The sequence below is a fragment of the Streptomyces sp. NPDC028289 genome (assembly GCF_055565975.1).
Map to the genome: position 1 here is coordinate 226,532 of NZ_JBVHTI010000010.1, position 168,269 is coordinate 394,800.

154 protein-coding genes, 7 tRNA genes and 3 pseudogenes (1 of these 164 cut by a window edge) are annotated in these 168,269 nt (G+C 71.6%); 112 read left to right on the forward strand and 52 right to left on the reverse strand.

What is annotated here, in order from left to right:
- Positions 1 to 594: the 5' portion of a siderophore-interacting protein gene (locus ACZ4UV_RS43445; RefSeq protein ID WP_451017198.1), read on the reverse strand. It extends 252 nt beyond the left edge of the window; the window shows 594 of its 846 coding nt (coding positions 1–594); the start codon lies at positions 592 to 594; the stop codon falls past the left edge of the window.
- A gap of 116 nt (positions 595 to 710) precedes the next feature.
- Entirely contained in the window at positions 711 to 1,640 is a 930-nt protein-coding gene (locus tag ACZ4UV_RS43450) for a 5'-3' exonuclease (RefSeq protein ID WP_351490298.1), read from the reverse strand.
- Between the two features lie 827 nt (positions 1,641 to 2,467).
- Here ACZ4UV_RS43450 and ACZ4UV_RS43455 point away from each other — a divergent pair.
- On the forward strand, positions 2,468 to 3,040 hold the full coding sequence (locus ACZ4UV_RS43455; RefSeq protein WP_351490264.1) for a helix-turn-helix domain-containing protein: 573 nt from the start codon (positions 2,468 to 2,470) through the stop codon (positions 3,038 to 3,040).
- A 109-nt stretch (positions 3,041 to 3,149) separates the two neighbouring features.
- On the forward strand, positions 3,150 to 3,857 hold the full coding sequence (locus ACZ4UV_RS43460; protein ID WP_451017197.1) for a helical backbone metal receptor: 708 nt from the start codon (positions 3,150 to 3,152) through the stop codon (positions 3,855 to 3,857).
- On the opposite strand, the gene ACZ4UV_RS43465 is transcribed toward ACZ4UV_RS43460, so the two are convergent.
- On the reverse strand, positions 3,769 to 4,887 hold the full coding sequence (locus ACZ4UV_RS43465; protein WP_467845908.1) for a TDT family transporter: 1,119 nt from the start codon (positions 4,885 to 4,887) through the stop codon (positions 3,769 to 3,771). The two genes, ACZ4UV_RS43460 and ACZ4UV_RS43465, sit on opposite strands and share 89 nt — an antisense overlap.
- 70 nt (positions 4,888 to 4,957) lie before the next feature.
- Between ACZ4UV_RS43465 and ACZ4UV_RS43470 the strand changes: the two genes are divergently transcribed.
- The 3 genes from ACZ4UV_RS43470 to ACZ4UV_RS43480 all read left to right on the forward strand — a co-directional run bounded on the left by ACZ4UV_RS43470 (position 4,958) and on the right by ACZ4UV_RS43480 (position 7,603).
- Entirely contained in the window at positions 4,958 to 5,878 is a 921-nt protein-coding gene (locus ACZ4UV_RS43470; protein ID WP_451017195.1) for a LysR family transcriptional regulator, read from the forward strand.
- 75 nt (positions 5,879 to 5,953) lie between these two features.
- On the forward strand, positions 5,954 to 6,514 hold the full coding sequence (locus ACZ4UV_RS43475; RefSeq protein ID WP_451017194.1) for a hypothetical protein: 561 nt from the start codon (positions 5,954 to 5,956) through the stop codon (positions 6,512 to 6,514).
- Positions 6,515 to 6,646: 132 nt separating this feature from the next.
- The gene (locus tag ACZ4UV_RS43480; protein ID WP_451017193.1) at positions 6,647 to 7,603 is read left to right on the forward strand and encodes an aminoglycoside phosphotransferase family protein; all 957 of its coding nucleotides are present in this window, start codon (positions 6,647 to 6,649) and stop codon (positions 7,601 to 7,603) included.
- Here ACZ4UV_RS43480 and ACZ4UV_RS43485 read toward each other — a convergent pair.
- Entirely contained in the window at positions 7,587 to 8,276 is a 690-nt protein-coding gene (locus ACZ4UV_RS43485; protein ID WP_451017192.1) for a gamma-glutamyl-gamma-aminobutyrate hydrolase family protein, read from the reverse strand. The genes ACZ4UV_RS43480 and ACZ4UV_RS43485 overlap by 17 nt on opposite strands.
- 59 nt (positions 8,277 to 8,335) lie before the next feature.
- A complete protein-coding gene (locus tag ACZ4UV_RS43490) occupies positions 8,336 to 9,070 on the reverse strand; it encodes a FadR/GntR family transcriptional regulator (protein WP_181807830.1) in 735 nt (244 codons plus the stop codon).
- Between the two features lie 108 nt (positions 9,071 to 9,178).
- Here ACZ4UV_RS43490 and ACZ4UV_RS43495 point away from each other — a divergent pair, with 108 nt between their 5' ends.
- From ACZ4UV_RS43495 to ACZ4UV_RS43510, 4 genes are read left to right on the forward strand one after another with little or no spacing between them, the layout of a single operon-like run.
- Complete coding sequence (locus ACZ4UV_RS43495; RefSeq protein ID WP_451017191.1) at positions 9,179 to 10,543, forward strand: glutamine synthetase family protein; 1,365 nt, start codon at positions 9,179 to 9,181, stop codon at positions 10,541 to 10,543.
- A gap of 8 nt (positions 10,544 to 10,551) precedes the next feature.
- Positions 10,552 to 11,931, forward strand: a complete 1,380-nt coding sequence (locus tag ACZ4UV_RS43500; protein ID WP_451017190.1) for an aldehyde dehydrogenase family protein — start codon at positions 10,552 to 10,554, stop codon at positions 11,929 to 11,931.
- Positions 11,928 to 12,719 (forward strand): 3-oxoacyl-ACP reductase, encoded by a 792-nt coding sequence (locus ACZ4UV_RS43505; RefSeq protein WP_351490287.1) that lies wholly within the window; start codon positions 11,928 to 11,930, stop codon positions 12,717 to 12,719. Before ACZ4UV_RS43500 ends, ACZ4UV_RS43505 begins: the two co-directional genes overlap by 4 nt.
- A gap of 48 nt (positions 12,720 to 12,767) precedes the next feature.
- Positions 12,768 to 13,571, forward strand: coding sequence for a DUF2510 domain-containing protein (locus ACZ4UV_RS43510; RefSeq protein ID WP_467846501.1), 804 nt, complete (start codon positions 12,768 to 12,770; stop codon positions 13,569 to 13,571).
- Here the strand turns inward: ACZ4UV_RS43510 and ACZ4UV_RS43515 are convergent.
- Positions 13,568 to 14,770: an amino acid deaminase/aldolase gene (locus ACZ4UV_RS43515; protein WP_451022765.1), complete on the reverse strand. Its 1,203-nt coding sequence runs from the start codon at positions 14,768 to 14,770 to the stop codon at positions 13,568 to 13,570. The two genes, ACZ4UV_RS43510 and ACZ4UV_RS43515, sit on opposite strands and share 4 nt — an antisense overlap.
- A 1,854-nt stretch (positions 14,771 to 16,624) precedes the next feature.
- Between ACZ4UV_RS43515 and ACZ4UV_RS43520 the strand changes: the two genes are divergently transcribed.
- Together ACZ4UV_RS43520 and mycP are read left to right on the forward strand one after the other, a co-directional pair.
- Positions 16,625 to 17,488 carry a hypothetical protein gene (locus tag ACZ4UV_RS43520; protein ID WP_390046258.1) on the forward strand — a complete coding sequence of 288 codons (864 nt, stop codon included), beginning with the start codon at positions 16,625 to 16,627 and terminating at the stop codon, positions 17,486 to 17,488.
- Positions 17,485 to 18,645 (forward strand): type VII secretion-associated serine protease mycosin, encoded by a 1,161-nt coding sequence (gene mycP, locus ACZ4UV_RS43525; RefSeq protein ID WP_451022766.1) that lies wholly within the window; start codon positions 17,485 to 17,487, stop codon positions 18,643 to 18,645. The genes ACZ4UV_RS43520 and mycP overlap by 4 nt, the downstream gene beginning before the upstream one ends.
- Before the next feature lie 122 nt (positions 18,646 to 18,767).
- Here the strand turns inward: mycP and ACZ4UV_RS43530 are convergent, their stop codons facing one another.
- Positions 18,768 to 19,766, reverse strand: a complete 999-nt coding sequence (locus ACZ4UV_RS43530) for a serine hydrolase (protein WP_467845934.1) — start codon at positions 19,764 to 19,766, stop codon at positions 18,768 to 18,770.
- Positions 19,767 to 19,916: 150 nt separating this feature from the next.
- Here ACZ4UV_RS43530 and ACZ4UV_RS43535 point away from each other — a divergent pair, with 150 nt between their 5' ends.
- Entirely contained in the window at positions 19,917 to 20,651 is a 735-nt protein-coding gene (locus ACZ4UV_RS43535; protein ID WP_467845938.1) for an SseB family protein, read from the forward strand.
- A 7-nt stretch (positions 20,652 to 20,658) separates the two neighbouring features.
- Here ACZ4UV_RS43535 and ACZ4UV_RS43540 read toward each other — a convergent pair whose 3' ends face one another.
- Positions 20,659 to 21,033: a DUF1844 domain-containing protein gene (locus ACZ4UV_RS43540; protein WP_217550395.1), complete on the reverse strand. Its 375-nt coding sequence runs from the start codon at positions 21,031 to 21,033 to the stop codon at positions 20,659 to 20,661.
- A gap of 376 nt (positions 21,034 to 21,409) precedes the next feature.
- On the opposite strand from ACZ4UV_RS43540, the gene infC reads away from it, so the two are divergent.
- The 10 genes from infC (at position 21,410) to ACZ4UV_RS43590 (ending at position 32,591) form a co-directional block, all read left to right on the forward strand.
- Positions 21,410 to 22,081: a translation initiation factor IF-3 gene (gene infC, locus ACZ4UV_RS43545; protein ID WP_351499651.1), complete on the forward strand. Its 672-nt coding sequence runs from the start codon at positions 21,410 to 21,412 to the stop codon at positions 22,079 to 22,081.
- 133 nt (positions 22,082 to 22,214) lie between these two features.
- Complete coding sequence (gene rpmI, locus ACZ4UV_RS43550; RefSeq protein WP_046726698.1) at positions 22,215 to 22,409, forward strand: 50S ribosomal protein L35; 195 nt, start codon at positions 22,215 to 22,217, stop codon at positions 22,407 to 22,409.
- A gap of 99 nt (positions 22,410 to 22,508) precedes the next feature.
- Positions 22,509 to 22,892 (forward strand): 50S ribosomal protein L20, encoded by a 384-nt coding sequence (gene rplT / locus ACZ4UV_RS43555; protein ID WP_006141703.1) that lies wholly within the window; start codon positions 22,509 to 22,511, stop codon positions 22,890 to 22,892.
- A 261-nt stretch (positions 22,893 to 23,153) separates the two neighbouring features.
- Positions 23,154 to 24,008 carry a TrmH family RNA methyltransferase gene (locus tag ACZ4UV_RS43560; RefSeq protein ID WP_390046364.1) on the forward strand — a complete coding sequence of 285 codons (855 nt, stop codon included), beginning with the start codon at positions 23,154 to 23,156 and terminating at the stop codon, positions 24,006 to 24,008.
- Positions 24,009 to 24,062: 54 nt separating this feature from the next.
- Positions 24,063 to 25,211: a sensor histidine kinase gene (locus ACZ4UV_RS43565; RefSeq protein ID WP_451018764.1), complete on the forward strand. Its 1,149-nt coding sequence runs from the start codon at positions 24,063 to 24,065 to the stop codon at positions 25,209 to 25,211.
- Positions 25,212 to 25,336: 125 nt separating this feature from the next.
- On the forward strand, positions 25,337 to 26,458 hold the full coding sequence (pheS, locus tag ACZ4UV_RS43570) for a phenylalanine--tRNA ligase subunit alpha (RefSeq protein WP_451018763.1): 1,122 nt from the start codon (positions 25,337 to 25,339) through the stop codon (positions 26,456 to 26,458).
- Positions 26,458 to 29,025, forward strand: coding sequence for a phenylalanine--tRNA ligase subunit beta (gene pheT / locus ACZ4UV_RS43575; RefSeq protein ID WP_451018762.1), 2,568 nt, complete (start codon positions 26,458 to 26,460; stop codon positions 29,023 to 29,025). The genes pheS and pheT overlap by 1 nt, the downstream gene beginning before the upstream one ends.
- Positions 29,026 to 29,318: 293 nt before the next feature.
- Positions 29,319 to 30,425: a PP2C family protein-serine/threonine phosphatase gene (locus ACZ4UV_RS43580; protein WP_451018761.1), complete on the forward strand. Its 1,107-nt coding sequence runs from the start codon at positions 29,319 to 29,321 to the stop codon at positions 30,423 to 30,425.
- A 211-nt stretch (positions 30,426 to 30,636) separates the two neighbouring features.
- Positions 30,637 to 31,977, forward strand: coding sequence for a transcriptional regulator (locus ACZ4UV_RS43585; protein WP_351499663.1), 1,341 nt, complete (start codon positions 30,637 to 30,639; stop codon positions 31,975 to 31,977).
- A 65-nt stretch (positions 31,978 to 32,042) separates the two neighbouring features.
- Positions 32,043 to 32,591 (forward strand): NUDIX hydrolase, encoded by a 549-nt coding sequence (locus ACZ4UV_RS43590; RefSeq protein ID WP_390046277.1) that lies wholly within the window; start codon positions 32,043 to 32,045, stop codon positions 32,589 to 32,591.
- Here ACZ4UV_RS43590 and ACZ4UV_RS43595 read toward each other — a convergent pair.
- Together ACZ4UV_RS43595 and ACZ4UV_RS43600 are read right to left on the reverse strand one after the other, a co-directional pair.
- Positions 32,588 to 32,845, reverse strand: a complete 258-nt coding sequence (locus ACZ4UV_RS43595) for a hypothetical protein (RefSeq protein ID WP_451018760.1) — start codon at positions 32,843 to 32,845, stop codon at positions 32,588 to 32,590. The genes ACZ4UV_RS43590 and ACZ4UV_RS43595 overlap by 4 nt on opposite strands.
- Positions 32,846 to 33,066: 221 nt before the next feature.
- Positions 33,067 to 33,927, reverse strand: coding sequence for a 3-hydroxybutyryl-CoA dehydrogenase (locus tag ACZ4UV_RS43600; RefSeq protein ID WP_390046280.1), 861 nt, complete (start codon positions 33,925 to 33,927; stop codon positions 33,067 to 33,069).
- Positions 33,928 to 34,097: 170 nt separating this feature from the next.
- Between ACZ4UV_RS43600 and ACZ4UV_RS43605 the strand changes: the two genes are divergently transcribed.
- On the forward strand, positions 34,098 to 35,330 hold the full coding sequence (locus ACZ4UV_RS43605; protein WP_467845957.1) for a glycoside hydrolase family 10-like protein: 1,233 nt from the start codon (positions 34,098 to 34,100) through the stop codon (positions 35,328 to 35,330).
- Between the two features lie 119 nt (positions 35,331 to 35,449).
- Here the strand turns inward: ACZ4UV_RS43605 and ACZ4UV_RS43610 are convergent, their stop codons facing one another.
- On the reverse strand, positions 35,450 to 35,650 hold the full coding sequence (locus ACZ4UV_RS43610) for a DUF1918 domain-containing protein (RefSeq protein WP_388920174.1): 201 nt from the start codon (positions 35,648 to 35,650) through the stop codon (positions 35,450 to 35,452).
- Positions 35,651 to 35,663: 13 nt separating this feature from the next.
- The gene (locus tag ACZ4UV_RS43615) at positions 35,664 to 36,626 is read right to left on the reverse strand and encodes a DMT family transporter (RefSeq protein WP_467845960.1); all 963 of its coding nucleotides are present in this window, start codon (positions 36,624 to 36,626) and stop codon (positions 35,664 to 35,666) included.
- Here ACZ4UV_RS43615 and ACZ4UV_RS43620 point away from each other — a divergent pair.
- The 3 genes from ACZ4UV_RS43620 (at position 36,625) to ACZ4UV_RS43630 (ending at position 39,270) form a co-directional block, all read left to right on the forward strand.
- Positions 36,625 to 38,070, forward strand: a complete 1,446-nt coding sequence (locus tag ACZ4UV_RS43620; protein ID WP_467845964.1) for an aminotransferase-like domain-containing protein — start codon at positions 36,625 to 36,627, stop codon at positions 38,068 to 38,070. The genes ACZ4UV_RS43615 and ACZ4UV_RS43620 overlap by 2 nt on opposite strands.
- A 43-nt stretch (positions 38,071 to 38,113) precedes the next feature.
- Positions 38,114 to 38,560, forward strand: coding sequence for a GNAT family N-acetyltransferase (locus ACZ4UV_RS43625; protein ID WP_467845969.1), 447 nt, complete (start codon positions 38,114 to 38,116; stop codon positions 38,558 to 38,560).
- Positions 38,561 to 38,676: 116 nt separating this feature from the next.
- Positions 38,677 to 39,270 (forward strand): histidine phosphatase family protein, encoded by a 594-nt coding sequence (locus ACZ4UV_RS43630; RefSeq protein WP_451018755.1) that lies wholly within the window; start codon positions 38,677 to 38,679, stop codon positions 39,268 to 39,270.
- A 208-nt stretch (positions 39,271 to 39,478) separates the two neighbouring features.
- Here ACZ4UV_RS43630 and ACZ4UV_RS43635 read toward each other — a convergent pair whose 3' ends face one another.
- Entirely contained in the window at positions 39,479 to 39,922 is a 444-nt protein-coding gene (locus tag ACZ4UV_RS43635; RefSeq protein ID WP_451018754.1) for a DUF6314 family protein, read from the reverse strand.
- Positions 39,923 to 40,090: 168 nt separating this feature from the next.
- Here ACZ4UV_RS43635 and ACZ4UV_RS43640 point away from each other — a divergent pair, with 168 nt between their 5' ends.
- Positions 40,091 to 42,577 carry an alpha-L-arabinofuranosidase C-terminal domain-containing protein gene (locus tag ACZ4UV_RS43640; RefSeq protein WP_467845981.1) on the forward strand — a complete coding sequence of 829 codons (2,487 nt, stop codon included), beginning with the start codon at positions 40,091 to 40,093 and terminating at the stop codon, positions 42,575 to 42,577.
- A 463-nt stretch (positions 42,578 to 43,040) separates the two neighbouring features.
- On the opposite strand, the gene ACZ4UV_RS43645 is transcribed toward ACZ4UV_RS43640, so the two are convergent.
- Together ACZ4UV_RS43645 and ACZ4UV_RS43650 are read right to left on the reverse strand one after the other, a co-directional pair.
- Positions 43,041 to 44,027, reverse strand: a complete 987-nt coding sequence (locus ACZ4UV_RS43645) for a phosphotransferase family protein (RefSeq protein ID WP_451018752.1) — start codon at positions 44,025 to 44,027, stop codon at positions 43,041 to 43,043.
- An 85-nt stretch (positions 44,028 to 44,112) separates the two neighbouring features.
- The gene (locus ACZ4UV_RS43650; protein WP_451018751.1) at positions 44,113 to 45,021 is read right to left on the reverse strand and encodes a LysR family transcriptional regulator; all 909 of its coding nucleotides are present in this window, start codon (positions 45,019 to 45,021) and stop codon (positions 44,113 to 44,115) included.
- Between the two features lie 81 nt (positions 45,022 to 45,102).
- Here ACZ4UV_RS43650 and ACZ4UV_RS43655 point away from each other — a divergent pair, with 81 nt between their 5' ends.
- The 11 genes from ACZ4UV_RS43655 to ACZ4UV_RS43705 all read left to right on the forward strand — a co-directional run bounded on the left by ACZ4UV_RS43655 (position 45,103) and on the right by ACZ4UV_RS43705 (position 56,786).
- Complete coding sequence (locus ACZ4UV_RS43655; RefSeq protein WP_451018750.1) at positions 45,103 to 46,035, forward strand: DMT family transporter; 933 nt, start codon at positions 45,103 to 45,105, stop codon at positions 46,033 to 46,035.
- A gap of 196 nt (positions 46,036 to 46,231) precedes the next feature.
- A complete protein-coding gene (locus ACZ4UV_RS43660) occupies positions 46,232 to 48,856 on the forward strand; it encodes a YfhO family protein (RefSeq protein ID WP_467845987.1) in 2,625 nt (874 codons plus the stop codon).
- A 24-nt stretch (positions 48,857 to 48,880) separates the two neighbouring features.
- Entirely contained in the window at positions 48,881 to 49,855 is a 975-nt protein-coding gene (locus ACZ4UV_RS43665) for a glycosyltransferase family 2 protein (protein ID WP_451020265.1), read from the forward strand.
- On the forward strand, positions 49,855 to 50,274 hold the full coding sequence (locus ACZ4UV_RS43670) for a GtrA family protein (protein ID WP_451020266.1): 420 nt from the start codon (positions 49,855 to 49,857) through the stop codon (positions 50,272 to 50,274). The genes ACZ4UV_RS43665 and ACZ4UV_RS43670 overlap by 1 nt, the downstream gene beginning before the upstream one ends.
- 178 nt (positions 50,275 to 50,452) lie before the next feature.
- Positions 50,453 to 51,481, forward strand: a complete 1,029-nt coding sequence (argC, locus tag ACZ4UV_RS43675) for an N-acetyl-gamma-glutamyl-phosphate reductase (RefSeq protein ID WP_467845997.1) — start codon at positions 50,453 to 50,455, stop codon at positions 51,479 to 51,481.
- A complete protein-coding gene (gene argJ, locus ACZ4UV_RS43680; RefSeq protein WP_388920212.1) occupies positions 51,478 to 52,629 on the forward strand; it encodes a bifunctional glutamate N-acetyltransferase/amino-acid acetyltransferase ArgJ in 1,152 nt (383 codons plus the stop codon). The genes argC and argJ overlap by 4 nt, the downstream gene beginning before the upstream one ends.
- Positions 52,626 to 53,528: an acetylglutamate kinase gene (gene argB, locus ACZ4UV_RS43685; RefSeq protein ID WP_451020269.1), complete on the forward strand. Its 903-nt coding sequence runs from the start codon at positions 52,626 to 52,628 to the stop codon at positions 53,526 to 53,528. The genes argJ and argB overlap by 4 nt, the downstream gene beginning before the upstream one ends.
- Positions 53,525 to 54,721: an acetylornithine transaminase gene (locus ACZ4UV_RS43690; RefSeq protein ID WP_451020270.1), complete on the forward strand. Its 1,197-nt coding sequence runs from the start codon at positions 53,525 to 53,527 to the stop codon at positions 54,719 to 54,721. The genes argB and ACZ4UV_RS43690 overlap by 4 nt, the downstream gene beginning before the upstream one ends.
- Positions 54,722 to 54,728: 7 nt before the next feature.
- Complete coding sequence (locus ACZ4UV_RS43695; RefSeq protein WP_351501901.1) at positions 54,729 to 55,274, forward strand: arginine repressor; 546 nt, start codon at positions 54,729 to 54,731, stop codon at positions 55,272 to 55,274.
- A gap of 179 nt (positions 55,275 to 55,453) precedes the next feature.
- The gene (locus tag ACZ4UV_RS43700) at positions 55,454 to 56,041 is read left to right on the forward strand and encodes an RNA polymerase sigma factor (protein WP_351501903.1); all 588 of its coding nucleotides are present in this window, start codon (positions 55,454 to 55,456) and stop codon (positions 56,039 to 56,041) included.
- Positions 56,031 to 56,786: a hypothetical protein gene (locus ACZ4UV_RS43705; RefSeq protein ID WP_467846005.1), complete on the forward strand. Its 756-nt coding sequence runs from the start codon at positions 56,031 to 56,033 to the stop codon at positions 56,784 to 56,786. The genes ACZ4UV_RS43700 and ACZ4UV_RS43705 overlap by 11 nt, the downstream gene beginning before the upstream one ends.
- Before the next feature lie 57 nt (positions 56,787 to 56,843).
- Here the strand turns inward: ACZ4UV_RS43705 and ACZ4UV_RS43710 are convergent, their stop codons facing one another.
- The 7 genes from ACZ4UV_RS43710 to ACZ4UV_RS43740 all read right to left on the reverse strand — a co-directional run bounded on the left by ACZ4UV_RS43710 (position 56,844) and on the right by ACZ4UV_RS43740 (position 64,150).
- The gene (locus tag ACZ4UV_RS43710) at positions 56,844 to 58,658 is read right to left on the reverse strand and encodes an ABC transporter ATP-binding protein (RefSeq protein WP_467846008.1); all 1,815 of its coding nucleotides are present in this window, start codon (positions 58,656 to 58,658) and stop codon (positions 56,844 to 56,846) included.
- Positions 58,659 to 58,735: 77 nt separating this feature from the next.
- On the reverse strand, positions 58,736 to 58,915 hold the full coding sequence (locus tag ACZ4UV_RS43715; protein WP_467846011.1) for a hypothetical protein: 180 nt from the start codon (positions 58,913 to 58,915) through the stop codon (positions 58,736 to 58,738).
- 268 nt (positions 58,916 to 59,183) lie between these two features.
- Positions 59,184 to 59,924, reverse strand: a complete 741-nt coding sequence (locus tag ACZ4UV_RS43720) for an FAD:protein FMN transferase (RefSeq protein ID WP_390049487.1) — start codon at positions 59,922 to 59,924, stop codon at positions 59,184 to 59,186.
- A 55-nt stretch (positions 59,925 to 59,979) separates the two neighbouring features.
- Positions 59,980 to 60,771, reverse strand: coding sequence for an FMN-binding protein (locus tag ACZ4UV_RS43725; protein ID WP_451020589.1), 792 nt, complete (start codon positions 60,769 to 60,771; stop codon positions 59,980 to 59,982).
- 46 nt (positions 60,772 to 60,817) lie between these two features.
- Entirely contained in the window at positions 60,818 to 62,200 is a 1,383-nt protein-coding gene (locus ACZ4UV_RS43730; protein ID WP_351498861.1) for a ferredoxin reductase family protein, read from the reverse strand.
- A 59-nt stretch (positions 62,201 to 62,259) separates the two neighbouring features.
- The gene (locus ACZ4UV_RS43735; protein WP_390049470.1) at positions 62,260 to 62,781 is read right to left on the reverse strand and encodes an FMN-binding protein; all 522 of its coding nucleotides are present in this window, start codon (positions 62,779 to 62,781) and stop codon (positions 62,260 to 62,262) included.
- Positions 62,782 to 62,791: 10 nt separating this feature from the next.
- The gene (locus ACZ4UV_RS43740; protein WP_451020590.1) at positions 62,792 to 64,150 is read right to left on the reverse strand and encodes a ferredoxin reductase family protein; all 1,359 of its coding nucleotides are present in this window, start codon (positions 64,148 to 64,150) and stop codon (positions 62,792 to 62,794) included.
- Between the two features lie 150 nt (positions 64,151 to 64,300).
- Between ACZ4UV_RS43740 and ACZ4UV_RS43745 the strand changes: the two genes are divergently transcribed.
- On the forward strand, positions 64,301 to 65,041 hold the full coding sequence (locus ACZ4UV_RS43745) for a response regulator transcription factor (protein WP_294001514.1): 741 nt from the start codon (positions 64,301 to 64,303) through the stop codon (positions 65,039 to 65,041).
- A complete protein-coding gene (locus tag ACZ4UV_RS43750) occupies positions 65,038 to 66,519 on the forward strand; it encodes a sensor histidine kinase (RefSeq protein ID WP_451020591.1) in 1,482 nt (493 codons plus the stop codon). Before ACZ4UV_RS43745 ends, ACZ4UV_RS43750 begins: the two co-directional genes overlap by 4 nt.
- A gap of 76 nt (positions 66,520 to 66,595) precedes the next feature.
- Here the strand turns inward: ACZ4UV_RS43750 and ACZ4UV_RS43755 are convergent, their stop codons facing one another.
- From ACZ4UV_RS43755 to ACZ4UV_RS43765, 3 genes are all read right to left on the reverse strand, one after another.
- Positions 66,596 to 67,300 carry a L,D-transpeptidase family protein gene (locus ACZ4UV_RS43755; protein ID WP_451020592.1) on the reverse strand — a complete coding sequence of 235 codons (705 nt, stop codon included), beginning with the start codon at positions 67,298 to 67,300 and terminating at the stop codon, positions 66,596 to 66,598.
- 3 nt (positions 67,301 to 67,303) lie between these two features.
- A complete protein-coding gene (locus ACZ4UV_RS43760; protein WP_467846021.1) occupies positions 67,304 to 67,891 on the reverse strand; it encodes a pyridoxamine 5'-phosphate oxidase family protein in 588 nt (195 codons plus the stop codon).
- Between the two features lie 63 nt (positions 67,892 to 67,954).
- Positions 67,955 to 68,824 carry a hypothetical protein gene (locus tag ACZ4UV_RS43765; RefSeq protein WP_451020594.1) on the reverse strand — a complete coding sequence of 290 codons (870 nt, stop codon included), beginning with the start codon at positions 68,822 to 68,824 and terminating at the stop codon, positions 67,955 to 67,957.
- Positions 68,825 to 69,013: 189 nt separating this feature from the next.
- Between ACZ4UV_RS43765 and ACZ4UV_RS43770 the strand changes: the two genes are divergently transcribed.
- The 3 genes from ACZ4UV_RS43770 to ACZ4UV_RS43780 all read left to right on the forward strand — a co-directional run bounded on the left by ACZ4UV_RS43770 (position 69,014) and on the right by ACZ4UV_RS43780 (position 73,454).
- Positions 69,014 to 70,207, forward strand: coding sequence for an argininosuccinate synthase (locus tag ACZ4UV_RS43770; protein WP_467846024.1), 1,194 nt, complete (start codon positions 69,014 to 69,016; stop codon positions 70,205 to 70,207).
- A 79-nt stretch (positions 70,208 to 70,286) separates the two neighbouring features.
- Entirely contained in the window at positions 70,287 to 71,717 is a 1,431-nt protein-coding gene (gene argH / locus ACZ4UV_RS43775; RefSeq protein ID WP_451020596.1) for an argininosuccinate lyase, read from the forward strand.
- A gap of 300 nt (positions 71,718 to 72,017) precedes the next feature.
- The gene (locus tag ACZ4UV_RS43780) at positions 72,018 to 73,454 is read left to right on the forward strand and encodes a gluzincin family metallopeptidase (protein WP_467846029.1); all 1,437 of its coding nucleotides are present in this window, start codon (positions 72,018 to 72,020) and stop codon (positions 73,452 to 73,454) included.
- 17 nt (positions 73,455 to 73,471) lie between these two features.
- Here ACZ4UV_RS43780 and ACZ4UV_RS43785 read toward each other — a convergent pair whose 3' ends face one another.
- Positions 73,472 to 74,227 (reverse strand): HAD family hydrolase, encoded by a 756-nt coding sequence (locus ACZ4UV_RS43785; RefSeq protein ID WP_451018687.1) that lies wholly within the window; start codon positions 74,225 to 74,227, stop codon positions 73,472 to 73,474.
- Between the two features lie 167 nt (positions 74,228 to 74,394).
- On the opposite strand from ACZ4UV_RS43785, the gene ACZ4UV_RS43790 reads away from it, so the two are divergent.
- The 3 genes from ACZ4UV_RS43790 (at position 74,395) to ACZ4UV_RS43800 (ending at position 77,524) form a co-directional block, all read left to right on the forward strand.
- The gene (locus ACZ4UV_RS43790) at positions 74,395 to 75,366 is read left to right on the forward strand and encodes an aldo/keto reductase (protein WP_467846032.1); all 972 of its coding nucleotides are present in this window, start codon (positions 74,395 to 74,397) and stop codon (positions 75,364 to 75,366) included.
- An 83-nt stretch (positions 75,367 to 75,449) separates the two neighbouring features.
- A complete protein-coding gene (locus tag ACZ4UV_RS43795) occupies positions 75,450 to 76,001 on the forward strand; it encodes a TetR/AcrR family transcriptional regulator (RefSeq protein WP_351498887.1) in 552 nt (183 codons plus the stop codon).
- Positions 75,998 to 77,524: an MFS transporter gene (locus tag ACZ4UV_RS43800; protein WP_451018686.1), complete on the forward strand. Its 1,527-nt coding sequence runs from the start codon at positions 75,998 to 76,000 to the stop codon at positions 77,522 to 77,524. Before ACZ4UV_RS43795 ends, ACZ4UV_RS43800 begins: the two co-directional genes overlap by 4 nt.
- Before the next feature lie 69 nt (positions 77,525 to 77,593).
- On the opposite strand, the gene ACZ4UV_RS43805 is transcribed toward ACZ4UV_RS43800, so the two are convergent.
- Both ACZ4UV_RS43805 and ACZ4UV_RS43810 read right to left on the reverse strand, forming a co-directional pair.
- Positions 77,594 to 79,261 (reverse strand): multicopper oxidase family protein, encoded by a 1,668-nt coding sequence (locus tag ACZ4UV_RS43805; RefSeq protein WP_451018685.1) that lies wholly within the window; start codon positions 79,259 to 79,261, stop codon positions 77,594 to 77,596.
- A gap of 180 nt (positions 79,262 to 79,441) precedes the next feature.
- Positions 79,442 to 80,113, reverse strand: coding sequence for a lysophospholipid acyltransferase family protein (locus ACZ4UV_RS43810; protein ID WP_390048121.1), 672 nt, complete (start codon positions 80,111 to 80,113; stop codon positions 79,442 to 79,444).
- Between the two features lie 320 nt (positions 80,114 to 80,433).
- Here ACZ4UV_RS43810 and ACZ4UV_RS43815 point away from each other — a divergent pair, with 320 nt between their 5' ends.
- The 3 genes from ACZ4UV_RS43815 (at position 80,434) to ACZ4UV_RS43825 (ending at position 82,741) form a co-directional block, all read left to right on the forward strand.
- Positions 80,434 to 81,618 carry a glycerophosphodiester phosphodiesterase gene (locus ACZ4UV_RS43815; RefSeq protein WP_451018684.1) on the forward strand — a complete coding sequence of 395 codons (1,185 nt, stop codon included), beginning with the start codon at positions 80,434 to 80,436 and terminating at the stop codon, positions 81,616 to 81,618.
- A 74-nt stretch (positions 81,619 to 81,692) separates the two neighbouring features.
- Entirely contained in the window at positions 81,693 to 82,199 is a 507-nt protein-coding gene (locus ACZ4UV_RS43820) for an RNA polymerase sigma factor (protein WP_451018683.1), read from the forward strand.
- Between the two features lie 44 nt (positions 82,200 to 82,243).
- The gene (locus ACZ4UV_RS43825) at positions 82,244 to 82,741 is read left to right on the forward strand and encodes a GNAT family N-acetyltransferase (RefSeq protein ID WP_467846044.1); all 498 of its coding nucleotides are present in this window, start codon (positions 82,244 to 82,246) and stop codon (positions 82,739 to 82,741) included.
- Between the two features lie 88 nt (positions 82,742 to 82,829).
- Here ACZ4UV_RS43825 and ACZ4UV_RS43830 read toward each other — a convergent pair whose 3' ends face one another.
- Positions 82,830 to 83,249: a hypothetical protein gene (locus ACZ4UV_RS43830; protein ID WP_451018682.1), complete on the reverse strand. Its 420-nt coding sequence runs from the start codon at positions 83,247 to 83,249 to the stop codon at positions 82,830 to 82,832.
- A gap of 1 nt (position 83,250) precedes the next feature.
- Entirely contained in the window at positions 83,251 to 83,610 is a 360-nt protein-coding gene (locus ACZ4UV_RS43835; RefSeq protein WP_351498901.1) for a hypothetical protein, read from the reverse strand.
- Positions 83,611 to 83,679: 69 nt separating this feature from the next.
- Between ACZ4UV_RS43835 and ACZ4UV_RS43840 the strand changes: the two are divergent.
- From ACZ4UV_RS43840 to ACZ4UV_RS43880, 9 genes and pseudogenes are all read left to right on the forward strand, one after another.
- Positions 83,680 to 84,358, forward strand: a pseudogene (locus ACZ4UV_RS43840) (HAD family hydrolase).
- 317 nt (positions 84,359 to 84,675) lie between these two features.
- Entirely contained in the window at positions 84,676 to 85,710 is a 1,035-nt protein-coding gene (locus ACZ4UV_RS43845) for a methionine ABC transporter ATP-binding protein (protein WP_467846048.1), read from the forward strand.
- The gene (locus tag ACZ4UV_RS43850; RefSeq protein ID WP_390048109.1) at positions 85,707 to 86,432 is read left to right on the forward strand and encodes a methionine ABC transporter permease; all 726 of its coding nucleotides are present in this window, start codon (positions 85,707 to 85,709) and stop codon (positions 86,430 to 86,432) included. Before ACZ4UV_RS43845 ends, ACZ4UV_RS43850 begins: the two co-directional genes overlap by 4 nt.
- 68 nt (positions 86,433 to 86,500) lie before the next feature.
- The gene (locus ACZ4UV_RS43855; protein WP_451018680.1) at positions 86,501 to 87,337 is read left to right on the forward strand and encodes a MetQ/NlpA family ABC transporter substrate-binding protein; all 837 of its coding nucleotides are present in this window, start codon (positions 86,501 to 86,503) and stop codon (positions 87,335 to 87,337) included.
- Positions 87,338 to 87,496: 159 nt separating this feature from the next.
- A complete protein-coding gene (locus ACZ4UV_RS43860; protein WP_451018679.1) occupies positions 87,497 to 88,126 on the forward strand; it encodes a GNAT family N-acetyltransferase in 630 nt (209 codons plus the stop codon).
- Positions 88,127 to 88,240: 114 nt separating this feature from the next.
- Complete coding sequence (gene cbiE / locus ACZ4UV_RS43865; protein ID WP_451018678.1) at positions 88,241 to 89,467, forward strand: precorrin-6y C5,15-methyltransferase (decarboxylating) subunit CbiE; 1,227 nt, start codon at positions 88,241 to 88,243, stop codon at positions 89,465 to 89,467.
- A 344-nt stretch (positions 89,468 to 89,811) separates the two neighbouring features.
- Positions 89,812 to 93,675, forward strand: a complete 3,864-nt coding sequence (gene cobT, locus ACZ4UV_RS43870) for a nicotinate-nucleotide--dimethylbenzimidazole phosphoribosyltransferase (RefSeq protein ID WP_467846062.1) — start codon at positions 89,812 to 89,814, stop codon at positions 93,673 to 93,675.
- Between the two features lie 695 nt (positions 93,676 to 94,370).
- Positions 94,371 to 95,603, forward strand: a complete 1,233-nt coding sequence (cobA, locus tag ACZ4UV_RS43875) for a uroporphyrinogen-III C-methyltransferase (protein ID WP_451018676.1) — start codon at positions 94,371 to 94,373, stop codon at positions 95,601 to 95,603.
- 79 nt (positions 95,604 to 95,682) lie between these two features.
- Positions 95,683 to 96,501 (forward strand): TrmH family RNA methyltransferase, encoded by an 819-nt coding sequence (locus ACZ4UV_RS43880; RefSeq protein WP_390048099.1) that lies wholly within the window; start codon positions 95,683 to 95,685, stop codon positions 96,499 to 96,501.
- 30 nt (positions 96,502 to 96,531) lie between these two features.
- Here the strand turns inward: ACZ4UV_RS43880 and ACZ4UV_RS43885 are convergent, their stop codons facing one another.
- Positions 96,532 to 97,878, reverse strand: coding sequence for a serine/threonine-protein kinase (locus tag ACZ4UV_RS43885; protein ID WP_467846512.1), 1,347 nt, complete (start codon positions 97,876 to 97,878; stop codon positions 96,532 to 96,534).
- Positions 97,879 to 98,074: 196 nt separating this feature from the next.
- Between ACZ4UV_RS43885 and ACZ4UV_RS43890 the strand changes: the two genes are divergently transcribed.
- The 4 genes from ACZ4UV_RS43890 (at position 98,075) to ACZ4UV_RS43905 (ending at position 100,482) form a co-directional block, all read left to right on the forward strand.
- Positions 98,075 to 98,350: a hypothetical protein gene (locus tag ACZ4UV_RS43890; RefSeq protein WP_294001445.1), complete on the forward strand. Its 276-nt coding sequence runs from the start codon at positions 98,075 to 98,077 to the stop codon at positions 98,348 to 98,350.
- 209 nt (positions 98,351 to 98,559) lie between these two features.
- Positions 98,560 to 98,736: a hypothetical protein gene (locus tag ACZ4UV_RS43895; protein ID WP_123978469.1), complete on the forward strand. Its 177-nt coding sequence runs from the start codon at positions 98,560 to 98,562 to the stop codon at positions 98,734 to 98,736.
- Between the two features lie 392 nt (positions 98,737 to 99,128).
- The gene (locus ACZ4UV_RS43900; RefSeq protein WP_467846069.1) at positions 99,129 to 100,055 is read left to right on the forward strand and encodes a phosphotransferase family protein; all 927 of its coding nucleotides are present in this window, start codon (positions 99,129 to 99,131) and stop codon (positions 100,053 to 100,055) included.
- A 121-nt stretch (positions 100,056 to 100,176) separates the two neighbouring features.
- Positions 100,177 to 100,482: a TFIIB-type zinc ribbon-containing protein gene (locus ACZ4UV_RS43905; protein WP_390048096.1), complete on the forward strand. Its 306-nt coding sequence runs from the start codon at positions 100,177 to 100,179 to the stop codon at positions 100,480 to 100,482.
- A gap of 50 nt (positions 100,483 to 100,532) precedes the next feature.
- Here ACZ4UV_RS43905 and ACZ4UV_RS43910 read toward each other — a convergent pair.
- The 5 genes from ACZ4UV_RS43910 to ACZ4UV_RS43930 form a co-directional block, all read right to left on the reverse strand.
- Positions 100,533 to 100,604 (reverse strand) — tRNA-Val (locus ACZ4UV_RS43910).
- Between the two features lie 34 nt (positions 100,605 to 100,638).
- Positions 100,639 to 100,710: transfer RNA gene (locus ACZ4UV_RS43915), tRNA-Val, on the reverse strand.
- A 34-nt stretch (positions 100,711 to 100,744) separates the two neighbouring features.
- Positions 100,745 to 100,816: transfer RNA gene (locus ACZ4UV_RS43920), tRNA-Val, on the reverse strand.
- Position 100,817: 1 nt separating this feature from the next.
- Positions 100,818 to 100,891 (reverse strand) — tRNA-Cys (locus ACZ4UV_RS43925).
- A gap of 38 nt (positions 100,892 to 100,929) precedes the next feature.
- Positions 100,930 to 101,002 (reverse strand) — tRNA-Gly (locus ACZ4UV_RS43930).
- 178 nt (positions 101,003 to 101,180) lie between these two features.
- Here ACZ4UV_RS43930 and ACZ4UV_RS43935 point away from each other — a divergent pair.
- The 3 genes from ACZ4UV_RS43935 (at position 101,181) to ACZ4UV_RS43945 (ending at position 104,070) form a co-directional block, all read left to right on the forward strand.
- Positions 101,181 to 102,245, forward strand: a complete 1,065-nt coding sequence (locus tag ACZ4UV_RS43935; protein ID WP_467846074.1) for a chorismate-binding protein — start codon at positions 101,181 to 101,183, stop codon at positions 102,243 to 102,245.
- 101 nt (positions 102,246 to 102,346) lie between these two features.
- On the forward strand, positions 102,347 to 103,168 hold the full coding sequence (locus ACZ4UV_RS43940; protein WP_467846079.1) for an aminotransferase class IV: 822 nt from the start codon (positions 102,347 to 102,349) through the stop codon (positions 103,166 to 103,168).
- A gap of 77 nt (positions 103,169 to 103,245) precedes the next feature.
- On the forward strand, positions 103,246 to 104,070 hold the full coding sequence (locus ACZ4UV_RS43945) for a GNAT family N-acetyltransferase (RefSeq protein WP_467846083.1): 825 nt from the start codon (positions 103,246 to 103,248) through the stop codon (positions 104,068 to 104,070).
- Between the two features lie 7 nt (positions 104,071 to 104,077).
- Here the strand turns inward: ACZ4UV_RS43945 and ACZ4UV_RS43950 are convergent, their stop codons facing one another.
- Positions 104,078 to 104,596 carry a DsbA family protein gene (locus ACZ4UV_RS43950; RefSeq protein WP_390048090.1) on the reverse strand — a complete coding sequence of 173 codons (519 nt, stop codon included), beginning with the start codon at positions 104,594 to 104,596 and terminating at the stop codon, positions 104,078 to 104,080.
- 261 nt (positions 104,597 to 104,857) lie between these two features.
- Here ACZ4UV_RS43950 and ACZ4UV_RS43955 point away from each other — a divergent pair, with 261 nt between their 5' ends.
- Together ACZ4UV_RS43955 and ACZ4UV_RS43960 are read left to right on the forward strand one after the other, a co-directional pair.
- Positions 104,858 to 105,313: a hypothetical protein gene (locus ACZ4UV_RS43955; protein WP_451019881.1), complete on the forward strand. Its 456-nt coding sequence runs from the start codon at positions 104,858 to 104,860 to the stop codon at positions 105,311 to 105,313.
- Positions 105,314 to 105,549: 236 nt separating this feature from the next.
- Positions 105,550 to 105,702: a hypothetical protein gene (locus ACZ4UV_RS43960; RefSeq protein ID WP_167450005.1), complete on the forward strand. Its 153-nt coding sequence runs from the start codon at positions 105,550 to 105,552 to the stop codon at positions 105,700 to 105,702.
- 187 nt (positions 105,703 to 105,889) lie between these two features.
- On the opposite strand, the gene ACZ4UV_RS43965 is transcribed toward ACZ4UV_RS43960, so the two are convergent.
- The gene (locus tag ACZ4UV_RS43965) at positions 105,890 to 106,450 is read right to left on the reverse strand and encodes a CGNR zinc finger domain-containing protein (protein WP_351487642.1); all 561 of its coding nucleotides are present in this window, start codon (positions 106,448 to 106,450) and stop codon (positions 105,890 to 105,892) included.
- Between the two features lie 270 nt (positions 106,451 to 106,720).
- Positions 106,721 to 107,134, reverse strand: a complete 414-nt coding sequence (locus ACZ4UV_RS43970; RefSeq protein ID WP_004002642.1) for an SsgA family sporulation/cell division regulator — start codon at positions 107,132 to 107,134, stop codon at positions 106,721 to 106,723.
- Positions 107,135 to 107,325: 191 nt separating this feature from the next.
- Between ACZ4UV_RS43970 and ACZ4UV_RS43975 the strand changes: the two genes are divergently transcribed.
- The 10 genes from ACZ4UV_RS43975 to ACZ4UV_RS44020 all read left to right on the forward strand — a co-directional run bounded on the left by ACZ4UV_RS43975 (position 107,326) and on the right by ACZ4UV_RS44020 (position 116,410).
- Positions 107,326 to 107,790, forward strand: coding sequence for a TIGR02611 family protein (locus tag ACZ4UV_RS43975; RefSeq protein WP_467846104.1), 465 nt, complete (start codon positions 107,326 to 107,328; stop codon positions 107,788 to 107,790).
- A gap of 75 nt (positions 107,791 to 107,865) precedes the next feature.
- Positions 107,866 to 107,937, forward strand: a tRNA-Val gene (locus ACZ4UV_RS43980).
- Between the two features lie 681 nt (positions 107,938 to 108,618).
- A complete protein-coding gene (locus ACZ4UV_RS43985) occupies positions 108,619 to 109,905 on the forward strand; it encodes an extracellular solute-binding protein (protein ID WP_467846110.1) in 1,287 nt (428 codons plus the stop codon).
- Positions 109,906 to 109,916: 11 nt separating this feature from the next.
- Positions 109,917 to 110,876, forward strand: a complete 960-nt coding sequence (locus ACZ4UV_RS43990) for a carbohydrate ABC transporter permease (RefSeq protein WP_451019884.1) — start codon at positions 109,917 to 109,919, stop codon at positions 110,874 to 110,876.
- The gene (locus ACZ4UV_RS43995) at positions 110,873 to 111,748 is read left to right on the forward strand and encodes a carbohydrate ABC transporter permease (RefSeq protein WP_451019885.1); all 876 of its coding nucleotides are present in this window, start codon (positions 110,873 to 110,875) and stop codon (positions 111,746 to 111,748) included. The genes ACZ4UV_RS43990 and ACZ4UV_RS43995 overlap by 4 nt, the downstream gene beginning before the upstream one ends.
- A gap of 16 nt (positions 111,749 to 111,764) precedes the next feature.
- A complete protein-coding gene (locus ACZ4UV_RS44000) occupies positions 111,765 to 112,337 on the forward strand; it encodes a hypothetical protein (RefSeq protein WP_351487843.1) in 573 nt (190 codons plus the stop codon).
- Between the two features lie 100 nt (positions 112,338 to 112,437).
- Positions 112,438 to 115,176, forward strand: coding sequence for an exo-rhamnogalacturonan lyase family protein (locus ACZ4UV_RS44005; RefSeq protein WP_451019886.1), 2,739 nt, complete (start codon positions 112,438 to 112,440; stop codon positions 115,174 to 115,176).
- Positions 115,177 to 115,297: 121 nt separating this feature from the next.
- On the forward strand, positions 115,298 to 115,744 hold the full coding sequence (locus ACZ4UV_RS44010) for an SRPBCC family protein (RefSeq protein ID WP_390048075.1): 447 nt from the start codon (positions 115,298 to 115,300) through the stop codon (positions 115,742 to 115,744).
- A 39-nt stretch (positions 115,745 to 115,783) separates the two neighbouring features.
- Positions 115,784 to 115,858: transfer RNA gene (locus ACZ4UV_RS44015), tRNA-Val, on the forward strand.
- A gap of 147 nt (positions 115,859 to 116,005) precedes the next feature.
- A complete protein-coding gene (locus ACZ4UV_RS44020) occupies positions 116,006 to 116,410 on the forward strand; it encodes a nuclear transport factor 2 family protein (protein ID WP_451019887.1) in 405 nt (134 codons plus the stop codon).
- A gap of 3 nt (positions 116,411 to 116,413) precedes the next feature.
- Here ACZ4UV_RS44020 and ACZ4UV_RS44025 read toward each other — a convergent pair whose 3' ends face one another.
- Positions 116,414 to 116,764, reverse strand: a complete 351-nt coding sequence (locus ACZ4UV_RS44025; protein WP_451019888.1) for a 2-oxoglutarate dehydrogenase E1 subunit family protein — start codon at positions 116,762 to 116,764, stop codon at positions 116,414 to 116,416.
- 357 nt (positions 116,765 to 117,121) lie between these two features.
- Between ACZ4UV_RS44025 and ACZ4UV_RS44030 the strand changes: the two genes are divergently transcribed.
- A complete protein-coding gene (locus ACZ4UV_RS44030; protein WP_451019889.1) occupies positions 117,122 to 117,628 on the forward strand; it encodes a winged helix DNA-binding protein in 507 nt (168 codons plus the stop codon).
- On the opposite strand, the gene ACZ4UV_RS44035 is transcribed toward ACZ4UV_RS44030, so the two are convergent.
- On the reverse strand, positions 117,555 to 118,280 hold the full coding sequence (locus ACZ4UV_RS44035) for an exonuclease domain-containing protein (RefSeq protein ID WP_467846131.1): 726 nt from the start codon (positions 118,278 to 118,280) through the stop codon (positions 117,555 to 117,557). The genes ACZ4UV_RS44030 and ACZ4UV_RS44035 overlap by 74 nt on opposite strands.
- A 169-nt stretch (positions 118,281 to 118,449) precedes the next feature.
- Between ACZ4UV_RS44035 and ACZ4UV_RS44040 the strand changes: the two genes are divergently transcribed.
- The 3 genes from ACZ4UV_RS44040 to thrS all read left to right on the forward strand — a co-directional run bounded on the left by ACZ4UV_RS44040 (position 118,450) and on the right by thrS (position 122,335).
- Positions 118,450 to 119,016 carry a DUF4365 domain-containing protein gene (locus ACZ4UV_RS44040; RefSeq protein WP_093505297.1) on the forward strand — a complete coding sequence of 189 codons (567 nt, stop codon included), beginning with the start codon at positions 118,450 to 118,452 and terminating at the stop codon, positions 119,014 to 119,016.
- Positions 119,013 to 120,248 (forward strand): hypothetical protein, encoded by a 1,236-nt coding sequence (locus tag ACZ4UV_RS44045; protein ID WP_390048066.1) that lies wholly within the window; start codon positions 119,013 to 119,015, stop codon positions 120,246 to 120,248. Before ACZ4UV_RS44040 ends, ACZ4UV_RS44045 begins: the two co-directional genes overlap by 4 nt.
- 110 nt (positions 120,249 to 120,358) lie before the next feature.
- Complete coding sequence (gene thrS / locus ACZ4UV_RS44050) at positions 120,359 to 122,335, forward strand: threonine--tRNA ligase (protein WP_351487680.1); 1,977 nt, start codon at positions 120,359 to 120,361, stop codon at positions 122,333 to 122,335.
- Positions 122,336 to 122,362: 27 nt separating this feature from the next.
- Here the strand turns inward: thrS and ACZ4UV_RS44055 are convergent, their stop codons facing one another.
- Positions 122,363 to 123,022: a potassium channel family protein gene (locus tag ACZ4UV_RS44055; protein ID WP_390048064.1), complete on the reverse strand. Its 660-nt coding sequence runs from the start codon at positions 123,020 to 123,022 to the stop codon at positions 122,363 to 122,365.
- Positions 123,023 to 123,089: 67 nt separating this feature from the next.
- On the opposite strand from ACZ4UV_RS44055, the gene ACZ4UV_RS44060 reads away from it, so the two are divergent.
- Positions 123,090 to 123,650 carry an HIT family protein gene (locus ACZ4UV_RS44060; RefSeq protein ID WP_390048062.1) on the forward strand — a complete coding sequence of 187 codons (561 nt, stop codon included), beginning with the start codon at positions 123,090 to 123,092 and terminating at the stop codon, positions 123,648 to 123,650.
- A 51-nt stretch (positions 123,651 to 123,701) separates the two neighbouring features.
- Here ACZ4UV_RS44060 and ACZ4UV_RS44065 read toward each other — a convergent pair whose 3' ends face one another.
- Entirely contained in the window at positions 123,702 to 125,345 is a 1,644-nt protein-coding gene (locus ACZ4UV_RS44065) for a hypothetical protein (protein WP_451019824.1), read from the reverse strand.
- A gap of 152 nt (positions 125,346 to 125,497) precedes the next feature.
- On the reverse strand, positions 125,498 to 127,696 hold the full coding sequence (locus ACZ4UV_RS44070; protein WP_467846152.1) for an elongation factor G-like protein EF-G2: 2,199 nt from the start codon (positions 127,694 to 127,696) through the stop codon (positions 125,498 to 125,500).
- A 280-nt stretch (positions 127,697 to 127,976) separates the two neighbouring features.
- Here ACZ4UV_RS44070 and pgsA point away from each other — a divergent pair, with 280 nt between their 5' ends.
- From pgsA to ACZ4UV_RS44145, 15 genes are all read left to right on the forward strand, one after another.
- Positions 127,977 to 128,654, forward strand: a complete 678-nt coding sequence (pgsA, locus tag ACZ4UV_RS44075; protein WP_390048056.1) for a phosphatidylinositol phosphate synthase — start codon at positions 127,977 to 127,979, stop codon at positions 128,652 to 128,654.
- On the forward strand, positions 128,651 to 129,559 hold the full coding sequence (locus ACZ4UV_RS44080; protein ID WP_451019822.1) for a phosphatidylinositol mannoside acyltransferase: 909 nt from the start codon (positions 128,651 to 128,653) through the stop codon (positions 129,557 to 129,559). The genes pgsA and ACZ4UV_RS44080 overlap by 4 nt, the downstream gene beginning before the upstream one ends.
- A complete protein-coding gene (locus ACZ4UV_RS44085) occupies positions 129,556 to 130,716 on the forward strand; it encodes a glycosyltransferase family 4 protein (protein WP_467846157.1) in 1,161 nt (386 codons plus the stop codon). The genes ACZ4UV_RS44080 and ACZ4UV_RS44085 overlap by 4 nt, the downstream gene beginning before the upstream one ends.
- A gap of 138 nt (positions 130,717 to 130,854) precedes the next feature.
- On the forward strand, positions 130,855 to 131,406 hold the full coding sequence (locus ACZ4UV_RS44090) for a LemA family protein (RefSeq protein WP_351487702.1): 552 nt from the start codon (positions 130,855 to 130,857) through the stop codon (positions 131,404 to 131,406).
- A 104-nt stretch (positions 131,407 to 131,510) separates the two neighbouring features.
- Positions 131,511 to 132,416, forward strand: a complete 906-nt coding sequence (pdxS, locus tag ACZ4UV_RS44095) for a pyridoxal 5'-phosphate synthase lyase subunit PdxS (protein ID WP_093505318.1) — start codon at positions 131,511 to 131,513, stop codon at positions 132,414 to 132,416.
- Between the two features lie 20 nt (positions 132,417 to 132,436).
- Positions 132,437 to 133,045 (forward strand): pyridoxal 5'-phosphate synthase glutaminase subunit PdxT, encoded by a 609-nt coding sequence (gene pdxT, locus ACZ4UV_RS44100; protein ID WP_467846162.1) that lies wholly within the window; start codon positions 132,437 to 132,439, stop codon positions 133,043 to 133,045.
- A gap of 49 nt (positions 133,046 to 133,094) precedes the next feature.
- A complete protein-coding gene (locus ACZ4UV_RS44105; protein WP_390048047.1) occupies positions 133,095 to 133,847 on the forward strand; it encodes a YebC/PmpR family DNA-binding transcriptional regulator in 753 nt (250 codons plus the stop codon).
- A 150-nt stretch (positions 133,848 to 133,997) separates the two neighbouring features.
- Positions 133,998 to 134,537: a crossover junction endodeoxyribonuclease RuvC gene (gene ruvC / locus ACZ4UV_RS44110; protein WP_451019820.1), complete on the forward strand. Its 540-nt coding sequence runs from the start codon at positions 133,998 to 134,000 to the stop codon at positions 134,535 to 134,537.
- On the forward strand, positions 134,534 to 135,139 hold the full coding sequence (gene ruvA, locus ACZ4UV_RS44115) for a Holliday junction branch migration protein RuvA (protein ID WP_382724302.1): 606 nt from the start codon (positions 134,534 to 134,536) through the stop codon (positions 135,137 to 135,139). The genes ruvC and ruvA overlap by 4 nt, the downstream gene beginning before the upstream one ends.
- A gap of 27 nt (positions 135,140 to 135,166) precedes the next feature.
- The gene (gene ruvB / locus ACZ4UV_RS44120) at positions 135,167 to 136,240 is read left to right on the forward strand and encodes a Holliday junction branch migration DNA helicase RuvB (RefSeq protein WP_390048041.1); all 1,074 of its coding nucleotides are present in this window, start codon (positions 135,167 to 135,169) and stop codon (positions 136,238 to 136,240) included.
- A 561-nt stretch (positions 136,241 to 136,801) separates the two neighbouring features.
- Positions 136,802 to 137,335 carry a preprotein translocase subunit YajC gene (yajC, locus tag ACZ4UV_RS44125; RefSeq protein WP_390048039.1) on the forward strand — a complete coding sequence of 178 codons (534 nt, stop codon included), beginning with the start codon at positions 136,802 to 136,804 and terminating at the stop codon, positions 137,333 to 137,335.
- A gap of 141 nt (positions 137,336 to 137,476) precedes the next feature.
- Entirely contained in the window at positions 137,477 to 139,282 is a 1,806-nt protein-coding gene (gene secD / locus ACZ4UV_RS44130) for a protein translocase subunit SecD (protein WP_467846170.1), read from the forward strand.
- Between the two features lie 3 nt (positions 139,283 to 139,285).
- The gene (secF, locus tag ACZ4UV_RS44135; protein ID WP_390048035.1) at positions 139,286 to 140,398 is read left to right on the forward strand and encodes a protein translocase subunit SecF; all 1,113 of its coding nucleotides are present in this window, start codon (positions 139,286 to 139,288) and stop codon (positions 140,396 to 140,398) included.
- Entirely contained in the window at positions 140,395 to 140,934 is a 540-nt protein-coding gene (locus ACZ4UV_RS44140) for an adenine phosphoribosyltransferase (protein ID WP_388920413.1), read from the forward strand. The genes secF and ACZ4UV_RS44140 overlap by 4 nt, the downstream gene beginning before the upstream one ends.
- 227 nt (positions 140,935 to 141,161) lie before the next feature.
- Positions 141,162 to 143,690 carry a RelA/SpoT family protein gene (locus ACZ4UV_RS44145; RefSeq protein ID WP_451022650.1) on the forward strand — a complete coding sequence of 843 codons (2,529 nt, stop codon included), beginning with the start codon at positions 141,162 to 141,164 and terminating at the stop codon, positions 143,688 to 143,690.
- A gap of 82 nt (positions 143,691 to 143,772) precedes the next feature.
- Here ACZ4UV_RS44145 and ACZ4UV_RS44150 read toward each other — a convergent pair whose 3' ends face one another.
- Together ACZ4UV_RS44150 and ACZ4UV_RS44155 are read right to left on the reverse strand one after the other, a co-directional pair.
- Positions 143,773 to 145,002 (reverse strand): DUF349 domain-containing protein, encoded by a 1,230-nt coding sequence (locus ACZ4UV_RS44150; protein WP_351487725.1) that lies wholly within the window; start codon positions 145,000 to 145,002, stop codon positions 143,773 to 143,775.
- A gap of 135 nt (positions 145,003 to 145,137) precedes the next feature.
- Positions 145,138 to 145,962 carry a peptidylprolyl isomerase gene (locus ACZ4UV_RS44155; RefSeq protein ID WP_390048029.1) on the reverse strand — a complete coding sequence of 275 codons (825 nt, stop codon included), beginning with the start codon at positions 145,960 to 145,962 and terminating at the stop codon, positions 145,138 to 145,140.
- 178 nt (positions 145,963 to 146,140) lie between these two features.
- Between ACZ4UV_RS44155 and ACZ4UV_RS44160 the strand changes: the two genes are divergently transcribed.
- Both ACZ4UV_RS44160 and hisS read left to right on the forward strand, forming a co-directional pair.
- A complete protein-coding gene (locus ACZ4UV_RS44160; RefSeq protein ID WP_467846182.1) occupies positions 146,141 to 146,848 on the forward strand; it encodes an MBL fold metallo-hydrolase in 708 nt (235 codons plus the stop codon).
- Positions 146,849 to 146,861: 13 nt separating this feature from the next.
- On the forward strand, positions 146,862 to 148,124 hold the full coding sequence (hisS, locus tag ACZ4UV_RS44165) for a histidine--tRNA ligase (protein ID WP_351487732.1): 1,263 nt from the start codon (positions 146,862 to 146,864) through the stop codon (positions 148,122 to 148,124).
- A gap of 286 nt (positions 148,125 to 148,410) precedes the next feature.
- Here the strand turns inward: hisS and ACZ4UV_RS44170 are convergent, their stop codons facing one another.
- From ACZ4UV_RS44170 to ACZ4UV_RS44185, 4 genes are read right to left on the reverse strand one after another with little or no spacing between them, the layout of a single operon-like run.
- Complete coding sequence (locus tag ACZ4UV_RS44170) at positions 148,411 to 149,034, reverse strand: response regulator transcription factor (protein ID WP_351487734.1); 624 nt, start codon at positions 149,032 to 149,034, stop codon at positions 148,411 to 148,413.
- Entirely contained in the window at positions 149,031 to 150,227 is a 1,197-nt protein-coding gene (locus ACZ4UV_RS44175; protein WP_451022059.1) for a sensor histidine kinase, read from the reverse strand. Before ACZ4UV_RS44175 ends, ACZ4UV_RS44170 begins: the two co-directional genes overlap by 4 nt.
- Positions 150,224 to 151,069, reverse strand: a complete 846-nt coding sequence (locus tag ACZ4UV_RS44180) for an ABC transporter permease (RefSeq protein WP_451022056.1) — start codon at positions 151,067 to 151,069, stop codon at positions 150,224 to 150,226. The genes ACZ4UV_RS44175 and ACZ4UV_RS44180 overlap by 4 nt, the downstream gene beginning before the upstream one ends.
- Positions 151,066 to 151,932, reverse strand: coding sequence for an ABC transporter ATP-binding protein (locus ACZ4UV_RS44185; RefSeq protein WP_467846190.1), 867 nt, complete (start codon positions 151,930 to 151,932; stop codon positions 151,066 to 151,068). The genes ACZ4UV_RS44180 and ACZ4UV_RS44185 overlap by 4 nt, the downstream gene beginning before the upstream one ends.
- A gap of 146 nt (positions 151,933 to 152,078) precedes the next feature.
- Here ACZ4UV_RS44185 and ACZ4UV_RS44190 point away from each other — a divergent pair, with 146 nt between their 5' ends.
- The 3 genes from ACZ4UV_RS44190 to rpsD all read left to right on the forward strand — a co-directional run bounded on the left by ACZ4UV_RS44190 (position 152,079) and on the right by rpsD (position 155,075).
- Complete coding sequence (locus ACZ4UV_RS44190; protein ID WP_467846194.1) at positions 152,079 to 152,735, forward strand: vitamin K epoxide reductase family protein; 657 nt, start codon at positions 152,079 to 152,081, stop codon at positions 152,733 to 152,735.
- Positions 152,736 to 152,794: 59 nt separating this feature from the next.
- A complete protein-coding gene (locus tag ACZ4UV_RS44195) occupies positions 152,795 to 154,150 on the forward strand; it encodes a replication-associated recombination protein A (RefSeq protein ID WP_467846197.1) in 1,356 nt (451 codons plus the stop codon).
- Between the two features lie 310 nt (positions 154,151 to 154,460).
- Entirely contained in the window at positions 154,461 to 155,075 is a 615-nt protein-coding gene (gene rpsD, locus ACZ4UV_RS44200) for a 30S ribosomal protein S4 (protein ID WP_093505354.1), read from the forward strand.
- 27 nt (positions 155,076 to 155,102) lie between these two features.
- On the opposite strand, the pseudogene ACZ4UV_RS44205 reads toward rpsD, so the two are convergent.
- A pseudogene (locus ACZ4UV_RS44205) lies at positions 155,103 to 156,055 on the reverse strand (regulator); the annotation flags it as partial.
- A 273-nt stretch (positions 156,056 to 156,328) separates the two neighbouring features.
- Positions 156,329 to 157,273, reverse strand: a pseudogene (locus ACZ4UV_RS44210) (ATP-binding protein); the annotation flags it as partial.
- Between the two features lie 196 nt (positions 157,274 to 157,469).
- Here ACZ4UV_RS44210 and ACZ4UV_RS44215 point away from each other — a divergent pair.
- The 10 genes from ACZ4UV_RS44215 to ACZ4UV_RS44260 all read left to right on the forward strand — a co-directional run bounded on the left by ACZ4UV_RS44215 (position 157,470) and on the right by ACZ4UV_RS44260 (position 168,019).
- The gene (locus tag ACZ4UV_RS44215) at positions 157,470 to 157,910 is read left to right on the forward strand and encodes a DUF948 domain-containing protein (protein WP_089103241.1); all 441 of its coding nucleotides are present in this window, start codon (positions 157,470 to 157,472) and stop codon (positions 157,908 to 157,910) included.
- A gap of 12 nt (positions 157,911 to 157,922) precedes the next feature.
- A complete protein-coding gene (locus ACZ4UV_RS44220) occupies positions 157,923 to 158,270 on the forward strand; it encodes a hypothetical protein (protein WP_293999699.1) in 348 nt (115 codons plus the stop codon).
- Positions 158,270 to 160,942 (forward strand): alanine--tRNA ligase, encoded by a 2,673-nt coding sequence (gene alaS, locus ACZ4UV_RS44225; protein WP_451020281.1) that lies wholly within the window; start codon positions 158,270 to 158,272, stop codon positions 160,940 to 160,942. Before ACZ4UV_RS44220 ends, alaS begins: the two co-directional genes overlap by 1 nt.
- A 14-nt stretch (positions 160,943 to 160,956) precedes the next feature.
- Entirely contained in the window at positions 160,957 to 161,421 is a 465-nt protein-coding gene (gene ruvX, locus ACZ4UV_RS44230) for a Holliday junction resolvase RuvX (protein WP_351487751.1), read from the forward strand.
- A gap of 123 nt (positions 161,422 to 161,544) precedes the next feature.
- A complete protein-coding gene (gene mltG / locus ACZ4UV_RS44235; protein ID WP_467846210.1) occupies positions 161,545 to 163,278 on the forward strand; it encodes an endolytic transglycosylase MltG in 1,734 nt (577 codons plus the stop codon).
- On the forward strand, positions 163,259 to 164,098 hold the full coding sequence (locus ACZ4UV_RS44240; protein ID WP_390048014.1) for a shikimate dehydrogenase: 840 nt from the start codon (positions 163,259 to 163,261) through the stop codon (positions 164,096 to 164,098). Before mltG ends, ACZ4UV_RS44240 begins: the two co-directional genes overlap by 20 nt.
- A 166-nt stretch (positions 164,099 to 164,264) precedes the next feature.
- Entirely contained in the window at positions 164,265 to 165,449 is a 1,185-nt protein-coding gene (gene aroC, locus ACZ4UV_RS44245) for a chorismate synthase (protein WP_467846215.1), read from the forward strand.
- Positions 165,450 to 165,481: 32 nt separating this feature from the next.
- Complete coding sequence (locus ACZ4UV_RS44250) at positions 165,482 to 165,964, forward strand: shikimate kinase (protein WP_451020288.1); 483 nt, start codon at positions 165,482 to 165,484, stop codon at positions 165,962 to 165,964.
- Entirely contained in the window at positions 165,961 to 167,052 is a 1,092-nt protein-coding gene (aroB, locus tag ACZ4UV_RS44255) for a 3-dehydroquinate synthase (RefSeq protein WP_451020286.1), read from the forward strand. The genes ACZ4UV_RS44250 and aroB overlap by 4 nt, the downstream gene beginning before the upstream one ends.
- A 142-nt stretch (positions 167,053 to 167,194) precedes the next feature.
- Positions 167,195 to 168,019 carry a Pro-rich N-terminal domain-containing protein gene (locus tag ACZ4UV_RS44260; RefSeq protein ID WP_390048008.1) on the forward strand — a complete coding sequence of 275 codons (825 nt, stop codon included), beginning with the start codon at positions 167,195 to 167,197 and terminating at the stop codon, positions 168,017 to 168,019.
- The last annotated feature ends 250 nt before the right edge of the window (positions 168,020 to 168,269 follow it).

Here is a 168,269-nt window from a genome sequence, read left to right on the forward strand (position 1 = left end):
GCCGACCGGCCGTTCGCCCCGGTGCAGCCAGACGACCTCCACATCGGAGTCGATCTTCTGCTCCTCCTCGGGGCCGGAGACCTCGAGGAAGGCGAACGCCTTCGACCCGGCCGGCAGGGACTCCAGCGCCCGGGCGATCGCGGGCAGCGCGCTCTCGTCGCCGGCGAGCAGGTGCCAGTCGGCGCCCGTGTCGGGGGCGTAGGCGCCGCCGGGGCCCATGAAGCGCACGGTCTCGCCGGGCTGGACACGGCAGGCCCACGGCCCGGCCAGGCCCTCGTCGCCGTGCACCACGAAGTCCAGGGTCAGCTCCCGGTGCTCGGCATTCCAGGAGCGCACGGTGTAGGTCCGGGTCACCGGCCAGTGCTCGCGGGGGAACTCGGCCCGGATCTGCTCCAGGTCGAAGGGCTCCGGGTAGGTGACGCCCGCCGGCCCGAAGAGGAGCTTCACGTAATGGTCGGTGCAGGTGTCCGCGGCGAAGCCGGCCAGCCCCTCACCGCCGAGGACCACGCGCTGCATGTGCGGGCTCAGCCGTTCGGTGCGCACCACCTGAGCGGAATGGGGCTTACGCGGCTTACGTCCCGGGCGCTCTGCCATGACCGGCCTCCCTGCTCAATTGGTTAGGTTTACCTAAGTTAGCACCTCCTTCCCAGTTAACACCTCTTCCATGAACACTTGATGAGCGGGTTTTGCCGGAAGAATTCCTTCGGGCGTCAGGCTTCCAGTGTCGCCAGCAGGCGGTTCAGCGAGCCGCCCAGGCCCCAGCGGGCGGCCAGGGTGTTCAACTGCGCCGGGTCCCGGGGGGCCTTCGGCAGTGCCGTGGCGACGTCCGGCAGCGGTACGTCGCCGGCGACCCGGACCACCTTCGGCGCCACGGCGACATACGGCCGGGCCTCGTCCAGCCGCTTGCGCTGCGACGGCGTGAGCTTCGCCTTCGGGTCGTCGACCGCGGCCATGATCCCGGCCAGGTCGCCGAACTCGGCGAGGAGCTTCGCGGCCGTCTTCTCACCGATGCCCGGCACGCCCGGCAGCCCGTCGCTCGGGTCGCCGCGCAGCAGTGCCAGGTCCGCGTACCCGCCTCCGTCCACGCCATACTTCTCGCGCAGCCACGCCTCGTCGGTCGTCTGCAGGGTGCCGACGCCCTTCAGCGGGTACAGCACCCGGACCCCGCGCGCGTCGTCCACCAGCTGGTAGAGGTCGCGGTCGCCGGTGACGATGTCCACCGGGCCCGCGGCGCGCGCGGTGAAGGTGCCGATCACGTCGTCGGCCTCGTACCCGGCGACACCGACCCGGGCGATGCCGAGCGCGTCCAGCACCTCCTCGATGACCGGCACCTGCGGGGAGAGGGTGTCCGGCACCTCCTCCTCGTCCGGTCCCGTCTCGTGCTCCTCGGCGACCCGGTGCGCCTTGTAGGAGGGGATGAGGTCGACCCGCCACTGCGGCCGCCAGTCCGCGTCCATGCAGGCCACCAGCAGGTCCGGCCGGTGGTCCTTGACCAGCCGGTCGATGAAGTCCAGCAGCCCGCGCACGGCGTTCACCGGCGTGCCGTCCGGCGCCCTCACGGAGTCCGGGACGCCGAAGTAGGCGCGGAAGTACAGGGAGGCGGTGTCGAGAAGCATCAGTCGTGCGGTCACGCCAGGCATCATGCCGTACGGCACTGACGGCGACCGGCTCCCGGCACCGGCCGGCCCTCCCCGCACCCCGACGGCAGCGTGGAAGGGGCCCTGCCTACGAAAAGGATCCGGCCAACCACGTAGCGCTACGGCACTGCCCAAGCCTTTCCGCCCTGCCGGCCGGAACGGCCGACCGTGCGTTCGACGCGCCCGCACCCTGTCCCGGTGCGCCGAGGGCACCCCGACGTCACCGCGGTCCACGGCGACACCGTGGAACCGGCCGGCCACTACCGCGCCGACTGCGCCACCGACCGGTAACGACGGGCCGCCCTGAGGGACTTCACCGTCTGGCGGGCCGGCCCGGATCACCGCCTCGACCAGGCACTCCTCGCCTGGGGCGCCGCCGGGAACATCGGCGACCGTTCGCGCGTCGAACTCGTGGGGCGGCCCCTCGTCCTGATCGAGGGCCGGCGCCTGCGGTACGGCTTCGGGAGCTGGTCCACGTACGCCTACGACGCCGCCTCCGGCCGGGCCGGGCCGGCTGAGCCCGCGCACGCCCGGCGGCAGCCGCGCCTCCGCCCACCCGTCGGCGGCGCCGGTCACCGACCCCGGCGGCCGTCCGGCCCTCCTGGTCAGCGCGTTCATCCCGAAGGAGGAGTTCGCGCCCGGTGCGTCCGACGGGCTCGTGTACTGGCGCGAACTGTGAGGGTCGCGCTCACCGGACGTGACAGGGATGTGACGGCCGCCTGAAACGGTTTGCCGAACATGCGTAGGGTGCAGAGAACCCATCAGGAGGGGCCCGGCCGGAGCCGGGCACCCGAAGGACGGAACGACGAGCGAAGGAGGGAGCCGCAGCGATGGGCGACCACAAAGACCAGCAGCCCGTGCGGGTGGGCGCGGCAGTGCGGCGGCGCCGCCGCGCGCTGGAGCTCACCCTCGCCGTCGTGGCCGAACGCAGCGGCCTGTCGGTGCCCTTCCTGAGCCAGGTCGAGAACGACAGGGCCCGCCCCAGCCGCACCTCCCTGGAGAAGCTCGCCGACGCCCTGCGCACCACGGCCGTCGAACTCCTGGCCGCCGCCGACCCGGCGTGCAGCGTCGACGTCGTACGCGCCGACGCCACCACCGAGCCGGACTTCGCGCCCCAGGTGCGTTCCCTGGTCCGCGGTCACCACCAGCTGCACGCCTCGGAGTTCACCGGCGACCACGACGCCGGCCGCGAATTCCAGCACCGCAACGACGAGTTGATGTACGTCGCCGACGGCGCCGTGGAGGTCGAGGCCGAGGGCCGCGCCTACCGCCTCGGCCGCGGCGACACCCTCTACCTCACCGGCGGAGTCCGCCACCGCTGGCGCGCGACGGTCCCGGACACCCGGGTCGTCGTGGTGGCGGTGGCGGAACACATCGAGGCAGTCCACGATCGCCAGCGCTGAAGCACCCCGGCCCGGAACTTCTGCAGCGTCCTCGTCTGCAGCGCCCCGAAAGGGGCGCGGGGAACTGCGCGACCAGCCCCCACGCACCCGCACAGGACCACGGCGCGTAGTGTCCCTGGTCCCCTCCCTCACCGAGGCAATCGCAGAAACGCTCCCCGAGGTCCTCGTCGGCGTCACCGACTGGTGCACTCACCCGGCCGGCCTCGACGTCACCCGCGTCGGCGGCACCAAGAACCCCGCCCTCGACCGCATCCTCGCCCTCACCCCCGACCTGGTGGTCGCCAACGAGGAGGAGAACCGCGCCCCCGACCTCGACGCCCTGCGCACCGCCGGCGTGGCGGTCCTGGTCACGGAGGTGCGGGACGTGCCGCAGGCCTTCCGCGAGCTGGCCCGGGTGCTGGCCGCGTGCGGGGCGGGCGGCCGCCCCCGCTGGCTGGACGAGGCGGAGCAGGCGTGGTCGGCACCGGTGCGCGAGCCCTCCGCCACGGCGGTCGTACCGATCTGGCGGCGGCCGTGGATGGTCCTGGGGAGGGACACGTTCGCGGGTGATGTGCTGGCCCGGCTGGGGGTACGCAACCTCTTCGAGGGCCACCCCGAGCGCTATCCCCGGATCCCGGTCGGGGAACTGCTCGACGCGGCCCCCGACCTGGTCGTCCTCCCGGACGAGCCCTACCGCTTCACCGCCGCGGACGGCCCGGAGGCGTTCCCCGGGCTGCCGTGCGCACTGCTCAGCGGACGGCACCTGACGTGGTACGGACCGTCACTGGCCGAGGCGCCACGGGTGCTGGGCGAGGCCCTGCGAGCAGCTCTCCGCTGAGCAGCCCGCGGACGGTGCCGGAGGCGGCCGCGAGCCAGCCGCCGACGAGCAGGCCGTACAGAGCCGCCGCCAGCCAGTGGTAGCCGGCGAGCCCGGTGTGCCGCCCGAGCGCGGCGGCGCCCGTGACGCACGTGCCCACGGGGAAGGTGAAGGCCCACCACGTCATGGCGAACCGCATGCCGTGCCGCCGGGCCCGCACCACGTGCGCGGTCGCCAGCGCCAGCCACAGCAGCGCGAACCCCATGACCGGAACGCCGTACAGCACGGCGAGGAGGCTGAAACCGGCCGCGTACGGTGCCGGTACGACCCCGGGGGCGAGGTCCGCGAAGGCGCCCACCGCCGTCGTCGACTGCCCGAGCGGGCCCAGCACCAGGAAGATCGTCGGCGTCAGCGCGAGCGGCAGCGGGCCGCCGGTGACCAGCCGGGCGAAGACGAGCGCCAGCATCAGCAGCGTGGCCAGCAGGCTCAGCCCGAAGAGCGCGAAGCAGCCGTAGAGCATGGCCGCACGGGGCTGGCCGGGCGGCAGATGCGGGACCAGCTGGGGCCCCAGCGCCGCCGACACCATGGGCGCGACCAGCGGCAGCAGCCACGCCGGGGAGGCCTGACCGGGCTCGACACGGTGCCGCACCGCCAGCAGGTAGGGCACGGCGACGGCGGCCACGAGCCCCACGGCGGTACCGGCGGCGAACAGCACGGAGTCGAGCACGACGGCGGCCGGCTCGCCGATCCAGTCCCGCCCGAGGGCGAGGGCGCCGCCGCCGACGGCGAGCAGGGCCATGGAGAGGCAGCCGTAGAACGGGGCGACCGCGGGGTCGCGGAGGTGGGCGAGGGCCTGGTCGCGGTGGTGGGCCCAGTGCAGGGCCCGGGCGACCAGCAGGACCAGCAGTTGCAGCAGGGACAGTGCCCAGACGCCGACGAAGAGCTCGCGCGGACCGTCGGCGCCGAGCGCGACGCCGCCGAGGGCGAGGGCCGCGGTGCCCATGACGGACGCGTACCAGTTGGGGCCGAGATACCGGACTGCGGTGACCATGAGTCCACCGTCCCGCCGCCGTGGGCCCGCTACCAGGGAGTCCGTCTCTATGGGGGCATAAGCTGGTCTTATGAGCGAGACGGAGGAGCGGGCGGGCGGCGGCACGCTGGCGCACCGGGTGCCGGATCTCGGCGCGCTGGAGCTGCTGCTGGCGGTGGCGCGGCTGGGCAGTCTCGGGGCGGCGGCGCGGGAGGTCGGTATCACCCAGCCGGCGGCCAGCAGCCGGATCCGGTCCATGGAACGGCAGCTGGGTGTGGCCCTGGTCGACCGTTCACCGCGCGGCTCCCGGCTCACGGACGCGGGGGCGCTGGTGACCGACTGGGCGCGGCGGGTGGTGGAGGCGGCGGAGGCCTTCGACGCGGGGACCCAGGCGCTCCGGGACCGGCGGGACTCGCGGCTGCGGGTCGCGGCGAGCATGACCATCGCCGAGTACCTGCTCCCCGGCTGGCTGCTCGCGCTGCGCGCCCAGCGCCCCGACACGGCGGTGTCCCTGCTCGCCGGCAACTCGGCGGCGGTGGCGGAACGGCTGCTCGGGGACGAGGCGGACCTGGGTTTCGTGGAGGGCCTGACGGTCCCGCACGGCCTGGACTCGGCGGTGATAGCCCACGACCGTCTGATCGTCGTGGTCGCCCCCGCCCACCCCTGGGCCCGCCGCCGGCGCCCGCTCGCCGCGGAGGAGCTGGCGGCCACGCCTCTCATCCTCCGCGAACGCGGCTCCGGCACCCGCCAGGTCCTCGACGCGGCACTGGGCGGCCTCGCCCGCCCGCTGATCGAACTGTCGTCGACCACGGCCGTGAAGGCCTCGGCGGTCAGCGGCGCGGGCCCGGCGGTCCTCAGCGAACTGGCGGTGGGGGAGGAGCTGTCGATGCGACGGCTGGTCAGCATCCCGGTGGACGGGGTGGCGTTGCGCCGGGACCTACGGGCGGTATGGCCGACCGGCCACCGCCCCACGGGCCCGGCCCGAGAGCTGCTCTCCCTCACCCGGAGCTGACCTGCGCGCGCGGGATTCGGTACCTTCCCCTCCAGTCACCGAGAACGGCGGACGGGGGGCACGCTGGTGTGCAGGGTGGACCACGAGGCCGCAGCCGTGGTCGCGACAGCGGCGCTGACGGCCGCGCACCCGCACCTGAAGCGGGCGACTGCTCCGCATCCGGCGCTCGAAGGGTGCGACGACGTGGAGTGGACGTCCATCCCCGGCTGCCCCGACGACGTCCCGGCCGTCCTGCGCGGGCTGCTCGATCCCGACGCGGCGGAGTCGGCCGAACGAGCCCTGGACTGGGTTGTGATGTCAGGACCGATGTCCATCAGCGCCGCGATGCCCGCCGTCGTCCCGTACCTGCTGCGGCTGACCGCCGATCCGTCGGTCCCGCGCCGGACCGAGTTGCTCGGGATCCTGCTGGTGGCCGCCGTCCTGTCGGCGCCGACCGACCCCGGCAACGCCCGGCACCTGGCGATCGGCGGCCTTGAGCAGGACCATCCCGAACGGGCCCGTTGCCGAGCGGTGTTCGCCGCCGACGCGGTGTGGGTGCGACGTCTGCTGGCCGACGAGGAACTGCTGGCCGGCGCTGGGCTGGACGCGGACGACCGGGAGTCACTGGCCGAGGCGGCCGGCCTGCGGCACCACTGAGGGCAGGAGCTGATCCTGCGGCGCTCCTGAGGACGGGAAGGGATCCTGCGGCGCTCCTGAGGACCGGAGCGGTGCGGGCGGCGGGGTGAAAAGGCGTGGCGGCGTCTTGCTCCCGCCCTGCACCATCCGTTCATGCCGACCCCCACCGCCCCGCCCGCCGAAGGTGCCCGCGCGCCCTGGGAGGCGCTGCCCGCCGCCGTCCGTGGCGCTGTCGCCGAGTTCCTCGGGGGCGCCCCCGTCGTCCACGCCGTCACCCAACCCGGTGGCTTCTCCCCGGGGGTCGCCGCCAGAGTCCGCACGGCCGCCGGCCGGGCCGCGTTCGTCAAGGCGGTCAGCGCCGACAGCAACCCGCACAGCCCCGCCCTGCACCGCGCGGAGGCCCGTAACGCCGCGGCCCTCCCCGCCACCGTGCCCGCACCCCGGCTGCTCGGGAGCTACGACGACGGGACCTGGGTGGCCCTCGTCTTCGAGGAGGTCGACGGGCGGCAGCCGCACATCCCCTGGCGCGCCGGGGAACTCGGCCGCGTCCTGGACGCCGTGGCCGCCCTCGGCCGTGCCCTCACCCCGTCTCCGGTCGACGCCCCGCCCGCCGCTGAGCACCTCGCGGACTCCTTCGACGGCTGGCGCGAGCTGGCCGAGGGGCCCGCGGAAGCCCTCGGCGGTCTGGACGACTGGACCGTGTCGCACCTCGCGGAACTGGCCGGACTCGCCGCTGCCTGGCCCGAGTCCGTCACCGGTGACACCCTCGCCCACGCCGACCTGCGGGCCGACAACATGCTGCTCACCGCCGACGGCGCGGTGGTCTTCGTCGACTGGCCGCACGCGGTGCGAGCCGTCGCCTGGTTCGACCTCCTCGTGATGCTGCCGTGCGTGCGGGCACAGGGCGGCCCGGACCCGGAGCGGGTCTTCGCGGCGCATCCGCTCGGGCGGGACGCGGATCCGGCCAGGGTCACCGCCGCCCTGGCCGCACTCACGGGGTTCTTCCTGGCGCACTCGGTGCGGCCGGCGCCGCCCGGTCTGCCGGCCCTGCGCCCGTTCCAGCGCGCCCAGGGCGACGCGGCTCTGGCCTGGCTCAGGACGCGGCTGTGACCAGCGCCCGCATCACCCGCAGGTCCTCGCCCATCTCCGGATGCCACTGGACGCCGAGGACCCAGCCGCGCCCGGCGGGCAGTTCGACCGCCTCGATGGTGCCGTCGTCCGTGGCGTGGGCCGAGGCCACCAGCTCCGTCCCGAGGCGGTCCACCGCCTGGTGGTGGAAGGTGGGGACCGACGTCTCCTCGGGGACCGTGGCGGCGTACAGCGTGCCGGGGACCGGCTTGACGGGGTGGTGGCCGAAGACACCGGGTGTCTCCGCGTGACCGTCGATGTGCTGGACCAGGGTCCCGCCGAGCGCGACGTTCAGGAGCTGCATGCCCCGGCAGATGCCGAGCAGCGGGACGCCCGCGGCCAGCGCCGCGTCGATCAGGGCCAGCTCCCACGCGTCCCGGGGCCGGTCGGGGCGGCCGGTGCGGGGGTCGGGTTCGGCGCCGTAGCGGACCGGCTCGACGTCCGGGCCGCCCGCGATCACCAGGCCGTCCAGCCGGGCCACCGTCGCCGCCGCGTGCTCCGGCGCGTCCGGCGGCAGCATGGCCGCCAGGCCGCCCGCCCGCTGGACCAGCCGTGGGTAGTCGGCCGGCAGCAGCGCCGCCTCCAGCTCCCAGACGCCCCAGCGCGTCCCGGCCTCCAGGTACGTGCTCACACCGATCAGCGGCCGTCCGGTCATGGGCCCCTCCCGAGTCACAAAGGTGTTCGTGCATACCTTTATGACACGCCCATCGACCGTTACGCCAGAAAACCCCGCAGCAGCGCGGCCGTCCCCGCGCAGTGCTCCCGCATCATCTCCCGCGCGCCGTCCGCGTCCCCGTCCAGCACCGCCTCCACCAGCGCGATGTGCTGGCGCTGCGAGTGCTCCAGGTTGCGGACCAGGAGCGGGATGCAGTCGAGGAGGTCGTTGACCGTGGCCCGTACGGCCGCGTACTGGGCGGTGAGGGAGGGGGAGCCGCACAGTTCGGCGATCGTCAGGTGGAGCAGGGTGTCGAGGCGGCGGTAGTCCGCCAGCGGTGCCTCGTGGGTGCGGGCCAGCGCCTCGCGGAGGCGGAGCGCCTGCTCGCCGGTCAGGCCGTGCGCCGCGCACAGGCCCGCCGCACCCACCTCCAGGACCTCCCGGAAGCGCAGCACGTCCTCGATGTCGACCTCGGTGATCCGGCGCCGCAGCTCGTCCTCGCCGCCGGCGTCCGTGCGCGGCAGCACGAACGTCCCGCCGTACCGCCCGCGCCGGGACTCCACCAGTCCCTGGTCCTGGAGCACCTTCAGGACCTCGCGCAGGGTCACCCGGCTGATCCCGAGCCGCTCCGCCAGCACCCGCTCGGCGGGCAGCCGCTCGCCGCCCGGGACCAGGCCCAGCCGGACGACCTGCAGGATCTGCTCCAGCGCCTCCTCGAAGCCGTTGCCCGCCCGCACCGGTCGCAGCACCGGAGTCAACGGGTCGTCGAGGGCGCCGTCCGCGTCCAGCGACATATGGCCGTACCCCCTTCCCAAGCAATGGTTCTGTTCAATACCTTAGAGCTCCCCGCCCGGCCGCAGAAGCGCAGCAGCACCATCGCGAAAGAAGCCGAAGGAGCTCCCGTGGCAGACCGCACACCCCCGCTGAGCGTCGAGGAGCTGCACACCCTCGTCGCGGGCGGTGAGATCGACACTGTCGTCCTGGCCTTCCCCGACATGCAAGGGCGGTTGCAGGGCAAGCGGTTCGCCGCCCGGTTCTTCCTCGACGAGGTCCTGCGGCACGGCACCGAGGGCTGCAACTACCTCCTCGCCGTCGACACCGAGATGAACACCGTCGACGGCTACGCCATGTCCTCCTGGGACCGCGGCTACGGCGACTTCGCCATGCACCCCGACCTCGCCACCCTCCGCCGCGTGCCCTGGAACCCGGGCACGGCGATGCTCATCGCCGACCTCGCCTGGAACGACGGCTCCCCGGTCGTCGCCGCGCCCCGGCAGATACTCCGCCGCCAGCTGGAGCGCCTCGCCGAACTCGGCTACACCGCACAGGTCGGTACGGAGCTGGAGTTCATCGTGTTCAAGGACACCTACGAGGCGGCCTGGGACGCGAACTACCGGGGGCTGACCCCAGTCAACCAGTACAACATCGACTATTCGGTGCTCGGGACCGGCCGGATCGAGCCCCTGCTGCGCCGGATCCGCAACGAGATGGCGGGGGCCGGGCTGACCGTCGAGTCCGCCAAGGGCGAGTGCAACCCCGGGCAGCACGAGATCGCCTTCCGCTACGACGAGGCCCTGATCACCTGCGACCAGCACGCGATCTACAAGACCGGTGCCAAGGAGATCGCCGCCCAGGAAGGCGTCTCCCTCACCTTCATGGCGAAGTACAACGAGCGGGAGGGCAACTCCTGCCACATCCACCTGTCGTTGACGGACGCGGACGGCCACAACGTCTTCGCCGCCCCCGACGGGCACGGCATGTCCGACGTGATGCGGCACTTCCTCGCCGGACAGCTCGCCGCCCTCCGTGACTTCTCGCTCCTCTACGCCCCCAACATCAACAGCTACAAGCGGTTCCAGCCGGGCTCCTTCGCCCCGACCGCCGTCGCCTGGGGCCAGGACAACCGCACCTGTGCGCTGCGCGTCGTCGGCCACGGCCGCTCGCTGCGCTTCGAGAACCGGCTGCCCGGCGGCGACGTCAACCCGCACCTCGCCGTCGCCGGCCTGGTCGCCGCCGGGCTGTACGGCATCGAGCAGCGGCTGGAACTGCCCGAGGCCTGCCCCGGCAACGCCTACACGGCCGACTTCGCGCACGTCCCGACCACCCTCCGCGAGGCCGCCGAGCTCTGGGAGAACAGCCCCGTCGCCAAGGCCGCCTTCGGCGACGAGGTCGTCGCGCACTACCGCAACATGGCCCGCGTCGAACTGGAGGCCTTCGACGCCGCGGTGACCGACTGGGAGCTGCGCCGCTCCTTCGAACGCATGTGAGGCACCCCTTGTCGCAACAGTACGAACTCGACGTCCTCAACCCGGCCACGGAGGAGGTGATCGCGACCGTCCCGGGGGCTGTGGAGGAGGACATCGACACCGCCGTGCGACGGGCCGCGCGGGCCCAGGAGCGGTGGGCCGCCCTCGCGCCCGGCGAACGGGCCCGCCTGCTGCGCCGGTTCGCCGTCGCCGTCGACGAACACCGCGAGGAACTCGCCCGGTTGGAGGTCCGGGAAGCCGGACACACCATCGGCAACGCCCGCTGGGAGGCCGGCAACGTCCGCGACCTGCTCGACTACGCGGCCGGGGGAGTGGAACGGCTCACCGGCCGTCAGATCCCGGTCCCCGGCGGCCTCGACGTCACCCTCCTCGAACCCCTCGGGGTCGTCGGCGTCATCGCCCCCTGGAACTTCCCCATGCCCATCGCGGCCTGGGGCACCGCCCCCGCCCTCGCCGCCGGCAACGCCGTCGTCCTCAAGCCCGCCGAGACGACCCCGCTCACCGCCCTCCGCCTCGCCGAACTCGCCCTGGCGGCAGACCTCCCCGAACACCTCTTCCAGGTGCTGCCCGGCCGCGGCGACATCGCCGGCGAGGCCCTGGTCCGCCACCCCGGCGTCGCCAAGATCGTGTTCACCGGCTCCACCCGGATCGGCAAGCGCATCATGGCGCTCTGCGCCGACCAGGTGAAGCGCGTGACCCTCGAACTCGGCGGCAAGAGCCCCAACCTCGTCTTCGCCGACGCCGACATCGAGGCCGCCGCGGCCGCCGCCCCGATGTCCTTCCTGGACAACTCCGGCCAGGACTGCTGCGCCCGCACCCGCATCCTCGTCCAGCGCCCGGTCTACGACCGTTTCGTCGAACTCCTCGCCCCCGCCGTCGAGTCCGTCACCGTCGGCGACCCGGCCGACGAACGGACGGACATGGGGCCGCTGATCTCCAGGGCCCAGCTGGAGCGGGTCCGTTCGTACGTCGACGCGGACGCGCCCGGCATCCGCGGAAAGTCCCCCGAGGGCCCCGGCTTCTGGTTCCCGCCGACCGTCCTCACCGGCGTCGACCCGCACGCGCGCGTAGCCGCCGAGGAGGTCTTCGGACCGGTCGCCGTCGTCATCCCGTTCGAGGACGAGGCCGAGGCGATCCGGCTCGCCAACGACACCGACTACGGCCTCTCCGGCTCCATCTGGACCCGTGACGTGGGCCGCGCCCTGCGCGTCTCCCAGGCCGTCAAGGCCGGCAACCTGTCCGTCAACTCCCACTCCAGCGTCCGCTACTGGACCCCCTTCGGCGGCTTCAAGCAGTCGGGGATCGGCCGCGAGCTCGGCCCGGACGCGCTCACCGCCTTCACCGAAACCAAGAACGTCTTCATCAGCACGGAAGGCCCCGCACAGTGACCGCTGAGACCCCTGACATCGTCTGCCGCCGGCTTGTCGGCCGTACCGCCGTCATCACCGGAGCCGGCAGCGGCATCGGCCTGGCCACCGCGCGGCGGCTGGCCTCCGAGGGCGCCCACGTCGTCTGCGCCGACGTCGACGAGACCCGCGGCAAGGCCGCCGCGGAGGAGGTCGACGGCCTCTTCGTGAAGGTCGACGTCACCGACGCCGAACAGGTCGAGGCCCTGTTCAAGACGGCCTTCGACACCTACGGCAGCGTCGACATCGCCTTCAACAACGCCGGTATCTCGCCGCCCGACGACGACTCCATCCTGGAGACCGGACTGGAGGCCTGGAAGCGCGTCCAGGAGGTCAACCTCACCTCCGTCTACCTGTGCTGCAAGGCCGCGATCCCCTACATGCGGCAGCAGGGCAAGGGCTCCATCATCAACACGGCCTCCTTCGTGGCCCGGATGGGCGCGGCGACGAGCCAGATCTCCTACACCGCCTCCAAGGGCGGGGTCCTGGCCATGTCCCGTGAGCTGGGCGTGCAGTTCGCCCGCGAGGGCATCCGCGTCAACGCGCTCTGCCCCGGACCGGTCAACACCCCGCTCCTCCAGGAGCTGTTCGCCAAGGACCCCGAGCGGGCCGCCCGCCGCCTGGTGCACATCCCGCTCGGCCGGTTCGCCGAGGCCGAGGAGATCGCCGCCGCCGTCGCCTTCCTGGCCAGCGACGACTCCTCCTTCGTCAACGCCAGCGACTTCCTGGTGGACGGCGGGATCTCTGGGGCGTACGTCACGCCCCTCTAGGAGTCCGTGTACCGACCCCCACCCCCGTCCTACAGTCGGGGAGTGAGCATGACGCCGCCGCCCGGCTGGTACGCCGACCCCGAGGCCCCGCACCTGGAGTGCTGGTGGGACGGACGGGCCTGGACCGAGCACCGGCGCACCCCGTCCGGCCTCCCCGCGCCGCCGGCCCCGGCGGCGCGGGCGTCCGGACGGGCCAAGGCGGTCGCGCTGATATCGGCCGCGGCGGTGCTGGCGACGGCCATAGTCTCCGGCGCGACCGTGCTCCGCACCGACGAGGCGAGCGGCGGAACCGGCACCACGGTCCGTGCCGCCCCCAGCGCGGCGGCACCCCCCTCCCTCGTCGTCGACCAGCTCAACGGCATCACCCTGCCGGTGCCGGCCGGCTGGACCGGCTCCTCGTACCTCGTCCAGGACGACGTCGTGATGACCACGGACGGCACCTACGCCTGCCCGGCCCACACCGGCCGGTGCCGCCACGGCCAGGTCATCAGCCGTACGGCGGGCAGCGCCGACGGCGCCTCCCCGCGCACCGTCGCCGAACGGGACGTACCCGACGCGGCCGACGCGGCCTACGGCCACGATCCCGGCGGCCGGCGGCCCTTCGGCGGCATCCGGTCCCACCAGGTCGTCAAGTCCGGACGGGTCGCGGTGGCGGGCCGCGACGGCTACCTGGTCCGCTGGCGGGTACGGACCGCCGACGGACCGGGCGGCTACGTCCAGTCCGTGGCCTTCCCGTCCGCCACCGGCGTCCCGGCCCCGGTCGTCGTCCGGTTCGTCTTCGACGCGGGCCCGGGCGGACCGCCGCTGTCCGACATGGACGAGATCACCAGCGGCATCCGCCCGGTCGGCTAGAGGAAGGTGTGACCTTCACCCCGGTACGTCGGTACGGTCGCCGTCACCCGGTCGCCCTCGACCAGCTGCAACTCGGCGAACCGCTCGCACAGTTCACCCGCCTTGGCGTGCCGGAACCACACCTTGTCGCCGATCAGCAGATCGTCGGCCGTCGAGCCGAGCAGCGGGGTCTGCACCTCGCCGGGGCCCTCCTGGGAGTCGTACGACAGCCCCTCCGGGAGGTACGGCACCGGGAGCCGGTCCGGGCCCGCGACGCCCGAGGCCGGGTAGCCGCCGCCGAGGACGGTCACGACCCCCACACCGGGGCGCCGTACCACCGGCATGGCGAAGAGCGCGGCCGGACGGCCGGTGAACGACGTGTAGTTGTCGAAGAGGCGCGGCACGTACAGGCCCGACCCGGCCGCTATCTCGGTGACCGCGGCCTCCGCGGCCGTGGTCTGGACGCTGCCCGTGCCGCCGCCGTTGACGAACTCCAGGTCCGGTGCCACCGCCCGGACCGCCCGCACCACCGCGGCGCGCCGCTCGGCCAGTTCACGGCGGGCGGTGGCCTGCATCAGCCGCACCGCGCGGGAGCGCAGCGGCCGGCCGGCGACATCGTCGCCGACCCCGGCGATGTGCCCCTCGTACCCCATGATCCCGACCAGCCTGAAGCCCGGCCGCCGGGCCACGGTCCGGGCCAGGTCGGCGAGCTGGGCGGGGGAGTACAGCGGCGAGCGCCGGGCCCCGACCCGCACCCGGCCCCCGAACAGCTTCAGCGAGGTGTCCAACTCCAGGCAGACCCGGACCACTTCGCTCCCGCCGTCCCGGGCGGCGTCGATCAGGTCGAGGTGCGCCGGGTCGTCGATCATCACCGTCACGGCGGCGGCCAGCTTCGGATCGGCGGCCAGCTCGGCGAACGCGCTCCGGTCGGCGGACGGATACGCCAGCAGGACGTCGTCGAACCCGGAGCGCGCCAGCCACAGGGACTCCGCGAGCGTGAACGACATGATCCCCGCGAAACCCTCCTTCGCGAGCACCCGTTCCAGCAGGTGGCGGCAGCGCACGGACTTGCTCGCGACCCGGATCGGCTTGCCGCCGGCCCGGCGTACGAGATCGTCCGCGTTGGCGTCGAAGGCCTCCAGATCCACGATCGCGAGGGGGGCGTCCAGATGGGCGGTGGCCCGGTCGTAACGGGCCCGGTCGGCGGCGCGCGCAGTCATGAACGAAGCCTGCCAGACAGGATTACCGCAGGGTAGGGGGACGATCCGGGCAGATGCCGCGGGCCCGCGGACTGGTTGCCGTTCGCGCTCGCACAACCCGTAGAGTGACGCGCACGAACGGCGGAACGGCCCGGTCGCCCGACCCGCGCCGGGATGCGCACCCGCGCGTGCGGGTATGCGTGCCCGGGGCGGACGACTTCGCGCCGGGGAGCACGACGGCCCGTACGAGGAGTGGCCCGGGCACGAGGAAACGGGGGGCGCATGAGCGGCGAAGCGCGGCACGCCCCGATCCCAGGACGCCCCTCGCCCGACCACACCCCGACGGAGCCCCCCGGGGAGCCTGCGCCGGCGGCCGACGGGACCGGGCCGGGCAACGGCGGGACCGGCCGGAGCGACGTACCGCGCACCGCCCACGCGTCCGGCCGATCGGACCGGCCGGGCAACGGCCTGACCGGCCGCGGCGATGTCCCGGACCCGGCCGACGCGTCCCGCCGGGCGGACCGGCCCGGGTTCTTCGACCTGCCGACCCGGATGAACCGGTCGCAGCGGCCGGACGTATCCACTGGTGGGGGCGGGGCCACCGGGCAGGACCAGCTGCCGGGACGGCCCGGCGGGCAGCAGAGTCGTGATGACCGGACGAGTCGGGGCGGTGCGGTGGGGCAGGTCGAGCAGGGTGCGGGGGACCGGGCCGTGAGCCGTTCGACGTCCGCCGAACGCATCGTCCGGCCCCGCCATCCCAGCGTCCGGCCCCCACAGGGCCGGCCGCCCCAGGACGCCTCCAGCGCATCCCCGCCGCCACCACCGGCCTCGGCCCGCTTCCCGGACACGCCCCCGGCGCCTGCCGGCCGGGAGACCGGGCGGACCGCGCCGTTCCGGCTGTCGTACGGTGCGGGCCCGTCGCCGCGGCGCGTGGATTCCGGGTCGCAACCGACCGCCCCGCCGCGCCCCCTTCGCGCGGCGGCGGAACCGGAGTCGTCGTCGGACGAGCGGCGTGCCGCCGCAGGGCCGCCGGCCGCGCGCCCGGGCACCCCGTCCGCGCCGTCGGGCGACACGACCGGGGGCACGTCCGGCGCGGCCGCCCCCGGACGGCTCGAACCGTCGCGCGGCGACTACCCGACCAGCGCCATCGGCGCGCAGGACTCGGGCAGCGCGTGGAGCCCGCACATGCGGACGTTCCCCGTCCCGACCGCCCCGCCACGCCCCACGTCACCCCCGAAGACCGCCCCGCCGCCACCCCGCCAGGCCCAGTCTCCGTCCGCCGACGCGCCACCGCGCCCGCAGGCCGCCCCGACGGCAGGCACCCCACCACGCCCGGCCGGCCCTCCGTCGGCCGGTACCCCGGCGCGTCCCGCGGATCCTCCGGCGGCGGCCGCCGCAGCGCCTCCGGCGGGGCGCGCGTCGACCGGTGTTCCCCCGCGTCCCGTGGAGTCCGCCGCGTCCGACGGGGCCGCGCGTACGACGGGCGGTCCGGGGGCCGGTACACCCCCGCGTCCGACCAGCGTCCCGGCGACCGGTGCTCCGCCGCGTCCGACGGTGCCTCCGGCGTCCGGTGCCCCGACGGGCGAGGCACCGCCCCGGCCGGGTGGACCGGCGGTCTCCGCTCCGCCGCGTCCGGCGGGGCTCCCGGACAGCGCTGCCCCGACGCGTCCCGCCGCTTCGCCGGCGACCGGTGCCGCGTTCCCGGCCGTCGACGGTCCCGCACGCCCGGCGGCGGGAGCGCCGCCACGGCCCCCGGCTGCCCCGGCCCGGCCGGACTCCGCCACCGTGCCGCCTCCCGCCCCCACTCCCGTTCCACCTTCCTACCGCGACACCGCCCCGCCGCCGTACCCCTTCGGCCCCGCCCCGGATCCCTCGATGTCCTGGACCGCCTCCGCGGGAACCCCCGGCCGGGAACGGCCCGTTGTGACCTTCGGTGAGCCCGAGGGGTACGACGAGCGTGGGCGGGGGCTGTCGTTGGCCGGTCGCGTGGCGCCTCGTACCGCCGCTGCCGCCGCCTGCATGGTCCTCGGCCTCGGCCTCATCGGCGGCGCGGTGACCGGCGGCTGGATCATCGACGACGGCGCCGACGCGGGCGCGGCGACCAGCTTCAGCTCCGCCTCCGGCCTCTGGCACACCGTGCCCGTCGACGAGCTTTTCCCGCGCACCGTGCAGGGCACGGGCGCCGGCCCCGGCGGAGCCGACCGCGCCTGGACCAGGATCGCCGTCGCCCCGGCCACCGGCTGCACCGGCGCCTTCGACCCGCTGCTGCGCAAGGTCCTCGCACCCGTCGGCTGCCAGCGCCTGATCCGCGCCACCTACACCGACGCCACCCAGAGCTACGTGACGACCGTCGGCCTGCTGTTCACGAAGGCCGACCCGGCGGGTATGGCCGCCCTCGCCAAGCGGTTCACGAGCGAGCGCCTGGACCGCCGTACCGATCTGCTGCCCCTCCCGTACGCCGCGAAGGACACCGCCGCCGAGCGGTTCGGCCCGCACCAGCGCGCCTCCTGGACCATCTCCGTGCTCGCCGACGCCCCGGTCGTCGCCTACGCCGTCTCCGGCTGGGCCGACGGCCGTACCGTCGACACCCCGCAGCCCGCCGCCGACGCCGAGGCGTCCGGCGCCACCACGGCCGCGGCCCAGGCCGGCCTCGGCAACGAGGCGCAGGGCCTGGCCGACCGCATCGAACGGCGACTGCGCCAGAACATCGCAGGACCGGCAACGGAGACGCCCTCATGAAGCGCCGCGCAACCGGGGCCGCCGTGAGCCTGCTGCTGGCCGGCTCGCTCGCCCTGCTGCCGTCCACGACCGCGTACGCGGACAGCATCCGCGCCCAGCAGTGGGGCCTGTCCGCGCTGCACCTCGACGAGGCCTGGCAGACCACCAAGGGCAGGGGCATCACCGTCGCCGTCCTGGACACCGGCGTCGAGGCCGACCACCCGGACCTCGTCGGCAACGTCCTGGCCGCCAAGGACATGATCGGCTTCGGCGCCGGGCCGGGCGACCGCGACTGGGCCCGGCACGGCACCGCCATGGCTGGCATCATCGCCGGTCACGGCCACGGTGTCGGCAACGGCGACGGCGTGATGGGGGTCGCGCCCGAGGCCAGGATCCTGCCCGTCCGGGTCATCCTCGAAGACGGCGACAGCGCCCGCGCCAAGGCCCGCTCCACCCGGGGCAACGCCCTCGCCGAGGGCATCCGCTGGGCCGCCGACCACGGCGCCGACGTCATCAACCTCTCCCTCGGCGACGACTCCGACTCCGCGCACCCCGAGCCCAGCGAGGACGAGGCCATCCAGTACGCCCTGAAGAAGGACGTCGTGGTCGTCGCCTCGGCCGGCAACGGCGGCGACAAGGGCGACCACATCTCCTACCCGGCCGCCTACCCGGGCGTCATCGCCGCCACCGCGGTGGACAAGTTCGGCACCCGCGCCGGCTTCTCCACCCGCCGCTGGTACGCCACGATCAGCGCGCCCGGCGTCGACATCGTCATCGCCGACCCGGATCACAAGTACTACGAGGGCTGGGGGACGAGCGCCGCCTCCGCCTTCGTCTCCGGTGCCGTGGCCCTGGTCAAGGCCGCCCACCCCGGGCTCACCCCGGCCCAGATCAAGAAACTCCTGGAGGACACCGCCCGCGACGCCCCGGCCGGCGGCCGCGACGACTCCCGGGGCTTCGGCATGATCGACCCGGCGGCAGCCATCAAGGCCGCGGCCAGGCTGAAGACGCAGAACCTGACGTCGGCTTCCTACAGCAAGAAGTACTTCGGCTCCGGCCCGGACCCCGCACCGAAGGCAACCAGCGCGACGGACTGGGCAGCACCGCTGGCCGGCGGCTCGGGCGGCGTACTCCTGGTGGCGGCGGTGGTCCTGTGGAGAGGCCGCAGAAGAATCTGACCCGGTCCGGAGCGCCCCGTCAGGGGGCTGGGGGTACCCCCGGCCGAAGGCTGGGGGAGGAACTGCGCGACCAGCCCCCACCGGCCCGCACCCGCCCGCGAGCCCCGGAACCCTCCCCCTACCTACTGCGAAGCCGAAGCAGACGCCGACCCGGAGGACTCCGTGAACGACCCCACCGCCGCCTTCGCCGCCGCCTCCACCAAGGAAATCCCCTTCGCCTGGCTCACGGTCCCCTTCGACAGCACGGCCACCAGATAGTCCGTCCCGCCCACCGTCACCCGCCCGATGCTGTTGACGTCCCACAACCCGGTCGTGCTCCGCGCCAGCCACCCGTTCTTCAGCGCGTACTCCGAACCGTCGGCGGCGGCCGACACCCCCCACCGCTGGTCCGACTCGACCGTCTTCATCAACCCCTGGACATACGCCTGCGAGGCCTCGCTCAGCTTCGAGTCGTCCCCGAACACCTGCTGGAGCAGGGTGAGCTGATCGGCCGCGGTGGTCTGGGTGAGCCCCCACAGCGCGCCGTCGCCCCCTTCGGTCGACGTCAGCCCGAACCGCTTGTTCGCGGCGTCCAGGCCCGCCGCCGTGCCGATGACGTCCCACAGCTGGGACGCCGACGTGTTGTCGCTGTTCTCGATCATCTTCGTGGCGTACGCCTTCTCCGCCGCCGTCAGATGCCGGCCGGCGTCCTGCGCCTGCAGCAGCAGCGTCGCCAGGATGTCGACCTTGACGATGCTCGCGGTGTCGAAGGCCGAGTCGCCGTGGGTCGCGCTGTCGCCGGAGTCCAGGTCGAGGACGGCCGCGGAGACCTTCGCCCCGGACGGCACGGTCACCTTCCCCAGCGCCGTACTCAGCAGCGCGTCCCGGTCCACGGCCGGCTCCGTCACGGGCTCCACCGATGCCTCCCCACTCGCCGAAGCCGAGGCCGAGGAGGACGGCGCCGGCGACGCCGCCGAGGATACGGCGTTGCCGTGCGCGTGCGCCTTCACGTACACCGTCCCCGCCGCGGTGGCCCCGACCACGGCGACCGTGGCGAGCGAGACGTAGAGAAGGGCCCGGCGCCGGGGCCGGGCGCGGCGGCCGGCCCGGCGGGATCCTGAGGTGGCTCTGGGGGACTCCATGCCCGCGATGCTCGGGGCGGGGACTGTGCGAGCCGTTTGTTGGAAGTTAGAAGTAGGTCAGGGAAATCTGAGATTCCCGTGAAAGCCGTGTCGAACCGGTTTCGGGGGCCGCACAACCGCAGCAGGATCCCACCGATAGGGTCGGGGACCGTGGCGAACAAGAACATTCCCGACTCCGGCTTCTCCGACGACGACGGCTCCGCCGACCCCCGGCTGGCCGCCGCGCTGGCCGCCTGGGCCGCGGACCGCAGCGCCGTCGCGCCGGTCCTGGAGGCGCTGAAGGGCGCCCGGCTCCTGGTCCCGGTGGTCGCCGTCCTCGGCGAGGTCGAGGAGGACGAGAACGGGCTGCGCCGCGAGAAGACCAGCGACATGGCCGTCCCCACCCTGAAGGCGGGCCACCGCACCGCCCTGCCGGCCTTCACCTCCACCGAGTCGCTGGCCCGCTGGGACCCGGCGGCCCGGCCCGTGGCCGTACCCCTGCACCAGGCGCTGCAGGCGGCCGCGCACGAGAAGGCCGACACGGTGGTGCTCGACCTGTCGGGGCCGGTGCCGTTCGAGCTGACCGGTGCCGCGCTGCTCGCCCTCGCCGAGGGGCGTACGGGCGCCGACCCGCTCGCCGACCCGGCCGTGGTCGGGGCCGTCCGGGCCGCGGTGGCCGCCGAGCCCGCCGTGCTCCGGGCCCACCTCGGGCCCGGGGCGGCCGACGGGACGCTGGCGCTGGTCCTCGACCCGGCCGCCGCGCCGCCCGCCGAGGCCGCCCGGGCCGTCGCCGAGCGGCTCGCCGCCGACGAGACACTGCGGGCCCGCCTGGTGCGCGGCCTCGACCTGGCACTGCTGCCGGCCGGGACCACGCCTCCGGGCGAGCCCTTGTACGTAAGAGACTGAGCGGCGGTTAGCCGTAGACCGGGCCGGTGTACTTCTCGCCGGGGCCCTGGCCGGGCTCGTCGGGGACGATCGAGGCCTCGCGGAAGGCCAGCTGGAGCGACTTCAGGCCGTCCCGCAGCGGGGCCGCGTGGAAGGAGCTGATCTCGGTCGCGGACGCGTCGAGCAGGCCGGCGAGGGCGGTGACCAGCTTGCGGGCCTCGTCCAGGTCCTTGTACTTGTCCCCCTCCTCGGTCAGACCGAGCTTCACGGCCGCGGCGCTCATCAGGTTGACGGCGACCGTCACGATCACCTCGACCGCGGGGACCTCGGCGATGTCGCGGGTCATCTCGTCGAAGTCGGGCTGCCCGGCGTCACCGGGGCCGGGAAGGGGCGTCTCACTCATGCCCCACACGATAGGCGCAGGGGTGCGGGGGCTCTTACTTAGCCCCAGGTCGTCTCAATTAGCCCTGTCCCGCCTTTGCTGCTAGCCTTGTGAAACGACCGGCCGGACAGGTATGCCTCACAGCTAGCTGAACCGGCCCACAAGTGGAGGCTTCGAACTCCCACCTGACTGCCCCACGGGCGGCGGGTCACCGGTCAGGCGGTCGCTTCGCCGTTCGCGGCGACGGCGTTCCGTCCGATTCTGCGCCCCGCGATCCTCGCGGCGGTGTTCCGGTAGTTCGAGGAGCCCCGCCTGTGATCGTCCGGGGCATTTTTTCTGCTTCGGTGCGGTTAGGTCTTACGGAAACAGACGTTACGCGGCTGCCCGCCAGGCTGTCGTGTGGTGCTACCGAGGAGGATCCATCAGCACCGAGCCCCGCATCAACGACCGGATTCGCGTTCCCGAGGTGCGACTTGTCGGTCCCAGCGGCGAGCAGGTCGGGATTGTTCCGCTTGCCAAGGCGCTGGAGCTTGCGCAGGAGTACGACCTGGACCTGGTCGAGGTCGCGGCGAACGCCCGTCCGCCCGTGTGCAAGCTCATGGACTACGGGAAGTTCAAGTACGAGTCGGCCATGAAGGCCCGTGAGGCGCGCAAGAACCAGGCGCACACGGTCATCAAGGAAATGAAGCTCCGGCCGAAGATCGACCCGCACGACTATGACACCAAGAAGGGTCACGTCGTCCGGTTCCTCAAGCAGGGCGACAAGGTCAAGATCACGATCATGTTCCGTGGTCGCGAGCAGTCCCGGCCCGAGCTGGGCTACCGACTGCTGCAGCGGCTCGCGGAGGACGTCCAGGACCTCGGTTTCGTCGAGTCGAACCCGAAGCAGGACGGCCGGAACATGATCATGGTTCTCGGTCCGCACAAGAAGAAGACCGAGGCGATGGCCGAGGCCCGTCAGGCGCAGGAGGCCCGCAAGGCGGATGCGAAGGCCAACCCCGGCCGCTCGCAGAACGCCGCCGAGGTCGAAGCGGCCGAGGCGCCTGCCGAGGAGCCCGCCGAGGCGTGATCCCGGGGTCAACGCCCCAGGTCAGCACCAGGGGCGCGAGTCCCAGGACGTAACCGATACAAGAGCGACGTTCCACCGTGCCCGGTTTCACGACCGGGCACCGGAACGCCACCGACGAGGAGATAACGGCGCTATGCCGAAGAACAAGACGCACAGCGGTGCCAGCAAGCGCTTCAAGGTCACCGGCTCCGGCAAGGTCCTGCGTGAGCGCGCCGGCAAGCGCCACCTGCTCGAGCACAAGTCGTCCCGTGTGACGCGTCGCCTCACCGGCAACGCCGAGATGGCCCCGGGTGACACCGCGAAGATCAAGAAGCTTCTCGGCAAGTGACACGCGGGCGCCTGCCGGCGCCTGAGTCAGCAGTACCGGGACCCAGTCGTTTCCGGGCCGCGTGAGTCCAACCGCGGCCCCGCTACAAGGAGTTAAAAAGTGGCACGCGTCAAGCGGGCAGTCAACGCCCACAAGAAGCGCCGGGCGATCCTCGAGCAGGCCTCCGGCTACCGCGGTCAGCGTTCGCGCCTCTACCGCAAGGCCAAGGAGCAGGTCACCCACTCGCTGGTCTACAACTACAACGACCGCAAGAAGCGCAAGGGCGACTTCCGTCAGCTGTGGATCCAGCGCATCAACGCCGCTGCCCGCGCCAACGGCATCACCTACAACCGCTTCATCCAGGGTCTGAAGGCCGCGAACGTCGAGGTCGACCGCAAGATCCTGGCCGAGCTGGCGGTCAACGACGCGAACGCGTTCGCCGCGCTCGTCGAGGTGGCCCAGAAGGCGCTGCCGTCGGATGTCAACGCCCCCAAGGCGGCGTGACGCCGCGCTGGCTCTAGGCCGACGTGACTGAAGGACCCGCAGGCTTCATGGCTTGCGGGTCCTGCTGTTGCCGCTCGCTGCAGCCGGTCCTTCGGCCGCGGGCCGGTGGGGGCTGGTCGCGCAGTTCCTCCCCCAGCCTTCGGCCGGGGGTACCCCCAGGGCGGCACGGGTGGGCGCAGCGGAACCCCGCCAACGCGGGCAAGCGAAACTGTCGGCCCGGCGGTAAGAAAGTTACTGATGTCTCCGAAGGTGAACGACAACATGCCCACCCCCGAGCTGATCTCCCCCCGTTCCGCGCGTGTCTCCGCTGCCCGGCGGTTGGGGCGGCGGAACTTCCGGGGGAAGGAGAGGCTGTTTCTTGCCGAGGGGCCGCAGGCCGTGCGGGAGGCGGCGGGGCATCGGGTCGGTGACACGGCGACGCTCGTCGAGCTGTTCGCGACCGTCGAGGCCGCGGAGCGGTACGCCGACATCATCGGAGAAGCGCGGACCGCCGGCGCCCGGATCCACCTCGCCGCCGAGGACGTCATCGCCGACATCTCCACCACCGTGACACCCCAGGGGCTCGTCGGCGTGTGCCGGTTCCTGGACACGCCGTTCGAGGAGATCCTCACCGCCCGCCCCAGGCTGGTCGCCGTCCTCGCCAACGTCCGCGACCCCGGCAACGCCGGCACCGTGCTGCGGTGCGCCGACGCCGCCGGGGCGGAGGCGGTCGTACTGACCGACGCGTCCGTGGACCTGTACAACCCGAAGGCGGTCCGGGCGTCCGTCGGCTCGCACTTCCACCTGCCCGTCGCCGTCGGCGTCCCCGTCGAGCAGGCCGTGGCCGGGCTGAAGGGCGTCGGTGTGCGCATCCTCGCCGCCGACGGAGCCGGGACCGACGACCTCGACGACGAACTCGACAAGGGGACCATGGGCGGCCCCACCGCCTGGGTGTTCGGGAACGAGGCCTGGGGGCTCCCGGAGGAGACCCGCGCGCTGGCGGACGCCGTCGTGCGCGTCCCGATCCACGGGAAGGCCGAGAGCCTGAACCTCGCCACCGCCGCCGCCGTATGTCTCTACGCATCGGCCCGTGCACAGCGCGCCTCCGGAGGGTGCCGTTCCGTCACCGAGAGCTAGTAGGGTGACCAGCTCGGGGGCCTGCTGCGCCGTCTGAGAGGTGGAGTACGGGGTATGAGTGTCGGCACCAGCAACGCGCCGGGGGGCCGCGGCACCGGTCGGGTGCCCGCACCCCGGCACGGCGACCTCACCGGGCTCGGCATCGACCCCGACGAGCTGCCCGACGGCCTGGTGGTCGCCGACGAACACGGTCTCGTCGTCTGCTTCAACGCCGCCGCCGCCCGCATCACCGCCACCGCCCCCGCCGACGCCCTCGGACAGCGCCTGGAGAAGGCCCTGCCGTTAGAGGACCTGGAGGGGCGGCGCTGGTGGCAGCTCACCGATCCGTACGGCGGTCTCGCCATCCGGGTCGGCCAGCCCGAGCGCAACCTGCTGCTGCCCGGTGGACGGGAGGTGCTGGTGTCGGCCCGGTACGTGCGCGCCGAGCCCACCGGGCCCGTCCGCCGCGTCGTCGTGTCGCTGCGGGACACGGAAGCCCGGCGCCGTACCGAACGCAGTCACGCCGAGCTGATCGCCACCGTCGCGCACGAGCTGCGGTCGCCGCTCACCTCCGTCAAGGGGTTCACGGCCACCCTGCTCGCCAAGTGGGAACGGTTCACCGACGACCAGAAACGGCTGATGCTGGAGACGGTAGACGCCGACGCCGACCGGGTGACCCGGCTCATCGCCGAGCTGCTGGACATCTCGAGGATCGACAGCGGGCGGCTGGAAGTGCGCCGGCAGCCTGTCGACATAGGCGCGGCCGTCGGGCGGCACATCCAGGCGTACGTCGCCGCCGGGCAGCCCGCGGACCGCTTCCTGCTCCGCGTCGAGCAGCCGCTGCCCGCGCTCTGGGCCGACCCCGACAAGGTCGACCAGGTTCTCAGCAACCTCATCGAAAATGCCGTGCGGCACGGCGAGGGAACCGTCACCATTGACATCACGGCCACGGCGTCCCCGCGCGAAGGGGACGGCCATGAGAACGCAGCCGCCACGTCGGTCACGGTGAGCGACGAGGGGCCGGGCATCCCGGAGGAGTCCATGAACCGCGTCTTCACCCGCTTCTGGCGGGGCAGCAAGCGCGGCGGCACCGGCCTCGGGCTGTACATCGTCAAGGGCATCGTCGAGGCCCACGGCGGCACCATCACCGTCGGACGCGCCCCCGGCGGCGGTGCCGAGTTCCGATTTACGTTGCCCGTGAGCGCGCCGGCGTATCTCGCCTGACGGCCCACGGGCTCTTCGTATACCTCCACCCCGTTAGACTCGGCCTTTGGCACCTTTGTGTCCTTCTCACGGCCCACCAACGGTCTCGGGGACCTACAGCCAGCCAATCGGAAGCACGGGAAGAGATGTCGGCACCCAATAAGTCGTACGACCCTGTCGAGGTCGAGGCGTTGAAACCGGAAGAGATCGAGCGCATGCGGGACGAGGCGCTCGCCGCCTTCGCCGCCGCGGGCTCCCTCGACGCGCTCCAGGAGGCCAAGGTCGCCCACACCGGCGGCACCTCCCCGCTGGCCCTCGCCAACCGCGAGATCGGCGCCCTGCCCCCGCACGCCAAGGCCGCCGCCGGCAAGCTGGTCGGCCAGGCCCGCGGCGCGGTGAACAAGGCCCTCGCCGGCCGCCAGGAGGAGCTGGAGGCCGAGCGTGACGCCCGGGTGCTGGTCGAGGAGGCGGTGGACGTCACACTGCCCCACGACCGCGTCCCGGCCGGCGCCCGCCACCCGCTGACCACTTTGTCCGACCGCATCGAGGACATCTTCGTGGCCATGGGCTACGAGGTCGCCGAGGGCCCGCAGGTCGAGGCCGAGTGGTTCAACTTCGACGCGCTCAACATCGGCCCGGACCACCCGGCCCGCGGCGAGGCGGACACGTTCTTCGTGCAGGGCCCCGAGGGCGGCACCGAGTCCGGTGTCGTGCTGCGCACCCACACCTCCCCGGTCCAGATCCGCTCCCTGCTCGGCCGCGAGCTGCCGGTGTACGTGATCTGCCCCGGTCGCGTGTACCGCACCGACGAGCTGGACGCCACGCACACCCCGGTCTTCCACCAGGTCGAGCTGCTCGCCGTGGACGAGGGCCTGACCATGTCGGACCTCAAGGGCACCCTGGACCACATGGTCCAGTCGCTGTTCGGCGAGGGCATGAAGACCCGGCTGCGGCCGAACTTCTTCCCCTTCACCGAGCCCAGCGCCGAGATGGACATGCTGTGCTACGTCTGCAAGGGCGAGTCCGTCGGCAACCCCGACCGCCCCTGCCGTACCTGCTCCTCCGAGGGCTGGATCGAGCTGGGCGGCTGCGGCATGGTCAACCCGCGGGTGCTCACCGCCTGCGGCGTCGACCCGGAGAAGTACAGCGGCTTCGCCTTCGGGTTCGGCATCGAGCGGATGCTGATGTTCCGCCACAACGTCGAGGACATGCGAGACATGGTCGAGGGTGACGTCCGGTTCACCCGGCCGTTCGGGATGGAGATCTGATGCGGGTCCCGCTTTCCTGGCTGCGGGAGTACGTCGACCTGCCGGCCACCGAGACCGGCCGCGACGTGCAGGCCAAGCTCATTTCGGGCGGTCTGGAGGTCGAGACCGTCGAGCAGCTCGGCGACGGCCTCAAGGGCCCCCTGGTGGTCGGCCGGGTGCTGACCATCGAGGAGCTGGAGGGCTTCAAGAAGCCGATCCGCTTCTGCACCGTCGACGTCGGCACCGCCAACGGCACCGGTGAGCCCCAGGAGATCGTCTGCGGCGCCCGCAACTTCGCCGTCGGCGACAAGGTCGTGGTCGTGCTGCCGGGCGCGGTGCTCCCCGGCGACTTCGCCATCGCCGCGCGCCAGACGTACGGCAAGACCTCCCACGGCATGATCTGCTCCAGCGGCGAGCTGGGCATGGGCGACGACGGCACCCACGGCATCATCGTGCTGCCGCCGGAGACCGAGGTCGGCAGGGACGCCATCGAGCTCCTGGAGCTGGTCGACGAGGTCCTGGACATCGCCGTCACCGCCAACCGCGGAGACTGCCTGTCGATCCGCGGCGTGGCCCGCGAGGCCGCCATCGCGTACGGCCTGCCGCTGCGCGACCCCGCCCTCCTCGACGTGCCGGGACCGAACGCCTTCGGCTACCCGGTCCAGGTCTCCGACCCGCTCGGCTGCGACCGCTTCACCGCGCGCACCGTCACCGGCCTGAGCCCCGAGGCCCGCTCCCCGATCTGGCTCCAGCGCCGCCTGCAGAAGGTCGGCATGCGCCCGATCTCCCTCGCGGTCGACGTCACCAACTACGTGATGATGGAGCTCGGCCAGCCGCTGCACGCCTACGACCGCAAGCTGGTCCAGGGCACCATCGGCGTCCGCCGCGCGGCCGAGGGCGAGAAGATCGTCACCCTCGACGGCACCGAGCGGAAGCTGCACGCCGAGGACCTGGTCATCACCGACGACCGCGGCCCGATCGGCCTCGCGGGCGTCATGGGCGGCGCCAACACCGAGATCGCCGACCACGCGGACGTGGAGAACGCCACGACCGACGTGGTCATCGAGGCGGCCCACTTCGACGCCGTCGCCATCGCGCGCACCGCCCGCCGTCACAAGCTGTCCTCGGAGGCCTCCCGCCGCTTCGAGCGCGGTGTCGACCCGCAGGCCGCGCCGGCCGCCGCGCAGCGCACGGTCGACCTGCTGGTGCTGCTCGCCGGCGGCACCGCCGAGGCCGGCGTCACCGAGGTCATCGCGCCGTCCGCGCCGCACACCATCACGGTCGCGGCGGACCACCCGGACAAGGTCGCGGGCGTCGAGTACGGCCGCGAGACCGTCGTCCGCCGCCTCCAGGAGGTCGGCTGCGACGTCTATGGAAATCCTGCCGCGTGGAACGCGTCGTTGGGGGGTGGTGATCGGGCGACGGGTGGGCAGGACGAGCTGATCGTCACCGTTCCGTCCTGGCGGCCCGACCTGCTCGAACAGAACGACCTGGCCGAAGAGGTCATCCGCCTGGAGGGCTACGAGAACCTGCCCTCCACGCTGCCGAAGCCGCCGTCCGGCCGGGGCCTGACCCACCGGCAGCGGCTGCACCGCCGGGTGGGCCGCGCGCTCGCCGGGGCGGGCTACGTCGAGGCGCCGAACTACCCGTTCGTCAGCGAGCAGGTCTTCGACCAGCTGGGCCTGGCCGTCGACGACCCGGCCCGCCGCGTCGTCCGGCTGACCAACCCGCTCAACGACGAGGAGCCCGCGCTCCGCACCTCGCTGCTGCCGGGCCTGCTCGGTGCGCTCCGGCGCAACGACGGCCGCGGCGCGCACGACCTGGCGCTCTTCGAGACCGGCCTGGTCTTCCTGCCGCGCGCGGAGCAGGGCATCGCCGGTCACCTTCCGGTCGACCGCCGCCCGACCGACGCGGAACTCGCCGCGCTCGACGCCGTGCTGCCCGAGCAGCCGCGCCACGTCGCCGTCGTCCTCGCGGGCGCCCGCGAGCAGGCCGGCTGGTGGGGCAAGGGCCGTCCGGCCGACTGGGCCGACGCGGTCGAGGCCGGGCGCGCGGTCGCGCGTGAGGCCGGGGCCGAGCTGATCGTGCGGTCCGGGCAGTACGGGCCGTGGCACCCCGGCCGGTGCGCCGAGCTGGTCGTCGTGGCCGACGGCGCGGAGCGGGTCGTGGGCCACGCCGGTGAGCTGCACCCGCGCGTGGTCAAGGCGCTGGGGCTGCCCGCGCGCACCTGCGCGATGGAGCTGAACCTGGACGCGCTGGAGCAGGTCGGCGACGGCACCCCGCAGGCGCCGAGCATCTCGACGTTCCCGGTGGCCACGCAGGATGTCGCCCTCGTGGTGGACAAGCCGGTGCCGGCCGCCGATGTCGAGGCCGCGCTGCGCGAGGGGGCGGGTGAACTCCTGGAGGGGATCCGGCTGTTCGACGTGTACGTCAACGACGAGCAGCTCGGCGACGGGAAGAAGTCGCTGGCGTACGCGCTGAGGTTCCGGGCCGGTGACCGAACGCTGACCGTGGACGAGGCGTCGGCTGCGCGGGACGCGGCCGTTGCCCTGGCGGGGGAGCGTACGGGAGCGGTGCTTCGGGGCTAGTTGCCGAAGGGGGAGCTGTTGTCGGCCGGCTGCGGGTTGTGTGTGGCTGGTCGCGCAGTTCCTTCCCCAGCCTTCGGCCGGGGGTACCCCCAGCGTCCCTGACGGGGCACGTCCCCGACGGGCGCCTACAAGTACTGCCACCTGCATAAATGCGGGAGCCTGGTTGATCGTCACTCATTTGGGTGAGATCCAACCCGGACATGACCTTTCCGGGGCATCCCGTCGACAGAATCGGACCGGCCTTTCGGGGTCGGTCCGTCTGTTCTGTCAGGGCCTACATGGGGGCCATCGGCATGATCCGCATCAAGGCTGGGGTTCCCCGCGGCAGGCGGCCCCGGACGCACTCACGGCCCAGGCGCCGTGCCCTCGCCCTGGGGTTGCCCACGGTGTGGGGCGCCGTCGCGGTCGGCTACAAATTCGGGTGCCCGCTGGCCGAGCAGCACGAGCTCGGTGCGCGGATCGTCACCAGCGCCGTGTTCTTCGCCGTCGGCACCGGGCTGATACTCCATGTCCGCCGTGCCCTGCTAAGGGAGTTGCGGCAGGCCCGCATGGTCGCGGGCGCCGCGCAGAGCGTGCTGCTGCGGCCGTTGCCGCCCCGGCTCGCCGGGCTGAACGTCGCCGCCGCCCAGCTCTCCGCCGACCGGGGCGCGAGCATCGGTGGCGATCTCTACGAGGCCGTCGCCACCGAACACGGCGTACGGGTCGTGATGGGCGACGTACGCGGGCACGGACTGGCGGCGATCGGTACGGTCGCCGCGGTCCTCGGCAGCTTCCGGGAGGCCGCCCACGACGAACCCGAACTGGGCCGGGTACTCGGCCGCCTCGACCGCGCCCTCGCCCGGCACCTCCGAGAACGAGCCCGGTCCGAGCACCCGTCGAGCGGCCTGGACCCGGACAGTCCGGTGGCCGAGGAGTTCGTCACCCTGCTGCTCCTGGAGATCGCGACGGACGGCGGGCTCAGGGCTTTCAACTGCGGCCATCCATGGCCGTACCTGATCAGTGGGTCAAGGGTCGAACTGCTCTCTCGGGCAGACCCGCTGCCGCCCCTCGGGCCGTTCCCGCTGCCGTCGGACCTCGCCGCTACGTCCTGTGGCCATCTGCTCGCCGACGAGTCCCTGGTCCTGTACACGGACGGTGCCGAAGACGCCCGAGACGCCCGAGGCCGCTTCTTCTCCCTGCCGGAAGCCTTGGCGGCAGCCGTGCGAAGCCGCCCGGTCTCGCCTCAGAGCATCCTCCGTACGGTCTTCACAGGCCTGCTCCAGCACACGGCGGGCCGCCCCACCGACGACATCGCCCTCCTGGTGCTACGCAACGAACGCACGCACCAACATGCCTGCCTGGGGGCGCGGGGAACTGCGCGATCAGCCCCCACCCACCCGCAGCCGACAACGCACGGCTAGTCCCCGCACGTCGACCGAGCCAACGGCCAGGCCACCGCACTGTACGAGGGGGAGCCGGCGGCCCGGCCGGCCTCTTGCGAGGCAATTCAGTCAACCGGCCCGACACGCTCCGCGACAGTGCGCGCACGCTGAGGATTCGCGCACTTCGTTCACACCCCGTGTGAACGCACCCGCACTACGCTGACGGCACCAGGCCACTCGGGGGGCATCCATGCAGCCCAACTCTCTGCTCGACGCGATCCTGGACGAGGCGGGGATCTCGCACGCCGGACTCGCCGCCCACGTCAACCAGGCGGGCCGGGCCCGCGGACTCTCGCTGCGCTACGAACACACCGCCGTCGCCCGGTGGCTGAAGGGCCAGCGGCCGCGCGGCCAGGTGCCCGACCTGATCTGCGAGGTGCTCGCGGCCCGCCTGCACCGGCCGGTCACCCTCGACGACATCGGCCTCGGCGTACCCGGCGAGCCCAGCGTCCCGCACGCCACCTCGCTCTCCGGCTTCGTCGAACGGGCCACCGCCCTGTGGCGCTCCGACGAACAGCAGCGCCCGCACATACTCGGCGCCCCCGCCGTCACCGGCACGCCCGCCGTGATGCCGGTGTGGGAGTGGGAGAACCCTCCGGAGGACGTCGACGTCTCGCGCGGCGGGCGGCACCGGGTCACCCCGGCCGACCTGGAGATGCTGCGAGCCGCCCGGGCGCACTACGAGCAGATGTACCGCAAGGCCGGCGGCATGGCCACCCGCACCCGGATCGTCGGCTTCCTCAACGCCGAGGCGGCGCCGCTGCTGCGCGGCAGCTACACGGATGCCACGGGCCGTCAACTGCACCGTGCCACCGGGGGACTGGTGGCGATCGCCGGTATCTGCGCCTACGACTCCGACGCCCACGGCCTCGCCCAGCGCTACTTCCACCAGGCGCTGCGCCTGTCGAAGGCCAGCGGTGACCGGGGACTCGGCGCGTACGTCATCGCGCTCCTCGTCAACCAGGCCCTGTTCATGCGGGAGTTCCGGCAGGCCGTCGCGTTCGCGGAGGCCGCGTTGCGCACCGCGGGCAAGCACATCACCCCCGCCCTCGCCTCCGATCTCTACGCGATGCAGGCCAAGGCGTACGCCCACCTCGGCGACGGCACGAGCGCGCTGTCCTGCATCCGACGGGCCGAGACGGCCGCCGAACGCATCCGGCGGGGCCACGAGCCCGACGAGACCGGCTATGTCCAGCCCGGCCTGGTCAACGTGCAGGTGGCCGAGGCGCTGCTCAGCCTCGGTGAACTCGCCGCCGCCCGGGAGCATGCCGCGGCCGCCGTCGACAACCCCGCCCACGACCGGGGGCGGGTGCACCGGCTCGCCATGCTGAGCACCATCGAACTGCGCCAGGGAAACGCCGAGAACGCGGTGGCCACGGCCGTGCAGATGGCCGAACAGGCCCGCGGGATGGAGTCGCAGCGCCTGCGCGACAGACTCCGCGCGGTACGCGAGCACCTGGTGCGCAGCGGCGGTTCCGGAACCGCCGAGGCCGCCGAGTTGATCGACGGCGCACTGCGCGTACCGCTCTAGGCGCGGTAGGCCTTCAGAGCCGCTGCTGCGATATTGCCACTTACTCGGCGGAAGGTGGCAGAACCGTGCAGTGGACGAAACAGAACGAACAAACTGTGTATGAAAACCGCTGGTTCAGCGTGAATCTCGCTGATGTCGAGCTGCCGGACGGCCGGCACCTCGACCACTTCCTGATACGGCTGCGGCCCGTGGCCGTGGCGACGGTGGTCAACGAGGCGGGCGAGGTCCTCCTCCTGTGGCGCCACCGTTTCATCACCGACAGCTGGGGCTGGGAACTCGCGGCGGGAGTCGTCGAGGACGGCGAGGACATCGCCGTCGCGGCCGCCAGGGAACTGGAGGAGGAGACCGGCTGGCGGCCGGGAACCCTGCACCATCTCATGACCGTGGAGCCGTCCAACGGCCTCACCGACGCCCGGCACCACATCTACTGGTCCGACGAGGGCGAGTACGTCGGACACCCCGTGGACGACTTCGAGTCGGACCGCCGGGAGTGGGTCCCCCTCAAGCTCGTCCCGGACATGATCGCCCGCGGGGAGGTCCCGGCCGCCAACATGGCGGCCGCGTTACTCCTGCTGCACCACATGAGGCTCGCCGACGACCGGAGCGCGCTCTAGCGGGCCAGCGCCTGCCAGACCGTGACGATCAGGGCGCCCACTGCGGTGAGCGCGGCGAGGGAGGGCAGGGGCCAGCGGGCGTGTTCCAGCGAGGCCAGGCGGGTGTTGAGCTCGTCCAGTTCCTTGGCGGTCTCCTTGGTGCGGTGGCTGAGCAGGTTCAGCCCTCCCTCGACCTGGGCGTAGGCCACATCGAGGCGACGACGTAACTCTGCGAGTTCTCCTTGGACCACGGGATGCTCCGGTTCGGTGGTCACGGGTCCGCTCCTTTGCGTGATCGAGGGTGTGGTTCCGCATCCCTTTGCATGCGCATGAAGAGTGAACTCGCCTGGTGAGCGCGTGGGGAGAGTGTGCGAAGGGCATATGCGTGCCCGAGTTGCACACGGAGTGTGAAACACGCGGGCCCGGCACCGAAGCAGGTGCCGGGCCCGTGGAGCATCGCTCCCTGTAGTCGGCCGGGTGTGTCAGCCGGGTGTGATCAGCCGTACGTGTAGAAGCCGGAGCCGGTCTTCCGGCCGAGGCGGCCCGCCTCGACCATGCGCTGGAGCAGCGGGGGAGCGGCGTACAGCGGCTCCTTGTACTCGGCGTACATGCTGTTCGCGATGGAGACGATGGTGTCCAGGCCGATCAGGTCGGAGAGCTTCAGCGGGCCCATCGGGTGGGCGCAGCCCATCTCCATGCCGTTGTCGATGTCCTCGCGGCTCGCGATGCCGGACTCGAACATTCGGATGGACGAGAGCAGGTACGGCACCAGCAGCGCGTTGACCACGAAGCCGGAGCGGTCCTGGGCGCGGATCGCGTGCTTGCCGAGCACCTTCTCGGCGAACATCTGGGCGCGGCTGAGGGTGCCCTCGGAGGTGGTGAGCGCCGGGATCAGCTCCACCAGCTTCTGCACCGGGGCCGGGTTGAAGAAGTGGATGCCGACGACGTGGTCGGGGCGGGAGGTGGCGACGGCCAGCTTCACCAGCGGGATCGAGGAGGTGTTGGAGGCCAGGATCGCGTCCGGGCGGGTCACCACCTGGTCGAGCACCTGGAAGATCTCCGTCTTCACCTGCTCGTTCTCGACGACGGCCTCGATCACCAGGTCACGGTCGGCGAACTCGCCGAGGTCCGTGGTGAAGCTGAGCCGGGCGAGCGTGGCGTCCCGCTCCTCCTCGCTGATCTTGCCGCGCTCGGCGGCCTTGGCCAGGGAGTTGTGCAGCCGGGTGCGGCCGATCTCCAGGGCCTCACCGGTGGTCTCGGCGACCCGCACGTCCAGTCCGGCGCGGGCGGCGACCTCGGCGATGCCCGCTCCCATCTGGCCGCAGCCCACGACTCCGACCTTCTCGATGTCGGTCACATCGTCCCCTTCGCTGATCTACGAGCGGCCGGCAGGACCTCCGATCCGGCGCCTGCTCCGTTCGAGCACGTTACCCGTAAGTATCGATGATCGATCGTCCGGGTGCGGGCATCCTGTGCCGCGGAGGCGATCCGTGACCTCGCGGATCCGGAGAGTGAGAGGCTCTTACGATGGCACGAGTGTCTCGCAGGGCGTTCGCGTTGGCGGCCCTGTCCGTGCTGGCCTCGGCGGCACCCGGCGCGGCCGCGCCGTCGGGACGGCCGCCGCGCCGGGCGGTCACCGAGATGCGCGGCATGTGGCTCGCGACCGTCTCCAACCGTGACTGGCCCTCCCGCACCGGACTGTCGGGGTCCGCCCAGCGCAAGGAGCTGACCGCCCTCCTCGACCAGGCGGTCGACCACCGGCTCAACGCCGTGATGTTCCAGGTACGACCCACCGCCGACGCGTTCTGGCCCTCGCCCTACGAGCCCTGGTCGCAATATCTCACCGGCACCCAGGGCAAGGACCCCGGCTGGGACCCGCTGGGCACCGCCGTCAAGGAGGCCCACGCCCGGGGCCTGCAACTGCACGCCTGGTTCAACCCCTACCGGATCGCCAACCACACCGACCCGGGCAAGCTGGTCGCCTCCCACCCGGCCCGCAAACACCCGGACTGGGTGGTGCGGTACGGCGGCAAGCTCTACTACAACCCGGGCATCCCGGCCGTCCGTGCCTTCGTGGAGCAGGCGATCCTCGACGCGGTCGCCAAGTACCCCGTGGACGCGGTCCACTTCGACGACTACTTCTACCCGTACCCGGTGGCCGGCCAGACCTTCGACGACGACGACGCGTACGACACCCACGGCGGCGACTTCTCGTCCCGGGCGGCCTGGCGGCGGGACAACATCGACAAGCTGGTCACCGAGACCGCCGCCGGGGTGAGCAAGCTGCGGCCCGGCACCCGGTTCGGGATCAGCCCGTTCGCGGTGTGGCGCAACGCCGCCACCGACTCCCGCGGCTCCGACACCAAGGCGGGCGTCGAGACGTACGACGACCTGTACGCGGACACCCGGAAATGGGTGCAGAAGAACTGGATCGACTACATCGTCCCGCAGGCGTACTGGCAGATCGGCAACACCGCCGCCGACTACGCCAAGGTGGTCGACTGGTGGGCGGACGTGGCCAAGGGATCAGGGACGCGGCTCTACATCGGCGAGGCGCTGTACCAGGCCGGGGCCGCCGGTGCCGCCGCGGCCTGGCAGGACCCGGCCGAGCTGTCCCGGCACCTCACCCTGGCCGGTCGGTACGCGCAGGTCGGCGGGCATGTGTACTTCGCCGCGAAGGACGTTTCCGCCGACCGGATCGGGGCGCTCGCCCGGGTGGTCGCCGACCACTACAAGCAGCCGGCGACCCCACCGAGCTGACCTGCGCCCCGCAGGGGCGCTGGGGGTCCCCCGGCCGAAGGCTGGGGGAGGAACTGCGCGCCCAGCCACAACGGCGCCGCAGCCAACCGACGGCCCGTCGCGGCACTACCAGCGGAGCGCTACCGCTGTTCGTGGATCTCCCGGTGCCTGACCTGACAGTCGGGACCGGGGGACATGATGGCCTCGTGCCCGTCCTCGAAGCGGACCCGGTAGGGCGGGCTGCCCTCGGGACCGAGTACCTGGACGACTTCCGAGACCTGGTCGTGCTGTCCGACCACCCTGCCGTGCTGGACAAGCTGGTCGCCCTCGGATGCACGCATCTCCAGGGCCTCCTCACGATCGCGATCGTTGGGTGACGGCGATGCACACGAGCACGGCGGCGGCCGTGAGTGGAGCGGCCGCGGTGAGGTGCTCGCCCAGCAGCAGCACCGACCACACCAGTGTGAGCAGCGGCTGGGCCAACTGCAACTGGCTGGCCTTCGGAATGCCGACGGCCGCCATCCCCCGGTACCAGACCACCAGACCGAGGAACTGTGATCCCGCCGCCACCCACAGCACACCGGCCACCCCGTGCGCGTTCCAGACGACCGGCTCGTACGACAGCGCGATCACGGCGGCCGGCACGGTCAGTGGCAGGCAGCCCACCAGCGCCCAGCCGATGACCTGCCAGCCCGGCATGAGCCGGGCCAGCCGGCCGCCCTCGGTGTAGCCGGCCGCGCACACCACGAGGGCCGCGAACAGACAACCGTCCGCGGAGGTGAGCGCCCCGCCGCTCTGGGCGACCGTGAACGCCAGCACGGCCGCCGCACCCGCCAGGGCCGCCGCCCAGAAGGTACGGGAGGGGCGGATGCCCATGCGCAGGGCCGAGAAGAGGGCGGTGGTCAGCGGGAGCAGGCCGACCACGACGGCCGCGTGCGAGGTGGTGGAGGTCTCCAGGGCGAGCGTGGTCAGCATCGGGAAGCCGAGCACGACCCCGGCCGCGACGACCGCCAGCCCCGCCCAGTGCCTGCGCTCGGGCAGCCGTACCCGCAGGAACAGCAGGCAGCAGCCCGCCATGGCCGCCGCGAGCACGCTGCGCACCGCCACCAGCGCCCACGGCCCGAAGCCCTCCAGTCCCCAGGCCGTGGCCGGGAAGGTGAGCGAGAAGGCGACGACACCGAGCGCGGCCTGGAGGGTGCCGAGCCGTTGGGAGGAGTGGGCGGCCGGGGAGGTGGCCGGGGGAGTGCCCGGGGCGTCGACCGGTGGCGTGCCGACCGCTATCGAAGTCGGGCTGGTAGCGCTACTCTCTACTTTCATGCAAGAGCGTAGCAGTGTCGCGGAACTGGCGGAACAGCTGCGGCGGGACCTCAACCGCTACTCACCTGGTGGAAAGCTCCCGTCGAGCCGGGCCCTCGTCGAGCGGTTCCGGGTGAGCCCGGTGACCGTCTCCCGGGCGCTGGCCCAGCTGGTCGCGGAAGGGCTGGTCGTCACCCGGCCGGGCGCCGGCGCGTTCAAGGCGCCGCCGCGCAGCGCGGCCGAGCCCACCGGGGACACCTCCTGGCAGGAGGTGGCGCTCAGCGCCGACGGCGCCCTCGACGTGGTCCCGCGGACCGTCGACGCGTCCGGGGTCACCGTGTGCCTCGCCGCCCCACCGCCCGGCGTGCTGGAACTCAGCGGCGGCTACCTGCACGCCTCCCTGGAGCCCGAGCGCGCGATGGCGGCGGCGCTGGCGCGGGCCGGCCGCCGTCCCGGCGCCTGGGGCCGGCCGCCGCTCGAAGGCCTCCCCGAGCTGCGCGAGTGGTTCGCGCGGGACATCGGCGGCGCGGTCACCGCGGCCGAGGTGCTGATCGCGTCCGGCGGCCAGTCCGCCCTGGCCACCGCCCTGCGCGCACTCGCCCCGCCCGGTGCCCCGGTCCTGGTCGAGTCGCCCACCTACCCCGGCATGCTCGCCATCGCCCGCGCCGCCGGCCTCCGCCCGGTCCCGGTCCCGGTCGACCCCGACGGTGTGAAGCCCGCCCTCCTCGCCGATGCCTTCCGGGCCACCGGCGCCCGGGTCTTCGTCTGCCAGCCCCTCTTCCAGAACCCGACCGGCGCCGTCCTGGCCCCCGACCGCCGCGCCGAGGTGCTGCGCATCGCCCGCGAGGCCGGCGCGTTCGTGATCGAGGACGACTACGTGCGACGGCTGGTGCACGCCGACGCCGGCCCGCTGCCCCGCCCGCTGGCGGCCGACGACCCCGACGGCGTCGTCGTCCACGTCGGCTCGCTCACCAAGGCCACCTCGCCGAGCTTCCGGGTGGCCGCGCTGGCCGCCCGCGGCCCGGTCCTGGAACGGCTGCGCGCCATCCAGATCGTCGACACCTTCTTCGTCCCCCGCCCGCTCCAGGAGGCCGCCCTCGAACTCGTCGGCTCCCCGGCCTGGCCCCGCCACCTGCGCAACCTCGCCGCGGAGCTGAAGGCCCGCCGCGACATCCTCACCGGCGCCCTCGCCCACGACATCCCCGAACTCGTCCTCCCGCACATCCCCTCCGGGGGCTACCACCTCTGGCCGCGCCTGCCCGACGGCACCGACGACACCACCCTGACCGCCGCCGCCCTGCGGGCCGGGGTCGCCATCACCCCGGGCCGCCCGTACTTCAGCGCCGAGGCCCCGGCCGCCCACGTCCGCCTGAGCTTCGCCGCGGTCGCGGGGGCCGGGGAGATCCTGGAGGGGGTACGACGGCTGCGGGCCGCGTGCGACGAGGTGCTGCGTCCCAGGCCCTGAAATCCGATCGACGCCGGCGCGCCCGACCGGCGAGGATCCCCGCATGAGCGACGCACCCGGCCTCCCCGAGGGCTACGAGTTCTCCGCCGACACCGACCGCGTGGACGTCGAGCGTGTCCACCGCTGGCTGTCGACCGACGCCTACTGGGCGACCGGCCGCCCGCTGGACCAGCAGGAGCGCGCGATGGCGGGCTCGCTCAACTTCGGGGTCTACGACACCCCCACCGGGGAGCAGGTGGCGTACGCGCGCGTGGTGACCGACCATGCGCTGTTCGCCTGGCTCTGCGACGTCTATGTCGACCCCTCGGTGCGCGGCAAGGGCGTCGGTACGGCGATGGTCGGCGCGGTCCGCGAGCACCTGCGGCCGTCTGGCGTGCGACGCGTGCTGCTGGCCACGCACGACGCCCACGGGGTCTACCAGAAGCTCGGATTTGCCCCGCTCGAACGCCCGGACCAGTGGATGGCGCTGTACTACACGTCGCCCGAGTGACATTCCGGCCGACTTGTCGGACTCCTCCTGACCTTTGAGTAACATTTCCTCCACGTCCGCCAACTCACCGCCCAATCGCCCTTGACCTGCGCACATGCGCGTCACACCATCGCCGCATGCCACTTCGGGTCACGTTCGTCGCGTCCGCGCGCAGCTCGCCGCTGCTCGCGGAGCGCTTCCAGGACGACCGCCCGCTGGACCAGGCGGGCTGGGACGAGGTGCAGCGCGTCGCCGGTGAGCTGCTGCCTCTCGCGGCGGCGGAGCTGCGCTACTGCTCGCCGACTCCGCGCAGTCGCGCGACCGGCGACGCCCTGGGGTACGCCCCGCTGGTCCAGCTCGCGCTGCGCGACTGCGACATGGGCCGCTGGCGCGGGCTGACGCTGGGCGAGGCGATGGCCAGGGAGCCGGACCAGGTGGACGCCTGGCTCTCCGACCCGCTCGGTGCCCCGCACGGTGGCGAGTCGCTGCTGGCGTTCATCACCCGGGTCGGCGGCTGGCTCGACACCCGCCCCGTGGGCGACGGCGACCGTATCGTCGCCGTCGCCGAGCCCTCGGTGATCCGGGCCGCCCTCGTCTACGCCCTCAAGGCACCGCCCGCGACCTACTGGAACATCGACGTACGCCCGCTCTCCACGACCACGGTCACGGGCCGCGGCGGCCGCTGGAACCTGCGCTTCGACCCGGCGTCGACTCAGACCTCCCACACGTAGGCGCTCCGCTGGGGGCGCCGAGTTCGGCCGTCGGCCGGCTGCGGCGCCGTCGTGGCTGGTCGCGCAGTTCCCCCCGCCCCTTCGGGGCGCGCTGAAGTGCAGGGGCGCTGTCTTGGAGGTGCTGGGTTGGGTTGTCGGTCGGCTGCGGCGCCGTCGTGGCTGGTCGCGCAGTTCCCCGCGCCCCTTCGGGGGCGCACTGAAGGGGCGCTCAGTGCCGGCGTGTGTAGTCGGTTGTGAGGACCAAGTCCTTTGTCGGGCCGGCCACGCGCCACACCGTGCGCCAGTGGTCGGGATCCTGGACGGTGAACTCGCCGCGGTAGAGGTCGGCGGCGCAGGGGTGGTCGGCGATGTGCCGGCCCGTGGTCAGGTCCAGGTCGTGGAAGGGGCGCTCGTCGGCGAAGCGTACGTCGGCCGTGCCGGGGCGGTGGCCGGGCAGGAAGCGCAGGGTGCGTTCGGCGGGCCGGGTCACGCCCTGCCAGGTGAACGTGCCCGACTCCTCGTGCAGCAGGCCGCCGCCGTCCAAGGGCCGGAACAGCGTGGCCCCCTCGAAGCGGCCCTCGGCCCCGCTCGCCAGATCCCGCACGGTCCGGTCCACCCGCCATCGGCCGGCCAGGTGAGCCAGGACATCCGCCACCGGCCAGAACTCGCCCACGGTCATCCCTTCGTCGGCCCCCGAGCCTACGCCGCACCGACCCCCGGCCGAGGGCACCATTGACGCGCTCATGCCCCTTACATATCTTGCCGTTCGAAGTGCTGACCGTTGTTCGATATCTCGAATAGCGCGAATGGCGTAATTCTCCTCACGAGCCGCGGAGTATCCATGTCACGCACCACGCGCACCCGGCTGGGACTCGGCCTGGGTGCAAGCGCTTTCCTGCTCGCCGCCGGTCTCCTCCCGGCCCCCGCCCACGCAGAAGACGTCACCGACTACTCGATCACCGTCGATCCGGACGCTCAGGGCGCCAAGATCGACAAGACGATGTACGGCGTCTTCTTCGAGGACATCAACCGCGCCGCCGACGGCGGCCTGTACGCAGAGCTGGTCCAGAACAGGTCCTTCGAGTACACGGCCGACGACAACAAGTCCTACACTCCGCTCACCGCGTGGACGATCACCGGCACCGCCCAGGTCGTCAACGACGACGGCCGGCTGAACGCCCGTAACCGCGACTACCTGTCCCTGTCCGCCGGTTCGGCCGTCACCAACTCCGGCTACAACACCGGCATCCGCGTCGAGGACGGCAAGAAGTACGACTTCTCGGTCTGGGCCCGCGCGGACAGCGGTACGGCCCTCACGGTCGGCCTCTCGGACTCCGGCGGCACGCTCGCCACCGCCCGCCGGGTGGCCGTGAAGAAGCACGGGTGGGCCCGGTACAAGGCGACCTTCACCGCCACCCGGACCAGCTCCGACGGCCGCCTCACCGTGGCGAGTTCCGGTGCCGCCGCCCTCGACATGGTCTCCCTCTTCCCGCGCGACACCTACAAGCACGAGCCCAACGGCCTGCGCAAGGACCTCGCCGAGAAGATCGCCGCCCTGCACCCGGGCTTCGTCCGCTTCCCCGGCGGCTGCCTGGTCAACACCGGCTCGATGCAGGACTACAGCGAGGCCTCCGGCTACCAGCGCAAGCGGTCGTACCAGTGGAAGGACGCCGTCGGCCCGGTCGAGACCCGCGCCACCAACGCCAACTTCTGGGGCTACAACCAGAGTTACGGCCTCGGCTACTACGAGTACTTCCGCTTCGCCGAGGACATCGGCGCCATGCCGCTGCCCGTGGTCCCGGCCCTGGTCACCGGTTGCGGCCAGAACCAGGCCGTCGACGACGACGCGCTGCTCAAGCGGCACGTCCAGGACACCCTCGACCTCATCGAGTTCGCCAACGGCCCGGTCACGTCGAAATGGGGCGCGCTGCGCGCCCGCATGGGGCACCCCAAGCCCTTCCACCTCACCCACATCGAGGTCGGCAACGAGGAGAACCTGCCCCAGCAGTTCTTCGCCCGCTTCACCCGGTTCCGGACCGCCATCCAGGCGAAGTACCCCTACATGCAGGTCATCTCCAACTCCGGCCCGGACGACTCCGGCACGACCTTCGACACGGCCTGGCAGCTCAACAAGGACGCCAAGGTCGACATGGTCGACGAGCACTACTACAACAGCCCGCAGTGGTTCCTGCAGAACAACGACCGCTACGACTCCTACGACCGGAGCGGACCGAAGGTCTTCGTCGGCGAGTACGCCTCCGGCGGCAACACCTTCAAGAACGGGCTCGCCGAGGCCGCCTACATGACCGGCCTCGAACGCAACGCGGACGTCGTGAAACTGGCCTCCTACGCCCCGCTGTTCGCCAACGAGGACTACGTCCAGTGGAGCCCGGACATGGTGTGGTTCAACAACCACGCCTCCTGGGGCTCGGCGAACTACGAGGTCCAGAAGCTGTTCATGAACAACGTCGGTGACCAGGTGGTGCCGAGCACGGCCACCACCACACCGAACGTCAGCGGCCCCATCACCGGCGCCGTCGGCCTGTCCACCTGGAACACCAGCGCCGCCTACGACGACGTGAAGGTCACGGACGCCGACGGGAACACGCTGCTCACCGACGACTTCTCCGGTGACGCGTCGCAGTGGACGCACACGGGTGGCGGCAGCTGGGCGATCCAGGACGGGCAGTACGTCGAGACCTCCGACACCGCCGAGAACACGATGGTCTCCGCCGGCGACACCAACTGGCACGACTACGACCTGCACGTGACGGCCACCAAGAAGTCCGGCAAGGAGGGCTTCCTCGTCGCCTTCGGCGTCAAGGACACCGGCAACTACTACTGGTGGAACATCGGCGGCTGGAACAACACCCAGACCGCGGTCGAGCAGGCCGTCGACGGCGGCAAGTCCACGCTGATCGCCAAGCCGGGGTCGGTCGACACCGGCCGTGTCTATGACGTCGGCATCAAGGTGCGGGGCCGTCAGGTGACCCTGTACCTCGACGGGCAGGAGTGGGGCAGCTTCACCGACGACAAGCCGGCCGAGCCGTTCCGGCAGGTCGTCACCGAGGACAGGAAGACCGGCGACCTGATCGTCAAGGTCGTCAACGCCCAGTCGGCGGCGGCCCGTACGGCCGTCGACCTCGGCGGCGCCGAGGTCGCCAAGAAGGCCAAGGTGACCACGCTCGCGGCGGCGCCCGGCGCGGTGAACACGGAGGCGTCCACCGCGGTCGCCCCGGTCACGTCCACCCTCACCGGGGTCGCGGACACGTTCACCTACACCTTCCCGGCGAACTCGATCACCTTCCTGAGGATCAAGCAGAATTGACGCCCTCTCCTGCCCGGGGGCCGGAGATTCTGGTCCGTGCCGCTACGTGGCACCACCTTGGGTTCCTGTTTCGCAGGCCATTGCCGACCGGCGAGGGTCGGTCTTACGGGGCCTCCGCAGGCCTGACTTCCCGCCCGTCCGGCGGTAGGTCCGACAACTCGTCATCGGACAAAGGCGACTCTAGCCCTGTCGTTGTGCCCCTGCGGACCGTTACGGGCACGCTGCCGGTAACTCCACCCTGAAGGGCGTGGTGCTGGGCAAGTGTTCGATGGCCTACTGCGTGGGGTGCTGCGTGACTGGCAGCACCCCATGCTCGGCGTGGCTCTTTCTGCGCGACCAGTGCCCGGTGATGCTCTCGCTCATGTCGGTTCTTCCGTTCTCCGCGGAGACGGTTTTTTCGGACGCGGTCAGGACACGAGCGCTAGGAGTTGGAGCGTGCTCCAGGTCAAGCCCGTTTCCGCGGTCACCCCAGTGCGCGCAGCGCGGCGACCTGTTCGTCGAGGTGGCGCCGGGTCCAGGCGGCGTGGTCGCCGGCGTAGCCGCGGGGGCCGCACTCCACGACCAGGATCAAACCCAGGTAGAGGTCGTACAGGGCGAGCCGATGGCGCAGTGCGGGGGAGAAGTCGAGGTGGCCGCCCGCCGCCCGGTACCCGGCCACCAGGTCGCTGTCCGGGCCGGTGTCCCCGCCGAACGCCAGGGAGACCAGTTCGGCGGCCGGGTCGCCCCAGAACGCCCGTTCGTGGTCGATGAGGCCGGTGATCCGGGGCGTGTCCGCCCGGTCGTCGACGAAGATGTTGCCCGGCCAGAGGTCGAAGTGGACGAGCCTGGGCTCCGTGACCTCGTCGAGGGCCGGGCCGCCCTCGGCCACCAGGCTCCGTATCCCGGCGGCGGGTACCCCGAGGTCGGCGTCCCAGCGGGCCGCGTCCGCCAGCAGGGCGTCCACCATGGCCGTGAAGGCGGTCCGCCAGTCGGCGGCGGACAGCTCCGCCTCGGGAGCCGGATAGCCGTACCGGCCGTCCTCGGAGGTCAGGGTGTGCAGCCGGGCGGTGATCGCGCCCAGTTCGTGGCGCAGCGCCGAGGCGGTGACGGGCGGGAGATGCTCGGCAGCCTTGTCCCAAGGGGTGCCCGCCAGCACGGAGACGGCCAGGAACTCGTCTCCCCCGAAGAGCAGTTCGGGGGCCGGTACCGCTCCGGCGGCCAGTCCGGCCAGGCGCCGGTAGACCAGGGCCTCGGTCGCCATGATGCCGCGCTCGTAGCGGAGCACGGGAGCCTCGGCGGGCGGCGCGAGTTTCACCACGGCCGGGCGTCCGTCGTCGAGGCGGACCCGGTAGGCGCTGTTGAACCAGCCGTCGGTCAGCTCCTCCTCCAGCCGGCAGCCGACGCCCGTCGCCTCCCGGAGGAGGGCGTCGAGTCCGGCGGCGGACAGGCGGCGTTTGGTCAGGCTCTGCATGCGGCGACTCGCTCTCGTCCGACGGGGCGGTGCGTGAGGGGCGCTGGGAGCGCGTGGGAGCGCTCCCGAAGATACGGGATCCGGGTCAGCCGTGATCCCTGCTTCGGATGATCTCCGCGGCTTCGACGAGTTCGCCGAGAACGGTTCGCACCGCCTTGCGGGCCGTCCGCTCCGGGCGGTGCAGTGCGTCGATGTGGCGGTGGGCCTCGATGCCGTCCAGGGGCCTGAGGGCGACGCCCGGGTGAGGGCGGGACGTCCAGCGGGGCATCAGGGCGATCCCGCCGCCCGCGGCGACCACCTCGGCGACCACGGCGATCTCGTTGACGCGGTGCACGATGTCGACCCGGCGCCCGGCCGCCGCCGCGATGGCCTCGACCGTGGCCAGCAGCGGGAAGCCGTCGTGGACGGTGATCCAGGGCTGGCCGGCGACGTCGTGTGCGGTCAGGGCGGGCCGCGCGGCCAGCGGGTGGCCGACGGGCAGGGCGACGTCGAGCGGTTCGCGCAGCAGCGGGGTGGCCGTGGCGGTCCGGGGCCAGGGCGGGGCGTGGTCCAGACGGTGGGCCAGGACCAGGTCGTAGGCGCGGGTCAGCGGCGGGAAGCCGGCCTGGGCCACGTCCTCGTCGTGAAGGGCGAGGCGGGGGGATCCCGGTCCGCCCAGCCGTCGTAGCAGCAGGGGGAAGAACGCGGCGGCTGCGCTGTGGAAGGCGGCCAGCGACACCGTGCCGTCGGGTTCGTCGACGTACGCGTCGATGGTGTGGCGGGCCCGGGCCAGTGCCTTCTCCACGCCGATCGCCGCGTCCGCCAGGGCCTGCCCGGCCGGTGTGAGGACCAGCCGGCGGCCGGCCCGCTCGGTGAGCGGCACCGGGATCGAGCGCTGGAGCAGCCGCAGTTGCTGCGAGATGGCCGAGGGCGTCACCCGCAGCGCCTCGGCGACGGCCGTGACGCTGCCCAGTTCGCCCAGCTCCCGCAGGACCCGCAGCTGCCGTTCGTCCATGGCGTGAGTGTAGCTTCGCTAAAGGGTTGGTTGAGAAGGTCGTCGTTTACTTCAACATGCAGCTCGTGGATCGTGGACCGCATGCCGACCACCCGCCGTATCGACGTGGTGCTCCTGGCCGTCGCCGTCGTCTGGGGCTCCAGTTACCTGACGGCGAAGACGGCCACGGACGCCCTTCCCGTCCCGACCGTCCTCTTCGTGCGCTACGCCGTCGCCGCGCTCGCGTGCGCTGCCGTGCTGCGCCGGTTCGGTGCCACCGGCGGCCTCACCCGGGACGAGAAGGTCTACGGCTCCCTGCTCGGCCTCACCCAGGCCGCCGTCCTCGTCCTGGAGACGTACGGTGTCGCCCACACCAGCGCAGGGAACGCGGGCCTGATCATCAGCCTCACCCTCGTCCTCACCCCGGTCCTGGACCGGGTCGGTCTGCCAGGGCGGTTCTTCCTCGCCGCCGGGGTGAGCATGGCCGGTGTCGCAGTGCTCGTCTCCGGCAACGGGCTGCGTGCTCCCGGAGCCGGTGACCTGCTGATGCTCGCCGCGGCCGTGGTCCGCGCGGGGCATGTGGTGCTGGTCGGCAGGGTGGCCGCGGGCCGGGCCCTGCGCCCGCTGCACCTGACCGCCGTACAGTGCGCCGTCGGCGCCGCCCTCTTCCTGCTGCCGGCGGCCCCCGGGCTGCCCGCGCTGGCCCGGACCGGCGCCGTCACCTGGGCGCAGCTCCTTTACCTCTCCCTCTTCTGCGGCCTGTTCGCCTTCATCGCCCAGACCTGGGCGGTCCAGCGCACCTCCGCGACCCGGGCCGGGCTGCTGCTGGGCACCGAACCGGTGTGGGCCCTGCTGGTCGGCACCGCCCTCGGCGGCGAGCGGCTCACCGGACTCTCCGTCCTCGGGGCCGCACTCATCGTCACGGGGACGTACTGGGGTCAAGCCGTCGAACGCGCACATCGCGGACTTCTCGCGGCAACGGCTGGCGGCGTGGCCCCGCGCGAGGCCCGTACAGGCTCCACACAGGCGAGTTAACCTGCGAAACATTTTCCAGAAAGCTACTGTTTCCTTTGAAGTCGTGAATTCTTTCCCGTGACGTACGCGCATTCGGAATTCGCCTTATTACTTCACAGGCGTGGCACAACCATCAGGAACCTCTACCCGTCTAAGTCGGCGAAACACCGACCTGCGGGGAGCGACGACCCCGTTTTTTATCTGGGGGCCGCACAGAATGAATCGCACCGTCCTGGCCGGGCGTGAACAGGGGGCGAAACCGGCAGGGGGCCGACCGGAACGGGAAACCGGCACCGGGAAATGGCGGCGCGCCGATCCGCGAGCAACCGCCGCGCTGCTCGCGGCACTTCTCACCACCGTGGCGTTCTGTGCCGCCGACGTGATCGCCCGCAGCTACCCGTTCGGGCCGCGCACCCGCAGCGTCAACGACCTCGGCAACCAGTACGTGCCCTTCCACGCCCACCTCTGGGACCTGCTGCACGGCAGGGCCGACGGCGGCCTCCTCGTCAACTGGCAGTCCGGCTACGGCTCCAGCTTCCTGCCGGACCTCGGCACCTACCTCAGCAGCCCCTTCGCGCTCCTGGTCGCCCTCTTCCCACGCGACGAGATCGACCTCGCGGTGTACGCGGTCACCGTGCTGAAGACGGCGGTCGCGGGCGCCGCCATGGCCTGGCTGCTGATGAGCCTGCGCCGGGGCCGCTGGTGGGCGGCCGGCATCCTGGGCGCCTCCTACGCCCTGTGCGGCTGGAGCCTCGCCCTCGCCTCGTACAACCCGATGTGGCTCGACGGCCTGATCGCGCTGCCGCTGCTCTGCCTGGTCGGCGAGTGGGCCACGGCCGGCAGGCGCCCGCTGCTCGGGGTGCTGATCGTGGCGCTCGCCTGGATCGCCAACTTCTACACCGCCTACATGGCCACCCTCGGCGCCGCCCTGGTGCTGCTGCTCCGACTGGTGCTCGCCGAACTGCCGTGGCGGCGTGCCCTCGCGGTGGTGGGCCGGGCCGGGGCGACCGTCGGACTGGGCATCGGCCTGGCGGCGCCGCTGGTGATCGTCGTGTACTCCGGCACCAAGCACGCCTACCCGGGCCGCGAGGGCCACTTCGCCCCGGTCGGCACCGAGGACCTGCTCGCCCGGCTGCTGCCGACGACCTACAGCTACAGCTCCCCGGCCCTCTACGTCGGCATCACCGCGCTGGTGCTCGCCCTCGCCCTGCCCTTCCACCGGAAGGTACCGGTCCGGGTGCGGGCGGGCTGGACGGTCCTGGTGCTGGCGGTGGCCCTGTCGCTCCAGTGGGCGCCGACCAGCCTGGCCTGGCACGCCTTCGCCGCCCCGAACGGCAGCTCCTACCGGCAGGCCTTCGTGCTCTGTGCCCTGCTGGTCATCGCCGCCTGGCACGCCCTGGCCCACGGACTTCCGGACCTGCGGGCACTCGGCGCGGCCGCCGTGCTGCTGGTCCTGATCGCCGCCGCCGCGAGCCGCAGCACCCTCACCCAGCAGCACAGCCACCACACCTGGCCGGTGGTGCTGCTCGCGGTCGCGGGCGCGCTCGGCGGGCTCGCGCTGCTCGGCCTCAGGAACGGCAGGCCGGTGCTGGCCGGGCTGGCCGTGGCGCTGCTGATCGGCGCGCAGTTCGGCGAGGCCGCCGCCACCTCGGCTGTGGCCACCCGGATGCGGCTCGGTCAGATGGACGACTACGCACCCTGGGGCGACCGCCAGCAGAAGGAGGCGGACGCGGTCGCGAGCGCCGACAACTGGCCCGCGTACCGCACCGAACCCGGCCGCGACCAGACCGTCGCCAACGACCCCATGATGGTCGGCGGCCAGGGCTCCCAGTACTACAGCAGCCTCACCGCCGACGTCCTCAGCCGCACCCTCACCGCCCTCGGCGACGGCTGGACCTCGCGCGGCCGCAGCCTGCAGAGCCTCGACAACCCGGTCACCGACGCGGTCTTCTCGGTGGGCGCGCGGGTGCACAACCCGCCGGACCCGCACCAGAAGTGGCTGCCCCAGGGCGGCGGCCCGTCCACCGTCACCCGCGAGGACGTCCCGCCGCTGGTCACGGTACGGCCCACCGCCGCGCACTCCACCCCGGCCGCCTTCGGTACCTCCCCGTACCGCAACCAGGAACTGCTGCTCGGCGCCCGCGTCTACACCCTGCCCCGCACCACCCTCAGCGGTGCGGGCAAGGGCGACGCGGCGCGCGGCCTGCTGGTCGACGGAGCGCAGACGATCACCGCGCAGTGCCGGCCCGGCAGTTCGGTCTTCCTGTGGGCGCCGCACTACTCCGGTACCGCCCAACTCGCGAGCGGCGGCGAGCAGAAGCTGTTCCGGTCCGACGCCGAGAACACGAAGATCGCCGCGATGCAGCCGCTCGGCACGGTCCGTGCCGCGGGGCAGGTCCGGATCGACCTCAAGCCCAACCGGCTCAGCCGGGTCCCGGCACAGGGCGCGGTCGGCTGCCTCGACACCGCGAAACTGCGCACCGCCGTGCAGCACCTGAAGTCCACCGGTGCGACCAAGGTGACCGTCTCCGACGGCACCCTGCACGCCCGACTGCCTGCCGGCAGCAGGGGAACCGCCGTGGTGGCCGCCCCGCGGATCGCCGGCTGGCGCTGCTCCGCAGGGGGCGACGAGGTCGCGGCGAGCGAGTTCTACGGCCTGATCGCCGTCCCGCTGGGCGCCAACGCCACCAGCCTGACCTGCACCTTCCACCCGCCCGGCCTGCGCCTGGGCACTGCCGTCGGCGGCGCCTCGCTGCTGACCCTGATCCTCATCGGCACCGTCTCGGCCGTACGCCGCAGAACCGCCACCCGCCCCGGCGAGCGCACGACCACCGCTCACTGACCCGTCCCCAGGGGGAAGAAACCCATGCTGATATCGATCGTCGCGCCCTGTTACAACGAGGAAGACGTCATAGAGCGCTTCCACGAGCAGGTCCAGAAGATCGCCAACGAGCTGCTGCCGCTCGGCCACGACATGGAGTTCGTGTACGTCGACGACGGCAGCCGCGACCGCACCCTGCCCCTCCTCAGCAAGATCGCCGACGGCGACTCGCGCGTGCGGTACGTCTCCTTCAGCCGCAACTTCGGCAAGGAGTCGGCGCTGCTGGCCGGCCTGAAGCACGCCACCGGCGACGTCGTGATCGTCATGGACGCCGACCTGCAGCACCCGCCGGAGCTCATCAAGCGCATGGTCGAGCTGCGCGGCGAGGGCTACGACCAGGTCATCGCCAAGCGCACCCGGCAGGGCGACCGCTTCACCCGCACCCTCACCGCCCGCCTCTACTACCGGCTCATCAACCGGATGGTCGACGTCGAACTCGTCGACGGCGTCGGCGACTTCCGGCTGATGTCGCGCCGGGTGGTGGACGCGATCGTGAGCCTCACCGAGTACAACCGGTTCTCCAAGGGGCTGTTCGCCTGGGTCGGCTTCCCCAGCACCACCTTCGAGTACGAGAACGCGGTGCGCGAGCACGGCAGCAGCTCCTGGTCGTTCCGCAGCCTGCTCAACTACGGCCTCGACGGGCTGCTCTCCTTCAACAACCGCCCGCTGCGCGCCGCGCTCTACCTCGGGCTGACCCTGCTGGCCCTCGCCGGCGCGTACACCGCGTGGATCGTGGGCGCCGCGATGATCCACGGCGTCCAGACGCCCGGCTATGTCACCATCATTACAGCCGTCACCGCCCTGGCCGGCGTCCAGATGATCATGCTCGGGGTCATCGGCGAGTACACCGGCCGGATCTACTACGAGGTCAAGGGGCGCCCGCACTTCCTGGTGAAGGCGACGAACGTGGACCGAACGGAAGACCGCAGCCGCGGCACGACGAAGGACCTCATCCCCTGATGCCGAACGCCACCCTGTCGACCGCCACCGGCCCCGCTCGCCCGATCTCCGGGCAGATCATCACCTTCGCGGTGGTGGGCGTCGTCAACACCGCGACGTACTACGGCCTTTACCTGCTTTTTCTCAGTTATTTGCCGTACCTGGCCGCACATATTCTCGCGTTTTTCCTGAGCATGATCGGCTCGTTTTTTCTCAATGCGAAGTTCACTTACCGGACGCGTCCCACCTGGCGGAAATTCCTGCTGTTCCCGCTGACCAACGCCACGAATTTCGTGATCACCACGGTGGGGGTGTACGTGATCGTCGACGTGCTGCACGCGGGAAGCAAGTTCGCTCCGCTGATGGCGTCGGCGGCGGCGATTCCGGTGACCTTCGTGGTGTCGCGGTGGGTCATGCTGCCGAAGGTGGAGGCGGCGTAGGCGCGACTCCTTCTCTCAGGGCGAGGACCTCGTCGATCGCAGACCGGATCTCCTCGCCCTCCGACCGCAGGGCGACCGCCGCCGTGCCGTCGGCTGTGCGGTCGCGTGCGCGGCGACGGCATGCGTTGCATAAAAGTGCAGAGAACCGTATAGTCATGCCATCTGGAGGAGGATGGACATGGCGGTACGTGCGGCGGTGGCCGGAGCGAGTGGGTACGCGGGCGGAGAGGTCCTGCGGCTGCTCCTCGCGCACCCCGAGGTCGAGATCGGCACCCTGACCGGCAACTCCAACGCGGGCCAGCGCCTGGGCGCGCTCCAGCCGCACCTGCTCCCGCTGGCCGACCGGGTGCTGGAGGAGACGACCGCCGAGGCCCTCGCCGGGCACGACGTCGTCTTCCTCGCGCTCCCGCACGGGCAGTCCGCCGCCGTCGCCGAGCAGCTCGGCCCGGACGTCCTCGTCGTCGACATGGGCGCCGACTTCCGGCTGGCCGACCCGGCCGACTGGGGGAAGTTCTACGGCTCCCCGCACGCCGGCACCTGGCCCTACGGCCTCCCCGAACTTCCGGGTGCCCGCGCCGCGCTGGAGGGGTCCAAGCGCATCGCGGTACCCGGTTGCTACCCCACCGCCGTGTCCCTGGCCCTGTACCCGGCCTACGCCGCCCGGATCGCCGAGCCCGAGGCCCTGATCGTCGCCGCGTCCGGCACCTCCGGCGCGGGCAAGGCGCCCAAGCCGCACCTGCTGGGCAGCGAGGTCATGGGCTCCATGACGCCGTACGGCGTCGGCGGCGGCCACCGGCACACCCCCGAGATGATCCAGAACCTGAGCGCGGTGGCCGGGGAGCGGGTCGCCGTCTCCTTCACGCCGACGCTCGCGCCGATGCCCCGGGGCATCCTCGCCACGTGCAGTGCCAAGGCCGTGGCCGGGGTGACGGGGGAGTCCGTGCGCGCGGTCTACGAGAAGGCCTACGCCGACGAGCCCTTCGTCCACCTGCTCCCCGAGGGCCGGTGGCCCGCCACGGCGTCCGTCTACGGTTCCAACGCCGTTCAGGTGCAGGTCGCGTACGACGAGGCGGTGGGCCGCATCATCGCGATCAGCGCCATCGACAACCTGACCAAGGGCACCGCCGGCGGTGCCGTCCAGAGCATGAACCTCGCCCTGGGTCTCGCCGAGACCACCGGGCTGACCACGATCGGAGTTGCGCCGTGAGCGTGACGGCAGCGAAGGGATTCACGGCCGCGGGCATCGCCGCCGGGATCAAGGAGAACGGCAACCCGGACCTGGCCCTCGTGGTCAACACCGGGCCCCGCCGCGCCGCCGCGGGCGTCTTCACCTCCAACCGCGTGAAGGCCGCGCCGGTGCTGTGGTCCGAGCAGGTCCTCAAGAGCGGCCAGGTCTCGGCCGTCGTCCTCAACTCCGGCGGCGCCAACGCCTGTACCGGTCCCAAGGGCTTCCAGGACACCCATGCGACCGCCGAGAAGGCCGCCGAGGTGCTCGGGCGCGGTGCCATCGAGGTCGCGGTCTGCTCCACCGGCCTGATCGGTGTGCTCCTGCCCATGGACAAGCTGCTGCCGGGAGTCGAGGCCGCCGCGGCCCAGCTCTCCGAGCACGGCGGCGAGAAGGCCGCCATCGCCATCAAGACCACCGACACCGTGCACAAGACGTCGGTCGTGACGAAGGAAGGCTGGACCGTCGGCGGGATGGCGAAGGGCGCCGGCATGCTCGCCCCCGGCCTCGCCACCATGCTGGTCGTCCTCACCACGGACGCGGTCGTCGAGAGCGAGGTGCTCGACAAGGCGCTGCGAGCAGCGACCCGGACCACCTTCGACCGCGTCGACTCCGACGGCTGCATGTCCACCAACGACACCGTGCTGCTGCTCGCCTCGGGCGCGGCCGACGTCACCCCGGAGTACGAGGAGTTCGCCGAGGCCGTCCGTGCCGTCTGCGACGACCTCGGCCAGCAGCTGATCCGGGACGCCGAGGGCGCCAGCAAGGACATCAAGGTGGAGGTGGTCAACGCCGCCTCCGAGGACGACGCCGTCGAGGTGGGCCGCTCCATCGCCCGCAACAACCTCCTCAAGTGCGCCATCCACGGCGAGGACCCCAACTGGGGCCGCGTCCTCTCCGCGATCGGCACCACCAAGGCCGCCTTCGAGCCCGACCGGCTCAACGTCGCCATCAACGGCGTCTGGGTGTGCAAGAACGGCGGCGTCGGCGAGGACCGCGAGAAGGTCGACATGCGCTACCGCGAGGTGCACATCGTCGCCGACCTCGCCGCCGGCTCCGAGACCGCCACCATCTGGACCAACGACCTGACCGCGGACTACGTCCACGAGAACAGCGCGTACTCGTCATGAGCACCACGCGTAAGCACACCGCGCTGCCCAAGGCCCAGACCCTCATCGAGGCCCTGCCCTGGCTGGTCCGTCACAACGGCAAGACCGTCGTGATCAAGTTCGGCGGCAACGCCATGATCGACGAGGACCTGAAGGCGGCCTTCGCCCAGGACGTCGTCTTCCTGCACCACGCCGGCCTCAAGCCGGTCGTCGTGCACGGCGGCGGCCCGCAGATCAGCGCCGCGCTGGACAGGCACGGCATCGTCAGCGAGTTCAAGGCCGGGCTCCGGGTCACCACCGAGGACGCCATGGACGTCGTCCGGATGGTGCTCGCCGGGCAGGTCCAGCGCGAGCTGGTCAACCTGCTCAACCAGCACGGCCCGCTCGCCGTCGGACTGACCGGCGAGGACGCCCACACCATCACCGCCACCAAGCACCGGCCCGAGATCGACGGCGAACTCGTCGACATCGGGCGGGTCGGCGAGATCACCTCGATCGACACGGGCGCGATCGAGGCCCTGCTCGCCGACGGCCGGATCCCGGTCGTCTCCTCGATCGCCCGCTCCCAGGACGACGGACATGTCTACAACGTCAATGCTGATACGGCGGCTGCGGCACTCGCTGCTGCTCTTGGCGCCGAAACCCTCATGGTCCTCACCGACGTGGAGGGCCTCTACGAGGACTGGCCGAACTCCGACGAGGTGATCAGCCGCCTCACCGCTTCCCAACTGGAGAAGCTGCTGCCGGAGCTGAGCTCCGGCATGGTGCCGAAGATGGAGGGCTGCCTGCACGCCGTGCGCAACGGCGTCACCACCGCCCGCGTCATCGACGGCCGGGTCCAGCACTCGATCCTGCTGGAGATCTTCACGGACGAAGGCATCGGCACGATGGTCGTGCCGGACCAGGAGGGGGAGTCATGAGCAACCGGGAACTGACCACGCGCTGGCAGGGCGCGCTCATGAACAACTACGGCACCCCGCGGCTGCCCCTCGTGCGCGGCGAGGGCGTCAAGGTCTGGGACACCGAGGGCCAGGAGTACCTCGACTTCGTCGGCGGCATCGCCACCAACGCGCTCGGCCACGCCCACCCGGCGATCGTCGAGGCCGTGAGCGAGCAGATCGCGTCCCTCGGCCACATCTCCAACTTCTTCATGGCCGAGCCCACCGTGACCCTCGCCGAGCGGCTCCTCCAGCTCTTCGGCCGGGAGGGCAGGGTCTTCTTCTGCAACTCCGGCGCCGAGGCCAACGAGGCCGCCTTCAAGATGGGCCGGCTGACCGGGCGGACCCACATGGTCGCCACCGACGGCGGCTTCCACGGCCGGACGATGGGCGCCCTCGCGCTCACCGGACAGCCCGCCAAGCAGGACCCGTTCCGCCCGCTGCCCGCGGACGTCACCCACGTGCCCTACGGCGACCCGCAGGCGCTGGCCGCCGCCGTCACCGAGGAGACCGCCCTCGTCGTCATCGAGCCGATCCAGGGCGAGAACGGCGTGGTCGTGCCCCCGGCCGGCTACCTCAAGGCGGCCCGCGCGATCACCGCCGCCACCGGCGCGCTGCTCGTCCTCGACGAGGTGCAGACCGGGATCGGCCGCACCGGCACCTGGTTCGAGTACCAGGCCCACGAGGGCGTGCTGCCCGATGTCGTCACCCTCGCCAAGCAGCTCGGCGGCGGGCTGCCGCTCGGCGCGACCGTGGCCTTCGGTCGCGCCGCCGAACTGCTCCAGCCCGGCCACCACGGCACCACCTTCGGCGGCAACCCGGTCGCCTGCGCCGCCGGCCTCGCCGTCCTCGACACCATCGAGAACGAGGGGTTGCTGGAGAACGTCAAGCGGCAGAGCGGGAGGTTGCGGGACGGAATCGAGGGTCTCGGCCACCGGTTGATCGATTATGTCCGGGGCGCGGGCCTCCTCCTGGGTATCGTGCTCACCGAGCCGCTGGCAGCGCAGGTGCAGCAGGCGGCTCAGGAGGCCGGGTTCCTGGTGAACGCGCCCGCTCCCGACGTCGTACGGCTGATGCCGCCGCTGAACCTCCGCGACGCCGAGGCGGACGCGCTGCTGCGCGCCCTGCCCGGCATCCTCGACGCAGCGAGCGGGGACGGACGATCCGGAGAATGAGACGACGATGAGCCAGGCGCAGGAGTTCGACCAGTCCGGCGGGACGGGGGCTGCGGTGCCGCAGACCCGGACCGCCCGGCACCGCCGGATCGTGGACATCCTCAATCGGCAGCCGGTGCGCTCGCAGAGCCAGCTCGCCAAACTGCTCGCCGACGACGGCCTGACGGTCACCCAGGCGACGCTCTCCCGGGACCTCGACGAGCTGAACGCGGTCAAGATCCGTAACACCGACGGCGAGCTGATCTACGCGGTCCCGAGCGAGGGCGGCTTCCGCACCCCCCGCGCCCCGCTGGGGGAGTCGGCGAAGGAGGAGCGGATGCGCCGCCTCTCCCAGGAACTCCTGATCTCGGCCGAGGCCTCGGCGAACCTGGTCGTCCTGCGCACCCCGCCCGGCGCGGCCCAGTTCCTCGCGTCCTCGATCGACCAGGCGGAGCTGCACGACATCCTCGGGACGATCGCCGGGGACGACACGGTGCTGCTGATCAGCAGGGAGCCGACCGGCGGGCAGGCCCTCGCGGACCACCTGCTGCGGCTGGCCCAGAACGGCCACTGACGGCCCCCGAGGGCCGACGGGGGCTGACGAGGGCTGACGAGGGCCGTCGGGGGTCGCCGATCCGCCGCCGACCGCGTGCGGGACCCGGTCCGCCGACGGACAATGGCCCTGTGATCTTCCGCGGCGAGCGGTCAGGCGGGCGGGCAATCCCCTGGCGGCCGTCGAACGTATACAGGGGTGTGTCGGGATTCCGGTTCCTTGTCGACCGCCTCCCGGACGAGGCTCTGCTGTCCGGGCTGGCCACCGGAGACCCGGAGCTCGCCGACGTCTTCGTACGGAGATTTCAGCACCGGGTCTTCGGGGTCGCGATGGCCGTCACCGGGGACCAGCAGCTCGCCGAGGACGTCGCCCAGCAGACGTTCGAGCGCGCATGGCGGCATGCCCAGATCTACGACTCGCGCCGCGGCTCGGTCGGGACCTGGCTCACCACCATCGCCCACAACCTCGCCGTCGACGCCGTCCGGGCCCGGCGGACGGAACCGATGGCACCCGAGGATCTCGACCCCCTTCTCGACGCCGTCACCGAGACCCCCGAACGGTGGGCCCTGGCCGACGAGGCCTCCACCCAGCTGCGGGCCGCGCTGGCCCGGCTGCCGCGGGACCAGGCCCGGGCCCTGATGATGGCCGGCATCTACGGCATGACGGCCCAGCAGATCGCCGACGCGGAGCGGATCCCGCTGGGCACGGCCAAGACGCGGATCAGAGCGGCGATGGCGAAACTCCGCACCGCGCTCGCGTCCCCGAAGGGAGGCGACCATGTCCGCTGACCCGCACTGCGAGAAGCTGCGTGAAGTCGGCGCCGAACTCGCGCTGGGCGTCCTGCCCGGCCGCGAGCGGGCCGCGGCGGTCGCCCATCTGGACGCGTGCGCGGACTGCCGGGAGTACGTGCGCCAACTCACCGGGATCGGCGACCGGTTGGTCGGCCTGCTGCCGGAGAGCGACCCGCCGCCCGGCTTCGGGACCCGGGTGGCGCGCAGCCTGGCCGAGCAGGCCGCGGGGGCGGAGGGGGCCCGGCCCGCCCGCGCCGCTCAGGGCCGGCGCGGCCGCGTCCGGCGCCTCCGGCTGCGGCTCGCCGCGGTCGCCGCCACCGCCGCGGTCGCGGTCGGCTTCGCCGGCTGGGCGATCGGCAGCGCCGTCGAGGGAGCCGTCACCGCCTCGGCGCCCGCGACCGAGTCCGAGCCCGTGCTGGTCGGTGACATGATCCCGGCCGGCGGCGGGGAGCCCGTCGGCGAGGTCTACGCCCACCCCGGCAGCCCCGCCTGGATGTTCGTCTCCGTCGCCCTCACCGCCACCCCTCTCAACGGCAGGGTCACCTGTCTCCTGGCCCGCGCCGACGGTACGACCACGCGGATCGGCGACTTTCCCGTGCGCGACGGACGCGGCAACTGGGGCGTGGCGGTCCCCGTGGACCTCACCAGGTACTCCGCTGCTCACCTGACCTCCTCGGACGGTTCCGTCCTCGCCACCGCCCGGCTGCAGCAGGGCAAGGTGGTGACCCCGGAGGTGTCATGACAGCACCGCTCCCGAGCCCAGCCGGTGCAGCAGGGCAAGGTGGTGACCCCGGAGGTGTCATGACAGCACCGCTCCCGAGCCCAGCCGGTGCAGCAGGGCGTACGGCCCCTCCCGCCCGAGGAGGTCCGCGTGCGCGCCGTCCTCGACGACCCGGCCGTGGTCGAGCACCACGATCCGGGTGGCGTCGCGGACGGTCAGCAGCTGGTGCGAGATGACCACGGTGGTCCGCCCGGCCATCAGCCGGCGCATCGGCTCCATGATCCGCCGCGCCGAGCGGACGTCCAGCCCGGCGGTCGGCTCGTCCAGCAGGAGCACCGGAGCGTCCCGGACCATCGCCCGGGCGATCGCCAGCCGACGGCACTGGCCGCCGGAGAGCATCCGGCCGCGCTGCCCGACGAGCGTGTCGTAGCCGTCCGGGAGCCGCTCGACGAACTCGTGGGCGTCCGCGGCCCGCGCCGCCGCGACGATCTCCGCCTCCGTGGCCGTCGGCCGGCCGTAGGCGATGTTCTCCCGCACGGTGCCGTGGAAGACGAGCGTCTCCTGCAACACCACCGCGATGCTCTCCCGGACGTCGGTCAGGCTGAGCTCGCGCAGATCGGTCCCGTCGAGACGGACCGCGCCCCGGTCGGGGTCGTAGAACCGCAACTGCAGCTTCGCGAGCGTGGACTTGCCCGACCCGCTCGCCCCGACCAGCGCCAGCGTCTCCCCGGGAGCCGCCCGGAACGACACGTCGGACACCGCCCAGGCCGCCGTGCCGGGATAGCGGAACCACACCCCGTCGAACTCCACCGCGCCGCGGGCCCGGCGGAGCCGGCGCGCGCCGGCCGCCTCGGTCACCTGGGGCCGCTCGTCGAGCAGTTCGATGATCCGTTCCGCGGCGGCGGAGGCCGTGTAGAAGGTGGTGCCGAGCCCGGACAGCCCGTGGACCGGGCCGTACAGCTTGCCGATCAGCGCGAGGAAGACCAGCAGTCCGCCGAGCGTGAGCTGGCCCTGGGCCAGCTTCCAGGTGCCGAGGGTCAGCACCGCGAGGCCGCCGGTCACCTCCACGAACTCGACCGCGGGCGCGTACACGGCACGGATCCGCGCCGAGGCCATCGCCGCGCGGAACCGGCCGGCGTTCTCCCGCTCGAACCGGCGTGCCTCCCACGCCTGCCGGTTGTACGCCTGCACGAGGACGACGTTGCCCAGCGACTCCTCGGCGATCGCGCCGAGCGCCCCGCCGCGCCGCCTGCGCTCCCGCGAGGCCTCCCTGACCAGCCGCGAGAAGTACCGGGCCGCGCCCCAGAACAGCGGTACGACGACGAGGGCGAGCAGGGTCAGGTCCCAGCGCAGGTAGAACAGCATGCCGAGGTAGATGCCCAGGCTGATCACGTAGTACAGGGCGTCCGCGACACCCGAGAGCAGGAACGTCTCCACCGCGTCGACGTCGCCCGTCACCCTCGACAGCACGTCCCCGAGCCGCCGGCGCTCGAAGAAGCCGAGCGAGAGCCCCTGGACATGCCGGAAGACGTCGGCGCGCAGGGCGAGCAGGAAGCGTTCGCCGACCCAGGTGGAGGTCACGTCGTCGGCGAAGCCGAGCACGCCGGAGCAGAGGACGAGGCCCAGGTAGGCGGGCGCGATCCACAGGAAGGGCCGCAGCTCCCGGCCGACGAGCACGTCGTCGACGACGAACTTGAAGAGCCAGAGCTCCGCGGCGTCGACGGCCGGGCCGGTCAGGCTCAGCAGGACGAGCGGCACGAGCCAGCGGCGGCCGCCTCGGGTGTACGGCCAGAACCGCCGGAAGACCTCGCGCGGGGAGAGCCGGGGGGCGGCGGCGACCACGGTGTCTGAGGGGTCGCCGGCCGACAGCAGACGCCGCAGCAGTCGCGCCATGAGGGGGGTTCCTCGGAAACCATCGGCGAAGCGGACCGGCTGACCCGGTGGCCGGTCCGCTCAGCCTTCGGATGTGGTCAGTAGCGGCCGCCGTGGTCGTGCCGGTCGCCGTGGTCGTGACCGTGTTCGTGACGGTCACCGTGGTCGTGACCGTGGTCGTGGTCGTGGCGGTGCCCGTGCCGCGAGAAGTCGTCGCGGTCGTGGTCGTGGTCGTTGTGCCGGTTCCTGAACGGCAGCAGGTTGCTGAAGACGGCCATGGTGTTCCTCCCGAAACTTGCGTCACAGGGGGTACGGCCGAGAGGGGATTTGGGATCGCGTTCGGCGGGACAAATCCGAAAAATGTGGCGGCGAGGTCCGAGGGTACTTCGGCCGCGGGCCGGTGGGGGCCGGTCGCGCAGTTCCCCGCGCCCCTGAAGGGGCGCTGTTCCACCGCGCCCCAAGCCACCCAGCCGATGGGGTCCCCCGCGCGAGCGAAGCCGAGCGTGGGGGAGGCACCCTGCCGGCGCCGGTAAGCGTCCCCCCACCTCAGCCCAGACGCGCGGCCAGCCCCCCGGTGCACCGCACCTCGTCCCCCGCCGTGATCAGCAGCCCCTCCACACCAGGCAGCGACTCCAGCCAGGCCAACCCCGCCCGTGACCCCATCGCGAACGCGGCCGTCGCCCAGCAGTCCACCCACGTCAGCCGCGGCCCGACCACCGTCACCGCCACCAGATCCGTCACCGCCGACTTCCCGGTCCGCGGATCGACGATGTGGGCGCCCCGCTCCGCCGTACCGGACGTGGCGACCGCCAGCTCCGCCACCCCCGCCGCCGAGATCACCGCCGCCAGCCCGCCCGGCCGCAACGGATCGGCGATCCCCACCCGCCACGCCCGCGTCGGCTCGGGCGCGCCGAACATCTGGACGTCGCCGCCGCCGTTCACACTCACGCCGCTCACCCCGGCCACCCGCGCAAGCGTCTGCGCCGCCCGCTCCGCGGACCAGCCCTTCACGATCCCGGTGGGGTCGAGCCGCCCCCGGTAGCGGGTGCTGAACCAGCCGTCGCTCACCCGCTCCGCCTCGGCCGCCAGCTCCAGCACCTCGGCCACCTCGGGATCGCAGTCGCCGACGCCGATCTCCTCCCGCGCCAGCCGGGACACCTGGCTCTCCTCGCGGTACGTGCTGAACACCTCGTCGACCCGGTGCAGCGCGGCGACCGCCTCGTCGAGGGCCGCCCGTACGGCATCCGGATCCCCGCCGCGGACGTCGAAGGAGAAGACGGTCCCCATGACCTCCTCCGCATGACGCACCGCGGCGGGAGCCTCCGCGGACTCGGCCACCGCCTCAGCCACCGGCCTGGTCCAGCGCCGACTGCAGGGACTGCTTGTAGCCGGTGCTGGTGTAGGTGGCCCCGGAGACGGAGTCGATGTTCGCGCTCTGCGCCGCCACCGCCTCCTGGTTGAGCTTCGGGACGGAGAGCGCCGTCTTCTGGTCGCTGGTGCCGCCCTTGGGCGCCTGCACCGCCTCCGCCTTGGTGATCTTCCCGCCGGAGACGGTGATCCGGACCTGGACCGGCCCGTACTGCGTCTGCGCGACCTGTCCGGTCACCGTCTTGGCCTGGGCCTGCGCGGACCCGGAGGAGGCCGAGGACGAGCCGGACGAGGAACCGGACGACGCGCTCGCTGCCTTCAGCTTGTCCAGCGCCGACTGCAGCGACTGCTTGTAACCGGTGCTCGTGTACGTCGCCCCGGAGACGGAGTCGATGTTCGCGCTCTGCGCCGCCACCGTCTCCTTGTTGAGCTGCGGCACCGACAGCGCGGTCTTCTGGTCGCTGGTGCCGCCCTTGGGCGCCTGGATCGCCTGGGCCTGGGTGATCTTGCCGCCCGCGACGCTCAGCCGGACCTGGACGACCCCGTACTGCGTCTGGGTCGCGTCCCCGTCCACGGTCGTGGTGCCGGCGGCCCCGGTGCCGCCCTGCGGCGACTCCTGCCCGGCCGCCGCGGCCGACGGGGCCGCGCCCGCGGCCGACGCGGACGCCGGGTCCGACGACGGCTTCAGTGACAGCAGCAGCACGACACCGGACACGGTCGCCGCGGTGGCCAGCACCACACGCCTGATGGGGTGACTCTTCCTCATCGTTTACGAACTCCCGATTCCCTGGATTCCCGTGTGGTCCCGTCGCTCACATCTCGAACGACTCGTGATGGATGCGGCGGGCGGGAACCCCCGCGCCGCGCAGTGCTTCGTACACCCCCTGCGCGAACCCGGGCGGGCCGCACATGAAGACGTCGTGGTCGACGATGTCCGGGATCTTCCGCTGGAGGTTCTCCGCGGAGATGTCCGGCCGCTCGCCCTCCGGGCTGTTGACCGCGTACATCAGCCGGGCCCCGCGCTCCTTGGCGATCTTGGCCAGCTCGTCCCACAGGGCGAGGTCCTGCGTGGTGTTGGCCCGGTAGAGCAGGGTCAGGTCGCCCGCGGCGCCGGGCAGCGTCTCGAACAGCGCCCGCATGGGCGTGATCCCGACGCCGCCCGCCACCAGCAGGACCTTGCCGCGGCTGCGCCGGGACGCGGTCATCGCCCCGTACGGCCCTTCGGCCCACACCTTGGTTCCGGGCCGTAGTTCGCGCAGCCGCGCGCTGTGGTCGCCGATCGCCTTGACGGTGATCCGCAACATGTCGGGGCGCGGGGCCGCCGACAGGGAGTACGGGTGCGAGCTGAACCGCATCCCGGGGGCCATGAACCGCCAGCGGAAGAACTGGCCGGCCTCCGCGCCCATGCGGTGCAGCTTGCGCCCGCCGATCAGCACCGACACGATGCCCGGCGTCTCCTCGATGACCGCCTCGACCCGCATCCGGTGCCGCAGGTTGAGCCGGATCGGGGTGAGGATCCGGTACCAGACCACCAGCGCGGTCACCGCGCCGTACAGCCCGTACCAGAAGGTCTTGGCCATCGGCGTGAGGGCGAAGTCGTTGCCGGTGGTGATCTGGTGCCAGAAGGTCAGGAACACCGCCGCGTAGGTCAGCAGGTGCACGTGGTACCAGGTGTCGTACGGCATCCTGCGCCGCACCGGCCCGATGGAGGTCAGGCCGATGACGACGAACAGGCCGGTCCCGATGGCCGCCTTGCCCATGTCGGGGAGCTGGTTCACGGAGTCGATGGTCTGCTGGACGATGTCGTTCAGCGTCTTGCCGGCCTGCAGCGCGTAGCCCCACATGATGAGGAAGACGTGCGCGAAGACCAGGCAGAGCGTGTAGCGGCCGCTCATCGCGTGCCAGCGGGCGACGCGGTCGGAGCCGACCCGCCGCTCCAGCGCGGGCACCCGGGCCATCTGCAGCACCACGAGTGCCATCAGATAGCCGGCCAGCAGGCCGGTGATCCGGCCCGCGTTGAGGATCTTGCCGTTCTGGTCGGCGATGGACGGGGTGTTGTGCCACCACAGCCAGAGCACGGCCGCCGCGCCCGCCCATACGGCGAGCAGCAGCGGTACGGCCGGGGAGCGGCGCGGGCGGATGCGGCGCATCGTCTGGCGGCGGGCGGCACGTCCGCCTGCGAGCGTGGTGGTCACGGTTCCTCCGTAGGGACTTGACCCTTGGCCCACAGGTACGTGCCGTATTGCCCGAGCGTTCAGAGTCCCGCGGAGTCCAGTGCGGACTGGAGCGACTGCTGGTAACCCTGGCTGGTGTAGGTGGCCCCGGAGACGGTGTCGATGCTCGCGCTCTGCGCCGCCAGCGCCTCGCTGCGCAGCTGCGGGAGGGCGTACTGGTTGATCTCCTGGTCCCGGGGGTTGTCCGACGGGTACTGGACCGCGGTGACGTCGGTGATCTTGCCGTTCTTGATGGTCACCTTGACCTGGACGGGACCCCAGCGGGTCTGGACGGTGTCACCGGTGACGGTCTTGGTGCCGGTGCTGCTGCTCCCGGACTTGGCGGAGCCGCTGGAACTGCTGGAACTGCTGGAACTGCCTGAGCCGCTGGTCGCGCCCGGTGAGGCGCTCGCACTCGCCGACGGGGCGGGAGCCGCCGAGTCGGTGATCACCGTCGGGGCGGTGTGCGGCTTCAGCGCCAGCAGCATCACCATCCCCGAGACGGTCGCGGCGCTCGCCAGTATGACGCGGCGCAGGGGACGGTTCTTGTTCAGCGCGTGCACGACAGTGACCTCACAGCTCGAACGACTCGTGGTGGATACGGCGGTCCGGCACCCCGGCCGCGCGCAGTGCGCCGTACAGCTCCTGGGCGAAGCCGTGCGGACCGCAGATGTACACGTCGTATCCGGCGAGGCCCGGGAAGGTCGCCCGCAGCGACTCCGCCGTCAGGGCGGGGCGCTCGCCCTGCGGGCCGTTCAGGGCGTAGAGCACCTGGGCGCCGCGCCAGCGCGCGATCGCCTCCAGTTCGCCGCCGAGTGCCAGGTCCTCGGCGGTACGCGCCCGGTAGAGCAGCGTGACCTCGCCGGGCAGGGTCTCGAAGAGCGCCCGCAGCGGGGTGACACCGACGCCCGCCGCGACCAGCAGGGTCCGGTGGCTGCTCGCCCGGTCCGCGGTGAGGGAGCCGTACGGGCCCTCCGCCCAGACCCGGGTGCCGGGACGCAGCAGCGGCACGGCCGCACTGTGGTCGCCGAGCGCCTTGACCGTGATCCGCAGCAGGTCGCCGCGCGGTGGTGCCGAGAGCGAGTACGGGGTCGACGTCCGGCCCATGCCGTCGCCGCCGAAGAACCGCCAGCGGAAGAACTGCCCGGACCGGGCGCCCAGTTCCGCGATCCGCCGGCCCTGGACGACCACCGAGTACACGCCCGGCGCCTCCTGCTGCACGGAGTGCACCCGCAGCCGGTGGCGGAGGTTGAGCCGCACCGGCGCCAGGATCCGGAACCACAGCACCAGCGCCGCGACCCCCAGGTACAGCGCGTACCAGAAGGCGGTGGCGACCGGCTTGCCGTTGAGGTCGTTGCCGAGCGTCAGCTGGTGGAAGAAGGCGAGGAAGACGGCCGCGTAGGTGAGCAGGTGGACGTAGTACCAGAACTCGTAGCTGGTACGGCGGCGTGCCGCGCGCACCGAGGTGATGCCGACGGCGAAGAGGATCACCGAGCCGGCGGTCGCCTTGAGCATGTCGGGGTAGTCCAGGACGACGTTCAGCGTCTCGTGGACGAGGGAGGCGTGGTCCTGGGCCGCGTACCCGGTCAGGATCAGCACGACGTGCGCGACCAGCAGACAGACCGTGTACCGGCCGGCCATCGCGTGCCAGCGGGCGACCCGGTCCGAGCCGACCCGCACCTCCAGCAGCGGAACCCGGGCCATCAGGCCGACGAGCACCGCGCAGGAGTACCCGCACAGCAGCCCTGCGATCCGCCCGGCCCCGGTCAGCCAGCCCGCCGCACCCACGACGGAGCCCGTGTCCGACCACCACAGCAGGATCACGGCCGCGGCCCCGGCCCACAGCAGGGCGAGCACCGCGGCGGCGGGGGAGCGGCGCGTGGGCACGGCGGGTACGGCCGGGGCCGTGCGCCTTTCGTCCACGGTCGTCATGAGTCGGGTCCTTTCTCCGGTCAGGACGCCACTGTGCAACCCGAACTTCTGAGCACCTTCTGAACCGGGACCGTCTGAGCCGGCTCAGAGGAAATTCAGAGGACGGGCGGCAGCCCAGCGCTCTCCGGAGGAGCGATGCTGGGAGATGCGATGAACACGACCCGCTCCGGCCGCCCCGCCCTCACCCGCCCCGACGGCACCCAGCTCCGCGTCCTCGTCGTCGACGACGACCCCGACCTCGCGGAGGTCCTCACCGGTGCCCTCCGCTACGAGGGCTGGGAGGTCCGCGCGGCCGGCGACGGCGCGAGCGCGCTGGCGGTGGCCCGGGAGCTGCTGCCGGACGCGGTGATCCTGGACGTGATGCTCCCGGACACCGACGGCTTCGCCGTGCTCCGCTCGCTGCACCAGGTCAAGCCGGACGTCTGTGTGCTCTTCCTCACCGCCCGCGACGCCGTCGAGGACCGGATCGCCGGCATCACCGCGGGCGGGGACGACTACGTGACCAAGCCGTTCAGCCTGGAGGAGGTCGTCGCCCGGCTGCGCGGTCTGCTGCGCCGCGCCGGCATGGCCCGCCAGCAGGAGGACGGCCCCCGGCTGATCGTCGGCGACCTGGCCATGGACGAGGAGGCCCGTGAGGTCACCAGGGCCGGTGAACTGATCGAACTCTCCCCGACCGAGTTCGAACTCCTCCGCTTCCTCATGCGCAACCCGCGCCGCGTCCTCAGCAAGGCGCAGATCCTGGACCGCGTCTGGTCGTACGACTTCGGCGGCCGCGCCCACGTCGTGGAGCTGTACATCTCCTACCTGCGCAAGAAGGTGGACGCGGGCCGCGAGCCCATGATCCACACGGTCCGTGGCGCGGGATACGTCCTCAAGCCGGTGACCCGGTGAACCTCCTACGACGGCTACGGCACCTGCCCCGCCCCCGCACCCTGCGCGCCCGCCTCACCGCGGGCCTGGTCGTCCTGCTGGCCGTGAGCTGCGCGGCCGTCGGCGTCGCCGCGGTCGTCGAGCTGAACGGCTTCCTCACCGGGCGCCTCGACCAGCAGCTCCAGCAGAGCGGGCCGAGCTTCCCGCAGTCCCTCGAACACGGCAGGTACAAGCCCAGCGACCGGGACGGCGACGAGCACGGTGACACCCGCCGCCAGGCCGCCGGCACCTTCGGAGCGCGCCTCCTCAACGGCCGGATCACCAACGCGGCCCTGATCCCGGCCGACGACGACCCGGACCTGACCGTCGGCCTCACCACCGGCGACCGCACGGCCCTGGCCGGGGTACCGGTGGACGGCCGGGGACACACGGTCCACCTGAGGTCGATCGGCGACTACCGGATCGTGGCCTGGGCCGGCCTCGACGGCGACGTCCTGATGACCGGTCTGCCCCTGGAACCGGTACGGGCCACCGTCCACCGCCTGGAACTTGTCTCCGCCGGCGTCTTCGGCCTCGCCCTCGCCGCGGCCGGGGTGGCCGGCGCCCTCTGGGTCCGCTGGTCCCTGCGCCCGCTGAGCCGGGTCGCGGCGACCGCCACCCGGGTCAGCGAGCTCCCGCTCGCCAGCGGCGAGGTCGCCCTGCCGCCCCGTGCCCCCGAGTCCGACCCGCGCAGCGAGGTCGGCCGGACGGCCGCCGCCTTCAACCGGATGCTGGGCCACGTCGAGGACGCGCTCTCCAAACGCCACGCCAGCGAGGAACGCCTGCGCACCTTCGCGGCCGACGCCAGCCACGAGCTGCGCACCCCGGTCGCCTCGGTCCGCGGCCATGCCGAACTGGCACTGCTGCACCCGGGCCCGGTACCCGCCGAGGTCACCCGGGCCCTGGAACGCATCGCCGCCGAGTCCTCCCGGATGGGCGAGATGGTCGACGACCTCCTCCTCCTGGCCCGCCTGGACGCGGGCCGGCCCCTGGAGAGCCACCCGGTCGACCTCACCCACCTGATCCTGGACGCGGTCACCGACGCCCGCGCCGCGGGCCCGGACCACCGCTGGACCCTGGACCTCCCCGAGGACCCGGTGACGGTCACCGGCGACACCCACCGCCTGCAACAGGTGCTGGCCAACCTGCTGGCCAACGCCCGTCTGCACACACCGGCCGGTACGAAGGTCACGGTGACCCTGGAGACGGACGGCGCGGAGGCGGTCCTCCAGGTCCACGACGACGGGCCGGGCATCCCGAAGGACATCCAGCCGGGCGTCTTCGAACGCTTCACCCGAGCCGAACACCGCCGTCGCGTGGACACCTCCGGCGGCGGAGCGGGCCTGGGCCTGTCGATCGTGGCGGCGGTGGTGGAGGCACACGGGGGAACGGTGACCGTGGAAAGCCACCTGGGTTCGACGACCTTCACTGTTCAGCTTCCGGCCACTGCAACTCCCTGAGGGGCGCGGGGAACTGCGCGCTCAGCCCAGGACGGCCTGCACGTGCCACCACACCGCACCCCGTACGGCGTACATCTCAATACCGGGTAAGAGCGGTGTCCCCGTCGGCCGTCCCGATGGCAATATGCGGCCCCTTCTTCGGATCCGCCCACTGGAGAATCCGCCGCATCGCGTCCTCCGGCACGGACACGCACCCCGCCGTGGCCCCTGCCCCGTTGACGTGCAGGAAGATCCCGGCCCCGCGTCCCCGTACCGGCTTGTCGTAGTTGAACCCGATCACCAGCGCGTACCCGTACTGCGTCGTGTACGACGACAGCTTCTCCGACTCCGCGGCCCGGCAGTCGGACGGCAGAGGTTCCACCCAACGGTTGTAAGAGGCGGAGTCGTTGTCCTGGCACCACCACGAATTCGCCGTCACCGGCCGGTATTCGACGGCGGTCCCCGCAGGCGCCGCCTGGAGCCCGAACCCGAACGGAAGGTCGTACAACCCGGTAGGCGTGGTGTTCGTGCCCTGCTGCCGCTTGGCCCCCTCGACCAGCCCCTTCGCCCCGAAGCGGGCATCGGCCGACCCCACCTTCACCCACGCCCCGTCCCGGCGCTCCCACCAGGTGAGCGTCCCGGACGTCGAGCTCAGGGCGGACGCCTCGGCGGTGATCAGCTGACTGCCGCCGCCCGTGTCGGCCATCTCGGCGGGCAGCGGTGAGGTGTCCCCGTCACCCGGTGCCGCACCGAGCAGCAGCAGGGACGCGGACAGGAGAGTGGCGACGACGCGTGGACGCATGGCTCAGACGCTAGACGGAGGCAGCGGCAACGGCAGCCCGGGTAGGCCGTCCAGGCTTACCGCGATGTGGTCCTTCTTCTCGAAGTACGCGCTCAGCGAGGCGTCGTCCTCGCGCGCGAACCGCCTTTCGTGCAGCTCGCGGTCGGCCTCGTAGGCCATGTAGGGGACCGCGTAACCACAGCTGTCGCGGATGAGTTCGGCGTGCACGACGATGATCGCGCGCAGGCCGTGCCGGGTCGGGTCGATGTCCGGGAAACGGGTGAGGAGGGCCGTGAAGCGCGGGTCGTCGCGGAAGACCGCCTCACCGCGGCCGTGCACGCGCACGATGTTCGGCGGGCCCTGGAACGCGCACCACATCAGGGTGATGCGGCCGTTCTCCCGCAGATGGGCGATGGTCTCGGCGTTGGAGCCGGCGAAGTCGAGGTAGGCGAAGGTCAGTTCGTCGAGTACGGCGAAGGAACCCTTGAGGCCCTTGGGGGAGAGGTTGACCGTGCCGTCGCTCGCGAGCGGCGCGGTGGCGGTGAAGAACAGGGGCTGTTCCTCGATGAACGTGCGGAGCCTGCCGTCGATGCGTTCGTAAGTCTTTCCCATGAGGCCCCACTGTGGCCGCCCCGGCCGGCGCTGTACACGGGGCGGCCACAGCTGCCTGTCACGTCACTTGGTGAGCGTGCAGGCGGCCAGGGAGTCGAGGCCGGTCGGCTTGGTCGAGGTCCGGCCGATCGCGATGGCGATCCGGTCGATGGTCGACTTCCGCTTGTCCGCCAGCGGGCCGAGGATCGCGTTCTGGACGAAGTTCGGTCCGCCCTGGCCGACCGTGCTCTGGAGCCGGTTGTTGGCCTCGGTGATCTGGGTCTGGAGCAGGGTGAGGTTGCGGTCGACCTCGGCCTTCGCGGAGGCGGGGATCGCCGGCAGCTGGGAGGCGACGTCCGGGCAGGTGATCGTGCCGACGGCGCTGCTGCTCGTGTTCCCGGTGCTGCCCGTCGACTGCTGCTGGGTCGCCGCCGTGCTCGGCGTGGCCGCGGCCGAGGCGGTGCCCGTCGCCGTGCCGCTGCCCGTGTTCGTGGCGGTCCCGCTCGCGTTCAGGGTGCACGGTGCCAGCGAGTCCAGGCCGGTCGGCTTGGCGGCCGTACGGCCGATCGCGGTCGCGATCCGGTTGATGGTCGCCACGCGCTTGTCCTTGAGGGGGCCGAGGATCGCGTTGTTCACGAAGTTCGGTCCGCCCTGGCCCACCGTGTCGACCAGCCGCTTGTTGGCCTCCTGGATCTGCGTCTGGAGGAGCGTGAGGTTTCTGTCGACCTCGGCCTTCGCGGAGGCGGGGATCGCCGGCAGCTGGGAGGCGACGTCCGGGCAGGTGATCGTGCCGGGCGAGGCGGCGAGGGTGCGCGCGTTGCTCGTGTCGCTGCTCTTGTCGGGCGTACCGGCGAGGGCCGAACCGGCGATGACCGCGCCGGAGAGTGCCACGGCGGCGGCACCGCCGATGAGCGCGACACGACGCTTGTTGTACTTCGGAAGAGCCCTGGACATGCGGATGCCTCACTTGGGTCAGAGGTGGGTTTACAAACGCGGCGCCAGCGTTCAGGCATGGGTACGGGTAAGCGGTTTCGTTTGTTCAAACCTTTTTCATATCGGTCCGCCGAGCACGGTTGGATTGACGAATCATGCAGAGCTCTGCATACTCATGCATAGCAAGCGGATGTACGGGAGGAGGGACCCATGACCGAGCGCGTCGTACTCGCCTACTCCGGCGGGCTGGACACCTCCGTCGCCATCGGCTGGATCGCCGAGGAGGCGGGCGCCGAGGTCATCGCCGTCGCGGTGGACGTCGGCCAGGGCGGCGAGGACCTTGACGTCATCCGCAAGCGCGCCCTCGCGTGCGGTGCGGTCGAGGCCGAGGTCGCCGACGCCAGGGACGAGTTCGCCGAGGAGTACTGCCTCCCCGCGATCAAGGCGAACGCCCTCTACATGGACCGCTACCCGCTGGTCTCCGCGCTCTCCCGCCCGGCGATCGTCAGGCACCTGGTCGCCGCCGCGCGCAAGCACGGCGCCGCCACGGTCGCCCACGGCTGCACCGGCAAGGGCAACGACCAGGTCCGCTTCGAGGCCGGCATCGTCGCCCTCGCGCCCGACCTGACCTGTATCGCCCCGGTCCGCGACTACGCGATGACCCGCGACCGGGCCATCGCCTTCTGCGAGGCGAAGAACCTCCCGATCGCGACCACCAAGAAGTCCCCGTACTCCATCGACCAGAACGTCTTCGGCCGCGCCGTCGAGACCGGCTTCCTGGAAGACATCTGGAACGGCCCGATCGAGGACATCTACGAGTACACGCAGAACCCCGCCACCCCGCGCGAGCCCGACGAGGTGGTCGTCACCTTCGAGGCGGGCGCCCCGGTGGCGATCGACGGCAAGTCCGTCACGGTCCTGCAGGCCGTCCAGGAGCTGAACGAGCGCGCGGGCGCCCAGGGCGTCGGCCGCATCGACATGGTCGAGGACCGTCTCGTCGGCATCAAGTCCCGCGAGGTGTACGAGGCCCCGGGCGCGATCGCGCTCATCACGGCCCACCAGGAGCTGGAGAACGTCACCGTCGAGCGCGAACTCGCCCGCTACAAGCGGCAGGTGGAGCAGCGCTGGGGCGAACTCGTCTACGACGGCCAGTGGTTCTCCCCGCTCAAGCGCGCCCTGGACGGCTTCGTCGAAGAGGCGAACCGGCACGTCACCGGGGACATCCGCATGACGCTCCACGGCGGCCGCGCGGTCGTCACCGGCCGCCGCTCGCAATCGTCGTTGTACGACTTCAACCTCGCCACCTACGACTCCGGCGACACCTTCGACCAGGCCGCGGCCAAGGGCTTCATCGACATCTACAGCCTGTCGTCGAAGATCGCCGCACGGCGTGACCTGTCCTGAGCAGTAACGTGACGACCGCCTCCCCGTTCATGGCCGGGGAGGCGGTGCCACATCCGTATCTCTTCTAGGAGCAACGCAAGTGAGCAGCAACAGCGGTGACGTACGGCTCTGGGGCGGCCGTTTCGCGGACGGTCCCGCCGAGGCCCTGGCGAAGCTGTCCGCGTCCGTCCACTTCGACTGGCGGCTCGCGCCCTACGACATCGCCGGTTCGCGTGCCCACGCGCGCGTGCTGCACAAGGCGGGCCTGCTCACCGAGGACGAGCTCCAGCGCATGATCGCCGGCCTCGACCAGCTCGAAGCCGACGTCGCCGACGGCTCCTTCGTGGGCACGATCGCCGACGAGGACGTCCACACCGCCCTGGAGCGCGGCCTCCTGGAGCGCCTCGGCCCCGACCTCGGCGGCAAGCTGCGCGCCGGCCGCTCCCGCAACGACCAGGTGGCGACGCTCTTCCGGATGTACCTGCGGGACCACGCCCGCATCATCGGCGGCCTGATCGCCGACCTCCAGGACGCGCTGATCGGCCTCGCCGAGGCCCACCCGGACGTGGCGATGCCCGGCCGCACCCACCTGCAGCACGCCCAGCCGGTCCTCTTCGCCCACCACGTCCTGGCCCACGTCCAGTCCCTGACCCGGGACGCCGAGCGGCTGCGCCAGTGGGACGAGCGCACGGCCGTCTCCCCGTACGGCTCCGGCGCCCTCGCAGGCTCCTCCCTCGGCCTGGACCCGGAGGCGGTGGCGAAGGACCTCGGCTTCGAGCACGGCAGCTCCGCGAACTCCATCGACGGCACGGCCTCCCGCGACTTCGTCGCCGAGTTCGCCTTCATCACCGCGATGATCGGCGTGAACCTCTCCCGGATCGCGGAGGAGGTCATCATCTGGAACACGAAGGAGTTCTCCTTCGTGACCCTGCACGACGCGTTCTCCACGGGCTCGTCGATCATGCCCCAGAAGAAGAACCCCGACATCGCGGAGCTGGCCCGCGGCAAGTCCGGCCGCCTGATCGGCAACCTGACCGGCCTGATGGCCACCCTCAAGGCCCTCCCGCTCGCCTACAACCGCGACCTCCAGGAGGACAAGGAGCCGGTCTTCGACTCCTGCGACCAGCTGGAGGTCCTGCTCCCCGCCTTCACCGGCATGATGGCCACCCTCACCGTCAACCGCGAGCGCATGGAGGAACTGGCCCCGGCCGGCTTCTCCCTCGCCACCGACATCGCCGAGTGGCTGGTCAAGCAGGGCGTGCCCTTCCGCGTCGCCCACGAGGTGGCCGGCGAGTGCGTCAAGGCGGCGGAGGCCGAGGGCAAGGAACTGGACGAGCTGACGGACGAGCAGTTCGCGAAGATCTCCGCCCACCTGACCCCGGAGGTGCGGACGGTCCTCAACGTCCCGGGCGCCCTCGCCTCCCGCAACGGCAGGGGCGGCACGGCCCCGAGCGCGGTGGCGGTCCAGCTGACCGAGGTCAAGGCGGACGTGGCGGCACAGCACGCGTGGGCGACGGCCAGGACGGTTTAGCCCCGCACGGCGCAGTCGGAAGGGCCCGGACACACCGTCCGGGCCCTTCTCGCTGCGCCCGTCCGTCCCCCGACTGGCCGCCGACCTCGCCGGGTTCGGCGGGCCGTGCGCGGCGGGGCGGGCCAAGGGGGCGCCCCTGCTCAGCTGCCGCCGACGCCGGTCGAAGGCGCATCCGCCTGCTCCTGTTCGAATTGACACCGGGCTACCGGGGCCTCGTACTGAACCAGGAGACGCTTTTGGTCAAAGGTGTCTTTCTGGTGCATTCCACCACCCCTCATCCCACCCCCACATGGAGCCGCCATGACGGTGCAGCCACAGCAAGCGACCATGCCGACGGTCCTGGTGTTCGAGGACGACCCCGGCGGAGACCCGCTGCACATCAACATGCCCGTACCGCATCCCGTCCCCCAGCTGGACACCCAGCCCTTCCCGACGGCCATCGCGGAGACCGCGCCCCAGCCGAACGGCGCCGGGCCCGGTACCGAGGCATTCCGCTACTGGGTGGCGGCAGACTCGCTGAGCCGGGCCGGCCAGACCTGGGGGCCGCTGGTCCCGACCGGGACGAAGTGGCATCCGCAGGTCGGACGCGCTCTCACGGCGCACCTCAACGCGGGGGACGACCTGAACGCCTTCTACGACCGCAAGGGCCTGTGGTTCTTCCGCAGCACGGTGGCGGGCGTCAACGTCGCCGCGTGCGAGAGCAACGAGGTCGTCCAGCACGAGACGGGGCACGCGGTCCTCGACGCCCTGCGCCCCCAGCTGTTCAACATGGCGAGCGCGGAGACGGCCGCCCTGCACGAGGCGTTCGGCGACATCAGCGCCCTGCTGGGCTCCCTCCAGCTGGAGTCGCTGCGGATCGCGGTACTCGCCGAGACACAGAGCAACCTCGAACTGTCCTCGCGGATCTCCCGGATGGCCGAGCAACTGGGCTGGGCGATCCGGCAGGGCCACCCGACCGCGGTGGACCCGGACTGCCTGCGCAACCTGGCGAACAGCTTCTTCTACCGCGACCCGGTGCTGCTGTCGCCCAACGAGCCCGCGAGCAGGCTCTCCAGCGAGCCGCACTCGTTCTCCCGGGTGTTCAGCGGCGCCTTCCTGAAGATCGTCGCCGGGATCTTCCGGCAGCAGGACCTGCAGGACCAGGCCGGTCTGGGCAGGGCGGCCGAGATCGCGGGGCAGCTGCTGGTGGACGCCGTCGTGGCCGCACCGGTGGTGTCCGCCTACTACGCGCAGGTCGCGGGTCACATGATCGCCGCGGACCACCGCCGCAACGGCGGTATGTACGGCCAGTCCCTGCGCTCGGCGTTCATCCGGCACGGCATCCTCTCCCTGGAGTCCGCCGCGTCCATCACCGAGCCGGAGGTGGCCCGCCGGGGCGCCGGAATCGCCGAGGCGACGCCGGGCGGTGGCGACGACGAGGGGCTGACGCCCGTCACGGTCCAGGGGACGACGTACGGCCTCACCCAGCCGCTCACCCTCTCCGCCCCGGCGCAGGAGCGACGCTTCGGCATCGCGGGCTCCGACCCCGCCGGCGGCTCGGTGCGGCCCTCCGACCCCGACCGCGTCGCGACCTCGTACCTCGAGGACCTCTTCCGCCGCGGCCGCGTCCACGTGCCCGAAGAGCACCGCTCCGCCACGTCGTTCGCCGACGACAGCCCCTACCGGCTCAAGACGCACGAGATCGCGCGGAGCACGACCAGCGAGGGGCTGACCCTGGTCCGGCGCTGCTTCGACTGAGCGGCCGGTCCGGGAGATCACCGGAAGAAGCGCAGGCGACGGACGGTGAGCCGTCCGTCGTCCTCGCGCTTGATCACGTGTGTCGTCCTGGACGTCGGCTCCTCGCCCTCGAAGACCGCCTCGCCGCGGGCCAACAGGTCGTCGGCGAACTTCTCGGCGCCCGCCAGTTCCTCCACCGGCCCCTGCACGGCCACCGTGAAACCGGCGCGTTCGAGCGCTTCGCCGCCCAGCGCGGTCACCATGGCGACCACGAGCCGCTGGGAGACCGCCTGCACGGGAACGGCCTCGGTCCCGTCCATGGCCGCGGTCAACGCGGGCGGGCCCTGGCCGTCCGGCAACCCGATCCGCGCCCGGAACACGGGGCGGTCCTCCATCGCGGCCGGGGTGAACACCGGATGCGGCGCGGTACGCATCCCCGCCTCCCGAGCGAACGCCCGCTCCCGGGCGTCCTCACCCACGAAGACGCATGCGTCGGCCGGCGCTCCCCCCGCGCTCGCGACCGCCCGGTCGAAGATCCCGCGACTGTCCTTCGCGCCCCAGTGCACGAGGGCCTGGTCGGTGAAACGGCCGGGGAACGCCTCCGCCAGCGCCTCCGCCACCCGCGCCGCGGCGCCGTCGCCCGGCCCGGGGTTGGAGATGATGCCCTTGCGCACCTCGTCGAGGGCGTCGAGCACGGCGCCGACCCGCGGCAGGGGCCGCAGCCGCAGCGAGCCGTCGGGGTCCACGTGGGGATCCGCGAGGGTCTCCCCGATGTCGAAGAAGATCACAGACATGGGGAGTGCCTCCCCACGGCGAACGCTTTCGAGTCGGGACCACGGGGGTGAAAGCTCCGCGGGCGTGACATGGGAGGACCGCTCCCGGCGCGGGCCGAACCGCGCGGGGCTGGGTAGATTGACTTTCCTGACGTGAGATCCCCTACGCCGATCGTGCCGGAGCCCCCATGCCGTTCAGCCGCCTGGCCACCGCGACCACGCCCACCGCGCACATCGGACTCGGCCTCGCCGCCGTCGGACGCCCCGGCTACATCAACCTCGGCCGCGAGGACGACTTCGGCGAGGACCGCAGTGTCGAAGCGCTCCGCGCCCGGACCCACGAACTCCTCGACGCCGCCTACGCCCAGGGCGTCCGCTACTTCGACGTGGCCCGCTCCTACGGCCGCAGCGAGGAGTTCCTGGCCGCCTGGCTGGCCGCCCGCCCCGAGGTCACCGACGTCGTCGTCGGCAGCAAGTGGGGCTACACCTACACGGCCGGCTGGTCGGCGGACGCCGAGACGCACGAGGTCAAGGACCACAGCCTGGGGACCTACGACCGCCAGCGCGCCGAGACCGCCGAGCTGCTCGGCGACCGGCTCGACCTCTACCAGATCCACTCGGTGACCCCGGACAGCCCCGCCCTCACCGACAAGGAACTGCACGCCCGCCTCGCCGAAGCGGCGGCCACCGGCCTCACCATCGGCTTCTCCACCAGCGGCCCCGCCCAGGCCGACGCGATCCGCGCCGCCCTCGCCGTGACGGCCGACGGCGAGCCCCTCTTCCGCACCGTCCAGTCGACGTACAACGCCCTGGAGACCTCGGCGGGCCCGGCCCTCGCCGAGGCGCACGACGCCGGACTCACGGTGATCGTGAAGGAGGGCATGGCCAACGGTCGGCTGGCCGCCCCGCACGCCCCCGACACCCTGCGGGCCGTGGCCGAGGAGACCGGCCTGGGCTGCGACGCCGTCGCCCTCGCGGTGGTACTCCGCCAGCCGTGGGCCGGGGTCGTCCTCTCCGGTGCGGCGACGGTCGGCCAGCTCGCCTCCAACCTGCACGCGGCCGTGGTCGACCTCGACGCGGACCGGCTGACCCGCCTCGCCACCCTGGCCGAGGAGCCGCGCGCCTACTGGGAGCGCCGCGGCAGCCTGCCCTGGCACTGACAGAACCTGCCCCGACCAGCCCCATGTGAGTCACGCATGCCCCTCGTGAGACAAACGTGTCTCACTTGGGTTACTCTTGTCTCATGGCCCTCGACCGCGACCACGTCCTGCGCAGCGCAGCCGCCCTGCTGACCCGCAAAGCCACCGCGACCATGGACGAGGTCGCCAAGGCCGCCGGGATCAGCCGGGCCACCCTGCACCGGCACTTCGCGGGGCGCGACGCGCTCGTCCGCGCGCTGGAGGCGCTCGGCATCGAGGAGTGCGAGGCGGCCCTGGACGCGGCCCGCCTGGACGAGGGCCCGGCGACCGACGCCGTACACCGTCTGGTCCGCGAGATCGAACCGGCCGCCGGCCTGCTCGCCTTCCTCTACACCGAGAACCAGCTGTTCGAGGGCGACGCGCAGAACCAGGGCTGGACGCGGATCGACGACCGCATCGCGGCCCTCTTCAGGCGCGGCCAGCGGACCGGCGAGTTCCGTATCGACCTCACGCCCGCCTGGCTCACCGAGGCGCTGTACGGCCTGCTGGCCTCCGCCGCCTGGGCGGTCTCCGAAGGCCGCGTCGCCCCCAAGGACTTCACCCACATGATCGTCGAGCTGTTGCTCGGCGGCGCACGACGGAGAGAGGAATCATGACCAGCACCGTGCAGCCGGCGCGCGTCGCGGAGACGGAGGAGAAGCGGCCGGGCCGCTGGCTCGCCCTCTCCGCCCTCGTGCTCGCCGTGCTGCTGGTGGCCGTGGACGCGACCGTCCTCGGCCTGGCGACCCCCTACATCAGCGAAGACCTCGACCCCTCCGGCACCCAGCTGCTCTGGATCGGTGACGTCTACTCGTTCGTCATCGCCGGACTGCTGGTCTCGATGGGCAGTCTCGGCGACCGCATCGGCCGCAAGCGGATCCTGCTCGTCGGCGCCACGGCGTTCGGCGCGATATCCGTCCTGAACGCGTACGCGACGACCCCCGGGCTGCTGATCGCGGCCCGCGCCCTGCTGGGCGTCGCGGGCGCGACCCTGATGCCGGCCACCCTCGCCCTGATCCGCAACCTCTTCCAGGACCCGCGCGAGCGCAGCCTCGCCGTCGGCATCTGGGGTGCGGCGGCCTCGGCGGGCACCGCCGTCGGCCCGATCGTGGGCGGCTTCCTGCTCGAACACTTCTGGTGGGGGTCGGTCTTCCTGATCAACCTGCCGGTGATGGTGGTCCTGGTCCTCGTCGGCCTCAGGACGCTCCCGGAATCCCGCAATCCGGCCCCGGGCCCCTGGGACCTGATCAGCGTCGTCCTGTCACTGGTCGGCATGATCGCCGTCGTGTACGCGGTGAAGGAAGCCGCGACCCACGGCCTCACCGGGGTGACCGCGGCCGCCGCCCTGCTCGGCGTCATGGCCCTCTACGGTTTCGTCCACCGCCAGCTCACCATGCCCAAGCCCCTGCTGGACATGCGGCTGTTCCGCAACCGCGGCTTCAGCGGCGCCGTCCTGGCCGACCTGCTGACCGTGCTCGGCATGTCCGGCCTCGTGTTCTTCCTCTCCCAGTACCTGCAACTGGTCCAGGGCAGGCACCCGTTCGAGGCGGGCCTCGCGGAACTCCCGGCCGCGGTCGGCGCGGTGGCGGCGGGCCTGGTGGCCGGCCGGGCGGCCCGCCGGCACTCGGTACGGGCGGTGGTCTCCGGCGGCCTGGCGGCCGTGGGCGTGGCCCTCGCGGCCCTGACCACCCTCTCGCAGTCCACCGGCTACCCGGTGCTCGGCGCCGCCCTCCTGGTGGTCGGCGTCGGCGCGGGCTTCTCTTTCACGGTCACGGCGGACGTCATCCTCTCCAGCGTCCCCAAGGACCAGGCCGGTGCCGCCTCGGCGGTCTCCGAGACGGCGTACGAACTGGGCGCGGCGCTGGGCATCGCCCTGCTCGGCTCGATCGTGATGGGCGTCTACCGCGGCTTCACGGCCCCGCCGGGCACCCCGGCCGCCGTCCATGAGTCGCTGGGCGCGGCGCTGGAGGCATCGAAGACCATGCCCGCACCCACGGCGACCGACATGCTGACATCGGCCCGCGACTCCTTCACCCACGGCCTCCACCTGGCCTCGGGCGCAGGCGCCGCCGTCCTCCTGGCAACGGCGGTGGCGGCCTGGTTCCTGCTACGAAATCAACGGCTGGAGAGCGCCCCGTAAGGGGCGCGGGGAACTGCGCGAGAAACCACGACGCACCCGCGCCCAAAATGCCACCGAACCCCTCCCACCTCACTTCTTCTTGTAACCGAGCACCGTCATCATCCCGCTCTCCGAGTGGTACTGGTTGTGGCAGTGCAGCATCCACAACCCGGGGTTGTCGGCATCGAAGTCGAGTACCAGCTTGCGGTGCGGCAACACGATCGTCGTGTCCTTGCGCGCCCCCGCCGAGCTGATCCCGGTGACCGAGAACGTGTGCCCGTGCAGATGCATCGGGTGCCACATGTCGGTCGCGTTGACGAGCGTCAGCCGCACCCGCTCACCCGACCGCACCTCGTGCCGCTGCCGCACGTCGTACTGCGTGTGGTCGAACCCCCAGTCGTACCGCTGCATCGTGCCGGTGATCCTGATGAGCAGGTCGCGGTCGGGGACCCGGTCGTCCATGGCGACGGACTCGGCCGGCAGCAGGCGGCGCGCCGGCACGATCTCGCGGTCCAGCTCGTTCGGGCGGACATCCGGCGCCGGAAGGTTTCTCCCCTTGTCGGTGCGGAGGATCGCCATCGCCTTGCCCTTCTTGCCCTCGGCGAGTGCGACGAGCGGGAAGACGCCGTCCTTGGCGGTGACGAGGACGTCGTACCGCTCGGCCATGCCGATGAGCAGCGCGTCGGTCCGCTTGTGCTGCACGGGGTAGCCGTCGGTGTGGGTCACGGTCATCTCGTGGCCGCCGAGCGCGACCCGGAAGGCCGTCTCGGAGCCCGCGTTGATGATGCGGATCCGGACCCGGTCGCCGGGGCGGCAGCGGAAGACCGAGGGGTCGGTGCGCAGGCGGCCGTTGGCCAGGTAGTGCGGGTAGGCGACGTTGCCGCCCTCGCCGTGGAGCAGCTCGCTGTGGGAGTTGCGCAGGACCCGGTCGGGGCCCGTCGGCTTCTTCGACTTGCCCTTGGCCGTGGGTGTGGACGTGGGTTTGGACGGGGACGCGGAGGCGTGCGCCGATCCGTGGGGGCTCGGGCTCGTGTGGCCGGGGCCCATGCCCATCCCCATGTTCATCGCCATCGACCCGCCCGGCTTGAGCTGGTCGAGCACCTGCTCGGGGTTGGAGCCGTCGATGTCGTCGACCCAGTCGTCCAGGACGACGATCCACTCCTGGTCGTAGGCGAGCGGCTCCTTCGGGTCGTCGACGATGAACGGCGCGTAGAGGGCCCGGTCGGGCTGCATGCCGACGTGCGAGTGGAGCAGATACGTGCCCGGGTGCGCGGCGACGAACCGGTAGACGAAGTCCGTGCCCGGCTGGATGGGCGGCTGGGTCAGGTCCGGGACACCGTCCATGTCGCAGCGCAGGCGCACCCCGTGGGCGTGCAGCGTGGTCTTATCGGCCAGCTGGTTGGAGAGGGTCAGGCTGAGGACGTCACCGGCGGTGACGCGCACCAGCGGCCCCGGGACCGACTCGTTGTACGCCCAGCTGTGGACCGACCGCCCGCCCAGGTCCAGCATGCTCCTGGCGGCCGTGAACCTGATCATGCGGACGGGGCCGGACCCGCGCTTCCGCTCGGCCGCCAGCACCTCCGGGTCCGACGGATTGACGTACCCCTTGGGCCCCTGCGGGACGAACGCCGAAGTGCCGGCCGTGTGTTGCGGGCCCGAACGGGGTTCGGAGCCCGAGTCGGTACATGCCGCGAGGAGTCCCGCGCCGGCGGCAGCGAACGGAGCACGGAGCAGGGTACGCCGAGAAGGTTTCTGCATGTCTGAATAAGACATGCTGTGTGCTCATATGGCCGGTAAATGCCGACGAATGACCGAAGTGTCGGGGCAGATTCCACCGGCAGGCGGACGCCGGACGGGTGTCAGGCAGATGGCAGACAGAAGGGCACGGACCACCGGTCCGTGCCCTTGCGCCGAAAGAGTGTCAGCCCGCCTCCGCCGTCAGGCGGCCTTCGCCTTCGTGGCGTACATGTCCACGTACTCCTGCCCGGACAGCCGCATCACCTCGGCCATCACCGAGTCGGTCACGGCCCGCAGCACGTAGCGGTCCCGGTCCATCCCCTCGTACCGGGAGAACTCCATGGCCTCGCCGAACCGGACGGTGACCTTGCCGGGCCGCGGGATGCCCGCGCCGCCCGGCTGCAGCTTGTCCGTGCCGATCATCGCGAAGGGGACCACCGGCGCGCCGGTCATCAGCGTCAGCCGAGCGATGCCGGTACGGCCCCGGTAGAGCCGGCCGTCGGGGGAGCGGGTGCCCTCCGGGTAGATCCCGAAGATCCGGCCCTCGTCCAGGACCCGCTTGCCGGTCATCAGCGCGGCGACGCCGCCGCTCGCGCCGTCCCGGTCCACCGGGATCATGCCGACACCCGTGAAGAACCAGGCCATCAGCCGGCCCTTGAGGCCCTTCCCGGTGACGTACTCGTCCTTGCCGATGAAGAACACCTGCCGCTTGCTCACGAGCGGCAGGATCATCGAGTCGATGAACGTGAGGTGGTTGCCGGCGAGGATGACCGGCCCGTCCCCCGGGATGCGCTCCACGCCCTCCACCTGGGGGCGGAACATCAGGCGCATGATCGGTCCGAGCACTGCCTTGATGAGCGCGAAGCGGGACAACGGGTCCTCCGATGTCGAGGGGCGGTATGAGTCTGTGCAGGTGAGGACATTACTCGCGGCGCCGCCGGAAGCGCACATCGGGTGCGGCCGGTTCACCGAGGTCTTACGTAGTGTTGACGCTGGTTTACCTGCGGTGACGTCCCGGAGTCGGCTCGTAACGAGCCTGCGACGATGTGACGGATGTCGCCGACGCCCCGTCATGACTCGCCGTCCATCAGCCATACGGCGTCACCCGACCGTTGGGTCGGCGGTCTCCCTTCGGTCACATGTGCAGTCCTACGATCAGCCGGCATCGAAGGGCGAGGGTCAGGAGGGCGCTCATGAACACGGACGACTCGATCGAGCGGACGCAGGTGAACGGCACGACCGGACGGCGGGCCCTGCTCGGCGCCGCGGTGCTCGGCGCCGGTGGCGCGGTCCTCGGCCTGCCCGGCGCGGCCAGAGCGGCCGAGGGCAGGCAGGCCGCGCACGGCAACGGCGGCCTGAAGAGCCTGCCGAAGCCGACGATCATCGGCCACCGTGGCTCCAGCGGCTACCGCCCGGAGCACACCTTCGGCTCCTACAACCTCGCCCTCGACCTCGGCGCCGACGTCGTCGAGGCCGGCGACCTCGTCCCCACCAAGGACGGCCACCTGGTCTGCCGCCACGAGCCGGAGATCGGCGGCACCACGAACGTCGCCGACCACCCCGAGTTCGCCGACCGCAAGACCACCAAGACGCTGGACGGCGTCCCCACCACCGGCTGGTTCACCGAGGACTTCACGCTCGCCGAGCTGAAGACGCTGCGGGCGATCGAGCGCATCCCGGCCAACCGCCCGCACAACACGATCTACAACGGCCGCTGGGAGATCCCCACCTTCGAGGAAGTCCTCAAGTGGCAGGACGAGCAGACCCGCAAGCGCGGCAAGCAGGTCTGGATCTACCCCGAGACCAAGCACCCCACCTACTTCCGCCGCCTCGGCCTCGGCCTCGAGGAGCGCGTCGCCAAGCTGCTGCGCAAGTACGGCAAGGACAAGCGGAACTCGCCGGTCATCCTGCAGTCCTTCGAGCCGACCAGCATCCAGCGCCTGAACACGCTGGTCGACAACCCGCTGGTGGTCCTGCTCTCCGGCGCGGCCACCCGGCCGTACGACTTCGTCGCGACGGGCGACCCGCGCACCGTCGCCGACCTGATCACGCCCAAGGGGCTGCGTGAGATCGCCGGCTACGCGCAGGGCATCGGCCCGACCGTGGACCTGATCATCCCGAAGGACGCGAACGGCAACTTCACCACGCCGAGCACGCTGGTCGCGGACGCGCACAAGGTCGGTCTGATCCTGCACCCGTACACGATGCGCAACGAGAACCCCTTCCTGCCGCCGGCCTACCGCCTCGGCAGCGACGCGGACGCGTACGGCAACGTCTTCCCCGTCTTCCAGAAGTACTTCGAGACCGGCATCGACGGCGTCTTCACCGACAACGCCGACACCGCCCTGCTGGCCCGCGCCGACTTCGTCAACGGCTGAGCCCCCGCGCCCCGTTCGGGGTGTCTCCCGGCCGCCCCGGCAACCTGTGCCGGGGCGGCCGCGTCGTTCCGCATGTGACGAACGACCTGGTCGCCGCCCTGCGCCCGCTGCTCACCGCCGAGGCCGCCGCCGAGGCACAGGCCTGCGGCAGCGACCCCCGCGACCTGGAGCAGACGGTCTGGCTCCGCCTCCTGGAGCGGCTGGAGACCCACGGCCCACCCCGGGCCCCGGAGGACTGGCTGCGCCGGGCCGTGCGCGCCGAGTCCCGCCGCACCCGGCGCACCGTCCGCCGGGAACACCCCTACGCCACCGACCCCGCCGACCCCGGGGTCCCCACCCCCGAACAACGTGTCCTCACCACCGCCCGGCACCGCGCCCTGCGCGAGGCGGTCGCCCGCCTCCCCGGCCGCTGCCCCCGCCTCCTGCAGGCACTGCTGTCCCCGAAGGACCTGACATACCGGGAAATCGCGGGGGAGTTGGGTATCTCACAGGGCAGTCTCGGCCCGGAACGCTCCAGATGTCTGGGTTGTCTGCGCCGATTGTTGACGCCGGAGGTTGCGCCCCGCGAAGCGCGGGGATAGGAGTGAGAACGACAGGCGATCAGGTGAGCGGGAGGCGTGCGCACATGGGCATGAGCGTGACCATCTCGGTGGCGACCGAGCAGGATGCAGAGCAGATCTTCAGGCTCCAGTACCTGTGCTTCCAGAGTGAAGCGGCGCTGTACGGCAACTACCGCATCGACCCGCTCGTCCAGAGCCTCGACTCGGTCCGCCAGGAACTCGCCACCGACTGCGTCTTCGTCGCCCGCCTCGGCGATGAGGTCGTCGGCTCGGTCCGCGGCTCGGTCACCGAGGACGGCGCCGCCGCCATCGGCAAGCTCTGCGTCCACCCCCGCCTCCAGGGCCACGGCATCGGCGCCCGCCTGCTCCGCGCGGCCGAGGAGGCCCTCGCCGAACAGCGCGGCGCCAAGAGGTTCCGCCTCTTCACCGGCCACCGCAGTGAGGGCAACCTCCGCCTGTACCGCCGGGTCGGCTACGAAACGGTAGGCACGTCAAAGGGCGCAGACGGCGTCCCGATGATCGTCCTGGAAAAGCCGGCCAGTACGTACGCGACAACGGCCTAGCTTTCCAACGCCCTCACTGAAGCGCCCCTTTTAGGGGCGCGGGGAACTGCGCGATCAGCCACAACGCACCCGCTGCCGCGCACGTTCCTCAACCAGTTCCCCCCTGGGCGCCCTTCCGCAACCAGTACAACGCGGAAAGCGGCAACAGCACGGGAATGAACACGTACCCCATCCCGTAGTCCGACCACACGGTCGCATCCGGGAACGCGGAAGAGTCGACGAGGGTCCACGTACCCACGATCAACACCCCCGCGAGCTCGGCGGCGCAGCACACCTGCGCCACCCTGCGCGCAGTCTCGCCGCCCCGCACCAGCGTGTACGTGATGAACGCGTACACGACCCCGGCAACGGCGGACAACGAGTACGCGAGCGGCGCCCGGTCGAACTCGGTCGCGATCTGGTAAGCAGAGCGCGACACCGCCCCGACGACCATCACACCGTAGAACCACACCAGCAGCGTCCCCGGCCCGCTGGTCAGCCGCTTCGGCCTCTCTTCCACGGCCGTCATCTCACCCTCCCCAGATGTCATAGAGCCGCACCTCCAGCACGGCCAGCACCACACCGCCCGCGGCGACCGTCACGGAACCCCACCGCGTCCGCTCGGCGAGCGACATGAACCCCGCGGCCGGCACGCACGCGAACGCGCCCAGCAGATAGGCGACGAAGATCGTCGTCCCCTGGTCCGGCTTCTCGCCCCGCGCCAGCAGGACGATCCCGGCGATCAGCTGGATCACCGCCAGCACCGTCACCACGGCCATCCCGATGAAGTGCCAGTCCTTCGTCGGCTGGTCCCGGTACGCCGCCCAGCCGCACCACGCGGCGAGCAGCAGCGCGGCGACTCCGGTCACCAGCAGCAGGGCATTGAGCATGCGGTGACCTTATTACGGCCGAATCGGCCCGATGCCGTCGCCCCTGTCGTACACCGTAGGGTCTAGACCATGACGATCCACGCACAAGCCCTGCTTTTCGACAACGACGGCACCCTGGTCTCCTCCCTCGAGTCGGTCGAGCGCTGCTGGACCCTCCCCCACGCCTAAAGGGCGCGGGGGGACCCCCACGGCGGCGGAGTACGGCGTCACCGAGGAGTTCGCCCGAGTCGAGCTGCACGGACGGCCCGCCGCGGACATCGTCGCCGACCTGCTCCCGCCGGCCCTCGTACCGGAAGCCGTCGCCCGCGTCGAACAGCTGGAGGTGGAGGACGTCCCCAACGGCGGCGTCCACCTGCTCCCCGGCACCGCCGCCCTCCTCGACTCCCTGCCCGCCGACCGCTGGGCCGTCGTCACCTCCGCCACCCGCCGCCTGGCCGAGGCCCGCCTGGAAGCGGTCGGGATCCGGCCGAAGACGCTGGTCTGCGCCGACGACATCACCCGTGGCAAGCCCGACCCCGAGCCCTACCTCCTCGCCGCCCGGCACCTCGGTGTCGACCCGGCGCACTGCGTGGTCTTCGAGGACGCCCCCGCCGGACTCCAGGCGGGCCGCGCGGCCGGCATGACCACCGTGGCGTTGGCCACAACCCACCAGGCGCACGAGCTGACCGCGGACCTCGTGGTGAAGGACCTCTCGGCCTTGTCCGCGCTGGTCGCCGAGGGCGGCGTCGAGATATCGCCCCGCGGCTGAAAGGTGTCCGCCGCTGTCCAGCATGCGGACGGCGGCGGCCTGTCAGGACCGTAGGTCTGGTTTACTGATCGCATGACCACGACGAGCGACCGCACTCCTGCGACCGAGGCGACCATGACGCCCGGTGCTCGTTGTATGTGTCGAATGTGCGCCTTCTAGAGGGCCCCCGCACCACCCCAGAGCCTCGCGCCCCGAAGCGAGCTGCCGTGGCCTGTCCGTACGCCCTGAGTCGTATGTGACCCGGCTGCCCCGCGCACGTTCTTCCTCCCGTACCAGGGCACACCCACGCCCGCGTACTCAACAGTGATGGAATCCCAGTGATCACCACATCGGGCCTGACCAAGGTCTATCGCACCCGCGGCCGAGAGGTCACCGCCCTCGACGGCGTCGACCTGCACGTCCGCGAGGGCGAGGTGTACGGCGTCATCGGCCAGTCCGGCGCCGGCAAGTCCTCGCTCATCCGCTGCGTCAACCTGCTGGAACGCCCCACCACCGGCACCGTGACGGTCGACGGGCAGGACCTCACCGCCCTCGCCGGACGCGGTCCCCGGGCCGGCCGGGAGCTGCGGCAGGCGCGCAGCCGGATCGGCATGGTCTTCCAGCACTTCAACCTGCTGTCCTCCCGGACCGTCCAGGACAACGTCGAGCTGCCGCTGGAAATCCTCGGAAAGTCGGGGAAGGAACGTTCCCGCAAGGCACTTGAGCTGCTCGACCTCGTCGGGCTCGCCGACAAGGCGAAGGCCTACCCGGCCCAGCTCTCCGGCGGCCAGAAGCAGCGCGTCGGCATCGCCCGCGCCCTGGCCGGCGACCCCAAGGTGCTGCTCTCCGACGAGGCCACCAGCGCGCTGGACCCGGAGACCACCCGCTCCATCCTCCAGCTGCTGCGCGACCTGAACCGGCAGCTGGGCCTGACCGTCCTGCTCATCACGCACGAGATGGACGTCGTGAAGACCGTCTGCGACTCGGCCGCGCTGATGGAACGCGGCCGCATCGTCGAGCACGGGACCGTCAGCGAACTGCTCGCGACCCCCGGCTCCGTGCTGGCCGCCGCGCTCTTCCCGGTCGGCGGCGACGCATCCGCCGACGACCGCACCGTCCTGGACGTCACCTTCCACGGTGAGGCCGCCACCCAGCCGGTCATCTCCCAGCTCTCCCGCACCTACAACATCGACATATCGATCCTCGGCGCCGCCATCGACACCGTCGGCGGCCTCCAGATCGGCCGGATGCGCATCGAACTCCCCGGCCGCTACGAGGACAACGTGGTGCCCATCGGTTTCCTGCGCGAGCAGGGCCTGCAGATCGACGTACTGGGCCAGGAGCCCGCGCTGGTGAAGGACGGTGCCAAGTGACCTGGTCCGAGATGCAGCCGCTGCTGTCCCAGGCGTGTTGGGACACGCTCTACATGGTCGGATGGTCCACGCTGATCGCCGTCGTCGGCGGCCTCCCGCTCGGCGTCCTGCTCGTCCTCACCGACCGGGGCGGCCTGCTCCAGAACGTGCTGGCCAACAAGGTCATCGGGCAGATCGTGAACGTCGCCCGCTCGATGCCGTTCATCATCCTCATGGTCGCCCTGATGAACTTCACCCGCTGGATCACCGGGACGACCATCGGCCGCGAGGCCGCCATCGTGCCGCTCGCGATCGGCGCCATCCCCTTCTTCGCCCGCCTCGTCGAGACGGCTGTCCGCGAAGTGGACGGCGGGCTCGTGGAGGCTGTGCAGTCGATGGGCGGCAACACCTGGACCGTCGTACGGAAGGTCCTCGTACCCGAGTCGCTGCCCTCGCTCATCTCCTCCACCACGACCACGATCGTCGCGCTCATCGGCTACTCCGCCATGGCCGGCACGGTCGGTGCCGGCGGGCTCGGCGACATCGCCATCCGCTACGGCTACCAGCGGTTCGAGACCGAGCTGATGTGGATCACGGTCGCCATCCTCGCCGTCGTCATCTCCGTCATCCAGTTCGCCGGCGACTACGCGGCCCGCTCGCTGCACCGCCGGGGCGGCCGGTCGGGCCCGGTGCCGAAGCTCCGGCTGCTCAAGGCGTCCACCGCGACGAGCAAGACCGTCTGAGCCCACCCCCTGTTTTCCCCGCACCACCCTCCGCGGGGTCGCTCCACCCTTAAGGAAAGGCACTTTTCGTGCGTAACACCGCCAAGCTCACCACCGCCGTCCTCGCCGCCGGAGCCCTCACCTTCGGGCTCACCGCCTGCGGCTCGGACAAGGACTCCGCCTCCGGCTCCGCCGACTACAGCGGACCGCTGGTCGTCGCCGCGAGCCCGACCCCGCACGCCGAGATCCTCGACTACATCAAGGACAACCTGGCGAAGAAGGCCGGACTCGACCTGGAGGTCAAGGAGTTCACCGACTACATCACGCCGAACACGGCGACCGAGGACGGCTCGGTGGACGCCAACTACTTCCAGAACAAGCCGTACCTCGACGACTTCAACAAGAAGCGCGGCACCCACATCGTGTCCGTCGTCACGGTGCACCTGGAGCCGCTCGGCCTCTACTCCCACAAGGTCAAGAGCGTCGACGCGCTGAAGAGCGGTGCGACCGTCGCCGTCCCCAACGACTCCGTGAACGAGGCGCGCGCCCTCAAGCTGCTCGCCGCCAACGGACTCATCACCCTCAAGGACGGCGCCGGCAGCGAGGCGACCCCGCAGGACATCGCCAAGAACCCGAAGAACCTCCAGTTCAAGGAGGTCGAGGCGGCCCAGACCGCGCGCTCCCTGGACGACGTGGACGCCGCGGTCATCAACGGCAACTACGCCATCTCGGCCGGCATCAAGCCCGCCAAGGACGCCCTCGTCCTGGAGTCCGCGAAGAACAGCCCGTACGGCAACTTCCTCGCGGTGAAGAAGGGCAACGAGAAGGACCCGCGGGTGAAGAAGCTCGCCAAGCTCCTCACCTCGCCCGAGGTGAAGAAGTTCATCGAGGACAAGTACCAGGGCTCGGTCATCCCGTCCTTCTGAGCCGTCGCGTCCTGCTGACGGCACGTATACGGCGTATCGCCACGCACGGGGTCCACTCGGTCACCACGGGTGGACCCCGTCGTGCGGTTCAGTGGTTTCATGCTGCATGCTGGGCAGTTCGCAGGCCCTGAACGATTTCCGAAGGTTACGGAGCGGCGCATGACTAGCACCTTCCCCAACATCTCCATCAGCACGGAGCGGTTGGTGCTGCGTCCCCTCGACGAGGACGACGTGCCCGCGCTGGCCGAGATGATGAACGACGAGCAGGTGGCGGCCTGGACCAGCGTCCCGCAGCCGTACAGCGAGGACGCCGCCCGGCGCTGGATCACCGAGCACGCCCCGGCCGATCGGCTCGCCGGCCGGGGACTCGACCTCGCCGTCACCGAGTTCCTCACCCAGCGGCTGGTCGGCGTCGTCCGGCTCGCCAGGACCAACTGGCACATCAGGTCGACCGAGTTGTCGTACATCATCGCCCCCTGGGCCCGCGGCGAGGGCTACGCGTCCGAGGCCGCGCTCGCCACCGCCCAGTGGCTGCTCGGCGACCAGAAGCTGGAGCGCATCGAACTGCGCACCGCCGCCGACAACACCGCCGCGCAGCAGGTGGCACAGAAGATCGGCTGTATCAGCGAGGGCGTGCTGCGCAACGCCTGCATAGTCCACGTCCGCACCGAGGACGGCACCTGGGCGGACGTGCGCAGCGACTACATAGTGTGGAGCCTGCTCCCGGAGGACCTGGAGGGCGCGGGTGAGGAACTCGCCGGAAGCGACGGCTTCACCTCCTGGAACTGACGGCGGCGGGACTCGCCCCGTCACGCGCCGTACACCTCCACCAGGTACCCTCACGGAGCCCGCCCGCCGGGCCCGGACCCTGACGACCTGCGAAAACCCTGGAGACTGACGACGATGGCCGACCGGGTCACGGTGATCGGCTGGGACGGCTCGCCCCTGACCGCCGCGGGGCGCGGCGCACTCGGCGCCGCCACGCTCGTCGCGGGCGCGGCCCACCATCTCGCCCTCCCCGAGGTGCCGCCCGGCGCGGAACGGATCCGCCTCGGCAGCGTTGCCCTCGCGGCCCGCCGCATCGCAGGCCACCGCGGCACCGCCGTGGTGCTCGCCGACGGCGACCCCGGCTTCTTCGGCGTCGTACGGACCCTGCGCGCGCCCGAGTTCGGCCTGGAGGTCGAGGTCGTCCCCGCCGTCTCCTCGGTGGCCGCCGCCTTCGCCCGCGCCGGGATGCCCTGGGACGACGCACAGGTGGTCGTCGCCCACCGGCGCACCCTGCGACGCGCGGTGAACGTGTGCCGCGCCCACACCAAGGTCGCCGTCCTCACCTCACCCGGCGCCGGCCCCGCCGAACTCGGCCTGCTGATGGAGGGCGTGCACCGCACCTTCGTCATCTGCGAGGAACTCGGCACCGAACGCGAACAGGTCCACGTCGTCACCTCCGACAAGGCCGCCGACCACGCCTGGCGCGACCCCAACGTCGTCATCGTCATCGGTGGTACGACCGGGGCGGTGACGGTGCCCGAGGGCGGCGGCTGGATCGCCGGCCGCGATCCGGCGGCCGGCCCGCGCGGTTGGGTGCTGCCCGACGCGGAGTACGGCGACGGAGCCCCGCTCGGCGAAGGGGAAACGGATCTGCTGCGGGCCGCCCAACTCGCCCGGCTGGGACCCCGGGTCGGAGACCTCGTCTGGGACATCGGCTGCGGCAGTGGCGCGTTCGCCACCGAGGCCGCGCGCGCCGGCGCCGCCGTCATCGCCGTCGACCGGGACCTCGCGGCGTGTGTGCGCAGCGAGACGGCCGCCCGGAAGTTCGGCGTCCAGCTCCAGATCGTGCACGGCGGCGCGCCCCACGTACTGGAGAACCTGCCCGAACCCGATGTCGTCCGGGTCGGCGGCGGGGGAGCGGCCGTGGTGAACGCGGTCGCCGACCGCCGCCCGCAGCGCATCGTCACCCACGCCGCCACCCGCGACGCGGCCGAACTCGTAGGACGCGGCCTGACCGAGCACGGATACCACGTCGAATGCGCCCTCCTGCAGTCCGTCGAACTCGACACCAGGGCCTGGACGGAGACCGAGCGGAACGTCGCGTTCCTGCTCAGCGGTGTTCTCCCCGAGCGCGCCCCGTGATCCTGTTGTCATACTGCGCGCGGTAGGCTGGCCGATCGCTGCACCGCACCGGTGGCCCGGAAATCTGTTCGTCAATGTCCGGAAAACACGCTCCTTTTGGGGCGGGTGTGGTACGGCAGAACCGGGGACGCGCAACGTGGCGCAGTCCACAGCGGGCTGTCGCGGATCACGCTGTCGCGACGGTCGAACGGCCGGGACAATGCCACTGAATGGCTTTGTCGCCTTTTCCGGCGGGTCGTTCGTGCCGCTGGGCACGCACGCTCGTTCTTGACTGTGGGGCGGTCGGTGCGCCGCCCCGGGCGAGCTGGTCGTAGAAGGCACTAACCGATGGGCGAGGGGTACGCATGACGGACACCGGCCAGGTCCCGGGCGAGGGACTGCCGGAGAGCGCAGGCATGGTGGAACAGCCGGGCGTTGCCGCGCACGGCGCGTACACCTACCTCTCCGAGTCGCCTGCCGAGGACGAAGAGGACCTGCTGCTCCCCGGCGCCCAGGGCGCCTGGGGCAACGAAGTGCCGCCGCCGGCCCCGGAGCCGGTCGTCGAGACCGTCCACGAGCCCGGCCCGCACGAGACGGGCGGCCGGGACAGCGGCTCGGTCGACCTCAGCGCGGTCCGGCTGCCCAGCTCGGTACCGGCGTCCCCGATCCTCTCCGTGCCGCACGACCCGGCGGCCGCCCCGGCCCCGCGCCGCCCGCTGCACCTCGGCCCGCCGATCCCCGACGCCTCCACCAGCCCGGTCCGCTCCCTCGCCGACCGCGGTCCGGCCGGCGCACCGGTACGGCAGCCGGGCGTGCCGGCGGCCGGTCCCGAGTACCTCGACGTCCAGGCGCTGCACGAGGCGGTACCGCAGTCTGCCGCGCCCTGGGGTGCGCCGCAGGCCGTCCCGCAGACGGCCCCGCCGGCCGCCCCGCAGGCCGCTCCGGTGGCACAGGTGGCCGCACAGGCCCCGGCTGCCGAAACGGTTACTCCGATCGTCACGGCTGCGGAGACGGCTGCTGTCGCGGCTCCCGCCGCGCCTGCCGCGCCCGTTGCTCCGGAACGTGAGCCGCAGCCCCGGCCGCAACCCGTGGCCGCCCACGAACCCGGCACTCCCGACCCGGCGGGCGCCGCGCAGGCGGCCGTCGCCCGCCTCGCCACGGCGGCCGTGGCCGCGGGCATCGCGGGCGAGCCGCAGGTACCGGAGGCCGGCGTCGGCGCGCAGCCCGAGAACGCCTACGGTTCCCAGGGCGCCGTCCAGCCGGTCGACGGGGGCGTTCCGGCGCCTGCGGCCGGGCCGGTGGCGCCGCAGGCCGTGCAGGCGCCGGACGTTGCTCAGGTGACGCAGGTTCCGCAGTTCCCGGACGCTCCGGGGATCGCCGAGGCTCCGCAGCCTCCGCAGGGGCCGGACGCGGTGCCGCCGCAGCCGGCTCCGGCGGACGTGGTGGGTCCGGAGACCGCGCAGGCTCCCGGCGCCGACGCGACAGCGGACGGCGGTACCCCGCCGGAGCCGGAGGAGGCCGGTCATCGGCTCGCGGAGCCGGAGACGGTCGCCGAGGCCGTGGTGGCCGCGCCGGAGCAGCAGGTCGTGGCGCCGGTCGGAGTGGAACGGACCCCGGAGCCCGTGCTGCCCGAGCCCGGCGGCCCGGCGACGGCAGCCGTCGTGTCCGAAGCAGTCGTGCCCGAAGCAGTCGTGCCCGAAGTGGACGTATCCGAAGCGGACGTACCGGAAGCTGTCGTGGCGCCAGTTGTCGCGCCGGACGGTGCCGTGGCGGAGGCCGTCGCGCCGGAGGCGGTTGTGCCGGAGGCGGTTGTGCCGGAGGCGGTTGTGCCGGAAGCCGTTGTGTCCGGGGCCCTTCCGGCTTCGGAGGCCGTCGTGGCCGAGCCCGCCCAGCCGGTGCCCGCCGTGCCGGTGCAGACCGAGGAGGCTGCCGCCGAGGAATCCGCCCCGGCAGCCCCCGCACCCGTCGCCGCCACCGAGGTCCCCCAGCCGGCGGAGCCCGTCACCGCGGCCGTCCCGGAGACCGAGCAGGTCCCCCCGCCCGCCGCGGCCGAGGTACCCGCGGCGGCTGTCGCAGCGCCGCCGGCCGAGGCCCCCGAGGCGCACCCCGCCGAGCCCGTCCAGCCGGTCGACGTCCCCCTCGCCGGCCCGCAGATCCGGGGCTCGGCGCCCGCCACCGAGGACGCCCCGGCGGTCGCCGTCCCGACGGAACCGGCCCCGGACCACCCGCTGGGCGAGTTCGTCGCCGTCGACGGCCAGGTGCCGACCACCCCGCACCTCGCCCCCACCCCGCCCCACCCGCTGATCCTCCCCGCCCAGGACCAGGGCGGACCGTCCGTGCCCGAACAGGCCGCGACGGTCCCCGCGCCCCGCGAGGCCGAACCCGCTCCGCTGCCGGAGCACCCCGATGTCGTACAGCAAGCGGAGGACCTGGACACCAGGGCCGCCGACCAGGAAGAGAGCACGGCCCCCGTGGCAGAAGCACGTCAGTCCACCGGCCCGGCCGCACCTGCCTACGACGACGCCGAACGCGAGGCCGTCCTCAAGGTCATGCGCGAGCGCCGTGACATCCGCAACGGCTTCCGCAGCGACCCCATCCCGCACGAGGTGCTGCTGCGTGTCCTGGAGGCCGCGCACACCGCGCCCTCCGTCGGCCACTCCCAGCCCTGGGACTTCGTCGTCATCCGCTCGGCCGACACCCGCCGCTCGATGCACGAACTGGCCATGCGCCAGCGCGACGCCTACGCCAAGTCCCTCCCCAAGGGCCGCGCGAAGCAGTTCAAGGAACTGAAGATCGAGGCCATCCTCGACACCCCGGTGAACATCGTCGTCACCGCCGACCCGACGCGCGGTGGCCGCCACACCCTCGGCCGGCACACCCAGCCGCAGATGGCGCCCTACTCCGCCGCCCTCGCCGTCGAGAACCTCTGGCTCGCCGCGCGCGCCGAGGGCCTCGGTGTCGGCTGGGTGAGCTTCTTCGACGAGCGCGAGATGGTCCGCGCCCTCGGGCTGCCCGAGCACCTCGAAGTCATCGCCTACCTGTGCGTGGGGTACGTCGACGAGTTCCCGGACGAGCCCGAGCTGATGCAGGCCGGCTGGTCCAGGCGCCGCCCGCTGTCGTGGGTCGTGCACGAGGAGACGTACGGCCGCCGCGCGCTGCCCGGCGAGGACCCGCACGACCTGCTCGCCGAGACCGTCGCCAGCGTCCGCCCGCTGGACGCCAAGGCGCTCGGCGAGGCCTGGGAGCGGCAGAAGCGGATGACCAAGCCGGCCGGTGCGCTCGGCATGCTGGAGATCATCTCCGCGCAGCTCTCCGGCCTGTCCCGGCAGTGCCCGCCGCCGATCCCGGAGCCCGCGGCCGTCGCGATCTTCGCGGGCGACCACGGGGTGCACGCCCAGGGCGTCACCCCCTGGCCGCAGGAGGTCACCGCCCAGATGGTGGCCAACTTCCTCGGCGGGGGAGCGGTCTGCAACGCGTTCGCGAGCCAGGTGGGCGCCGAGGTCTGCGTGGTCGACGTAGGCGTCGCGGCGGAGCTGCCCGCCACGCCGGGTCTCCTCCCGCGCAAGGTCCGCGCGGGCACCTCCGACATGACGACCGGCCCCGCGATGACCCGCGACGAGGCCAAGCAGGCCATCGAGGTGGGCATCGAGACGGCCCGCGACCTGGTGGCGGCCGGCAACAAGGCGCTCCTCACCGGTGAGATGGGCATCGCGAACACGACCGCGTCCGCGGCCCTGATCTCCGTCTTCACGGGTGCCGACCCCGCCGAGGTCACCGGCCGCGGCACCGGCATCAACGACGAGACCCTCGCCCGCAAGACCGAGGTGGTCCGCCGGGCCCTGGAACTCCACCAGCCGGACCCGGCCGACCCGATCGGTGTCCTGGCCGCGATCGGCGGCTTCGAACACGCGGCGATGGTGGGCCTGTTGCTGGGCGGCGCGTCCCTGCGCACGCCGGTGATCCTCGACGGCGTCAGCGCGGGCGCCGCCGCCCTCGTGGCCCGCGCCATCGCCCCCGAGGTCCTGGCCGCCTGCATCGCCGGCCACCGCAGCGCGGAACCGGGCCACGTGGCAGCCCTGAACAAACTGGGCCTGCGCCCCCTGGTCGACCTCGACCTCCGCCTCGGCGAGGGCACGGGCGCCTTGCTCGCCCTTCCGCTGGTCCAGAGCACGGCGAGGGCCATGCACGAGGTGGCGACCTTCGACTCGGCGGGCGTCACGGAGAAGTAGGGACCGACGTTCCCACGACGACCGGCGGTGGTCGGTCGCCTGCCGCCGGTGGTTGGCTGCCTGCCGCTGGTCGGGTCTCGTCGGTGGCCGGTTGCCTGCTGTCGGTCGTTGGTGGTCCGCTGGCGGTGGTTGGTTGCCTGCCGCTGGTCCGGTCGCTGGTGGTCGGTTGCCTGCCGTCCGCGGCCGGTGGTTGGTTGTCTGCTGCCGGTCGGGTCGTCGGTGGTCGGTTGCCTGCTGTCGTCGTGTGCCGTTTACCGCGCGCCATTGGCCGGTCGCCGGTCGCCGGTCGTCGGTGGTTGGGCGCCTGCCTTCGGCCGCTGACGGTTGGGAGCTGGGAACTGTGAGCTGGTCGCCCGTTGCTGCGCGGCGGGTGCGTCGGTTTCCGCTGGTTGCTGGTTGCTGGTTGCTGGTTGCTGGTTGCTGGTTGCTGGTTGCTGGTTGCTGGTTGCTGGTTGCTGGTTGCTGGCTGCTGGCTGTCGGACGCGGGGCGGCAGCGCCGGTGTCCTTGGCGGCCGACCGGTGGTTGTGGGCAGTCGTTCCGCTGGGGCGGAACGGGTGGGCACAACCACCCGCACCCCCGAACCCGGCACGCACTGCCCAGCCACCGGACACCCGACCCGCCCAAACCCCGCCCCGCTTAAAATGCCCACGTCAGGGCACCGGACACCGCCGCCACCCAAGGGAGCCGCCCCCTCATGGCCGAACACCCCGCCTACCCCGTAGGCCTCCGCCTCTCCGGCCGCCGTGTGGTCGTCCTCGGCGGCGGCCAGGTAGCCCAGCGCCGCCTCCCCGCCCTCATCGCGGCCGGCGCCGACATCACCCTCGTCTCCCCGGAAGCCACGCCTTCCGTCGAAGCGATGGCCGACGCCGGCGAGCTCACCTGGGTCAGGCGCCCCTACCGGGACGGCGACCTCGGCGAAGCCTGGTACGCCCTGATCGCCACCAGCGACACCGCCGCCAACAACGCCGCCTCCGCCGAAGCGGAGCGCCACCGCGTCTGGTGCGTGCGCTCCGACGACGCCGACCAGGCCACCGCCTGGACCCCGGCGACCGGCCACAGCGAAGGCGTCACGGTCGCCGTCCTTACCACCGACGCGCGCGGCCGCGACCCCCGCCACACCGCCGCCATCAGGGACGCGGTCGTCGAGGGCCTGCGCGACGGCACCCTCGTCGCCCCCCACCACCGCACCCGCACCCCCGGCGTCGCCCTGGTCGGCGGCGGCCCCGGCGACCCCGACCTGATCACGGTCCGCGGCCGTCGCCTGCTGGCCGCCGCCGACGTCGTCATCGCCGACCGCCTCGGCCCCCGCGACCTCCTCGCCGAACTCCCGCCGCACGTCGAGGTGATCGACGCGGCGAAGATCCCTTACGGCCGCTACATGGCCCAGGAGGCCATCAACAACGCCCTGATCGAACACGCCAAGCAGGGCAAGTCGGTCGTACGGCTGAAGGGCGGCGACCCCTACGTCTTCGGCCGCGGGATGGAGGAGGTCCAGGCGCTCGCCGAGGCCGGGATCCCCTGCACGGTCGTCCCCGGCATCTCCAGCTCGATCTCCGTACCGTCCGCCGCGGGCATCCCGGTCACCCACCGGGGAGTCGCACACGAGTTCACGGTGGTCAGCGGGCACGTCGCCCCGGACGACGAGCGCTCGCTGGCGGACTGGCCGTCCCTCGCGAAGCTGACCGGAACCCTCGTCGTCCTCATGGGCGTCGACAAGATCGGGAAGATCGCCGAGACCCTGGTCGCGCACGGGAAGTCCCCGGAAACCCCGGTCGCCCTGGTCCAGGAAGGCACGACGGCCGCTCAACGCCGGGTCGACGCGACCCTCGCCACGGTGGCGGAGGTCGTCCGCGCGGAGGAAGTGAAACCGCCCGCGGTCATCGTGATCGGCGAGGTCGTGAACGTAGGCCCGCGGACGGCGCCCTGAAGGGCGCCGACGTAACCCCGGGTAACACAACCCGCTCCAGACCATTGGCACCCCACCCAGGACAAGGCAGTATCACCCTGTGGCCGATCTCATCACCGTTGAGGATCCCGACGACCCGCGCCTCCGTGACTACACAGGCCTGACCGACGTCGAGTTGCGCCGCAAGCGCGAACCGGCCGAGGGCCTGTTCATCGCCGAGGGCGAGAAGGTCATCCGCAGGGCGAAGGACGCGGGCTACGAGATGCGTTCCATGCTGCTGTCCGCCAAGTGGGTCGACGTCATGCGCGACGTCATAGACGAACTCCCGGCCCCCGTCTACGCGGTCAGCCCGGAGCTCGCCGAGAAGGTCACCGGCTACCACGTGCACCGCGGCGCCCTCGCCTCCATGCAGCGCAAACCGCTGCCGACCGCGACCGAACTGCTGCGCACCACCCGCCGGGTCGTCGTCATGGAGTCGGTCAACGACCACACCAACATCGGCGCGATCTTCCGCTCGGCGGCCGCCCTCGGCATGGACGCGGTGCTGCTGTCCCCGGACTGCGCCGACCCGCTCTACCGGCGCAGCGTGAAGGTCTCGATGGGCGCTGTCTTCTCGGTGCCGTACGCCCGTCTCGACACCTGGCCCAAGGGGCTGGACTCGGTCCGCGAGGCCGGGTTCACGCTGCTCGCCCTCACCCCGGACGAGAAGGCCCGCAGCCTGGACGAGACCGCCCCGCACCGGATGGACAGGGTCGCCCTGATGCTCGGCGCGGAGGGCGACGGCCTCTCCACCCAGGCGCTGGTCGCCGCCGACGAATGGGTGCGCATCCCGATGTCCCACGGCGTCGACTCCCTCAACGTGGGCGCCGCGGCCGCCGTCGCCTTCTACGCGGTGACCGCCGGCCGCCCCGAGGCGTAGCCCCGTTGCCCCGCCATTTCCGGAGGCCGGCTACTCCCTGAGGGCCACGGCCTTCGCCGGTACGGCACCGGTACCGGGCACGCCCATTCCGTGTGCGGGCCCGGAGCAGCCCTGGGCCAGCGCGATCCCCAGCGCCACCAGCAGGGTCACCACGACGAACACGAACAGCCGCTGGCGCAGCAGCCGGGGATTGGCCGGCCGCCGTCCGGTACCGGTGGGACGCGGCGCCGGACGCCCGTTGCCACCGCGCGACGCGGGCCGGTTCCCGGTCCCGGTCCCGTTCCCGGGCCGGGTGCCGTTGCCGCGCGGGGCGGGCGTGGGGCGCGCGCCGTTCGGCCGCGACGGCACCCCGCCGGCCGGGCGTGAACCGCTGCCGCCGCGCGAGGGAGCGTTGCCCCGCACCGGCGCGCCCGGCCCACCGTGCGAGGACTGCGGCCGGCGCTGGGTGCGCTGCGGATCCGGGTAGGTCGAGTAGGTGTCGGTGAGCCGCCCGGTGGGCCGGTCCGCCTCCGCGGCACGCTGCGCCGGCGGCCGTACGTCGGCCAGCCCCTGCGCCTCGCGCGCGGCGATCTCCTTCAGCCGGAGCGACAGCTGGAGCGTGCTCGGCCGCTCCTCCGGGTCCTTGGCCAGGCAGGCCCGCACCAGCGGAGCGAGCGCGTCCGGTACGCCGTGCAGCTGGGGCTCCTCGTGGACGACCCGGTAGAGCATCACCTCGGAACTGCCGTGTCCGAAGGGCGAGTCGCCGGTCGAGGCGTAGGCGAGGGTCGCGCCGAGCGAGAAGACGTCGGTGGCGGGGGTGACGGCGGCCCCGCGCACCTGCTCGGGCGCGAGGAACCCGGGGGAGCCCACCGCCGTACCGACGTGGGTGAGGGTGGAGGCCCCGGTGGCCCAGGCGATGCCGAAGTCGATGATCCGCGGCCCCTTCGGGGACAGCAGGATGTTCGACGGCTTGAGATCCCGGTGCACGACCCCGGCCTCGTGCACGGCGACCAGGCCCTCGGAGAGCGCCGCGCCGACCGCCGCCGCGTCCGCCGCGCCCAGCGGGCCGTCGTCGGCGACCTTGTCGTGCAGCGAAGGGCCGGGCACGTACTGGGTGGCGAACCACGGCCGCTCGGCCTCCAGGTCCGCCGCGACCAGCCGCGCGGTGCAGCCGCCCCTGATCCGCCTGGCCGCCGAGACCTCACGGGCGAAGCGGGACCGGAACTCCTGGTCCTCCGCCAGATCGGGCCGGATCACCTTCAGCGCGACCCGCTGCCCCTTCTTGTCGGAGCCGAGGTAGACCACGCCCATCCCGCCGGCGCCGAGCCTTCTGTGAAGCCTGAACGAGCCGACGACGCGCGGGTCCTCGCGCCTCAGGCGCATCATCGCCATGTTCATCCCCGCTGCCCGGTCCGTCTGACGTGGCACAGCTTACGTTTACCGGGCCGCCCGTGCGCAGAGGCCGCGCCCTCTCGGCCCGATGGATTGTCAGTGCCGGGTGCGAGACTTGAGGAGTGGTCAGGAAGGCGCCGTTATCGGCTCCTTTGAGCACCCGTCTGCTCCAACAAGCCGTCACAGAAGGGGGATTGATGCTGTGAAGGGTGACCGCGTGGAGATAGTCGTGGACGCCGGCGACACGACCCGTACGTACGAGGTGGTGGCGAGCAGGGCGGGCCGCCGGGTGGAGACAGCGGTACGACGGGGGGTGGTGGAAGTGAGCGAAGTCACGCGAAACGGAGCCGTCGTCCGGACCGCCCGCTTCATGGCGACCCGGGTCCTGGCCCTCGTGGAGCAGCCGGTGCCCCGCGAGGACAGCTCGGAAAAACCAGGAAGGACCGGGCACCCCCTCCGGGAAGACCCTGAGGGGTAGGACGAGACGTAGGACCCGTCTCCACCCAGGGGAGTAGACCGCAGGTCACGGCTCATCCTCTCGGAGGCCCGCGATTCGGTACGAGGGCATGACGTCCGCGAGGTGGCACGCGCCTAGATTTGAGGTCAAGCGGCGGGTGCAGCACTCGTCCCCCGAGGTCAGACACCCGCCGCTGCCAACGACAACTGAGCTCGGTCAGGAGAGGGACCATGGCCCTTACGGCACAGCGGACACACACCACCCGCCCCCGCCGCCAGGGCCGTCGCCACCCACTGGTGGCGACGCTGATGGCCCTTCCCCTGGCGGTCCTGCTCCTCGTCGTCTTCGACGGCTGGGAGACAGTGGCCACACAGGCGTCGTCCGTGGGAGTGATGCTGGGGCGCTGAGCGGCGACCCCAGGCCCGGAAGAGCGGTCCGGGCGGGGACATCCACCCATGAAACCCCGTGGGGACGGGGGTGCGGCGGACGGCAAAATGCCGGCGCAGCTGGGGAGCTGCGCCGGCATTGCTTTTTCCCGGGGCTTACGGCCGTTGTCCGGCCGAGGGCCGGTGGGGGCTGATCGCGCAGTTCCCCGCGCCCCTACAGGGCGCTCCCCAGCCGTGTCTCACATAGCTGCGGGCAGTCGTGCCGCTGGGGCGGCACGGGTGGGCGCTGGGGGAAGGCACCCTGCCAGCGCCGGTAAGCGTCCCCCATCTCAGCCCGGACGCGCGGCCGGCCCCCCGGCCCACCGCACCCACGTACCCTCACCGCAGCGCAGCCGCACCTCCCGGGGGATCTCATGACCGCAGACGTACTGCCCCAGCTGACCGCCGAGGTCACAGCCGCCGCCCACCCGGACGCAACCCCCTGCCACTGCGGCGCGGCCACCACCACCCTCGCCCACCGCCCCGACACCACGGTCCTCCGCCACGCGGCGACCGTCGCCAAGGCCCACGCCCCCGGCACCGACCCCACCGTCCTCACCCTCCGCCTGGCCATAGCCACCGGCCTCCCCGACGTCTTCCTGCCGCCTCTCGCCCCGGCCCCCGCCGCCTTCGTCGACGACCGTCCCGTCACCCTGTGGCCGTACGGCGTACCCCTGGACCCCGGCGCCCCGGAGGCCGCCCCCTGGGAAGCCGCCGCCACCCTCCTCGCCCTGCTCCACCGCACCCCGCCCACCCCCACCGCGCCCCCGATGGCCGGCCCCGCCAAGGCGGCCCACGCGATAGCCCGGCTCAGCGAAGCCCTCGCCGCCACGGGCGCCCACCCCGCCGCCCCGCCCGTCCTCCGTGCCTGGTCCGCCCTGCCCGCCTGGGCCCGCGCCGAGGCACCCGCGCCGGGCCGCCCCCGCACCCTCTGTCACGGCGATCTGCACCTCGGCCAGTTGGTCCGGTATCCGGCGCCGGACGGCTCGTGGCGCCTCATCGACGTGGACGATCTCGGTGTGGGCGACCCCGCCTGGGACCTCGCCCGCCCCGCGTCCTGGTACGCCTGCGGCCTCCTCCCGCCCGACGAGTGGACCCGCTTCCTCGGCGCCTACCGCGCGGCCGGCGGTCCGGCCGTACCGGAGGACGGCGACCCCTGGGCCGCCCTGGACGTCCCGGCCCGTGCCCTCACCGTCCAGACCGGCGCGCGCTACCTCGCGAAGGCGATCGCGGCGGAACGCCCCCTGGACGAGGTGGAGCGGTCCCTGATCGACGCTTGCGCCCGAATGGCACCGGAATGACCCTTTGTCCGGCCCGGTTGTCGCACGATTTCCCGAAGTAGGCTGCAACCGGCCAGGGTCGGACGGAGTCTGTCCTGGAAGAACGTGAAGCAGTTTTTACCGGCGAGGAGTTGAGCCGACCATGCAGTGTCCGAAGTGCCATGCGCCGATGCACACCTACAACCGCAACGGCGTCCAGATCGAGCAGTGCAGCGGTTGCCGGGGCATCTTCCTCGACTACGGCGAGCTGGAGGCGCTGACCCAGCTGGAGGCGCAGTGGTCCAAGCCCGTGCCGCCGCCGGCTCCGCAGGCGTACCCGGCCCCGCCCGCGCCGGCCTGGGGCGCCCCGCACGGCGGTGGCCACCACGGCGGCGGTCACGGCGGTCACTACGGCGGCCACGGTCAGCACGGCCACAAGAGCTGGGCGCACATGCTCTTCTCCAGCTGAGCGCACGAAGAAGCCCCGGCCGTACGAGACGGCCGGGGCTCTTTGCTGTGTGGACGATACTGGGATTGAACCAGTGACCTCTTCCGTGTCAGGGAAGCGCTCTCCCGCTGAGCTAATCGTCCTCGGGACCATGATCCGGAGATCACGGGCACTGCGTGCGCGATACTGGGATTGAACCAGTGACCTCTTCCGTGTCAGGGAAGCGCTCTCCCGCTGAGCTAATCGCGCGGGGTGGATCCACGGCCTTCCGGCCAAGATCCAGTGGACGATACTGGGATTGAACCAGTGACCTCTTCCGTGTCAGGGAAGCGCTCTCCCGCTGAGCTAATCGTCCTTGGAGGTGGAGACGGGATTTGAACCCGTGTAGACGGCTTTGCAGGCCGTTGCCTCGCCTCTCGGCCACTCCACCAGGAGTGTAGGGGATCGGGAAGACCCCTAGTTCCTTCGAGCGGACGACGAGGCTCGAACTCGCGACCTCAACCTTGGCAAGGTTGCGCTCTACCAACTGAGCTACGTCCGCCTGTCGTTTCGGTCCGCTCTCGCGTCCCGGCGACGTGTTGAACTCTAGCGGATTCCCGGGCCAGCACAAAAACGCGTTTGCGCAGCGTGCTGCGCCGGTACCGGCGGATGAGGTGGTCAGGGCACCCTCGACGACATGCCCGGGTCACCCCGAGGACACCCGCCATAGACTCGACGACGTGCTCCATCGTCCTCCTCATCACCCTCCTCTCGCCCGGTTCGGCGACCGCGTCGCCACCGGCCTCCTCGACGTGACCAGCGATCCCGCGGCCCTCGACTCCTCCGGTTTCTGGGCCGTCTGCGCGGATTTCGAGGGCCGGCTGACCTGCGCCCGCTTCGGCGACGTACGGGAGGAGCCGGTGCCCGCGCCGGTGCCGGGACGGTGGCGGGGGCCGGCGGCCGGTGGCTGGACGTCGTCCCTCGACCGCGCCGCGTACACGGCGGCGGTGCGGCGGATCCGCACGCACATCGCGGCCGGCGAGGTCTACCAGGCCAACCTCTGCCGCGTGCTGTCCGCGCCGGTCGCCCCGGACGCCGACGTGGACGCCCTGACCGCGCTGCTGGCCCGCGGCAACCCGGCACCGTATGCCGGAACGATTCGCCTCCCGGCGCACGGGGTGGAGATAGCCACCGCCTCGCCCGAGCTGTTCCTGCGCCGGACGGGACGGACGGTCGAGAGCGGGCCCATCAAGGGCACCGGCCGCACCGAGGCGGACCTCCTGGAGAAGGACTACGCCGAGAACGTGATGATCGTGGACCTGGTCCGCAACGACATCGGGAGGGTCTGCGCCACCGGTACCGTGACCGTCCCCGACCTGTGCGCCGTGGAGAAGCACCCGGGGCTGGTCCATCTCGTCTCCACGGTCCGGGGCGAGCTGCGCGCCGACGCCGGCTGGCCCGACCTGCTCGCCGCGGCCTTCCCGCCCGGCTCGGTCACCGGCGCGCCGAAGTCGAGCGCCCTGCGGATCATCGAGGCACTGGAGACCGCGCCTCGCGGTCCGTACTGCGGCGGCATCGGCTGGGTGGACGCGGACCGCGGCGTCGGCGAGCTGGCCGTGGGCATCCGTACCTTCTGGATCGACCGGTCCGGCGACGGTGACGCACTCCGGTTCGGCACCGGTGCCGGGATCACCTGGGGTTCCGACCCGGAGGGCGAATGGCGGGAGACCGAGCTGAAGGCCGCCCGGCTGCTCGCGGTAGCGTCGGGTACGTACGACGTGAACGAAGGGGGTCCCGGGTGCTGAGCCGGCCCGGCGGACGACCTTCGGACCCCGGCCGGTCCGCCGCATCCGGTGCATCTCGTGCATCCGACGCATCGGGCGCTGACTTGTAGAGGTAGAGAGCTGTGAAGATCTGGCTGGACGGCGGGTTGCAGGATGTCGAGTCCGCGCGTGTCTCCGTCTTCGACCACGGGCTGACCGTGGGGGACGGCATCTTCGAGACGGTGAAGGCGACCGGGGGACGGCCCTTCGCGCTCACCCGCCACCTTGACCGGCTGACCCGTTCGGCCCGGGGCCTCGGTCTGCCCGACCCCGACCACGACGAGGTCCGCCGGGCCTGCGAGGCGGTCCTGGCGGCCAACCCGATGCCGCTGGGCCGGCTGCGCATCACCTACACCGGCGGCCACGGCCCCCTCGGCTCCGACCGCGGCGACCGCGGCCCCACCCTCGTGGTCGCCCTCGGCGAGACCGGCCGCCGCGCCGACTCCACCGCCGTGATCACGGTCCCCTGGACCCGCAACGAGCGCGGCGCGCTCACCGGCCTGAAGACCACCTCGTACGCCGAGAACGTCGTCGCCCTGGCCCGCGCCCACCAATACGACGCCTCCGAGGCCCTGTTCCCCAACACGGTCGGGCAGCTCTGCGAGGGCACCGGCTCCAACGTCTTCGTCGTCCTCGACGGCGAGATCCACACCCCGCCGGTCGCCTCCGGCTGCCTGGCCGGCATCACCCGCGCCCTGACCGTCGAGTGGACCGGCGCCCGCGAGACCGACCTGCCGCTGGACGTCCTGGAGCGGGCCGACGAGATCTTCCTCACCTCCACCCTGCGCGACGTCCAGGCCGTGCACCGCGTCGACGACCGCGAACTCCCCGGCGCCCCCGGCCCGGTGACCGCCAAGGCGATGCGCATCTTCGACGAGCGGTCGGGCGACGACCTGGATCCCTGAAGCCCTCCCGGGGGTTTCTGGCGGCCCGTGGCTTTATCGGGCTGACGTCACCGTCCCGGGCGGGTAGAACACGGCTGATGACCACGACCCTGCGGCCGACCGAGCCGCTCCAGCACGGCGCCGACGGGGCGCCGTCCCGCCACTTCCAGGTGTGCGTGAACGGCAGGCCCGTCGGCACCCTCCACCTCGGCACCTCGCCGAATCTCGGTGCCCGCGTGGCCCGGATCGTCGACCTGCGTATCGAGGAGCCCGACCGCCGCCGGGGCCGGGGTACCGTGGCCGCGCTCGCCGCGGAGGAGGTGGCGCGGGGCTGGGGCTGCCGGCAGATCGAGGTGAGCCTCCCGGCCGCCGCGGAGCCGGCGCTGCGGCTCGTCACCGCGCTCGGCTACGTCCTGCGCAACCTCAGGATGGAGAAGCGCCTCGGCGACACCCCGCCCGCCCTGCCGGCCGGCAGCCTCGGCCGTGCCATGACCGAGGCCGAGTTCGAGGAGTGGCTCGCGTACGAGTCCGAGGCGCACGCACGTATGTGGATCGAGCGGGGCACGCCCGAAACCGAGGCGCACGAGAAGGCACGGCGCGACCACGCGCGGCTGCTGCCCCGGGGGCGGGCCACCGAGGACATGCGGTTCAGCATCCTCGAACACGAAGGGACACGCGTCGGCACCCTGTGGTTGGCCTTCCGGCAGGACCGGGTCTGGGTGTACGACGTCGAGGCCGACGCCGCCCACCGCGGCCGGGGACACGGCCGCACCCTCATGCTGCTGGCGGAGAACCAGGCGATCGCCGCCGGCAGACCCGTCCTCGGCCTCGACCTGTTCGCCGGCAACACCCCGGCCGAACGGCTCTACGAGTCGATGGGGTACGAAACGGTCTCCCGCATCTTCTGCAAGAACCTGATCTGAGGCCCGGTCACTCCTGCTCGGCCAGCAACCGGTCGGCGATCTCCGCCACGCGCTCGCGCAGGCCCTCCTGGCTCTTGCCGCCGTCGAGGCGTTCGCCGCCGATGACATAGGTCGGGGTGCCGGTCACGCCGATGGCCTTGCCCTCGGCCTGGTCGGCGTCCACGATCAGGATGTGCCGGCCGTCCACCAGCGCGGTGTCGAACTCCTCGGCGTCCAGGCCCAGTTCACCGGCCACCTCGACCAGGAACGGCTCGCCCCCGCGGTCCAGCTCCTCGACCCGGCCGAGGACCGCCTCGACGTACTCCCAGCCCTTGCCCTGCTCCAGGGCCTCCTCGGCGGCCTGCGCGGCGGCGAAGGCGTGCTTGTGCTTCTCCAGCGGGAAGTGCCGCAGCCGCAGCTCCAGCCGGTCGCCGTACCGGGCACGCAGGGCGCGGAGGTCGTCCAGGGCGCTGCGGCAGTCGGGACACTGGAGTTCACACCAGACGTCGAGGACCGGGGCGTCGGCGCGCGCGGGGGAGTCGTTCATGCCGACCAGTCTTCCAGGCCGTGCTCCGTCCACCCAATCGAGACGGCGGGGGTGACCGGCGACGGGGGCGGAGGACAGCGGGACGGGCGTAGCAGGGGTGGTCGTGGCTCGTCCCTGGGGTGGAGGCGACCCGGAGGGGACCCCGAGATGCCCCTGATTGTCGGGCCTGGACATGGATTGCACGGGCCGGGCGGTGCACGATGGAAGGGGCGGAGCAGCGCACGCACTCCGCCCGCCCGACCCAGCCCGCAGGAGGACCGGATGATCGCCGAGACAGTCTGTTCCGCCGTGTCCGCGGCAGGCCTGGGCATCGCCGTGGTCACCGCCTACCGCAAGCGGTACCTGGCGGCGGCCCGCACCGCCGCCTACTCCCTCGTCCCCATCGGCCTGGTGATGACCGGCGTGGTCGGCTGGCTCGCCGACACCGCCTTCAGCCCCACCGCCTGGGCGGGCTTCGGCGTGCTCGGCGCGGCCTGGGCCCTGTTCGCCACCACCCGCGCCGTGGAGCGCCGGCGCGGCGGCACCCGGGGCACCCGCGCCGAGCGCAAGGCGGCCTCCCGGGGCGCAGAGCGCGACGCCGTCGCCCCTGCCGCCTCGGCGCCGTCCCTGAGCCCGGCCACCCGCCCGGCGGCCAGGCCTGCGGCGGCGCCCCGCAGCACCGGCTCGGGAGACGACTTCAGCGACATCGAGGCCATCCTCAAGAAGCACGGGATATGACACGCCCGGGTCGCCGCCGCGCCGCGGCGACCCGGGCGCAGTTCAGCCGTGTTGCGGGCGCATGTATATGACAATCGCATGAGGCATTGAAACGACACAGTGCGTACGCGGCGCGCGCGGAAGTGTTCAGAGGACGAGCGGAAGCGAAACGGACATCGCGGAATTCGGCGAACTCCCGCCCATTCCGGGCGTGTTGATCGCGCGGCGGGTGCCCGCTGGGACATCATCGCCGCGAGATGCTGGACACGAAACAGAGCGAGGCCGCGCCGCCGAAGGACGAGCCCCGCGGGTGCCTCTTCGCCCTTTCCCAGCCACCGCTGATGATCTTCCTAGCGGTGATCGGGTGTCTGCTCCTCATGGCTGCGCTGCACGACCTGCTGTGGCTGTGAGCCGTACCCGCCCGTCCCGGCGCCACCCGCCGGGACCGGCGTCGGCATCGACGCACCTGGCCGCGACCGATCCACGGCCGCCGATCCAAGGTCCTCGGATCTCGCTCTCTGGATTTCGCTCTCTGGATCTCGCTCTCCGGGGCCCGCCCGTCGGCCCCCTGCTGCAGGCGCCCCGGCGTCGGGGGGATCAGCCCGCCGCCTCCTTGCGGCGTGCCCGGTACGCGGCGACATGCAGGCGGTTTCCGCAGGTCCGGCTGTCGCAGTAGCGGCGCGAACGGTTGCGGGAGAGGTCCACGAAGGCGCGCCGGCAGTCCGGGGCCTCGCAGCGCCGCAGCCGCTCCTGCTCCCCGGCGACGACGAAGAACGCGAGCGCCATCCCGCAGTCGGCGGCGAGGTGGTCGGCCACCGAGGCGCCGGGCGCGAAGTAGTGCACATGCCAGTCGTAGCCGTCGTGGTCCGTGAGCCGGGGCGTGGTGCCCGCGGCCGCGACCAGCTCGTTGATCATCCCGGCAGCGGCCCGGGCGTCCGGAGCGGCGAAGATGCCAGCGAACCTGCCACGGATCTTGCGCACCGCCGACAGGTCGAACTCCGACAGCATGCCCACATCGCTGATGTCGTGGTTTCGTACGAAATCCTGGAGGGCCGCGACATCGGGCAGTCCGTCCGCCGCCGCGTCGTCCTCCGGCACGGTGTTCACCAGATCCACCACGGCGTCGAGAGAACACCGGGTGTCGTGGGTGATCAGCACGTTTCGCTCCCTGGCCTGAGGGTCGGGCGGGCGCCCGCCGATGGTGGCCGATGGTAGCGACATACGGCGGCCCCGCACCGTGCCCGGTCCCACTCGTGACTGTCCGGTACAACGCGCACCGCCCCCCGGCGGTTCCACGGGCACGCGGACACACCGGCGCCGCCCCGTGACCCAACACGGTGGCGGCGCCGGTGCTGCCGTATGCGGTTGTCTAGGCCCGAGCCGTCTCCCCGAGTGGACGGCGCCGGGCGGCTTGTAGGGGGCGTGCCCTCAGCTCTCTGCCAGGATGTGCGAGAGCTCCTGATCGAGATCGAAGTGGCGGTGTTCCGTGCCCGGGGGCACGGCGGCGTCCGTTCGCTTCAGGAAGGACTCCAGAGCCCGCGCCGGGGCTTCCAGCAGGGCCTCCCCTTCCGGAGAGCTCAGGGCGATGCACACGACGCCCTGACCGTGACTGCGGGACGGCCAGACGCGGACGTCGCCGGTGCCGGTGGGGCGGTGCAGCCCCTCGGCGAGGAGGTCGCGGGCGAACACCCACTCGACGGTCTCCTCGGCTCCGGTGTGGAAGGTGGCGTGCACGGCGTAGGGGTCGGCCGTGTCGTACCGCAGGCCTGCGGGGACAGGCAGGGAGGACTCGCTCGACACAACGAGGCGCAGGTGCAGCTCGCAGCTGACCGTGGTGTTCATAAGCGCCAGGGCCTTTCGCTCAGTGTGCGCTCGGGGATTCGCACGTCGGCGAAATCGACATGCCACCTACGGTGCCGTTGTAAACCCCTCTGAGTGTTTTGCGTGTGTTTACGTAACTCTTCCGGCCGAGAGTCCGGACGCGATCTACGACCATTCCGGTGACCGGAATCGCTCAGGTAGGGTTTGGTCGTATGAATACGGGGAGTAACGAAACGGGCGAGGCTCCCGTGGCCTCGGACGCGAGTGTGGTGGACGGGACGGCGGTGGACCGGGGACGCGACGAGCGGGGGCTCGGATCGCGGGCGCCCGAGTTCGTCAGGGCGCGCCGCGTGCTGCACCTGAGCTGGCAGGTCGGGGTCTTCGCGATCGGCCTGGCGGTGGTGGCCGTGGGCATCGTCCTGCTGCCGCTGCCCGGACCCGGCTGGGTGATCATCTTCGCCGGCATGGCGATCTGGGCCACCGAGTTCGTCTGGGCCCAGCTGGTGCTGCGCTGGACCAAGCGCAAGGTCACGGAGGCGGCCCACAAGGCCCTCGACCCCACGGTGCGCCGCCGAAACATCACGCTCACGGCGATCGGCCTGGTGGTCGTCGCCGCCGGGGCGGGGGTCTACCTGTCCAGGTTCGGGATCGTGATGCCCTGGAGGATCGAGGAGTGATCCGGCCGCCGGCCACAGGCCCCGGCGACTGGTCGGGGGCACCCCCTGACATCGGGTAATGTTCTTCCTGCGCCCGGGCGATTAGCTCAGTGGGAGAGCGCTTCGTTCACACCGAAGAGGTCACTGGTTCGAACCCAGTATCGCCCACCCGGAACCACGGCCCACCTGCGAGAGAGCAGGTGGGCCGCGGTCGTTCCGGGGCCCGGGGGCGGCGTCGCGGCGGCGGGGGCCGTGCAGGGGCGGGCGGCGCGCGAAGGGGGCAATGCCCCCGCCGGGCGGCGAGCGGCCTGCGGTCGTCGCCTTTCAGGCACGGTTCCAGCGGGCTGGGCACCGGCGTGGCTCGTCGGCGCAGCACCGGAGCCTTGGGGGCCCGGGCCACGCATGCAGACGAGCGGTCGCTGCGTCTGCGGACGAACAGTCGCAGCGTCGCCTAGACCTCCGACCACTACCCGCCTCAGCCCACCCCCACCCCCAACCCCTCCTCCGGCCCTCGTCACCCCCGGAGGCGCCCCCCGGAGGCGCCCGTCGGAGCCACCCGCCCGCCTTCCGCCACCCCTCCCTCCCACTCACCGAAGCCAACCCGTAACCGCCGCCTCCCGTGGGCCACTTCACGTTCGACCCCCCGACCGTGCGCCCCTCACCTGCGACGTTCCCCGCCTTCCACCCGCCGCGGTCTCGCCGCCCCGGCGCGCCCCGTCGGCCCCGCCCGTAAGAAATTCCTGTGCGAATCATTGACGCCTCACCAGCCCCTCCGTAACTTGTGCCAGCAAGCGCTTACTTGAAACGATTCATGCAGGCGTCGGCGACGCTGCGGGGAGGGGCCCGACTATGGGAACCAGCAGGAATGTGGAGAGGCGCACCATCCTGAAGGCGGCCGGGGCCTCGGCAGCCGCGCTCGGGCTGGCCGCGACGGCCGGGTGTGGCGGCGGCAGTGGTTCGGGAGACGGAACGGTGACGATCCGTTACTCGTGGTGGGGTGCCGAGGAACGCGCACAGAAGATCAACAAGACCATCGCGCTCTTCGAGAAGAAGTACCCGAAGATCAAGGTCAAGACCGACTTCCAGACGTATGCATCGTTCTGGGAGAAGTTCCAGACCCAGGCGGCGGGCGGAAATCCCCCGGACGTTTTCCAAAATGCCGTCACCTTTCTCCGGAAGTACGACAAGCGAGGAATTCTCCTCGACCTCAAGTCACAGGTTCAGGCAGGAAATCTGAGCCTGGATCACTTCCGGGCCGGGGTGACCAAGGTCGGCGAGGTCGACGGAAAGCAGCTCGGAATCCCCGTCGGCTCCAACACCATGGCGCTGGTCATCGACAAGAAGGTCTTCGAGAAGGCCGGGGTCGAGCCGCACGCGGGCTGGACGTGGGACGACTACTTCAAGGCCCTGAAGACCATCCACGACAGGACGAAGGTCCCCGGGGACACCGGCTACTTCGCGATCATGTACCTGTACGACCTCTACCTCCGCCAGAACGGCAAGGCCTTCTACACCGCGGACGGACTCGGCTTCGACAAGGCCGACCTGACGGAGTGGTGGACCGACGGCTACAACCGCGTCAAGGCGGGCATCGTCACCGACCCGAAGGTCGTGGCGCAGGACCAGCCCAAGTCCTCCCTCTCCGCCGGCCACGGCGCCTCGGAGTTCACCTGGGACAACTTCACCGTCCGCTACTCCTCCGAGGGCAGCAGCACCTACGGCCTCGCCCCGATCCCGACCATGGACGGCAAGCACACCGGCCAGTACCTCGCCTCCCTGATGCTGAGCGCCTCCTCCCGCACGGCCCACCCGAAGGAGGTCGCGCAGTTCATCGACTTCATGGTCCACGACCCCGAGGTCGGCAAGATCATGGGCTACGACCGCGGCATCCTGGCGAGCACCGAGCAATACGCGGCGTTCAAGCCCACCGACGAGGTGAACAAGGAGATCGCGCAGTACGAGGACGACACCGCCAAGGCCGGCGTCCTCGGCACCATCACCCCGCACCCCTCCGGTGCCGACACCATCGAGGCCGCCTTCCTGCGCATCGGCGGCGACCTCGGACAGGGCAAGACGAAGGTCGCGGACGCGGTGAAGCAGTTCTTCACCGAGTCCGAGGCGGCCTTCCAGGCCTGACGGGGCGTGCCGTGACGCTCGTCAAGGACTCGCTGCCCACCGCCCGCAAGACGCGTTCGGCCGCCTCCGCCACCGCGGGGCGGCCGGCCCGCCGGCGCGAGAACCTCGCCGGCTACCTGTTCATGTCGCCGTGGATCGCGGGCTTCCTGCTGCTGACCGCGGGCCCCATGGTCGCCTCGCTCTATTTCGCGTTCACCGACTACAACCTCTTCAACACCCCGAAGTGGGTCGGGTTCGACAACTTCACCAAGATGTTCGACGACCCCCGCTGGCAGAAGTCGGTGGAGGTGACGGCGAAGTACGTCGTCATCGGCACCCCGCTGAAGCTGCTGCTCGCCCTCGGGGTGGCGCTGCTCCTCGCGCAGAGCCGACGGGGCCAGGCCTTCTACCGGGCCGCCTTCTACGCCCCCTCGCTCATCGGCGCGAGCGTCTCGATCGGCTTCGTCTGGCGGTCGCTCTTCTCCGACGGCGCGGTCGTGGACCGTACCCAGTCCTTCTTCGGCTGGCACGTCGGCGGCTGGGTCGGCAACGCCGACTGGGTGCTGTACTGCCTGGTCGCACTGACCGTCTGGCAGTTCGGCGCGCCCATGGTGATCTTCCTGGCGGGTCTGAAGCAGGTACCGAAGGAACTGTACGAGGCCGCGGAGATGGACGGCGCGGGACCCTTCCGGAAGTTCTGGAACATCACGCTGCCGATGATCTCCCCGGTGCTGTTCTTCAACGTGCTCCTGGAGACCATCCACTCCTTCCAGATCTTCGCCTCGGCGTATGTCGTCTCCAACACGGCCTGCGGCCCCGCCGACGCCACGCTCGTCTACACCTGTTACCTGTACCAGCAGGGCTTCAAGAACGCCCAGATGGGCTTCGCCTCCGCGATGGCCTGGATGCTGCTGCTGGCGGTGGCGCTGGTGACGGCCGTCCTCTTCTGGTCCCAGAAGAAGTGGGTGCACTACGAGGAGGGTGCCCGATGAGCACGATCTCCACCAAGGTCACGGACACGGTCGGCCGCAAGCGCGCCGGATCCCTCGCCTGGCATCTCGGCGCCCTGCTGATCCTCGCGGTCATCCTCTACCCGGTGGTCTGGGTGATCGGAGCGTCCTTCAAGCCCAGCAAGGACGTCATCAACAGCCTCCAGCTGTTCCCGGCCCACCCGATCCTGTCCAACTTCAAGGGCCTCGCCGACGGCATAGCGGACATCAGCATCTGGACCTTCTTCCAGAACTCCCTCTTCTACGCCGTCGGCGCCGTCGTCGGCGTCCTGATCTCCTGCTCCCTCACCGCGTACGCCTTCGCCCGCATCCGCTTCGCAGGCCGCAACCTGCTCTTCTCCCTGATGATCGGCACCCTGCTGCTGCCGTACCACGTGCTGCTGATCCCGCAGTACGTGATGTTCCAGAAGCTGGGCTGGATCAACAGCTACACCCCGCTGCTGATCGGCAAGTACCTCGCCACCGAGGCCTTCTTCGTCTTCCTGATGGTGCAGTTCATGCGGAGCCTGCCCCGGGAACTCGACGAGGCTGCCCGGCTCGACGGCTGCGGGCACTTCCGGATCTACTGGTCGATCGTGCTGCCGCTGTGCCGGCCCGCCCTCATCACCAGTGCGATCTTCACCTTCATCAACGCCTGGAACGACTTCATGGGCCCGTTGATCTATCTCAACGAGCCGGGCAAGTACACGGTCTCCCTGGGCCTGATGATGTTCCGCGACTCCGACGGCGTGGCCGCCAACTACGGCGGGATGATCGCCATGTCCCTCGTCGCGCTGCTGCCCGTGCTGCTGTTCTTCCTCGCCTTCCAGCGCTATCTGATCGACGGAATGGCGACCTCCGGACTGAAGGGCTGATGACGTCGTGGCCGACGTGCGCGCAAGGCCGTCCGTCTTCGCGGAGAGGTTCGGCGTCTTCGCCGAATGTCTGCTCACCGGGGTCTGGATCGCCGTCGCCTCCCTGGGGATCGTCACCTATCCGGCCGCCTTCGCCGCCGGCGCCCGGCACCTGCGCCGCCGTACCGCTCAGGTGAAGGGTGGCTGGCGGGAGTTCGTGAGCGACTTCCGGGCCGCCCTGCCCGGTGGCCGGCTCGTCGGGCTCGCCGGCTGGGCTGCGGTTGCCGCCGCCTGGGTGGACGTCCAGGCCGTGCGCGCCGGGCTGCCCGGCGGGCCGCTCGTCGGGGCCGTGGGGCTGTTCGCGGTGATCGGCCTCGCGGTCGCGGGGCTGCGCGCGGCGGCCGTCTGGGCCCCCGGTGACCGCTGGCGCACCCTGCTCGCGGCGGCCGGCCGCCGGACCGTCCGGGACCCCGGCGGATCCTTCCTGCTCGTCGCGGGAGCGGTCCTCGTGGTCTGTTCCGCCCTGCTCATCGCGCCGCTGGCGGTCCCCGTGCTGGGCGCCGTCGCCGCGGCGGCCGTCGCCGTGGAGGAGCGCCACCGGCGCCGCTGACCGGCGGTGTCCCATGCCAAGGGCGGCGCCACCGGCGCCGTGCCTCCATCTGTCATGCCCCTGACCACCTTGCACTCGCACGGAAAGGAAAGGCGGAAACATGTCTCCCATCCCCCGCAGGTCCCTCCTCAAGGCGGCCGCCGTCGCCGGCGCCGCCGCCCAGTTCAGCTGGGCGCTGGGTGCGAAGGACGCGCAGGCCGCGCCCGAAGCCGAGACCGCCGCCGCGGACCCGGTGACCCTGGACTGGCTGGAGGACGGCGGCCTCGGCGCCGCGCCCGGTTCGACCGTGGGCGTGCCCTGGCCGTTGGGCGCGTTCCAGGAGGACCAGGCCTTCGCGCTGACCGACGAGGACGGCAAGGACGTGCCCGTCCAGTCCTGGCCGATCGCCTACTGGCCCGACGGCTCCCTCAAGTGGACCGCCCACGCGGTGAGTTCCGGCAACGGCAGGCTCACCCTCGCGGCAGGCGAACCGGCCGCCCCCGCCCAGCAGATCACCGTCGACAAGCACGGTGGCACGATCGACGTGTCGACCGGAGTGATCGCCGTGAAGATCGGCAAGAACGGCTCGACGATCGTCAAGTCCGTCACCCGGGGGTCGACGGAGATCGCCAGGAACGGACGGCTCGTCCTCATCCGCCAGCCCGAGATCGAGGACGAGGACCAGAGCACGGTCAAGACCGAGCGCTTCGACGGGGCGATCGACTCCGTCACGGTCGAACAGGAGGGCACGGTCCGGGCCGTGGTCCGCGTCGACGGCAAGCACCGCAAGGGAAGCCGCAGTTGGCTGCCGTTCTCGATCCGTCTCTACTTCTACGCGGGCGCGGACTCCTTCCGGATGGTCCACACGATCACCTACGACGGCACCCAGGAGCCGGGCAAGGCGAGCGGTGACTTCGTCCGCGGGCTCGGGGTCCGCTTCAGCGTGCCGATGCGCGACGAGGCGTACGACCGGCACATCCGGATCGGAGGTGAGGGAACAGGCCTGCTGCGGGAAGCCGTCCAGGGCATCACCGGCCTGCGCCGCGACCCGGGCGCGGCCGTGCAGGCGGCCCAGTACGCGGGGGAGAAGCTGCCCGACCCGGCCACCTGGGACCAACGCGTCACCACCCGCCTCCAGTACATCCCGCACTGGGGCGACTACACCCTCGCCCAGCTCTCCGCCGACGGCTTCACGCTCCGCAAGCGCACCAAGAAGGGGTACGGCTGGATCGCGGCCGGCGGCGGCAGACGGGCCTCCGGTTTCGGATACGTGGGCGGGGCGAGCGGCGGATTCTCCTTCGGCCTCCGGGACTTCTGGGAGAAGTTCCCGGCCCAGCTCGACATCCGCGACGCCCACACCGACGAAGCCGAGGTCACCCTCTGGCTCTGGTCGCCCGAGGCCCAGCCGATGGACCTGCGCTTCTACCACGACGGCATGGGCCAGGACACCTACGCCGAACAACTCGAAGGCCTCAACATCACCTACGAGGACTACGAGCCGGAGTTCGGCACCCCCTACGGCATCGCCCGCACCTCGGAGCTGTTGTTCTGGGCCAACGAGACGACACCGACACCCCAGGCGCTGGCCGACCAGGTCGACGCGGTCCGGGTGCTCCCGCAACTCACGGCCCCGCCCAAGCAGTTGATCAAGGCCAAGGTCTTCGGCCCCGGCCTGTTCTCCGAGCCCGACCGCTCCACCGCCGCCAAGGCGAAGATCGAGGACCACCTCGACTTCCTCTTCACCTACTACAAGGACCAGGTGGAGCAACGCCGTTGGTACGGCTTCTGGGACTACGGCGACTTCATGCACACCTACGACACCGTGCGCCACCAGTGGCGGTACGACGTCGGCGGCTACGCCTGGGACAACTCCGAGCTCTCGCCCGACCTGTGGCTCTGGTACGCCTACCTGAGAAGCGGCCGCTCGGACATCTTCCGGTTCGCCGAGGCGCTCACCCGGCACACCGGCGAGGTGGACGTCTACCACATCGGTCAGTGGGCCGGGCTCGGCACCCGGCACGGCATCCAGCACTACGCGGACAGCGCCAAGCAGCAGCGCATCTCCAACACCACCTACCGGCGCTTCTACTACTTCCTCACCGCCGACGAACGCGTCGGCGACCTCATGGCCGCCAACGTCGACTCCGACGAGACCTTCCTCGTCCTGGACCCGCAGCGCAAGGTCCGCACCGACCCCTACACTCCCGACCGGCACGCCCTCTCCATCGGCTTCGGCACCGACTGGAGCGGCCTGGTCTCGGCCTGGCTGACCGAGTGGGAGCGCAAGGGCCCCAAGTGGGAGAAGGCCAAGGCCCGCGTCCTGTCGACCATGGAGGGCATCGCCGCCCAGCCCAACGGCTTCGTCCAGGGCAGCGGCCTCTACGACCTCGACACCGGCAGGTTCGCGACCGCCACCACCCCGGTGGTCTCCGTCTCCCACCTCTCGGCCGTCTTCGGCCTCAACGAACTCTGCGCCGAACTCATCTACCTGATCGACATGCCGAAGTTCGACGAGGCGTACTTCGACTACTGCCGCTACTTCAACGCCACCAAAACGGAACAGGCGGCACGCTACGGCTCCAACTTCGGCACTCTGCTGCTGTTCCAGGGCCACTCGCGCCTCGACGCGTACGCCGCCGTACAGACCGGCGACGCGACGCTCGCCCAGCGCGCGTGGACGAAGTTCTACAGCTCGGACGGCTACACCGAGTCCTCGCCGTGGAAGACCGAGCCGCTCTCCGGCCCGGTCACGCTCGTCGCGGGCAGCGAGGCGAGCTGGGTGTCCTCCAACGACACCGCGCTGTACGGGCTCGCCGCGATCGAGAACCTGGCCCTGCTCGGCGACAAGATGCCCTCGTAGCGGGGGTGGGGGAGCGCCGTCGCACGGGCGGCGGCGCTCGTACCGGTGAGTGTGGTCCAGGTCACTTCGTACGGGCATGAGTACGCGTACTCAGTTCCACGGTCTGCGACAGACTGCGGGCATGGACTGGAACCACTACCGCTTCCGCAGCCTGTGGCCCCTCCCGGTACCGCTCGCCACCGCGTACGAGGCGCTGCGGGAGGTGGAGGAGTACCCGCGGTGGTGGCCCCAGGTGCGTTCGGTGAACCGGCTGGACGACTCCGTCGCCGTCCTCACCATCCGGTCGTTCCTCCCGTACGACCTCACGTTCACCGCACGCGAGGCGCGGCGCGAGCCCGAGGCCGGCGTGCTGGAGATCTCGATGACCGGCGACATCGAGGGCTGGGCGCGCTGGACGATCACGGCCGACGGCACCGGCACCCTCGCCCGCTACGACCAGGTCGTCGACGTCCACAAGCCGCTGCTGCGGCGACTCGCCCTGCTGGGGCGGCCGTTCTTCCGGCTCAACCACCGGCTGATGATGAGCGCCGGACGGCGCGGACTGCTCAGGCACCTCCAAGCGGTTTGAACGACACCCGCCGGTACCTGTATCGTTCACTGCGTTCCCGGGCGATTAGCTCAGTGGGAGAGCGCTTCGTTCACACCGAAGAGGTCACTGGTTCGAACCCAGTATCGCCCACCACCGGGAAGGCCGGTCCGCTATTGCGGACCGGCCTTTTTGCTGCTCGTGATCCGGCCGAACGGTGGACTCGGCGGCCGGCGCCCGCCTGCCGCTCGGCCGGCCGCGGCGGGCGTGCCTAGGCTGGCACCGCCACGGAAGGGCGGTGCCATGGATGCTGAGCCCCGGACCAGGGCCGCGATCGAGGAGCACTGGCGGGCATCGGAACGCGGGGACGTCGAAGCCGAGCACGCCGTCTACGCCGCGGACGCGATCCTCGACTACCCGCAGTCCGGTGAGCGTTTCCGCGGGCGCGACACCATCGCGGCGCAACGCGGCGGGCACCCGGCCGACCGGCACTTCACCGTCCGGCGGATCACCGGCCACGCGCAGCTGTGGGTCAGCGAGTGCGTCATCACCTACGACGGAGTGCCGTCGTACTCGGTGAGCATCATGGAATTCGCCGACGGGCAGGTGGTGCACGAGACCCAGTACTTCGGGGGTTCCTTCGGCACACCGGCATGGCGGGCGGCGCTCGCGGAGCCGATGCCGGGACGGACCATCACGAGCTCTTGACGGTCAGCCGACCGGTTCGCAGCCGGTGGCGTCGGCGGTGTCGGCGCTGCCGAAGCGCGCCCGGTAGGCCCCCGGCGTGATGTCCAGGTTGCGTGCGAAGGCCCGGCGCAGCGACTCCGGCGAGCCGAAGCCGGTGCGCCGGGCCACCGTGGCCATGAGGTGGCCGCGCACCCGGTACGCGTGGACGAGGGCCGCGACCCGGACGGCCCCGACCGCCGCCTCGGCACCGGCGCGGCCCTCCGGGACGGCCCGGGGGACCGGTACGGCCGGAGACGGCGGGGCTGCGAAGAAGTCCCGCCACGTCTCGTCGACCGAGTCCGGGTCGTGCAGGTAGCGCTGCCGTTGTTCGTCCACGACCCATTGGTCGAGTCCGAAGTCCAGCCCGTGCACCGCCGCTGGAGCGGTTTCTGAGGCGGCGTCATGGCGTGGAACGCCTTCTTCCCTGTGTGCAGTCGTCGGATCCCGGCGCGGCCCGGCGGCCGTCCGACCGCGTCGGGCTGTCGACGCCAGAAGGCGGGGAGCGCTGAGACGGACGGCCCCTCGGGCCACATTTGCCTCACATCGGGACATCGGCGGCGTGCGCGGAAGGAGACCGTGTCCTGATCCGAGGGCCTGCTGTCCGCCCGGCGCGCGATCGGCGTCGTACGGGATCCGGTTGTGACTGTCCGGTCGCGCGTCCGCGGCCGGAGCACCGACCTCTGGGGAACGAAGATGATCGACCGTGATCCGTCGGACACCACCCGGCGGCAGCCTCCGCCCGTCCTGCGGACCCTGGGGCTCCTGCACGGCGAGCTGCGGGCCCGGCACGGCCTGTCGCTCCACGACTACCTCGTCCTCGGCGCCCTCGCAGAAGCCGAAGCCGAAGCCGAGGGCCGGTCCGGGGAGGGGCCCGTGCCCGTGCCCGTGGCCCGGCTGACGGCACTCCTCAGGGAATCGGGCAGCCGGATGTCCTTCGTCCTGAAGGGACTGCAGGCGGCCGGACTGATCGAACGCGACCGCCGGGCCGACGACCGCAGGGCGGTCGAGGTCACCCTCACCGACGCGGGACGCGCCGGTTTCGCGGACGCGGAAAGCACGGCGCAGGCGCTGCTGCGCCGGCACCTGGTGGCGTCGGGGCGGGGCACCGGCACCGGCGCCCCGCCCGTCACGCCGCCGTCGGCAGGTCCGGCCGCAGCGGCCAGTACGTGTTCACCGTCTCCGGTGTGCCGCTGCGGGTGAACCACGCCTGCAGGCCCCGCGCCTGCGCCGCGTGCCAGGTCGTCTGCAGGGTGTGCAACTCGGCCGGGGACAGGCGCTCCAGGCGGGCCGCGAAACGGCGGCCCAGCGCCCGTACGAGCTCCAGGGACGCGAGCGCGTCCGCGCCCGCGTCGTGCGCGCCTTCGAGGGTGACCTCGTAGTGCGCGCACAGGTCGGTCAGGGTCCGGCGGCCCTTGCGGTAGCGGTCCAGATGCTTGTCCAGGACCCGGGGGTCGAGGACGAGCAGGGGGCTCGCCTCGAACCAGCGGTCCAGTGCGGACGCCCGGTGCCGGCGCAACTCCCGGTCCAGAAGCGTCAGATCGAACGGCGCGTTCATCACCACCAGCGGGCGGTGCATCGCCGCGTGCTCGGCCAGTTCCTCGGCTATCTCGTGCATCACCGGCGCCGGCCAACGGCCGTTGCGCTGCAGGTGTTCGTCCGTCAGCCCGTGCACCGCCGTCGCCGCCTCCGGCACCGGCACACCCGGGTTGACCAGCCAGCGGGTCACCCGGGGCCGGGTGCCCGGGGCGTCCTGGACGACGACGGCGGCCGACACGATCCGGTCGGTCTCGACGTCAACGCCCGTGGTCTCCGTGTCGAAGGCGGCCAGGGGCCCCTCGTACCAGCACGTCATGCCCATACAACTCCTCGTTCACCCACGGCAGGTGACGTTCCGTCTTCTGCCCGTTTGGTGATACCCGGGCCGTTTGCGACGTACGCCGGAAGGACACAACAGGAGTGCGGGTCTTTGCAGTTCAGCGGCCCGCCACGGGGAAACTCTTTGGCTGGGAAGGCTGTTGGTCATGGCGATAGCGCAGCCCGAACGGGGCGGGCTGCTGCCCGAACGTACGGGCCCCCATCGCGGCACACTCGCGACCACCGCCTGCATGGAGACACTGCAGGTGGGCTATCTGCATGCCGTCGCGGCGGCGGCCGGCTGCTCGCTGTCGCAGCCCTTCCCGGACAACGGCATCGACTGGCACGTCAGCCACGGCTCGCCGGGGCACACCGTCGACGACGAGGTGACGATAAAGGTGCAGCTCAAGTGCACCTACCAGATCGCGCCCAACCCGCCGGGACGTTTCTTCTCCTTCACGCTGGACAACGACCACCTGCGCAAGCTCGCCCGCACACCGGTGTCGGTGCACAAGATCCTGGTGGTGATGCTGGTACCGCGCTCCCAGGACGACTGGCTGCGCGCCAGCCACGACCGGCTCGATCTGCGCCACTGCTGCTACTGGGTCAACCTGGCAGGGCACCCGATCACCGGCCGGCACCGGACCACCGTGCGGGTTCCGACCTCGCGCATCTTCGACGACCGGGCGCTCTGCGAGATCATGACGCGGGTCGGGACGGGAGGCAGACCATGAGGCACCGTCCGTACGAGGAGCAGCTGCGGGAGGTCCGGCCGCATCCCGACGATCTCCACGGGACCCACTGGAGCCGTCCCCCCGAGCCCGCAGAGGTCGACCCGGCCGTGCTCGGCGCCCTGCTGCGCCGGCACGGCTGGCAGCGGCGCGGGGGAGCGCCGGGGCGCTACGGCCGCTGGACCCCACCCGGGCCGGGCAGCACCGGCACCAGCCTGCTCGTACCAGAGAGCCGTGCCTTCCCGGACAGCGACGACCTGCTCGGGGAGGCACTGACGGCTCTGGTGCGCAGCGGCACGCCGGCCGCCCGCGAGGTGCTGGTCGGGCTCGCCGTGCCCAGCGATGAGATCCGCTGGTGGCGGGACGTGCCCAGCGGGCCGGCGGACGCCGCGTCCTGGACGGTCGAGGAGCAGCTGCGCACCGCCGCCCGGCAGACCCTGCTGGCCGGCGCGCTCGCCACCCGCGCGCGTGCCGGTTACTACGGCGCCCGGCACAAGCGTGCGGCCGCCGCCATGCTGGAGTCCGTCCTCGTCGGCTCGGCGGACGGCGGACGCGGCCTGGCCGCCTTCGTGCCCGTCGGCACCGGACGGCCCCTCGCCGTACGCCTCCACCAGGCCCTGTACGCCGCCCGCGAGGCCATCGACTACCAGCGGGCCACCGGCGGCATGGACGCCTTCGACGGAGCCGTCGAGGCGGGCGTGAGCCGGGAGCTGACCGACGCCCTCGTCACTCTCGTACGCGGCACGGAGGGTGCCCGCGTCTCCGTGGAGTGGGCGCCGGGCGCCGGCGTCCCCGACGACTGCGCGGCCACCCCCGAGCCCATCGAGTTCTCGCCCGGCGACCTGCCCGTGCTGCGCGAGGCGGGCGCCCGCTATCTGCGCGACGAACCCTCGGTCGCGGTCCGGGTCACCGGCACCGTCGTCCGCATGCGCCGCTCCGAGCCGCGCGGCGAGGGCGCGGTACGGCTCCGGGTGATCGCCGGGGCCGAGGTGCCGTACGTGCGGGTCACCCTCGACGAGGAGGACTACCGGATCGCCGGGCAGGCGCACCTGGTCGGGCTCCCGGTGCGGGTGCACGGGCGGCTGGAGAGCCGGGGCGGCTTCCGGCGGCTGTCCGGCGCCTTCGGGGTCGTGCCGGTCCAGGTGGACGAGGCCGAGCGGGACCGGCTGATGAAGTCGCTCCAGGAGAACCTCGACTTCTTCGAGGAGGCGTGCACCGGAGACGACTGCGACTGAGCGGGGACTGTCGGTAACCGTTTCGCGGACGGAGGGTCGGGGTCGGTACGATCCCCTATTGCGCGCGCTCCTGGTATGGCGCCGCATCCACCTTCAGTCAGGAGAGACCGGTGTCAGACGTCCGTGTGATCATCCAACGCGATTCCGAGCGGGAAGAGCGCGTGGTGACGACGGGCACTACGGCCGCCGAGCTCTTCGCCGGCGAGCGCTCGATCATCGCCGCCCGGGTGGCCGGTGAGCTCAAGGACCTCGCGTACGAGGTGAAGGACGGCGAGACCGTCGAGGGCGTCGAGATCTCCTCCGAGGACGGCCTCAACATCCTGCGCCACTCCACCGCGCACGTCATGGCCCAGGCCGTGCAGGAGCTGTTCCCCGAGGCCAAGCTGGGCATCGGCCCGCCCGTCAAGGACGGTTTCTACTACGACTTCGACGTCGAGAAGCCGTTCCACCCCGATGACCTCAAGGCCATCGAGAAGAAGATGCAGGAGATCCAGAAGCGGGGGCAGAAGTTCTCCCGCCGCGTGGTGACCGACGAGGCGGCCCGCGAGGAGCTGGCGGACGAGCCGTACAAGCTGGAGCTGATCGGCCTCAAGGGCTCCGCGTCCAGCGACGACGGCGCGGACGTCGAGGTCGGCGCCGGTGAGCTGACGATCTACGACAACCTGGACGCCAAGACCGGCGAGCTGTGCTGGAAGGACCTCTGCCGCGGTCCCCACCTGCCCTCCACCCGCCTGATCCCGGCGTTCAAGCTGATGCGCAACGCGGCCGCCTACTGGCGCGGCAGCGAGAAGAACCCGATGCTCCAGCGCATCTACGGCACCGCCTGGCCGTCCAAGGACGAGCTGAAGGAGTACCTGGACTTCCTCGCCGAGGCCGAGAAGCGCGACCACCGCAAGCTGGGCAGCGAGCTGGACCTGTTCTCCATCCCGGAGCAGATCGGCTCCGGCCTCGCCGTCTTCCACCCCAAGGGCGGCGTCGTCCGCCGGGTGATGGAGGACTACTCGCGCCGCCGGCACGAGGAGGAGGGCTACGAGTTCGTCTACACCCCGCACGCCACGAAGGGGAAGCTCTTCGAGACCTCCGGGCACCTGGACTGGTACGCCGACGGCATGTACCCGCCCATGCAGCTCGACGAGGGCGTGGACTACTACCTCAAGCCCATGAACTGCCCGATGCACAACCTGATCTTCGACGCGCGCGGCCGTTCCTACCGTGAACTGCCCCTGCGCCTCTTCGAGTTCGGGACCGTGTACCGGTACGAGAAGTCGGGTGTCGTGCACGGCCTGACCCGGGCCCGCGGCTTCACCCAGGACGACGCGCACATCTACTGCACCAAGGAGCAGATGGCGGAGGAGCTCGACAAGACGCTCACCTTCGTCCTGAACCTGCTGCGCGACTACGGCCTCACCGACTTCTACCTGGAGCTGTCCACCAAGGATCCGGAGAAGTTCGTCGGCTCCGACGAGGTCTGGGAGGAGGCGACCGAAACGCTCCGCGCGGTCGCCGAGAAGCAGGGCCTCCCGCTCGTCCCCGACCCCGGCGGCGCCGCCTTCTACGGCCCGAAGATCTCCGTGCAGACCAAGGACGCCATCGGCCGCACCTGGCAGATGTCGACCGTCCAGCTCGACTTCAACCTGCCCGAGCGCTTCGACCTGGAGTACACCGCCGCCGACGGCTCCAAGCAGCGCCCGGTGATGATCCACCGAGCTCTGTTCGGCTCCATCGAGCGGTTCTTCGCGGTGCTCCTGGAGCACTACGCGGGCGCCTTCCCGGCATGGCTGGCGCCGGTCCAGGCGGTGGGCATCCCGATCGGCGACGGGCACGTCGAGTACCTGCAGAAGTTCGCCGCCGAGGCGAAGAAGCAGGGGCTGCGGGTCGAGGTGGACGCGTCCTCGGACCGCATGCAGAAGAAAATCCGCAACGCCCAGAAGCAGAAGGTGCCCTTCATGGTCATCGCGGGCGACGAGGACATGGCGGCCGGCTCGGTCTCCTTCCGCTACCGCGACGGCTCCCAGGAGAACGGCATCCCGTTCGACGAGGCCATCGCCAAGATCGTGAAGGTGGTCGCGGAGCGGACCCAGGTCTGATCCGCCTCCGTCAGGGGCCCCCGGAGATCAGTTCTCCGGGGGCCTTCTCTCGTCCTCGCTCAGCGAGAACCGCTGAAGCATCCAGGACGAGAAGGACCCCGTGACGGTGCCCAGCAGCGCCAGACCGCAGGCCATCAGCCCCGCCGCGATGAACCGGCCCAGGGTGGTCACCGGGACGTAGTCGCCGTAACCGACCGTGGAGAGGGTCGAGCAGGTCCACCAGAGGGAGTCGCCGAAGGTGCGGATGTTCGCGTTCGGGGCCGAGCGTTCGGCCTGGTAGACGGCGAGGGCGCCGGAGAAGCCCAGCAATGAGATCGACAGCGCCGAGTAGGCTGCCACGCGCGCGTGCAACGCGAGCCGGGGCTCCCCGTGCCGGCGCTGCATCGACTCGTACGTCCGTACGACCCGCACCGGCCGTAGCAGCGGCAGCACCAGGACGACCGTGTCCAGCCAGTGCCGCCGTACGAACCGCGGCCCCTCGCCGCTGAGCCGCCAGCGCACCGCGTAGTCGACGGCGAACATCGCCCAGGCCGTGTACATCAGCGCGAGGAAGACGGCGTGCGCGGCCTCCGGCAGGTTCGGCTCCAGCACGTGCACCGCGTACGAGCCGAGGAAGACCAGCGACGCGATACCGAGCGTCAGGTCGGTCCCGCGGTCCCAGCGGTTCAGCCGGCTGTCGTCGTCCATCCGCCCAGCTTCGCCGCCGGGGCCTTTCCCGCGGCCCCGGCGACACGCCGCGAACGGGCGAAGCCATATGCTGCGTAGCATGACGAGTGAGCCGGAGCAGCAGATCGGAGTGGGGACGCAGGACGCGTTCCAGCGCCTGTGGACGCCCCACCGGATGGCCTACATCCAGGGCGAGAACAAGCCGACCGGTCCGGGGGCCGACGACGGCTGTCCCTTCTGCTCGATCCCGGCCAAGTCCGACGAGGACGGGCTGATCGTCCGGCGCGGTGAGCACGTCTACGCGGTGCTCAACCTCTACCCGTACAACGGCGGCCACCTGATGACGGTCCCCTACCGCCATGTCGCCGACTACACGGACCTGACCGGACCGGAGACGGTCGAACTGGCCGAGCTGACCAAGCAGGCGATGACCGCGCTGCGCACGGCGTCCGGCGCCCACGGCTTCAACATCGGCATGAACCAGGGCACGGTGGCGGGCGCCGGCATCGCGGCGCACCTGCACCAGCACATCGTCCCGCGCTGGGGCGGCGACACGAACTTCATGCCGGTGGTGGGCCACACGCGGGTGCTGCCGCAGCTGCTGGCGGACACCCGGAAGATGCTGGCCGAGGCCTGGCCGACGGTGTAGACCGTGTGGCTCCCCTCCCCACGGCACGGGGAGGGGCCGGTCGGCATGCCCTCACGCGTCGTAGGTGTCGGCCTTCTTCGGTGACGCCTCCTGGACCGACCCGCTGAGCGCTCCCGCCCGTGCGTTGAACTTGTCCATGTTGACGTCGTGATCCTTGAGCACGGTGAACGCGGCCCGGTGCACCGCCCGGAGCACCGGCGTGGCCGCGCGCAGCGCGTCGTCGGCCATGAAGCGGTGCTTCCAGGGCTGGTCGGCCCAGGCGTGCCGGAGGCCGAACGGCTCGGGCAGGCCTATGGAACCGCCGAGCCACTTCAGCAGCGGCGGATACCAGCTGATCGCCGCCCGAGCGGCGAGCCGCACCACCTCGTCCGGGGTGACCAGGGGCAGCTTGACGGTCCGGGTCTCCCAGAACCGGACGGTCTTGGCGACCGTCTTGGTGGGGGCCTCGGGCTTGCCGCTGAACAGGCCGTTGACCGGACCGAGGGCGTGTCCGGTGACCTCGATCCGCAGGGTCTCCTTCAGCACGGTCACGGTCGCCATCATCGTGATGATCAGGCCGCCGTCCCACAGGTGCGGCCACTGCACGCCCAGGTAGTGCCGTTCACCCTTGTCGAAGTGGTTGTTGTTGCAGATCCGCTCCACGTCGGCGGGCCCCACCACGTAGTCGGTGCCCTCGGGCCGTGACACCTCCTTGGCACCCTCTCCGACATGGGTGACGATCCAGTGCCTGACCTGGGGTGTCGGGAAGCCGCCGGTCTTCAGGTGCTGCCGGTGCAGCACGCTGAGCTCCTTCTCGATCTCCCGGACGACCGTCCAGGCGCGGAACTCGTGGATGCCCTTGACCGGATCGAGCGGGACGAGCTCCTCGGCGAGATGCCAGGAGCCCCAGCGGGTGCCCATGCCGAGTATGCCCTTGGGGCCGGCGTAGAAGACCGAGTTGGACTGCTGCTCGGCGCTGAGCCGGGCCAGGGACTGGCGCAGCTGCTCCGCGGCGGCCTGGTCGGGGCTGGTCGGCACGGCCTCGGGGACCTTGGCGCCGACGCTGCCGCCGGAGAGCAGGCCGTCCCAGGCCTCGCGCAGGTCCCTCGCGGTGCGCTCGCACAACCGCTTGGCCAGGTACCAGCCGACGACGGGGAGCACGATGCAGCCGCGCGCGTACCAGCCCCAGAAGCCGGTGAGGGGCATCCGGATCAGGAAGACGACCGCGAGGACGCCGACGGCGGCCAGCAGGGCGCTGCCGAACCCGGAGACCCGCTTGTTGTCGGCCTTCAGCATGGTGGCCCGGAGCTGGAAGACGCCCAGCCAGACCAGCAGTCCGGGCAGGAAGAGCAGGCCGAACAGGAACATGACGGCGGTGAGCCGCGTGTCGCGTTCCCGGCGGATGCGGTTGGCCGCGAGGCAGTGCTCGACGACCATCTGGGGCTCGCTGCCGAAGGACTGGATGAGGGGTTTGCGTCCGACGCCCAGCATGCGGTCGATGACCGCCTGGGAGTACGCCTCACCGAAGTTGGGCCGGAATATCCTGGCCCACTTGCGGCCCTCCTTGACCTCGGACTTGTGCCACTCGTTGTCAGCCTTCTTGATCTCCTCCATCGGCGTGTCCCGGTAGGCCGCCGAGGCCAGGGCATAGGTCGGTGCCTGCGCCTCACCGCCCGGCCTGGGCACCTGTGGCCCGAAGAAGTCCTCGAAGCTCATTCCCGCCCCCACTTGCCGCCGTCCCGCTTCTGCGGCCTTCCCGACTTCCGTACTCCGCACACCTGTTGATCAAGTACTCAGAGTATCCCCAGCCACCGACAAGCGTCGGCGGACGGCCGAAGCCGCCCGCCGAACGCTCCCGTTGACACCGATCAGGAGGCTTCTTTGGCCTGTTCGCGAATCTTCTCGGCGATCTGCGGCGGCATCGGCTCGTGCCGGGCGTAGGAGCGGCTGAAACGCGCCGTGCCGTGCGACAGGGAGCGCAGGTCGACCGCGTAGCGGCCGATCTCGAACTCCGGTACCTCGGCCTTGACGAGGGTGCGCCCGCCACTGGTCTGCTCGGTGCCGAGCACCCGGCCGCGCCGCCCGGACAGGTCGCTCATCACCGCGCCCACGTAGTCGTCGCCGACCAGCACGGACACCTCGGCCACCGGCTCAAGCAGATGGATCTTCGCGTCCGCCGCGGCCTCCCGCAGGGCCAGCGCGCCGGCCGTCTGGAAGGCGGCGTCGGAGGAGTCCACCGAGTGCGCCTTGCCGTCGAGCAGGGTGACCCGCACGTCGACCAACTCGTAGCCGGCGGCGACCCCCTTGACGGCCTGGGCCCTGATGCCCTTCTCGACCGACGGGATGAACTGCCGGGGCACCGCGCCGCCGACCACCTTGTCGACGAACTCGATGCCGGAGCCGCCCGGAAGGGGTTCCACCTCGATCTCACAGATCGCGAACTGCCCGTGCCCGCCGGACTGCTTGACGTGCCGGCCGCGCCCGGCGGACTTCCCGGCGAACGTCTCCCGGAGGGACACCTTGTGCGGTACGACGTCGACCTGGACGCCGTACCGGCTGCGCAGCCGCTCCAGGGCGACGTCCGCGTGCGCCTCGCCGAGGCACCAGAGCACCACCTGGTGGGTGTCCTGGTTCTGTTCGAGCCGCATGGTCGGGTCCTCGGCGACCAGGCGGGCGAGGCCCTGCGAGAGCTTGTCCTCGTCCGCCTTGCTGTGTGCCTGGATGGCGAGCGGCAGCAGCGGGTCGGGCATCTCCCACGGCTCCATGAGCAGCGGGTCGTCCTTGCCGGAGAGGGTGTCCCCGGTCTCCGCGCGGCCGAGCTTCGCCACGCACGCCAGGTCGCCGGCGATGACGTGGGTGACCGGCCGCTGCTGTTTGCCGAACGGCGTGGACAGGGCGCCGATCTTCTCGTCGACGTCGTGGTCCTCGTGCCCGCGGTCGGCGAGCCCGTGCCCGGAGACGTGGACCGTCTCGTCGGGCCGCAGGGTGCCGGAGAAGACCCGGACCAGCGAGACCCGGCCGACGTACGGGTCGGAGGCGGTCTTCACCACCTCCGCGACCAGCGGGCCGCCGGTGTCGCACGGCTTGATCTCGCGGGGCGTGCCGTCGATGGTGGTGACCCCGGGCGTGGGGTGCTCGAACGGCGTCGGGAAGCCGCCGGTGACCAGTTCCAGGAGCTCGACCGTGCCGAGGCCCTGGCGGGCGCCGTCGGCGGCCGGGGCGGCGGCCAGGACGGGGAAGAAGGCCCCGCGGGCCACGGCCCGCTCCAGGTCCTCGATCAGCGTCTTGAGGTCGATCTGCTCGCCGCCCAGATAGCGGTCCATGAGGGTCTCGTCCTCGCTCTCCGAGATGATCCCCTCGATGAGCCGGTTGCGGGCGTCCTCGATGTCCGGCAGCTGGTCGGGGCCCGGCTCGGACTCCTTGCGCTCCCCGGTGGAGTAGTCGAACAGCTTCTGGGTGAGCAGCCCGACCAGGCCGGTCACGGGCGCGTGCCCGTCCGGCCCCTGCGGGCCGTAGAGCGGCAGGTAGAGGGGGAGCACGGCGTCGGGGTCGTCGGCGCCGAACGCCTCGGCGCACACCCGGGTCATCTCCTGGAAGTCCGCGCGGGCGGCCTCCAGGTGCGTGACGACGATCGCCCGGGGCATCCCGACGGCCGCGCACTCCTCCCACACCATCCGGGTCGAGCCGTCCACCCCGTCCGAGGCCGAGACGACGAAGAGGGCCGCGTCCGCCGCGCGCAGACCGGCCCTCAGCTCACCGACGAAGTCGGCGTATCCCGGGGTGTCCAGGATGTTGATCTTGATTCCGTTCCAGTCGACCGGCACCAGCGACAGCTGTACGGAGCGCTGCTGCCGGTGCTCGATGTCGTCGTAGTCCGAGACGGTCCCGCCGTCCTCCACGCGGCCCGCGCGGTTCACCGCTCCCGCGGTCAGCGCGAGCGCCTCCACCAACGTGGTCTTGCCCGATCCGGAGTGGCCGACCAGCACCACATTCCGTACAGACGCGGGGTGGTCGGCCGCCCTTGCCCTGCCGGCGGCTCCGGGGTGTTCCTTGGCCTTGTCGCCCATGGTTTTGCCTCCCGTGCACGGTGAGGTCTCTGTGGGCGCGGGCGAGCATGGCGGGCCGCGTGCGGTGGCGGCTCCGATGACGCCCGCGGTTATTCGAGCTTTCCACTCCCGTCACGGTGCGTCCATACGAAGGACGTGATCGTGCCCGCGGGACCCTTCCCGATGGGCCGCCGGCCCCTCCTGCGAGTGCCCACCCGTCGCACACACGCGCGCGTGGCTACGATGGGCCAGCCGGGGTGGCCAGCAGGGGCCGCACGGCGCAACGACCGTCGGGAAGGCCATGCTGAACAAGTACGCGCGTGCATTCTTCACGCGTGTCCTCACACCGTTCGCCGCGTTTCTCATCCGCCGGGGCGTGAGCCCGGACACGGTCACGCTCCTCGGCACGGCCGGAGTGGTCGCGGGCGCGCTGGTCTTCTTCCCCCGGGGTGAGTTCTTCTGGGGCACGATCGTGATCACGCTGTTCGTGTTCTCGGACCTGGTGGACGGCAACATGGCCCGCCAGCTGGGCCGCACCAGCCGCTGGGGCGCCTTCCTGGACTCCACCCTGGACCGGGTCGCCGACGGCGCGATCTTCGGCGGCTTCGCCCTCTGGTACGCGGGCAACGGGAACGACAACGTCCTGTGCGCGGTCGCCATCTTCTGCCTGGCCAGCGGCCAGGTGGTGTCGTACACCAAGGCGCGCGGCGAGTCGATCGGGCTGCCGGTGGCCGTCAACGGTCTCGTGGAGCGTGCCGAGCGCCTGGTGATCTCGCTGGTGGCGGCGGGCCTGGCCGGCTTCCACAAGTTCGGCGTCCCGCACATCCAGATCCTGCTGCCGATCGCTCTGTGGATCGTCGCCGTGGGCAGCCTGGTCACCCTGGTCCAGCGGGTCGTCACGGTCCGCCGGGAGTCCGCCGAGGCGGAGGCCGCGGCCGAGCGCGAGAAGGCCTCGCACGGGAGCGAGGCCTCCCAGTGACCGCCGCCGACCGGCTCACCGACGCTCTGTACGGGCTCGGCTGGAGCACCGTCAAGAAGCTCCCCGAACCGGTCGCCGTGCGCCTCGGCAACTCCATCGCGGACCTCGCCTGGAAGCAGCGCGGCAAGGGCGTCCAGCGGCTCGAGTCGAACTACGCGCGCGTGCGGCCCGACGCGAGCCCCGAGCGGCTGCGCGAACTCTCCCGGGCGGGCATGCGCTCGTACCTGCGCTACTGGATGGAGTCCTTCCGGCTGCCGTCCTGGAGCGAGGAGCGGATCCGCACCGGCTTCGTCCCCAAGGACGTCCACCACCTCACCGACGGCCTCGCCTCCGACCGCGGGGTGATCCTCGCGCTGCCGCACCTGGCCAACTGGGACCTGGCCGGTGCCTGGGTCACCACCGAGCTGAAGACCCCGTTCACCACGGTCGCCGAGCGCCTCCGGCCCGAAACGCTGTACGACCGTTTCGTCGCCTACCGCGAGGGCCTCGGCATGGAGGTCCTCCCGCACAGCGGCGGCACCGCCTTCGGCACCCTGGCCCGCAGGCTGCGCGACGGCGGCCTGGTCTGCCTCGTCGCCGACCGCGACCTGTCCGCCTCCGGCATCGAGGTCGGTTTCTTCGGCGACACCGCGCGGATGCCCGCCGGACCGGCCCTGCTGGCCCAGCAGACCGGCGCGCTCCTGCTGCCCGTGACGCTCTGGTACGACGACACCCCCGTCATGAAGGGCCGGGTGCACGCCCCGATCGAGGTACCCGAGTCAGGTGACAAGGCGTCGAAGACGTCTGTCATGACACAGGCGCTGGCCGATGCCTTCGCCACCGGGATCGCCGACCATCCGGAGGACTGGCACATGCTGCAGCGGTTGTGGCTCGCGGACCTCGACCCCGCGAAGGGACCGTCGTGAGGATCGGCATCGTCTGCCCCTACTCCTGGGACGTCCCGGGTGGCGTCCAGTTCCACATCCGCGACCTCGCCGAGTACTTCATCGGCCTGGGCCACGACGTCTCCGTCCTCGCCCCCGCCGACGACGACACCCCGCTGCCGCCCTACGTCGTCTCGGCCGGCCGCGCGGTCCCGGTGCCGTACAACGGCTCGGTGGCCCGCCTCAACTTCGGCTTCCTGTCCGCCGCGCGGGTGCGCCGCTGGCTGCACGACGGCGCGTTCGACGTGGTCCACATCCACGAGCCGACCTCGCCCTCCCTCGGCCTGCTGACCTGCTGGGCGGCGCAGGGTCCGATGGTGGCGACCTTCCACACCTCCAACCCGCGCTCCCGCGCGATGATCGCCGCGTACTCGATCCTCCAGGCGGCCCTGGAGAAGATCAGCGCCCGGATCGCCGTCAGCGAGTACGCCCGCCGCACCCTGGTCGAGCACCTCGGCGGCGACGCCGTCGTGATCCCCAACGGCGTCGACGTCGACTTCTTCGCCAAGGCCGAGCCGCGCCCCGAGTGGCAGGGCGACACCATCGGCTTCATCGGCCGCATCGACGAGCCCCGCAAGGGTCTCCCGGTGCTGATGAAGGCCCTGCCCAAGATCCTCGCCGCCCGGCCGCAGACCCGGCTCCTGGTGGCGGGCCGGGGCGACGAGGAGGCCGCGGTCGAGTCGCTCCCCGCCGAGCTGCGCTCCCGCGTCGAGTTCCTCGGCATGGTCAGCGACGAGGACAAGGCCCGCTTCCTGCGCAGCCTCGACCTGTACATCGCGCCCAACACGGGCGGCGAGAGCTTCGGGATAATCCTCGTGGAAGCCCTGTCCGCGGGCGCGCCTGTCCTCGCCTCCGACATCGACGCCTTCGCCCAGGTCCTCGACCAGGGGGCGGCGGGCGAACTCTTCGCCAACGAGGACGCGGACGCGCTGGCCGAGGCCGCGGTACGGCTCCTGGAGGACCCGGAGTACCGGGCCGGGCTGCGCGCCCGCGGCAGCGTGCACGTACGGCGCTTCGACTGGTCCACCGTGGGCGCGGACATCCTGTCCGTCTACGAGACGGTGACGGCGGGCGCGGCGGCGGTGGCGGCCGACGAGCGGTCGGGGCTGCGGGCGAGGTTCGGGCTGGCGCGGGACTAGACGCTTCGCTGGGAGGGCCGCGATGCGTAGTGCGGCGTCTGCCGTCTCACGAGTACGGCGTCGTCGTGGCTGGTCGCGCAGTTCCCCGCGCCCCTTCGGGGGCGCACTGCTGTGGGCGCTTCCTATAGCGTTCCGCCCGTGACCGCAACGCTCGTCTGGACCCTCTGTATCCTCGCCGCCCTCGTGGTGATCGGCCTCTATCTGAGCTGGACCGCAGGCCGCCTCGATCGGCTGCACTCGCGGATCGACGCCGCCCGGGCCGCCCTCGACGCGCAGTTGCTGCGGAGGGCCTCGGTGGCCCAGGAGCTGGCGACCTCGGGGGTGCTGGATCCCGCCTCCTCGATCGTGCTGTACGAGGCCGCGCACGCGGCCAGGCAGGCCGAGGAGGAGCAGCGGGAGGTCGCGGAGAGCGAGTTGAGCCAGGCCCTGCGGGCCGTCTTCGAGCACCCGCAGCAGGTCGAGGAGGTCCGTCAGGCCCCCGGCGGCGACGCCGCCGCGAGCGAGCTGGCCGAGGCCGTACGCCGGGTCCCGATGGCCCGCCGCTTCCACAACGACGCCGTCGGCGCGGCCCGCCGGCTGCGTGAACACCGCAAGGTCCGGTGGTTCCGGCTGGCCGGGCACGCCGCCTTCCCGCTGGCCTTCGAGATGGACGACGAACCGCCTGCCGCGCTGGTCGAGCGCACGGCCTGACCGGAAAACGATCCACCGCCTTCCCATTGGCCCTTGCTGTGGACTGGTCCACTCGCGTTTCCTCGGTGTTTGCAGAAACCCTCTTTCAGCGAGTGAGGTCACCCGTGTCCACCAGTGAGAACCAGACCCCCGAGACCGGCACCGCCCGTGTGAAGCGCGGCATGGCCGAACAGCTCAAGGGCGGCGTGATCATGGACGTCGTCACGCCGGAGCAGGCGAAGATCGCCGAGGACGCGGGCGCCGTCGCCGTCATGGCCCTGGAGCGGGTCCCGGCCGACATCCGCAAGGACGGCGGGGTGGCCCGTATGTCCGACCCGGACATGATCGAGGGCATCATCGAGGCCGTGTCGATCCCGGTCATGGCCAAGTCCCGGATCGGCCACTTCGTCGAGGCCCAGGTCCTGCAGTCGCTCGGCGTCGACTACATCGACGAGTCCGAGGTCCTCACCCCGGCCGACGAGGTCAACCACTCCGACAAGTGGGCCTTCACCACCCCCTTCGTCTGCGGCGCCACCAACCTCGGTGAGGCCCTGCGCCGGATCGCCGAGGGCGCGGCCATGATCCGCTCCAAGGGCGAGGCCGGCACCGGCAACGTCGTCGAGGCCGTCCGCCACCTGCGCCAGATCAAGGGCGAGATCGCCAAGCTGCGCGGCTGCGACAACAACGAGCTGTACGCCGCCGCCAAGGAGCTGCGCGCCCCCTACGAGCTGGTCAAGGAGGTCGCCGAGCTCGGCAAGCTGCCGGTCGTGCTGTTCTCCGCCGGTGGCGTCGCCACCCCGGCCGACGCGGCCCTGATGCGTCAGCTCGGCGCCGAGGGCGTCTTCGTCGGCTCCGGCATCTTCAAGTCCGGCGACCCGGCCAAGCGCGCCGCCGCCATCGTCAAGGCGACCACCTTCTACGACGACCCGAAGATCATCGCGGACGCGTCCCGCAACCTCGGCGAGGCCATGGTCGGCATCAACTGCGACACCCTCCCCGAGACCGAGCGCTACGCCAACCGCGGCTGGTAAGGCCAGAAGGTTTCGCACACATGATCGACGCACCTGTCATAGGCGTCCTGGCCCTCCAGGGCGACGTACGGGAGCACCTCATCGCCCTGGCCGCGGCCGACGCCGTGGCCAGACCGGTCAGGCGCCCCGAGGAACTCGCCGAGGTGGACGGCCTCGTCATCCCCGGCGGCGAGTCCACCACCATCTCCAAGCTGGCCGTCCTGTTCGGCGTGATGGAACCCCTCCGCGCGCGCGTGCGCGACGGAATGCCCATCTACGGCACCTGCGCCGGCATGATCATGCTCGCCGACAAGATCCTCGACCCGCGCTCGGGCCAGGAGACCATCGGCGGCATCGACATGATCGTGCGCCGCAACGCCTTCGGGCGGCAGAACGAGTCGTTCGAAGCGGCGGTCGACGTCCGCGGGATCGACGGCGATCCTGTAGAGGGTGTGTTCATCCGCGCCCCCTGGGTCGAGTCGGTCGGCGCCGGGGCCGAGGTGATCGCCGAGCACGAGGGCCACATCGTCGCGGTCCGCCAGGGCAACGTACTCGCCACGTCGTTCCACCCGGAGCTGACCGGCGACCACCGCGTGCACTCGCTCTTCGTCGACATGGTGCGCGCCTACCGGGCACCGGAGTCCTTGTAGGATCTCTGGAGTTCGTTGCAGAGATGGGTTACGCGAAGGAGACAGGCAGATGTCCGGCCACTCTAAATGGGCTACGACGAAGCACAAGAAGGCCGTGATCGACGCCAAGCGCGGCAAGCTCTTCGCGAAGCTGATCAAGAACATCGAGGTCGCGGCCCGCATGGGCGGCGTGGACCTCGAAGGCAACCCGACGCTCTACGACGCCGTTCAGAAGGCGAAGAAGCAGTCGGTCCCGAACAAGAACATCGACTCCGCGATCAAGCGCGGCGGTGGCCTCGAGGCCGGCGGTGCCGACTACGAGACGATCATGTACGAGGGCTACGGCCCGAACGGCGTCGCGGTGCTCATCGAGTGCCTCACCGACAACCGCAACCGCGCCGCCTCCGACGTGCGCGTCGCCATGACCCGCAACGGCGGCAACATGGCGGACCCGGGCTCGGTGTCGTACCTCTTCAACCGCAAGGGCGTCGTGATCGTCCCCAAGGGCGAGCTGACGGAGGACGACGTGCTCGGCGCCGTCCTGGACGCGGGCGCCGAGGAAGTCAACGACCTGGGCGAGTCCTTCGAGGTGCTCAGCGAGGCCACCGACATGGTCGCCGTCCGCACCGCCCTCCAGGACGCCGGGATCGACTACGACTCCGCCGAGGCCAACTTCGTCCCGACCATGCAGGTCGAGCTGGACGAGGAGGGCGCCAAGAAGATCTTCAAGCTGATCGACGCTCTGGAGGACAGCGACGACGTCCAGAACGTCTTCGCCAACTTCGACGTCAGCGACGAGGTCATGGAGAAGGTCGACGCGTAACGCTGCCGCGGGCTGAGCCGACCGAGCGGGCCGACGGGACACACCCGTCGGCCCGTCGCCATGTCGGCCGTTGTCGGTGGCACCCGCTAGCCTGCACGAACTGGGGGACCTCCCAGCGATAGCTGGGCGAGACCGAAGGGAGGGGGCGCGGTGCGCGTACTGGGGGTGGACCCCGGGCTGACCCGGTGTGGTGTCGGGGTCGTCGAGGGAGTTGCCGGGCGGCCGCTCACCATGGTCGGTGTGGGGGTCGTACGGACACCGGCGGACGCCGAGCTCGGCCGTCGCCTCGTCGCCGTCGAGCAGGGCATCGAGCAGTGGCTCGACGAGTACCGGCCCGAGTTCGTCGCCGTGGAGCGGGTGTTCAGCCAGCACAACGTACGGACCGTGATGGGCACCGCCCAGGCCAGCGCCGTCGCCATGCTGTGCGCCGCCCGCCGGGGCATCCCGGTCGCCCTGCACACCCCCAGCGAGGTCAAGGCCGCCGTCACCGGCTCCGGACGCGCCGACAAGGCCCAGGTCGGTGCCATGGTCACCCGGCTGCTCAGGCTCAGCGCCCCGCCGAAGCCCGCCGACGCCGCCGACGCCCTCGCGCTCGCCATCTGCCACATCTGGCGCGCCCCCGCGCAGAACCGACTCCAGCAGGCCGTCGGCCTGCACGCAGCCAACGCAACGAAAGGCCGTACGGCATGATCGCCTTCGTCAGCGGCCCGGTCGCCGCCCTCGCCCCGGACTCCGCGGTGGTCGAGGTGGGCGGCATCGGCATCGCCGTCCAGTGCACCCCCAACACCCTGTCCGGGCTGCGCATGGGCCAGCCGGCCAAGCTCGCCACCTCCCTGGTCGTCCGGGAGGACTCGCTCACCCTGTACGGCTTCGTGGACGACGACGAGCGCCAGGTCTTCGAACTGCTCCAGACGGCGAGCGGCGTCGGCCCCCGGCTCGCCCAGGCGATGCTCGCCGTGCACAGCCCGGACGCGCTGCGCCGCGCGGTCGCCACGGGTGACGAGAAGGCTCTGATCGCCGTCCCCGGCATCGGCAAGAAGGGCGCGCAGAAGCTGCTGCTGGAGCTGAAGGACCGGCTCGGCGAGCCCGTCGGCGCCCCTGCGATCGGTGCGCCGGTCAGCCAGGGCTGGCGCGACCAGCTGCACGCCGCCCTGATCGGTCTGGGCTACGCGACCCGGGAGGCCGACGAGGCCGTCACCGCCGTCGCCCCGCAGGCCGAGGCCGCCGGGGGCCCGCCCCAGGTCGGCCAGCTGCTCAAGGCGGCCCTGCAGACCCTCAACCGCGCCCGCTGACCCCACCACCGCTGAGGCACATCACTTATGAACTGGGACGACACGACCGACACCGGCGCCGACGCGGAGCGGCTGGTGGGCGCCGTCGCCGACCGTGAGGACCAGGCCGTCGAGGCCGCCCTGCGCCCCAAGGACCTCGGCGAGTTCATCGGTCAGGAGAAGGTCCGCGAACAGCTCGACCTGGTGCTGCGCGCCGCACGCGCGCGTGGCGCCACCGCCGACCACGTGCTGCTCTCCGGCGCCCCCGGCCTGGGCAAGACCACGCTCTCCATGATCATCGCGGCCGAGATGGGCGCCCCGATCCGCATCACCTCGGGCCCCGCCATCCAGCACGCCGGCGACCTGGCCGCGATCCTCTCCTCCCTCCAGGAGGGCGAGGTCCTCTTCCTCGACGAGATCCACCGCATGTCGCGGCCCGCCGAGGAGATGCTGTACATGGCGATGGAGGACTTCCGCGTCGACGTCATCGTCGGCAAGGGGCCGGGCGCCACCGCCATCCCCCTGGAGCTGCCCCCGTTCACACTGGTCGGCGCCACCACCCGGGCGGGCCTGCTGCCGCCTCCGCTGCGCGACCGGTTCGGCTTCACCGCGCACATGGAGTTCTACGAGCCGCGCGAGCTGGAGCGGGTGGTGCACCGCTCGGCCAACCTGCTGGACGTCGAGATCGAGCCGGCCGGCGCCGCCGAGATCGCCGGCCGCTCGCGCGGCACGCCCCGTATCGCCAACCGGCTGCTGCGCCGGGTCCGCGACTACGCGCAGGTCAAGGCGGACGGCCTGATCACCCGTGAGATCGCGCACGCGGCGCTCGCCGTCTACGAGGTGGACGAGCGCGGCCTGGACCGGCTGGACCGCGCCGTCCTGGAAGCCCTGCTCAAGCTGTTCGGCGGCGGCCCGGTCGGCCTGTCCACCCTCGCCGTCGCGGTGGGGGAGGAGCGGGAGACGGTCGAGGAGGTCGCCGAACCCTTCCTGGTCCGCGAGGGCCTGCTGGCCCGCACCCCACGCGGGCGGGTCGCCACCCCCGCCGCCTGGGCCCACCTCGGCCTGACCGCCCCGCGCGGCACGGCGGGCGCAACCGGCCAGCAGGACCTGTTCGGCACCTGACACCGACACGACGGTGCCCGGGCTGCGGGCCCGCGGACATCCGGGCTGCGGGCCCGCGGACATGCGGGCTGCGGGCCCGCGGACATGCGGGCTGCGGGCCCGCGGACATGCGGGCTGCGGGCCCGCGGACATGCGGGCTCCGGGCCCGTGGGCATGCGGGCTTCGGGTCTGCGGACGGTCTGCGGAAAACCGGCCCCGGCCCGGAAACCCGGTGCCCGAGCCCTCGCGCGTCCGATGCCCGGCGCCGCGCCCCTCCGGTTCCCGGAACCGTTGCCGATGGGAACGCCCCCGTGCCCGCCGTATCCCGGCCCCGGCCCCGGACTCGCGGCCCGCGCTGCGCGGACGGCCCGCCGCCCGCCGACCACACTCCCGCCGCAGACGTGATCGCTTCGTGACGGCGGGGCATTGGCGGGCCCAGGAACCCAGGTGCCATGCTGAGCGTTGTTCCATGCGCGCGGACTCGCTTAGACTCCGCCGATGCCGCCTTTGCGGGCGGCGCCGACCACACCCCCATCATCCAGGCCGCTCACCGCCGCGGCTGCGCGAAGGAAATTCCGTCCCGTGAATAGCTTGCCTCTTCTCGTGTTCATCGTCCTCATCGCGGCCATGTTCCTGATGACGCGTTCCACCCGGAAGCGCCAGCAGCAGGCCACGCAGATGCGGAACGAGATCCAGCCCGGCAACGGGGTCCGCACCATCGGGGGCATGTACGCGACGGTCAAGGAAGTCAACGAGGACACGGTCCTCCTCGACGCCGGTCCGGGCGTCGAGCTCCTCTTCGCCAAGAACGCGATCGGCGCCATCCTCACGGACGACGAGTACAACCGCATCGTGCACGGCATCGAGCACGACCTGAAGTCCGACGCCGACGTCGTCCCGGACGACGCCTCCTCCCTCACCGAGACCGACGACGCGCCTGCCGACGCTGCCGCCGCCTCCGACGACAAGGCCGTCGACCTCGGGAAGAAGGACGCCGCCGAGGACGAGGCCGCGGATGCGGAGAACAAGACCGACGGGCCGGCCGAGTCCGCAACCGCCGAGGCGAAGGCTGACGAAGAGCCGAAGAAGACCGACGGCGACTCCGACGCGAAGTAGCCGTGTCCCGGGGAGCGGTGCGTACATCCCACGCGCACCTCGCACCCCGGGTACGTCTGTTTCCCGCACGGGATCCCGACACCATGTCATGGCCGACCGCACCGACCAGGCGCGCGGCGGCCCGAGAGGGAGTACGAGAAGGTGGCAGCACCTAAGAGGGGCCGGAGCGCGAGCGCCCAGAGCAAGCCAGGGCGCTCGCTGGCCCTCATCCTGATCGCCATCGTGGCGCTCACCGGCGGAATGTTCGCCTCCGGAAACACCACTCCGCGTCTCGGTATCGACCTGGCCGGTGGTACGAGCATCACGCTGCAGGCGAGGAACGAGCCGGGCCAGCCCAACGCGATCAACAAGACCAACATGAACACCGCGGTCGAGATCATGAACCGCCGTGTCAACGGTCTGGGCGTGTCCGAAGCGGAGGTCCAGACCCAGGGCACCAGCAACATCATCGTCAACATCCCCAAGGGCACGAACTCCGCAGAGGCCCGCCAGCAGGTCGGCACCACCGCGAAGCTGTACTTCCGCCCGGTCCTGGCCCAGGAGGCCAGCGGCGCCGCAGCGTCGAGCGCCTCCCCGAGCGCGTCCGCCAGCGGCAGCTCCACCGCCTCCCCTAGCGCCTCCCCGTCGAGCAGTGCGTCGACGTCCCAGAAGGCGACCGGGTCGTCCGCCTCGCCGTCCTCCTCGGCCACCTCGCAGGGCCGCGCGGTCACCGACGCCCTGAAGGCCGGCTCCACGCCGTCGTCCTCGGCGTCCGCCTCCTCGTCGGCGAGCCCCTCCGCCACCTCCTCGGCCGACGCGAGCGCCTCTGCCAGCGCCTCCGCCGCGGCCTCGAAGCTGGAGGCCGAGTACACCGCGCTGGACTGCACCAAGGCCGCGCAGCGCGCCACCGCCGGCAAGAGTGCCAAGCCGACCGACACCACCGTGGCCTGCGGCAAGATCGGCGACGCCTGGTACAAGTACGTGCTCGGCCCGGCCCGCGTCGACGGCACCGACGTCAAGAAGGCCCAGGCCGTCTTCGACACGCAGGGCGCCGCCGGCTGGCAGGTCCAGATGACCTTCACCGGCAGCGGATCCAAGAAGTTCGCGGACGTCACCGGCGAGCTCGCCAAGAACACCTCCCAGCCGACGAACGAGTTCGGCATCGTCCTCGACGGCGAGGTCGTCTCCAGCCCGACCGTGAGCCAGTCCATCACCGGCGGCTCGGCGGAGATCTCCGGCAGCTTCACCCAGCAAGAGGCCCAGAGCCTCGCCAACGTGCTGTCGTACGGCGCGCTCCCGCTCTCCTTCAGGACGGAGAGCGTCACCACCGTCACCGCCGCCCTCGGCGGTCAGCAGCTGCACGCCGGCCTGCTGGCCGGTGCCATCGGCCTCGCGCTGGTCATCATCTACCTGGTGGCCTTCTACCGCGGCCTGTCGCTGATCGCGATCCCCTCGCTGCTGGTGTCCGCGATCCTGACCTACACGATCATGTCGCTGCTCGGCCCGACGATCCACTTCGCGCTGAACCTGCCCGCCGTCTGCGGTGCGATCGTCGCGATCGGCATCACGGCGGACTCGTTCATCGTGTTCTTCGAACGCATCCGGGACGAGATCCGCGAGGGCCGCACGCTGCGCCCCGCCGTCGAGCGGGCCTGGCCGCGCGCCCGGCGCACCATCCTGGTCTCCGACTTCGTGTCGTTCCTGGCCGCCGCCGTGCTGTTCATCGTGACCGTCGGCAAGGTCCAGGGCTTCGCGTTCACCCTCGGTCTGACCACCGTGCTCGACGTGGTCGTCGTCTTCTTCTTCACCAAGCCGCTGATGACGATCGTCGCCCGGCGTAAGTTCTTCGCGAGCGGCCACAAGTGGTCCGGGCTCGACCCGAAGGGCCTGGGCGCCAAGGCCCCGCTGCGCCGCACCCGCCGTCCCGCCGGCCCCGTCGCCGGCCCTGTCGACCCGAAGGAAGCGTGAGCGATGTCGAAACTCGGCAACCTCGGCGCCCGACTCCACCGCGGCGAGATCAGCTACGACTTCGTCGGCAAGCGCAAGATCTGGTACGGCATCTCCATCCTGATCACCATCACGGCCATCGTCGGCCTGGCGGTGCGCGGCCTGAACATGGGCATCGACTTCCAGGGCGGCGCCGTCTTCACCACCTCCAAGACCAGCGTCTCGGTGTCCCAGGCGGAGACCTACGCGAAGGAGGCCTCCGGCCACGACGCGGTCGTGCAGAAGCTCGGCACGGGCGGTCTGCGCATCCAGATCGCCGGCATGGACACCGAGAAGTCGGACGCGACCAAGGCCAAGCTGGCCACGGACATGAAGGTGGACCCCGAGTCCATCAACTCCGACCTGGTCGGCCCCAGCTGGGGTGACGAGATCGCCAACAAGGCCTGGGAGGGCCTCGGCATCTTCATGGTCCTCGTGGTGGTCTACCTGGCGATCGCCTTCGAGTGGCGGATGGCGCTCGCGGCCCTGGTCGCGCTGATCCACGACATCACCATCACGACCGGTATCTACGCCCTGGTCGGCTTCGAGGTCACGCCCGGTACGGTCATCGGTCTGCTGACGATCCTCGGTTACTCGCTCTACGACACGGTCGTCGTCTTCGACAGCCTCAAGGAGCAGACGAAGGACATCACCAAGCAGACCCGCTTCACCTACAGCGACATCGCCAACCACTCGATCAACGGCACCCTGGTCCGTTCGATCAACACCACGGTCGTCGCGCTGCTGCCGGTCGCGGGCCTGCTGTTCATCGGCGGCGGCTTCCTCGGCGCGGGCACGCTGAACGACATCTCGCTGTCGCTGTTCGTCGGTCTCGCCGCCGGTGCCTACTCGTCGATCTTCATCGCCACGCCGCTCGTCGCCGACCTCAAGGAGGCCGAGCCGCAGATGAAGGCCCTGAAGAAGCGCGTCCTCGCCAAGCGCGCCCAGGCCGCGGCCGAGGAGGAGATGGCCGGCGCCCGGGTGGGCGGCTCCGACGAGGGACCCGAGGACGCCGCTCCGGCCGTCGTCGGCCCGCGCAACCAGCCCGCGTCCCGCAACCGGGGCGGCCGCGGCCGCCCGTCGGGGAAGCGCCGGTGACCGACATCAAGGAGCTGCTGCTCAGCCGTATCCGGGACGTCGAGGACTACCCGGAGCAGGGGGTGATGTTCAAGGACATCACCCCGCTCCTGGCGGACCCCGCCGCGTTCACCGCGCTCACCGACGCCCTCGCGGAGATCGCCGAGCGCACCGGCGCCACCAAGGTCGTCGGTCTGGAGGCCCGGGGCTTCATCCTGGGCGCCCCGGTCGCCGTCCGCGCCGGTCTCGGCTTCATCCCGGTCCGCAAGGCGGGCAAGCTCCCCGGAGCCACCCTCCGCCAGGCCTACGAGCTGGAGTACGGCTCGGCCGAGATCGAGGTGCACGCCGAGGACCTCGGGTCGGACGACCGGATCCTGATCGTCGACGACGTGCTCGCCACCGGCGGCACCGCCGAGGCCGCGATCCAGCTGATCCACCGCGCCGGCGCCGAGGTCGCGGGCGTCGCGGTCCTGATGGAGCTGGGCTTCCTGGGCGGCCGCGGCCGCCTGGAGCCGGCCCTGCGGGGAGCGCCGCTGGAGGCTCTTCTCCAGGTCTGAGCGTCGTACGACCGACGGAACGGCCGTCCCCTCGGGGGCGGCCGTTCGCGTTCCGCGGGGCCCGGGGCAACCCGCAGGACACCCCCGTGGAATCCCACGGCAGCCTCCGGTGTTTCTCCCGTATACGGTCCTCTGTCCGGCCTGCAGGCGATGACACGGCCCAGGATCGCTACCATGGGCACTCCGGAGCCTGACCGGGGGACCCGGATCGCGCACGAGGAGCCCTCTTGCCAGACGAGGCCCAGCCACTGACAGCCGCCAAGCCCGAGCCCGGCTCGGCGCCCGCGGCCAAGCCCGCGCCGAACGTGTCGCAGACGAAGAACGACACCCGCGGGCCGGTCGAGCACGCCCAGTCCTCGCCGGTCGAGAAGTCGGCCGAGACCTCGCGCCCCAAGCCGGCCCCGCCCGAACGCCCCGCGACCCGCCCCAACAGCGGCCAGCCCGCACGCTCCGGCTCCTCCAACCGCGTCCGGGCCCGCCTCGCCCGCCTGGGCGTGCAGCGCGCGAACCCGTACAACCCGGTCCTGGAACCGCTGCTGCGCATAGTCCGCAGCAACGACCCCAAGATCGAGAACGCCACACTCCGCCAGATCGAACGCGCCTACCAGGTCGCCGAGCGCTGGCACCGCGGCCAGAAGCGCAAGAGCGGTGACCCGTACATCACGCACCCGCTCGCGGTGACCACCATCCTCGCCGAGCTGGGCATGGACCCGGCGACCCTGATGGCGGGCCTGCTGCACGACACCGTCGAGGACACCGAGTACGGCCTGGAGGACCTGCGCCGCGACTTCGGCGACGTCGTCGCGCTGCTCGTCGACGGCGTGACCAAGCTGGACAAGGTCAAGTTCGGCGAGGCCGCGCAGGCCGAGACCGTGCGCAAAATGGTCGTCGCCATGGCCAAGGACCCGCGCGTCCTGGTCATCAAGCTCGCCGACCGCCTGCACAACATGCGCACCATGCGCTACCTCAAGCGCGAGAAGCAGGAGAAGAAGGCGCGCGAGACCCTGGAGATCTACGCGCCGCTCGCCCACCGGCTGGGCATGAACACCATCAAGTGGGAGCTGGAGGACCTCGCGTTCGCGATCCTCTACCCCAAGATGTACGACGAAATCGTCCGGCTGGTCGCCGAGCGGGCGCCCAAGCGGGACGAGTACCTCGCGATAGTGACCGACGAGGTCCAGGCCGACCTGCGGGCCGCCCGGATCAAGGCGACCGTCACCGGCCGGCCGAAGCACTACTACAGCGTCTACCAGAAGATGATCGTCCGCGGCCGGGACTTCGCGGAGATCTACGACCTGGTGGGCATCCGCGTCCTGGTGGACACCGTGCGCGACTGCTACGCGGCCCTGGGCACCGTCCACGCGCGCTGGAACCCGGTTCCGGGGCGCTTCAAGGACTACATCGCGATGCCCAAGTTCAACATGTACCAGTCGCTGCACACGACGGTCATCGGTCCCAACGGCAAGCCGGTCGAACTCCAGATCCGCACGTTCGACATGCACCGCCGTGCCGAGTACGGCATCGCCGCGCACTGGAAGTACAAGCAGGAGGCCGTGGCCGGCGCCTCCAAGGTCCGCACCGATGTGCCGAAGTCGTCCGGCAAGGGCAAGGACGACCACCTCAACGACATGGCCTGGCTGCGGCAGTTGCTGGACTGGCAGAAGGAGACCGAGGACCCCAGCGAGTTCCTGGAGTCCCTGCGCTTCGACCTGTCCCGCAACGAGGTCTTCGTCTTCACGCCCAAGGGCGACGTCATAGCGCTCCCGGCCGGGGCCACCCCGGTCGACTTCGCGTACGCGGTCCACACCGAGGTCGGCCACCGCACGATAGGGGCCAGGGTCAACGGCCGCCTCGTCCCCCTCGAATCGACGCTGGACAACGGCGACCTGGTCGAGGTCTTCACCTCCAAGGCGACCGGCGCCGGACCTTCCCGCGACTGGCTCGGCTTCGTCAAGTCCCCGCGTGCCCGCAACAAGATCCGCGGCTGGTTCTCCAAGGAGCGCCGGGACGAGGCGATCGAGCAGGGCAAGGACGCCATCGTCCGCGCGATGCGCAAGCAGAACCTGCCGATCCAGCGCATCCTCACCGGCGACTCGCTGGTCACGCTGGCGCACGAGATGCGCTACCCGGACATCTCCTCGCTGTACGCGGCGATCGGCGAGGGCCATGTCGCCGCGCAGAACGTCGTGCAGAAGCTGGTGCAGGCGCTCGGCGGCGAGGAGGCGGCCACCGAGGAGATCGACGAGGCGGTACCGCCGACCCGCGGCCGCCGCAGCAAGCGGCGCAGCAGCCAGGACCCCGGTGTGGTCGTGAAGGGCGTCGACGACGTCTGGGTCAAGCTGGCCCGCTGCTGCACCCCCGTGCCCGGCGACCCGATCATCGGCTTCGTCACGCGCGGCAGCGGGGTCTCGGTGCACCGCAGCGACTGCGTCAACGTCGAGTCACTGTCCCGCGAGCCGGAGCGCATCCTCGACGTCGAGTGGGCGCCCACCCAGTCCTCGGTCTTCCTGGTCGCCATCCAGGTCGAGGCCCTGGACCGGTCCCGGCTCCTCTCGGACGTCACCCGCGTCCTGTCCGACCAGCACGTCAACATCCTCTCCGCGGCCGTCCAGACCTCCCGCGACCGGGTGGCCACCTCCCGCTTCACCTTCGAGATGGGCGACCCCAAGCACCTGGGCCACGTCCTGAAGGCCGTACGGGGCGTGGAGGGCGTGTACGACGTCTACCGGGTCACCTCGGCGCGCAGCCGGTCGTAGCGGCGGACAGAGATACGACGAGGGGCCCCGTACGCCGTGTACGGGGCCCCTCGTAGAACCGCCCTCTGGGGTGGGCCGCAGGTCAGCCGCCGAACTCCTGGAGGCCCTTCAGAGCCTGGTCCAGGAGCGCCTGGCGGCCCTCCAGCTCACGCTCCAGCTTCTCCGCCTTCGACGTGTTGCCCTGGGCGCGGGCCTGCTCGATCTGCGTCCGCAGCTTGTCCACGGCGGCCTGCAGCTGGCCGGTCAGGCCCGCGGCACGCGCGCGTGCCTCCGGGTTGGTCCGGCGCCACTCGGCCTCCTCGGCCTCCTGGATGGCCCGGTCGACCGTGTGCATCCGGCCCTCGACCTTCGGACGCGCGTCGCGCGGCACGTGGCCGATGGCCTCCCACCGCTCGTTGATCGAGCGGAAGGCGGACCGCGCGGACTTCAGGTCCGTGATCGGCAGGAGCTTCTCGGCCTCGGCGGCCAGCTCCTCCTTCAGCTTCAGGTTCTCCGTCTGCTCCGCGTCCCGCTCCGCGAAGGCGGATCCGCGCGCCGCGAAGAACACGTCCTGGGCGCCGCGGAAGCGGTTCCACAGGTCGTCCTCGTGCTCGCGCTGGGCGCGGCCGGCGGCCTTCCACTCGGCCATCAGCTCGCGGTAGCGCGCGGCCGTCGGACCCCAGTCCGTCGAGTCGGACAGCGACTCCGCCTCGGCGACCAGCTTCTCCTTGGCCTTGCGGGCGTCCTCGCGCTGGGCGTCGAGCTGCGCGAAGTGCGCCTTGCGGCGCTTGGAGAACGCCGACCGGGCGTGCGAGAAGCGGTGCCACAGCTCGTCGTCCGACTTGCGGTCGAGACGCGGCAGGCCCTTCCAGGTGTCCACCAGGGACCGCAGCCGCTCACCGGCCGCCCGCCACTGGTCGGACTGCGCCAGCTGCTCCGCCTCGACGACCAGGTCCTCCTTGGCCTGACGGGCCTCGTCGGACTGCTTGGCACGCTGCGCCCGGCGCTCCTCGCGGCGCGAGTCGACGGTCTTCACCAGCTCGCCCAGCCGGGTGCGCAGTGCCTCCAGGTCACCGACCGCGTGGTGCGCCTCCACCTGCTCGCGCAGGTGGTCGATGGCGACCTGGGCGTCCTTCGCGGACAGGTCGGTGGTCTGTACTCGCTTTTCGAGGAGGCCGATCTCGACAACCAGGCCCTCGTACTTGCGCTCGAAGTAGGCCAACGCCTCCTCGGGGGAGCCGGCCTGCCAGGACCCGACGACCTGCTCGCCGTCGGCCGTACGCACGTACACGGTCCCCGTCTCGTCGACGCGGCCCCACGGGTCGCTGCTCACAGCGCCTCCTCCACATGATGCCCGCGAGGGGCCTCAGCGCCCCCGGGCATCGTCCACAGTTTCGTCACGGCCAACATAGGCGACCGGCGGGTTGCCTGTCCGCATCCCGCGCGACCGAAATTTCGCAGTTCGTGGTCAGGATTTCGTGACCGTGGCCTTGTTGATCACGACCGTCGCGTTCGGGGCTCCGTCACCCTGTCCCGTGTTCTCACCCGCGGCGGCGATCTTCTTGAGGATCTTCAGGCCGGCGGCGTCGACCGTGCCGAACGGGGTGTAGCTGGCCGGCAACTGGCTGTCCTGGTAGACCAGGAAGAACTGGCTGCCACCGGTGTGCTTCTGGCCCGTGTTGGCCATCGCGACCGTACCCGCCGGATAGACACCGCCCTTCAGGCTCGTGTCCTTCAGGTTCTCGTCAGGGATCGTGTACCCGGGACCGCCGCTTCCGGTACCCGTCGGGTCGCCGCACTGCAGCACGTAGATGCCGTTGGTGGTGAGCCGGTGGCACTTGGTGTGGTCGAAGTAGCCCTTCGACGCGAGGAAGTCGAACGAGTTGACCGTGTGCGGGGCCGCCGACGTCTTCAGCGCGATGCCGATGTCGCCGCAGGTCGTCGACAGCGTCATCGTGTACTTCGCCGACGTGTCGATCGTCATCGCCGGCTCCTTCTTCCAGCTCAGCTTCTTCACCGAGCCGGCCGCGGCCTTCTCACACGGGTCGGGTGCCTTGCTGGGCGAGGCGGAGGCGCTGGGAGTCGTCTCCGAGCTGGCGTTCGCCTTGTCGTCGTTGCCCTTCAGCGCGCCGGTCGTGTACAGCGTGACACCCACGATCACGACCACGCCGAGCACCGACGCGATCACCGAGTTGCGCATGCGCGTCTTGCGTCGTGCGCTGGTACGCCGCTGCTGCTGCCGCAAGAACTTCTCCCGGGCGAGCTGACGCCGCCGCTGCTCCTGGCTGACCACCGGGTTCTCTCCTCATGCGTGTCGTGTGTCGACCGGTACGCGTGCGTCCTGTGCGCTGTGTGAGCCGACTGCTGCGTGTAGCCCCGTACCGTATATGGGTTCGCTGAGGAAACGGCAGCGCCGGTAGGCTCTGGACCACAGCTTGCAGCCACCCGAACCGACACAACGAAGGACGATCGTGCTCATTGCCGGGTTCCCCGCCGGGGCCTGGGGGACGAACTGTTATCTCGTCGCCCCCGCCGCCGGTGCGGAGTGCGTGATCATCGACCCCGGCCACCAGGCCGCCGAAGGCGTCGAGGAAGCACTGAAGAAGCATCGGCTCAAGCCCGTCGCCGTCGTCCTCACCCACGGCCACATCGACCACGTGGCCTCGGTCGTCCCCGTCTGCGGAGCGCACGACGTACCGGCCTGGATCCACCCCGAGGACCGGTACATGATGAGCGACCCCGAGAAGGCGCTCGGCCGGTCCATCGGCATGCCGCTGATGGGCGAGCTGACGGTGGGAGAGCCGGACGACGTCTTCGAACTGACCGACGGCGCGAAGCTGGAGCTGGTCGGACTCGAACTCTCCGTCGCGCACGCGCCGGGCCATACCAGGGGGTCGGTGACCTTCCAGATGCCGGAGACGGCCGACATCCCGTCGGTCTTCTTCTCGGGCGATCTGCTCTTCGCCGGCTCCATCGGACGCACGGACCTGCCGGGCGGCTCCATGGACGACATGCTGGCCTCGCTGGCCCGCGTGTGCCTGCCGCTCGACGACTCCACCGTGGTGCTGTCCGGCCACGGCCCCCAGACGACCATCGGCCAGGAGCGCGCCACCAACGCCTATTTGCGGCAGGTGGCCGCCGGCCAGGGAGCGCAGGACGCTCCCCGACGAGGAATGTGACGAGAGACCTTCCGTGAGCACCTTCCAGGCCCCCAAGGGCACCTACGACCTGATCCCGCCGGACTCCGCCAAGTACCTCGCCGTCCGCGAGGCGATCGCCGCGCCGCTGCGCAACTCCGGCTACGGCTACATCGAGACCCCGGGCTTCGAGAACGTCGAGCTCTTCGCGCGCGGTGTCGGTGAGTCCACCGACATCGTCACGAAGGAGATGTACGCGTTCGAGACGAAGGGCGGCGACAAGCTGGCGTTGCGCCCCGAGGGCACGGCCTCCGTGCTGCGCGCCGCCCTGGAGGCCAACCTCCACAAGACCGGCAACCTCCCCGTCAAGCTCTGGTACTCCGGCTCGTACTACCGCTACGAGCGCCCGCAGAAGGGCCGTTACCGCCACTTCTCCCAGGTCGGTGCCGAGGCGATCGGTGCCGAGGACCCCGCCCTGGACGCCGAGCTGATCATCCTGGCCGACCAGGCGTACCGCTCGCTGGGGCTGCGCGACTTCCGCATCCTGCTGAACAGCCTGGGCGACAAGGAGTGCCGCCCGGTCTACCGCGCGGCCCTCCAGGACTTCCTGCGCGGCCTGGACCTCGACGAGGACACCCTGCGCCGGGCCGAGATCAACCCCCTCCGCGTGCTGGACGACAAGCGGGAGTCGGTCCAGAAGCAGCTGGGCGACGCGCCTCTCCTCCGTGACTACCTGTGCGACGCCTGCAAGGCGTACCACGAGGAGGTCCGCGAGCTGATCACGGCGGCGGGCGTCGCCTTCGAGGACGACCCGAAGCTGGTCCGCGGCCTGGACTACTACACCCGCACCACCTTCGAGTTCGTCCACGACGGTCTGGGCTCCCAGTCCGCGGTGGGCGGCGGCGGCCGCTACGACGGCCTGTCCGAGATGATCGGCGGCCCCGCGCTGCCGTCCGTCGGCTGGGCCCTGGGCGTCGACCGCACGGTGCTGGCGCTGGAGGCCGAGGGTGTCGAACTCGACATCCCGTCCGCCACCAGCGTCTTCGCGGTACCGCTCGGCGAGGAGGCGCGTCGCGTGCTCTTCGCGAAGGTCACGGAGCTGCGCCGGGTGGGCATCGCGGCGGACTTCTCCTACGGCGCCAAGGGACTCAAGGGCGCCATGAAGAACGCCAACCGCAGTGGCGCCCGCTACACGATCGTCGCCGGCGAGCGAGACCTCGCCGAGGGCGTCGTCCAGCTCAAGGACATGGAGTCCGGCGAGCAGTCGGCGGTGGGCGTGAACGAGATCGTGGCGGAACTGGAATCCCGCCTGGGCTGACCGGTGGACCGGGGCGGCGGGGACGTACATCGCCCCCGCCGCCCCTGCCCGTCCCATCCCCAGGGACTCCGCCCCTTCGACCCCGACCTCCCCGCCCATCCACCACCCGCCTCGGCCGCCCGCGCAACGAACCGAACCGCGAGGCAAGCAGCGAAGCGGAGGGCGCGCACCGCGCGAAGAAGCGGGTCGGGAAGCGGGGGAGGGGGAACGGGGCCGGTGGTTGTGGGGAGATGTGGGGGCTTTTCTCAACTGGCCGAGTCGGGTGGGTGGGTGGGTGGGCAGAAGATCAGTCCAGCAGGCCCAGCCGCATCGCGCCCGTGACCGCAGCCGTGCGGTCGTCCACGCCCAGCTTGGCGAAGGCCCGCAGCAGGTGGGTCTTCACCGTCGACTCGCCGATGAAGAGCCGTCGGCCGATCTCCGCGTTCGTGCAGCCGTCGGCGACCAGGCGCAGTACCGCCACCTCACGCTCCGACAACCTCGGTCGCTGCGGCCGGACCCGGAGCTGGTCCACGAGCCTCGCCGCCACCGACGGGGCCAGTACGGTCTCGCCCCGGGCAGCGGCCCGTACCGCGTCGGCCAGTTCGCCCCGGGGCAGGTCCTTCAGCAGGTAGCCCGCCGCGCCTGCCTCGACCGCCCGGAGAATGTCCCGGTCGTTCTCGTAGGTCGTCAGCACGACCACCCGGCACGGCAGTCCCGCCTCGGCCATGCGCACGATCGAGTCGACGCCACCGCCGCCCGGCATGCGCAGATCCATCAGCACGATGTCGGGGCGGAGTTCCGCCGCCAGCGCCTCCGCCCGCGGCCCGTCGGACGCGTCGGCCACCACCTCCAGGTCCGGCTCGGCGCTGAGCATCGCACGCAGCCCCTCGCGGACGACGGGATGGTCGTCGGCGAGCACGATCCGGATCACCGCGGACCACCTCCCACGGGCAGTCGTACCGTCACCGTCGTACCGGCCCCCGGCGCGCTCCGCACGGTCGCCGTCCCGCCCGCCTCGGCCGCCCGGGCCCGCAGCCCCGCCAGTCCGTAGCCGGAGCACACGGCCGCCGGGTCGAAGCCGCGGCCGTCGTCGTGGACGGCCACGGTGAGGCTGTCGGCGTCGTAGCAGAGCCGGATGCCGACCGAGACCGGACTGCCCGCGTGCTTACGGGTGTTGGTCAGGGCCTCCTGGCAGGAGCGGAGCGCGACCACCTCGGCGCCGGCGGGCAGCGGCCGTACCGGGCCGGTCACGTCCAGGCCCGCCGCCCCGTGCCGGTCCACCAGCCGGCGCAGTGCGTCCGGCAGCGAGGCGCCGTCCAGGTCGGCGGGTGTGCCGCCGGCGACCAGCGCACGGGCCTCGGCGAGGTTCTGCCGGGCCGTCTCGTCCATCAGGGCCAGGTGGCGGCGGGCCTGCGGCAGGTCGTGGTCCAGTTCCGCCTCGACCGCCTGGACCAGCATCAGCAGGCTGGTGAACCCCTGGGCGAGGGTGTCGTGGATCTCGCGTGCCATCCGCTCCCGCTCCGCGAGCGCGCCGTGCGCCGCCGAGAGCCGGGAGACCTCGTGCCGGCTGGCGTCCAGCTCCGCGATCAACTCGGCCCGTTCCTCGCTCTGCTCGATGATCCGGATGATCCAGCTGCCGATCACGACGGAGAACACCAACGTCACCGTGGAGAAGAGGAGGTTGCCGAACAGGGCCGTCGCGTCCGGCCGCCACAGCAGCGCCCAGCCCGCCACCGGCGCCAGGTTGATCACGGTGACGGCGATCAGCGCCCTGCGCCGGCGCAGGGTCATGAAGCACTGGGGGATCAGCGCGAACGCCATCAGCCGGGTCTCGCCGACCAGCACCGCCGACGGCAGGAACAGCACCATCGCGCCGGCCAGGTAAGGCGTCGTCAGTCGCTCGGCCGGCTGCTCCAGCTGGATCAGCGCCCGCCCGACCATCAGGTACCAGGGCACCAACGGCACCAGCAGCAGCGCCGCGACGAGCCGGACCGGCCACCCCGGGAACTCCGCGCCGAGCACGAAGGCCAGGGTCGCCGCCCACGCGACCGCGAAGTACACGTCCCACAGCCGGATCGTGCGGTCCCAGGCGTGGGCGCCGCGCGCCGTGCCCCGGCCGGTCATCCGTCGCGCCGGTTCTTCCACCGGAAGGTCAGCAGACACAGCACCAATCCTCCGACGCACCAGGCGGCCAGCACCAGGGCGATCCGCCCGAACTCCCAGTCGCCCGCCTGCTCCAGGACCTTCGCCGAGTCGGGCAGGAACACCCCGCGCAGCCCCTGGCACAGCCACTTCAGCGGGAACAGGGCACCGATGTCCAGCATCCAGCCGGGGATCGTGTCGACCGAGATGTACACGCCGGAGATGAACTGCAGGACCAGGAAGGGGAGTACGACCACGGAGCTGGCGCTCTTCGCCGACTTCGGCACCGAGCTGATCGCGATGCCGAGCAGCGCGCACCCGGTCAGGCCCAGCACGAAGATCCACGCGAAGTCCAGCCAGCGCCCGGCGTCCGACGGGAGCGAGACGTCGTAGAGCGTCGTGCCGACGGCGAGGAGGATCGCGGTCTCCAGCACGCCCGTGAAGAGAACCAGCCAGATCTTGCCCAGGAAGTACACCGACGGCGGCATCGGCGTCCCGCGCAGCCGGCGCAGCACCTTCTCGTCGCGTTCGACCGCGATCGAGATGCCCAGCGACTGGAAGCTGGTGGACATGATCCCGGAGGCCATCATGGCGGGCACGTAGAGCTGGGAGGCCGTGACGCCGCTGCCCCGGACGTCGTCGTGGAAGATCGACGCGAACAGGAAGAGGAAGACGACCGGGAAGGCGAAGGTGAAGACCACCTGGTCGCGCTGGCGGAAGAACTGCCTGATCTCCAGGGCGCCCCGGCGCACGCCCAGGGCCCAGGCGCCCGGCAGGCGGGCGTCGCCGCGGGCCCGTACGGACACCGTGGTGGTCGTGGTCATCGCGCGACCTCCTGTCCGGTCAGGCGGAGGTAGACCTCCTCCAGGGTGGGGCGGCTCACCCGCAGCCCGGGTATCTCGCCGTCGAAGCGGCGCATCAGCTCGGCGACCTTCCTGGTCGGGGTCTCGGTGTGCTCCGCGCGCGCGGTGCCGTCGGGCTCGGTCCACTCGACGGTGGCACCGGTGCCGAAGCGGTCCCGCAGCGCCTGCGGCTCGCCCTCGGCGACCACCCGGCCCCCGGCGACGATCGCCAGCCGGTTCGCGAGCGCCTCGGCCTCCTCCAGGTAGTGGGTGGTGAGCAGGATCGTCGTGCCCTCGTCCGCGAGCAACCGGATCAGGTCCCAGAACTGCCGCCGGGCCGCCGGGTCGAAACCGGTCGTCGGCTCGTCGAGCAGCAGGAGCTCCGGGTCGCCGATCACGCCGAGCGCCACGTCCAGGCGGCGGCGCTGGCCGCCCGAGAGGGCCTTGATCCGGCTGTCGGCCTTGGCCTCGAGGCCCACCAGGCCGATCACCAGCTCCGGGTCGCGCGGCCTCGGGTGGTAGTGCGCGAAGTGCCGTACCGTCTCGCGGACCGTCAACTCGGCGGGTGCCGATTCGTCCTGCCAGACGATGCCCACCCGGGACCGCCACGCGCGCGTGCCCGTCGCCGGGTCCGCGCCCAGCACCGACACCTCGCCGGCGTCCCGGCTCCGGTTGCCCTGGAGGATCTCCACCGTCGTGCTCTTGCCCGCTCCGTTGGGTCCGAGCAGGCCGAACACCTCGCCCCGCCGGATGCCCAGGTCGATGCCGTCCACCGCGGTCACGTCGCCGTACCGCTTGTGCAGCCCGCGGACGTCCACCGCGAGTTCGTGTCCCTGTGCTGTCATGGCTCCGAGCATCGACCGGAACCGAGCGATCCGGGACGACCGTGCGTACTTCCTTATGTCCACCGAACGGTGGACAGGGCGCCTCGTGCGGCACAATGGCCCCTGCCCGAAGAAGTTCCAACTCTCAAACAGACGGAATCGGCGTGATGAGCAAGACGACAGTCAAGGACGTCTCCACCGAGCCCGAGCCCGAGAACGCTTCCGCGGCACCGCGCACGGAGGGCGGCAGTCGCGCCTTCGCGCTGCTGCTGATCATCACCGGCGCCGCGGGACTGCTGGCCGCGTGGGTCATCACGATCGACAAGTTCAAGCTGCTGGAAGCCAAGGTCGAGGGCAAGACGTTCACCCCCGGGTGCAGCCTCAACCCGGTGGTCTCCTGCGGCAGCGTCATGGAGTCCAAGCAGGCCGCCGCCTTCGGCTTCCCGAACCCGATGCTCGGCCTGGTCTGCTACGGCATCGTCATCTGCGTGGGCATGAGCCTGCTGGCCCGCGCCCGCTTCCCGCGCTGGTACTGGCTGACCTTCAACTTCGGCACGCTCTTCGGCGTGGGCTTCTGCACCTGGCTGCAGTTCCAGTCCCTGTACCGGATCAACGCGCTGTGCCTGTGGTGCTCGCTGGCCTGGGTCGCCACGATCACCATGTTCTGGTACGTGACCTCCTTCAACATCCGCAAGGGCTTCCTGCCGACCCCGAACTGGCTGAAGTCGTTCTTCGGCGAGTTCACCTGGGTGCTGCCGGTCCTGCACATCGGCATCATCGGCATGCTGATCCTGACCCGCTGGTGGGACTTCTGGACCAGCTGACGACCGGGGCCACCGACGGCCCCGGCGGGATTGTCGGTGCCGTGACTTAGGGTTTCAGCGTGGAACCCGACCTGTTCACCGCCGCCGCAGAAGAACGCCAGGAGAAGGACCCGACCGGGAGCCCCCTGGCGGTGCGGATGCGCCCGCGTACCCTCGACGAGGTGGTGGGCCAGCAGCACCTGCTCAAGCCGGGATCCCCGCTGCGCAGACTGGTCGGCGCGGGTTCCGGCGGCCCGGCCGGACCGTCTTCCGTGATCCTCTGGGGGCCGCCCGGCACCGGTAAGACCACCCTGGCGTACGTCGTCTCCAAGGCGACCGACAAGCGGTTCGTGGAGCTGTCCGCGATCACCGCCGGCGTCAAGGAGGTCCGCGCGGTCATCGACGGCGCCCGCCGCGCCACCGGGGGCTACGGCAAGGAGACCGTCCTCTTCCTGGACGAGATCCACCGCTTCAGCAAGGCCCAGCAGGACTCCCTGCTCCCGGCCGTCGAGAACCGCTGGGTCACCCTGATCGCCGCGACCACCGAGAACCCGTACTTCTCGGTGATCTCCCCCCTCCTGTCCCGCTCCCTGCTCCTCACCCTCGAACCGCTCACCGACGACGACGTCCGCGGCCTGCTGCGGCGGGCCCTCACCGACGAGCGGGGCCTGAAGGAGGCCGTCGCCCTCCCCGGGGACACCGAGGAGCACCTGCTGCGCATCGCCGGCGGCGACGCCCGCCGCGCCCTGACCGCCCTGGAGGCCGCCGCCGGGGCCGCCATCGACAAGGGCGAGACGGAGATCGGCCTGGGCACCCTGGAGGAGGTCGTCGACCGGGCCGCGGTGAAGTACGACCGCGACGGCGACCAGCACTACGACGTCGCCAGTGCCCTGATCAAGTCCATCAGGGGGTCGGACGTCGACGCGGCCCTGCACTACCTGGCCCGCATGATCGAGGCCGGCGAGGACCCCCGCTTCATCGCCCGCCGCCTGATGATCTCGGCGAGCGAGGACATCGGTCTCGCCGACCCGAACGCCCTCCCGATAGCCGTGGCCGCCGCCCAGGCCGTCGCCATGATCGGCTTCCCCGAGGCCGCCCTCACCCTCAGCCACGCCACCATCGCCCTCGCCCTGGCCCCCAAGTCCAACTCCGCGACCACCGCGATCGGCGCCGCCCTGGAGGACGTCCGCAAGGGCCTGGCCGGCCAGGTGCCCCCGCACCTGCGCGACGGGCACTACAAGGGCGCCGCCAAGCTGGGGCACGCGCAGGGCTACGTCTACCCGCACGACCTGCCCGAGGGCATCGCCGAGCAGCAGTACGCCCCGGACACGGTCAGGGACCGGGAGTACTACACCCCGACCCGGCACGGCTCCGAGGCGCGGTACGCCGACGCGGTCGAGTGGACCAGGAAGCACCTCGGTCGCAGGCGGTCCTGAGCAGCCTGTAGACTTCCCCGAAGCGCCGAGTCCCGCGCAGTCAGAGCGGGACAGTCGGCCGGAACCCCCGGCAGGGGGATCCAGGAGCGTCGCGCACCGTCGAACGGTGTCGCGGGCAGCCCACCACCATCCGTCGGGTCAAAGACGACGGGACCGGTCGGTGGGCCACTCGCGTGCTGCACGTATGTGCCCAGACCAGGGGAGCGGCTGCCCACCAGACCCGGCAACGGGATCCGGCGGGTTTCCCCGGCTGCGGATTGCGACCTCCCTCAACCCTGACAAGCCGAATATCAGAAGGAAGAAAGAGACAGTGGCGAACCAGTCCCGCCCCAAGGTCAAGAAGTCGCGTGCCCTCGGCATCGCGCTGACCCCGAAGGCCGTCAAGTACTTCGAGGCCCGCCCCTACCCGCCGGGTGAGCACGGCCGCGGCCGCAAGCAGAACTCGGACTACAAGGTCCGTCTGCTGGAGAAGCAGCGTCTGCGCGCGCAGTACGACATCTCCGAGCGTCAGCTGGTCCGCGCCTACGAGCGTGCCTCCAAGGTGCAGGGCAAGACCGGTGAGGCCCTGATCGTCGAGCTCGAGCGCCGCCTCGACGCGCTGGTCCTGCGTTCGGGCATCGCCCGCACGATCTACCAGGCCCGCCAGATGGTCGTCCACGGCCACATCCAGGTCAACGGCCAGAAGACCGACAAGCCGTCCTTCCGGGTCCGTCCGGACGACGTCGTGCAGGTCCGCGACCGCTCCAAGGACAAGACGCTCTTCCAGATCGCCCGTGAGGGCGGCTTCGCCCCCGACGGCGAGACCCCCCGCTACCTGCAGGTGAACCTCAAGGCCCTGGCGTTCCGCCTGGACCGCGAGCCGAACCGCAAGGAAGTTCCGGTCATCTGCGACGAGCAGCTCGTCGTCGAGTACTACGCCCGCTGATCACCGGCCGGGTGTAGCACCTCAGCGTCAGCCCGCCGTCTCCCCGCCCTTCCGGGTGGGCGAGGCGGCGGGCTTCCGCATGTCGGTGCCGTCCTGCCGCTGCGGTACCGGCCCGCGCGACGCGGGCAGCGCGTCCAGCGGCCGTACCCCGAAGTACCCCAGCGCCCGGGCCACCGCCGCCTCCCGGTCCAGCCCGGCCCCCTGCCGTACGCACTCCGCGTACCGTTCCTCGCCCAGCGCCCGCCGGGCCGTCGTCTCGCACAGTTCGTGCGGGGCGTTGTAGTGGGCCGAGCCGAACAGCGGCAGTCCCACCGACGGCCACATCCGCCCGGCCGCGCCCTGCAGGACCGCCGCCTCCGCGGGGTCGCCCTGCGCCACCGTCACCAGGGCGAGGAGCTCGATCGACAGAACCGAGCCGAGCAGGTCACGGAAACCGTGGGCGTGGCCCAGACAGTCGGTCAGCAGCTCCCGGGCCGCCGCGTGCTCGCCGTCCTGCCAGGCCGCGTACGCCAGCACGTACAGCGCGTACGAGCGGGCCCAGCGCTCGCCGTGGTCCTCGCACACCCGGCGCACGTCCTCGCACAGCCGTACCGCGTCCGCCAGATCGCCGCTAAACGCCCTGGTCATCGCCAGCTCGACCTGCCCCATCAGGACATTGCTGTTGAGCTCGCCGATCGCCTGGTAGCGGCCGAGGGCCGAGCGCAGCAGCGTCTCCGCGCGCGCCATGTCGTCCGTGACCAGTGCCAGACAGCCGGTCCGGTGCTCCGCGTACGCCACCGCGGCCGGGTCGCCGGCCAGCTCGGCCTCCGCACGACACTCCTGGAGCGCCGCAAGGGCGGCCACCGCGTCCACTTCAGGTTGCCCCAGGTCGCCAGCCCAATGAGCCAGTCCCGGTGCTGGCGCCGCAGCCGCCCCGCGTCCCCCGTCGCCGCCAGCCGGTCGGCGCCGTACGCCCGCACGGTGTCGAGCATCCGTTGACGCCCTCTCCTGCCCAAGGGCACGAGATTCCGGTCCGTACCGCTACGCGGTACCACCATGGGTTCCTGTTTCACAGGCCACCGCCGACCGGTGAAGGTCGGTCTTACACGGCCTCCGCAGGCCTGACTTCCCGCCCGTCCGGCGGTAGGTCCCACAACTCCGTTGTCGGACAAGGCGATCTCAGCCATGCCGCTGCGTCCCTCCGGACCGCTACGGGCGGAATGCCCTACACCTCCACCCTGAAGGGTGGGGCACTGGGCACGTGTTCGGCAGTGCACGCCCGTCGGGGTTCCCTCGCGGGAGACCACGGACTGGGCGAGCAGCTCCGCCAGCACGTCCAGGACCTCCTCGGCCGCCAGCCCGTCCCCGCTGCACACGTACTCGGCGGCCTCCAGGTCGAAGGCCCCCGCGAACACCGACAGCCGGGCCCACAGCAACCGCTCGGCGGGCGTGCACAGTTCGTGGCTCCAGCCGATCGCGGTGCGCAGCGTCCGGTGGCGGGGGAGCGCGTCCTGGCCGCCGCCGGTGAGCAGCCGGAACCGGTCGTCGAGCCGCTCCAGCAACTGCCCCGGCGACAGCGCCCGCAGCCGCCCCGCCGCCAGCTCGACCGCCAGCGGGATCCCGTCCAGGCGTCGGCACACCTCCCGCACCTCCGCGCAGTCCCGCACCTGAAGCCCCTGCCGCCCGGCTTGCTCGGCGAACAGCTCCACCGCCTCGTCCTCGCCGAGCGGCCCCAGCGGGAACAGCAGCTCGCCCGCCACCCCGAGCGGCCGCCGGCCCACCGCCAGCACGGCCAGGTCCGGCAGCCGCCGCAGCAGCCCGGCCACCAGCTCCGCACACGCGTCGACCAGGTGCTCGACCCCGTCGAGCAGCAGCAGGATCCGGCGGCCGGCCAGCTGCTCGAGGAGCGTCTCGCGGGGTAGCCGGGTGGTGTGGTCGGTCAGCCCGAGCGCCTCCACGACCGCGTAGTCCACGAACTCCGGATCGCGCACCGGAGCCGGCTCCACCCGCCACACCCCGTCCCGGGGCGCCGCGCCCGCCGCCGCCCGGGCCGCCAGCCGGGACTTGCCCACCCCGCCGGCCCCGGTCACCGTCACCAGCCGGCCGGACTCCAGGGCCCTGGACAGCTCGCCGAGTTCGGCCGAGCGGCCCACGAAGGCGGTCAGTTCCAGGGGCAGATTGCCGTCCGCCGAAGGGCCGGGGCGCTGAGGACCTCGCATGGGACACGGAGCGTACTTAAGCGTGTTCGGTCCGTACAATCGCCTCCCGCAACTCCACCTTCCGCGCGTGGTAATCCGGTACGGACCCCGAGCCCCGGCGCGATAGGCTCGGTGCAGACTTTTCGAGGTAGATCCACGTTGTAGTTGATCCACGCGGTGGTCGATCCACGTGGTCCAGGTACGAGACAGGGAGCGGGTGCGCGCGGTGTCCGGTGGAGAGGTGGCCGGGATCCTGGTGGCCGTCTTCTGGGCGATCCTGGTCTCCTTCCTCGCGGTGGCTCTCGTGAGGCTGGCCCAGACGCTCAAGGCGACCACCAAGCTCGTGGCGGACGTGACCGACCAGGCCGTCCCGCTGCTCGCCGACGCCTCCGCGGCCGTACGCTCCGCGCAGACCCAGATCGACCGGGTCGACGCGATCGCCTCCGACGTCCAGGAGGTCACGTCCAACGCCTCCGCACTGTCCACCACGGTCGCTTCCACCTTCGGCGGCCCGCTGGTCAAGGTCGCGGCCTTCGGCTACGGCGTGCGCCGGGCGCTGGCCGGCCGCAAGGCGGACGTGCCCGTGAAGGAGCCCAGGCGTACGGTGATCGTGGGCCGGACCGTCCCCGCCGCACGTCGGAAGAACCGGGGAAAGTAGGAGCCAGGCCATATGTTCCGCCGTACGTTCTGGTTCACCACCGGTGTCGCCGCCGGAGTGTGGGCCACCACCAAGGTCAACCGCAAACTGAAGCAGCTGACCCCCGAGAGCCTCGCCGCCACCGCCGCGAACAAGGCCCTGGAGACCGGGCACCGGATCAAGGACCGGGCGGTCGGCTTCGCGCTCGACGTCCGCGACAACATGGCCCAGCGGGAGGAAGAGCTGGGCGACGCGCTGGGCATCAACGCGAATCCCGAGCTCCCCGCGCCCCGGCGGCTCGCCGCCATCGAGAACCGCAGCAACCCGAAGTACGCCGATGACAGGACGACGTACTCGTACAACCGGAATGAGGACCACTGATGGAGTCGGCTGAGATCCGCCGCCGCTGGCTGAGCTTCTACGAGGAGCGCGGGCACACCGTCGTCCCTTCGGCGTCGCTCATCGCGGACGACCCGACTCTGCTCCTCGTCCCCGCCGGCATGGTGCCCTTCAAGCCCTACTTCCTCGGTGAGGTCAAGCCGCCGTGGGCGCGCGCCACCAGCGTGCAGAAGTGCGTGCGCACCCCCGACATCGAAGAGGTCGGCAAGACCACCCGGCACGGCACCTTCTTCCAGATGTGCGGCAACTTCTCCTTCGGCGACTACTTCAAGGAAGGCGCCATCAAGTACGCCTGGGAGCTGCTCACCACGCCCCAGGACAAGGGTGGTTACGGCCTGGAGCCGGACCGGCTGTGGATCACCGTCTACAAGGACGACGACGAGGCCGAGCGCATCTGGCACGAGGTCATCGGTGTGCCCAAGGAGCGCATCCAGCGCCTCGGCATGAAGGACAACTACTGGTCCATGGGCGTCCCCGGCCCGTGCGGACCGTGTTCCGAGATCAACTACGACCGCGGCCCGGAGTTCGGCGTCGAGGGCGGCCCCGCCGTCAACGACGAGCGGTACGTGGAGATCTGGAACCTCGTCTTCATGCAGTACGAGCGCGGCGAGGGCATCGGCAAGGACAACTTCGAGATCCTCGGCGAGCTGCCCAGCAAGAACATCGACACGGGCCTCGGCCTGGAGCGTCTCGCCATGATTCTGCAGGGCGTGCAGAACATGTACGAGATCGACACCTCGATGGCCGTCATCAAGAAGGCCACCGAGCTGACCGGGGTCCACTACGGCGCGGCCCACGCCTCGGACGTCTCGCTGCGCGTGGTCACCGACCACATGCGCACCTCCGTGATGCTCATCGGCGACGGCGTCACCCCCGGCAACGAGGGCCGCGGCTACGTGCTGCGCCGCATCATGCGCCGCGCCATCCGCAACATGCGCCTGCTCGGCGCCACCGGTCCGGTCGTTCTCGACCTGATCGACACCGTGATCCGGATGATGGGCCAGCAGTACCCCGAACTGGTCACCGACCGCGAGCGCATCGAGAAGGTCGCCGTCGCCGAGGAGAACGCCTTCCTCAAGACGCTGAAGGCCGGCACGAACATCCTCGACACCGCCGTCACCGAGACCAAGGAGTCCGGCGGCTCGGTGCTGGCCGGCGACAAGGCGTTCCTGCTCCACGACACCTGGGGCTTCCCGATCGACCTCACCCTCGAAATGGCCGCCGAGCAGGGCCTCTCGGTGGACGAGGAGGGCTTCCGCCGCCTGATGAAGGAGCAGCGGGAGCGCGCCAAGGCCGATGCCCAGGCCAAGAAGACCGGGCACGCCGGGGCCGGCGCCTACCGTGAGATCGCCGACAAGACCGGCGAGACCGACTTCATCGGTTACTCCGACACCGAGGGCGAGACCACGATCGTCGGCATCCTCGTCGACGGTGTCTCCTCCCCGGCCGCCGGCGAGGGTGACGAGGTCGAGATCGTCCTGGACCGCACCCCGTTCTACGCCGAGGGCGGCGGCCAGATCGGCGACACCGGGCGGATCAAGGTCGACTCCGGTGCCGTCATCGAGATCCGCGACACCCAGAAGCCGGTCCCGGGCGTCTACGTCCACAAGGGCGTCGTCCAGGTCGGCGAGGTGACGGTGGGAGCCAAGGCCCACGCCTCGATCGACTCCCGGCGCCGGACCGCCATCGCCCGCGCCCACTCGGCCACCCACCTCACCCACCAGGCGCTGCGCGACGCCCTCGGCCCGACGGCCGCCCAGGCCGGTTCCGAGAACCAGCCCGGTCGCTTCCGCTTCGACTTCGGCTCCCCGTCCGCCGTCCCGACGGCCGTGATGACCGACGTCGAGCAGAAGATCAACGAGGTGCTCGCCCGTGACCTCGACGTGCGCGCCGACATCATGGGCATCGACGAGGCCAAGAAGCAGGGCGCCATCGCCGAGTTCGGCGAGAAGTACGGCGAGCGGGTCCGCGTGGTGACCATCGGCGACTTCTCCAAGGAGCTGTGCGGCGGCACGCACGTCCACAACACCTCCCAGCTGGGCCTGGTGAAGCTGCTCGGCGAGTCCTCGATCGGCTCGGGTGTGCGCCGTATCGAGGCCCTCGTCGGCGTCGACGCCTACAACTTCCTCGCCCGTGAGCACACGGTCGTCGCCCAGCTCCAGGAGCTGATCAAGGGCCGTCCGGAGGAGCTCCCGGAGAAGGTCTCCGCCATGCTCGGCAAGCTGAAGGACGCCGAGAAGGAGATCGAGAAGTTCCGCGCGGAGAAGGTGCTGCAGGCCGCCGGCGGTCTCGTCGAGTCCGCCAAGGACGTCCGCGGCATCGCCGTCGTCACCGGGCAGGTCCCGGACGGCACCACCCCGGACGACCTGCGCAAGCTGGTCCTCGACGTGCGCGGCCGCATCCAGGGCGGACGGGCCGCGGTCGTGGCCCTGTTCACGGTCAACAACGGCAAGCCGCTCACGGTCATCGCCACCAACGACGCCGCCCGTGACCGCGGCCTCAAGGCCGGTGACCTGGTCCGCACCGCCGCCAAGACCCTCGGCGGGGGCGGTGGCGGCAAGCCGGACGTCGCCCAGGGCGGCGGCCAGAACCCGGCCGCGGTCGGCGAGGCCATCGACGCCGTCGAACGCCTCGTGACCGAGACCGCCAAGTAAGGAAACGGTCGGAAATGCGCAGAGGACGTCGACTCGCGATCGACGTCGGGGACGCCCGGATCGGGGTCGCCTCGTGCGACCCCGACGGGATCCTCGCGACCCCGGTCGAGACGGTCCCCGGCCGGGACATCCCGGCGGCCCACCGCAGGCTGCGGCAGCTGGTCGAGGAGTACGAACCGGTCGAGGTCGTCGTCGGTCTCCCGCGCTCCCTCAAGGGAGGCGAGGGCCCGGCCGCCGTCAAGGTCAGGGCCTTCGTCCAGGAACTCGCCAAGGGCATCCAGCCGGTGCCGGTCCGGCTGGTCGACGAGCGGATGACGACGGTAACGGCCAGTCAGGGGCTGCGCGCTTCTGGAGTGAAGAGCAAGAAAGGCCGCTCGGTCATCGATCAGGCCGCGGCGGTCATCATCCTTCAGCAGGCACTGGAATCCGAACGGGTGTCAGGTAAACCACCCGGCGAGGGCGTCGAAGTAGTCATCTGATCGCGATACGGTAACGTTCCGCGCGATGCGATGGTTTTCGAACAGCCACCGCACAGCAAGAGGCGGAACGGTCGGTCGGCCCACCAGCCGCGTGACGCGCCGCCTCGCGGCTCTAGGGGATCGATGACTGAGTATGGCCGGGGCCCAGGCTCCGAACCGTGGCACCCGGAGGACCCGTTGTACGGGGACGACGGGTGGGGAGGACAGCAGGCCCACGTGGGTCAGCAGTCCCCCTACGGCGGCCAGCCGCAGCACTACCCGCAGCAGTCGCAGCAGGAGCAGTACGGCGACTGGGGCCAGCACCCGCAGGCCGGGTACGACCAGCAGCAGTATGCGTACTACGACGAACAGGGCCAACTCCAGTACGCCGACGGACACGGCGGGCACGCCCACGGGCAGGGGCAGCAGCAGTACGACCAGCAGTACGTCGGCCATGCGCCGCAGCAGTACCACCAGGGCACCTGGGACGCGACCGGCACCCACGGCCACGTCCCCTACGCCGCCGACCCGGGCGACCCCTACGGCCAGCAGCCCGTGGCCTACGGCGCCGAGCAGCCCGACTTCTACGGCACCGAGGACGCCTACCCGCCCCCGGAGCCGCCCGGCCGCCGGCGCCCCGAGCCGGAACCGCAGCCGGAGCCGGCCGTCGAGGAGGAGGAAGAGCAGCACCCCTTCTTCACGGGCGCCGACGACGATGACGACGACGGGGACGACGACCCGAAAGGGCGCCGCGGTGGTGGCCGCGGCAAGGACGCCAAAGGTGGCAAGGGCGCCAAGAAGCGCCGCAGCGGCTGCGCCTGCCTGGTGGTCTGCCTGGTCTTCGGCGGCGGTGCGGCCACCGTCGGCTATTTCGGCTGGCACTTCTACCAAAATCGTTTCGGCGCGGCCCCGGACTACGCGGGCGGCGGCACCGGCGAGACCGTGACCGTCCAGATCCCCAAGGGCGCGGGCGGATACGAGATCGGCCGCCGGCTGAAGGAAGCCGGTGTCGTCAAGAGCGTCGACGCGTTCGTCCACGCGCAGTCGCAGAACTCGAAGGGCGACACGATCCAGGCGGGCGCCTACACCCTCAAGAAGGAGATGTCCGCCGCCAGCTGCGTGCTGCTGATGCTCGACCCGAAGAGCCAGGCCAATGTGGTGGTCACCCCGGGTGAGCGTGCGGCGGCCGTCTATGTGGCCCTGGACAAGAAACTCGGCCTTTCCGCCGGCTCCTCCAAGAAGATCGCCAAGGCCGAGTACAAGAACCTCGGCCTGCCGAGCTACGCGAACTCCAACAGCAAGATCATGGATCCGCTGGAAGGATTCCTCTACCCGGGTACCTATCCCGCGGCCAAGGGCATGAAGCCCGACGCGATCCTGAAACAGATGGTCGCCGCGGCCAAGGAGCAGTACGCCGGCTACGACCTGGAGGCGGAGGCCAAGAAGTACGACCTGGACAGCCCGCTGCAGGTCATCACCGTCGCGAGCCTCGTCCAGGCCGAAGGAAAGACACACGACGACTTCCGCAAGATGGCGGAAGTGATCTACAACCGTCTCAAGGCCACGAACACCGAGACGAACCAGAAGCTGCAATTCGACTCGACCTTCAACTACCTGAAGGGCACCAGCAACATCCACATCAGCGAGTCGGAGATCAACAGCAACCGGGACCCGTACAACACGTACACCCAGAAGGGGCTTCCGCCCGGTCCGATCGGCAACCCGGGCGAGGACGCGCTGAAGGCGGCACTGAACCCGACCGACGACGGCTGGATCTATTTCGTGGCGACCGACGGCCAGAACAACACCGAATTCGCGAAGACCTACGCGGAATTCCAGCAGCTCAAGGAAAAATTCAATGCCAACTCGGGCAACTGACGCCCGCCGGGCCGCCGTGCTCGGTAAGCCCATCGCCCACTCCCTCTCCCCGGTGCTGCACCGGGCCGCGTACGACGAACTCGGCCTCACCGACTGGTCGTACGAGCGCTTCGAGGTCGACGAGGCCGCACTGCCCGGCTTCCTCGGGACGCTGGGACCGGAGTGGGCGGGGCTGTCGCTGACCATGCCGCTGAAGCGGGCGGTCATCCCGCTGGTCGACGAGATCAGCGAGACGGCCGCCTCGGTCGACGCGGTCAACACCGTCGTCCTCACCGAGGACGGCCGACGCCTCGGCGACAACACCGACATCCCGGGCATGGTCGCCGCGCTCCGCGAGCACGGCATCGAACAGGTCGGCTCCGCCGCGATCCTCGGCGCCGGCGCCACCGCCTCCTCCGCCCTGGCCGCCCTGGCCCGGATCTGCACCGGCGAGGTCGTCGCCTACGTCCGCAGCGAGGAGCGCGCCGCCGAGATGCGGCACTGGGGGGAGCGGCTCGACGTCGAGGTCCGCACCGCCGACTGGGCCGACGCCGAGCAGGCCCTGCACGCCCCGCTGGTGATCGCCACCACCCCCGCCGGCACCACCGACGCCCTCGCCGCCGCCGTACCGGAGCGCCCCACCACCCTCTTCGACGTCCTCTACCACCCCTGGCCCACCGCCCTGGCCGCCCGCTGGTCCATGTTCGGAGGCGCCGTCGTCAGCGGCCTCGACCTCCTGGTGCACCAGGCCGTGCTCCAGGTCGAACAGATGACCGGCCGCGCCCCGGCGCCGCTGGACGCCATGCGGCGGGCCGGGGAGAAGGCGCTCGCCGAGCGCTGACCTGACAGATCCGCGTCCGTCTGCTGGACCGGGGACCGGGTCCAGGGCCCGGACGTGGGAGGATCGGACATGACGGACCGGGGACCGCGCACCCGGTCGGCCGTCGCCGTACGCGAGGACGCGCGTACGCAGGGCAGTACCGGGGCGCGAGCACTGAGGAGCATCGTTGAGCAGGCTGCGTTGGCTGACCGCGGGGGAGTCCCACGGTCCCGCACTTGTCGCGACGCTGGAGGGCCTTCCCGCCGGCGTGCCGATCACGACCGAGATGGTCGCCGACCACCTGGCGCGGCGGCGGCTCGGCTATGGCCGCGGTGCGCGCATGAAGTTCGAGCGTGACGAGGTCACCTTCCTCGGCGGTGTCCGGCACGGCCTCACCCTCGGCTCCCCGGTCGCGATCATGGTGGGCAACACCGAGTGGCCCAAGTGGGAGCAGGTCATGGCGGCCGACCCGGTCGACCCGGAGATCCTCGCCGGGCTGGCCCGCAACGCCCCGCTGACCCGGCCCCGTCCCGGCCACGCCGACCTGGCCGGTATGCAGAAGTACGGCTTCGACGAGGCCCGGCCGGTCCTGGAGCGGGCCTCCGCCCGGGAGACCGCGGCCCGCGTGGCGCTGGGCGCCGTCGCCCGGTCGTACCTGAAGGAGACGGCGGGCATCGAGATCGTCTCGCACGTGGTCGAGCTGTGCTCGGTGAAGGCCCCGGCAGGCGTCTACCCCACCCCGGCCGACGTCGAGAGGCTGGACGCCGACCCGCTGCGCTGCCTGGACGCGGACGCGTCGAAGGCGATGGTCGCGGAGGTCGACCAGGCCCACAAGGACGGCGACACCCTCGGCGGTGTGGTGGAGGTCCTGGCCTACGGCGTCCCCGTCGGTCTCGGCTCGCACGTCCACTGGGACCGCAAGCTGGACGCCCGGCTCGCCGGGGCCCTGATGGGCATCCAGGCGATCAAGGGCGTCGAGATCGGCGACGGGTTCGAGCTGGCCCGGGTGCCCGGCTCCCAGGCGCACGACGAGATCGTCGGCACGCCGGAGGGCATCCGCCGGGTCTCCGGCCGGGCCGGCGGCACCGAGGGCGGCCTCTCCACCGGTGAGCTGCTGCGGGTGCGGGCCGCGATGAAGCCGATCGCGACCGTGCCGCGGGCTCTGCAGACCGTGGACGTGGCGACCGGCGAGGCCACCCAGGCCCACCACCAGCGCTCGGACGTCTCGGCTGTGCCGGCGGCCGGGATCGTGGCCGAGGCGATGGTCGCGCTCGTCCTGGCGGACGCGGTCGCGGAGAAGTTCGGCGGCGACTCGGTCCCCGAGACCCGGCGGAACGTCCGGTCGTACCTCGAGAACCTGGCCATCCGGTGACCAGCGCGCCGAGGGTGGTGCTGGTCGGGCCGATGGGTGTGGGCAAGTCCACGGTCGGGGAGCTGCTCGCCGAGCGGCTCGGGGTCGGCTACCGGGACACCGACGACGACATCGTGGCCGCCGAGGGCCGCACCGTCGCCGACATCTTCGTGGCCGAGGGCGAGCCGGTGTTCCGGGCGATCGAGAAGCGGGCGGTGCGGGCGGCGCTGGCCGAGCACGAGGGCGTCCTCGCGCTCGGCGGGGGCGCGATCCTCGACGCGGAGACCCGTGGTCTGCTCGCCGACTGCCGGGTGGTCTACCTGTCGATGGACGTCGAGGAAGCCGTCAAGCGCACCGGCCTGAACGCGGCCCGGCCGCTGCTCGCCATCAACCCGCGCAAGCAGTGGCGCGAGCTGATGGAGGCGCGGCGGCACCTGTACGAGGAGGTCGCCACGGCCGTCGTGGCGACCGACGGCCGTACGCCCGAAGAGGTCACCCAAGCAGCCCTGGACGCACTGGAGTTGAAGGAAGCATGAGCGAGGCAGTCACCCGGATCCAGGTCGGCGGTACGGCGGGCACCGAGCCGTACGAGGTCCTGGTGGGCCGTCAGCTCCTCGGCGAGCTGGGCGGGTTGATCGGGGACAAGGCGAAGCGGGTGGCCGTGATCCACCCCGAGGCGCTCGCCGAGACCGGCGACGCGCTCCGCGCCGACCTGGCCGGGCAGGGCTACGAGGCCGTCGCCATCCAGGTGCCCAACGCCGAGGAGGCCAAGACCGCCGAGGTCGCCGCCTACTGCTGGAAGGCGCTCGGCCAGTCCGGTTTCACCCGCTCCGACGTGATCGTCGGTGTCGGTGGCGGTGCGACCACGGACCTCGCCGGTTTCGTGGCCGCGACCTGGCTGCGCGGGGTCCGCTGGATCGCCGTCCCGACGACCGTGCTGGCCATGGTCGACGCGGCGGTGGGCGGCAAGACCGGCATCAACACCGCCGAGGGCAAGAACCTGGTCGGCGCCTTCCACCCCCCGGCGGGGGTGCTCTGCGACCTCGCCGCCCTGGACTCGCTCCCCGTCAACGACTACGTCTCCGGGCTCGCCGAGATCATCAAGGCCGGCTTCATCGCCGACCCGGTGATCCTGGAGCTCATCGAGTCCGACCCGGAGGCCGCGCGCACCCCGGCGGGCCCGCACACGGCCGAGCTGATCGAGCGCTCCATCCGGGTGAAGGCGGAGGTCGTCTCCTCCGACCTCAAGGAAGCGGGTCTGCGCGAGATCCTCAACTACGGCCACACGCTCGGCCACGCCATCGAGAAGAACGAGCGCTACAAGTGGCGGCACGGCGCCGCGGTCGCCGTCGGCATGCACTTCGCCGCGGAACTGGGCCGGCTGGCCGGCCGCCTGGACGACGCGACGGCCGACCGCCACCGTACGGTCCTGGAGTCCGTCGGCCTCCCGCTGCACTACCGCTACGACCAGTGGCCCAAGCTGGTCGAGACGATGAAGGTCGACAAGAAGTCCCGCGGCGACCTGCTCCGCTTCATCGTCCTGGACGGCCTCGCCAAGCCGACCGTCCTGGAGGGCCCGGACCCGGCCGTGCTGCTCGCCGCGTACGGCGAGGTCGGGCAGTAGGTCCGCCGCTGTTCCTTCCGCCCGATTCGCCGCGTGGAACGGGCACTTCGGACCGCCCCCGGCCGTTTCACCAAACGACCACCGGGGGCGGTACCGTTCGGTAACGAGCGCAGCCGAACATGACGAGACGGAGTGGCACCGGATGCAGCACGCAGTGGGATCTCCGCTGCCGCCGCCCCATCAGCCGGGGCAGGGACCGACCGGCTGGCAGCCGGCCGCACAGCACCCGGGAGCGCCGCAGGGCCCCGCGCCCGTGCCGCCGCCACCGCCCGCGCCCCCGCAGCCGCCGCTCCCACCGCTTCCCTCGGCCCCGCCGCCGCCCGACACCACGGGCCACGTCCCGCTGCCGCCGGGCGCCCCGGTGGGCATGCCGAGCACGCCCCCCGCCGCCACGGTCCCCGACCCGACGACCACCACCCTGGCCGTCCTCCTGATCGGTCCGGCCGGCGCGGGCAAGACCAGCGTGGCCAAGTACTGGGCCGACCACCGCCGGGTCCCCACCGCCCACATCAGCCTCGACGACGTCCGCGAATGGGTCCGCTCCGGCTTCGCCGACCCCCAGTCCGGGTGGAACGACCACTCCGAGGCCCAGTACCGCCTCGCCCGCCGCACCTGCGGCTTCGCCGCGCGCAACTTCCTCGCCAACGGCATCTCGTGCATCCTCGACGACGCGGTCTTCCCGGACCGCCCGGTCGTCGGCCTCGGCGGCTGGAAGCGCCACGTCGGCCCCGGCCTGCTCCCGGTCGTCCTCCTCCCGGGCCTCGACATCGTCCTGGAGCGCAACGCGGAACGCACGGGCAACCGCCGCCTCACCGACGAGGAGGTGGCCCGCATCCACGGCCGCATGGCCGGCTGGTACGGCTCCGGCCTCCCGATCATCGACAACTCCCAGCTCGACGTCCCCACAACAGCCAGAGTCCTCGACGAGGTCCTGACCCGAGCAATAGCCAGCCCTCCAACCTGGTAACGAGGGCCCACCGGAGAAACCCAGGGGCGCTGGGGGTACCCCCGGCCGAAGGCTGGGGGAGGAACTGCGCGCTCAGCCCCCACCGCCCCGCAGCCGGAACACGACCGGTCTGTCGAGGGGCGCGGGGAACCGCGCGAACGCCCCCACCGGCGGTCAGCCGGAACACGACCGGTCTGTCGAGGGGCGCGGGGAACCGCGCGAACGCCCCCACCGGCGGTCAGCCGGAACACGACCGGTCTGTCGAGGGGCG

Coding starts and splice junctions, on each gene's coding strand:
- ACZ4UV_RS43780 (WP_467846029.1), top strand. CDS start 72,018: ATGACGGTGCAGCCACAGCAAGCGACCATGCCGACGGTCCTGGTGTTC.
- ACZ4UV_RS43645 (WP_451018752.1), bottom strand. CDS start 44,027: ATGCAGAGCCTGACCAAACGCCGCCTGTCCGCCGCCGGACTCGACGCC.
- ACZ4UV_RS44105 (WP_390048047.1), top strand. CDS start 133,095: ATGTCCGGCCACTCTAAATGGGCTACGACGAAGCACAAGAAGGCCGTG.
- pheS (WP_451018763.1), top strand. CDS start 25,337: ATGTCGGCACCCAATAAGTCGTACGACCCTGTCGAGGTCGAGGCGTTG.
- ACZ4UV_RS44240 (WP_390048014.1), top strand. CDS start 163,259: ATGCCAACTCGGGCAACTGACGCCCGCCGGGCCGCCGTGCTCGGTAAG.
- rpmI (WP_046726698.1), top strand. CDS start 22,215: ATGCCGAAGAACAAGACGCACAGCGGTGCCAGCAAGCGCTTCAAGGTC.
- ACZ4UV_RS43790 (WP_467846032.1), top strand. CDS start 74,395: ATGCCGTTCAGCCGCCTGGCCACCGCGACCACGCCCACCGCGCACATC.
- ACZ4UV_RS43765 (WP_451020594.1), bottom strand. CDS start 68,824: ATGTCCAGGGCTCTTCCGAAGTACAACAAGCGTCGTGTCGCGCTCATC.
- ACZ4UV_RS44260 (WP_390048008.1), top strand. CDS start 167,195: ATGCAGCACGCAGTGGGATCTCCGCTGCCGCCGCCCCATCAGCCGGGG.
- ACZ4UV_RS43815 (WP_451018684.1), top strand. CDS start 80,434: ATGAACACGGACGACTCGATCGAGCGGACGCAGGTGAACGGCACGACC.
- ACZ4UV_RS43885 (WP_467846512.1), bottom strand. CDS start 97,878: ATGAACATGGCGATGATGCGCCTGAGGCGCGAGGACCCGCGCGTCGTC.
- ACZ4UV_RS43610 (WP_388920174.1), bottom strand. CDS start 35,650: ATGCGTGCATCCGAGGGCGACCAGCTTGTCCAGCACGGCAGGGTGGTC.
- ACZ4UV_RS43665 (WP_451020265.1), top strand. CDS start 48,881: ATGCTGATATCGATCGTCGCGCCCTGTTACAACGAGGAAGACGTCATA.
- ACZ4UV_RS43605 (WP_467845957.1), top strand. CDS start 34,098: ATGGCACGAGTGTCTCGCAGGGCGTTCGCGTTGGCGGCCCTGTCCGTG.
- ACZ4UV_RS43825 (WP_467846044.1), top strand. CDS start 82,244: ATGGGCATGAGCGTGACCATCTCGGTGGCGACCGAGCAGGATGCAGAG.
- ACZ4UV_RS43510 (WP_467846501.1), top strand. CDS start 12,768: ATGACGCCGCCGCCCGGCTGGTACGCCGACCCCGAGGCCCCGCACCTG.
- ACZ4UV_RS43640 (WP_467845981.1), top strand. CDS start 40,091: ATGTCACGCACCACGCGCACCCGGCTGGGACTCGGCCTGGGTGCAAGC.
- ACZ4UV_RS43520 (WP_390046258.1), top strand. CDS start 16,625: ATGTCCTGGACCGCCTCCGCGGGAACCCCCGGCCGGGAACGGCCCGTT.
- ACZ4UV_RS43785 (WP_451018687.1), bottom strand. CDS start 74,227: ATGTCTGTGATCTTCTTCGACATCGGGGAGACCCTCGCGGATCCCCAC.
- pgsA (WP_390048056.1), top strand. CDS start 127,977: ATGCTGAACAAGTACGCGCGTGCATTCTTCACGCGTGTCCTCACACCG.
- pheT (WP_451018762.1), top strand. CDS start 26,458: ATGCGGGTCCCGCTTTCCTGGCTGCGGGAGTACGTCGACCTGCCGGCC.
- ACZ4UV_RS43585 (WP_351499663.1), top strand. CDS start 30,637: ATGCAGCCCAACTCTCTGCTCGACGCGATCCTGGACGAGGCGGGGATC.
- ruvX (WP_351487751.1), top strand. CDS start 160,957: ATGCGCAGAGGACGTCGACTCGCGATCGACGTCGGGGACGCCCGGATC.
- ACZ4UV_RS43860 (WP_451018679.1), top strand. CDS start 87,497: ATGACTAGCACCTTCCCCAACATCTCCATCAGCACGGAGCGGTTGGTG.
- ACZ4UV_RS43760 (WP_467846021.1), bottom strand. CDS start 67,891: ATGGGAAAGACTTACGAACGCATCGACGGCAGGCTCCGCACGTTCATC.
- ACZ4UV_RS43945 (WP_467846083.1), top strand. CDS start 103,246: ATGACCACGACCCTGCGGCCGACCGAGCCGCTCCAGCACGGCGCCGAC.
- cobA (WP_451018676.1), top strand. CDS start 94,371: ATGGCCGAACACCCCGCCTACCCCGTAGGCCTCCGCCTCTCCGGCCGC.
- alaS (WP_451020281.1), top strand. CDS start 158,270: ATGGAGTCGGCTGAGATCCGCCGCCGCTGGCTGAGCTTCTACGAGGAG.
- mltG (WP_467846210.1), top strand. CDS start 161,545: ATGACTGAGTATGGCCGGGGCCCAGGCTCCGAACCGTGGCACCCGGAG.
- ACZ4UV_RS44175 (WP_451022059.1), bottom strand. CDS start 150,227: ATGACCGGCCGGGGCACGGCGCGCGGCGCCCACGCCTGGGACCGCACG.
- ACZ4UV_RS43490 (WP_181807830.1), bottom strand. CDS start 9,070: ATGTCGCTGGACGCGGACGGCGCCCTCGACGACCCGTTGACTCCGGTG.
- ACZ4UV_RS43795 (WP_351498887.1), top strand. CDS start 75,450: ATGGCCCTCGACCGCGACCACGTCCTGCGCAGCGCAGCCGCCCTGCTG.
- ACZ4UV_RS44055 (WP_390048064.1), bottom strand. CDS start 123,022: ATGGACGACGACAGCCGGCTGAACCGCTGGGACCGCGGGACCGACCTG.
- ACZ4UV_RS43710 (WP_467846008.1), bottom strand. CDS start 58,658: ATGGCGCGACTGCTGCGGCGTCTGCTGTCGGCCGGCGACCCCTCAGAC.
- ACZ4UV_RS43770 (WP_467846024.1), top strand. CDS start 69,014: ATGACCGAGCGCGTCGTACTCGCCTACTCCGGCGGGCTGGACACCTCC.
- ACZ4UV_RS43515 (WP_451022765.1), bottom strand. CDS start 14,770: ATGACTGCGCGCGCCGCCGACCGGGCCCGTTACGACCGGGCCACCGCC.
- ACZ4UV_RS43660 (WP_467845987.1), top strand. CDS start 46,232: ATGAATCGCACCGTCCTGGCCGGGCGTGAACAGGGGGCGAAACCGGCA.
- ACZ4UV_RS43745 (WP_294001514.1), top strand. CDS start 64,301: ATGAACACGACCCGCTCCGGCCGCCCCGCCCTCACCCGCCCCGACGGC.
- ACZ4UV_RS44070 (WP_467846152.1), bottom strand. CDS start 127,696: ATGGGCGACAAGGCCAAGGAACACCCCGGAGCCGCCGGCAGGGCAAGG.
- ACZ4UV_RS43800 (WP_451018686.1), top strand. CDS start 75,998: ATGACCAGCACCGTGCAGCCGGCGCGCGTCGCGGAGACGGAGGAGAAG.
- ACZ4UV_RS43655 (WP_451018750.1), top strand. CDS start 45,103: ATGCCGACCACCCGCCGTATCGACGTGGTGCTCCTGGCCGTCGCCGTC.
- ACZ4UV_RS44185 (WP_467846190.1), bottom strand. CDS start 151,932: ATGACAGCACAGGGACACGAACTCGCGGTGGACGTCCGCGGGCTGCAC.
- ACZ4UV_RS43540 (WP_217550395.1), bottom strand. CDS start 21,033: ATGAGTGAGACGCCCCTTCCCGGCCCCGGTGACGCCGGGCAGCCCGAC.
- ACZ4UV_RS43900 (WP_467846069.1), top strand. CDS start 99,129: ATGACCGCAGACGTACTGCCCCAGCTGACCGCCGAGGTCACAGCCGCC.
- ACZ4UV_RS44065 (WP_451019824.1), bottom strand. CDS start 125,345: ATGAGCTTCGAGGACTTCTTCGGGCCACAGGTGCCCAGGCCGGGCGGT.
- ACZ4UV_RS43830 (WP_451018682.1), bottom strand. CDS start 83,249: ATGACGGCCGTGGAAGAGAGGCCGAAGCGGCTGACCAGCGGGCCGGGG.
- ACZ4UV_RS43450 (WP_351490298.1), bottom strand. CDS start 1,640: ATGCCTGGCGTGACCGCACGACTGATGCTTCTCGACACCGCCTCCCTG.
- ACZ4UV_RS44060 (WP_390048062.1), top strand. CDS start 123,090: ATGCTGCGTAGCATGACGAGTGAGCCGGAGCAGCAGATCGGAGTGGGG.
- ACZ4UV_RS43835 (WP_351498901.1), bottom strand. CDS start 83,610: ATGCTCAATGCCCTGCTGCTGGTGACCGGAGTCGCCGCGCTGCTGCTC.
- ACZ4UV_RS43465 (WP_467845908.1), bottom strand. CDS start 4,887: ATGGTCACCGCAGTCCGGTATCTCGGCCCCAACTGGTACGCGTCCGTC.
- ACZ4UV_RS44020 (WP_451019887.1), top strand. CDS start 116,006: ATGGATGCTGAGCCCCGGACCAGGGCCGCGATCGAGGAGCACTGGCGG.
- ACZ4UV_RS44180 (WP_451022056.1), bottom strand. CDS start 151,069: ATGACCACGACCACCACGGTGTCCGTACGGGCCCGCGGCGACGCCCGC.
- aroB (WP_451020286.1), top strand. CDS start 165,961: ATGAGCGAGGCAGTCACCCGGATCCAGGTCGGCGGTACGGCGGGCACC.
- ACZ4UV_RS43480 (WP_451017193.1), top strand. CDS start 6,647: ATGCCGACCCCCACCGCCCCGCCCGCCGAAGGTGCCCGCGCGCCCTGG.
- ACZ4UV_RS43695 (WP_351501901.1), top strand. CDS start 54,729: ATGAGCCAGGCGCAGGAGTTCGACCAGTCCGGCGGGACGGGGGCTGCG.
- ACZ4UV_RS44220 (WP_293999699.1), top strand. CDS start 157,923: ATGTTCCGCCGTACGTTCTGGTTCACCACCGGTGTCGCCGCCGGAGTG.
- ACZ4UV_RS43485 (WP_451017192.1), bottom strand. CDS start 8,276: ATGACCGGACGGCCGCTGATCGGTGTGAGCACGTACCTGGAGGCCGGG.
- ACZ4UV_RS44010 (WP_390048075.1), top strand. CDS start 115,298: ATGGACTGGAACCACTACCGCTTCCGCAGCCTGTGGCCCCTCCCGGTA.
- ACZ4UV_RS43995 (WP_451019885.1), top strand. CDS start 110,873: ATGAGCACGATCTCCACCAAGGTCACGGACACGGTCGGCCGCAAGCGC.
- ACZ4UV_RS43975 (WP_467846104.1), top strand. CDS start 107,326: ATGAATACGGGGAGTAACGAAACGGGCGAGGCTCCCGTGGCCTCGGAC.
- ACZ4UV_RS43985 (WP_467846110.1), top strand. CDS start 108,619: ATGGGAACCAGCAGGAATGTGGAGAGGCGCACCATCCTGAAGGCGGCC.
- ACZ4UV_RS43670 (WP_451020266.1), top strand. CDS start 49,855: ATGCCGAACGCCACCCTGTCGACCGCCACCGGCCCCGCTCGCCCGATC.
- ACZ4UV_RS44030 (WP_451019889.1), top strand. CDS start 117,122: ATGATCGACCGTGATCCGTCGGACACCACCCGGCGGCAGCCTCCGCCC.
- ACZ4UV_RS43960 (WP_167450005.1), top strand. CDS start 105,550: ATGCTGGACACGAAACAGAGCGAGGCCGCGCCGCCGAAGGACGAGCCC.
- ACZ4UV_RS43740 (WP_451020590.1), bottom strand. CDS start 64,150: ATGACGACCGTGGACGAAAGGCGCACGGCCCCGGCCGTACCCGCCGTG.
- pdxT (WP_467846162.1), top strand. CDS start 132,437: ATGATCGACGCACCTGTCATAGGCGTCCTGGCCCTCCAGGGCGACGTA.
- argB (WP_451020269.1), top strand. CDS start 52,626: ATGAGCACCACGCGTAAGCACACCGCGCTGCCCAAGGCCCAGACCCTC.
- ACZ4UV_RS44190 (WP_467846194.1), top strand. CDS start 152,079: ATGAGCAAGACGACAGTCAAGGACGTCTCCACCGAGCCCGAGCCCGAG.
- secF (WP_390048035.1), top strand. CDS start 139,286: ATGTCGAAACTCGGCAACCTCGGCGCCCGACTCCACCGCGGCGAGATC.
- ACZ4UV_RS43905 (WP_390048096.1), top strand. CDS start 100,177: ATGCAGTGTCCGAAGTGCCATGCGCCGATGCACACCTACAACCGCAAC.
- ACZ4UV_RS43630 (WP_451018755.1), top strand. CDS start 38,677: ATGCCACTTCGGGTCACGTTCGTCGCGTCCGCGCGCAGCTCGCCGCTG.
- ACZ4UV_RS44035 (WP_467846131.1), bottom strand. CDS start 118,280: ATGACGTGCTGGTACGAGGGGCCCCTGGCCGCCTTCGACACGGAGACC.
- ACZ4UV_RS43565 (WP_451018764.1), top strand. CDS start 24,063: ATGAGTGTCGGCACCAGCAACGCGCCGGGGGGCCGCGGCACCGGTCGG.
- ACZ4UV_RS43455 (WP_351490264.1), top strand. CDS start 2,468: ATGGGCGACCACAAAGACCAGCAGCCCGTGCGGGTGGGCGCGGCAGTG.
- ACZ4UV_RS44040 (WP_093505297.1), top strand. CDS start 118,450: ATGGCGATAGCGCAGCCCGAACGGGGCGGGCTGCTGCCCGAACGTACG.
- ACZ4UV_RS43690 (WP_451020270.1), top strand. CDS start 53,525: ATGAGCAACCGGGAACTGACCACGCGCTGGCAGGGCGCGCTCATGAAC.
- ACZ4UV_RS43470 (WP_451017195.1), top strand. CDS start 4,958: ATGAGCGAGACGGAGGAGCGGGCGGGCGGCGGCACGCTGGCGCACCGG.
- ACZ4UV_RS43895 (WP_123978469.1), top strand. CDS start 98,560: ATGGCCCTTACGGCACAGCGGACACACACCACCCGCCCCCGCCGCCAG.
- cbiE (WP_451018678.1), top strand. CDS start 88,241: ATGGCCGACCGGGTCACGGTGATCGGCTGGGACGGCTCGCCCCTGACC.
- ACZ4UV_RS43705 (WP_467846005.1), top strand. CDS start 56,031: ATGTCCGCTGACCCGCACTGCGAGAAGCTGCGTGAAGTCGGCGCCGAA.
- ACZ4UV_RS43755 (WP_451020592.1), bottom strand. CDS start 67,300: ATGCGTCCACGCGTCGTCGCCACTCTCCTGTCCGCGTCCCTGCTGCTG.
- ACZ4UV_RS43725 (WP_451020589.1), bottom strand. CDS start 60,771: ATGAGGAAGAGTCACCCCATCAGGCGTGTGGTGCTGGCCACCGCGGCG.
- ACZ4UV_RS43720 (WP_390049487.1), bottom strand. CDS start 59,924: ATGGGGACCGTCTTCTCCTTCGACGTCCGCGGCGGGGATCCGGATGCC.
- argC (WP_467845997.1), top strand. CDS start 50,453: ATGGCGGTACGTGCGGCGGTGGCCGGAGCGAGTGGGTACGCGGGCGGA.
- cobT (WP_467846062.1), top strand. CDS start 89,812: ATGACGGACACCGGCCAGGTCCCGGGCGAGGGACTGCCGGAGAGCGCA.
- ACZ4UV_RS43620 (WP_467845964.1), top strand. CDS start 36,625: ATGCAAGAGCGTAGCAGTGTCGCGGAACTGGCGGAACAGCTGCGGCGG.
- ACZ4UV_RS43650 (WP_451018751.1), bottom strand. CDS start 45,021: ATGGACGAACGGCAGCTGCGGGTCCTGCGGGAGCTGGGCGAACTGGGC.
- ruvA (WP_382724302.1), top strand. CDS start 134,534: ATGATCGCCTTCGTCAGCGGCCCGGTCGCCGCCCTCGCCCCGGACTCC.
- ACZ4UV_RS43970 (WP_004002642.1), bottom strand. CDS start 107,134: ATGAACACCACGGTCAGCTGCGAGCTGCACCTGCGCCTCGTTGTGTCG.
- ACZ4UV_RS44250 (WP_451020288.1), top strand. CDS start 165,482: ATGGGTGTGGGCAAGTCCACGGTCGGGGAGCTGCTCGCCGAGCGGCTC.
- ACZ4UV_RS43805 (WP_451018685.1), bottom strand. CDS start 79,261: ATGCAGAAACCTTCTCGGCGTACCCTGCTCCGTGCTCCGTTCGCTGCC.
- ACZ4UV_RS44045 (WP_390048066.1), top strand. CDS start 119,013: ATGAGGCACCGTCCGTACGAGGAGCAGCTGCGGGAGGTCCGGCCGCAT.
- ACZ4UV_RS43530 (WP_467845934.1), bottom strand. CDS start 19,766: ATGGAGTCCCCCAGAGCCACCTCAGGATCCCGCCGGGCCGGCCGCCGC.
- ACZ4UV_RS43625 (WP_467845969.1), top strand. CDS start 38,114: ATGAGCGACGCACCCGGCCTCCCCGAGGGCTACGAGTTCTCCGCCGAC.
- ACZ4UV_RS43615 (WP_467845960.1), bottom strand. CDS start 36,626: ATGAAAGTAGAGAGTAGCGCTACCAGCCCGACTTCGATAGCGGTCGGC.
- mycP (WP_451022766.1), top strand. CDS start 17,485: ATGAAGCGCCGCGCAACCGGGGCCGCCGTGAGCCTGCTGCTGGCCGGC.
- ACZ4UV_RS43950 (WP_390048090.1), bottom strand. CDS start 104,596: ATGAACGACTCCCCCGCGCGCGCCGACGCCCCGGTCCTCGACGTCTGG.
- ruvB (WP_390048041.1), top strand. CDS start 135,167: ATGAACTGGGACGACACGACCGACACCGGCGCCGACGCGGAGCGGCTG.
- ACZ4UV_RS44005 (WP_451019886.1), top strand. CDS start 112,438: ATGTCTCCCATCCCCCGCAGGTCCCTCCTCAAGGCGGCCGCCGTCGCC.
- ACZ4UV_RS43715 (WP_467846011.1), bottom strand. CDS start 58,915: ATGGCCGTCTTCAGCAACCTGCTGCCGTTCAGGAACCGGCACAACGAC.
- ACZ4UV_RS43560 (WP_390046364.1), top strand. CDS start 23,154: ATGCCCACCCCCGAGCTGATCTCCCCCCGTTCCGCGCGTGTCTCCGCT.
- ACZ4UV_RS43955 (WP_451019881.1), top strand. CDS start 104,858: ATGATCGCCGAGACAGTCTGTTCCGCCGTGTCCGCGGCAGGCCTGGGC.
- ACZ4UV_RS43580 (WP_451018761.1), top strand. CDS start 29,319: ATGATCCGCATCAAGGCTGGGGTTCCCCGCGGCAGGCGGCCCCGGACG.